Source organism: Brevibacillus ruminantium, assembly GCF_023746555.1.
Lineage (GTDB): Bacteria > Bacillota > Bacilli > Brevibacillales > Brevibacillaceae > Brevibacillus > Brevibacillus ruminantium.
In genome coordinates this window covers 4,410,001-4,640,686 of sequence record NZ_CP098755.1, presented here as the reverse complement: position 1 = coordinate 4,640,686, position 230,686 = coordinate 4,410,001, and the positions used below count along the sequence as shown (strand labels likewise).

General features: G+C 50.5%; 228 protein-coding genes, 3 pseudogenes and 3 riboswitches (2 of these 234 running past the window's edge). Of the genes and pseudogenes, 140 read left to right on the top strand and 91 right to left on the bottom strand.

Annotation, left to right across the window (positions count from 1 at the left end; translation table 11 throughout):
* Positions 1-329, bottom strand: partial view of an SDR family oxidoreductase gene (locus NDK47_RS22845; protein ID WP_251872039.1) — the start only. It extends 541 nt beyond the left edge of the window; 329 of the gene's 870 nt are visible here — the first part of the coding sequence; its start codon is at positions 327-329; its stop codon lies off the left edge, out of view.
* 360 nt (positions 330-689) lie between these two features.
* Between NDK47_RS22845 and coxB the strand changes: the two genes are divergently transcribed.
* The 5 genes from coxB to NDK47_RS22820 all read left to right on the top strand — a co-directional run bounded on the left by coxB (position 690) and on the right by NDK47_RS22820 (position 5,680).
* Positions 690-1,721, top strand: coding sequence for a cytochrome c oxidase subunit II (gene coxB / locus NDK47_RS22840; RefSeq protein ID WP_251872038.1), 1,032 nt, complete (start codon positions 690-692; stop codon positions 1,719-1,721).
* A gap of 78 nt (positions 1,722-1,799) precedes the next feature.
* A complete protein-coding gene (ctaD, locus tag NDK47_RS22835) occupies positions 1,800-3,644 on the top strand; it encodes a cytochrome c oxidase subunit I (protein ID WP_251872037.1) in 1,845 nt (614 codons plus the stop codon).
* Entirely contained in the window at positions 3,644-4,270 is a 627-nt protein-coding gene (locus NDK47_RS22830) for a cytochrome (ubi)quinol oxidase subunit III (protein ID WP_251872036.1), read from the top strand. The genes ctaD and NDK47_RS22830 overlap by 1 nt, the downstream gene beginning before the upstream one ends.
* Positions 4,271-4,273: 3 nt before the next feature.
* Positions 4,274-4,588: a cytochrome C oxidase subunit IV family protein gene (locus tag NDK47_RS22825; RefSeq protein ID WP_251872035.1), complete on the top strand. Its 315-nt coding sequence runs from the start codon at positions 4,274-4,276 to the stop codon at positions 4,586-4,588.
* Positions 4,589-5,476: 888 nt separating this feature from the next.
* Positions 5,477-5,680: a hypothetical protein gene (locus NDK47_RS22820; RefSeq protein WP_251872034.1), complete on the top strand. Its 204-nt coding sequence runs from the start codon at positions 5,477-5,479 to the stop codon at positions 5,678-5,680.
* A gap of 91 nt (positions 5,681-5,771) precedes the next feature.
* Here the strand turns inward: NDK47_RS22820 and NDK47_RS22815 are convergent, their stop codons facing one another.
* Positions 5,772-6,695 (bottom strand): stalk domain-containing protein, encoded by a 924-nt coding sequence (locus tag NDK47_RS22815; protein WP_251872033.1) that lies wholly within the window; start codon positions 6,693-6,695, stop codon positions 5,772-5,774.
* 192 nt (positions 6,696-6,887) lie between these two features.
* Between NDK47_RS22815 and NDK47_RS22810 the strand changes: the two genes are divergently transcribed.
* The 5 genes from NDK47_RS22810 (at position 6,888) to NDK47_RS22790 (ending at position 11,387) form a co-directional block, all read left to right on the top strand.
* Positions 6,888-7,322: a hypothetical protein gene (locus NDK47_RS22810; protein ID WP_251872032.1), complete on the top strand. Its 435-nt coding sequence runs from the start codon at positions 6,888-6,890 to the stop codon at positions 7,320-7,322.
* A gap of 540 nt (positions 7,323-7,862) precedes the next feature.
* Positions 7,863-8,768 carry a cytochrome c oxidase assembly protein gene (locus tag NDK47_RS22805; protein WP_251872031.1) on the top strand — a complete coding sequence of 302 codons (906 nt, stop codon included), beginning with the start codon at positions 7,863-7,865 and terminating at the stop codon, positions 8,766-8,768.
* 37 nt (positions 8,769-8,805) lie between these two features.
* Complete coding sequence (locus NDK47_RS22800; RefSeq protein WP_251872030.1) at positions 8,806-9,264, top strand: DUF420 domain-containing protein; 459 nt, start codon at positions 8,806-8,808, stop codon at positions 9,262-9,264.
* Between the two features lie 93 nt (positions 9,265-9,357).
* Positions 9,358-10,293 (top strand): heme o synthase, encoded by a 936-nt coding sequence (cyoE, locus tag NDK47_RS22795; protein ID WP_251872029.1) that lies wholly within the window; start codon positions 9,358-9,360, stop codon positions 10,291-10,293.
* A gap of 179 nt (positions 10,294-10,472) precedes the next feature.
* Positions 10,473-11,387 (top strand): COX15/CtaA family protein, encoded by a 915-nt coding sequence (locus NDK47_RS22790; RefSeq protein ID WP_251872028.1) that lies wholly within the window; start codon positions 10,473-10,475, stop codon positions 11,385-11,387.
* Between the two features lie 172 nt (positions 11,388-11,559).
* Here NDK47_RS22790 and NDK47_RS22785 read toward each other — a convergent pair whose 3' ends face one another.
* Positions 11,560-12,453, bottom strand: coding sequence for a hypothetical protein (locus NDK47_RS22785; protein WP_251872027.1), 894 nt, complete (start codon positions 12,451-12,453; stop codon positions 11,560-11,562).
* 160 nt (positions 12,454-12,613) lie between these two features.
* On the opposite strand from NDK47_RS22785, the gene NDK47_RS22780 reads away from it, so the two are divergent.
* From NDK47_RS22780 to NDK47_RS22740, 9 genes are all read left to right on the top strand, one after another.
* On the top strand, positions 12,614-13,861 hold the full coding sequence (locus NDK47_RS22780) for an exonuclease SbcCD subunit D (protein ID WP_251872026.1): 1,248 nt from the start codon (positions 12,614-12,616) through the stop codon (positions 13,859-13,861).
* Positions 13,858-17,517 (top strand): AAA family ATPase, encoded by a 3,660-nt coding sequence (locus NDK47_RS22775; protein WP_251872025.1) that lies wholly within the window; start codon positions 13,858-13,860, stop codon positions 17,515-17,517. Before NDK47_RS22780 ends, NDK47_RS22775 begins: the two co-directional genes overlap by 4 nt.
* A 27-nt stretch (positions 17,518-17,544) precedes the next feature.
* Positions 17,545-21,087, top strand: a complete 3,543-nt coding sequence (gene addB, locus NDK47_RS22770) for a helicase-exonuclease AddAB subunit AddB (RefSeq protein ID WP_251872024.1) — start codon at positions 17,545-17,547, stop codon at positions 21,085-21,087.
* Entirely contained in the window at positions 21,041-24,919 is a 3,879-nt protein-coding gene (gene addA / locus NDK47_RS22765) for a helicase-exonuclease AddAB subunit AddA (protein WP_251872023.1), read from the top strand. Before addB ends, addA begins: the two co-directional genes overlap by 47 nt.
* 123 nt (positions 24,920-25,042) lie before the next feature.
* A complete protein-coding gene (locus tag NDK47_RS22760; RefSeq protein WP_251872022.1) occupies positions 25,043-26,524 on the top strand; it encodes a YcdB/YcdC domain-containing protein in 1,482 nt (493 codons plus the stop codon).
* Between the two features lie 76 nt (positions 26,525-26,600).
* Positions 26,601-27,137, top strand: a complete 537-nt coding sequence (locus tag NDK47_RS22755; protein WP_251872021.1) for an RNA polymerase sigma factor — start codon at positions 26,601-26,603, stop codon at positions 27,135-27,137.
* On the top strand, positions 27,121-28,710 hold the full coding sequence (locus tag NDK47_RS22750) for a YcdB/YcdC domain-containing protein (protein WP_251872020.1): 1,590 nt from the start codon (positions 27,121-27,123) through the stop codon (positions 28,708-28,710). The genes NDK47_RS22755 and NDK47_RS22750 overlap by 17 nt, the downstream gene beginning before the upstream one ends.
* A gap of 185 nt (positions 28,711-28,895) precedes the next feature.
* Positions 28,896-29,321 carry a PH domain-containing protein gene (locus tag NDK47_RS22745; protein ID WP_251872019.1) on the top strand — a complete coding sequence of 142 codons (426 nt, stop codon included), beginning with the start codon at positions 28,896-28,898 and terminating at the stop codon, positions 29,319-29,321.
* 10 nt (positions 29,322-29,331) lie between these two features.
* A complete protein-coding gene (locus tag NDK47_RS22740) occupies positions 29,332-29,484 on the top strand; it encodes a hypothetical protein (protein WP_251872018.1) in 153 nt (50 codons plus the stop codon).
* 199 nt (positions 29,485-29,683) lie between these two features.
* Here NDK47_RS22740 and NDK47_RS22735 read toward each other — a convergent pair whose 3' ends face one another.
* Together NDK47_RS22735 and NDK47_RS22730 are read right to left on the bottom strand one after the other, a co-directional pair.
* A complete protein-coding gene (locus tag NDK47_RS22735; RefSeq protein WP_251872017.1) occupies positions 29,684-30,364 on the bottom strand; it encodes an MBL fold metallo-hydrolase in 681 nt (226 codons plus the stop codon).
* The gene (locus NDK47_RS22730; protein ID WP_251872016.1) at positions 30,361-31,002 is read right to left on the bottom strand and encodes a TetR/AcrR family transcriptional regulator; all 642 of its coding nucleotides are present in this window, start codon (positions 31,000-31,002) and stop codon (positions 30,361-30,363) included. The genes NDK47_RS22735 and NDK47_RS22730 overlap by 4 nt, the downstream gene beginning before the upstream one ends.
* Before the next feature lie 577 nt (positions 31,003-31,579).
* Between NDK47_RS22730 and eutH the strand changes: the two genes are divergently transcribed.
* From eutH to NDK47_RS22700, 6 genes are all read left to right on the top strand, one after another.
* Positions 31,580-32,842, top strand: a complete 1,263-nt coding sequence (gene eutH / locus NDK47_RS22725) for an ethanolamine utilization protein EutH (protein WP_251872015.1) — start codon at positions 31,580-31,582, stop codon at positions 32,840-32,842.
* A 187-nt stretch (positions 32,843-33,029) separates the two neighbouring features.
* Positions 33,030-33,353 (top strand): thioredoxin family protein, encoded by a 324-nt coding sequence (locus tag NDK47_RS22720; protein WP_251872014.1) that lies wholly within the window; start codon positions 33,030-33,032, stop codon positions 33,351-33,353.
* Positions 33,354-33,392: 39 nt separating this feature from the next.
* Positions 33,393-34,841, top strand: coding sequence for a nicotinate phosphoribosyltransferase (locus NDK47_RS22715; RefSeq protein WP_251872013.1), 1,449 nt, complete (start codon positions 33,393-33,395; stop codon positions 34,839-34,841).
* A 348-nt stretch (positions 34,842-35,189) separates the two neighbouring features.
* Positions 35,190-36,425: a cytosine permease gene (codB, locus tag NDK47_RS22710; RefSeq protein ID WP_251872012.1), complete on the top strand. Its 1,236-nt coding sequence runs from the start codon at positions 35,190-35,192 to the stop codon at positions 36,423-36,425.
* A 68-nt stretch (positions 36,426-36,493) separates the two neighbouring features.
* Complete coding sequence (locus NDK47_RS22705) at positions 36,494-37,759, top strand: cytosine deaminase (RefSeq protein ID WP_251872011.1); 1,266 nt, start codon at positions 36,494-36,496, stop codon at positions 37,757-37,759.
* Positions 37,760-37,933: 174 nt separating this feature from the next.
* Positions 37,934-38,290 (top strand): cupin domain-containing protein, encoded by a 357-nt coding sequence (locus NDK47_RS22700; RefSeq protein WP_251872010.1) that lies wholly within the window; start codon positions 37,934-37,936, stop codon positions 38,288-38,290.
* Positions 38,291-38,430: 140 nt separating this feature from the next.
* Here NDK47_RS22700 and NDK47_RS22695 read toward each other — a convergent pair whose 3' ends face one another.
* Positions 38,431-38,727 carry a hypothetical protein gene (locus NDK47_RS22695; RefSeq protein ID WP_251872009.1) on the bottom strand — a complete coding sequence of 99 codons (297 nt, stop codon included), beginning with the start codon at positions 38,725-38,727 and terminating at the stop codon, positions 38,431-38,433.
* Positions 38,728-40,219: 1,492 nt separating this feature from the next.
* On the opposite strand from NDK47_RS22695, the gene metA reads away from it, so the two are divergent.
* From metA to NDK47_RS22650, 9 genes are all read left to right on the top strand, one after another.
* Complete coding sequence (metA, locus tag NDK47_RS22690; protein ID WP_251872008.1) at positions 40,220-41,137, top strand: homoserine O-acetyltransferase MetA; 918 nt, start codon at positions 40,220-40,222, stop codon at positions 41,135-41,137.
* 107 nt (positions 41,138-41,244) lie between these two features.
* The gene (locus NDK47_RS22685) at positions 41,245-41,583 is read left to right on the top strand and encodes a DsrE family protein (RefSeq protein WP_251872007.1); all 339 of its coding nucleotides are present in this window, start codon (positions 41,245-41,247) and stop codon (positions 41,581-41,583) included.
* A gap of 12 nt (positions 41,584-41,595) precedes the next feature.
* Positions 41,596-42,480 carry a LysR family transcriptional regulator gene (locus NDK47_RS22680; protein ID WP_251872006.1) on the top strand — a complete coding sequence of 295 codons (885 nt, stop codon included), beginning with the start codon at positions 41,596-41,598 and terminating at the stop codon, positions 42,478-42,480.
* A gap of 96 nt (positions 42,481-42,576) precedes the next feature.
* On the top strand, positions 42,577-42,969 hold the full coding sequence (locus NDK47_RS22675) for a CidA/LrgA family protein (protein WP_251872005.1): 393 nt from the start codon (positions 42,577-42,579) through the stop codon (positions 42,967-42,969).
* On the top strand, positions 42,938-43,642 hold the full coding sequence (locus NDK47_RS22670) for an LrgB family protein (protein ID WP_251872004.1): 705 nt from the start codon (positions 42,938-42,940) through the stop codon (positions 43,640-43,642). Before NDK47_RS22675 ends, NDK47_RS22670 begins: the two co-directional genes overlap by 32 nt.
* Before the next feature lie 64 nt (positions 43,643-43,706).
* Complete coding sequence (locus NDK47_RS22665) at positions 43,707-44,537, top strand: protein-glutamine gamma-glutamyltransferase (protein ID WP_251872003.1); 831 nt, start codon at positions 43,707-43,709, stop codon at positions 44,535-44,537.
* Between the two features lie 176 nt (positions 44,538-44,713).
* Positions 44,714-46,354, top strand: coding sequence for a YcdB/YcdC domain-containing protein (locus NDK47_RS22660; RefSeq protein ID WP_251872002.1), 1,641 nt, complete (start codon positions 44,714-44,716; stop codon positions 46,352-46,354).
* A gap of 94 nt (positions 46,355-46,448) precedes the next feature.
* On the top strand, positions 46,449-46,994 hold the full coding sequence (locus NDK47_RS22655) for an RNA polymerase sigma factor (RefSeq protein ID WP_407653338.1): 546 nt from the start codon (positions 46,449-46,451) through the stop codon (positions 46,992-46,994).
* A complete protein-coding gene (locus NDK47_RS22650) occupies positions 46,978-48,774 on the top strand; it encodes a hypothetical protein (RefSeq protein WP_251872001.1) in 1,797 nt (598 codons plus the stop codon). The genes NDK47_RS22655 and NDK47_RS22650 overlap by 17 nt, the downstream gene beginning before the upstream one ends.
* Before the next feature lie 73 nt (positions 48,775-48,847).
* Here the strand turns inward: NDK47_RS22650 and solA are convergent, their stop codons facing one another.
* Positions 48,848-49,993 carry an N-methyl-L-tryptophan oxidase gene (gene solA / locus NDK47_RS22645; RefSeq protein WP_251872000.1) on the bottom strand — a complete coding sequence of 382 codons (1,146 nt, stop codon included), beginning with the start codon at positions 49,991-49,993 and terminating at the stop codon, positions 48,848-48,850.
* Positions 49,994-50,192: 199 nt separating this feature from the next.
* Here solA and NDK47_RS22640 point away from each other — a divergent pair, with 199 nt between their 5' ends.
* The 5 genes from NDK47_RS22640 (at position 50,193) to motB (ending at position 55,477) form a co-directional block, all read left to right on the top strand.
* Positions 50,193-51,920 carry a methyl-accepting chemotaxis protein gene (locus NDK47_RS22640; RefSeq protein ID WP_251871999.1) on the top strand — a complete coding sequence of 576 codons (1,728 nt, stop codon included), beginning with the start codon at positions 50,193-50,195 and terminating at the stop codon, positions 51,918-51,920.
* Between the two features lie 188 nt (positions 51,921-52,108).
* Complete coding sequence (locus NDK47_RS22635) at positions 52,109-52,891, top strand: IucA/IucC family C-terminal-domain containing protein (protein WP_251871998.1); 783 nt, start codon at positions 52,109-52,111, stop codon at positions 52,889-52,891.
* Positions 52,892-53,015: 124 nt separating this feature from the next.
* On the top strand, positions 53,016-53,747 hold the full coding sequence (locus tag NDK47_RS22630) for a ZIP family metal transporter (protein ID WP_251871997.1): 732 nt from the start codon (positions 53,016-53,018) through the stop codon (positions 53,745-53,747).
* A gap of 112 nt (positions 53,748-53,859) precedes the next feature.
* Positions 53,860-54,663, top strand: a complete 804-nt coding sequence (gene motA, locus NDK47_RS22625) for a flagellar motor stator protein MotA (RefSeq protein ID WP_251871996.1) — start codon at positions 53,860-53,862, stop codon at positions 54,661-54,663.
* Entirely contained in the window at positions 54,656-55,477 is an 822-nt protein-coding gene (gene motB / locus NDK47_RS22620) for a flagellar motor protein MotB (protein ID WP_251871995.1), read from the top strand. The genes motA and motB overlap by 8 nt, the downstream gene beginning before the upstream one ends.
* Positions 55,478-55,682: 205 nt before the next feature.
* Here motB and NDK47_RS22615 read toward each other — a convergent pair whose 3' ends face one another.
* Positions 55,683-56,150, bottom strand: a complete 468-nt coding sequence (locus NDK47_RS22615; protein WP_251871994.1) for a low molecular weight protein-tyrosine-phosphatase — start codon at positions 56,148-56,150, stop codon at positions 55,683-55,685.
* Between the two features lie 96 nt (positions 56,151-56,246).
* Between NDK47_RS22615 and atoS the strand changes: the two genes are divergently transcribed.
* The 3 genes from atoS to NDK47_RS22600 all read left to right on the top strand — a co-directional run bounded on the left by atoS (position 56,247) and on the right by NDK47_RS22600 (position 60,955).
* Entirely contained in the window at positions 56,247-58,067 is a 1,821-nt protein-coding gene (atoS, locus tag NDK47_RS22610) for a two-component system sensor histidine kinase AtoS (protein WP_251871993.1), read from the top strand.
* Between the two features lie 2 nt (positions 58,068-58,069).
* A complete protein-coding gene (locus tag NDK47_RS22605; RefSeq protein ID WP_251871992.1) occupies positions 58,070-59,500 on the top strand; it encodes a sigma-54-dependent transcriptional regulator in 1,431 nt (476 codons plus the stop codon).
* Between the two features lie 132 nt (positions 59,501-59,632).
* Positions 59,633-60,955, top strand: coding sequence for a short-chain fatty acid transporter (locus NDK47_RS22600; RefSeq protein WP_251871991.1), 1,323 nt, complete (start codon positions 59,633-59,635; stop codon positions 60,953-60,955).
* Positions 60,956-61,555: 600 nt separating this feature from the next.
* Here the strand turns inward: NDK47_RS22600 and NDK47_RS22595 are convergent.
* The 5 genes from NDK47_RS22595 to sspK form a co-directional block, all read right to left on the bottom strand.
* Entirely contained in the window at positions 61,556-62,899 is a 1,344-nt protein-coding gene (locus NDK47_RS22595) for a hemolysin family protein (RefSeq protein ID WP_251871990.1), read from the bottom strand.
* Between the two features lie 250 nt (positions 62,900-63,149).
* Positions 63,150-64,268, bottom strand: coding sequence for a site-2 protease family protein (locus tag NDK47_RS22590; RefSeq protein WP_251871989.1), 1,119 nt, complete (start codon positions 64,266-64,268; stop codon positions 63,150-63,152).
* 75 nt (positions 64,269-64,343) lie between these two features.
* The gene (locus tag NDK47_RS22585) at positions 64,344-64,643 is read right to left on the bottom strand and encodes an iron-sulfur cluster biosynthesis family protein (RefSeq protein ID WP_251871988.1); all 300 of its coding nucleotides are present in this window, start codon (positions 64,641-64,643) and stop codon (positions 64,344-64,346) included.
* Between the two features lie 219 nt (positions 64,644-64,862).
* Complete coding sequence (locus NDK47_RS22580; protein WP_251871987.1) at positions 64,863-65,219, bottom strand: DUF3905 domain-containing protein; 357 nt, start codon at positions 65,217-65,219, stop codon at positions 64,863-64,865.
* Positions 65,220-65,242: 23 nt separating this feature from the next.
* The gene (gene sspK, locus NDK47_RS22575) at positions 65,243-65,374 is read right to left on the bottom strand and encodes a small acid-soluble spore protein K (protein WP_251871986.1); all 132 of its coding nucleotides are present in this window, start codon (positions 65,372-65,374) and stop codon (positions 65,243-65,245) included.
* 102 nt (positions 65,375-65,476) lie between these two features.
* On the opposite strand from sspK, the gene NDK47_RS22570 reads away from it, so the two are divergent.
* The 3 genes from NDK47_RS22570 to NDK47_RS22560 are packed head-to-tail and all read left to right on the top strand — an operon-like array spanning position 65,477 to position 66,138.
* Entirely contained in the window at positions 65,477-65,752 is a 276-nt protein-coding gene (locus tag NDK47_RS22570; protein ID WP_251871985.1) for a YqkE family protein, read from the top strand.
* Complete coding sequence (locus tag NDK47_RS22565) at positions 65,752-65,898, top strand: hypothetical protein (protein ID WP_251871984.1); 147 nt, start codon at positions 65,752-65,754, stop codon at positions 65,896-65,898. Before NDK47_RS22570 ends, NDK47_RS22565 begins: the two co-directional genes overlap by 1 nt.
* A gap of 54 nt (positions 65,899-65,952) precedes the next feature.
* Positions 65,953-66,138, top strand: a complete 186-nt coding sequence (locus NDK47_RS22560) for a hypothetical protein (protein WP_251871983.1) — start codon at positions 65,953-65,955, stop codon at positions 66,136-66,138.
* A gap of 131 nt (positions 66,139-66,269) precedes the next feature.
* Here NDK47_RS22560 and NDK47_RS22555 read toward each other — a convergent pair whose 3' ends face one another.
* The 3 genes from NDK47_RS22555 to NDK47_RS22545 are packed head-to-tail and all read right to left on the bottom strand — an operon-like array spanning position 66,270 to position 69,481.
* Entirely contained in the window at positions 66,270-67,463 is a 1,194-nt protein-coding gene (locus tag NDK47_RS22555; protein ID WP_251871982.1) for an ABC transporter permease, read from the bottom strand.
* Positions 67,460-68,179 (bottom strand): ABC transporter ATP-binding protein, encoded by a 720-nt coding sequence (locus tag NDK47_RS22550; protein WP_251871981.1) that lies wholly within the window; start codon positions 68,177-68,179, stop codon positions 67,460-67,462. The genes NDK47_RS22555 and NDK47_RS22550 overlap by 4 nt, the downstream gene beginning before the upstream one ends.
* 27 nt (positions 68,180-68,206) lie before the next feature.
* On the bottom strand, positions 68,207-69,481 hold the full coding sequence (locus NDK47_RS22545; RefSeq protein WP_251871980.1) for an efflux RND transporter periplasmic adaptor subunit: 1,275 nt from the start codon (positions 69,479-69,481) through the stop codon (positions 68,207-68,209).
* 230 nt (positions 69,482-69,711) lie between these two features.
* Here NDK47_RS22545 and NDK47_RS22540 point away from each other — a divergent pair, with 230 nt between their 5' ends.
* The 9 genes from NDK47_RS22540 (at position 69,712) to NDK47_RS22500 (ending at position 77,002) form a co-directional block, all read left to right on the top strand.
* On the top strand, positions 69,712-71,103 hold the full coding sequence (locus NDK47_RS22540; protein ID WP_251871979.1) for a glucose-6-phosphate isomerase: 1,392 nt from the start codon (positions 69,712-69,714) through the stop codon (positions 71,101-71,103).
* Entirely contained in the window at positions 71,060-71,305 is a 246-nt protein-coding gene (locus tag NDK47_RS22535; RefSeq protein ID WP_251871978.1) for an excisionase family DNA-binding protein, read from the top strand. The genes NDK47_RS22540 and NDK47_RS22535 overlap by 44 nt, the downstream gene beginning before the upstream one ends.
* Before the next feature lie 59 nt (positions 71,306-71,364).
* A riboswitch (TPP riboswitch) is annotated at positions 71,365-71,478 on the top strand.
* A 100-nt stretch (positions 71,479-71,578) separates the two neighbouring features.
* Complete coding sequence (thiO, locus tag NDK47_RS22530; protein WP_251871977.1) at positions 71,579-72,697, top strand: glycine oxidase ThiO; 1,119 nt, start codon at positions 71,579-71,581, stop codon at positions 72,695-72,697.
* Between the two features lie 102 nt (positions 72,698-72,799).
* Entirely contained in the window at positions 72,800-73,660 is an 861-nt protein-coding gene (locus tag NDK47_RS22525; protein WP_251871976.1) for a hypothetical protein, read from the top strand.
* Between the two features lie 168 nt (positions 73,661-73,828).
* Positions 73,829-74,230 (top strand): YugN family protein, encoded by a 402-nt coding sequence (locus NDK47_RS22520; RefSeq protein WP_251871975.1) that lies wholly within the window; start codon positions 73,829-73,831, stop codon positions 74,228-74,230.
* Between the two features lie 157 nt (positions 74,231-74,387).
* Positions 74,388-74,837: an NUDIX domain-containing protein gene (locus NDK47_RS22515; RefSeq protein ID WP_251871974.1), complete on the top strand. Its 450-nt coding sequence runs from the start codon at positions 74,388-74,390 to the stop codon at positions 74,835-74,837.
* A gap of 118 nt (positions 74,838-74,955) precedes the next feature.
* Positions 74,956-75,756, top strand: a complete 801-nt coding sequence (locus tag NDK47_RS22510) for an NAD kinase (protein WP_251871973.1) — start codon at positions 74,956-74,958, stop codon at positions 75,754-75,756.
* A gap of 35 nt (positions 75,757-75,791) precedes the next feature.
* Positions 75,792-76,520, top strand: a complete 729-nt coding sequence (locus NDK47_RS22505; protein WP_251871972.1) for an MOSC domain-containing protein — start codon at positions 75,792-75,794, stop codon at positions 76,518-76,520.
* Positions 76,521-76,531: 11 nt separating this feature from the next.
* Positions 76,532-77,002: a YbaK/EbsC family protein gene (locus NDK47_RS22500; RefSeq protein ID WP_322112076.1), complete on the top strand. Its 471-nt coding sequence runs from the start codon at positions 76,532-76,534 to the stop codon at positions 77,000-77,002.
* Between the two features lie 213 nt (positions 77,003-77,215).
* Here the strand turns inward: NDK47_RS22500 and NDK47_RS22495 are convergent, their stop codons facing one another.
* Positions 77,216-78,478 carry an MFS transporter gene (locus tag NDK47_RS22495; RefSeq protein ID WP_251871971.1) on the bottom strand — a complete coding sequence of 421 codons (1,263 nt, stop codon included), beginning with the start codon at positions 78,476-78,478 and terminating at the stop codon, positions 77,216-77,218.
* Between the two features lie 194 nt (positions 78,479-78,672).
* On the opposite strand from NDK47_RS22495, the gene NDK47_RS22490 reads away from it, so the two are divergent.
* Positions 78,673-79,875 carry an MFS transporter gene (locus NDK47_RS22490; RefSeq protein WP_251876333.1) on the top strand — a complete coding sequence of 401 codons (1,203 nt, stop codon included), beginning with the start codon at positions 78,673-78,675 and terminating at the stop codon, positions 79,873-79,875.
* 16 nt (positions 79,876-79,891) lie between these two features.
* Here NDK47_RS22490 and NDK47_RS22485 read toward each other — a convergent pair whose 3' ends face one another.
* Complete coding sequence (locus NDK47_RS22485; protein WP_251871970.1) at positions 79,892-80,050, bottom strand: hypothetical protein; 159 nt, start codon at positions 80,048-80,050, stop codon at positions 79,892-79,894.
* A gap of 148 nt (positions 80,051-80,198) precedes the next feature.
* Between NDK47_RS22485 and NDK47_RS22480 the strand changes: the two genes are divergently transcribed.
* Positions 80,199-80,561 carry a toprim domain-containing protein gene (locus NDK47_RS22480; RefSeq protein ID WP_251871969.1) on the top strand — a complete coding sequence of 121 codons (363 nt, stop codon included), beginning with the start codon at positions 80,199-80,201 and terminating at the stop codon, positions 80,559-80,561.
* Between the two features lie 57 nt (positions 80,562-80,618).
* Positions 80,619-80,825 carry a hypothetical protein gene (locus NDK47_RS22475; RefSeq protein ID WP_251871968.1) on the top strand — a complete coding sequence of 69 codons (207 nt, stop codon included), beginning with the start codon at positions 80,619-80,621 and terminating at the stop codon, positions 80,823-80,825.
* A gap of 84 nt (positions 80,826-80,909) precedes the next feature.
* On the opposite strand, the gene NDK47_RS22470 is transcribed toward NDK47_RS22475, so the two are convergent.
* Complete coding sequence (locus tag NDK47_RS22470) at positions 80,910-81,692, bottom strand: undecaprenyl-diphosphate phosphatase (RefSeq protein ID WP_251871967.1); 783 nt, start codon at positions 81,690-81,692, stop codon at positions 80,910-80,912.
* A gap of 216 nt (positions 81,693-81,908) precedes the next feature.
* Here NDK47_RS22470 and NDK47_RS22465 point away from each other — a divergent pair, with 216 nt between their 5' ends.
* Complete coding sequence (locus NDK47_RS22465; RefSeq protein WP_251871966.1) at positions 81,909-82,919, top strand: CvfB family protein; 1,011 nt, start codon at positions 81,909-81,911, stop codon at positions 82,917-82,919.
* Between the two features lie 69 nt (positions 82,920-82,988).
* Here the strand turns inward: NDK47_RS22465 and NDK47_RS22460 are convergent, their stop codons facing one another.
* The 3 genes from NDK47_RS22460 to NDK47_RS22450 are packed head-to-tail and all read right to left on the bottom strand — an operon-like array spanning position 82,989 to position 86,447.
* Positions 82,989-84,926, bottom strand: coding sequence for a TRAP transporter permease (locus tag NDK47_RS22460; protein ID WP_251871965.1), 1,938 nt, complete (start codon positions 84,924-84,926; stop codon positions 82,989-82,991).
* Positions 84,927-85,457, bottom strand: coding sequence for a DUF1850 domain-containing protein (locus tag NDK47_RS22455; protein WP_251871964.1), 531 nt, complete (start codon positions 85,455-85,457; stop codon positions 84,927-84,929). It abuts the gene before it with no gap.
* Between the two features lie 6 nt (positions 85,458-85,463).
* Entirely contained in the window at positions 85,464-86,447 is a 984-nt protein-coding gene (locus NDK47_RS22450; protein ID WP_251871963.1) for a TAXI family TRAP transporter solute-binding subunit, read from the bottom strand.
* 195 nt (positions 86,448-86,642) lie between these two features.
* Here NDK47_RS22450 and NDK47_RS22445 point away from each other — a divergent pair, with 195 nt between their 5' ends.
* From NDK47_RS22445 to NDK47_RS22430, 4 genes are all read left to right on the top strand, one after another.
* Positions 86,643-87,929, top strand: coding sequence for a sensor histidine kinase (locus NDK47_RS22445; protein ID WP_251871962.1), 1,287 nt, complete (start codon positions 86,643-86,645; stop codon positions 87,927-87,929).
* Positions 87,930-87,933: 4 nt separating this feature from the next.
* Positions 87,934-88,836 (top strand): response regulator, encoded by a 903-nt coding sequence (locus NDK47_RS22440; protein WP_251871961.1) that lies wholly within the window; start codon positions 87,934-87,936, stop codon positions 88,834-88,836.
* Positions 88,837-88,909: 73 nt separating this feature from the next.
* Positions 88,910-90,100 carry an ISL3 family transposase gene (locus tag NDK47_RS22435; protein WP_172920624.1) on the top strand — a complete coding sequence of 397 codons (1,191 nt, stop codon included), beginning with the start codon at positions 88,910-88,912 and terminating at the stop codon, positions 90,098-90,100.
* Between the two features lie 262 nt (positions 90,101-90,362).
* On the top strand, positions 90,363-91,418 hold the full coding sequence (locus tag NDK47_RS22430) for a tetraprenyl-beta-curcumene synthase family protein (RefSeq protein ID WP_251871960.1): 1,056 nt from the start codon (positions 90,363-90,365) through the stop codon (positions 91,416-91,418).
* 10 nt (positions 91,419-91,428) lie between these two features.
* On the opposite strand, the gene NDK47_RS22425 is transcribed toward NDK47_RS22430, so the two are convergent.
* Entirely contained in the window at positions 91,429-91,602 is a 174-nt protein-coding gene (locus NDK47_RS22425; protein ID WP_251871959.1) for a DUF5325 family protein, read from the bottom strand.
* A gap of 123 nt (positions 91,603-91,725) precedes the next feature.
* Between NDK47_RS22425 and NDK47_RS22420 the strand changes: the two genes are divergently transcribed.
* Positions 91,726-92,343 carry a PilZ domain-containing protein gene (locus NDK47_RS22420; RefSeq protein ID WP_251871958.1) on the top strand — a complete coding sequence of 206 codons (618 nt, stop codon included), beginning with the start codon at positions 91,726-91,728 and terminating at the stop codon, positions 92,341-92,343.
* Here NDK47_RS22420 and NDK47_RS22415 read toward each other — a convergent pair.
* From NDK47_RS22415 to NDK47_RS22405, 3 genes are all read right to left on the bottom strand, one after another.
* Positions 92,332-93,585, bottom strand: a complete 1,254-nt coding sequence (locus NDK47_RS22415; RefSeq protein WP_251871957.1) for an MFS transporter — start codon at positions 93,583-93,585, stop codon at positions 92,332-92,334. The two genes, NDK47_RS22420 and NDK47_RS22415, sit on opposite strands and share 12 nt — an antisense overlap.
* Positions 93,586-93,697: 112 nt before the next feature.
* Positions 93,698-94,834: a winged helix-turn-helix domain-containing protein gene (locus NDK47_RS22410; RefSeq protein ID WP_251871956.1), complete on the bottom strand. Its 1,137-nt coding sequence runs from the start codon at positions 94,832-94,834 to the stop codon at positions 93,698-93,700.
* Positions 94,835-94,849: 15 nt separating this feature from the next.
* The gene (locus tag NDK47_RS22405; RefSeq protein WP_251871955.1) at positions 94,850-96,547 is read right to left on the bottom strand and encodes a sigma-54 interaction domain-containing protein; all 1,698 of its coding nucleotides are present in this window, start codon (positions 96,545-96,547) and stop codon (positions 94,850-94,852) included.
* A 208-nt stretch (positions 96,548-96,755) separates the two neighbouring features.
* Between NDK47_RS22405 and NDK47_RS22400 the strand changes: the two genes are divergently transcribed.
* Together NDK47_RS22400 and NDK47_RS22395 are read left to right on the top strand one after the other, a co-directional pair.
* Positions 96,756-97,676, top strand: coding sequence for a proline dehydrogenase family protein (locus tag NDK47_RS22400; protein WP_251871954.1), 921 nt, complete (start codon positions 96,756-96,758; stop codon positions 97,674-97,676).
* Between the two features lie 588 nt (positions 97,677-98,264).
* Complete coding sequence (locus NDK47_RS22395) at positions 98,265-98,891, top strand: hypothetical protein (protein ID WP_251871953.1); 627 nt, start codon at positions 98,265-98,267, stop codon at positions 98,889-98,891.
* 122 nt (positions 98,892-99,013) lie between these two features.
* Here the strand turns inward: NDK47_RS22395 and NDK47_RS22390 are convergent, their stop codons facing one another.
* Positions 99,014-99,589, bottom strand: coding sequence for a spore coat protein (locus tag NDK47_RS22390; protein WP_251871952.1), 576 nt, complete (start codon positions 99,587-99,589; stop codon positions 99,014-99,016).
* A 109-nt stretch (positions 99,590-99,698) separates the two neighbouring features.
* On the opposite strand from NDK47_RS22390, the gene NDK47_RS22385 reads away from it, so the two are divergent.
* The gene (locus NDK47_RS22385) at positions 99,699-100,631 is read left to right on the top strand and encodes a DNA-3-methyladenine glycosylase 2 (RefSeq protein WP_251871951.1); all 933 of its coding nucleotides are present in this window, start codon (positions 99,699-99,701) and stop codon (positions 100,629-100,631) included.
* 199 nt (positions 100,632-100,830) lie between these two features.
* Entirely contained in the window at positions 100,831-102,195 is a 1,365-nt protein-coding gene (brnQ, locus tag NDK47_RS22380; RefSeq protein WP_251871950.1) for a branched-chain amino acid transport system II carrier protein, read from the top strand.
* 225 nt (positions 102,196-102,420) lie between these two features.
* Here the strand turns inward: brnQ and NDK47_RS22375 are convergent, their stop codons facing one another.
* On the bottom strand, positions 102,421-103,338 hold the full coding sequence (locus NDK47_RS22375) for a DMT family transporter (protein WP_251871949.1): 918 nt from the start codon (positions 103,336-103,338) through the stop codon (positions 102,421-102,423).
* A gap of 162 nt (positions 103,339-103,500) precedes the next feature.
* Entirely contained in the window at positions 103,501-103,953 is a 453-nt protein-coding gene (locus NDK47_RS22370) for a DinB family protein (RefSeq protein ID WP_251871948.1), read from the bottom strand.
* A 185-nt stretch (positions 103,954-104,138) separates the two neighbouring features.
* Between NDK47_RS22370 and NDK47_RS22365 the strand changes: the two genes are divergently transcribed.
* Complete coding sequence (locus tag NDK47_RS22365; protein ID WP_251871947.1) at positions 104,139-104,552, top strand: acyl-CoA thioesterase; 414 nt, start codon at positions 104,139-104,141, stop codon at positions 104,550-104,552.
* An 11-nt stretch (positions 104,553-104,563) separates the two neighbouring features.
* Positions 104,564-105,268 carry an HAD family hydrolase gene (locus NDK47_RS22360; protein WP_251876331.1) on the top strand — a complete coding sequence of 235 codons (705 nt, stop codon included), beginning with the start codon at positions 104,564-104,566 and terminating at the stop codon, positions 105,266-105,268.
* A gap of 68 nt (positions 105,269-105,336) precedes the next feature.
* Here NDK47_RS22360 and NDK47_RS22355 read toward each other — a convergent pair whose 3' ends face one another.
* The gene (locus NDK47_RS22355) at positions 105,337-105,693 is read right to left on the bottom strand and encodes a hypothetical protein (RefSeq protein WP_251871946.1); all 357 of its coding nucleotides are present in this window, start codon (positions 105,691-105,693) and stop codon (positions 105,337-105,339) included.
* 79 nt (positions 105,694-105,772) lie between these two features.
* The gene (locus tag NDK47_RS22350; RefSeq protein ID WP_251871945.1) at positions 105,773-105,865 is read right to left on the bottom strand and encodes a YjcZ family sporulation protein; all 93 of its coding nucleotides are present in this window, start codon (positions 105,863-105,865) and stop codon (positions 105,773-105,775) included.
* 169 nt (positions 105,866-106,034) lie between these two features.
* Here NDK47_RS22350 and NDK47_RS22345 point away from each other — a divergent pair, with 169 nt between their 5' ends.
* Complete coding sequence (locus tag NDK47_RS22345) at positions 106,035-106,487, top strand: aminoacyl-tRNA deacylase (RefSeq protein WP_251871944.1); 453 nt, start codon at positions 106,035-106,037, stop codon at positions 106,485-106,487.
* An 84-nt stretch (positions 106,488-106,571) separates the two neighbouring features.
* On the opposite strand, the gene NDK47_RS22340 is transcribed toward NDK47_RS22345, so the two are convergent.
* From NDK47_RS22340 to NDK47_RS22320, 5 genes are all read right to left on the bottom strand, one after another.
* Positions 106,572-107,411, bottom strand: coding sequence for a YitT family protein (locus NDK47_RS22340; RefSeq protein WP_251876329.1), 840 nt, complete (start codon positions 107,409-107,411; stop codon positions 106,572-106,574).
* A 163-nt stretch (positions 107,412-107,574) separates the two neighbouring features.
* Positions 107,575-107,844 carry a zinc ribbon domain-containing protein gene (locus NDK47_RS22335; protein WP_251871943.1) on the bottom strand — a complete coding sequence of 90 codons (270 nt, stop codon included), beginning with the start codon at positions 107,842-107,844 and terminating at the stop codon, positions 107,575-107,577.
* Between the two features lie 82 nt (positions 107,845-107,926).
* Complete coding sequence (locus tag NDK47_RS22330) at positions 107,927-108,868, bottom strand: helix-turn-helix transcriptional regulator (RefSeq protein WP_251871942.1); 942 nt, start codon at positions 108,866-108,868, stop codon at positions 107,927-107,929.
* 67 nt (positions 108,869-108,935) lie between these two features.
* The gene (locus NDK47_RS22325) at positions 108,936-109,427 is read right to left on the bottom strand and encodes a GNAT family N-acetyltransferase (RefSeq protein WP_251871941.1); all 492 of its coding nucleotides are present in this window, start codon (positions 109,425-109,427) and stop codon (positions 108,936-108,938) included.
* Positions 109,428-109,811, bottom strand: coding sequence for a hypothetical protein (locus NDK47_RS22320; protein ID WP_251871940.1), 384 nt, complete (start codon positions 109,809-109,811; stop codon positions 109,428-109,430).
* 64 nt (positions 109,812-109,875) lie between these two features.
* Between NDK47_RS22320 and NDK47_RS22315 the strand changes: the two genes are divergently transcribed.
* The 4 genes from NDK47_RS22315 to NDK47_RS22300 all read left to right on the top strand — a co-directional run bounded on the left by NDK47_RS22315 (position 109,876) and on the right by NDK47_RS22300 (position 115,629).
* Entirely contained in the window at positions 109,876-111,840 is a 1,965-nt protein-coding gene (locus tag NDK47_RS22315; RefSeq protein WP_251871939.1) for a hypothetical protein, read from the top strand.
* Positions 111,841-112,220: 380 nt separating this feature from the next.
* On the top strand, positions 112,221-113,327 hold the full coding sequence (locus NDK47_RS22310; RefSeq protein WP_251871938.1) for a Fe(3+) ABC transporter substrate-binding protein: 1,107 nt from the start codon (positions 112,221-112,223) through the stop codon (positions 113,325-113,327).
* A gap of 2 nt (positions 113,328-113,329) precedes the next feature.
* A complete protein-coding gene (locus tag NDK47_RS22305; protein ID WP_251871937.1) occupies positions 113,330-114,985 on the top strand; it encodes an ABC transporter permease in 1,656 nt (551 codons plus the stop codon).
* Positions 114,982-115,629 (top strand): ABC transporter ATP-binding protein, encoded by a 648-nt coding sequence (locus NDK47_RS22300; RefSeq protein ID WP_251871936.1) that lies wholly within the window; start codon positions 114,982-114,984, stop codon positions 115,627-115,629. Before NDK47_RS22305 ends, NDK47_RS22300 begins: the two co-directional genes overlap by 4 nt.
* Before the next feature lie 25 nt (positions 115,630-115,654).
* Here NDK47_RS22300 and NDK47_RS22295 read toward each other — a convergent pair whose 3' ends face one another.
* Positions 115,655-116,287: a hypothetical protein gene (locus tag NDK47_RS22295; protein WP_251871935.1), complete on the bottom strand. Its 633-nt coding sequence runs from the start codon at positions 116,285-116,287 to the stop codon at positions 115,655-115,657.
* Between the two features lie 317 nt (positions 116,288-116,604).
* On the opposite strand from NDK47_RS22295, the gene NDK47_RS22290 reads away from it, so the two are divergent.
* On the top strand, positions 116,605-117,027 hold the full coding sequence (locus tag NDK47_RS22290; protein WP_251871934.1) for a zinc-ribbon domain-containing protein: 423 nt from the start codon (positions 116,605-116,607) through the stop codon (positions 117,025-117,027).
* Between the two features lie 109 nt (positions 117,028-117,136).
* Here NDK47_RS22290 and NDK47_RS22285 read toward each other — a convergent pair whose 3' ends face one another.
* Positions 117,137-117,937, bottom strand: coding sequence for a hypothetical protein (locus NDK47_RS22285; RefSeq protein ID WP_251871933.1), 801 nt, complete (start codon positions 117,935-117,937; stop codon positions 117,137-117,139).
* A gap of 296 nt (positions 117,938-118,233) precedes the next feature.
* The gene (locus NDK47_RS22280; protein ID WP_251871932.1) at positions 118,234-119,400 is read right to left on the bottom strand and encodes a bis-aminopropyl spermidine synthase family protein; all 1,167 of its coding nucleotides are present in this window, start codon (positions 119,398-119,400) and stop codon (positions 118,234-118,236) included.
* A gap of 536 nt (positions 119,401-119,936) precedes the next feature.
* On the opposite strand from NDK47_RS22280, the gene NDK47_RS22275 reads away from it, so the two are divergent.
* From NDK47_RS22275 to NDK47_RS22260, 4 genes are all read left to right on the top strand, one after another.
* Positions 119,937-120,647 carry a futalosine hydrolase gene (locus tag NDK47_RS22275; RefSeq protein WP_251871931.1) on the top strand — a complete coding sequence of 237 codons (711 nt, stop codon included), beginning with the start codon at positions 119,937-119,939 and terminating at the stop codon, positions 120,645-120,647.
* The gene (locus NDK47_RS22270; protein WP_251871930.1) at positions 120,644-121,483 is read left to right on the top strand and encodes a 1,4-dihydroxy-6-naphtoate synthase; all 840 of its coding nucleotides are present in this window, start codon (positions 120,644-120,646) and stop codon (positions 121,481-121,483) included. Before NDK47_RS22275 ends, NDK47_RS22270 begins: the two co-directional genes overlap by 4 nt.
* A gap of 337 nt (positions 121,484-121,820) precedes the next feature.
* Complete coding sequence (locus NDK47_RS22265; RefSeq protein ID WP_251871929.1) at positions 121,821-122,765, top strand: sugar phosphate isomerase/epimerase; 945 nt, start codon at positions 121,821-121,823, stop codon at positions 122,763-122,765.
* Between the two features lie 52 nt (positions 122,766-122,817).
* Positions 122,818-123,531: a hypothetical protein gene (locus NDK47_RS22260; RefSeq protein WP_251871928.1), complete on the top strand. Its 714-nt coding sequence runs from the start codon at positions 122,818-122,820 to the stop codon at positions 123,529-123,531.
* Between the two features lie 20 nt (positions 123,532-123,551).
* Here NDK47_RS22260 and NDK47_RS22255 read toward each other — a convergent pair whose 3' ends face one another.
* The 7 genes and pseudogenes from NDK47_RS22255 to NDK47_RS22225 all read right to left on the bottom strand — a co-directional run bounded on the left by NDK47_RS22255 (position 123,552) and on the right by NDK47_RS22225 (position 127,591).
* Entirely contained in the window at positions 123,552-123,740 is a 189-nt protein-coding gene (locus NDK47_RS22255) for a YgaP family membrane protein (RefSeq protein WP_251871927.1), read from the bottom strand.
* 72 nt (positions 123,741-123,812) lie between these two features.
* Positions 123,813-124,484 (bottom strand): Crp/Fnr family transcriptional regulator, encoded by a 672-nt coding sequence (locus NDK47_RS22250; protein ID WP_251871926.1) that lies wholly within the window; start codon positions 124,482-124,484, stop codon positions 123,813-123,815.
* A gap of 50 nt (positions 124,485-124,534) precedes the next feature.
* Positions 124,535-125,320: a tyrosine-protein phosphatase gene (locus tag NDK47_RS22245; protein WP_251871925.1), complete on the bottom strand. Its 786-nt coding sequence runs from the start codon at positions 125,318-125,320 to the stop codon at positions 124,535-124,537.
* A 36-nt stretch (positions 125,321-125,356) separates the two neighbouring features.
* Positions 125,357-125,488 (bottom strand): annotated as a pseudogene (locus NDK47_RS22240) (GNAT family N-acetyltransferase); the annotation flags it as partial.
* 160 nt (positions 125,489-125,648) lie between these two features.
* Positions 125,649-126,182 (bottom strand): GNAT family N-acetyltransferase, encoded by a 534-nt coding sequence (locus tag NDK47_RS22235; RefSeq protein ID WP_251871924.1) that lies wholly within the window; start codon positions 126,180-126,182, stop codon positions 125,649-125,651.
* A gap of 38 nt (positions 126,183-126,220) precedes the next feature.
* Entirely contained in the window at positions 126,221-126,853 is a 633-nt protein-coding gene (locus NDK47_RS22230; protein ID WP_251871923.1) for a TetR/AcrR family transcriptional regulator, read from the bottom strand.
* 135 nt (positions 126,854-126,988) lie between these two features.
* Positions 126,989-127,591, bottom strand: coding sequence for an undecaprenyl-diphosphatase (locus NDK47_RS22225; RefSeq protein ID WP_251871922.1), 603 nt, complete (start codon positions 127,589-127,591; stop codon positions 126,989-126,991).
* 390 nt (positions 127,592-127,981) lie between these two features.
* Between NDK47_RS22225 and NDK47_RS22220 the strand changes: the two genes are divergently transcribed.
* From NDK47_RS22220 to NDK47_RS22195, 6 genes are all read left to right on the top strand, one after another.
* Positions 127,982-128,413 (top strand): SRPBCC family protein, encoded by a 432-nt coding sequence (locus tag NDK47_RS22220; RefSeq protein WP_251871921.1) that lies wholly within the window; start codon positions 127,982-127,984, stop codon positions 128,411-128,413.
* Entirely contained in the window at positions 128,414-128,791 is a 378-nt protein-coding gene (locus NDK47_RS22215; RefSeq protein ID WP_251871920.1) for an ArsR/SmtB family transcription factor, read from the top strand.
* 137 nt (positions 128,792-128,928) lie between these two features.
* Entirely contained in the window at positions 128,929-129,357 is a 429-nt protein-coding gene (locus NDK47_RS22210) for a VOC family protein (protein ID WP_251871919.1), read from the top strand.
* A 174-nt stretch (positions 129,358-129,531) separates the two neighbouring features.
* Entirely contained in the window at positions 129,532-130,425 is an 894-nt protein-coding gene (locus NDK47_RS22205; RefSeq protein ID WP_251871918.1) for a PhzF family phenazine biosynthesis protein, read from the top strand.
* Positions 130,426-130,455: 30 nt separating this feature from the next.
* Positions 130,456-131,184 (top strand): class I SAM-dependent methyltransferase, encoded by a 729-nt coding sequence (locus tag NDK47_RS22200; RefSeq protein WP_251871917.1) that lies wholly within the window; start codon positions 130,456-130,458, stop codon positions 131,182-131,184.
* 72 nt (positions 131,185-131,256) lie between these two features.
* Entirely contained in the window at positions 131,257-131,553 is a 297-nt protein-coding gene (locus NDK47_RS22195) for an antibiotic biosynthesis monooxygenase family protein (RefSeq protein WP_251871916.1), read from the top strand.
* 343 nt (positions 131,554-131,896) lie between these two features.
* Here the strand turns inward: NDK47_RS22195 and NDK47_RS22190 are convergent, their stop codons facing one another.
* Positions 131,897-132,298 carry a VOC family protein gene (locus tag NDK47_RS22190; RefSeq protein ID WP_251871915.1) on the bottom strand — a complete coding sequence of 134 codons (402 nt, stop codon included), beginning with the start codon at positions 132,296-132,298 and terminating at the stop codon, positions 131,897-131,899.
* 351 nt (positions 132,299-132,649) lie between these two features.
* Between NDK47_RS22190 and NDK47_RS22185 the strand changes: the two genes are divergently transcribed.
* Positions 132,650-133,504 carry an alpha/beta fold macrolide esterase gene (locus NDK47_RS22185; protein ID WP_251871914.1) on the top strand — a complete coding sequence of 285 codons (855 nt, stop codon included), beginning with the start codon at positions 132,650-132,652 and terminating at the stop codon, positions 133,502-133,504.
* Between the two features lie 206 nt (positions 133,505-133,710).
* On the top strand, positions 133,711-134,298 hold the full coding sequence (locus tag NDK47_RS22180) for a GNAT family N-acetyltransferase (protein ID WP_251871913.1): 588 nt from the start codon (positions 133,711-133,713) through the stop codon (positions 134,296-134,298).
* Positions 134,299-134,504: 206 nt separating this feature from the next.
* Here NDK47_RS22180 and NDK47_RS22175 read toward each other — a convergent pair whose 3' ends face one another.
* On the bottom strand, positions 134,505-135,137 hold the full coding sequence (locus tag NDK47_RS22175; protein WP_251871912.1) for a restriction endonuclease: 633 nt from the start codon (positions 135,135-135,137) through the stop codon (positions 134,505-134,507).
* 26 nt (positions 135,138-135,163) lie between these two features.
* Positions 135,164-136,054, bottom strand: a complete 891-nt coding sequence (locus NDK47_RS22170; protein WP_251871911.1) for a glycerol kinase — start codon at positions 136,052-136,054, stop codon at positions 135,164-135,166.
* 276 nt (positions 136,055-136,330) lie between these two features.
* Here NDK47_RS22170 and NDK47_RS22165 point away from each other — a divergent pair, with 276 nt between their 5' ends.
* From NDK47_RS22165 to NDK47_RS22155, 3 genes are all read left to right on the top strand, one after another.
* Complete coding sequence (locus NDK47_RS22165) at positions 136,331-136,996, top strand: TetR/AcrR family transcriptional regulator (RefSeq protein ID WP_251871910.1); 666 nt, start codon at positions 136,331-136,333, stop codon at positions 136,994-136,996.
* On the top strand, positions 136,993-137,178 hold the full coding sequence (locus NDK47_RS22160) for an HU family DNA-binding protein (protein ID WP_251871909.1): 186 nt from the start codon (positions 136,993-136,995) through the stop codon (positions 137,176-137,178). The genes NDK47_RS22165 and NDK47_RS22160 overlap by 4 nt, the downstream gene beginning before the upstream one ends.
* Before the next feature lie 66 nt (positions 137,179-137,244).
* Positions 137,245-138,504 (top strand): MFS transporter, encoded by a 1,260-nt coding sequence (locus tag NDK47_RS22155; RefSeq protein WP_251871908.1) that lies wholly within the window; start codon positions 137,245-137,247, stop codon positions 138,502-138,504.
* Positions 138,505-138,567: 63 nt separating this feature from the next.
* Here the strand turns inward: NDK47_RS22155 and NDK47_RS22150 are convergent, their stop codons facing one another.
* The 9 genes from NDK47_RS22150 to NDK47_RS22110 all read right to left on the bottom strand — a co-directional run bounded on the left by NDK47_RS22150 (position 138,568) and on the right by NDK47_RS22110 (position 149,128).
* On the bottom strand, positions 138,568-138,738 hold the full coding sequence (locus NDK47_RS22150) for a helix-turn-helix transcriptional regulator (RefSeq protein ID WP_251871907.1): 171 nt from the start codon (positions 138,736-138,738) through the stop codon (positions 138,568-138,570).
* A gap of 368 nt (positions 138,739-139,106) precedes the next feature.
* Positions 139,107-139,571, bottom strand: coding sequence for a GNAT family N-acetyltransferase (locus NDK47_RS22145; RefSeq protein ID WP_251871906.1), 465 nt, complete (start codon positions 139,569-139,571; stop codon positions 139,107-139,109).
* Between the two features lie 44 nt (positions 139,572-139,615).
* A complete protein-coding gene (locus NDK47_RS22140) occupies positions 139,616-142,720 on the bottom strand; it encodes an ATP-binding protein (RefSeq protein ID WP_251871905.1) in 3,105 nt (1,034 codons plus the stop codon).
* 176 nt (positions 142,721-142,896) lie between these two features.
* Positions 142,897-143,946 (bottom strand): hypothetical protein, encoded by a 1,050-nt coding sequence (locus NDK47_RS22135; RefSeq protein ID WP_251871904.1) that lies wholly within the window; start codon positions 143,944-143,946, stop codon positions 142,897-142,899.
* A 10-nt stretch (positions 143,947-143,956) separates the two neighbouring features.
* On the bottom strand, positions 143,957-144,490 hold the full coding sequence (locus NDK47_RS22130) for an RNA polymerase sigma factor (RefSeq protein ID WP_251871903.1): 534 nt from the start codon (positions 144,488-144,490) through the stop codon (positions 143,957-143,959).
* 242 nt (positions 144,491-144,732) lie between these two features.
* Positions 144,733-145,509: a restriction endonuclease gene (locus NDK47_RS22125; protein ID WP_251871902.1), complete on the bottom strand. Its 777-nt coding sequence runs from the start codon at positions 145,507-145,509 to the stop codon at positions 144,733-144,735.
* 490 nt (positions 145,510-145,999) lie between these two features.
* The gene (locus NDK47_RS22120) at positions 146,000-147,211 is read right to left on the bottom strand and encodes a multidrug effflux MFS transporter (protein WP_251871901.1); all 1,212 of its coding nucleotides are present in this window, start codon (positions 147,209-147,211) and stop codon (positions 146,000-146,002) included.
* A 262-nt stretch (positions 147,212-147,473) separates the two neighbouring features.
* The gene (locus NDK47_RS22115; RefSeq protein WP_251871900.1) at positions 147,474-147,911 is read right to left on the bottom strand and encodes a hypothetical protein; all 438 of its coding nucleotides are present in this window, start codon (positions 147,909-147,911) and stop codon (positions 147,474-147,476) included.
* A 446-nt stretch (positions 147,912-148,357) separates the two neighbouring features.
* Positions 148,358-149,128 (bottom strand): formylglycine-generating enzyme family protein, encoded by a 771-nt coding sequence (locus NDK47_RS22110; RefSeq protein ID WP_251871899.1) that lies wholly within the window; start codon positions 149,126-149,128, stop codon positions 148,358-148,360.
* Positions 149,129-149,284: 156 nt separating this feature from the next.
* On the opposite strand from NDK47_RS22110, the gene NDK47_RS22105 reads away from it, so the two are divergent.
* From NDK47_RS22105 to istB, 4 genes are all read left to right on the top strand, one after another.
* On the top strand, positions 149,285-149,866 hold the full coding sequence (locus NDK47_RS22105; RefSeq protein WP_251871898.1) for a type 1 glutamine amidotransferase family protein: 582 nt from the start codon (positions 149,285-149,287) through the stop codon (positions 149,864-149,866).
* Between the two features lie 286 nt (positions 149,867-150,152).
* Entirely contained in the window at positions 150,153-150,995 is an 843-nt protein-coding gene (locus NDK47_RS22100; RefSeq protein ID WP_251871897.1) for a TIM barrel protein, read from the top strand.
* A gap of 267 nt (positions 150,996-151,262) precedes the next feature.
* Positions 151,263-152,771: an IS21 family transposase gene (gene istA, locus NDK47_RS22095; protein WP_024985313.1), complete on the top strand. Its 1,509-nt coding sequence runs from the start codon at positions 151,263-151,265 to the stop codon at positions 152,769-152,771.
* Complete coding sequence (gene istB / locus NDK47_RS22090) at positions 152,771-153,493, top strand: IS21-like element helper ATPase IstB (protein WP_122915621.1); 723 nt, start codon at positions 152,771-152,773, stop codon at positions 153,491-153,493. Before istA ends, istB begins: the two co-directional genes overlap by 1 nt.
* Before the next feature lie 242 nt (positions 153,494-153,735).
* On the opposite strand, the gene NDK47_RS22085 is transcribed toward istB, so the two are convergent.
* From NDK47_RS22085 to rlmD, 8 genes and pseudogenes are all read right to left on the bottom strand, one after another.
* Positions 153,736-154,026, bottom strand: a complete 291-nt coding sequence (locus NDK47_RS22085; protein WP_251871896.1) for an NUDIX domain-containing protein — start codon at positions 154,024-154,026, stop codon at positions 153,736-153,738.
* Between the two features lie 233 nt (positions 154,027-154,259).
* Positions 154,260-154,816 (bottom strand): annotated as a pseudogene (locus NDK47_RS22080) (delta-aminolevulinic acid dehydratase).
* 110 nt (positions 154,817-154,926) lie between these two features.
* Positions 154,927-155,319 carry a DUF6508 domain-containing protein gene (locus NDK47_RS22075; RefSeq protein ID WP_251871895.1) on the bottom strand — a complete coding sequence of 131 codons (393 nt, stop codon included), beginning with the start codon at positions 155,317-155,319 and terminating at the stop codon, positions 154,927-154,929.
* Positions 155,320-155,711: 392 nt separating this feature from the next.
* On the bottom strand, positions 155,712-156,599 hold the full coding sequence (locus tag NDK47_RS22070; protein WP_251871894.1) for a hypothetical protein: 888 nt from the start codon (positions 156,597-156,599) through the stop codon (positions 155,712-155,714).
* A gap of 7 nt (positions 156,600-156,606) precedes the next feature.
* Complete coding sequence (locus NDK47_RS22065) at positions 156,607-157,914, bottom strand: DNA methyltransferase (RefSeq protein ID WP_251871893.1); 1,308 nt, start codon at positions 157,912-157,914, stop codon at positions 156,607-156,609.
* Positions 157,915-157,918: 4 nt separating this feature from the next.
* Complete coding sequence (locus tag NDK47_RS22060) at positions 157,919-158,368, bottom strand: EVE domain-containing protein (protein WP_251871892.1); 450 nt, start codon at positions 158,366-158,368, stop codon at positions 157,919-157,921.
* A gap of 190 nt (positions 158,369-158,558) precedes the next feature.
* A protein-coding gene (locus NDK47_RS22055) for an IS3 family transposase (protein WP_251871891.1) occupies positions 158,559-159,685 on the bottom strand; the annotation gives its coding sequence in 2 pieces (ribosomal slippage) (positions 158,559-159,436 and positions 159,436-159,685; 1,128 coding nt in all).
* 436 nt (positions 159,686-160,121) lie between these two features.
* On the bottom strand, positions 160,122-161,456 hold the full coding sequence (gene rlmD, locus NDK47_RS22050) for a 23S rRNA (uracil(1939)-C(5))-methyltransferase RlmD (protein ID WP_407653461.1): 1,335 nt from the start codon (positions 161,454-161,456) through the stop codon (positions 160,122-160,124).
* A gap of 452 nt (positions 161,457-161,908) precedes the next feature.
* On the opposite strand from rlmD, the gene NDK47_RS22045 reads away from it, so the two are divergent.
* From NDK47_RS22045 to yhfH, 7 genes are all read left to right on the top strand, one after another.
* Positions 161,909-162,469 carry an RNA polymerase sigma factor gene (locus tag NDK47_RS22045; RefSeq protein ID WP_251871889.1) on the top strand — a complete coding sequence of 187 codons (561 nt, stop codon included), beginning with the start codon at positions 161,909-161,911 and terminating at the stop codon, positions 162,467-162,469.
* Positions 162,450-164,156: a DUF4179 domain-containing protein gene (locus NDK47_RS22040; RefSeq protein WP_251871888.1), complete on the top strand. Its 1,707-nt coding sequence runs from the start codon at positions 162,450-162,452 to the stop codon at positions 164,154-164,156. The genes NDK47_RS22045 and NDK47_RS22040 overlap by 20 nt, the downstream gene beginning before the upstream one ends.
* A 208-nt stretch (positions 164,157-164,364) precedes the next feature.
* On the top strand, positions 164,365-164,928 hold the full coding sequence (locus tag NDK47_RS22035; RefSeq protein ID WP_251871887.1) for an RNA polymerase sigma factor: 564 nt from the start codon (positions 164,365-164,367) through the stop codon (positions 164,926-164,928).
* Entirely contained in the window at positions 164,918-166,675 is a 1,758-nt protein-coding gene (locus tag NDK47_RS22030) for a DUF4179 domain-containing protein (protein ID WP_251876327.1), read from the top strand. The genes NDK47_RS22035 and NDK47_RS22030 overlap by 11 nt, the downstream gene beginning before the upstream one ends.
* Positions 166,676-166,745: 70 nt before the next feature.
* Positions 166,746-167,087 (top strand): hypothetical protein, encoded by a 342-nt coding sequence (locus NDK47_RS22025; protein ID WP_251871886.1) that lies wholly within the window; start codon positions 166,746-166,748, stop codon positions 167,085-167,087.
* A 675-nt stretch (positions 167,088-167,762) separates the two neighbouring features.
* Positions 167,763-169,010, top strand: a complete 1,248-nt coding sequence (gene ilvA, locus NDK47_RS22020) for a threonine ammonia-lyase IlvA (RefSeq protein WP_251871885.1) — start codon at positions 167,763-167,765, stop codon at positions 169,008-169,010.
* A gap of 214 nt (positions 169,011-169,224) precedes the next feature.
* Entirely contained in the window at positions 169,225-169,389 is a 165-nt protein-coding gene (gene yhfH / locus NDK47_RS22015; protein WP_251871884.1) for a protein YhfH, read from the top strand.
* 59 nt (positions 169,390-169,448) lie between these two features.
* Here the strand turns inward: yhfH and NDK47_RS22010 are convergent, their stop codons facing one another.
* The 3 genes from NDK47_RS22010 to NDK47_RS22000 form a co-directional block, all read right to left on the bottom strand.
* Positions 169,449-169,736, bottom strand: a complete 288-nt coding sequence (locus tag NDK47_RS22010) for a hypothetical protein (RefSeq protein ID WP_251871883.1) — start codon at positions 169,734-169,736, stop codon at positions 169,449-169,451.
* A 1-nt stretch (position 169,737) separates the two neighbouring features.
* Positions 169,738-170,970, bottom strand: a complete 1,233-nt coding sequence (locus tag NDK47_RS22005; RefSeq protein WP_251871882.1) for an aminopeptidase — start codon at positions 170,968-170,970, stop codon at positions 169,738-169,740.
* 67 nt (positions 170,971-171,037) lie between these two features.
* Positions 171,038-171,262 (bottom strand): hypothetical protein, encoded by a 225-nt coding sequence (locus NDK47_RS22000; RefSeq protein ID WP_251871881.1) that lies wholly within the window; start codon positions 171,260-171,262, stop codon positions 171,038-171,040.
* Between the two features lie 135 nt (positions 171,263-171,397).
* On the opposite strand from NDK47_RS22000, the gene NDK47_RS21995 reads away from it, so the two are divergent.
* The 3 genes from NDK47_RS21995 to NDK47_RS21985 all read left to right on the top strand — a co-directional run bounded on the left by NDK47_RS21995 (position 171,398) and on the right by NDK47_RS21985 (position 174,130).
* Positions 171,398-171,952 (top strand): hypothetical protein, encoded by a 555-nt coding sequence (locus NDK47_RS21995; RefSeq protein WP_251871880.1) that lies wholly within the window; start codon positions 171,398-171,400, stop codon positions 171,950-171,952.
* Positions 171,953-172,035: 83 nt separating this feature from the next.
* Complete coding sequence (locus NDK47_RS21990; protein WP_251871879.1) at positions 172,036-172,599, top strand: biotin transporter BioY; 564 nt, start codon at positions 172,036-172,038, stop codon at positions 172,597-172,599.
* Between the two features lie 178 nt (positions 172,600-172,777).
* Positions 172,778-174,130, top strand: coding sequence for a cytochrome P450 (locus NDK47_RS21985; protein WP_251871878.1), 1,353 nt, complete (start codon positions 172,778-172,780; stop codon positions 174,128-174,130).
* Between the two features lie 210 nt (positions 174,131-174,340).
* On the opposite strand, the gene NDK47_RS21980 is transcribed toward NDK47_RS21985, so the two are convergent.
* From NDK47_RS21980 to NDK47_RS21970, 3 genes are all read right to left on the bottom strand, one after another.
* Positions 174,341-175,714: a sensor histidine kinase gene (locus NDK47_RS21980; protein ID WP_251871877.1), complete on the bottom strand. Its 1,374-nt coding sequence runs from the start codon at positions 175,712-175,714 to the stop codon at positions 174,341-174,343.
* A complete protein-coding gene (locus NDK47_RS21975) occupies positions 175,715-176,434 on the bottom strand; it encodes a response regulator transcription factor (RefSeq protein WP_251871876.1) in 720 nt (239 codons plus the stop codon).
* 225 nt (positions 176,435-176,659) lie between these two features.
* Positions 176,660-177,292, bottom strand: a complete 633-nt coding sequence (locus NDK47_RS21970; RefSeq protein WP_251871875.1) for a C40 family peptidase — start codon at positions 177,290-177,292, stop codon at positions 176,660-176,662.
* 5 nt (positions 177,293-177,297) lie between these two features.
* Positions 177,298-177,440: riboswitch (cyclic di-AMP (ydaO/yuaA leader) on the bottom strand.
* Positions 177,441-177,825: 385 nt separating this feature from the next.
* Between NDK47_RS21970 and NDK47_RS21965 the strand changes: the two genes are divergently transcribed.
* From NDK47_RS21965 to NDK47_RS21935, 7 genes are all read left to right on the top strand, one after another.
* Positions 177,826-178,236 carry a LiaF transmembrane domain-containing protein gene (locus tag NDK47_RS21965; protein ID WP_251871874.1) on the top strand — a complete coding sequence of 137 codons (411 nt, stop codon included), beginning with the start codon at positions 177,826-177,828 and terminating at the stop codon, positions 178,234-178,236.
* Positions 178,237-178,314: 78 nt separating this feature from the next.
* A complete protein-coding gene (locus tag NDK47_RS21960; protein WP_251871873.1) occupies positions 178,315-179,031 on the top strand; it encodes a PspA/IM30 family protein in 717 nt (238 codons plus the stop codon).
* Positions 179,032-179,116: 85 nt separating this feature from the next.
* Complete coding sequence (locus NDK47_RS21955) at positions 179,117-179,671, top strand: class I SAM-dependent methyltransferase (RefSeq protein ID WP_251871872.1); 555 nt, start codon at positions 179,117-179,119, stop codon at positions 179,669-179,671.
* Positions 179,672-179,707: 36 nt separating this feature from the next.
* Positions 179,708-180,652, top strand: a complete 945-nt coding sequence (liaF, locus tag NDK47_RS21950; protein WP_251871871.1) for a cell wall-active antibiotics response protein LiaF — start codon at positions 179,708-179,710, stop codon at positions 180,650-180,652.
* A gap of 13 nt (positions 180,653-180,665) precedes the next feature.
* A complete protein-coding gene (locus NDK47_RS21945; RefSeq protein WP_251871870.1) occupies positions 180,666-181,787 on the top strand; it encodes a sensor histidine kinase in 1,122 nt (373 codons plus the stop codon).
* On the top strand, positions 181,784-182,413 hold the full coding sequence (locus NDK47_RS21940) for a response regulator (RefSeq protein ID WP_251871869.1): 630 nt from the start codon (positions 181,784-181,786) through the stop codon (positions 182,411-182,413). Before NDK47_RS21945 ends, NDK47_RS21940 begins: the two co-directional genes overlap by 4 nt.
* A gap of 105 nt (positions 182,414-182,518) precedes the next feature.
* Positions 182,519-183,346, top strand: coding sequence for a bis(5'-nucleosyl)-tetraphosphatase PrpE (locus tag NDK47_RS21935; protein ID WP_251871868.1), 828 nt, complete (start codon positions 182,519-182,521; stop codon positions 183,344-183,346).
* Between the two features lie 35 nt (positions 183,347-183,381).
* Here the strand turns inward: NDK47_RS21935 and NDK47_RS21930 are convergent, their stop codons facing one another.
* Positions 183,382-184,152, bottom strand: a complete 771-nt coding sequence (locus tag NDK47_RS21930; RefSeq protein ID WP_251871867.1) for an N-acetylmuramoyl-L-alanine amidase family protein — start codon at positions 184,150-184,152, stop codon at positions 183,382-183,384.
* Between the two features lie 155 nt (positions 184,153-184,307).
* On the opposite strand from NDK47_RS21930, the gene NDK47_RS21925 reads away from it, so the two are divergent.
* Together NDK47_RS21925 and NDK47_RS21920 are read left to right on the top strand one after the other, a co-directional pair.
* Positions 184,308-184,538, top strand: a complete 231-nt coding sequence (locus NDK47_RS21925; protein WP_251876325.1) for a YneF family protein — start codon at positions 184,308-184,310, stop codon at positions 184,536-184,538.
* A 21-nt stretch (positions 184,539-184,559) separates the two neighbouring features.
* Positions 184,560-184,748, top strand: coding sequence for a hypothetical protein (locus NDK47_RS21920; RefSeq protein ID WP_251871866.1), 189 nt, complete (start codon positions 184,560-184,562; stop codon positions 184,746-184,748).
* Positions 184,749-184,797: 49 nt separating this feature from the next.
* Here the strand turns inward: NDK47_RS21920 and NDK47_RS21915 are convergent, their stop codons facing one another.
* Positions 184,798-185,568 (bottom strand): TSUP family transporter, encoded by a 771-nt coding sequence (locus NDK47_RS21915; RefSeq protein ID WP_251871865.1) that lies wholly within the window; start codon positions 185,566-185,568, stop codon positions 184,798-184,800.
* A 200-nt stretch (positions 185,569-185,768) separates the two neighbouring features.
* On the opposite strand from NDK47_RS21915, the gene NDK47_RS21910 reads away from it, so the two are divergent.
* On the top strand, positions 185,769-186,377 hold the full coding sequence (locus NDK47_RS21910) for a superoxide dismutase (RefSeq protein ID WP_251871864.1): 609 nt from the start codon (positions 185,769-185,771) through the stop codon (positions 186,375-186,377).
* A 64-nt stretch (positions 186,378-186,441) separates the two neighbouring features.
* Here the strand turns inward: NDK47_RS21910 and NDK47_RS21905 are convergent, their stop codons facing one another.
* Entirely contained in the window at positions 186,442-189,615 is a 3,174-nt protein-coding gene (locus NDK47_RS21905; RefSeq protein ID WP_322112075.1) for a hybrid sensor histidine kinase/response regulator, read from the bottom strand.
* A gap of 236 nt (positions 189,616-189,851) precedes the next feature.
* Between NDK47_RS21905 and NDK47_RS21900 the strand changes: the two genes are divergently transcribed.
* Both NDK47_RS21900 and NDK47_RS21895 read left to right on the top strand, forming a co-directional pair.
* Positions 189,852-190,643: a dioxygenase family protein gene (locus NDK47_RS21900; protein ID WP_251871863.1), complete on the top strand. Its 792-nt coding sequence runs from the start codon at positions 189,852-189,854 to the stop codon at positions 190,641-190,643.
* An 84-nt stretch (positions 190,644-190,727) separates the two neighbouring features.
* Positions 190,728-191,192 carry a carboxymuconolactone decarboxylase family protein gene (locus tag NDK47_RS21895; RefSeq protein WP_407653333.1) on the top strand — a complete coding sequence of 155 codons (465 nt, stop codon included), beginning with the start codon at positions 190,728-190,730 and terminating at the stop codon, positions 191,190-191,192.
* A gap of 158 nt (positions 191,193-191,350) precedes the next feature.
* On the opposite strand, the gene NDK47_RS21890 is transcribed toward NDK47_RS21895, so the two are convergent.
* Together NDK47_RS21890 and NDK47_RS21885 are read right to left on the bottom strand one after the other, a co-directional pair.
* Entirely contained in the window at positions 191,351-191,896 is a 546-nt protein-coding gene (locus NDK47_RS21890) for a pyridoxamine 5'-phosphate oxidase family protein (protein ID WP_251871861.1), read from the bottom strand.
* 171 nt (positions 191,897-192,067) lie between these two features.
* Entirely contained in the window at positions 192,068-193,069 is a 1,002-nt protein-coding gene (locus NDK47_RS21885; protein ID WP_251871860.1) for a metal-dependent hydrolase, read from the bottom strand.
* 199 nt (positions 193,070-193,268) lie between these two features.
* Here NDK47_RS21885 and NDK47_RS21880 point away from each other — a divergent pair, with 199 nt between their 5' ends.
* Together NDK47_RS21880 and mutY are read left to right on the top strand one after the other, a co-directional pair.
* Complete coding sequence (locus tag NDK47_RS21880; protein ID WP_251871859.1) at positions 193,269-193,565, top strand: hypothetical protein; 297 nt, start codon at positions 193,269-193,271, stop codon at positions 193,563-193,565.
* A 24-nt stretch (positions 193,566-193,589) separates the two neighbouring features.
* Positions 193,590-194,702 (top strand): A/G-specific adenine glycosylase, encoded by a 1,113-nt coding sequence (mutY, locus tag NDK47_RS21875; protein ID WP_251876321.1) that lies wholly within the window; start codon positions 193,590-193,592, stop codon positions 194,700-194,702.
* Positions 194,703-194,754: 52 nt separating this feature from the next.
* Here mutY and NDK47_RS21870 read toward each other — a convergent pair whose 3' ends face one another.
* The 4 genes from NDK47_RS21870 to NDK47_RS21855 form a co-directional block, all read right to left on the bottom strand.
* The gene (locus tag NDK47_RS21870) at positions 194,755-194,913 is read right to left on the bottom strand and encodes a YrzI family small protein (RefSeq protein ID WP_251871858.1); all 159 of its coding nucleotides are present in this window, start codon (positions 194,911-194,913) and stop codon (positions 194,755-194,757) included.
* 139 nt (positions 194,914-195,052) lie between these two features.
* Positions 195,053-195,208 (bottom strand): hypothetical protein, encoded by a 156-nt coding sequence (locus NDK47_RS21865; protein ID WP_251871857.1) that lies wholly within the window; start codon positions 195,206-195,208, stop codon positions 195,053-195,055.
* 444 nt (positions 195,209-195,652) lie between these two features.
* Positions 195,653-195,952, bottom strand: a complete 300-nt coding sequence (locus NDK47_RS21860; protein WP_251871856.1) for a DUF2178 domain-containing protein — start codon at positions 195,950-195,952, stop codon at positions 195,653-195,655.
* Positions 195,953-196,185: 233 nt separating this feature from the next.
* Positions 196,186-196,410, bottom strand: coding sequence for a hypothetical protein (locus NDK47_RS21855; protein WP_251871855.1), 225 nt, complete (start codon positions 196,408-196,410; stop codon positions 196,186-196,188).
* Positions 196,411-196,630: 220 nt separating this feature from the next.
* On the opposite strand from NDK47_RS21855, the gene fabL reads away from it, so the two are divergent.
* The 7 genes from fabL to NDK47_RS21820 all read left to right on the top strand — a co-directional run bounded on the left by fabL (position 196,631) and on the right by NDK47_RS21820 (position 203,500).
* Entirely contained in the window at positions 196,631-197,389 is a 759-nt protein-coding gene (fabL, locus tag NDK47_RS21850; protein WP_251871854.1) for an enoyl-[acyl-carrier-protein] reductase FabL, read from the top strand.
* 189 nt (positions 197,390-197,578) lie between these two features.
* Complete coding sequence (locus NDK47_RS21845; protein WP_251871853.1) at positions 197,579-197,992, top strand: GNAT family N-acetyltransferase; 414 nt, start codon at positions 197,579-197,581, stop codon at positions 197,990-197,992.
* 47 nt (positions 197,993-198,039) lie between these two features.
* Positions 198,040-198,576 (top strand): DUF402 domain-containing protein, encoded by a 537-nt coding sequence (locus tag NDK47_RS21840; RefSeq protein WP_251871852.1) that lies wholly within the window; start codon positions 198,040-198,042, stop codon positions 198,574-198,576.
* 129 nt (positions 198,577-198,705) lie between these two features.
* Positions 198,706-200,508, top strand: a complete 1,803-nt coding sequence (locus tag NDK47_RS21835; RefSeq protein ID WP_251871851.1) for an ABC transporter ATP-binding protein — start codon at positions 198,706-198,708, stop codon at positions 200,506-200,508.
* 21 nt (positions 200,509-200,529) lie between these two features.
* Positions 200,530-201,738: an MFS transporter gene (locus NDK47_RS21830; RefSeq protein ID WP_251871850.1), complete on the top strand. Its 1,209-nt coding sequence runs from the start codon at positions 200,530-200,532 to the stop codon at positions 201,736-201,738.
* Positions 201,739-201,879: 141 nt separating this feature from the next.
* Positions 201,880-203,295, top strand: coding sequence for an MFS transporter (locus NDK47_RS21825; protein WP_251871849.1), 1,416 nt, complete (start codon positions 201,880-201,882; stop codon positions 203,293-203,295).
* Positions 203,264-203,500 (top strand): hypothetical protein, encoded by a 237-nt coding sequence (locus NDK47_RS21820; protein ID WP_251871848.1) that lies wholly within the window; start codon positions 203,264-203,266, stop codon positions 203,498-203,500. The genes NDK47_RS21825 and NDK47_RS21820 overlap by 32 nt, the downstream gene beginning before the upstream one ends.
* A gap of 102 nt (positions 203,501-203,602) precedes the next feature.
* Here the strand turns inward: NDK47_RS21820 and NDK47_RS21815 are convergent, their stop codons facing one another.
* The 6 genes from NDK47_RS21815 to NDK47_RS21790 form a co-directional block, all read right to left on the bottom strand.
* Entirely contained in the window at positions 203,603-204,454 is an 852-nt protein-coding gene (locus tag NDK47_RS21815) for an NAD(P)-dependent oxidoreductase (RefSeq protein WP_251871847.1), read from the bottom strand.
* Between the two features lie 196 nt (positions 204,455-204,650).
* Positions 204,651-205,484: an NAD(P)-binding domain-containing protein gene (locus NDK47_RS21810; RefSeq protein ID WP_251871846.1), complete on the bottom strand. Its 834-nt coding sequence runs from the start codon at positions 205,482-205,484 to the stop codon at positions 204,651-204,653.
* 130 nt (positions 205,485-205,614) lie between these two features.
* Entirely contained in the window at positions 205,615-206,298 is a 684-nt protein-coding gene (locus NDK47_RS21805; protein ID WP_251871845.1) for a zinc metallopeptidase, read from the bottom strand.
* A gap of 244 nt (positions 206,299-206,542) precedes the next feature.
* A complete protein-coding gene (locus tag NDK47_RS21800) occupies positions 206,543-211,117 on the bottom strand; it encodes a glutamate synthase-related protein (protein WP_251871844.1) in 4,575 nt (1,524 codons plus the stop codon).
* A 259-nt stretch (positions 211,118-211,376) separates the two neighbouring features.
* Entirely contained in the window at positions 211,377-211,517 is a 141-nt protein-coding gene (locus tag NDK47_RS21795; RefSeq protein ID WP_251871843.1) for a hypothetical protein, read from the bottom strand.
* 160 nt (positions 211,518-211,677) lie between these two features.
* Complete coding sequence (locus NDK47_RS21790; protein WP_251871842.1) at positions 211,678-212,964, bottom strand: glutamate-1-semialdehyde 2,1-aminomutase; 1,287 nt, start codon at positions 212,962-212,964, stop codon at positions 211,678-211,680.
* A gap of 162 nt (positions 212,965-213,126) precedes the next feature.
* On the opposite strand from NDK47_RS21790, the gene NDK47_RS21785 reads away from it, so the two are divergent.
* From NDK47_RS21785 to proS, 7 genes are all read left to right on the top strand, one after another.
* The gene (locus NDK47_RS21785) at positions 213,127-213,975 is read left to right on the top strand and encodes a protein phosphatase 2C domain-containing protein (RefSeq protein ID WP_251871841.1); all 849 of its coding nucleotides are present in this window, start codon (positions 213,127-213,129) and stop codon (positions 213,973-213,975) included.
* 76 nt (positions 213,976-214,051) lie between these two features.
* Positions 214,052-215,062 (top strand): ABC transporter ATP-binding protein, encoded by a 1,011-nt coding sequence (locus NDK47_RS21780; protein WP_251871840.1) that lies wholly within the window; start codon positions 214,052-214,054, stop codon positions 215,060-215,062.
* Positions 215,055-215,849, top strand: coding sequence for an ABC transporter permease (locus NDK47_RS21775; RefSeq protein WP_251871839.1), 795 nt, complete (start codon positions 215,055-215,057; stop codon positions 215,847-215,849). Before NDK47_RS21780 ends, NDK47_RS21775 begins: the two co-directional genes overlap by 8 nt.
* A 6-nt stretch (positions 215,850-215,855) precedes the next feature.
* Positions 215,856-216,653: an ABC transporter permease gene (locus tag NDK47_RS21770; protein ID WP_251871838.1), complete on the top strand. Its 798-nt coding sequence runs from the start codon at positions 215,856-215,858 to the stop codon at positions 216,651-216,653.
* A gap of 108 nt (positions 216,654-216,761) precedes the next feature.
* The gene (locus NDK47_RS21765; RefSeq protein ID WP_251871837.1) at positions 216,762-216,914 is read left to right on the top strand and encodes a hypothetical protein; all 153 of its coding nucleotides are present in this window, start codon (positions 216,762-216,764) and stop codon (positions 216,912-216,914) included.
* A 130-nt stretch (positions 216,915-217,044) separates the two neighbouring features.
* Positions 217,045-217,203: riboswitch (FMN riboswitch) on the top strand.
* Between the two features lie 352 nt (positions 217,204-217,555).
* Positions 217,556-218,155, top strand: coding sequence for an ECF transporter S component (locus NDK47_RS21760; RefSeq protein ID WP_251871836.1), 600 nt, complete (start codon positions 217,556-217,558; stop codon positions 218,153-218,155).
* 318 nt (positions 218,156-218,473) lie between these two features.
* On the top strand, positions 218,474-219,940 hold the full coding sequence (gene proS, locus NDK47_RS21755) for a proline--tRNA ligase (RefSeq protein WP_251871835.1): 1,467 nt from the start codon (positions 218,474-218,476) through the stop codon (positions 219,938-219,940).
* A gap of 103 nt (positions 219,941-220,043) precedes the next feature.
* On the opposite strand, the gene NDK47_RS21750 is transcribed toward proS, so the two are convergent.
* Both NDK47_RS21750 and NDK47_RS21745 read right to left on the bottom strand, forming a co-directional pair.
* Positions 220,044-220,691 (bottom strand): HAD family hydrolase, encoded by a 648-nt coding sequence (locus NDK47_RS21750; protein WP_251871834.1) that lies wholly within the window; start codon positions 220,689-220,691, stop codon positions 220,044-220,046.
* Positions 220,692-220,778: 87 nt separating this feature from the next.
* Positions 220,779-221,399 carry an ArsR/SmtB family transcription factor gene (locus tag NDK47_RS21745; RefSeq protein ID WP_251871833.1) on the bottom strand — a complete coding sequence of 207 codons (621 nt, stop codon included), beginning with the start codon at positions 221,397-221,399 and terminating at the stop codon, positions 220,779-220,781.
* Between the two features lie 175 nt (positions 221,400-221,574).
* On the opposite strand from NDK47_RS21745, the gene bcp reads away from it, so the two are divergent.
* From bcp to NDK47_RS21720, 5 genes are all read left to right on the top strand, one after another.
* A complete protein-coding gene (bcp, locus tag NDK47_RS21740) occupies positions 221,575-222,042 on the top strand; it encodes a thioredoxin-dependent thiol peroxidase (protein ID WP_251871832.1) in 468 nt (155 codons plus the stop codon).
* Positions 222,043-222,093: 51 nt separating this feature from the next.
* A complete protein-coding gene (locus NDK47_RS21735) occupies positions 222,094-223,146 on the top strand; it encodes a M42 family metallopeptidase (protein ID WP_251871831.1) in 1,053 nt (350 codons plus the stop codon).
* A gap of 12 nt (positions 223,147-223,158) precedes the next feature.
* Positions 223,159-223,920: a class I SAM-dependent methyltransferase gene (locus NDK47_RS21730; protein ID WP_251871830.1), complete on the top strand. Its 762-nt coding sequence runs from the start codon at positions 223,159-223,161 to the stop codon at positions 223,918-223,920.
* A 62-nt stretch (positions 223,921-223,982) separates the two neighbouring features.
* Entirely contained in the window at positions 223,983-224,534 is a 552-nt protein-coding gene (locus NDK47_RS21725; RefSeq protein ID WP_251871829.1) for a cob(I)yrinic acid a,c-diamide adenosyltransferase, read from the top strand.
* A gap of 721 nt (positions 224,535-225,255) precedes the next feature.
* A complete protein-coding gene (locus NDK47_RS21720; RefSeq protein ID WP_251871828.1) occupies positions 225,256-225,777 on the top strand; it encodes a GNAT family N-acetyltransferase in 522 nt (173 codons plus the stop codon).
* Positions 225,778-225,784: 7 nt separating this feature from the next.
* On the opposite strand, the gene NDK47_RS21715 is transcribed toward NDK47_RS21720, so the two are convergent.
* A complete protein-coding gene (locus NDK47_RS21715; protein ID WP_251871827.1) occupies positions 225,785-226,690 on the bottom strand; it encodes a complex I NDUFA9 subunit family protein in 906 nt (301 codons plus the stop codon).
* Positions 226,691-226,826: 136 nt separating this feature from the next.
* On the opposite strand from NDK47_RS21715, the pseudogene nth reads away from it, so the two are divergent.
* The 3 genes and pseudogenes from nth to NDK47_RS21700 all read left to right on the top strand — a co-directional run.
* A pseudogene (gene nth, locus NDK47_RS21710) lies at positions 226,827-227,516 on the top strand (endonuclease III); the annotation flags it as partial.
* A 331-nt stretch (positions 227,517-227,847) separates the two neighbouring features.
* Positions 227,848-228,282, top strand: a complete 435-nt coding sequence (perR, locus tag NDK47_RS21705) for a peroxide-responsive transcriptional repressor PerR (RefSeq protein ID WP_251871826.1) — start codon at positions 227,848-227,850, stop codon at positions 228,280-228,282.
* Positions 228,283-228,563: 281 nt separating this feature from the next.
* Positions 228,564-230,300 (top strand): glycosyl hydrolase family 18 protein, encoded by a 1,737-nt coding sequence (locus tag NDK47_RS21700; protein ID WP_251871825.1) that lies wholly within the window; start codon positions 228,564-228,566, stop codon positions 230,298-230,300.
* Between the two features lie 74 nt (positions 230,301-230,374).
* On the opposite strand, the gene NDK47_RS21695 is transcribed toward NDK47_RS21700, so the two are convergent.
* Positions 230,375-230,686, bottom strand: the 3' portion of a protein-coding gene (locus NDK47_RS21695) for a DUF2614 family zinc ribbon-containing protein (protein WP_251871824.1). It continues 63 nt past the right edge of the window; only the last 312 of its 375 coding nucleotides appear in the window; the start codon falls outside the window, past its right edge; the stop codon is at positions 230,375-230,377.

Below are 230,686 nucleotides of genomic sequence, written 5' to 3'. Positions count from 1 at the left end.
AGCTCGACTTCTTCGGCAAAGCCGCCAGCTGCAAAACCCGCGTTGTTTACCAGAAGATCAATCCGCCCGTGGCGTGTCACCACGTCGTCTACAGTAGCCGAGACTTTATCCGGCTTGGTGACATCCATTCGCACCACTTCGACAGTATCGGCTACGCCTTGGTCTGCGGCAAGCTTGTCCAGTTGCCCGCTGCGGGCGGGATCACGCATGGAGGCGATGACATGGAAGCCAGCCTTGGCCAGCGCCACCGCAGCAAGCAGGCCAAATCCGCTGGAACAGCCGGTGAGCATGGCTACCCGCTTGGCAGCTGCCTTTCTCGTATCTCTCATGTTTTCTCCCCTTCAATTTCCACTATCTCCACGGCTGGGAAATAAATTTTACGAAAATGTTCATAAATTTGTTAACAGAATTATAACAAATGGCCTCCGATATCGGGATAAATTTATGTATACTGAAAGAGCTATCTCGTAAAGATAGTATTCTGCTGTGGCCCTTACTCCTCTATACATATGTCAACGAGCAAATGCTAGCAGGCCAAGGTTGCTAATCCAATTCCCGATTGGTTATCATAGGTGGTGGAAAGTAGCAACAGGGGCTGTTTTTGGCAGGTGGAGGAGTATGAAATATACGCTGTGTCGATATGATGCGACAGGGCGTAATCAACATGAAAGAAAGAGGGGTTCATTGGTATGAAGAGTTGGCAACAATCTTGGCGTCAGCTTTTCTTGTTTGGATTGCTGGCGCTGGCGCTGTCCGGTTGTGGCAAAGAAGAGCTCTCTGCACTGACGCCGCAGGGGCCGGTTGCCGCGATGCAATTCGACTTGATGAAGCTTACGGCCTCCATCATGATCGGGGTCTTTATCGTCGTTGTACTGATCCTCACCTACGTTCTTATTCGTTTCCGTAAGCGTCCTGGACAGGAAGGCATTCCGAAGCAAGTGGAAGGCAGTCACACTCTGGAAATCATTTGGACGGTCATTCCGTTCTTGCTGCTGATCATCATGGCAGTGCCGACCGTAACCACAGGATTTACACTGGGGAAAGAATACAACAGCGAAGAAGCGCTTCAGGTTCGCGTTACCGCTCACCAGTTCTGGTGGGAATTCGAGTATCCGGATCTGGGTGTAGCGACTGCGCAAGACCTGGTTATGCCTGTTGGCCAAAAGGTCCAGTTCACCTTGACGTCCGCTGACGTTATGCACGCGTTCTGGATTCCGGCTCTCGGCGGTAAAATCGACACCAACCCGGGACTGGACAACAAATTCTGGCTGCAAGCTGACCGTACAGGTACATTCTACGGGAAATGCGCGGAGCTCTGTGGTGCGTCTCACGCTTTGATGGACTTCAAAGTAGAGGTAATGGAACAAGATGCATTTGCAGCCTGGATTGATAAAATGAAGGGCGTGCAAGCAGTTGAACCGGCAAAGGCTCAAACTCCATTGGCGGTTCAAGGTCAGCAAATCTTTGACAAGAGCTGCTTGGGTTGCCACGCAGTAGCCGGCAAAGGTGGAAAAATGGGGCCAAACCTGACCAACTTCGCTGATCGTACCCTCATCGCGGGTATCCTCAATCACGATGATGAAAACCTTGCCGCATGGTTGAAAGATCCGCAAAAGGTGAAACCAGGCAACCTCATGCCAAACCTGAATCTGGATGACGAGCAGGTAAAAGCATTGGTCGAGTACATGTCGACTCTTAGCGTAAAAGACGAGCAAAAATAGTCTGATCTTCAAAGTTAGATTTTCTAGTATTAGTATGACATTGTCTTGAGGCAGTGACGCTAAAAAGGAGGTAAAACCGTGTCTGCACATGCTCATGCACCTAAGCGGTCGGGAATTGCTGATTGGCTCACTACCGTTGACCATAAGAAAATCGGGATCTTGTATCTGATTGCCGGTGGGTTCTTCTTCTTGGCTGGCGGTATTGAAGCACTGCTGATTCGTTTGCAGTTGATGTATCCGAATCTTTCCTTAGTTGGTGCGAAGACGTTTAACGAACTGATTACCATGCACGGAACTACAATGATCTTCCTGGCAGCAATGCCGGTCATCTTTGCACTGATGAACGCGATCGTTCCGTTGCAAATTGGTGCCCGCGACGTTGCGTTCCCGTTTGTAAACGCACTCGGATTCTGGCTCTTCTTCTTTGGGGGAGTTCTGATCAACACAAGCTGGTTCCTCGGCGGTGCGCCGGATGCCGGCTGGACATCGTATGCAACGCTTGCTTTGAACCAATACAGCAAGGGATCAGGGGTTGACTTTTACGTCCTTGGTCTGCAGATCGCCGGTCTTGGTACGTTGATCGGGGGTATCAACTTCCTGGTAACCATCATCAACATGCGCGCTCCAGGTATGACCTTTATGCGTATGCCGATGTTCACCTGGTCCGCATTTGTTACTTCCGGTTTGATTCTGTTTGCTTTCCCGGCCGTCACGGTTGGTCTGGTGCTTCTGATGTTTGACCGTCTGTTCGGAGCAGCGTTCTTCAACCCGGATATGGGTGGTAACGTTGTAATCTGGCAGCACTTGTTCTGGATCTTCGGTCACCCCGAAGTTTACATTCTGATTCTGCCGGCTTTCGGTATCATTTCCGAAGTCGTAAGTACCTTCTCCCGGAAGCGTCTGTTTGGATACAGCTCCATGGTCTTTGCAACCGCACTGATCGGCTTCCTCGGCTTCATGGTGTGGGCTCACCACATGTTTACGACCGGTATGGGCCCTGTCGCCAACACACTGTTTGGTCTGGCAACGATGTTGATTGCCGTTCCGACAGGTATTAAAATCTTTAACTGGCTGTTGACCATGTGGGGCGGTCAAATCCGCTTCCCCACCGCGAACCTGTTCGCAGTAGGATTTATTCCTACCTTTACGATTGGTGGTATGACAGGGGTTATGCTGTCGATTCCGGCTGCAGACTACCAGTACCATGACACGTATTTTGTTGTTGCTCACTTCCACTACGTAATCGTCGGTGGTATGGCGTTTGGTCTCTTTGCAGGTCTGTACTACTGGTGGCCAAAAATGTTCGGTAAGGTTCTGAACGAAACGCTTGGCAAATGGAGCTTCTGGACATTCTTTATCGGCTTCCATCTGACCTTCTTCCCGCAGCACTTCCTCGGATTGATGGGAATGCCGCGCCGCGTATTTACATTCTTGCCTGGACAGAACTTGGAATTTGGTAACTTTATCAGTACGATCGGTGTATTTGGAATGACAATCGGAACGATCCTCTTCCTGTTGAACGCTTACGTGACAGCGAAGAGTGGCAAACGCGCTCCTGCAGACCCGTGGGATGGACGTACGCTCGAATGGTCGATTCCATCTCCGCCGCCTGAGTACAACTTTGCTCAAACTCCGCTTGTACGCGGTCTCGATGCCCTGTGGGTAGAGAAAATGGCCGGTAACAAAGGCATGACGCCAGCAGAACCGCTGGGTTCGATCCACATGCCATCTGGTTCCATCCTGCCGTTCCTGATGTCTGGCGGCCTGTTTATCGCAGGTTACGGCTTCATGTACCACAAATACGTGCTGGTCGGAATTGGCATGGTGATTTTCTTCTCCTGCATGATGATTCGTTCTTTGAAAGACGACCCTGGTTATCATATTGATCCGGTTGAAATGGATGAAAAGGGGGTTAAGGCGTAATGGCAACTCATCACGTATCCACGGTTCTGCCTGATGAACCGGAAAAAGCCACCCTCGAAGGGAAAAATAAGATTCTCGGGTTCTGGCTCTTCCTCGGAGGAGAGACGGTCCTGTTCGGTTCTCTGTTTGCTACCTTTATCGCCTTGCGTGATCAAACAAATGGCGGGCCTACTTCCCAGCAATTGTTTGACATGCCGCTCGTAGCAGCAGCAACCCTGATTCTTTTGACCAGCTCGCTGACCAGCGTGTTTGCGATCTTGGCGCTTCACAAGCATGACCTGAAAAAAATGCAAGTATGGATGACCGTGACCGTTCTGCTGGGTCTGTGCTTCCTGGCTTTGGAGATTTACGAGTTTGTTCATTACGTGCATATGGGGCATAAGATGACTTCAGGTGCATTTGGTTCCGCCTTTTACACGCTAGTCGGGTTCCACGGAGCGCACGTGTTGTTCGGGATTATCTGGATTGCGACGATTCAGCTTCAGACTGTGAAAAAAGGTCTGACGGTTGTTACGGCTCCGAAGTTCTATCTAGCTAGCTTGTACTGGCACTTCATCGACGTCGTATGGGTATTCATCTTTACCGTGGTATACCTCATGGGTATGATCGGTGGAAAGGTGGGGTAATCGATGGGAGCACATGTTCATGATGAACCGCGCAAGCCAAAGGTAAAGCAGGATGGTGCGAAAAAGCATGTGATCGCCTTTATTGCATCACTGGTTCTAACTGCACTGGCTTTTGCAGCCGTAGGCTTTGAAGTGGTGCCGACCGGTTTTACCGTTCCGTTTATCGTAGGTCTTGCCTTTGTCCAGGCGCTGTTCCAGTTGTTCTTCTGGATGCACATGGATCAAAAAGGACACGAGTTTGCACGAATTTCGATTTTTGCGGGGACATCCTTCATTTTGGTCGCAATCATCGTATTCGTATTCTGGGTTTGGTGGTAAGAAGCAAAGAGGGCAGACGCATTATCGTCTGCTCTCTTTTTTTATTTACTCATTCAGGGAGCCAAAAGAATGTAGGAAAGGGGCTGTGGGTGAAAGAAGCATGTTTCCCTACTTAGCTCCGTATTACGCCCGCAAAGGAGTGTTCCCTGTCCGCTCCAGGGTGATTCGCGGGGGACCGCAAAAGCCGCTTCGCTTCGGGGGCATCCCAAGGTTGCGCTCCTTTTTCCCGCGAATCCCCCCTCCGCTGGGTCAGGGCTCCACAGTCGCACGCAGGAAAACATGCTTCTTCAACGTTATCGTTGCTTTTTAAAGATTTGAATCCCTGAAGAGAGAAAGATAAAAAAGAAAATGAGAAATAAAAATGAAATGAAAAGAACATGAGGACGTTGAAAATGAAGATGAAAGTAGAGATGAAAGTGCAGGCAGGGGCTAAGCATGATATTTTGTTTCTTTCAAAGATAAACAGCCGATTCCGATGGTTAGAGGTAAGAATTATATATAGACAGCATTTTTACCAGAGTTTTGATCTAATATAGTATGCATGACGAGTCTGACCAAATGATATTTTGATTGAAGAGTCTGACCAAAAATATTTTGTTAAAATATTTAACATACTTGCTTTTGTGCTTTTCATCCTTTTTATTTTTTCATCTTCTTATTATTTTCTTCATTCAAAAGCGTGTATGGAGCAGTATGTCCGGAGAAGAATCATGTTTCCCTGCAGTGCGACTGTGTAGCCCAACTCAGCGGAACGGCGTTTGACGGGAAACAGGGGCGCAACCTTGGGATGACCTCGGAGCGAAGCGGCTTTTGCGCACCCCCGTCAAACGTTGTGGAGCGGACAGTGAATCATCCGGCAGGGCGGAATACGGAGCCAAGCAGGGGAACATGATTCTTCTCGCCGCGGCCACGTTGCACGGAACCAAGCAGGGGAACATGATTCTTCTCGCCGCGGCCACGTTGCACGGAACCAAGCAGGGGAACATGATTCTTCTCGCTGTAGCCTCGTTGCACGGAACCAAGCAGGGGAACATGATTCTTCTCGCCGTGGCCTCGTTGTACGGACTCCAGCCAAGGACTACCACAAGGTAGCAACATGAAAACACAACTGAATGAACAAAAAAAGAACGCGGGAGTTTATATATTCCTGCGTTCTTATTATTCATTCACGATCTACCCAGTATCACCCTAAGAAAAAGTCTCTGGCAAACACCTCAGGATCATTCACATTTACGGGAGTAATCCCTTCCGAATAGGAGCCGCTCACGCTCGTTCCTTTTTTACCGTATTTGAAAAAGAGAGCCCCTGTAGCTTTATCCACCAGAATGTCATAGGGTCCTATCAGAATCCAGTAACCGGCAGACTCATCCTTGTAGGCAAGCTGATCGATTTTTTGTTTGATTTCAGCCAATGCCTTCGTCGAGCTATCACTGCCATCTGCGTAAGCAGGGTTCTTTGAGAAGGATGTATAAGCCTGTTTCATGGCATCGCTAGCCACTTTGAGAGCCTCTTCCTTTGTGACCCGCTTCGCTCGGCCATCAAGCGAAATCAGCGGATTTTCAAAGGGCATCAAGCCGAGATTATAGCTGATCTCAATTTGAAAAGCTTCCGCTACGGCTCGCAAAGGAACGTACAGGCTGTTGTCAACGATTTGAGCGGCGATGGGCAACACGACATTTTTACCGTTGATGACAGCGTGTTTGTCCCCGGCCTGCAGGATGATGTTCTTGTTTTGATAGTCGATGGCTGCTGTTTTCTTTTTTGCGTCCCATCCTGCTTTTCCCCCTAATTCCTCAGTGATAAGTCTGATCGGAACCAGGGTATGACCGTTTTCATTTTTGATATTCACATTGGGAATAAACTGGTTGTTGATCATCAGAAACGTAAAGCGATCGACGGGATTAATCGTAGTGGTCGCCCCATTCTCATACGTAACCTTCTGTATCCAATACTTCCCGTTTTCAAAGTCGGTACGCTCCGCATCAATCGTACAACGGTACCAGGTATTGTTTTTTGTCTCTCCAAAAGCTGTGAATGGTACAAGCGCTGTCAGCAGGCTGCACATCAGGATGGACACGACGTATGACCTGATCGTTTTCCTTTTCATAAACTCACTCCTTTTTTGTGATGGTTTGCGGATTCAAGCCAGCCAAAAATGAAACTTTTTAAAATGGAGGTTGTAAAATAGCTGGCGAATCTCCCTTTATGTACTATCAGCAACCAATAAAATAGCGAGCCCGAGGCAGCTTTCTATTTTAGCCTCATTGCTGAGAGTATGGAAAAAACAGGGGGAATTGAAATGGCTTTCTCAAAGAGTGCGTATAAGAAAGCAATTGATGACCGTGATGTCGTAAACACCAAGAAATATCAACCATCGCCAAACGGAACCACGTACTGCAATATCTTTGCACAGGATGTAGCATCGGATTATGGGACACCTTTGCCATCGGGTACATGTGCGACGATGTTGAAAGCCCTGGCGGGAAACAATACGCCGCATTGGTACTCTGTGACGTACAGCCAAGCGCAAAGCCGTGCCAACCAGGGATATACGACAATCGGGATCACCTCCGATCACATCGTTATCATTTATCCTCATGGCAATACGCCAAGCGATGTATCCGAGCTGTACATGTCCATGGCCGGCTACAAATGCTTCAATGACACAAAAATCACATACGCATGGACAAAAACAGATTTGCCGAATGTGAAATTTTACTCCTGGTACGAGTAAAAAGCAAAGCTGTTGTCCAAGCGAGGACGGGGGCTGGGAGCTATAAGCGAACAGCCTCTTTTCTTGCCAGAGATGCGGCGCTTTTTTCTTGCTGAGAAGCAGTGCTTTTTTCTTGCTGAGAAGCAGTGCTTTTTTCTTGCTAAGGAGCAGTCCTTTTTTCTTGCCAAACAACACAGCGCTCTTGGCTTGGCGCTATTTTGAGATACAATTCGTATTCTGGATTATACATAAAAATTCCCTTTTTTGGAAGCGTCTTTAAAAACAGGACCTGAAGCATAAAGGCGATGGGCAAACCGAAAAGGCAGGGATAGATCCTATCAATTCCCCAGGTTTTTTGTCGCGTGTTTCGGTTCGTCTTTTTTCGGTGATTCTTTAGAGGAGTACAACAGGAAATTTGGCTTGCAGTCATAGGCCAGGCGTTGCTTTCAAGCTAGCAGCCGATTGTCAACATATTGTTCATTTTTTGGAGAGGAAGTTCCCTTGATTGACGGTATAATAGAGATTGTATAAAGGGCAACCTTTCTAATAGGTGAAAGGAGGATGAGGGATCAGATGCATGATCATCATCAGCTTGGAAATCCCGTTGACGGCGGGATTGGTTCATTTTCAGATATGTGGAGCCCCAGTGTAATTCTGATTACGATCTTATTTCTGATTTTGTACTTTGCACTTACTGGCCCGCTGCGTCATCGTTTTTCTGATTCCAGTCCGGCAAATGGAAAGCAGAAGACTTCGTTCATTTTAAGCATGCTCGTATTTTACGCAGGTGCAGGAAGTCCCATCAATTTTGTCGGTCACCATTACCTGTTTAGCATGCACATGCTGCAGATGGCACTATTGTTCTTTGTACTGCCTCCACTGCTGATGGTCAGCATACCGGGATGGTTGTGGGCTGTTATTTTCCGAAATCAGAAGGTAAACGCAGTGCTGCGCTTTTTCACGAAACCGATTGTAGCAGCCGTTGTGTTTAACGCGTTTCTCTCTTTTTATCACGTGCCGTTTATTCTTGATTTTGCATCGCTGAATCACAACGCGATGAATGCTTTCCATGTGTTCTTGTTCTTTACGGCTTTCTGCATGTGGTGGCCGATCATTGCTCCGCTCCCGCATGGTGAGGCTCAATTAGTTGGTTTGAAAAAAATGGCCTACTTGTTTGCAAACGGAATTCTGATTACACCGGCCTGTGCACTGATTATTTTTGCCGGTGAACCGGTTTACAATCATTACATCAATGCACCGCAAATCTTTAATGATTACACCCCGTTCATGGACCAACGTCTCGGGGGGATTCTGATGAAGCTGGTTCAGGAAGTAACGTACGGCTTTGTTCTGGCCCATATCTTTAAAAAGTGGCGCCAGGAAGAGAAGCAGAACGACTTGCCGATGGATCAGCAAGACCACTCGCTTTCTGTGCTTTCACCGGCGACAGACCAAAGCAGAGTGTAGGATAAGAGAAAGAGAAGCTGTGATATGAGGTGTAGCTATGCATTTTTTACTGCCTACGATCAGTACGTCATTTATCGCTACGAGCGGGATTTTGGTAGCGATCGGCTGGTATTTTATTCGTAGCCGTCAAACCGAGAAACACATCAAGACCATGAAATGGGCGGCGATTTGTGCCACGATTTTCTTTATTACGTATGTCTCCCGTACGGTTTTTATCGGAAATACCCTGTTTGGCGGTCCAGACAGCGTCCGGATTTTCTATCAGATTTTCCTGCTTTTCCACATCGTTTTGGCGACGGTGGGTGGAGTTATGGGACTGGTCACGCTTTATTACGGTTATAAAAGAAGATACGACAAACATAAGAAAATTGGACCGTGGACGTCCGTGGTCTGGTTTGGATCTGCTGTGACAGGCGTAACGGTGTATACCCTGCTGTATCTGATTTATCCGGGCGGAGAGACATCTGGCGTTCTGGATGTCATCTTTGGCTGGTAAATAGCAGCGGTTGATAAGATGTGCAAAAGCCCACTTCCTCGTGAAGTGGCGCTAGTGTGTACGGGATTTTTTCGAGAGATAGGAGGTAAAAACGTGGACCAGCAAGTGACGATGCAGGAATCGATCGAAAATGATTCCGCTGTACAGTCCTTACCAGCACAAAGGGCCACTTGGAATGATTATGTCCAGGTCACCAAACCGGGGATTACGCTGTCCAATCTGATGACCACTTTCGCTGGTCTGTGGCTCGCTTCATTTGGTCATCCCAATTGGCTGCTTGCCCTGTGGACCATGCTTGGAACGGCTTTGGTTATCATGTCGGGCGCAACCCTGAATAACTTTTACGATCGCGATCTCGACAAGAAAATGAAGCGCACCCAGGACCGCGCGATTGCGTCTGGCCGGATCTCTCCGCGGAACGCCCTGTTGCTCGGGATTGTCCTGTTGCTCCTTGGACTTTTTGTTCTCGCTTATTTTGCCAATCCGTTGGCTGCTGTATGGGGCCTGATCGGTCATATCTTTTATGTGTTGATCTATACGCCGATGAAGCGAATTACTACCTTGAATACTGTGGTGGGTGGCGTATCGGGTGCGGTTCCCCCGGTAATCGGCTGGGTAGCGGTCACCAATAACATGGACCCGGCTGCATGGCTGCTGTTCCTGATTCTCTTCCTCTGGCAGCCGCCACATTTCCTCGCGCTGGCGATGCTGAAGACAGAGGAATACCGCGCAGGCAATATTCCGATGCTGCCGGTGGTGAAAGGATTTGCGGAAACAAAACGGCAGATGTTCATCTGGGGAGCTGTTCTTCTGCCTGCGTCTCTGCTGCTTTTCTTTTACGGAAAGACGGGCTACCTGTACCTCGTCACCATGGCAGTGATGGGTGTGATCTACCTGGTTCTGCTGTTCAAGGGATTCCAGACAAAAGACGATCTGGCCTGGGCGCGAAAGCTGTTTGGATACTCGATTCTCTATTTGACTGTTTTTTGCGCAGCAATTGTGGTCAGCGCGATGCTCTACTATTTTTGACACGTAACGATCACAAATGGCAACTGAACATCCCTTGCGTGGCAGGGGATGTTTTATTACTGTGATGATGTAGCAAACCGCTTGGGTAAATGAACAAGTGCACGATAAAATATGGAGAAGGGGCAAAAACGAGCAATTCTCTTTTTGACCGTACTCTTTCGAAGTTGGGTGTAACAATTATGGATAAATGGCTGAAACGATTTGCGATCGCATCCACTTTCATTACGTTCCTTGTGATGATCGGAGGGTCTCTGGTAACCAAGACGGATTCAGCTCTGGGCTGCGGAAATGACTGGCCGCTCTGCAACGGCAGATGGGTACCCGAATATACGTTGGAATCAATGATCGAATACATGCACCGCTTCGTCACCGGAATTACCGGTATCGTGGTACTGATTTTCTCGATTATGGCTTGGCGGCGTTATCCGCGCAATCGGGAAGTACGCGGACTCGTGATGTTTAGCATGTTTTTCCTGATCCTGGAGTCATTGCTGGGGGCTTCGGCCGTGATTTGGCCACAATCCTCCGGTGTGATGGCTTTGCATTTTGGCTTTTCCCTCTTGGCTTTTAGCGGGGTCTTGCTATTGAGCATCTTCGTTCTGCAGCGGGACAAGGTCGAGAGTCTGGTGAAAGACACCGTGTCTCCCGGCTTCCGCAAAACGATCTGGGCAGTGGCCGTTTACGCCTATGCGGTAGTTTACCTGGGAGCGTATGTCAGACACACCGGCTCCAACCTGGGTTGCAGCGATTGGCCGCTCTGTCAGGGCAAGCTCATTCCGCAGCTATCGGGACAAACCGGCATTCACTTTTTGCACCGGGTGGCAGCACTTGTGCTGTTTATCGCACTTGCGATGGTGATGGTCTACGTGATTCGTCACTTTAAAGAGAAGCGCCGTGACCTGTATGTTGCCGGAATCTGGGCGTTTATTCTGATCGTGGTTCAGGTGCTTAGCGGAGGTTGGGTGGTTTTATCTCGCCTGACTCTGTACTCCACCATCTTTCACTCGGCTGTGATCACCTGCCTCTTCGGAATTATTTGTTACATGTGCTTGCAATCATTGAAAGGGCCAGAAAGAACAAAACGCCGCTCATAAGAAAAAAGAGTTTGCATGAAAAAGGAAGCCGCCTGCCGGAATCAACCGGTAGGGCGGCTTTGTTTGATGTTCAGGCTTCTGCGGAGCCGTCGCCATAATATACAGCAAGGCTTGCCGCCAGCGTAAGCCTTCTTCTGTTCAGAACACTGCTTCAGAAAAGCCCGGCATGCATCTAATTTGACGGCAAAGCGGGCGAGGAGGCGGAAGAGGAAGCGGACGAAGAACCGGAAGCGGACGAGGAAGCAGGTGAAAAGGTGCCTTTGTCAAAGGTAAAGGTATGCACCTCGGTTTGCAGGGAGGACACGGGTTTGCCCGTTTCCGGGTCCAGTTCGCGCGTCGTTTTCCAGTAGTAGAGGAGTGGGACGGGACCGGTCTGCACGATTTGGTATTGACCAATCGTTTGCGTCATCTTTCCGCCGGGAATAGACGCGGTTTCCAGCAGCGTTCCCTTCCAGGCCTCTACAAATTTTCCGTTCTCCACATACCACAGATGTGCGACATTGCTGCTAATCCCTGTTCCGCCTCCTCTGTCCAGCGTTTCAAAGAGACGTTTTCCTCCCACTTTGCCTACGTCTTCAGGAGGAACTGTCGACCACTCCGGGGGATCAAACCGCATGTAATCCCAGCGATCCAGCTGCAGGTGGGGAGCGTTCCACGGCTGCTCGGTCACAAGCGCATATTTGCCATCAGGGCGTCGGTCCAGAATATAAAAATACCCGATATGCACACTGCTGTTTACCTTGGCGACCAGCTCCAGTTCCGGGTCATCGTCCAATTGTACCCACGTAAAACGCAAATCCTTCAGGAGCTCGTCTGTTACTTTGGTAGTAGCGACGGCGTTGATCCAGGACTGAATCTGACGGATATCCGTCTGGGCGGCGGTCAATGGACTTTTGGCAGGGGCCGGTGCTTTTTGGGCGGGAGTAGCAGGAGCGGCAGGGGTACTTGTCTTGGTGGAGTCTGCTTGATTTTTGCCGATCAAAGGAGACGAGGCATTTGCAGAGAATGAGAGCGTGCAACCCAGCATAAGTACCGGGACAACGGCAAGGAAAGGGCGAAGTTTCATGGATTCCGGGTACTCCTTTCAATATTCTACTGGATAGGACGTCCAGATTGGGGAAAAGTTACACGACCCGGAGAACTTTGCCGGCTGCGGATGGCTCCGCAATTGCGGGGGTATCTGTGTTACAATAAACGCAAACACATGATCGGAAGCAGGTGGTTTCATGCGAATCTTACATACAGCCGATTGGCATTTTGGCCGGCAGCTGGAGGGGCGGGACCGGCGCGAGGAACAGGCGGAGTTTATCGATGAGCTATGCCGCATTGTTGAGGAGAAAGAAGTCCATCTGGTTTTGGTTGCAGGGGACGTTTATGATTCGGTCAATCCGCCAGCTTGGGCAGAAGAGCTGTTTTACGCTGCCCTGGAACGGCTCTCTGACGGAGGGAAGCGCGCAGTTGTGGTGATTGCGGGCAACCACGATCAGCCGGAGCGCGTTCGTGCAGCGGCTCCGCTTGCGACCAAGCAGGGAATCGTTCTGTTGGGGCTGCCGAAAGAAGCGCCGCTGCTTTCAGTAGATGACGTATCTGCGGAGCGGGTGCGTGTGGTAAAGGGAGGACCGTCCTGGATGGAGCTGGCTGTCCCGGAGGTGGATCATCATGCCGTGATTCTGGCTTTGCCTTATCCCTCCGAAGCACGGCTGAAAGAGCTGTTGAGCGATAGCTTTACCCAGGAGCAGCTGCAGCTCGCCTTTTCGGAGCGGATCAAGGAGCTTCTGGCGGAGCTTTCCGCTCATTTTAGAGAGGATACGGTGAATCTGGTGACCAGCCATCTGTTCGTGATGGGTGGAAGGGAGAGCGATTCGGAGCGCCCGATCCAGATTGGCGGGGCATTGACCGTGTCCCCGTCCGCCTTCCCTGAAAATGCAGATTACGTGGCCCTCGGACACCTGCATCGTCTGCAGAAGCTGGGGGAAAAACCGCTCATCCGCTACAGCGGCTCTCCGCTCGGATACTCGTTCTCGGAAGCAGGGCAGAGCAAGGCGGTTGTGATCGTGGAGGTGATTCCCGGAGAGCCTCCTCAGGAGGAAATTGTCTATCTGACGAGCGGCAGGCCGTTAGCCAGATGGAAGGCCACAGAAGGGATCGCCCAGGTGGAAAAATGGCTGGAAGAGGGCAGAGACGCCGGAGCCTGGATTGATCTGGAGCTGCACGTCTCCGATGTGATTGATCCGGCAGAGTTTCAGCGATTGCGCAAATTAAGCGATGATTTTTTGAAAATACAGCGTGTTGTCGTGCGGGAGGAGTCGGCTGAGCAGATATCCGAGCAGCGGACGGAGCTGAGCGAGCTTTTGCCGGATCAGCTCTTCCGCCGCTTCTACGAGCGAAAACGGGGGGCGCAGCCGGACGAGAAGCTGGTGGCTCTGTTTCAGCGTCTGCTCAGTGAGACTGGCGAAGGGGAGGAGAGAAAATGAAGCCCATTCAATTGAAGCTGGCCGGCTTGCACAGCTACCGTGAGCTGCAGGTGGTCGATTTCGAAAAACTGTGTGAAGCCGGCCTCTTTGGAATCTTCGGCCCCACGGGGAGCGGCAAGTCCACCATCCTCGATGCGATCACGCTGGCACTCTACGGGCAGGTGGTGCGTTCAGGCGGAGCGAGCCATCCCAAAGAAGTGCTGAACCAACTGGAGCAGCGTGTCTATGTGTCCTTCACCTTTGAGCTGGGGTCAGGGGCGGAGCGGAAACGCTACACCATCGAGCGGGAATTTGGCTTAAATAAAAATGGCAACTGGAAACAGCCGGAGGTGCGTCTCATCCAGTACGCAGCCGATGCGGAAGAGGAGGATGTCGTGCTGGAATCAAAGGCGACTTCCGCTACAGCGGCGATCGAGGATTTGATCGGCCTGACATTGCAGGATTTTACCAGAGCGGTTGTACTGCCGCAGGGGCAATTTTCCCGCTTCTTGACGCTGAAGGGGAGCGACCGCAATGAGATGCTCCAGCGCATGTTTCATTTACATATCTATGGAGAAAAGCTGAGTGAGCGGGTACGTGCGGGATTGGAGGCGACACGGGAACGCATTTATCTGCTGGAGCTGGAAAAGGCGGCTCTCGGGGAAGCAGGACCGGAAGCGCTGGAAACAGCCCGGCAGGCATGGGAAGAGGCTTCCCGGCATGCACAAGGCTTTGCCGAGCAGCGGAAGAGCATGGAGCAGTCTGTCCGGCAGGCAGAGCAGTTGTACCGCTGGCAGGAGGAGTTGAAGCAGGTCCGTCTGCGGCTGGAAGAACAGTTGTCGTGGCAGGAAGAGGCGGCCGTGTGGGAGCAGCAGTCGCAGCTTCTGGAAGCGAGTATCCGGCTGTGGCCGCAGGTGCAGCAAGCGGAGCGCCTGGACCGGGAATGGTACGAGACGGCAGCCGACTTGAAACAGTGGCAGCAGAAGCAGGAAGAAGCCATGCTTGCCAACAGGATGGCGGAGGAAGCCTATTTGCACAGCCAATCCACTTTGCATAGGGAAGAACCGCTCTTGATCGAGCGGAAGTCCAGATTGATCCAGGCCGCGGAGTGGGAAGAAGAACTGCAAGCGCTGCGCGAGGAATGGAGCAGATGGGAGCAAGAGTGGCAGAAGGTCGGAGAAGAGCTGTCTGTACTCGAGGGACAGCTTGTCCGTGACAAGGAATCCCTGGAGCTCTGGGAAAAAGAACGGACGGAGCTGGACGCAGCGCTGATAAAGGCGCAGGTTAAGCCAGAATGGCGGGAATTGATCACAGGTTTGCGGGAAGCCAGGCAGACCTGGGAGCGGGCGGAGCAGAAGCGCAAGGAGCTGGCTGGCGACCTGGACACAGCCTTGGACGAGCAGAAAAAGGCTGCTGCCGAGCTGAATGCCACCAGACAGGCGTGGGAGAAAAGCGCTGCCCAGCTAACAGAGGCGCGGGAAAAGCTGGCCGAGCTGGATGCCAACCCGCCGATGACGGACGCCGAGTGGCAGGAAAAGCTGGACATTTTATCCCAGATCAAGCAGTGGGGGAAACAGTGGCGGGAACAAGAGAAAGCCCTTGCCGACTGGGAGAAGAGATGGCAGGAAGCGACGCACGATAAAGAGCAGGCATGGTCCCGGCTGCAAGCCTGTGAGCAGTCCAGGAAAAGAGAAGAGGCAGCCTTGCACGAGCAGCAGACTGCACGTGAACAGCTTCGGGCCGAATGGGAGCAGTGGCAGGAGAGCAACATGGCACGCATGCTGCGTGAACGACTCACAGAGGGTGAACCGTGTCCGGTCTGCGGTTCAGCGCATCATCCTCTGCAGCAGAAGGATACGGACCGAGTCGTACATAACACAGAGCAGGTCAGCGAGAGCGAAACCATCCGCAAACGGATGCGCGAGGCGGACGAGGCGATTCGCCTGGCTGAACAGAAAGCCAAAACGGCTGTGGAAGAATGGCATGCAGCCAAGAGTGCCGATACCGTCCGGGAAGAACGGCTGAACGCCCTTCGCCAGGAGCGGACAGGGATCGAGGAGCGGGTTCGTGCCATTCACCTGGCATGTGCAGCATGCGGTGAAGGCTGGGCTGTGAACGGAATTGACGAGCTGCTGCGCAGGTATCAAGAGGAAGAACAGCAGCTCACGCGTGAATCACAAAAGCGGGAGCTGTATCGTACGGAACGGGAACGCCTGCAAAAAATCGTGGACGAGCTTCGCGACAGGGAAGCAGAACAGAAGCGTCTGCAGGAGCGGTATACAGTTCTCGGAGAACAGCTTCAGAAAAAAGTACAGGAGGCACAGACCCGGCTGGATGCCGCCCTTGTGCAGTCCAAGCAGGAGAAGCAGCGTCTGAGCGATCTGCGTGGCGACATAGCGGTCGAGGAGATCGAGGGCCACTGGCAGGAAATCGGAAAACGAGACCGCGATGCGGAAAACCTGCGGCAAGTGCGCACACAAAAGGAAGCTCATTACCAGCAAAGGCTGGCAGCGTACCAGGAGGCCGCCACGCGTCAGACCGCACTGCAGTCGCAGGAGACGCTGCTGCGCGAGCGGATCGGCGAGCGCAAACGTCTCTGGGAGCAAAAGCACAGCCTGTGGCACGAGCGCACGGGAGGAAAACCAGCGCAGGAACAGTTGCGGGAAGCAGAAGAAACCCTGCTCTCGCTGCGCACGTCTTTGGCGGAAGCGGAGGAGCGGCGCAAACAGACGGGGACTATCCGGGAAGAGGTGCAAAATACCGTCGTCAAACTGACGGAAACGTATGCCTATCTGACGAGACAGCGTTCAGAGGCGGCAGAGAGTCTGCAAAAAGCTTTGGCAGAGAGTGGTTTGGGCACGGTGGAACAGGCAGTCGGATTGTACAGCCGCCGCGATCAGCTTTCAACCTTAAAGGAACAGCTTGCGGCGTATCAGACGGAGCTTGCCCGCTTGCGGTTTGAGGAAGAGCGTCTGCTCCGTTCCCTGGACGGACGAATGATCAGCGAGGAAGAGTGGCAGGCGGCCAAGCTCGCCTGGGAAGAGGCAGAAGCAGGACACCAATCAGCCAAGGAACAGGTGGCAGTGACTCGTCAAGCATTCACGGCTGTGGAGCAGAATCACGAAAAATGGGTAGCCTTGCAGACTCGCCTCGATGAAGAAGCGGATGAGCAGAGCCGTCTGGAGGAGCTGAAAAAGCTTTTGGAGGGGAAGGCATTCGTCCAGTTTATCGCCGAGGAAAAGCTGTCTTCCATCGCGCGGGATGCCTCCTATCACCTGATGCGCATGACCAAAAATCGGTACGCGCTGGAGATCGGCGATGGCGGCGAATTTGTCCTGCGCGATGAGGGGGCCGGAGGAATGCGCAGACCGGTCAGCACGCTCTCCGGCGGAGAGACCTTTCTCACCTCGCTTTCGCTGGCGCTCGCGCTGTCGATGGAAATTCAGATGCGCGGCGGGCGCCTGGAATTCTTTTTCCTGGACGAAGGCTTCGGCACACTGGATCCAGAGCTGCTGGAGGTTGTCATGGACGCGCTGGAGAGGCTGCGCATGGATGATTTTACGATCGGGGTAATCAGCCATGTCCCGGACATCCGTGTACGCATGCCGCGCCGTCTGGTGATCACTCCGGCTGAGCCGATGGGCGAAGGCAGCGTCATACGCATGGAAACGGAATAAACGAATGAACGATGAGGAGAGGGACGCATGACGGTACAATTTGTCTTGGGCCGTGCAGGGACCGGCAAGACACAAACCATCTTGAATCAGATAAAGTCTCGGCTGACACAGTCTGCACTGGGATCGCCGATGATTCTGCTGGTTCCCGAGCAGGCCAGCTTTCAGGCGGAGTATACGCTGGCAACGATTCCCGGTCTCGGCGGCGTGATCGGCACCCAGGTGCTCAGCTTCGGGCGGCTGGCCCATCGGCTGCTGCAGGAGATGGGGGATCTCACGCTTGTACCGGTCGACGAGTTGGGAAAACAGATGGTGCTGCGTCTGATGCTGGAGCGCTACCGGGAAGAATTGCAGGTCTTCAAGCGTGCCGCCTCGCAGCCGGGCTTTACGGCACAGTTGGGCCGCTTGATCAGCGAGTGCAAGTCCTACGGGGTTAGCTTTACCCATACCGAAAATGTCGATTGGGGCAGCGGGACGCTGAATCAGAAAATCCATGACCTCAGATTGATCATGAACGCGTACGAGGCGCATCTGGCTCAGGGATACTGGGATGCCGACGACATCCTGAACCGGATCGCCGTAATGGTCAAGGATTCTGCCTACATCGCGCAGGCTGAAGTGTATATCGACGGTTTCAGCGGCTTTACCAACCAGGAGCTGCGCGTCATCGAACAGTTGATGATCCATGCCAAACAGGTGACGATTGCGCTCTGCCTCGATCCGGCTGAACGGAATGATTCGCCCGATGAACTGGGACTGTTTCACCCCACACTTCGTACCTATCAGAACCTGGAGAAAATGGCAAAGGAGGCGGGCGTCGAGGTACGGTTGCCGATCCTGTTGACGGAAGGGCGCCGCTTTGCAAGCAGTCCGTGGCTTCGCCAGCTGGAGCAGCAGTATTTTGCCTGGGGTGATCCGGGAATGCCGCCCGCTTCCGGTAGAACGGATGAAGTCAGTCTGCTGTCGGCTGCAAACAGGCGGGCCGAGGTGGAGGCTGTCGCTCTGCAAATCCTTGAGCTGGCCCGCAAGGAAGGGTATCGCTGGGGGGAAATGGCGATTCTTCTGCGCGAGCTGGGTACCTATGCGGACGAGCTGTCCACTGTCTTTACCGATTACGGCATCCCTTTTTTCCTCGACCAGAAGCGCAGTGTGATGCATCATCCCTTGATGGAGCTGATCCGTTCTGCGCTGGAAGTTGTCGTGGGAAAATGGCGCTACGAAGCGGTGTTTCGCTGTCTGAAGACGGATTTGATTACACCCGTGGAACGGGACGAGCAGAGCGGGGAATCGGAGAGAGGCCTGCTGAAAAGAGTCCGGCGGGACATCGATTTGCTGGAAAATTACGTGCTGGCTCATGGCGTTTTTGGCTCCTATTGGATGGACGACAAGCCCTGGCGCTTTGGCGGGGAGCAGAAAGCGGCTGAGGATCAGGCGATAGACGTGATGCGGAAAATCTATTCAGCGCCGCTGCTACAGCTCCAGCTGGAACTGAGTCAGGCCGAGAGCAAGGATGTGCGGTCATTGACCACGGCTCTTTACCGCTTCCTCGTCCATCTCGACGTGCCCGGCAAACTGGAGAAATGGCAGCAGAAGGCGGAGGGCTCCGGTGAGCTGGAGGATGCCCAGATGCACGGCCAGGTCTGGAACGGGCTGATGAAGCTCTTTGATCAGATCGTGGAAGTGATGGGCGAAGAACAGATGGATCTCACTACATTTGCCGGTGTATTGGACAGCGGTTTGGAAAGCATCGAGCTGGGACTGGTTCCGCCAGCGCTGGATCAGGTGCTGGTCGGCTCGATGGAACGCTCTCGCCAGCCGGATGTGCGAGCACTCTTTCTGCTGGGGGTAAACGAGGGCGTTATCCCTTTGCGGCCGAAAGAAGACGGGGTGCTGGATGAAGCCGAGCGGGAAAGGCTGGCCGAGCTGGGGCTGGAGCTGGCGCCGACAGCCAAGCAGAGGCTGATGGCCGAGCCGTTTCTGCTGTACCAGGCGATGAGCAGGCCATCAGAGCGGCTGTATCTGAGCTGCGCCCTCGCCGATGAGGAAGGAAAAGCGCTTTTGCCTTCTTCCGTCTTTACCCGTGTGAGGGAGGTGCTGCCGGATGCCTCGTACCGGTTTTTCTACAATGAGCCGAGCGGAAATGCCGAGGAGGATCTCTTTTTGCTGGGAACGCCCCGTCGCGTCTTTCGCCATCTGCTCACCCTGGTGCGGGAGATGAAACAGAGCGGGAATCTGCCCGTTTTCTGGTGGGAGGTGTACGACTGGTTTCTCCGTCATTCCCCATCCAGCGGCAGGGAAGCGTGGCTGCTGTCCGGCCTTCGCTACACCAACCGTCCGTCGCTGCTGGACAAGAATACCAGCCAGGCGCTCTACGGGACAGAGCTGAAGATGAGTGTCTCCCGACTGGAGCGGTTCCAGACCTGCCCGTTTTCCCATTTTTCCTCGCATGGACTGCGCCTGAAGGAACGACAGCTGTACAAGCTGGAGCGCTTTGACGTCGGCGAGCTGTTTCACGCCTCCCTGAAGCGGGCCGTGGAAAAGATGAATGAGGACAACCTGGAGTGGGGACGGCTGACAGAAGAAAACAGCATGCAGCTCGCTCGTGATGTAGTGGACGAGCTAGTCCCTGCGACACGCAGCAGCATTCTCACCCGGACCGCCCGCTACCGTTATCTGGCGGGGAAATTAAAACGAGCCGTTGGCAGGGCCATCTATGTATTGGGCGAACACGCCAAACGTAGCCGCTTCGCTCCGGTCGGGCTGGAAATTGCCTTTGGTCCGGGAGGCGAACTGCCGGGGCTGGACCTGCGTTTGACCAACGGAGTTCACGTGCAGCTTATCGGCCGGATTGACCGCGTCGATCAATCACTGGATGGCGAGGTGCCTTATCTGCGGGTGATCGACTATAAATCAAGTCCCAAACAGCTTGTCCTCTCGGATGTCTTCAACGGTCTGAATCTGCAACTGCTGGTTTACCTGGACGTGGTGGTGACCCATGCAGAGGAATGGCTGGGCAAAAAGGCCGAAATGGCGGGTGTCTTTTACTACCAGGTAGCCGATCCGTTTGTCACGGCCAAACGGCTGCTGAGCAGTGAGGAAGCAGCCAAGGAGCGGGCCAAGAAGCTGCGGATGAAAGGCTTGATGCTGGCCGACCCGGAACTGGCGCGGATGATGGACGCCCAAGTGGAGCAAGGGGCTTCCGAGCTGTTGCCGTTTGAACTGAAAAAGGACGGCAGCCTGTCGTCCCGATCCTCCGTGGCAACGGCTGATCAGTTTCAGGCACTGCAAGGGTTTGTCCGCGACACGGTAAAGGAACTGAGTACCCGGATGACAGATGGGGACATCCAGATTTCGCCCTATGTAAGCGGAACGTTGACCGCATGCGAGCGCTGCGCTTATCAGGCTGTCTGCCAATTCGATCCGGAGGGAGATGCCAATTCGCTGCGGCAGCTTCCGAAATGGAACAGCAAAGAGGTTTGGGGAAAAATTGAAAATGGGAGCTGCCAAACGGGAGGAGGGATGAGTGATGGCGGAGCAAGCACAGCAACCACAACAAGCGCAGAACAAGCCTGAGCAATGGACGGACGAGCAATGGCAGGCCATCACCGGCAGAGGCAGTAATCTGCTGGTGGCTGCGGCTGCAGGCTCGGGGAAAACATCTGTGCTGGTCGAGCGGATTATCCGACGAATTATGGATGAAAGCGATCCTGTCGGAGTCGATCAGCTCCTGGTCGTCACGTTCACCAATGCAGCGGCGGCGGAAATGCGTCACCGGATCAGTGATGCCCTGCGCAAGGCGCTCAAAGACAAGCCGCACTCCGCCCATTTGCGCAGACAGCTGGCATTGCTGCAGCGCGCTTCGATTACCACAATCCACTCCTTTTGTCTGGGGCTTTTGCGACAATACTACTACCTCGTAGAGCTGGACCCTGATTTTCGCATCGCCGATCAGATGGAAGGGGAACTGCTCCGTCAGGACATTTTGGAGGAACTGCTGGAAGAGTGGTACGAGCGGGACCCCGGCTTTCAGCAATTAGCTGATCTGATGCTGGACGGGCAGGATGATCAGGTGCTGGTCAATCTGTTGCTGCGTCTCTACGAGTTTGCCCGCAGCAATCCCGACCCGCATCAGTGGTTGAAGGAAGCGGCAAACATGTTCGCAACGGCAGCAGACGCCAGCATCGATCATTTGACCTGGACGCGCAGTATTTTGAAATCGCTGGAGCTGGAGCTGCAGGGACTGGCAGGAAAAGGGAAACGGGCCATCATGCTCGCCTCTTCTCCAGAGGGCCCGGCCGCTTATCAGCCCTTGCTGGAAGCGGAGACAGCCGGAATTGTCCGAGCTGCAGAGGCGTGCCGCGAGGGGTGGGAAGCCGTGGAGCAAGCCCTGCGCAGCGTTGCTTTTGCCCGTTTGCCAGCGGTCAAGGATACTGACCCGGCGCTCAAAGAACAGGTGCAGGCGCTGCGCAATGAAATCAAGAAAACACTGGGCGATTTGATCGAGCAACATTTCTCCACCCCTGCTGACCAGTATTTGGCGGATTTGCGCAATCTGGCCCCGGCGATGGAGACACTGGCCCGTTTGGTGAGCGAATTTGACGCCGCCTTCAGCCAGCAAAAGCGGGCGCGCTCACTGGTCGATTTCGGCGATTTGGAGCATCTGGCCCTCAGATTGCTTGCCAGCGATGAGGCAGCCGAGTCTGCCCAGAAGCGGCCGTCGGCAATCGCGCTACAGCTGCGGGAACAGTATGTGGAAGTGCTGGTCGACGAGTATCAGGATATCAACCTGGTGCAGGAGACGATCCTGCGGATGGTATCGCGGGAACCGGACACGCATGAGACAGCCAACCGTTTTATGGTCGGAGACGTGAAGCAGAGCATTTACCGGTTCCGGCTGGCGGAGCCCAATCTGTTTTTGGATAAATATTTGCATTATGATACAGGCGCTGAGCAGGAGGCCGGTCATGATGGACGGAGGGCTTCGGCGCCGGGAAGACGGATTGATCTGGCGGCCAACTTCCGCAGCCGGCGGGAGGTGGTGGACGCCGTCAACTTCCTGTTCCGGCAGATCATGTCCCCGGGTGTGGGGGAAATCGACTACGACCGGTCGGCAGAATTGATTTGCCGGGCGTCCTACCCGGAGGTGGAACCGGGAAGGCTGCAGGTGGAGCTGCATCTGATTGACCGCTATCTGCCGGAAGAGTCCGACGAGAACGCAGGCGCAGGCGCAAGCGCAAGTGCCCCACCCGCAAATGGAGAGACTACACCAGACGAAGGAATTCCGGCGGAAGAGGCAGATACACTGGAGGAAGCCAGCGCGGCGCAGATGGAAGCGCGATTGATCGCCGGACGCATTCGCCGCTGGATGGAGCCGGGAGCAGGGGAAGCGCCGCTACTGGTCTTTGATAAAAAGGCGGGAGGCCTGCGTCCGCTCGCCTATCGCGATATCGTGATCCTGCTTCGTGCCACCTCGGCATGGGGCGAGGTGATGATGGAGGAGCTGCGGGCAGCCGGAATTCCGGTGTATGCCGAGCAAAATGCCGGCTATTTCAGTGCGACAGAGGTAGAGGTGATGCTCTCCCTGCTCAGGGTGATCGACAATCCCTACCAGGATATCCCGCTCGCTGCCGTGCTTCGGTCGCCGATCGTCAATCTGACGGAGCCACAGCTTGCTCAAATTCGCATCTGTTACCCGGCCATTCCCTTTTTCCAGGCGGTCCATCAGTACGCAGCCGAGCAAACCGGGGAAGCAGACTGGGAAAAAAGGCTGCGCCGTTTCTTCTCTCGCCTGGAAGAGTGGCGTACCAGGGCAAGACGAGATTCGCTGGCCGAGCTGATTGCTGCTCTTTACCGCGAAACAGGCTATCTCGACTACGTGGCTGCTCTTTCGGGCGGCCAGCAGCGGCAGGCCAATCTCCGCATCCTCTACGACCGGGCGCGACAGTATGAAGCGGGTTCGTACAGAGGGCTGTTTCGTTTTCTGCGTTTTGTGGACAGACTGCGCGAAGCGGGCAATGATTTGGGAGAAGCCCGCACGATTGGTGAGAACGAAGATGTCGTGCGGATCATGACGATTCACAAGAGCAAAGGGCTGGAATTCCCCGTCGTCTTTGTCGCGGGGATGGGAAAGCAGTTCAATACGATGGATTTGAAGAGCCAGTTTCTGCTGCATAAGGACCTTGGCTTTGGACCGATGGCGGTAGAGCCGAGCTTGCAGGTCCGCTACCCCAGCCTGGCTGCCATGGGCATTCGCCAGCAGCTCCGGCGGGAGATGCTCGCCGAGGAGATGCGGGTGTTGTACGTCGCGCTGACCCGGGCCAGAGAAAAGCTGGTGCTGGTCGGGACGGCCAAGGATGTAAGTAAAAGCATCATCTCGTGGGGCAGGCAGGGAGACGGAGAAAGGCTGCTGGACGAAGACCTGATCCAGGCCAAAGGCTATCTCGATTGGGTCGGAAGAGCGCTGCTCCGCCATCCGCTTGCCGGTCCGCTCCGCGCTTATCCGCGAGAGCGGGGAAGCGGCGATGAAGTAAGCGTGAGGACCGTTTTGGATGATTCTCTCTGGTCGTTTGCCTTTCACCGGGCGGACGAGCTGGCCAAAGAAGCGGAGGAGCTGGCAGGCGAGCAGTCTGCCTGGGAGCGGATCACGCGCCGCGAGCCGGTTCCCGAGCGGCCCTTTGATGAGCAGATCGCCGGGCTGATCGAAAGCCGTCTAAGCTGGAGCTATCCGCATCAGGCCGCTTCACAGATTATGACCAAATGGACGGTCAGTGAGCTTAAACGAAGAGAGCAGGCTGTGTCCAGAGGGTATCCTTTGCATCTGCCGACCATCGTGGAGAAGCCGCGCTTTTTGCTGGAGGAAGGGCCGCAAACCCTCTCGGCTGCCGAGCGAGGCACGGTGACCCACCTGATCATGCAAAGCCTTGACCTCAAGCGCCCGCTGGACGAACAGGATATCCGCGAGCAATTGTCTTCGCTTCTGGCCTGCCGTTTTCTCACCGAGGAGCAGGCGCAGGCTGTCGAGATCGGGCAAATCGTTCACTTTTTCGCATCGCCGCTGGGCGAGCGGATGAAACGGGCGGGTGTCGTCCATCGGGAATTGCCCTTTACCCTGGCTCTCCCTGCTTCGGCGGTGGAGCCGGAGCTGGAACACGCGGACGGCGCGCAAATCATCGTCCAAGGGGTGATCGATTGCCTGCTGGAGGAAGAGGGAGATCGGTTGACACTGCTTGATTTCAAAACGGACAGGGTGGCCGCCGAGCAAACCGAGTGGGTAACCACAGAAATGACAAATCGCTATGGAGAGCAAATGCGGCTCTACAGGCAAGCAGTTGAGCAGATCGTCGGAAAAAAGGTGTCCGAAAGCTATTTATACCTGCTTGCTGGCGGTTATGCCCTTGCCTTTTGAGGATGAAATCCGGTTTTCTCAGGAAAGCCGGATCTTTTTTTTGTCTGGATTGTAACAAAACCCCTCCTTCATCCGAATATTGGTTCAGAAGCAAAAATGAAGGAAAAAGAGGAGGACTCAAACATGAAACGTTACAAAAGCGCAGCAAAAACATATACCATTCTGGCCGTGCTGGCCGGCATGACAGTCGCCGCCCCGCTGCAGGCGATGGCAAAGCAAGCCCAGCCGGCAGCCAGTCAGCCGATCAAGGTGGCAGCGCTGACGAAGCATACCGAGAAGGTGGTGGAGGAGGCCCGAAAAATGCTTCCTTACCTCTCCCAATTCCCGCACCAGAGCATTGAGCCTGGAGAGGATGGACGTTTTGTGATCCAACTGCAGCAAGCAAAAGACGTGGAATATCCCCGCATCAGCCTGTTCGTAGACGGCAGCACAGGGGAATGGACCGGTTTTCGCCGCAACAATGGAGGAACGACGCCCTTCTCCACTTATCCGCTGAACCAGGCAAAAGAGAAGGCTGCCGCTTTTATGAAGACGTGGTACGGAAACGATATGGGAGGCTATCAATTCAACCCAAGCATGACCACTTCCGCTGACACCATCGTTTTCTCCCGGGTGGTCAACGGCATCCCTTTTCAAAATGACAGCACCTCGATTCTAGTAGACAACAGCGGGGAAGTGATCGGCAAAACAGGCGGCCTTTCCAAGGGGCGCCCGCAGGACAACTATGTATTTCCAAAACCGGAGGATGCTCTGTCAAAGGAACAGGTGGCAAAAGAGCTTTCCCGTTACCTGCAACTGCAGTATGAGCTGAAGGAGGATGGGCCGCTTTTGCGCTACGCGTTTGCCTTTTCCGGCGAGCTGGATGCTCTGACAGGTCAAGATGCAGCAGGAGGCGAATACCGCCAAATCATCAAGGTGCAGCCCAAGGGACAGACCCCGCTGATCCGAAATGCCGCTGAAGCCGCGTCGTTCCTTGCAAAACAGGGGATCAAGACTGAGGGGGCGAGCTTGAAAGAGGAATCGCTGGCAAAGGCGAACCGAAAAAACTATGAATGGTGGAAAGACGAGGACCTGATCGCGATCATCGGGGTGAATACGACGGACAACCGCTTGCTTAACTTCGAGGAGTACCCGAGAATGCAAGAAGGGAAGAGTTCGGAAAGAAAGATAACCCCGGAGCAAGTACCTGCGCTTGCGATCAAGGAGCTGGAAACCTATCTCCCGCAGAACGAAAAGGAGATCATACTGCTGGAAACTCCGCGTTATGAGAAGAACGGCAACAGCTATCAGGCTGAGTTTGCTCTCGTGCGTGAGGGAATTCCGGTGCGAGAGTGGCGCAACGTCATCGTCGTGAATGCTGAGTCTGGAAAGATTATCAAAGTATCGCTCAGCAACCCGGAACCGAAAAGCTTCCCGCAGGCCAATCAGGCAATCAAGCCGGAGCAAGCCGCAGCCAGCTATGTGGAGCAGTTCCCGCTGACGCTCGTCTATGAGCTAAAGAATGCAACGGACAAAGAAGCAAAGCTGGTGTACAAGGGGATCGATACGATTCGCGGGCAGAGAATTGATGCGGTCACAGGAAAAATTTTGGATTGGAAAGAGTAATTGCGGCGATGGTTGGCATGCAGGGCAAAAGGAAGTCACCTCTGCCGCTATACCAAAACGATAAGGAGGGGGAGTGGTGACAGAGGATCTCGAACAGCGAATCCGGGACATTTACCAGACGTATTACGAGGACGTTTATTCGTTTCTCTATTATTTCACTGGCCGGCGGGAGGACGCTGAAGATATGACGCAGGAGGTATTTACACGTCTCCTGAAAGCATTGCCCCGCTATGACGGGCGTGTGTCCATGAGAACATGGCTGTTTTCGATTGCCCGCTATGCAGCGATTGATCAGTACCGGAAACAGAAGTTGTTCAGCCTGTTCTCCAAAAATGAACTGGAGGACATGAAGTCATGCGAGGGGTTGCCCGAACAGTCGCTGGAGAGCAAAGAAGAGATGCGGATGGTAAATGAAGCCCTGCAAAAGCTAAAGCCCCACTATCGCATGGTGGTGATCCTGCGCGGAGTGAGGGAGCATTCCATCAAAGAGACCGCAGAGCTGCTGAACATCACAGAAGCCAAGGTCAGGGTCGACTACCACAGGGCTTTGAAAATGCTGCAAAAATCCCTAGGCGATGAGAAAGGAGGGGTGTTTGGTGAGTTTGCCAGATGAAGAGAAAATTGAGCAGTACCTCCGGCGCTATCGGACAACGGTGCCGGTCCCGCGGACAGAATGGGTCCGAGTGGGAGAAGAACAGCTCGCCAGACAAGCGAGGAAAGTGGCGAGAATCGAGCGGGTCAGAAAAGTGACGGCCTATTCTGTTTGCACAGCGTCAGCCATATTGCTGAGCGTGTGGATACAGGGCGGAACTTTGCAGATACAGACAGGGGAGGACACAGTCACGACGGCCGAGCGTCCACACATTGCCGCGACGATTCCGCAACCTGAGGGGCTCAGCACCATCCCTGTTCAAGAGGTGTCATCCGGTTCCGGTCAGCCGGGAGAAGGCCAGCTTCCGAAAGAAGGCATAGCCCCGGGCGAAAATCCGCTTTTTCCGAAATCAGGAAAAGGAATTGGGAAGGAGCACCCCAATCCTGCCGGGGTCGTAGCAGCCGCAGAGGGAACAAAGCAGGGAAACCAAAATGTGATGGTCGAGCAAGCAGAGCAATACTTGCGGGAAAAGCTGGGGGAAGACAGCAAAGAATACCGTTTTAACCCGGCTCGCTCACGGCTGGGGGAGGGAATTGTCGCCTTCAGCCAAATCCTGCATGGGATTTCTCTGGACGAGAGCAGCCTGATTGTCACGGTAGACAAAGCAAATCAGCCTGTTGGGCTGGAGCTACACCCGCTCGGGGCAAGCGAACCGCAAACTCCCCCTCTCACCTCCTCGAAGCAGGCGTTGATCAATCCGGCTGACGCGGCCCAAAAGCTGGCAGATTCGCTGCGTCTGGTTTATGTGGCCGGAGAGAAAAATGCCTTGCGATATCAGCCCTTGCAGGTGGACGCGGTAGATGCTCGCACGGGAGCTTTGAACGCCAATCCTGCGGTAGAAACCCACGCTGTCGAGCCAAAGGGAAAGAGGCTGTATGCAGGAGATGCACAGGGGGCTGCACTCCTCCTGCGAGAGGAGTTTGGCCTGGAAATGCAAGCCGGACTCAAACCGTTTATCCTCATCAACGGCGCCAACAAGGAATACGTCTGGGAGTGGGACGGAGGGCATACGGCGAGAATTTTGCTGGATGGAGAGGGGAATCTCCTTTCGTTTACGCGCAAACTGTCTGCCGCATCAGTCTCGAAAGGGCATGTAATGGGGGAAGAAGAGGCGAAGCGCATCGCTGTCAGTCACCTCTCCCGGTATTTGCCTGCTGGGATCGAACAGTTGGCGTCCGTCACAGTTTCGCAGGATCAGCAGCAGACGCTTTTCCGGTTTTATCGCTTGCATCAGGGGATTCCGGTAGTGAATCACGTGTACGATGTAACGGTAGACACAAACCGGGGGATCGTTACAGGATTGGCAGGTCCCTTTGGAAAAAGCATGCCTCAGTTGCCAAAGGCCGAGGGTATCCTGTCACTGGATGAAGCGAAAAAGGCTTTTGCCGCGCACGTTCAGCTGGAGCCTGTCTACCGCACAGGGAAGCAAGAGGAGCAGTCGGACACAGGCATGCAGCTGGTCTATCCGTATCCGCAGCAAAATGAAAAACCGCTTTCCATTGATGCCAAAAGCGGGGCGTTGATCTATCCCTGAAGAAGCTTCCCCTTCAAGCCGGTGAAAAACACCGGCTTTTTTCATTTGATTCTTCAGGATTACACTTTCAAATAGTTTGCAGTCAATATATGTAAGATGTGTATGTTATTATATAAAGTAGGATGTGTGCCGATCTTTCGGTTGCACTCGGTAGAGAGAAGACCATAAAGGGAGTGGAGAAAAACGTGATCTATCGTTCAAAAATCGATGCGTGGCTGGCGGCTGTCGTAGTAGGAACAATGCTGCCGATGTGTGGACTCGGGCTTTGGTTGATGTTCCTGGGGGGAGGTCGGAGTATCGGGGAAAGAATCGTACCCGCTATCCTGTTAGTGGCGCTCTCCCTCTTCTTTCTGTGGATGTTTTTCTCTACTCGCTATCTTCTTGCCGAGCGAGAATTGATTATCCACTATGGCCCTTTCAAAAAAATCGTTCCCCTTGCCAGCATTAAAGCGGTTCGAAAAACCTCCAGTTTGCTTTCCAGCCCGGCATTATCGTTGAAGCGCTTGGAGATTTCCTACGGCGTAGGCGAGATGGTGCTGATCTCACCGAAAGATCGGGATGAATTCATGGAAATCTTGCAGCAAAAAAGTCAACGAAATTTGATAGAATAGAAGAATCCAGATGGTTTACAGGCGCGAGGAGATTCTCGTCGCCGATCTGGATCTGACGGAAATCGTAAAAAGTCGCCTCGATTTTGACGTAAATGGTCATTACGCCCGGCCGGACGTGTTTCAGGTGGAAGTGAACCGGAGGGAAAAAAAGAATGTGAACTGAGAGGTGAAGTAGTGGTCCGGGGCCGCTGCTTCTCTTTTTCATGAATGAGAAACCCCATTTATCTCCGTTATTCAAACGGAAAGTCTTTGGAAAAGGGGCCGTTGTGAGAAGAAGCATGTTTCCCTGCTCAGCTCCGGGCTCCACAGTCGCACCGCAGGGAAACGTGTTTCTTCACGAAGCCGGAGCTTTTTTGATCTCATCAAGCCAAAACCGCCGGCCCAAACTTCTCCAGATAATCCTCCAGCTGTTCAGCCGGATTCATGACCGGCCCACCGTGACAAACCTCGAGTCGCTGCGGCCGCAGCGTCTCGATAATGCTGCCGCTGCGCACAGCTTCCTCCATATCGGCCGTAAACATGGGCATGGGCCGGTGAAGCTTGCCTTTTTTGGAGGTGAACAAGTCGCCTGCAAGCAGCACTTGATCCTGCTCATGGTAATACACGACGTGTCCGGGTGAGTGACCTGGTGTCAGGTACGGCTGCAAGCCAGCTACTTTGGCTAATTGTTCATGCTCGTTTTCCGGGAGCGCTTTTGCCAATCCGGGCGCCACATTGTGCTCGAGCTTTTTGCGGCGGGGATACAAGAGCTGTCCCTCCATGTAGGGGATTTCGATACGGTGGGCGAGCACAGGCACCCCGCGACGGGCCAGCAGCGCGGCCAGCGCACCCGTATGGTCGGAGTGGCCATGTGTCAGGAGAATCTGTTTGAGCGGGCCGCGTCCCAGTTGCGTGATTGCCTTCTCTATTCCTTTTGCCATGAACGACATCCCCGCGTCTACCAGCGTGATCCCGTCTTCATCTGCCACCAGCCAAACCCGCAGCGGGATCAACATCCACGTGCGAAGAGACCAGATATGCTCAGAAATTTGTTCTACTTTCATTTGCCCACATTCCCTTCATTTGCAAGTTGTTTACAGCCGGCCAGCGCGACCTGCAAAGCCAGATCAAACGTCGAACCCAATCGTTCCTGCAACTGCTCGTAAGGCTCCTCGGATTGGGCGTACGTCCCGATGATCCCGTGCAGGGTAAAGAAATAGACCCGTGCAAAAGCCCACTTCCGTTCTTCCGGCTGGTGGAGCGGCAGAATGGCACTGACGGCTTCCTTCAGAAGTGCAAACAATTGATTGCGCCGCTGCTGAATCTCCAGGGCGGGCTCTTGTTCGTCCACGCGGGAAGATTTCACCATGAAAAAGAGAGCGTACATGCTGCGGTTTGTCAAACAAAATTGCAGGAAGGTCTGACTGATTGCAAGCAGTCTTTCTTCCGGCGAAAGCAAAGGGTCTTGCAAATGCTTTTCCATCGCGTCCAGCAGAGTTTGGAGCGGCTCCATGGAAAGCTGATGAAGCAAAGCCTCTTTATCCTTAAAATAGATATAGATCGTGGTATGGGAGCAACCGGCTTCCTTGGCGATTTCCCGCATCGTGACAGCATCGTAGCCGCGCTCTGCAAAAAGCTGACCAGCCGCTTGCAAAATCGATTGCTTGGTCTCTTCTGAGCGCTGTTCCTGTTTTCTGGCCATGTGTGAGAACGTTCCTTTCACCGTGTTTTCATTTTTATAACCATTGGTTATTAACCGGTGGTTATAAAATAACCGATGGTTACGAACTCTGTCAATAGTGAAATGGCAGATTCCGGCACAACGAGAACGGGAAATCGAATGTTGACAACGTTAACCTGCACTCATATAATTGGATTACAATGGGTCAAAAAGCAAAGGTGCTTTCCCTTCTATTTTCAGACTTTACGGACAAGTGAAAAAACAATTGTTTTTTTCTTTTTTTGAACAGAATTTGTAAGCGGTTGCACGTCAGTCAAGCGAACATCCCTTTCACAAGTACATACGAAAAGCAAAGGCGCTTATGTGATCTGATATCAGATTGCTAGGTGCCTTTTTTATTCGATTATCGCCAAAGAAACCATGGCAGGAGGAGTTCAGATGAGGGAGAGAGGACGAGGGCGGCAAGCGAATCCGCGAGGCTTGCCGACGGTTGCCCCGGACAGCAGAGGAAGCCCCAGGGGATAGCTGTTGTCACGAGGCTGCGAGCTTTCATGACTTCATGGAGAATCGAATGCGACAGAAAAGGTGGGATTGATACATGGATCAAATCGGTAGTTACGTCATTTACTTCATCATGATCTGTGCGGTAATTGGTGCGATCGCGGCGATCCGCAACAGTGATGAAGGATTGGGCAAGGAGTTTATGGAAGGTATTCATTCCACCGGATATATCTTTGTTCCGGCTGCAGGTATCATGGCTTCTATTCCTTATATCTCCTGGTTTATTGACAAAGTATGCGGGCCGATCTTCAACAAAATTGGCGCAGACCCGGCGCTTGCGGCCACCGCGATTCTGGCAAGCGACATGGGCGGATATCAGCTGGCCAATGTTCTGAAAAGCTCTTACGAGGGCTGGATCATGGCCATGATTGTCGGGTTCATGGCGGGAGCGACCATCGTTTTCTCGATCCCGATGGGGCTGGCCATGCTGGACAAACGGGATCACAAATACATGGCACTTGGCGTCATGTCCGGGATTTTGACCGTCCCGATCGGGGCATTCATCACCAGTGCGATACTGGTCATGACCAACACCAAGGTGCGTGAGGTAATCTCGACGGATGCAGAATCGACTTATGCGTTTGCCATTGGCTATGGAAAAATCCTGATCAACCTCTCGCCGATTCTGGTGTTTGTCGTGGCGATTGCGCTCGGGCTGCGCTTCCTGCCGGACTTCATGATTCGGGCGTTTATGATTTTCGGCAAGACGATGGATGCCGGGATCAAACTCGTTCTCGTCTTTTCCATCGTCGAGTATTTTACGGGCGTCTTTTCTGCCATCTTCGGGTCTTGGGGCTTCGATCCGATCATCGCCGATCCGTCAGACCAATTCCGGGCGCTGGAAACAGCGGGGTACATCGGCATCATGCTCGCCGGAGCTTTCCCGATGGTTTACCTGCTGCGCAAATATGCGGCCAAGCCGCTGCAGGCGATGGGGAACCGGATGGGACTCAGTTCAACAGGAAGTGCCGGCTTGCTGGCGACGGTAGCCAATATTCTGGCCATGTTTCGACTGGTTCGCTCCATGCCGCCTAAAGACAAGGTCATTAATATCGCCTTTGGTGTTTGTTCCGCGTTTTTGCTGGGGGATCACCTCTCCTTCTCGGCCAATTTTCAGCCGACGATAATTTTGCCGCTGATTATCGGGAAGCTGGGCGCTGGTGTGATTGCGATCGGTTTGGCTTACTGGCTCTCTGTGCCAAAAGCGCTCGAGCTGGAAAAAATGGATCGGGAAGCGGGAGTGATCGGTCCCGACGAATACTTGCCGGGGCATCAGGAGGTAGCCGCGGCCAAAGAATAGCGGCCAAAATACCAACAACCCAACACGAGACCCCTGTACAGATGGGAACCGGGCGTGCAGCCATGCTCGGTTCCTTTTCCTTTTTCCATGGAAAGTGTTCGCCAACAGGAAATGGAGTCGCGTTGGATAGCTGTAATTTGGTACCATAGGATTAACCCATCCAAACATGCAAAGGAACGAAAGTGGTATGAACATCTGCGAAAATCTGGAAGAAGTACAAGCGTTGATTCGAGCCAAAGGAATCGTGCTCGTTTTTATCAAAACCAGTCAATGCGGTGTGTGTGACGCCGTTCTGGCCAAGACGGAGGAACTGCTGTCCCGTTACCCAGAGGTAGCAGGCTGTCTGGTCTCGATGGAAAAGACGCCGGTCATCGCTTCGGAATTTCTGGTCTTTACAGCACCGACCTTGCTTTTGTTCGCAGATGGCAGGGAAGTACATCGCCAGTCCCGATTCGTCGAGTTCGCCAAGTGGGAGAAGCTGCTCCACGCGTGGACGGACTCTTTGGCATAGGGATGTTTGCGCGTGAATCATAACAGGAGGCGAAGCATTTTGCTTTCACCAGGCCTAGCTCTTCATACAGACAAGTATCAGATCAATATGATGTACGCACATTGGGTGCAGGGAACGCATAACCGCAAAGCAGTGTTTGAAGCGTTTTTCCGCAAGCTCCCCTTTGGCAACGGGTACGCTGTTTTTGCCGGATTGGAGCGGATCGTCAAGTACGTGGAGGATCTTCGCTTTGAGGATAGCGATCTGGAATATTTGCGGGAACAGGAAGAAAATTACGATCCCGCCTTTCTCGAAGAACTGCGGAATTTTCGGTTCACCGGTACGCTTTATTCAGTTCGGGAAGGCTCGCTTGTCTTTCCCGGTGAGCCGCTAGTTCGCGTAGAAAGCCGTATTTTTGAGGCGCAGTTGATCGAGACGGCTCTGCTCAATTTCATGAACTACCAAACGTTGATTGCGACCAAGGCCTCCCGAATTCGTCAGGTGGCAAAAGGCGATTTGCTGATGGAATTTGGCATCCGCCGGGCACAGGAGGCGGACGCAGCGCTCTGGGGGACGCGTGCTGTCTATCTGGCCGGATTTGACTCCACTTCCAATATGCTGGCCGGAAAGCTGTTTGGCATCCCGACGGCGGGGACTCACGCGCACTCCTGGGTGCAGTCTCATGAAAATGAGGAGGAAGCTTTTCGGCGCTACGCACAGGCCTTGCCTGATCAGGTGACTTTGCTTGTCGATACCTACGATACGCTGGGAAGCGGCGTGCCCCATGCGATCAACATCGGACTGGAGATGAAGCGGCAGGGGAAAAGCATGAAGGCTGTGCGTCTGGACAGCGGTGACATCGCGTATCTGTCCATTAAAACGAGAGAAATGCTCGACCAGGCTGGACTCTCCGAAGTAAAGATCGTGGCCTCCAATGACCTCGACGAGCATACGATCCAGAGTTTGAAGGTACAGGGCGCCCGGGTGGACTCCTGGGGTGTCGGAACCCAACTGATCACGGCAGCCGACCAGCCCACTTTGGGCGGCGTGTACAAACTGGTGGCCCGAGAAGGGGGAGACGGCGCGTATATTCCCACGATCAAAATTTCGGCCAACCCGGAAAAGGTCACGATCCCCGGACCCAAGAACATTTACCGCCTGATCGACACGAATACGGGCAAGGCGATTGCCGACTACCTCTGCTATCCGGAGGAAACGGATATTGGGGAAAAGGCGGCCATCAAGCTGTTTCACCCCAATCATCCTTACATCAGCCGGCAGGTGGAAAAGTACGAGGCCGAATCTTTGCTAATCCCCGTATTTCAAGACGGGAAACGCGTCTACGATCTGCCGGATTTGACCGAGATTCGCCAGTATCATCAAAAGCAGCTGCGAATGTTTTGGCCGGAATACCTGCGCATGCACAATCCGGAGCATTACTGGGTACATCTGAGCGAGCAGGTCTGGGAGACGCGGGCCAATCTGATGAAGCGTTATACTGACAAATAAACGCGGCAGCACGGCATAGCAGAAAATTTGTCCGCATACACATAGAGACAACCGGTGAAAACTACATTTTTTACGGAAAAAGCCAGGTTTCCTGCGAGAGCGTCCCTTTTTACTTGTTGACAGATGGACATGAATCGCTGATAATTCCCTATAACTAGATACGGTACCTTTAATTCAGTCCCGTGAGGCTGACAAGGTAAGTCGGAAATCCGCTACTGACAGGCTGGAGTCTCTTTGTATGTGTCCAATCTGTCATTCACGGGTGAAAAAGGCCTCTTGTCAGGAAACTGGCAGGAGGCTTTTTTATTCAGGTGCCGGTCGAAAAGTTGACAACAGGGGTGGTAACGGATGAGTACATCTGCACAAGACAAGGAGTATTCACTGGAAGCAGTGCCAAGGTCGGAGCGAAGCAGTTTTTGGCACATTCTCGTCGTGATGCTCGGATTTACGTTTTTTTCGGCAAGCATGTGGTCTGGCGGTCAGCTCGGCACCGGTCTTACCTTTCTGCAATTTGTTCTGGCTGTACTCGCGGGCAATTTGATTCTGGGCGCCTATACCGGAGCCCTGGCGTATATGGCGGCGGATACGGGGCTATCTACGCATCTTTTGGCCCGCTTCGCCTTTGGAGAAAAAGGCTCTTACCTCGCCTCGTTTATGCTGGCCATGACACAAATCGGCTGGTTTGGCGTGGGGGTCGCGATGTTTGCCTTGCCGGTCAACAAAGTGACGGGGATTGATACCACGCTGTTAATCGTTATCTTTGGCATCCTGATGACGGCGACTGTCTACTTTGGCATCAAGGCATTGGCGATCCTCAGCTTTATCGCCTGTCCGTCTATCGCCATCCTGGGAACAATTTCGGTGACGGATGCGGCCAACTCTGTGGGCGGGCTGCAGGGACTGCTGCAATACCAACCGACGCAGGCCATCTCGATGGCGACAGCGCTGACCATCTGTGTGGGCTCCTTTATTAGCGGTGGGACACTGACGCCGGACTTTACCCGCTTTGCCAACTCCAAGCGAAATGGTGTGATTGCCACGGTAATCGCCTTTTTTATCGGCAATTCCCTGATGTTTTTCTTCGGGGCGATCGGAGCGATTGCCACAGGGGAGGCGGACGTTTCCGAAGTGATGTTCCTGCAGGGGATGATTCTTCCCGCCATCGTCATTCTCGGTTTAAACATCTGGACGACCAATGACAACGCGCTCTATGCGTCTGGCCTCGGTTTGTCCAACATCACCAAGGTGACGATCAAAAAAGTGGTGATCTTCAACGGGGTGGTCGGAACAGCCCTGGCATGGTGGCTGTACAATAACTTCGTCGACTTTCTCACCTTCCTGGGCTCTACGCTGCCTCCGATCGGGGCGATCATTTTAGCCGACTTTTTCATCGTGAATCGGGAGAAATACAAAGACTTCAAACAGGCGAAGTTCGTCAGTGTCAACGTGACGGCGATTGTCGCGTGGGTAGCCGGTGTGCTGCTGGCCACGTTTGCGCCGGGAATCCCGCCGCTGAATGCGATCATCGGCTCGGCCCTGGTCTACGTCGTAATCACTTTGGTCGGAAAAAAGGGAAGACAGTAGCTTTTTCCAAAAAGAGATACAATGAAAACAGGACAAGGAATCAAACATATACGAAGAGGTGAACGACTATGCTGATCATCAATGCAAAACTGCGGGGCCGGGATGGTTTGTGGCAAATCGCCATCCACGACGGCAAAATTACAAAAATCGCACCGGAGATTACCGATGCGTCAGGAGAAGTGCTAGATGTGGGCGGGGCGCTTGTGCTGCCCCCATTCGTGGAGCCGCATATCCATCTGGATACGACCCTGACGGCCGGAGAGCCGCACTGGAATGTGAGCGGGACGCTGTTTGAAGGGATACAGCGCTGGGCGGAGCGCAAGCAAACCCTGACCCGGGAAGACGTCAAAGAAAGAGCCAAAACAGCGCTGAAATGGCAGATTGCCCAGGGCATCCAGCATGTGCGTACGCATGTGGACGTGACCGACCCGAATCTGACCGCGCTGCACGCGATGCTGGAAGTAAAGGAAGAGATGGCACCTTTCGTCGATGTACAACTGGTCGCCTTCCCGCAGGAGGGGATCCTCTCCTACGCCAATGGAGCTGAGCTTTTGGAGGAATCGCTTCGCCTCGGCGCAGATGTGGTCGGGGGGATTCCGCACTACGAATTTACCCGTGAATACGGCGTCGAATCGATGCGGATTGCGTTTGCCTTGGCTGAAAAATACGATCGTCTTGTGGATATTCACTGTGACGAGATTGACGATGAGCAGTCCCGTTTTGTGGAAGTGGTTGCCGCCGAGGCGCTTCGTCTGGGAATCGGGGAAAAGGTGACGGCTTCTCATACGACCGCCATGCATTCCTACAATGATGCCTACGCATCGAAGCTGTTCCGCCTGCTGAAGCTGTCCGGCATCCATTTTGTCGCCAACCCGCTGGTAAATATCCACCTGCAGGGGCGTTTTGACAGCTATCCCAAACGTCGCGGGATTACGCGTGTGAAGGAAATGGTGCAGGAAGGCATCAACGTCTGCTTCGGACATGACGACATTTTCGATCCGTGGTATCCGCTCGGGACCGGCAATATGCTGCAGGTGCTGTTCATGGGCATTCACGCCTGCCAGCTGATGGGCTATGAGCAGATCGTCAACTCGATAGACCTGATTACGGAAAATAGCGCAAAAACGCTGCATCTCGGTGACCAATACGGAATCGAGGAAGGCCGACCGGCCAACCTGATCGTCCTCAATGCACGGGATGAATACGATGCCATCCGTCGGCAGGTTTCCGTTCGCTATTCCATTCGTCACGGGAAAATCATCGCTGAGACAGAGCCGACACAGCCCGTTCTGCGGCTGGGCGAGCAGCAAGAGGCTGTTACGTTTCAGAAGTAAGCGAGCGGCAGCAGGATCACAGCTATGATCACGACGATAAAGAGGGGGCGTGGGTCCCCCTCTTTTTATGGCTGTTTTTATAAAAGTGTTGAACGATGAACTTGCACATATTGCCAACATTGTTTTTTCCTGTAGAATGACTTTGCTCATCTTATATTCAAAAGGAGGCAGACGATGGAGATTTATCGCTTTGATAAAGAGATCGGGAAGAAAATTACCAAGTTCGATTCCGACTTTATCATGTCTCGCATTGTGCGAACGGAAAAGGCAACGCATATCGGATGCATGTACCTGGAAGCAAATGGCATCATCGGTTACCATCAAGCGGTATCGCCTCAACTCCTCCTGATCATGGCCGGAGAGGGCGCTGTACGAGGCGAGTCAGATGATTATCACAAAGTCCAGGCCGGCGATGCTGTGTTCTGGGAAAAAGATGAATGGCATGAAACAAAAACAAGCGAAGGACTAACGGCAATCGTCATCGAAAGTGAAGATTTAAGTCCTTCCGCATTTATGACTTTGAAGAAATAGTTGCGAATCCAGGACCAAAACCTTGACCTCTGTATGAGGTCTTTTTTATCGTGATTTACGACTTTTGAAAAAGCAATAGCTTTGCCCGTTTATCAAGTGCTAAAAAATTCTTTTGCTATTGACCTCGTACGAAATGGAAGTCAAAGAAAAGGTGTGGTAAATAGAAGAGCAGTTGCAACTAAAATTAGAATCGTGGTGGTTTTTCTTGATAATCGAACATTCTGTTCTCCAGAATACCAACCAGAAAATTGAAGTTTGTTTCTATAAAGAACAAATAAAAAGAGAAAGTTAGAAATCCCTGTTAAAAGCCAGACTTTAAAGCTATTTATATCGATGATACCTATCGAAATAGAAATCTCATTTTCGATGTACCCCAGTACGGAAAATCCAATACACAAAATAATAATCGTTCTGATGTACTCCAATAGTTTAGACATTTAAAAACCTCTCCTTATTTGGGAATTTATTGGAATAATGACAAGTTATATGATATCGTAACGGAAGTACGTTAAACAAATTTATAGGAGGTAAAAATAGCATTAACTTTAACTCTGATGGCAGTCACAATGCCCTGAAAAAACATATAACCTGTTAAAAGACGCTTTTGTACAAACAAACGCCATTTTTGAAGAAAAAGGAAATAATATAATTGGCAATAAAGTGAAAGGCAGCCTTAATTTTAAGTCTTTTCCCTCCGACAAGAGGACTCACAATCTCTTCTGGTATTATTTCATACATCTTTAGCCTTGGAAGTGCATATATAGCGAATACAAATAGAGGGTATGGAATCGTTATAAGGGCTTATAGTGGTGGTGTAACTCTTAAAGCACGTACATATTAAACGGCAAGGGAGGTTACTCTTATCGCTGAATACTATCCTTACCTGATTTTTATTTTATTGATCATGTCGTACATCATTACTTACTTTACGAAGAACATCGGCATTGTCATTATCAATAACAGTCTTTTGGCTGTAGCTCCGTATCTAATGAACCCAAACCATTGGCCTATCAGCTTATTACTTTTAATTACAGCCTACACTGTGGAGATCTTTCGAAATAAAAAAACAAAAAAATAGCCGTGAAAAAAAAAACATCCCGTTTCACTGTCAAAAGTGGGACGGGATGCATCTTTTCGTATCATCACTCACTTTGGTTTTTTATCCATTAATTCCTTTGGCAACAAGTATTACTTCGCGAGCAACGACACGACCTTGCCCTGGTTTACATCGATCAATCCCAGGTCTGTGATTTTGAGAGCGGGACTAACCGGCAGGGAATTGATTGTTTTGTTGATTTTGCTCTATCATAGGGAGGACACCTCTTCTGTATAGTAGTGATTGCTTAGACACTTTCACTTTACCAAACAGAGTGGTGTTTTTCTATTTTTCAAGGAGTATTCTAAAATTGGCTTTAGACTTACTGTACCAAGGAAATACGCTTATTTTCGCTTTGTTTTCCATTCTTCCAAAAAGTATGAAAGAAGCAGCATGTCCGGAGAAGAATCATGTTTCCCTGCGGTGCGACTGTGAAGCCCAACTCAGCGGAACAGCGTTTGGCGGGAAACAGGGGCGCAACCTTGGGATGACCTCGAAGCGAAGCGGCTTTTGCGCACCCCCGCCAAACGTTGTGGAGCGGACAGTGAATCCTCCCTGCAGGGCGGAGCCCGGAGCCAAGCAGGGAAACATGATTCTTCTCCCTACGGTTCCGTTGCGAGTAAGAAAAGCAGAGGGCCTCCCCCAAGGCCAGTTTCCAGGTAAACAGATGAACAAACCAAAAAAGAACCAAAGATTTTTCCACATTTTCCGATGAAACCGGAGACAGAACATTTCGAAAGCAGTAAAATAAAAGCAGGAATGAAGAGTAGACTTGTCGAATTTCTCGGATTATTCGCCGCGACAGCGTTGTACGGACTGAAAGGGGGAGAACCATGCCTATTAAATTGCCGGATGAGTTGCCAGCTACGGAGATATTGGAGAACGAAAATATATTTGTGATGAAAGAGAGCCGGGCCTTTACCCAGGATATTCGCCCGCTGCGCATCGTCATCCTCAACCTGATGCCAGTAAAACAGACGACGGAAACCCAGCTGCTTCGCCTTGTGGGAAATACCCCGCTGCAGGTAGAAGCCGTCTTGCTCTATCCATCCAGTCATACCTCCAAAAACACGCCGGAGGAGCATCTGCTCACGTTTTACAAAACCTTTGAAGAGATCAAGGACCAGAAGTTTGACGGGATGGTGATTACCGGTGCCCCTGTCGAGCAGATCGATTTTACCGAAGTCAATTATTGGCCGGAACTGCAGAAAATCCTCGACTGGAAAATGACCAATGTGACCTCTACGCTGCATATCTGCTGGGGTGCGCAGGCGGGGCTGTATCACCATTTCGGCGTGCCGAAGCATCCGCTGCCAGAGAAGCTGTTCGGTGTGTTTTCGCACACGCTCAACAAGCAAAATGTCAAGCTGTTCCGCGGCTTTGACAACGTGTTTGACATCCCGCACTCGCGCCACACCGAGAATCGGCGTGAGGATATCGAGAAGGTGCCGGAGCTGGAGATCCTCTCCGAATCCGAGGAGGCTGGCGTCTATATCGTCGCCACCAAGGACGGGCGGCAAATCTTCGTCACAGGCCACTCCGAATACGATCCGTGTACGCTCAAGGATGAGTATGAACGCGACCTGAAAAAAGGATTGGAGATCAAAGTGCCGAAAAACTACTTTCCGCAAGATGACCCGACAAAAGAGCCGGTCGTTCGGTGGCGGGCGCACTCCAACCTGTTTTTTTCCAACTGGCTTAATTACTATGTCTACCAAGAGACGCCGTACGACTGGAATACCATCAAATAACAGTGCAGCCATCCGCATGCCGGGTGGTTTTTTCTTTGTCATTTCTGATCGGCCGCTCATTTGTGTTAAGCTGGTAAGGAAAGCCACGAACACAAGGAGGAGATGACATGCAAAACAAGGTAATTTTGCTTGCTTCCGACCAGTTTGGAAAAGGGGAACCGGCGCTGGGAGAAGCGGTCATGGAGACCTTTTTGGTCCACATCAAACAGGCGGCTCAAAAGCCTGTCGCCATCTTCTGCATGAACCGGGGCGTCTTTACCCTGACGGAGCAATCCCTCTCGTATCTTCATTTGAAGGAGCTGGAGGAGCAGGGGGTTCCCGTCTACGGCTGCAAAACCTGTGTGGAGCATTACGGTGTAGCTGACAAGCTGATGGCCGGACAGATTGCAGGAATGAACCACTTTGTGGAGCTGGCTGGCAAGCATGAAGTGTTCACCATCTCCTGATCGGAGAGCGTTATGGATATCAGACAGCTTCAGTATTTTGCCGAGGTGGCAAAACAACGCAGCTTTACCCGGGCGGCCGAGGTGCTTCACGTCTCGCAGCCGTCGATCAGCAAAATGATCAAAAGCCTGGAAACCGAATTGGGTGTCATTCTGCTCGATCGCAGTGAACGAAAGATCGAATTGACGGATGCCGGCCAGCTTGTCTTTGAGCACGCCCAAAGAGTGCTGCAGGCGATGGGAGATCTGACCAGCTCCCTCGAGGAATTGCGTCAGGTGGAGCGCGGCTTCGTCCGGTTGGGACTGCTTCCGACAGTCGGGGCGTTTTTACTGCCGGCTGCCATCGCCAGCTTCAAGAAGCATTATCCGCAGATTGAACTGGAGATGCGGGAGTATAGTGCGAGGCCCTTGGAGGCTCAGGTGGAGCGCGGTCATATCGATATCGGATTGACCGTGCTGCCGGTTGATGAGGAGCGCTTTGAAGCCATTGCGCTGCGGGCCGAAGACCTGGTGGCGATCGTCTACCCCGAGCACTGGCTTTATGGCAGGGAGAGCATCAATCTGCAGGAGCTTAGCGAGGAGTCCTTTGTATTGTTTACAGAAGAGTACGCCATGCATGATGTGGTTCGGCAAGCGTGTTTGCAGGCCGGTTTTGAACCAAAGGTAGCCTATATGAGCTCGCTGTGGGACTTCGTCGGAGAGATGGTGGCGGCACAGATCGGGATCTCGCTTGTCCCCCGGTCGGTCGCACAGCGCCTGAACAAAGGCAGACTTCACGTCGTCACACTATCCTGGCCGCCGATTGACTGGACCTATGCCCTGATCTGCCGAAAGGATCGCTATCTCTCCCATGCTGCGCGCGCCTTTATCGGGTTTGTTCGGGAGCATGTCATTGGATAACTTTTTTGCATAGTATTGATGAATGATATGTATTGTACGAATAGATGGGTAACCCCGTAGAATGGTGCTATCAGGCAGGCACCGGGGGTGGTCTTGATGAAAAAATGGCTGACGGCTTTTCCGCAATTGATGATTCTCATTGCGTTTACATGGCTGGGAAAGGGAACAGCGGCCTTATTCCAGCTCCATATACCAGGCAGTCTGATCGGACTGGGACTGCTGTTTTTGGCTCTACAATCAGGCTTGATCAAGCTCAAATGGGTGGAGGCAGGGGCAGCGCTTTTGCTGTCAGAAATGATCCTGTTCTTCATCCCGTCGATTGCTGGCATCGTTCAGTATCCATGGCTGCTGGGCATCAAAGGACTGCTGGTTTTGACCGTCGTGTTCGGGGCGACGACATTGGTGATGATTTCGACAGGGGTACTGGCGCAGCGCCTGTTCCGTTGGAGCGGGGTGAGTGAGCAGCGTGACTCTGTGGAAAATTGGTAGTATTGCAGGAACGATCGCGCTGTACTGGGGAGCCAAATGGGTGAACGCCAAAAAGCCAGGGCTGCTTTTCTCCCCGGCGATCCTGGCTCCGCTGGGAATCGCGCTGATTGTTGTGCTCTTCGGGCTTCCCTTTGAACCGTACAAAGAAGCGACCTCGATTTTTTCCAGCATGCTCGATGTCGTGACCGTCACCTTTGCGATTCCGCTTTACCGGAACTGGCCGATCCTGGCTGCGAACTGGCGGATGATTATCGGCAGTCTGGCGCTTGGTTCCTTATCGTCGATCCTGGCCGGGGTAGTCGGCACGTATTTCCTCGGTCTCGGCAGCGAAGCGGCGATCAGCATGATCCCCCGCTCGATCACCATGCCGGTGGCGATCAATCTGTCGCAGGCACTGGGCGGCATCCCGGAGCTGACCGCCGCGTTTGTGATGCTGACCAGTTTTGTCGGTGTCTTTTTGGCGCCAAAGCTCATCAAAACCATGCGCCTGAAGCATCCGCTCGCGATTGGGCTGATGTACGGAATGGGAGCGCATGTGCTGGGAATGGTAAAAGCATTTGAACGCGGCGATCTGGAGGGAAGCTCGGCGACGCTTGCCGTCATTGCCGGAGCTATGATGACCGTCGTCTGGGCCTATGTCTTTTTCCCGGCCGTTCAATCGTGGTTGAAGTAAAAAGGGATATTCCCGTCAATGGAGCATAAAGTGTAGAGATGCTTCGGTGAGGGGGATGATGGGCATGATCAGGATCGCAGGAATGCCAGCCGACCCGGCGTCATTGGCCAGTCAGTGGCAACTAAACGGCGTTCAGCGGGAAATTGTGGAGAGAATGGCTCGTTCCGAGGAAGTCTTTGCGTATCCCAATCCTGATTTGCTGAGCTATGAACTGAGGCTCCGCAATCAGATTGTCATATCGGCTCAGCAACTGCATCGCAGCGGATTGGCTTTTGCCAACTTCGATGAGACGAGATGCAACGGGAGGTATTGGATGCGTACGGACTTTGGCGGATGTCAGCAACGTCCGGACGTACCTTCTTCCACTGCCATTGAGAATATCTTTCTGAATGGACGCGCTTATGCGTTCGAGTGTGCAACCGCGATGGTGATCATTCTCTATCATGCGGTGCTCCAGACGAATGGCAATTCCAGTTTTGATCAGCTTTTTCAAGGGCTCCTGCTGTATGACTGGAGATACGATCAGAATCTTCGTTTGACCACGGCTCCCACCAGCACGTTTTTGCCGGGAGATATCCTCTATTTTGACAACCCGGACTATCGGCTCGACCAGCCGGAGTGGCAGGGGGAGAATGCCGTTTTTCTGGGAAATGGCCTCTACTATGGACATGGAATCGGGATCAACAGTGCCGAAGGAATGATCCGCAGCCTCAATGGCAAGCGCCGTCCGGGAGCGACGCGATCCGCCTATTTGCTCGACCAGGCGACCCGTCCCGGCTTTGATTACCTGGCCCGTTTTGAAGGAACGCCGACCATGCGGCTGGCGGACGCGGGGGAAGCGAGTGCGGAGGGGAAAATCAGGGCCGAGATCGGCTCGCTCGTATGGGAGAGATAATTACATAGACACACCGATGAAAACCTGTGCGAAGAGGTTGTGAACATGCCTGAGCGATTGCTCGGGTATTTTTTTGTCCGCGAATATCTCAAAAATGATTTTTGTAACATTTCTCGCCCAATTACGACTATATCCATTGTTGAAACAAATAAATCATGTCAATTGGAGGGAAAAACATGATGCATCATGGAAAGTATTCTAAGAAAAACGTGATTACGCTGTGTCTCGCGAGTATTCTGGCGACGACACCGCTCTGGGCGATTGGAGAAACGGTGAACGCAAACACAATCGTAAGCACAAACGAAAAGACAGGAACAAAAGTGACAAAAATACCAACCTCACTGAGAGCGGGAGTGCCTCTGGCGGAAGCGCAGCTAAGCCAGCCGGTCAAACAGATGCTGGAAAAACTGTATAACCTCTTTCCAAAACTAAAGTCAGCAACCGAGACGAGTGTCAACCTCGATTATGAGAAAGTGTACGATATCCAATTCCAGGGCGGTCAGGACCCAGGAAAATGGGGGATGTACGTAAATATCGACCACGATAGCGGTACGCTGCTTTCTGTGGGCTGGCTATCTTCCGCACAAACCGCTGGCGAAGAGAAGGAACCGTCCGAAGCCGTGGCCAAGGCAAAGGCGGAAGCGTTTTTGCGTGACTTGCTGGGCACCTCCTTTTCCCAATATCGGCTGGACGAGTCGCGCATGATGGGCGGGAAGAGCTATCGTGCGTTGAGATATGATCGGTACGTGAACAATATCAAGGTAGCAGAGGATGGATACGAGCTGAAAATCGACGGGGACGGAAACGTGATTTATCTGCAAAAGGATTACCACATCGGGAGCAATATGGACATCGCAGCTTTTGCCGCCCCAGCAGATGTGTTGACGAAAAAGGAAGTGGAGGCCAGCCTTGCCAAATACCTGAGCCTCGAGTACAGTCCGAGCGGAACAAAAGGCACGTACGACTTGATCTATCCCAATCACTCGATTGTGTATCTGGATGCCAAGAGTGGGCAGGAAGTAAAAACGGTCAAAACCTTCGGCAAAAAGCTCTCTCCCGCGATCCCGGTCAAGCCAGGGGGCAAAAAAGTGATGGCGAAAACGGCCGAGGAAGCCGTCGCGGCGTTAGCCGAGTTTGGTGTACAGGCGAAGGGAGCCGTGCTCACGAAAAGAGCCGCTGGGGAGCCGGGCCGTCCAGGCGAGATCATCTACGAAGCAAGGGTAGACGGAAGGTATTTGCGAGTGACAACGGCCGAAGATGGACGGGTTGTAGGCTTTCGGGCACAGCCCCTCTCGCAGCCGGGGGAAAGTAAGCTGTCGAAGACAGAGATGCAAGAAAAAGCGCTGGCGTTTTTGCAACCCTATTTAGACAGCGGCGTGAACGAGCTGATGAAGGAAGAGTGGGAACAGTGGGTGCCGCCGGGAGTGATTTTGGATGACGGTGGAGTGAGCGAAGGACGTACCATCATCTTCACCCGCTCGCACCAGGGGATACCGATCCAAAACCAGCGCTACCAAGTCTCGGTTGATCCTGTAACAGGCGGCATCACTGAGATGAGCATAACGGCCATAGACGGCACAGGGAAGTTTGCCGATGTAAGCAAGGCGATTTCTCCGGAAACGGCTGCCGCTGTATTTACCAAACAAAAACAGTTTGACCTGCAATACGTCTACCCAGTTGTAAATGGCCGCGTGCAAGAACAGCCTGTACTCGTTTACGGCCCTCGGGAACCAGAGGTATTTCACGGGGTGATTGATGCCTTGAGTGGGACGTGGACGGAGGGACGCAATACAAGTATTGCTCCTTTCTCAAGATAATGGGAAAATCCTCTCAAACACAGCCATCCGTCGCTTTAGACGGATGGCTGATCCTAATGGGAGCTGCAGGTATTGGTGACCGGGGGGTGACCTTTTGATTACAGAGATAGATGATGAAGAAAGACGCAGGCTGCTTTGTGAAACGTATTATCGAGATGTTTATGAATTTATGATATATTTTACCGGCAACCGCAACAATGCGGAGGATTTGACCCAGGAGGTTTTTTTGAGGGCGCTGGATGCGCTTAGGCGTTATGAGGAGCGCTCCAGCATGAAAACGTGGATCCTGACCATAGCGAAGTACGTCGCAATCGATCATGCCCGGAAAAAGAGGATTCGCTCATGGTTTGAATTAGATATGCTCAAGGGCATCACATCCAGCCTTGGATCCCCCGAAAAGGAATTGCAGGTGAAGGAAGAGCGGCAGCAACTGATAGCGGCGATGCAGAAATTAAAACCCAAGTACCGCAACGTAGTGATTTTTCGCGGTTTGAAGGAGTACAGCATCAAGGAAACAGCAGAAATCCTGGGTTGCAGTGAAGCCAAAGTGCGAGTCGATTATCATCGTGCAGTCAAAGAACTGAAAGGGTATTTGAAAGGCTATATGGAGGGAGCGTGGGCACGTGGACTCTCAAGATGACAAGGATTTATTCCGTAAAATCCGCAGCAGCTATGACATTGAGCCGAGACCCGACTTTTTACCGGAATTGGAACGCAAACTCGCCGCTAGAGAGATGAAACGAAACCAGCGTCGCCGTATCGTCCTGTTTGCTTCCCGCTGGGGGCTCTGCGCTGCTGCTGTCCTTTTGCTGATCAATATATACCTGGGTCATCAAAGTGATCAATTTTCCAATTATCACAAGAACCCTGAGACGAATCGAAACCGCACCGTCCAACCTTCAGGTGAAACGGTAGGCGAAAACAGGGAAACAAAAGTGACCAAAATACCAACCTCGCTGAGAGCGGGTGTGCCTTTGGAGGAAGCGCAGCTAAGCCAGCCGGTCAAACAGATGCTGGAAAAACTGTATGAACTCTTTCCGAAAGTAAAGTCAGCAACGCAGACGAGTGTCAACCTCGATTATGAGAAAGTCTACGATATCCAATTCCAGGGCGGTCAGGACCCTGAAAAATGGGGGATGTACATAAATATCGACCGCGATAGCGGTACGCTGCTTTCTGTGGGCCAGATCTCTTCCGAACAACCCGCTCGCCAAGAGATGAGGGAACCGTCCGAAGCCGTGGCCAAGGCAAAGGCGGGAGCGTTTTTGCGTGACTTGCTGGGCACCTCCTTTTCCCAATATCGGCTGGACGAGTCGCGCATGATGGGCGGGAAGAGCTATCGTGCGTTGAGATATGATCGGTACGTGAACAATATCAAGGTAGCAGAGGATGGATACGAGCTGAAAATCGACGGGGACGGAAACGTGATTTATCTGCAAAAGGATTACCACATCGGGAGCAATATGGACATCGCAGCTTTTGCCGCCCCAGCAGATGTGTTGACGAAAAAGGAAGTGGAGGCCAGCCTTGCCAAATACCTGAGCCTCGAGTACAGTCCGAGCGGAACAAATGGCACGTACGACTTGATCTATCCCAATCACTCGATTGTGTATCTGGATGCCAAGAGCGGGCAGGAAGTAAAAACGGTCAAAACCTTCGGCAAAAAGCTCTCTCCCGCGATCCCGGTCAAGCCAGGGGGCAAAAAAGTGATGGCGAAAACGGCCGAGGAAGCCGTCGCGGCGTTAGCCCAGTTTGGTGTACAGGCGAAGGGAGCCGTGCTCACGAAAAGAGCCGCCGGGGAGTCGGGCCGTCCAGGTGAGATCATCTACGAAGCAAGGGCAGACGGAAGGTATTTGCGAGTGACAACAGCTGAAGACGGACGGGTTGTAGGCTTTCGAGTGCAGCCCCTCACGCAGGCAGAGTCGCATGCATCTCCGGAGGAAAGAAAGCTGTCCAAGACAGAGTTACAAGAAAAAGCGCTGGTGTTTTTGCAACCCTATTTAGATAGCGGCGTGAACGAACTGATGAACGAAGAGTGGGAACAGTGGCTGCCGCCGGGAGTGATTTTGGATGACGGTGGAGTGAGCGAAGGACGTACCATCATCTTCACCCGCTCGCACCAGGGGATACCGATCCAAAACCAGCGCTACCAAGTCTCGGTTGATCCTGTAACAGGCGGCATCACTGAGATGAGCATAACGGCCATAGACGGCACAGGGAAGTTTGCCGATGTAAGCAAGGCGATTTCTCCGGAAACTGCTGCCGCTGTATTTACCAAACAAAAACAGTTTGACCTGCAATACGTCTACCCGATTGTAAACGGCAGCGTGCAAGAACAGCCTGTACTCGTTTACGGGCCGCGGGAGCCAGACGTATTGACCGGCAAGATTGATGCCCTCAGCGGAATGTGGATGGAGTAGAAACGATGTTTTACAAAAAAACCGAAGGTGAACACGGTAATCCCTGTGTTTCACCTTCGGTTTTTTTCAAAGATCATGCCCCTTCTGAATCCCAACGATTGACAGAAAACGCGGACAAGTCGTGTACAGAGGTGCCGTTTGTCAGCAGTTGACTCACGGCTTCCCCGACGACACTGGAAAACTTGAAGCCATGCCCGGAAAACCCTGCGGCAATCGTGATATGCGGGTACTTTGGATGCTTGTCAATGATGAAGTTCTCATCTGGCGTAAACGTGTAGAGGCATACCCTTCCTTGTCGCAGCGGACCGGCTGCCTGCGGCATGAATCTTTCCAGAAAGGAACGGGTTTCCGACTCATCAGTTGGATAGGTGCCAAATGTTCGATCGAGGGTATCGGGATGAACCGGCTGGCCGCCGTCATGCTTCCCGATTTTTACACCGGCTCCGTCAAAGCTGGGGAAGCCGTAGTAGCTGGCTTCGGGCAAATCAAAGATAAACGCGGGAAAGCGGCCCGCTTGATAGAGCTCCTCGTCCGCCTCAAACCAGGAAACGGTTTTGCGTGTAGGTGCCAGCGGCAGCGAAAGACCGAGTGAAGACAGCAGATCAGGGTTCCAGGCTCCCGCACTGACCAACAGCTTGTCGCAAGCATAGGTATCATTCTGCGTGACGACCACGGCACCTTCTGAAGCTGCCCTGATTTCCTGAACGCGCTCATTGACCAACAGCTCGGCTCCGTGCTTTAATGCCTGCTGCCGGTAGGCCCTGATGCATTCCTCGCTGTACAGAACGCCTGATGTCGGCTCAAAGCACCCGTAGTAATCATCCGGTAGACTGATGCCGGGCCAACGCTGACTCACATTTGCAGCAGTCAGCACCTCCATCGGAAGCGAGTATCGCTCTGCACTTTGCCGAACTTTCTGAACAAAGGAGGAGTCGCTGGGCCCAGCGTTCAAGACACCTGTCTGGACAAACAGACGTCTTCCCGTCTCTTCCTCAAGCTCATGCCACAATTGCCTGGCCCGCAGGGTGAGGGGCACGTACAGCTCGCCTTCCCCGTATGCGTAGCGGATAATCCGCGTGTCGCCATGATGGCTGCCCATTTGATGCGGCGGGTCGCAAGCGTCAATCATCAAGCAAGACACACCCTGCTTCGCCAGATAATACCCGGCTGCCATCCCCATCGAGCCCGCCCCGATGATAATCACTTCGTACTTTTTCACAGTCGTTCCCTCCCTCAAGATTCTCTCTCTGACAGGGTATTCCCCAGGTGTATGCTCAGATTTGTTTCTTTCATTATCCTACAGAAGCCCGGAGAGGTCGAGATTCCATTTTTGCCGGGCCCTTGAGGTTTAGGAGAAAACCCAAGCGGGTAATGGGTAAACAAAGTGTTTACGATTCCTGGATGAAGTGGGTGGTATCATGAAAATGACGATTGGAAAAAAGTTGATAGGGGCCTTTTCAACCTTGCTCGTCATCATGGTTATTTCCGGATCAATGGCAGTCTACAAGATGGAAGAGCTGAATAACAAGGTATCGGAATTCACGAATGGGTGGCTTCCGGGGCTGGAAGCGGTCCTGGAAATAAACACAGATTTGCAAACCATCTACGCCTATGATCAGAGTCTCTACTCCACAGTGGATCACACGGAGAAAGAGAAAATAATCAAACAGATTGAAGAAAGTTTTGCAAGTATTGACCAAAAGGTTGTCAACTATGAGCGGACTATACATAGCGAAGAGGAACGCCAAATTTTTTTGAGTCTGAAGCAGACGCTCGCCGAATACAAAACATTTAATAGCATGGTCATCCAGTCCGGCAAAAGAGTGGATGTGTCCAAGATAGCGACAGAGCAAGACCTGAAGCAACTGCAGGAGCTGAAAGTACAGGCCAACACTCTGTTTGCCGAGCGCCAGCAATACGTAGACCAATTGATCAATCTGAACAGAGAAGCGAGCTATCAGGCAACACAGGACAGCTATCGCATTTATGCGACAGGGATGCGCGATACCTTGATTCTGCTGGCCATCTCGCTTGTGGGCGGTATTACTCTGGCCGTCATGCTGACCCGCAATATCCGTACGCCGCTGACGCGTTTGGTTGATAACGTCAAGGAAGTGGCTTCAGGCAATCTGCGCGTAGAGCCGCTCGTCATCAAAAATCGTGATGAACTGGCCAGCCTGACTGATTCTTTCAACGAAATGACGAGCAGTCTCCAGCAGGTGATCCGTCAGGTGAGCACCACTTCGGAACAGGTGGCTGCATCTGCGGAAGAGCTGACCGCCAGTGCAGAGCAGACCAGCAGGGCAACCGAACAGATCGCTGGCGTCGTCCAGGAAGTAGCGGCAGGGACAGATCGTCAGGTAAAAAGTGTGGATGAAGGGGCAAAGATTGTCGGGGAGATGACTGCCAGCATCCAGCAGATCGCGATCAATGCACAAGGCGTTTCGCAAACAGCTATCCAGGTAGCTGAAATCGCAGGGGAAGGCAACCAGGCGATTCAGGCAGCCGTGCGCCAGATGAGCGCCATCCATGATTCTATCCGCGAGTTGGCGGGAGCGGTAGAGGGGCTCGGCACGCATTCTCAGGCAATTGGCCAGATTATCGAGGTCATCACAGGGATCGCCGATCAGACCAATCTGCTCGCCTTGAATGCGGCGATTGAAGCTGCCCGTGCCGGAGAGCATGGACGAGGGTTTGCAGTGGTAGCAGACGAGGTGCGTAAGCTGGCGGAGCAGTCGTCACAATCGGCGGCGCAAATCGCCCAATTGATCAATACCATCCAGTCGGAGACGAAACGGGCAGTCGCCTCGATGGATGCGGGAAATCGGGAGGTAGAGTCGGGAATTGCTGTCGTCCACCAAGCAGGGGAAACCTTTGGACAGATTCAGTATGCCATTACAAATGTGACAGAACAGATTCAGGATGTCTCTGCTGCCGTTCAACAGGTTTCCGCCCATACAGATCAGGTCGTGGATGTGATTCGCCTGATCTCGGAGGTCTCTGATGTGGCGGCAGACGGAACGCAAAATGTCTCTGCGGCGACAGAGGAGCAGTTGGCTTCAATGGAGGAGATCGCTTCATCGGCAACCGCTTTGTCCAAGCTGGCAGAGGAGCTTCAGGTGACGGTCTCGATGTTTAAAGTATAAAAGCTACCCTTTCAAAAGGTGAAGGCTGCGGGGAATGGATCGATCCTCCGCAGCTTTTTTTCATTTGGCAACTATTTTTTCCACACAACACTTGTTTCTGACGGAGTGACAGCATATAATAATCACGAATGATAATGAATATCATTGGCGATTAGCGATTACATAGATACCCTCGTGGAAGGATGAGAATGATGGAACCGGATTGGAACGTGGCTGAACTGGAGCAGAAATTCCGCATCTCGTTTGCCGAAGTGGCGGAAGCCCCGCTCGTCTTCGCGGCTGAAGGCCTGCTCCGAAAAGAGACGAGCCTGATGTTTCTGCGTCAGGTCGGGGAGCATATCGGCTCGCCCAACAGTCTGGTAACAGCCTCTGTCTTTTTCAAGCGTCTTCTTGCGCTAATTTCCGGCGGACTTTATGCGATGTCCCATCATTCCGTTCGCCTCAACCTTGGCCTCTCCAATGTGACTCTGACAGGAGCAAAAAACTGGAACATCCCGCGATTTGTTCTGCGAGACTGTGCGATGACAAGATCCGGAGAAAACCGGGAAGAGTGGCGCGAGCAGGTCGTTCGTGAGCTGTTCGCCGGAACGGTCCAGCCCTTGGTGACAGCGCTCTCTACAGCGACGGGGGTACAAGTCCATATTCTTTGGTCTCATGCCGCTTATCTGGTGCATTTCTACTATCGTAGCTGGCAGGAATCAGCTCCGACCGCCGCGCTCCAAAGACAGATCGCTGATGACTTTCACTATTTGACCAAAGGCGCTGACCCCTCCGTATTCGGCTGGACAAAAGGCAGACCCTTTGACACCGCCTATTCAGTCATTCCTCATCCAACCAGGCCGGAAGAATCGATCCAGATTCGCCGCCAGTGTTGTTATCAATATCGGCTGGAGGGCGGACGCTGCTGCTATACTTGTCCGCTTCTCAACGAAACCGAGCGGACCGGGCAGATTCGTGCGCATGGTTCTTAGACTAAGAAAAAGTGCTGTCTGATGACGGCACTTTTTTATTGCACCTGTCCCAATTTTCGACGAGGTTTTTCCAAGCAGCGTGATATGATCGTGGATATGAATGTGGGGCCAGGGGGGAACTGCATTGGAACAACTCATGATGGGCAGTCTGTTGTCAGCATTGGCAACGGGGATCGGAGCCCTTCCGATTCTTTTTTTCAGGCAGGTTTCGCATCACTGGCGAGACATCCTCCTGGCCTTTACAGCCGGCATTATGATGGCGGCCAGCACCTTCAGTCTCATCCCGCAGGCGATGAAACAGGACAGCCTGATTATTGTTTGTCTGGGTGTCATGACCGGCACTGTGCTGCTGACTCTTCTCGAAAGCGTCATTCCGCACATCGACCTGGAACACACGCGGGTCAATATCTCAATGGATACGCAGTCGATACTGATTTTATCGGCCATTACGCTGCATAACATTCCGGAAGGACTTTCTGTCGGCGTCAGCTATTCGTCCGAGCAAGGCGGTCTGGGCGGACTGATTGCGTTTGCCATCGGGTTGCAAAATGTCCCGGAGGGTTTCCTCGTCGCCTTGTTTTTGATCAATCAACGGGTCAGCCGCTGGAAAGCCTTTTTGTTGGCTACGCTGACCGGCTCTGTTGAGATTGTCGCGGCTATTGTCGGGTTTTATCTGACCTCTGTCGTGGAAGGACTCGTGCCTTACGGGCTTTCTTTTGCGGCTGGAGCGATGCTGTTTATTGTGTACAAAGAGCTGATTCCCGAGAGCCACGGAGACGGTCATGAACGCTCCGCCACCTTTTCCTTTATCATCGGTCTGCTCGTCATGATCTGCTTGATTACGTGGTTTGCTTAAGGTTTTTACAAAAGAATCCCGATTTTCCACAACTTCCTCTCACAACCGAAGGCAGATTTACCGAAACCATATATAGAGATATTTTTGAACATGGTGGTTAGGGAGTGTCACAATGGAAAAATCGACCTTGATCGGTATTGTCTTAGGTATTGTTGCAGTTGTTGTCGGGATGGTGCTAAAGCATGCCAGCCCGATGGCCTTGCTTAACCCCGCAGCCTTCATGATCATTATTGTTGGTACGGTGGCGGCACTTTTCAACGCATTTCCCTTGGGGGAAATCAAACGAATTCCAGCTCTCTTCAAAATTTTGTTTACCGAACAAAAATTGCCGTCAAAACGGGAGCTGATTGATCAGTTTATGAACTGGGCATCGATTGCTCGTCGTGAAGGCCTCTTGGCTCTGGAAAACACGTCTGATGAGATCGAAGACCCTTTCCTCAAAAACGGCATGAAGATGATTATCGACGGCGGCGAGCCGGAGTTTGTCCGCGACGTATTGAATGAAGAAATCTATGCGATCGAGGAGCGGCACCAGGCAGGCGCTCTCATCTTCAGCCAGGCGGGAAGCTACGCACCTACGCTTGGGGTACTGGGTGCGGTAGTCGGCTTGATTGCCGCTCTGGGAAATCTGAGCGATATTGATGTGCTCGGGGTATCGATTGCGGCGGCCTTCGTCGCCACCTTGCTCGGTATTTTCACCGGGTACGTGCTGTGGCATCCATTTGCCACCAAGCTGAAGCGCAAGTCCAAGCTGGAGATCGAGATCAAAAAAATCATGGTAGAAGGTCTGCTTTCGATTCAGGCGGGCGTATCGCCGGCGGCAATCGAGCAAAAACTCCTCGTTTATATTCCTTCGCAGGATCGAGTCGTGGCGAAGGAGGAGAAGAAGGAGGAGGAGGCCGCAGTAAATGGCTAAACGTTCAAAACGTCATGGCAATCACGAAGAGCATATGGATGAGTCCTGGCTGATTCCGTATGCGGACTTGCTTACGCTTTTGCTCGCACTCTTTATTGTGTTGTTTGCCTCCAGCAAGATGGATGCGAAGAAATTCGACCAGATGGTCCGCTCCTTTGACGTGGCGCTGAACGGCGGGATTGGGATATTCAATCAGCCGAGCCCTGTGCCTCTGGACCCTTCTCTGCCGCAGCAAACGCTGCATATGGGAAAAACCGATGATGATCGGGATAAATCAGAAGAGGAAAAGAAGCTGGAAGAGGCCGTCCACAAAGAAACGGAAGACCTGAAAAAGCTGCAAAAACGCCTGGAGGATTACATTCAGGAGAACGATCTGGGCGACAAGCTGCAAACGCAGTTGACCGAAGAAGGCCTGTTGATCACGATTCTCGACAATGCCTTGTTTGATTCAGGAAAGGCCGACATGAAACCGGAGGCACGCAAGCTGGCTAAAGAAATGGCAGCAATGCTGGTCCCTCATCCCAAAAAGGTAACGGTGACCGGGCATACGGACAACGTACCGATCCACCGCGCTGATTTCCCGTCTAACTGGGACTTGAGTGTCAAGCGCTCCGTCAATTTCCTGAAGGTGCTGCTGGAAAACGGAGGTCTGGACCCGGCTAAATTTAGTGCAACGGGCATGGGAGAGTACCATCCGGTCGCTTCCAACGATACACCGGAGGGAAGAGCGAAAAACAGACGGGTTGAGGTAGCGATCCTGCGCGACCTGGCGTCACCGCCAAAGAGCACTCCACCTGCACCCGCCAATCCATAGGAAGAACAAATCAGGACAGCGTAATGTGACGCTGTCCTTCTGCTTTTTTAGACAGGTTTGGTGTTGATCCCTTCGCGCTCACGACCCGCTGCGGGAGGCGGGCGGCTTTGACGGCGATGTCCTGCTGCTGCACGGGAACAGGGATACGGTGATTTCGCTGGACGGCTAAAAATGAGGCATGAAAAAAAGAGAAAGATCGCTGCAGTTACGAAGCGATCTTTCTCTTTTTGATATCCTCCAGCAATCCGCGGCAGCCTGCTTCCACCAGTTGGTACACATAGTCAAAACGGCCGGTGTAATAGGGATCTTCGACGTCGCGCTCAGCCAGATGTCCGGCAAAATCAAGCAGTTTGTATACCTGAACGCCTGAAGGGGCCATTTTGGTGAGCGCTGCCAGGTTCTCCTCATCCATGCAGACGATGTAATCAAACGCAGAAAAATCGGCAGGAGTGATTTGACGAGCCCGCAGGCCCTCGTGTGATATGCCTTTTTCCGTAAGCACCTGACATGTCCCGTGATGAGGCGGATTACCGGCATGCCAGCCGCCGATCCCCGCCGAATCGATCGAGATCAAAGAGTCCAGCTCTTCCTCCTGAACCAGATGCCGAAAGACAGCTTCGGCCATGGGCGAGCGGCAGATGTTTCCCAGGCAAACAAAAAGGACGTGAATCACGGCAATGCTCCTTTCGTAATCAGAAACTTCTGTATGATAAACTATCAGAAGAAAGCTTCCTCTAATTGTAGAGAAAAAAGAGAGGGATGGGAAGCCATGAGGTCCTATGTATACCGCATTCGTTTTATTCTGTCTGTCATCGCTGTTACAGTGCTTCCCATCATCGTCACCGGAATCGTTTTGTTGAAAGCGGCAGAGCAAGCTCTGCTCGAGGAAAAGGAAAAAAAGCTGGTAGCGATCACCAAGCAGATGGATCTGGCCTTGCTGACCGACTTTGACACGATTTTGCGTGAACAAGGGCTGGAAAATGCCACGCGTGAACAGCAGATCCAGGCGTTGAACCGGGGATTGGCGCAGCTCACGGATCAGATTGCCCAGGCCCATCCAGGCATTGGCGTCGGTTATTACGGCAAAAAGCTGGATGCCATTTTGACATACGGCCCCAGTCAGGATATGAGGCAGCATGTAGGCACACCGATTGCTCCGAATCATCCTGGTCGCCAAGTGATGAGCAAAAGAGTTCAGGAAGTGGTCGTGGGTCCGCAGGTACGGGGAGATATCATGAATGCGATGTTTCCCATCGAAAGAAACGGCGAAGTAATCGGCTACGCCTGGGCAAATGAACTGATGAGCAGCATCGATATCCAGCTTGCCGGAATGCGGCAAGGCATCTACTCGGTTGTGGGGATCGGCTGTGTCGTGGCTGCTGTCGCCAGCGGATTGATGGTGCACCGGCTGGAAATCATTCTGATCGAAATCAAAGAAGGATTGCGAAGACTCAGTCTGGATCTTTCGTTTCGGATGAAACCGAAAACGGGCGAGCCCGGAGAGATCTTTGAGGCCATCAACAAAATGGCCAGTGATCTGCAAGCGAGCCGCAGCCATACGGAAACGATCATTCACAGCATGGAGAGCGGTGTGATCGCCCTCGACCACAGCGGCTGCATCACCGCCTGGAATCAGGCAGCCAGCCGCATCACCGGACTGAACCTGGAGCAGGCCATAGGGCGGGATTATCGCGAGCTGTTTCAGGGGGAAACACCGATTTTGCAAGCATTGTCACAAGCGCTGGAAGAAGGGAAAACGACGAAGGATGCCGAGTGGGGCCCGCTGAATGCTCGGGGTGTCTCTCTTTATATCAAGCTGGGGACCTTCATTTGGCGGAGCCCGATGAACGAGGTGCTTGGCGCCATCATCGTCCTGGATGACCGTAGTGAGTGGAAGCGGATGGAGGAAACGCTGGCACAAGCCAAGCGGCTGGCGATGATCGGTGAGCTGGCAGCCAGTATCGCGCATGAGGTCCGCAATCCGCTTACCTCGATCAAAGCTTTTGCACAGATCATCGAGGAGGATTTGCCCGCTGATCATGACAGCCGTGAATACACGGGGATCATCGTCGGGGAAGTGGATCGGCTGAATCGCTTTGCCGATGAATTGCTCCTGTTCTCCAGCCCCAACGAGGAAAAGCATGTTCAGGCTCACGTTGCAGAGGTACTGGATCAGACGTTGCTCCTGATCCGGCGGAGCGCTGCCCGTCAAGGAATCCTGCTGGAAAAGGTTTATGGGGACGAGATGGCCTCTGTTCTGGCGTCTCCCAAGCTGTTAAAGCAGGTTTTCCTCAACATCCTGATCAACGCGCTTCAAGCGATGCAAGAAGGTGGAAGGCTGATGGTCGAGACCAAGGTAGAGGACGGAAACGTACTGGTCTCAATTACGAACGATGGATCATCGATAGCGGAAGAGCATCTGTTGAATGTGTTTGAACCGTTTTTCACCACCAAACAATCGGGAACGGGACTTGGACTGGCGATCTCGCAGCGAATCGTTCAGGCGTATGGCGGCCAAATTTTAGCCCGCAATGTAGAGAAGGGCGTTCAGTTTACAGTGGTCCTGCCCGCCAAGAAGGAGGTTGTATGACGATGAAAAAGAGAGTGCTGCTGGTCGATGACGAGCAGAATGTCCGGAGGGCACTGACTACAGCGCTGCGCAAGGTCGGCTATGAGACAAAGGAAGCCTCCAGTGGTGCGGAAGCGTTGGCGCTGCTGCCGGACTTTCAGCCGGAAGTGATGCTTCTCGATTTGCGGATGCCGGAGCTGGACGGGATGGAGACGCTGCGCCGGCTGCAGAAAATGGGGCTGGCAGAGGAAAGGCGCCCCAGTGTGGTTATGATGACCGCGTACGGTTCGGCTAATGATGTGATGGAAGCGATCAAGCTGGGCGCTTTTGACTACGTGCAGAAGCCATTTGATCTGAAACGGGTTAAAGAAGTGGTCGCCCAGGCATTGAGGCAGCGCGAGAATGATCGGGAGAACCGGATCAAACGGGCAGCCGGAGAGGAGGACACGTGGGACAGTCCGGGACTGGTCGGGCTCAGTCCAGCGATGCAGGAAGTGTACAAAATGGTCGGGCGGGTCAGCATGACCAAAGCCACTGTCCTGATCCAGGGAGAAAGCGGAACTGGTAAAGAGCTGATCGCGCGAGCCATCCACAGCAACAGTCCGCGAGCTGGCTATCCGATGATCACCGTCAACTGCGGGGCCATTCCAGAAAATTTGCTGGAGAGCGAGCTGTTTGGCTACGAGCGGGGTGCCTTTACAGGGGCAATCGGGCGAAAGCCGGGACTAATCGAGCTGGCCGATGGCGGAACGCTGTTTTTGGACGAGATTGGCGAGTTGAGTCCCAGTCTGCAGGTCAAGCTGCTGCGCGTCCTGCAGGAAAGAAATTTTGTGCGCGTCGGCGGGGTTGAATCCATCGTGGTCGACGTTCGCGTCATTGCTGCTACCAATCGCGATTTGCAGGAGCGCATACGCCAGGGCATGTTTCGCGAGGATCTGTACTACCGGCTCAACGTCGTTCCGATTTTCATGCCGCCGCTGCGAGAGAGGAAAGAAGACATACCGCTCCTGGCTGAGCATTTTTTAGCCAAATACGGAAGAGAGCTGGGGAAGGAGCCCTGTCACCTGTCACCGGCGGCGTTGGAGGTATTGTGTTCGTACCACTGGCCGGGCAACGTCCGGCAATTGGAAAATACGATTGAACGGGCACTGGTGATCGCCGGAGGGTCAGCTATTTTGCCCGAGCATGTCGAGGTATATCTACAGGAGACAGAGCAGGCAGAAAGGGACAGCCTGGGCAAACTGCTTCGCTGGGAGGATCGGACGATGCGCGAGCTGGTGCAGGAAGTAGAGCGGGAAGCGATTGCCAGAGCCTTGCAAAAGGAGCGGGGAAACAAGCTGCAAACAGCAAAACGGCTGGGGATATCCAGACGTGCCCTGCTGTACAAGCTGGAGATGTACGGTCTGGATGGAGCGGACGCTGTGCAAAAGGGAGTCGAAGTGCGCAAAAAGTAGTCACTTGAGCGATCTCTGTGTTTTGAAAGCGCATACAGAGAAAGGCTTGCAGAATTTTGGAAGCGTTGGCATGTCTTTTGCATTCCCTACTTATACGAACGTTATTATTTTTTCATGAAAGGGGAATGCTTTGTGTTTCAGGCTTTAACCAATGCATCGGTTCGCATGGTCCAGCGCTATTTGCCCGATGCCTTTTTATTCGCTGTCATTCTTACCTTTATCGTGTTTGTCGCAGGGATTGCCGTCAACGGAAAAACACCGATGGAAATGGTCAATTTCTGGGGAAATGGATTCTGGGGTCTGCTGAGCTTCACCATGCAGATGGTCCTGATCCTGGTCACCGGCCACGCGCTGGCTGCGACGGAGGTCTGCAAAAAAGGTCTGAGAGCCATCGCTTCTCTGGCGCAAACTCCTGGGCGGGCGATTGTTTTGGTCACGCTGGTCTCCTGTGTAGCCAACTGGATCAACTGGGGCTTTGGACTGGTGATCAGTGCGCTGCTGGCCCGCGAGCTTGCCAAGCGCGTGGAGAAAGTGGACTATCGGCTGCTTGTAGCCAGCGCATACGGCGGATTTGTCGTCTGGCATGGCGGTTTAGCAGGGTCTGTCCCTTTGACCATTGCAACGGAAAATCATAGCCTTCAGGACGTAATCGGGATCATTCCGACTTCGGAAACCATGTTTTCTCCGATGAACCTGACCATTCTATTCGCTATCATTGTAATTCTCCCGCTGGTCAACCGGATGATGCTGCCCGCCGAAAAGGACAGAATTATTTACCATGTAGTTGATCACGAGGAAACGGCAGCTGCTGCGGCCTCAACAGCAGACGAGAACACCCCGGCAGTAAAAATGGAAAACAGCCGCGTGATTTCCTACCTGATTTCTGCCATCGGCTTTGTGTACGTGATTGCTTATTTTGCGAAAAACGGATTCAAGCTCAATCTGGATATCGTGAGCCTCACCTTCATGTTTCTGGGAATCTTTCTGCACGGCACACCGCGAAAATATCTAGACGCAATGGGCGAGGCGATCAAGACAACGACAGGCATTGTCGTCCAATTCCCGTTTTACGCCGGGATTATCGGTATGATGACGGCATCTGGCCTGGCTGCCAGCATTTCTCAGTGGTTCATCAGCATTTCGACTCCGACGACATTTCCTCTCTTTACCTTTTGGAGCGCGGGACTTGTGAACATCTTCATCCCGTCTGGCGGAGGACAGTGGGCTGTACAAGGGCCGATCATGCTGCCGGTTGCCACCGAACTGGGCGTGTCTCATGCCAAAGTAGCGATGGCGATCGCCTGGGGAGATGCGTGGACCAACCTGATTCAGCCATTCTGGGCACTGCCGGTTCTCGCTGTTGCGGGTCTGGGCGCACGGGATATCATGGGGTACTGTCTGATGATGCTGTTCGTGACGGGGGCAATCATCAGTCTCGGGTTCTTGCTGTTTTAACCTCACATCCATAACAAGGCTTGTACACTCATGCAGGCGGTTGGAAAGACGGGGAAAGCCGTTTCCGGCCGGCCTGAGTGTGCTGAAATCAAATGAAGGCTTTCGCATCGTAGCGACACGCAGGATTGATTTTGATGAACCGACATTTGGATGAAGGCGAGGGGATGCCCCTCGTTTTTTTGTTTGTTTCATTTGGCGGATGCCTCTAGTTTTTGAAACGAGGCTGTGGTGAGAAGAAGCATGTTTCCCTGCTTCGCTCTGTTTTCCGCTCTGCATTGATGATTCACTGTCCGCTCCACAGCGGCTGGCGGGGGTCCGCAAAAGCAGCAACGCTACGATGTCATCCCAAGGTTGCGCCCCTTTTTCCCGCCATCCGCTGCTCCGCTGAGTCGAGCTCCACAGTCGCAAGGCAGGGAAACATGCTTCTTCATGAAGCTGGAGGTTTTTAAAAATTTGTGGGGAGGGGCGATGAAGGAAAAAACCGATTTGGTTGACAAAGCAACGGGAATGGTGCTGATCGGCTTTGGATGAAAATTGGCCGCGTACAAATAACAAACAAAGAGCCGATACCTTTATCGGCATCGGCTCTGAAAAGATTTATTATACTGCGTTCAATTGTGCCTCTTCCGACTCAGCAGGCTGGCGGTGCAAGGGCTTGATCGTTACGCGGGTGACGCGGTGGTTATCCATCTGGGCCACGGTGAAAAGATGATCCTCTACCTCCACAGAGGCTCCCACAGCAATCTCCTCTTCCAGCTGACTATACAGCCAGCCCCCTACGGTATCTACTTCTTCGGAGACCAGCTCAAACGGCAGGTGGTCATTCAAATCGGTGAGCAGCATTTTCCCCGCCACGGACAAGCCGTTTTCCAGCTTCTCCAGTTCAGGGCGTTCGTTGATATCAAATTCGTCTTGAATATCGCCCACGATCTCTTCCAGAATGTCTTCCATCGTCAGCAAGCCGGCTGTACCGCCATACTCGTCGATGACGATGGCAATCTGCGAGCGCTTTTTCTGCATCAATCGCAGGACGTGACTGATCTCCATCGACTCGGGAACCGTCAAAAGCGGGCGCAGAATGTCATCCAGACGCGCGTTTCCATCCTGGAGCGCGGACAGATAAAAGTCTGTGGCGTGGACGAAACCGATCAGGTTGTCCTTGTCCTCCGCCGCCACGGGAAAACGGGTGTGGCGCTCGGTACTGATGATCTCCAGGTTCTCCTGGAAGCTGTTGGTGGTATATAAACAAATCATGTCGATGCGGGGGATCATAATCTCCCGGGCGACCGTTTCGGAAAAGTCAAAAACGTGTTCAACAAGCGAAAGTTCTGTCTGATCAATATGACCGCTCTGGTGGCTCTGGTTGACCAGCAAGCGAATCTCTTCTTCAGTATGAGCCGCTTCGTGTTCAGAAACCGGCTCCAGACCGAGCCATTTCAACATTTTGTTGGCGCTGCCATTCAGCACGTAAATAGCCGGATACAACAATTTATAGAAAAACATCAATGGTGCCGCAACCCACAACGAAGTGGTTTCCGCTTTTTGAATAGCCAGTGATTTTGGTGCCAGCTCACCCAGTACGATGTGCAGGAAAGTAATGATGCCAAACGCCACACCAAACGAGAGCGTCGACACGAGGTAGTCAGGCAAGTGAAAAGATCCCAGCAGCGGCTGCACGATCCTGTGTGCAATCGCAGGCTCCCCGACCCAACCAAGACCCAGGGATGAAAGCGTGATCCCGACCTGACAGGCGGACAGGTACGCATCCAGTTTTTGTGTCACCTTCTGGGCAAACTCGGCTCGCTTGTTCCCCTCGTTCACCATTTGTGTCAGGCGTGTCTGCCGTACTTTGACGAGTGCGAATTCGGCTGCTACGAAAAAGCCATTCAACAAAACGAGAAACAACACAAGAAGCAGATTAAGCACTATCGGAATACTGTCCAAGCAATACGTCATCCTCTCTGGATTTATCTGTATGCAATCATCGTACCTTTTTTTCAGTTTTTTCTCAAAGTCGATTTTGGTTCATTGTGACCTGTTCCTCCCCGTTCCACCCGAAATACAGCTATCTGGTTTCCGGCTCACCCGTTTTTGCGCCCTGGGATGGCCGGAGAGGGCAAAGCGGGGGAGCATACCGCCGAAAAAGAGAGAAAAACGCCCGCGAAGCGGACGTCATCCTCCATCAAAAAACGCATTATTTGATTTGAAGAAGATATTGCCCATAGACGAAAAAGACGGAAAGGACACCTGCCAGCCCGAGATATGCGGCCAGCACTTTCCACTTGGTAGCAGCAGGCGCAACATAATAGGTACTCATCCGGTGCAACTGCTCGTCAATGCGGGCGATGTTCGCCTGGGATTCCGCCTCCGCTTCCGTAATCAGACGCGAAGGGGCGGGACGATAGGGATCACCATCGATAAACAGCACGGTTTCACGCTCCCATTGATGGAACAGCTCCCAGGTTTTTACCGCAAATCGCTGATCCAGTCGAACCCGTTCCTTTGCAAAACGCTTGTCATCCTGCAAAAAGGGGACCGCAAAGCCTTCCGGGACTTTTTGCGCCTGTGCAGCAAGCTGTCTGGTATATAGCTCCTCCCGTTTTCCCCATGTAGTCTCAAGCTGCGGCCAACTGGCCATCTCACGCAAAAAGGCTTGATCCTGTTCTTTCTCGTATTCCAGCACGCGCTTCTGAAAGCCTTCACGCGCGCGGTTCCACCAGGTGATCAGACCCATGATAAAGATGAAGACCATAATCGGGCCCGGGCTTGCGAACAACATGACCCCAAGTACGATCAAGCCGATCAACCAGATTTTTGTGGACAGCACGGAGACGATCCGTCCTCCGTCCAATGGAGAAACGGGCAGCAGGTTGAACAAATTGAGCAAAGCGCCCAAATAAATAACCAGTGCCCAGAAGGGATCGTGGGTCCACCAGTACAAAGGCAGCGCCGGTAAAAAGGACAGCAAACCTGCCAGCGGACCTCCGTAAGCCAGATACGCTTCCGTGCTCGCATCTCTGGGGTGATCTTTCATGGCAATAAAAGCACCGGCGAACGGAATAAAGACGGCCGGAGAGGTAGCAATTCCTTTTTGTTTGGCAGCGATGACGTGGCCCATCTCGTGGACAAAGATGAGGTAGACCAGCGCCACGGCGAACTTCCAGCCATACAGCATGGCGTAAGCACCCAGACTGAGCACCATGGAAAGCAGCGTCGTGCCAAATTTGGAAAACTTCAAAAGGCCGATCAACCATTTCAGATTGGTCAAGAGAAAAGCGCCGAGGGCCAGCAGTGCCGACCTGGTTTTATTCATGCCAGTTTCCTCCTGTCGGGTATTTCAAAGGCAGCCCTTTTGTAATACGGGCGGCATTTCGGAAAGTTTCCTGATCTAGTCCAGCAGACGCGGGTTCACAAAGGTAAAGCCGTACTCGCCATACCGTTTGTCATAGCGAAGCTCGCCGCCGTCAAAATACCAGAAGTCGCTCGGACGGATGATAAACCGCATACCTTCTACCTCAAATACAGCGTCGTCCTTCTCGATCTCGTCTTTTTCAATGGCGTAAAAAAGCCCGCCGGTGCCGGGGCCGCCTGTACGCACGTAAAGCCGCAACGTATCACCTGGACGAAAATCGGCGTAATGCTGATAGGCGAGTGCGAAGGCTGGTTCGATTAACAGGTGAATGCTCATGACGGTTCTCCTCTCTGGAACAATACCTGATGTGCCTATCCTACCAGTTTACCATTTGAAAAGCGGGATTCGCCAAGTTTTTTGATGGAACCGCCTACGACGGTAGTGAGAGGAAGCTGATACACCACCGCCGTGTCAGGAAGCAGCCCATTGTGGCAAAGGAAAAGACGCCGCTTCGCTGTCGCGGGCGGCGTCTTTACGAGCTATCCATTTTTTCGATCAGTCTTTGCCTTTGCTGACATCGAGTGTCGGGTGCATGAAATGCCCTTGCGGCGGAATATCCTCCAGCAGCTCCTTGTTTTCCGTGCTGTTCCAACCGATGTCATTGGTCGGATGAACCCATTCATCTCCGGCCATGAGGGAAGGATCAGTCTCCGTGCTCCATTGGTTGAGCGGGGAGTCCGCCGAATTGTAGTAACTGTCTCCAATTACCACGCCATGCTCATTGACGAAGGGCTTTTTTATATCCAGCGATGAGTTTTTGAAATCCGGCGCGCTGATTTGGTGGGGGAGCGTGCCGTCAATCGAGATATCTTTCAGCTCTTGGGAAGTACGTTCGGAATTATGTTCATCCATGCAGGTGACCTCCTTGTTGGGAGTTACCGGTTTTCTTTTAAGCGCTCTTGTGGTTCACTATTGATGGAGCCATCTGAACGAACGGCTTCTGACTGGGCTTTGGGACCGCGAATATCGGCTGTTTTCCCAAAATCCTTTTCTTTGTTTCGTACCATGGTCTGCCCTCCTTACTTGTCACATGAACATAGTATGACCAACGGAGGCAGATTCAATGATAGATGGCAAATAACCGAAGTGAGCACGGAGGGACAAGTACAATGGCAAAAAAACAGCGAAAGCAAAACCGTCAGGCTGCAGCGCCAGCCAAACTGGAAACAACTAATAAAACAGCCTTGCACATGAAGGATATGCTTGGCGAGGATGCGCTTGGCAAACTGAAGCAATTGGAACAGACGATGAAAAAAGAACAGGAGCAAGCTGTGCAGGCGGCAGCCGAACAAAAGCGGCGGGAGCAGGAGCAGCGGGAGCGAAACAAGAGCTTTGCCGAACTGCTCGACGATTATGAGAAAAAAGGGGGAGGCAAGTACAACTGATGGCGGAGGAGAAGGATCGGCAGAAAGGACGGCCGGATACATCCAAAAACGGCATGTTAAAGCGCCGGGAGCTGGAGCTCAAGGACGAGGCGATCAAGGAACGGGGACGCAGCATCCTCACTCGTTTGGGCAAGAAGAAAAATTGAACAGGGATTTTTACCCCACTTTTCCCATATATCTAGGAGAAGGGGAAAGGGGGAATGACCGTGGGGACCGTCCTGCTGCTTGTCAGTGTCATCTGTGTGACGGTGGGTACCTGGCGGTTGCTTGGCATCTACAAGGAGGGTAGGCCTGGGGGAAAAGTGCTATGGTGGGTCGTAGCCAGCTTCGGGATTACACTCTTCTTTCTCTTGAAGCTTGTGGCTGACACGCCCACCATGTCGTGAAGGTGATCGTGATGGATTCCTTGATATAAAAAGGTGCCATGCTGAAAAAAGCAGTTGCTCAATCATCCAAAGTGATTGAACAACTGCTTTTTCATGTGTGGACATCTCGAAAGATCCTGGGGTATTTACCGTTACTCGTAGCGAAGTGCTTCGATCGGGTCCAGCTTGGCCGCTTTGTTGGCCGGATAGAGCCCGAAAAAGATGCCGATTGCGCTGGAAAAACCAAACGCTGTGATGATGCTGTTCCAAGAGAGCAGCGGCGGCATTTTGGCGAAGTAGGAGACGAGGGCAGCTGCTCCCAAACCGAGCAGAACCCCGATCAGACCGCTAATCAGACAGACAATCACGGACTCAATCAAAAATTGCATCAGGATGTCTCGCCGTCGCGCTCCCAACGCTTTGCGGATACCGATTTCCCGCGTCCGCTCCGTCACGGAGACCAGCATGATGTTCATGACACCCACACCGCCAACGATCAGAGAAATACCGGCAATGACGCTGAAAATCATCGTCAGGGTACCAGTAAATTGGTTAAAGGACTGCAGGCTGTCTTGCATGCTGCGCGTAAAGTAGTGTTCTATTTCTTTCTTATGCTTTCGGCTAAGGTATTGATTCGCCTGTTTCATCGCTGTATTGACAGAAGCATCGTCTACGGCCTTCCCCACCAGCATACTGATACTGGGTTCCTTGTAAAAGCTGAGATCATAGCGGATCGGGATATAGGCGCTATAGGTATCGCTGTTGTCAAAGCGGAATTTCTCTTCAACGAAAGTACCGATGACGACGAGTGATTTATTATTATCCATTTTTACCCGCTGGCCGATTGGGTTCATCTGACCGAACAGCTTCTTCGCCAACGCGTCCTCAATCACGATCTCGCCGCGTAATTCCTTGTCATCTGTTTCGCTGAAAAAACGTCCCTTATTGACTTTGATTGTCGACGCGATGTCCAGATAGTTAGAGGTAGTTGCATACACATTTACTTTCTCTTCTTTTTTGGGTCCCTTAATCATGGAAGTGGACTGATTCAAGGGAGCCATCTGTTCGATATACGGGCTGATGCGGGTCAGCGTCTCTGCATCTTCTACGGTCAAGTCGTCAGGGGAGCGCTCTTCTTTTGTATCCCAGAAGACAAAAATATCAAAGTTGTTTTTTCCGAACTTTTCCATCTCGCTGGAAAGTGCCTTTTGTCCGCCTTCACCCAGCGTATTAACGGTGATCACGGACGTAATACCGATGACAATCCCCAGCATGGTCAGCCCGGACCGCATCTTGTTGGCCCATATGCCTTCTATCGCAGTGCGGAATGCTTCCCAAAAATTCATGTTACGATCACCTCATCAGACGGGACGGCGATCAAGCGATTTTCCACACGCTCGTCGCGGATAATCACACCGTCCTTAAAAGTGACGATCCTCTCCGCGTGCTGGGCGATATCAAGCTCGTGCGTAACCAGGATGATCGTGACCCCTTGTTCATGCAGCTCCTGAAACATCGCCATGATCTCGGTACCGGACCGAGAGTCCAGGTTTCCCGTAGGTTCGTCGGCTAGCAAAATAGCCGGTTTGTTTACCAACGCTCTGGCAATCGCCACGCGCTGCTTTTGTCCCCCCGACAATTGCGTAGGTTTGTGAAACATACGCTGGGCCAGGCCAACCCGTTCCAAGGCCTCGCTGGCCCGCTTTCTGCGGTTTGAGCGGCTCACCCCGGCATACATCATGGGAAGCTCTACATTATGCAGGGCAGTAGAGCGAGCCAGCAGGTTGAAGGATTGAAAGACGAAGCCGATCTTTTCGTTGCGGACCCGAGCCAACTGTTTGTCACCAAGCTTGCTCACCTCGACCCCGTCCAGCCTGTACGTCCCTTGATCGGGGCGGTCCAGACAGCCAAGCATGTTCATAAAAGTTGATTTCCCCGAGCCCGATGGCCCCATGATGGCGACAAACTCCCCTTGCTCTACGGAGAGGTTGACGCCTCGGAGTATGGGCAGTACAGAATCGCCAGTCTGATATGATTTCGTCAGGCCTTCCACATTCAGCATGGTCCGACCTCCTTTTTTGCAAAGTGGTTACATGCCAGCGATTCCCGGCATGGTGGAAGGTGTGACGGGCGTATCTTCCTGCAAACCTTCTGAAGGATTGAGAATGATTTGCTCATCACCGGTCAGTCCCGATTTGATTTCGGAGGAGAGCTCATTTTCCATGCCCACGGTTACCTTCGCTTTTTTGGCCAAGCCGCCATCTGCGATCCAGACGTAGGTGCTGCCGTCCTGCTCTTGCTGCACCGCTTCAATCGGCACTTGCAAGGCATTTTCCGTTTTCTCCGTCAAAATATCAATATCCACATGGAACCCTGGCTTCATGGCCGATACATCACCTTCGGGCTGCATCGTCACCTTGACACGCGTTTTTTCGCTTGTTCCAGAACTGCTTTGGGTGGTGACCGCGACCGGAGCGATGCGAATCACTTTGGCGTTTAGCTTTTGCTTGCCAAGCGAGCTTCCCTCGATCGTGGCTGTCTGTCCAAGCTTGATTTTGCTGATGTCGGATTCATTGATGTCTGCTTGTACCAGCAGATTGTTCAGGTTGGCCAGCGTTAAAATCTCTGTTCCTTTGTTGACGTATTGACCGTTGTCGGTAGCCAGGCTGATCACCGTACCGTCTTCCGGAGCGATCAGAACGCTTTGCGTCCGTTCCTTTTCCAGCCCTGTCTTATCCACCTGGTATTTGTTGATCTGCGCTTGGAGCGAAGCGACCTCCTCTTTGCGCGGCCCCTTTTGTTTCAAAGTGAGCTGTTGTTTGGCCACGTTGAGCGAGGAGAGATGTGAGTCCAGCTGACCTTTGGCCCGATCTACTTCTTGCTGGGTGGTTGCTCCAGAGGTGAAGAGCTGGTGAAGTCGCTCGTATTCCTTTTTCGCAGCTTCGTACTCCCGCTCCGCTTGAGCGACGCGCTCGCGTTCTTGCGCCAGCTCCTCCGGCTCACTTCCTGCCTGAGCTTTGGACAAATTGGCTCGTGCCAGCTCAATCTGTGCATCCAGCTCCAACAAGCGGCTTTCGACGTCCGAGGTATCAATTTTTCCGATTACCTGCCCCTTTTTTACGACATCTCCTTCCTTGAGTGTAAATTCACGCAAAGTCCCGTTCACATTTGCATAGAGCTTATGTTTTTCCTCCGCCACGACACTGCCGGATGTGAGGATGCGAGATTCCAATGTGGACGTCATGACTGAGCCGACCTGTACCTGCATGCCTATCGCTTGCTCTGACCCCATCAGTTTCACGCCAACGGCTCCGATCACCAAAACCGCAGTGATGGAACCAATAATCCACCATCGTTTTTTCATAGTTTCCGATCCCCTTGCCAAGTATTGTAAGCAGTACTATCGACTCTGTTTTACGGAGGGCTGTCCTGAAAGTAACAGGTATGACCTCTTGTTCACAAAATGTTCACAAATGCCGGCGAGAAAAGGGAAAGGAAAAAGTGAGCAGAAAATGTGGCATCTTCGGCCGAACTCTTGCAAGGCCCCACCAGTAAGATGTAGGAAGATAAGCAAGACTTCACAGGGAGGGAGCCATGAACCAGGGACTTCGTTTTGACTACTCCCATACGTGCGCTTTTCTCGATCAACACGACTGGGACCGGGTTGCTCCGGAAGTGTTGGACGCTCATATTCGCCTTCACCAGGGGACGGGTCCAGGAAGCGATTCTCGCGGATGGCTCGACTTGCCAGTCCAGGACAAAAAATCCGAACGAAAGCAGATAAAAGAAGCGGCTGAAAAGATCCGGTCCACGTCCGATGTGCTGGTTGTCATCGGGATCGGGGGATCGTATCTGGGCGCCAAAGCTGCGCTTGATATGCTCGGTCACCATTTCACCAATCTGTTGTCAGCAGACAAAAGAGGCGGGCCGGAGATCTATTTTGTGGGCAATAATGTCAGTTCCGTATACATCGCTCAGCTGCTGGAGCTGCTTGCTGGGAAAGATGTCTCTTTGAATGTGATTTCCAAATCGGGTGCGACCTTGGAACCAGCCATTGCGTTTCGCGTGTTTCGCGATTGGATGGAGAAAAAATACGGGTCTGAGGGAGCGCGTTCCCGGATTTATGTGACGACGGACAGGAAACAAGGAGTGCTCAGGCGGCTGGCAGAAAGAGAGGGATACGAGAGTTTTGCTATCCCCGATGACGTGGGGGGACGGTACTCGATTTTTACGCCGGTCGGATTGTTGCCCATCGCAGTAGGCGGGAGCAATATTGACGAAATTCTGAGTGGAGCGGCTGATGGAAAAGTGAGGTTTGAGACGCCGAAGTTGGTCGACAATCCTTGCTACCAGTATGCCGCTGCTCGCCATTTGCTGCATCAAAAGGGAAAGCTGATCGAGGTGCTGGTCAGCTACGAGCCGCGCTTCCGTTTTTTCGCCGAGTGGTGGAAACAGCTCTTCGCCGAGTCAGAGGGCAAGAGAGGCAAAGGAATTTTTCCTGTAGCGGCAGAGTATTCTACCGATCTTCACTCGATCGGACAGTATCTGCAAGACGGGAAGCGCCATCTGTTCGAAACCGTCCTGACGGTCCGGAAATCTGAGGTTGACGTGACCATATCGGTTGATCCGCATAATCTGGATGGCCTGCAATACCTCGATGGAAAAGGGATGGATGAGATCCGTGCGCGGGTAGTGGAAGGGGCGCTGCTGGCTCATACCGATGGCGGCGTACCTAATCTGGTAGTGGAAATTCCGCGCCTGACAGCGTATCATTTTGGTGAGTTGGTCTATTTTTTTGAAAAGGCCTGTGCGATCAGCGGATACCTGCTGGGGGTCAATCCCTTTGATCAGCCTGGGGTGGATGCCTACAAGATGAATATGTTTGCTTTGCTGGGCCGCCCCGGTTTTGAAAAATTAAAAGCGGAATTGGAAGCGAGAATTCGTGGAAACCACAAAATCCTACCTGACTGTAAAAGAAACATCTGAATACCTGGAGCTGCCCGTCACATTTATTCTTGAAAAAATTCGGGAAGGACGCATCCGTGCTGTTCACAACGGAGAGGAGTATCTCATCAACAAAGAACAATTCCAGCATTATCTGGAGCAGATGCGAAAGCTGAGGGAATTCGAGGAAGCCGAAAAGCACGAACCTGTCCCGGAGAGCTACGATGTCAAGGATGAAGATTAACCGGTTCTTGTCAGACAGCAATGCAGAGGAATATACTGAAGAGGTAAATGAATAGATCGAAAAGTAACTGGGGGAGTCCATCATGCTGGGCTGAGAGGACGGAAGCTGTGACCCGTCGACCCTTTGCACCTGATCCAGATCATGCTGGCGAAGGGAAGTGGCTGCACGCAGACAGATGGTTGTCTGCCGGTGCTTTGGGATGCTTTTTCAATGCCCGCCTTTTCCTGCTGGAGAGGGTGGGCTTTTCTATTGGATAGAAGGAGAGGAAGAGACGTGACGGACTGTTTACTGGTAGGGGGAGGCATTATCGGCTTGAGCCTGGCTTACGAATTGTCCCGTAGAGGTATGACAGTTACCTTGGTGGAGCAAGGCGATTGGGGAGGGCAGGCATCCTCGGCAGCAGCCGGAATGCTGGCACCACTCAAAGAGTTTTCCAAGCCTGGGGACATGCTCGAACTGGGAGTCGCCTCGCTTCGGCTCTACCCGGAGTGGGTGAGTGCGCTGCAGGAGGTGTCGGGAGCTGACGTGCAGGCGACGCCATCCGGTGTGCTCACGGTTGCCCTTACGGAAGAAGAAACTGCTTCCATGGAAAAAAAATACAGATGGCAAAAGGAAGCAGGCTATAACGTTCAGTGGATGAGCGCAAGAGAGATGCAAGAGCTGGAGCCGCTGATCACGGAACACGCGATGGCGGGAATCTATTCACGGGAAGAAGGTCATATCAATAACCGTTTGCTGCTGGCCGCATTGGTGCTGGCCTGCCGAAATCAGGGGGTGAAGCTGCTGTCGGGCTGTGTCGTAACCGGCATGGCTACCGAAGGGACTCGTGTTGTCGGGGTGCAAACGGCTGCTGGAAAACTGCTGGCATCGCATACCGTGATTACTTCAGGGGCATGGGCTGGAATCATGGCGGGCTGGCTCCAATGCCCGGTGCCCATCAGACCGGTCCGCGGGCAGGTAGCGGCTGTCTCCTCCATCGGCTTCCCTTTGCAAACCGTCATTTTCGGAACGACCGGGTATATCACGCCCAAACGGGACGGAAAAATTGTCTTGGGAGCAACAGAGGATGAAGCGGGATTTCAGCGGGAAGTCACGTTAAGCGGACTTACCCATATCGTAAATGGCGTGCGGCCGTATGTGCCCGCGTTGCAAACGGCTGCTTTTCTCGAGGCTTGGGCAGGTTTGCGTCCCGCTACCGCAGACGGCAAGCCGCTGCTGGGCCCTGTTCCCGGATGGCAAGGCATCTCGATCGCTGCTGGACATTTTCGCAACGGGATCTTGCTCTCCCCGATCACGGCAAAAGTGATGGCCGATTATCTGGAGAGCGGACAGGCAGAGCCGCTGGCCTCCTTTTCGCCGGCCCGGTTCGTCCAATCGCCGGCAGCGATCTGAAAAGGACCCGGAAAATAGGCTAGACCTCTTCGGAAAATAGACACCTCCCCATCCACTGCCGTATATGGTAATAAAGAAACACGAGAGGGGAGGAGTTCTTCGATGGAAGAGTCAAACAAGGAGTTGTTTCATGTTGATCAAGAAGCGATCAGCATGATCAGGGATATTCGCCATACCGTTCAGAATGTCTGTCAGGAACACGCTCGGCAAAGGGTGAGGATTGAAGCACTGGACGGGCAGGTGTACGAGGGGGAAATCGTCGACTGGGATGACCAGAATGTTTATGTCGAGATTGAAGAAGAAGTGGATGATTGGGAAGAGTATGAGCCTGATCTTGCCCCTGTTTCGTGGTCTCCCTATGGTTCGGCCAGCCCGTTTGGTTCGGCTTCTCCCAATATGCAGGCTCCTTTTACAGCCGTAAGTCCATTTTCGACCGGTCCAAATGTACGGCCCTATCCAGGTCCCGGCGGTTTTCCAGGCCCTGGCGGATATCCAGGTCCCGGCGGTTTTCCAGGCCCTGGTGGATATCCAGGCCCCGGTGGATTTCCCCATACGGCAGTATCCCCCGAGAGTACGACCCGTCCTTCCACTTTACCGTCGTATCCGTCGTATCCGTCATTTCCATTTCCACAACCGCAAACCCAGCCCTATTGCGTACCGTGCGTGCCGCTGGTAGCTCCACTGCAGCAGGTTAGTCCTGCGGAAACGGAAAAGAAACCGACGAAAGTAAGCCCGGCGGAAACTGTGCGTCCCTTTCCGCCTTATCCCTACCCGCCGTATCCGCCTGTAGCCCCATTCCCGCCATATCCACCATTGCGGCCGCTGCCAGTACCTCCACCGCCACTGCCACCGCCGCCGCCGCTCGTGCCGCCGTATTGCTCCTCGGAGTTCCAGCCTCGGCGTTGTCGAAAAAAAGTCATACCCTTGGCGCTCTTTTCCCTATTGTCGATTGTGCTGATATAGGGAGGGTGTTTGCCCTCGATTGCAAAAGCCTCACCCGGTAAAGCGGTGCTGGGGCTTCTTTGCGTTTTCCCTGCTTTTCCAAGGTTGATGAGTACAACCCTGGTATTTGTCGCACACTAATGTAACCACAACTGGGAAAAACGGAAAAGCAGAAAGGAAGGGATTGGAGTGAAAACCATTCAAAGCAGTCTGGAAGGGACGAGAGCAACGTATGGATATTTCCGCGAATCTCTGGAGCCCGACGGATTTACCCTCTCCAACTGGGACTATAATGGCGGTTTTCTGGATAAAAAGCTGGACGATGAAGGCATGGTATATCTGCGAATACCCGTGCAGGTGCAAGAAGGCGAACTGGATGGAGCCGATGCTTGGCTGGAAATGGGAACTCCATTTGTCCTGAAGCACGTCTATCAACAGGATGTGGAAGAAGATATCGGATATATTTCCGCTGTAGGCTCCGCAGCGATGAACCAATTCCAGGAGCCTGTCGACAAGGACGGCGAAGTAGAAGACTACTGGCTGCGCAAGGCGGAAGCCATCATACGGGATTTGGAGAACAGATTTGAATAACAACCGGAGCAGACCAACGGGCCGCAGAACTTAGTGGCCCGTTTTTCTATGGAATGCGATGATCACTGCTCTTGTCCGCATAGCAAGATGAGAGAAGGTAAGGTAAAATGGCAGTAGATGGGAAAGCATGACTTGTAAACAGGGAGTGTGGAAAACCATGTCGTGGTATCATACCCTGCTCACCTGGTACTGGCGTCTCAGGAAGCCTCTGACACTGGGGGTCCGCATCATTGTGACAGACCGTGAAAAAGGCGTTCTGTTGGTTCGTCACACCTATGTGAAGGGATGGTACCTTCCAGGGGGAGGAGTAGAGAAGGGAGAATCGTTCGAGGATGCCGCCAGGCGAGAGCTGTGGGAGGAGTGTCGGGTAGAGACGATGGGCCTGTCATTGTGCCATCTCTACTACAGTGAACGAGAAGGGAAACGGGATTACATCGCCCTTTTTCATGTGGAGCACTATCTGCTGCATCAGCGACCAGAACCTGATTCGGAAGTGGCTGAAATGCGCTTTTTTTCCTGGAATGAATTGCCCGAGGATATCACACCGGCGACCCTTCGAAGAATACAGGAATTTTCTCAAAAGCAATATCTCACAGATCGCTGGTAAGTCTCACGGAGAACCATGCATCCTGTGAGTAGCTATGGTATAGTGAATGCAGTTCATCTCAAAAAGCCTCGCGAAAAAGAGGCTTTTTGTCCTAAGGAAAAGCGAGGGTGGAGTCACCATGAAAATAGCTACCGTACTGCGTAATGACGACTACACGAGGGAGGTTTGCGGGCAGCTTCGGGAAAAGCTCCTGCAGCCGGGAAGCCCATATCGTTTCGTGGAACGGCCAGAAGAACAGCCGGACATGGTACTGTCCATCGGAGGGGATGGAACGCTCCTGGAAGCCGTCCATCAATACGGCTTTGCCCCGGCGTATGTCGGCATTCACACGGGTCATTTGGGATTTTATGCGGATTGGCATCCAGACGAGCTCGATTCTTTTGTTCAAGTGCTAAGGGAGCAGCCAGAGCCGTATCTGGCGGAATATCCGACCGTGCAGTGTCAGATCCATACCCGGGACGGACAAACCTTTGACAAATGGGCATTAAATGAATTAGTGATTCGCAACGCTTCGCTCTCCACGCTGGTCGCCTGCGTCTACATAAACGGGGATGAGTTTGAGACTTTTCGCGGAGACGGTCTGATCGTCTCGTCACCTTCGGGCAGTACGGCTTACAACAAGGCCGTCAATGGAGCACTGGTGCATCCGTCGATTGAGGCCATACAGCTTTCCGAGATCGCGTCGATCAACAATCAGGCGTACCGGACCGTGAACAGCTCGCTGGTCCTCCCCTGTCACCATGAGGTGGAGCTCATCGTCATGAACCCGGAAATCATGATTGGACTGGACCGGGAGCAGGCGGTCTGGAAAAATGTTCGATCGATTTCCTGCCGCGTCGGGAGTCAGAAAGTGAAATTTGCCCGTTATAAAAAGCTGACCTTCTGGAGTCGCGTCCGCAAGTCGTTTATCACAGGATAACCAAATACGGTCAGAAGAGAGTGGGGGAGTGAGAAATGAGAAGAATCGGAAAGATCGGCAGCATTTATCGTCATCCGGTCAAGGCGATGCGAGGGGAGCAGCTGCAAACGAGCAAAGTGGATGCCTTTGGACTGTATGGAGACAGGAGCCATGCTTTTCTGGATGAGTCGCGCAACGGAAAGTACCTGAGTGCTGATATCCTGCCAGCGCTTCTCGGGTACTCGGCCAAGCTGTTGGGGGATTCAGGCGAAGAGGCCTATCCTGAAGTGAGAATCACGGCACCAGATGGAGATGAATACGAGTGGGGAGACGCACTTTTCGCGTCGGTTGCCCGCACTGCCAATCGTCAAATCACCCCTCTGCGCAGCACACCTCAGGAAGGCGGGAAAAACTGGGAGGATCATATCCTGCTGGTGACAGACGCTTCTCTGCGAGAGCTTGCCCGATTGATCGGTTGGGAGAGCATTGACCCGCGAAGATTTCGCGGCAATCTGGTCATTGTGCTGGATGAAGATGTGCCTTTTGCCGAGGACGAATGGCTGGGCAAACAATTGCAGGTGAATGATATTGTCCTACAGGTAAATAAGCATTGCGAGCGCTGCAATTATGTCAATATTGACCCCGATACCCTGGAGCTGCACCCTGCTGTTTTGAAGACCTGTGTGAAAAGGCATGACAACCATTTCGGAGTGTATGCATCCGTAGTACGACAAGGGCAGGTCTCGGAAGGAGACGGGGTATTCCTGCTGGAAACGAAAGGATGAGGATGGCGAGTATGAGTCCGCTGGAGCGTGTTCAACACTATGTAAACCAGTATGATCCAACTATAAAAGCAATGCTTTTTGAAGAGAAGCTGCAAACCTCCGAAGAAGCAGCCCAGGCGCTTGGGGTCGATATCGGCCAGATCGCCAAATCCATCCTGTTTCGTTCAAGCGGCCGATACGGTTTGTTTGTTGCAGCAGGTGATGTGCGGATACACGCCAAACGGGTCAAGCAGTGCTTGGAAGGAGGACAGCCAAAAATGGCCTCCCCGGAAGAGGTCATCGAGGTAACCGGGTTTCAGGTAGGGGCGGTCTGTCCATTTGCTTTACGTCAGGAAGTGCCGGTGTTCGTCGATTCCTCTCTGGAACGCTTCCCGGTCGTCTATACCGCTGCCGGTATCGCTGAATCACTGCTGCCGGTTACGTTTCAGGCACTCGTCGCAATGACGGGCGCCCAAGTGGTGGACATGCAAACAGCTGAATAATCTGATTGTTTTCGAAAGGGGTCCCGTGAACGGGGCCCCTTCTTTGATAACGGAGTGCTTGGTAGACTTGACGCAGATTGGAATAGCCGTCTGCTATCGCTTGGGACAAATAGATGCTCCAGAGAGCTGCGGTTGCAACTGCATCATCGTAAGCATGATGTCGCCGGGATATCGGGATGTCATAGCAGAAGCAAAAAGCACCAGCCGCTCCGCTTATGCAGAGTGGGTCTGGTGCTGTTGTTGCTTCGCTTTTCGTTCGATGGCAAATCCGATGGCGCACATAATGGTGAGAAAAAGTCCGCTGACTAAAAATAGCTGCTCTACCCGCCATTTTCCCAGCCACAGAGCACCCATGCTGCTGGAGATCATGGAGAATACCGTAAACATCAGCATATGCAGTGCGTAAACCTTGCCGGTGTGAGAATCCACAGCTTTGGTCTGGATTGCAGTAACCGCTGGAATCCCGATCAGAGGTCCGCCTATGCCGGCAATTCCCGCCGCCAGGAAGGCAAGCCAGTGAAAGGAGGGGCCCATCGTTAACAAGAGAAAGCCAATGGCCTGCACGAGCCATCCGAACAGGACGATCAGCAGATGTCTTTGATAATGAAGCCGCGCCATGTACAAACTGCCAAACAGGTTCCCCACCCCGTACGAGCCGATCAGGACGGCTAACACGCTGCCATCGCCCTGCCCCATCCCGTTTGCCAAAAAGGGAAATCCGACATTCCAGCACACCTGCCAGACGAGAAAGCCCGAGTTGCTGAAAAGCAAAATAATAAAAAGCAGGCGTTTACTGCGCAGTTCCTGGATGCCGGAGCCAATGTCTCGGAAATACTGCCCGGCAGTTAGCCTACCAGCTTCTAGCGTCTGACTGCGCGGAATTCTTCCCAAGGCATAGAGAAAACAGGCAGACAGCAAGTAAGTAAAGGCATTGATAAAAAACAGGCTGGACAGAGGAAGCCAGGCAGCAGCCACGCCGATTGTCATGGGAGCGGCGATCCGAACCGTCCGAAACGTGGTGTCCAGAATCGCATTGGAGCGGCTGAGCTGGTCTACGGGGACAATCGCTTTCAATGCGACGGTACGAGCCGGATGAAACAGGCTGGAGAAAACCCCGATCAGAAACTGGGCAGCGAGGAAAAAAGCGAATTGCTTCACACTCATCGCCGCCATAATGCCCACCAGAACTGCGATGAAAATTCGTGCAAGATCAGCTCCCACCATCAAGGACCGAGGGTTGAAGCGGTCGGCCAGCACGCCTCCGACCAGATAAAAGATCAGTCCTGCCGTCATTTCCGGAATGGCTAGCAAGCTGAGCACCGTTCCCGACTGGGTGGCCTGCAAAAGATACCACAGCAAAGCGAAGCTGTAGCATTGATCACCGATATTGGCAGTCAATTGGGCCAACCACAGCAAGAGAAACGAGCGATTCTTCCAAAGTGACGACGCTTCCACGAAGATCTCTCCGTCCTGCAAGTATTTGTTCACCAGCTTATAAGAAAAGCTTCTGTTCAGAACTTTATAAAAATATTTTTTACCAGATCAGAATAGCAGGCTCCCGTGTGGATGTAAAGGTGGAAATGATTTTCTTGTTGACTAATCATAGACAAAATTATAAAGTGTCTATTATTAAATAAACTTTTCAGAAAGGTGTTTGTGATATGGGCGATTTGATGAAAAATCGTTACGTGCGAACGATTATCTTTTCCCGCGTTTTTTTGCAGCTTGGCATCTGGATTCGAAATTTTGCCATTTTGCTCTACGTGACAGAGATGACTCATAACGATCCGCTGTATGTATCACTCATCTCAGTGGCGGAGTTTGCGCCGATTTTCCTTTTTGCGATCATCGGGGGGACGTTTGCGGATCGTTGGCAACCAAAACGGACGATGGTCAGTTGCGACTTGTTGTCGGCATTGTCCATCTTTGCCGTTTCGCTGGCTGTTCTCTGGGGATCGTGGCATGTCCTGCTGTTTGCTACACTCTTTTCCGCGATTCTCTCGCAGTTCTCCCAGCCGTCTGCGATGAAAATGTTCAAGCGGCATGTGCAGGAAGAGAAGCTGCAGGGAGTCATGGCGATGTTTCAATCAATGATGGCGTTCTTTATGGTGATCGGCCCGATCCTGGGAACCTACGTTTATCAGCAGTATGGGATGACGGTCTCTTTGGTGACGACAGGCCTGCTGTTCTTGGGTTCGGCTGCAGTCCTCTCCTTGTTGCCCCGCGATCCAGCGGAAGACAATAGCCAGGGGAATCCCAACTTTAAGCGAGAGCTGATGGAGGGACTTCGCTATGTGTCGTCCAATCGCACACTGCGCACACTTGGCGGAACGTTTGCTGCTTCCGGACTCGCCGTCGGTTTGATCCAACCCATGCTGCTGTTTGTCACCATTGAAAATTTGGGCAGGGACAAAGAGTTCTTGCAGTGGCTTTTAATGGCCAATGGCGCAGCTATGCTGCTCGGCGGGGGAATCATTATGGGGATCGCCAAAAAGGTTAGGCCGCAAACCTTGCTTGCCATGGGCCTCTTGGCCAGTACGATGGGCACGATCGGAATCGGCTGGTCGACCAGTATCATTTTGACTCTCGCCCTGCAGGTATTGAACGGTCTCTTTTTCCCATCGATTCACATTGGGATCAATACGATGATTTTGCAAAATACCGAAGGACCGTATATTGGACGTGTAGGGGGAGCGCTCACTCCGGTATTTATGGGGATGATGGTGTTGGGAATGTCTATGGCTGGAGGATTGAAAAGCGGACTTTCCCTCCCGGCGGTCTATTCCATCAGCGGATGCCTGTTTCTGATCGGTGCTGTCATTTTGATGCCGCTGCTGCTGCAAAAACAGCAGCCAGCAAAAAGAGAAGCCTGAGTGCAAGCTTCTCTTTTTACATAGGGCGAATATTCTTTTGGCTCTGTTCGCGATGCGCTTTGGAGCTGCCCTGATTATCTTCCGTATGCGTATCGTCAGCGACGGTACTGCTCGTCAGGCCGGTTACAGCAAGTCCCTTTTGGTTCAGGTTTTTCGCACTCTTCCAATTGGCCATCCCTGTTCTCATTCCTTTCTTGTTTTGCTATCGTTACCATTCCATCCGAACGGACTTGCTACACATCCAGATTTTGTCGACGATCTCCTGTTTGCCTGCTCAGGTAAGGTATACTACGGATATGGCACGATGACGGAGGGAAACAGATATGAACCAGATCCGGGCGATCATTGTAGAGGGGAAAACAGACAGGGAAAAGCTGCAACATATCGTGGCAGAGCCAGTTTTGTTCGTTTGCACGTACGGAACGTACAGTGCAGAGAAGGCCGCTCATCTCGCTGAACAATTAGAAGAAGCAGACGAAATCTACATTTTTACGGATGAGGATGACAGCGGCAAAAAACTGCGCTCTCAGCTTGCCGAGGATTTCCCGGACGCCTATCATCTTCACACACAAAGTATGTACGCGCAGGTGGCACACACGCCATGGGAGGTGCTCGCTGAGATTTTGCAAAAAGCTGATTTTCAGGTGCGGGGTAAAAATGAAGGAATCGAACCGTCGCGGGGATAACACAACAGCAGAACGGCAATAACAACAGTATAGATGCGTGTTGGAGGTGTCGTTTGTTTGCGAAGTTTGTATTCCTTTATTAACCGGATAAATGTTTTCGTTTGGCTGGTCGTTATTTTTGCAGCACATGCCTTGCTGTATCTGATATTGGGAACCCGCTCCTGGCTGGCTACCTCGCTGTTGGCGACAGCGTTTTACGGAATTGTACTGCTCGTAGCCAAGCTGGTGGCCAGCCGCTATGAAGACAGGGAAGAGAGCAAGTAAAACCGCGGTGAGGGCAAGCAATTCATGCTGGTGATGTGCCAGCTTTTTTAACGGTCCAATTTCTCAACACCCACTCAGTCCCTCCTAGCGCCCCATAAACTGCAAGCCCAGAATCAAAAGTCCAAGAGCCCAGACGTACAGGGCAAACCCTTTCATCGAGCCATTGCTGATAATTTTCAGCATCCAGCGAATCGCCACGTAGCCGGAAATCGCTGCAAAACCGGTTCCAACCAGCAGCGGGATGAGCTCATACGATGAATGGAGTGGCGCTTTAACCAGCTTGACCGTTTGCAAAGCAGACGCACCCAGTATGGCGGGCAGGGACAAAAGAAACGAGAACCGGGCAGCATCTGCACGATCGATACCGCGCATGAGGGAACCGGCAATCGTCAGTCCGGAGCGGGAGATGGCCGGCAGGATGGCAGCACCTTGGAGTGTCCCCACGATCAGCGCATCGGTATAGGTGATTTGCTCAAATTTACGTTTGCCACGGCGCATGGACTCTACCGCCCAGAGGATTACTCCTGTAGCCAGGAATTCCCAGCCGATAGTCACGCCCGTACGCGAGATTTCCTCAAAATAATCTTCAAAGGCAAGGCCGATGACGGCTGTCGGTATCGTTCCGACGACCAGCAACCTGGCCAGCTTTCCTGTCGGATGGAGCAAAACATGGCGGATTTCCGACCAGAACACGATCACGACAGCAATCAGGGTGCCGAAGTGCAGCATCGTATCAAACAACAACCCGGCTTCCTGCATCCCGAACAGTTTGCGAAACAGAACCAGATGTCCTGTACTGGAGATCGGCAGAAATTCGGTCAAGCCTTGCACAATTCCCAGAAAAATATGTTCCAGTAAAACCAGCATCGCAATTTCGCTCCCATCTTTTCCATGATCTTGCGCGTGTGAAAACGAGGCGAACGGAATACACTCTTGTACACAATATGTATGTGGAAATGGACGAGATTTGCCTTTTTTTCGCTCACAAAGCGCATATCCGTTTTTCTCATAAATAATGGTGGCAATCTCCAGAAGAAAATGGGATAGTAAGGGTGCATATGCATGGAAGCGAGGAAAGAAGCAATGAATCAAAGACATTCAGGTTATCAGAGAAATCAGGGGAGCCGACCGGGCCAACGGGGACAACAGCCAAAAAAACGCGTACAGCGAGACTTGACCGGAAAGCTGATCAAGCCAGGGGACAAAAAGAAGCCGTATACCCCGCCTTCGGGTTTGCAGGCAGGCATGCAGCTGACCATGACGGTGGAGAGGGAAATCGAACCCGGCTATTTTTTGCGGGCAGGAGAGGACGAGGTATTCCTGCATCGCCGGGAAGCGGAAGGCCGTTTGAAGAGCGGCGATCGGGTAGAGGTGTTTCTCTATCATGATCATGAAAACCGGCTGGCTGCAACAATGGATCAGCCCTATGTCGGAGTAGATGAATACGGCTGGTTGGAGGTCGTGGACCGTCTGCCGCAGATGGGCGTATTTCTGGACAACGGCATTGAAAAGGATTTGCTGCTGTTCATCGACGACCTGCCCAAACTGAAGGAAGAATGGCCGCAGCCCGGGGACAGACTGCTGGTCACGTTGAAACGGGACAAGCTGGGGCGACTGTTGGCGAAACCAGTGACAGAGGAAGAGATCAGCAAGATTTCGGTGCCGGCCGAGAGCAGCTTGCATAATCAATGGGTAGAGGGAACGGTGTACAAGGTCATCAAAGACGGGGCTTTTCTGTTCACAGATGAAGAGCACGTCATGTTTATCCATCGGGAAGAGATGACAGAGCCGCTCCGTTTGGGCCAATCGCTTCGCAGCCGGGTGAGCTTTGTGCGTGAAGACGGACGGATCAACGGATCGATGCGGGGACGCAAGGAAGAACGGTATGGAGAAGATGCCGACAAACTGCTGGATTATCTGGCTGGAAGGGGCGGATCAATGCCCTACACCGATGATACACCGGCTGACGTCGTCCGGGAAAAATTCGGCATGAGTAAGTCTGCTTTCAAGCGAGCGCTGGGCAAATTAATGAAAGAGCGAAAAGTAGAACAAGCGGAGGGCTGGACGAGGCTGACCGTCTCGAACAAGGAATAGCCCTCTCCTGACAAAGCATCAGACGGACTTTCAACGTTAAGGAGAAAGTCCGTCTGATCGTTTACTTTCTTATATAGAAGCTGCAGGTTCTACCTTTTTGCCTTTGTAGTAGGAGATGGCAAAGATGACAGCCAGAAGCGCAAGGCCAATGACGTCCGTGAGCAGGCCTGGAATTACGGCCAAAATTCCGCCGGTTGCGGCCAACAGACGCTCAAGCGGATTCAGTTTGGACATCCAGTGTCCAATAATCCCTGCACCGACGCCAATCATCCCCAGTACAGAGGTAATCATCACCAAAAGTGACTCCATAAAGGTGGTATCAATCAACAGCAATTGCGGTGAAACGACGAAAATATACGGTGCCATAAAGGCGGCAATGGCTAATTTGGTGGATTGCACACCCGTCTGCATCGGCTTCGATTTGGCTATCCCCGAGGCGGCAAAGGCCGCTAAGGCGACAGGCGGCGTAATATCCGCGACGATACCAAAATAGAACGTAAACATGTGGGCCGCCAGATCAGGCACTCCCATTTGAACCAGGGCAGGTGCGGCAATCGTAGACGTAATAATGTAGTTTGCAGTCGTAGGCGTACCCATCCCCAGGATCAGCGAAGCGATCATGGTAAAGAACAGCGTCAGGAACAGAATGCCTCCTGCCATATCGATCAGGCCATTTGCCAGTTTAAGGCCGATACCGGTGAGCGTGACGGTGCCGACGATAATACCCGCACAAGCGGTAGCGGCAACCACGCCCAATGCAGTTCGAGCACCGGAAGCGAAGGCTTCCATGATATCAACAAAAGACATGCGCGTCTCTTTGCGGAAGGCGCCGACGACGATGGTCGAAGCAATCCCGACAATGGCAGACATTTCAGGGGAAACGCCGCTCAGCAGCGTAAAGATAATCACAAAGATCGGCAGAAGCAGATAAATCCGTTTCAGCACTTCTTTTTTATCCGGCAATTCTTCTTTTTTCAGGCCGCGCAATCCCATCCGCTTGGCCTCCAGATGCGTCATAATCCACACCCCGGTAAAATAGAGAAGGGCCGGCAGTGTTGCCGCTTTGGCAATCTCGATATACGGCTTGTTCAAAAACTCGGACATCAGGAAGGCGGCTGCCCCCATGATTGGCGGCATGATTTGTCCACCGGTCGATGCAGCGGCTTCTACCGCACCTGCGAATTCCTTTCGGTAACCCAGGCGTTTCATCATTGGAATGGTGAAGGAGCCGGATGTAACCACGTTGGCGACAGAGCTGCCGCTGATCGTACCCTGCAGCGCGCTGGAGAAAACCGCTACTTTTGCAGGTCCCCCGATACGGCGTCCTGCTACAACCAGGGCCAGGTCGTTGAAATACTGGCCAACCCCTGTTTTTTCAAGAAACGCTCCAAACAAAATAAACAGGAAGATAAATGTGGATGATACACCCAGCGGTGTACCCAGAATCCCTTCCAGCGTAAAGAACGAGTGACCGATAATTCGGTCGACGTCATTGCCGCGGTGTGTCAGGAATCCCGGCATCCACGGTCCAAAGTACGTATACAACAGGAAGAGGGAAGCAATAATCGTGATCGGCAACCCCACTACGCGGCGGGCTGCTTCCAGAACCAGCAAGATAGCGATGCCGCCGACTACCAGATCAAGTCCGGTATAGTTTCCTGTTCGGACGACCAGTCCCTCATAGTCATAGACCCAGTAGAGCGGCAACAGGAATGCGAATATCGCCAGAATGATGCCGAAAATGCCAATTTTGTGGTTATTCTTTTTGGTGCTGAGCGGATACATCAAGAAGATCAGTCCCAGACCGAAAGCCAAGTGAATCGGGCGATGAATCTGTGGCGGCAGGGCAAAGAAAATGGTGCTGACTAGCTGATAAACAGTGAACAATACCAACAGACAAAATGTGATCCATTTCATCGGGCCGATAAATTGCCGTACGGCAGATTCCTTGTCGTACTGAGCGATTAGCTGATCCATCTCTTGCTGACTCATGTTTTGTGTGCTCATCTAGTACCCTCCAATCTCATTCAAAATGGATCGCTTCTCTACTTGAATGGTAACGGCCGCCCCCGGCCTGTCGACGCTTGCGAGCGGTATCTCCTCTCCAGCGAAAAGCAGTGTATGTTTAGCCCTCACCTGACCGATAAACAGGTGCAAGGCAGGGAATACACGGTTCATATTGACAATGCGAAATTGACCATTCTGGCTGATCAGTTTTTCTCCAGGAGCCAGCTCGCTTTCCATGCCGATTCCATAGTCCTGAAAAGCCAATTCAGAAAGAAGAAGTTGCCCGTTGCGGACGAGGTATGTCTCTTCTACGGGTGTACGGTGAATAGAATGAGTCCAGCGCAGCTTGAAAGTTCCGTTTTCTTCCATTCGATTGCTCCAGACGATCCGGTTTGTCTCGTTGTCCCGGATGACCAGAGCAGGGGAGAGGGGGATGAATAGAAAAGTTAGGACAGTGATGAACAGAAGTAAGGAGAAAAGGCGGAACGAGGTCCGCCCTTTCCCGCTTCCTGCTGGTTTTCCCTGAAACATAGGGATTTACTTTACGCCTTTTTCTTCAAAGAATTTCTTTGCACCCGGGTGTACAGGCAAGCTCACACCGGCGAGTCCTTCTTCAATCGTGATTTCTTTTGCTTTGGCATGACCCAGTTTGTCTGTGTTTTCAAAAATAGCCTTGGTCGCTTTGTATACCAAATCTTCGCTCAGGTCAGCGCGGATTACGAGCATGGCTTTTACGGAAACGGTATTGATTTCTTCCGGAACAGTCGAATAGGTGTTAGCCGGAATGGTAGTTTTTACATAGAACGGATATTTGGCGATCAGCGCGTCGATCTTGTCTGCATCCACCGGAATGATTTTCACGCCTTTGGTTGCAGCCAGCTCGGTAATCGCTGCAGTTGGCGTACCGGCTGTTTGGAAGGCAGCATCCAGCTTGTTGTCTTGGATCGCTTTTGCAGAGTCTGCGAAAGAGAGTCGTTGCAATTGCAGATCGTCAAATGTCAGACCGTATGCTTCCAGGATTTGCTGAGCATTCATCTCCGTACCGCTACCAGGAGCGCCTACAGAAACGCGCTTGCCTTTCAGGTCAGCTACGCTGTTGATATTGCTGTCGCCGGAGACAACGATTTGAATGGTCTCATTGTAGAGTGAGCCCATGGCTTGGAATGCGTCGATTTTCCCGTCTTGTTCAAACATATTTTGGCCTTTGCTGGCGTAATCAGCGATGTCACTTTGTGTGAAAGCGATATCAGCCTTCTTGTCACGAATCAGACGGATGTTTTCTGCCGAAGCGCCCGTTGCCTGCGCGGTTGCGGTTACGCCGGCATTTTTGCCGATCAGGTCAGCCATACCGCCGCCAAGCGGATAGTAGGTTCCGCCCGTACCGCCTGTTGCGATGATCAACTGAGAAGGATCATTGCTTCCGGCTGCTCCACCGCCGCCTTGGGAACCGCCGCCACAGGCTGTTACCAGCGAAGCAGTCAAAAGCAGTGTCAGTGAAAGAAGGAGACTGCGTTTTTTCATGTAATTTTCCCCCTTAAAAGATTTTTCTGTAGATTTCCTGTAGTACCCTTATTCGCAAATATCCAACTTTTATGCGAGGTCAAAGGAACTACCATCTAGCAGTGTAAGCGCATACCTATAAAAAACTACAAAAAACTATAGAAAAATATAGTAAAATAAGTATCTATAACCTTTCGACAAAGAAAGCGGTCGATTATGAGAGAAAATTTATACATTTTGTTGGTGATGCTCATAGCCGTTCCCATCGCTGGAGAATTGAAATTTCATCCGTTTCAAGATGACTTTCGAATCAGTTTTGGAACGACGGCTTTTTTCTTTTTCTTGCTATGGTTGAGGAAAATTCCGGCCTATTTGACAGGCCTGCTGACAGGACTTGCCGTTGTGCTATTCCGGCTTGGTCTTGATTGGCTCTCCTTTGACTCCTTTCACCTGATGACCTCAATCAAGCTGCACCTCCCGGCTTTTGTCTTTTACGGGACATTCTCGATTATTTTTTCGCTTTTTCGCGTCAATCAGTTTCACCAGCTTCCTTTGCTCGTCGGCTTTCTCGCCACGATCGCAGAAATTGCCGCTAATCTGGTTGAACTATGGTTCCGCTCCCCGCACTGGCATGCCGTGTTTCAATGGGAGGTAATTAGTTCCGTTGCGGTGATTGCGCTGATCCGCAGTTTCTTCGTACTCAGTTTTTTCAACATGATCCAGTTGCGCCAGGCCAAGTGGATGGAGGAGCAGCAGCGGACGCGAAATGAACACATGCTCATTTTGGTTTCCAATTTGTACGAAGAGTCGATTCATTTGAAAAAAACGCTGCGGGACGTGGAGGATATCACTCGGGATTGCTATGAGCTCTATCGCGAGTTGAAAGAACAGGAGCCAGGTGATGGGGAAAACAGCCATTATGCCAAGCGAGCCCTGCGGATTGCCGGACAGGTCCATGAGGTAAAAAAGGACAATCAGCGGATTTTTGCGGGGCTGTCGAAACTCATTTCAGATGAGAATGACCGGGATTACATGACACTGGGCGAACTGATGAAGGTGGTCGTGCGAGCCAATGAGAAATACGCCAAGCTACTGAGGAAAGACATCAGCTTTACGTATCAGGTGGACACCCCTTATCTGGGCTGCCATATTTTTACGACCCTGTCTCTGGTCAATAATTTGGTGGCCAATGCGGTAGAAGCGATCCGCGAACGCGGAACAGTGGTCATTACGGTGACGCTGGAGGAAGAAAGGTTCTTTCTCTTTACGGTGAAGGATGACGGACCGGGTGTAGCCTTCAAGGATCGGGAGCTGCTCTTCATGCCCGGCTTTACGACCAAGTACGACGTATCTGGTGATCCGTCCACAGGAATCGGGCTTTGCTATGTAAAAGAGGTCGTGGAAAACCTGCAGGGGCAGGTTGATCTCATGGACGATACAGACGGGTACAATACCGTCTTCCGGATTCGTTTGCCCATCGAAAATCTTGTCCAGAAAGGTTGATAATATGCGGTACTTCATTACAGATGATGATCAGGCAGTGCGCTCCATGCTTGCTCAGATCATTGAAGATGCCGACCTCGGCGAAATTGCGGGAGAAGCAGAGGACGGATCGCAAATCGACACGGATTATCTACAGTTGAAAAAGGTAGACATCCTGCTGATCGATCTGTTGATGCCGAATCGGGACGGGATTGAAACGATTCGGCAGCTTCAGGACTTCGATGGGCGGATTGTGATGATTTCGCAGATCGAATCCAAGGAAATGATCGCAGAAGCGTACTCGCTCGGTATTGAGTATTACATCATCAAACCGATCAATCGACTGGAAGTCTTGAGCGTGCTGCAAAAGGTGCAGGAACGGATTTTGCTGCAGCGGTCCATCGAGGGGATTCAGCGCTCACTTAGCGTGCTCGACGGAGCAAGTCCGCGCGAGCAGCGAGAGCAGCCTTTTACCGAAAAAACCATTCAGACACCGGGCAAGTTTTTATTAACCGAGCTGGGAATGATTGGCGAGAGCGGGAGCAAGGATTTGCTCGAAATGCTGGGCTATCTGCATGGTGATGAGAAGATGGCCACAGGCGATTATGAATTTCCTTCTTTAAAAGAAACGTTTCTCCGGGTTGCCAGACATAAGCTTGGGATAGAGGCCAGCGATGCCGAGCTGCAAAAAGAGGTCAAAGCTGCCGAACAGCGAGTGCGCCGAGCGATTTATCAGGGACTCTCTCACCTCGCTTCTCTCGGGCTGACTGACTTTGCCAATCCCAAATTTGAGGCTTATGCTTCTACGTTCTTCGATTTCATAGAGGTACGCAAGCGCATGAAGGAGTTGGAAGCGCATACAGAAACAGCGCCTTCGTCGACGAAGATCAATACAAAAAAATTGATTCATCACCATAACCCGTGCTAGACATTGAAAAAACGCAGATGTTCCTCTATCGTGGGAGTTGTCGAGACAACCACTGAAAAGGAGGAAATCTGCGTTGTGCCTTGATTTTAGCACAGACTTTGTCAGACTTCCATCATTCCATCTCACTCATTGGGAAAAAACAACGGAAACGGATTGGATCGCTGTTCTGGAACCGAATTCTGCTTGTTATCTTTGTCCGATCTGTCTCCGAGCCAGTACCAACCATGCCCGTCCTGGACGGCGTATTCTTCGTCATCGTTTCGTTCCTTCTTGGGGGACCGTCTGGGTATCCGTTCCCGTGTATCGCCAGCGCTGTGCGAGTTGTGGGCTTACATGGACAGTGGAATGGAACGGTATCCCGCCTCGAGGATTGGTCACCTCTGCTTTTCAAGAGATGGCGGTGGATATGTGCCGCGGCCGGGATTTGCTCTCGGTTGCCAAGCAATTGAGTGTGGCCTACTCGACACTCGAACGCTGGTACTACCAACTGGCCCCCCAACGCCTTGCTCAACCAAAAGAACATGAAGCTCCTGAAGTGGTCTGTCTGGATGAGTTTGCGTTGCAAAAAGGACATAAGTACGGCGTGAACCTCATGGATGCTCAAACCGGTCATATCTGGCAAGTCACAGAAGGACGTTCACGTGAACAGGTACGAAACGCCCTGCAGCAATGGCCCTTTCGTAAGGCTCCCCATGTAGTTGTCACGGATTTGGCTCCAGGAATGGCTGAAACAGTACGCCAAGTCTGGAAGCATACCCTTGTGGTAGCAGATAAATTTCACGTGATCCAGCTTTTCTCGAAAGCGTTGGAAGCTACCCGAAAACGCACTCATGCTCGTGGAACACATCGTCGGGGCAGACATGAGCAACGCCTGCTCCATACGATCCCTGACAAGCTGAAGCCCGAAGAGCTTCAGGAACTGAAGAATTGGTTAGCAGAAGATCCACACCTCAAACGACTCTACTTTGCGCTTCAAGACATAAGAACCGTGTATGCCGTTCAAACCCAAGAGGCAGGCGAGGAAGCACTTCAGAAATGGATTGACGACCATCTCTATTCTCCGACTCCTGCGGTTCGTTCCATTGCCAAAACGATTGTCCAGTGGCGAGAGCCCATTCAGAATTATTTCTCCTTTCGGGTAACGAATGCCAAGATTGAAGGGACACACAACAAAGTGAAGGTGATCAAACGAAGAGCCTACGGCTACCGCAATCTAGAGAGATTCAAGATTCGCATTAGACTGGAGTGTAAACCGGCTACATAACTACGAAAAACTGCGATAGAGGGAGATCAAGCACGTTTTACGGTGAAGAGCTAAAAAATTCATTCTGGTCCTGTATCTGGAAGCGAAGCGTTTATTGGGATAAAAAATGTGCAGAAACCTGCGTGAGAAGCCCACTGATCCTTTTGGTCCAGGCCGGCATTTGTGGTAAGATATCTCTATTGAATACAGAGTCCGTACCGGCTGTTCTGCCATGAGGGTGCGGATACGGGTGCAACGGTGTTGCCGGCTAGGAGGGAAAGATGTGAGGGAGCTACGTCATCCATGGCAATTGCTTTATCGGATGTATCGCCATGTGCAACCGATTTTGGAAAAGGACTTCAGTGCCTGGTACGAGCGGGCGCAAAGGATTGACGATCCGGAATTGCGAAAACAGGCGATGGCCAGTATGGAGAGCAAAAAGTTTCACTGCCAGGGAGGATCGGTATACGCAGCACAAGTCATTCCTCACGCAGAAGTGATTGTGCCGCTGATCGTTGCCTATCAAACGATCAGCGATTATCTGGATAATCTGTGCGACCGCAGTACTTCGCTTGATCCGGTCGATTTCCGCCAATTACATAGATCCATGCAGGATGCGCTTACCCCAGGGGCTCCGCTCCAAGAATATTACCAGTACCGGGATGAGAAAAATGACAGTGGTTTCTTGGGGGAGCTGGTTTTGGCCTGTCAGCGGTATACCGCTCAATTGCCCGGGTATGACAAAATCAAGCCGCATGTGTTGAGACTCTCCTGTCTCTACAGTGATTTGCAGGTGTACAAGCACATCGCTCATGACCAGCGGGAAGCCCGTCTGCTCGCGTGGTGGGACGAGCACAAGGAAGAGAACGAGGGATTGTACTGGCAGGAGTTCGCTGCGGTTACGGGTTCGACGATCAACATATTTGCCTTGTTCTGCATGGCTACCGAGAAAGATCTGCGGGAGGAAGAGATTGCCGCAGTGAATGATGCCTACTTTCCGTGGATCAGCGGACTGCATATATTGCTGGACTACCTGATTGATATGGAAGAGGACAGGCTTGGCGGAGATTTAAACTTCGTCAGCTACTACCACTCGGAGCAAGAGGCGACTGAGCGCTTGCAGTACTTTATCAAACAAGCAAAGGCAAGCGTAGAACGCTTGCCCAATCCGGCTTTTCACCGTATGATTGTGGATGGTCTGGTGGCCTTTTATCTGGTGGACCGCAAAGTGAATCGCAACCAGCCTCGCATTTATACCATTGCGAGACAACTTTTGAAGCAGGCCAAAGGATTGCCGTCTGTGTTGTTTTACGTAAATAGTCTGCTCGTGAGACGGTAGATTCCACCGTTTAGCGCATGTGTTTTCGTTTGTATGAGAATCCGTACCCCATTAAGGCACAGGCGCCGAGGATTCCACCGATGACACCTAGCGAGCTTCGCTCACCGATCGCGACACCGACTCCGATGAGGCAGGCAGCCACACCAAAGGCCAGAGCCAATGTAACACATTGATATCGATTCATCGGTTATTGTTACCTCCTATCTGTCAATGTTCCCATTATACCTTATTTTACGTGAAAAATGATGGATTTCAGTCTGGATGGAAGAATGCAGCAAATCTTTACAAGAAGTGGTGGAGACTGTAGATGGAAAGCTTCTTGCAGATAAAAAAAGGGAAGCAATTGTTTGAAGGCAATGTCACCTATGAAGAGGGCGACTTGATTGAAGTCGTCTTCCCGGATGATTTGGAAGTCTCGGTTGGCGACCAGTTGCCCTGTTTGTTAACCGATAATTACGAGACGATCAGTAATTTTGAAGCGGTTGTGCTGGCCAAAGAAAAAAATCGCGTATTTCTTTTCCACTCCCCAACCGTTGTTGAATACCGTGAACAGCGGCGACGTTATCCTCGCTTTGATGTCAATCTGTCCGCCTGGGTTCAGTGCAAATTGACTTCCGCTCATGGACGTTTGCCCCTCCATGCCCAGCGCGTGCAATTGACCAATCTGAGTCTGGGAGGATTGGCGCTTAGAACTGAGAAGCAGCTTGCCTGTGAAAACAAGTTCATTTTGTCCACAGAGCTTTACGGCCGCGGCCGGTCGGACGGCGCGATACAGGTGGAGGTTCAGGTGATCCACCAGCGTATGGAAAAAGACACCTACCATTACGGCTGCAAGATTGTCGGGATACAGTCCCGTTATTTCCATACGCTGCGCAAATACATCCTGGAGCGGCAGTTGGAGGAACGCCGCCATTCACATCTCTAGCAGTCTTTTTTCTTGCGTACTTCTCCGGATCAGCTTCTGGAGCAAGATACCACTGCCGCCGATTCCACCGATGAGCAGCCCGATCCATTGAAAGCTCAGGCTGGCACCCCATGTTTGAACCAACAGTCCCCCCAGCAGCGGGGCGATAATAAAAATGGAACTGCTTAGTGAATCAAGTATGCCAGTGACCCGCCCGATCGCTTCCCTGGGTGTTTCCTTCTGGCGAAGATAGCTGGAACAAACGGTAGTCAACCCTGTACCGATTCCTCCAAGAAAGGCCGCAGCCAGCAGCAAAAGTATGCTGGAACCCGGCTGATACAGGCCCGCCCCTGAAACCATGATACCGATCAACAACACCCCGCCTCCCAGTACCCAGCCATAAGCGTTGATCTCGCTGAAGCGAGACATCACGCTCACAGCCAGCAAAGCACCGACCCCGATCGCACTGATCAGATAACCCAAAAGCTCAGGCCGATCAGGCGCCTTTTCGCGAAGAATCGTGACAAACTGGGCATCGATCAGCTGAATCGCTGCCAAAGCGAGCAGCGAAAACAGTGTGCTGGCCAGCAGGATCCGGTTTTTTAAAAGAATACGCCAGCCCTCCATCCAGGACTGCAGCCAGCTTTGTTTTTCCGCTTGGCCTGCTGCTGTCTCTTGCTGCTGCTCCGACGCAGTTTCGCGTACGGAGCCTTTGTCGATCATGAGGAGACAGACCGCTGACAGCACAAAGCTAAAGGCATTGATCAAAAGGCACAGCGCAGGGGAAGCCAAGGCTGCAAGGCTTCCACCCAGGAGCGGACCAATCAGCTTGCCCGATTGAAAGACGGTTCCGTTCAAAGAAGCGGCCTGAAGCAACTGGTCCTCTGGAACGACCTGCCTGGTCAAGGATTGATGCGCAGGCGTATAAAAAATCTCTGCAGTAGAACGAACAAACACCAGGGCAAGCAGCCACCACGCATTTGGGGCAAAGATAAGCAGGACGGTCAAAGCGGCCCGAATCAGGTCGGTCAGAATCATCACCCGAAGCTTGTTGCTGCGGTCTGCAGCCATTCCGGCGAATTGGCTCAACAGGACACTCGGCAGTGCGTAGGCGAGCGGCAGCAGGGCAAGCATCATGGGCTCGGCATGCCACACAAAACCAAGCAGCATGGATACGGCGATGAAGTCAAACCAGTCGCCGAGAGTGGATAAGCCGTAAGCGGCAAACATTTTGGCAAATACCCGATTTTGTAAAAGCGTCATCAAAAAATCCCCCTCTTTCCGTTGAAAACAGAATAAGGGGGGAATGTCAGAGCAGTATCAGAGCGGTTTCAAAGCAAATTCAGAGCAGCTTCAAAGCATAAGAATGGAGATATCAGCTTTGCAAACCCAAACGTTTCTCCAGCTGCCTGTGAAGAGTCAGGAACTGATATTTCTCCTTGAGTCTAGCCCATTCCTTTTGGTATTTGGCTTGCCAGACACTGTCACCCGAAAAGCTTCGGAAAAAGTGTTCAATTTTGTATACTGCATAGAGGTAGTGAGGTACGAATCTCGTTTCCTGGAGCACCTCGACTCCTTCGTCCAGCAGGCGTCTGGCGTTAGAGCGGTCCCCCTGCAAATAACAGAGCATCCCCTCCAGCACAAGGAGCGTGCCCTGTTCCCGCTGCATCGGCTTTTCGGCCAGCAGCTTTTTTGCTTCCTCCAGCTTCTCTCGGGTAGGGGAGAGTTCACGCTTGCTCAGCAGGTAGAAAATAGTTTGGAAGAGGTACGTGAGCGTATAGCTGTGCGAGCGGATCTCGGCAACCAGCTTTTCCACCTTTTCCATTTGGACAGCCGCTTCCTGCCACCGTTCAGCCGTTACATACAAGGTGATCAGATTGATTTCCAGTTCGACCCCCCACAATCCCGGGAGCTTCTCCTGTTCGCTCAAAACTTTTTGACAGAGTGCAATGGCTTTTCCCTTATCTTCTTCTATCAAAAGGTAGAGATGGACCAGATAAAAGAGTCGATCCTCCAATGGGACATCCTCCGCTTTCAAGAACCATCCAAAGTCACCTGAAACAAAGCGCAGGTACACCTCGTAAAACGGATCGATGGAAAAGCCAAGGACGTCTTTGTTGGCGGAGAGGGTCTGCATGGCTGCACCCATGCCCAGTCCATGATAGGTCTGGAAGAGCTGCTTGGCATGGGAAGCAAACTCGGGATTATCCTCCAGCAGATTGGGCCGCCGGCTTTCTTTCCAGGTGAGCCGGTAGCCAAACCCCCGTACCGTGTCAATCGCAAGCAAATGCTGCCAAGCTTGCAGTTTCTTTCGCAGGCGATACACATGATCATCTACCGTGCGATCGGTCGGCATTTCCAGTCCCCAGACACGATCCAGCAGTTCCTCCCGGCGAAAAGCCTGGTTCCGATGATGAAAGAGGAAATGGAAGAGGACATATTCCTTAGGCAAAAGTGTGATACATTCGCTGCCCCAGCTTACTTGATAGGAGCCATCATCAAATTGGAGCATGGCCACCATCCTTCGTCAGATTCCATATTTTTTCATTTTATTGTACAAAGTTCCCCGTGAAAATCCCAAAAGGGCCGCCGCTGCTTTTTTGTTTCCGTAGGTGCGCTCCAGTGCAGCCCGAATCTGCTCCTGCTCGATTTCGGCATGTGCGCTGCTTGCAGCCGATAGGCCAAAGGAATGGCTGGTAAGGATGCGCGATTCGGTGGACGCAGGGTGGGAAGATGGGCCAGCCTCTTCCTGCTGCTGCCGGATGGCGGACGGAAGCTGTTCGTATCGGATCAGGCCCCCTTCCTGCAGGATGGAGAGGCGTTCGATCACGTTTCGCAGCTGCCTGATATTGCCTGGCCAGTGATAGTCGTACAAAGCCTGCATCACCTCGGGGGCGATCCGCGGTACCGGATGCTCATGGGCGATCGCGTACTCATGCAGAAAAATTTGCACCAGCTCGGGAATATCCTCGCGCCGTTCACGCAGCGGCGGAATTTCCAGGGTAAAGACGTTTAACCGGTAGTACAGATCCTCGCGAAAAAGGCCGTCTTTGACCATCTGTTCCAGATGGCGGTTGGTCGCGGAGACAATCCGGGTGTTGACGGTGATCGGCTCGGTACCGCCTACGCGGTAAAACTGGCGCTCCTGCAAGGCCCTCAGAAGCTTTACCTGCAGCTCCAGGGACAGCTCCCCGATTTCATCGAGAAACAGCGTGCCGCCATGGGCAAGCTCCAGTTTACCCGGCTTTCCTTTTTTCTCTGCTCCGGTGAAGGCGCCGCCCTGATAGCCAAACAGCTCGCTCTCGAACAGGGCCGCGGGAATCGCTCCGCAGTTGATCGCGATAAACGGCTTGTCCCGGCGCCTGCTTGCCTGGTGGATGGCTTGGGCGAACAGCTCTTTTCCCACGCCGCTCTCCCCGTCGATCAGCACGGTGGCATCGGTCTGGGCTACTTTGCGTGCCGCCTGGATGGCTGCCTGGATCTGGGAGGAGTGCCCTTTGATCGGAAAAAACGGATCATCAGCGGGGTGGAAGCGACTCATCTCCTGCTGCAGATTGTGCAGATGGGCGGTCGTGTGCGCCAACTCATCGTTCAGGCGGACCAGCTCGGTAATATCCTGCTCAATCGAAATCGCGCCGATGATGTGATCGTCCTGTAGAATCGGCGCGGCATTGATCAGCACATGGCGATCCGGCCGAGGGATATGGTAGACCCTGTACACAGACTCTCCCTTTTTCAAGGCATCTAAAAGACGGATAGACTCGCTGGCAAAATGTACGTCCAAACGCGTGCCGACGACCTGGCTGCGCTCGATTTCGTAGATTTTTTCCGCAGCCGGGTTCCAGTACTGCACGATATTGTCAGTATCCACAATCGTAATCGCTTCACTCATCGTATCCAGCAAGGTCTGAAGCAGAATATCCTGGTTGGCGGCAATCGCCATATAGGCAGCAAGCAGACGATGAGATTCAATGATCCCCGTCACATGGCCCTTGGCATCGACGGTAATCACGTCCATCGACGCTCGATATTGGGCAGCTGCTGCCTGGATCGACTTGCCGGCATCAGACAGCGTTGTGCCTTCAGGCAATACCAGTACCTTGGCCTCCTGATCTTCGGCCCGGAGCACACCCAGCGCTTCATTCGGCCGTATACTGACAGCAGCAGGGTCGATGGGTTCGGCAAAACAGGCAATCGTATCGTGGAGTGAAAATAACGGTTTCAAAATATCACTTCCGATCCAAACTATGAGATAAGAATTACATTTCCTTTTAGCAAAAGTGTACAATACTACACACATTCTGTACATATGTGTAAAAACGATGAACAGAAGGGATCGGAATTTGTCGTTTTTCTTTCGATATGTCGAAGTTGGCACGGTTTATGCTAATAAAATCTCACAGATGGATTTTTGAGGAGGAGACCGATTTACGATGGAACAACTGATGAAGGATTTTTTCCTGTTCCTGTCCAAGAACAAGGCATTGAATGCCGCTGCAAAAAAATGGGGTCTGCGCTTCGGGGCCAATCGCTTCGTCTCCGGTGAAACGATTGAGGAGGCCATCAGCAAGGTGCGCGAACTTAACGAAAAAGGGTTGGTTTGCACGCTGGACCATCTGGGCGAATTTGTGTTCAGCACCGAAGAAGCAAACGAGTCTGCCGATTACTGCATCAAGACTCTGGAAGCGATCTACAAGTCCGGTGTGGACTGCAACCTGTCTTTGAAAATGACCAGTCTCGGTCTCGATATCAGCCGCGAGCTGTGCATAAACAACATGCGCCGGATTCTCGAATTTGCCCGCGATCACGGCAACATCTTTGTCCGCATTGACATGGAGGACTACGCCCACAAAAACATTACGCTGGAAATCCTGCACGAGCTGCTGGAGGACTACAGCAATGTCGGGACGGTCATCCAGGCTTATCTGTACGATACCGTTGGGGATATTGAAGCCCTGAAGGATAAGAAGGTGAACCTGCGCCTGGTTAAAGGTGCCTACAAGGAATCGCCGGAGGTGGCTTTCCCCAACAAGGCCGACGTGGACGAGAACTACAAGAAAATCATCAAGCAGCATCTTTTATACGGCAACTATGCAGCCGTGGCCACGCATGACGATGCGATTATCGACTACGTGAAGAAGCTGGAGAAGGAGTACAATATTCCGCGCACCCAGTTTGAATTCCAGATGCTGTACGGCATCCGTACCCAGACCCAAATCGATCTGGCCAATGAAGGCTACAAGATGCGCGTCTACGTCCCGTACGGAAACGACTGGTACGGCTACTTCATGCGCCGTCTGGCCGAGCGTCCGGCCAACGTGGCGTTTGTGCTGAAAGGGATGTTTACGAAGTAGGAAAGAGCTCCATACGGTTGAGAAAGCAAAAAGCAAGCCCGGTTCATGCCGGGCTTTTTTGGTGTGATTATGCAAAGCGGAAAGGTACTTATTTACCATTTACATAATTTTGTTTTTTTGGAGAATATGATTAATTGAAATCTTAGGATAGGTATAATAGAAATCAAACGTGGTATGGCCAGGTTTACGATTTTACTACTTTGTGAACTACTCTCCACTTAGGCTAACGCCTTGAAGTGGGAGCTTCTCAAATCCACGACGAAAGTAACCTTTCGTCTCCTCGAGCGTTACTTCGGGTAGTCCCTACCCTAGATGTCCGACGTTTCGGAGTTCTTTTGTTACCTTGGATATTTTACGCATGGAAGGATAAGCTTGGTTTTCGCATTTTGTTTCTCCATGCAACCCCATATATCCAGTTATCAAAGAACATCATAAGTAGATTTTACCAAAGTGTCGGACAACTGAACAGGCAAAAGCCTGTCCTTGTCCAAAGTCGATTCATCCCCCACTTACAACCAAACGCTGTAAGGTTTTAGAAGTGGAGACTTCTCGACCTATAAGTTAAAAATGAACAGGAGGTGTTCAAAAATGAAAAGAGGTAAATATTTGCTGGTCATTATCGGAACAGTATTGGTAAGTGCTGGCATCATTGCAAGTGGTATAGCGTCAGATAAACCAGAGATTAGCGGCCTTAAAGACTATATTCGTATTGAAAAGGAATTACATAAAAACAAAAATCAGATTAATCAAACCTCCGACCTGGACAATCTGAAAATTTCAGATTTTTCCATACCGATCTACTATTTTTCTGAAGGAGTGGATATCCGATCTTATGAAGGATCGGGACTCGGAGACATTCTTGAAGGTTCAAAAGAACGCTTGTGGTTTATGATGGATGGCCGTGATGCAAGTGGTATCTTGATCGCGGATGATAAGGAAACGATCAAGATGGGAGGAGACGGCAAGGATCTCATGAAGCTATACGTTACTCTTGAAAAGGAATATGAAAAAGGGAGTGACATTAGATACATTGAGTTTCGGGGAAGGGGGCTGTTCCTTGTCGTTCATAATCATACAGAGGATGTCTGGCTTAGCCCCGATTTAGCTGACAGCTTCAAGCTGCAACCCTACGAGAAAATTTCATCGAACGATGTTTTACAAGGGATGAAGGAACAAATTGAATTATTTTCAGATGGTTGGTTTGAACGTAAGTAAGGTTGAAAATTCAAAAACTGTCATCCGACATCAACCCGGATGACAGTTTTTTTGGCTTCCCAAAATTACGGTTACCTGGCCATTCCGCATGCTGGCAAGGGGGCGTCTTTCCAAGCGAATGACTACTGCTGCTGATAGGCCTGCATCGGCTGTTGATACGGAACCTGCTGATAAACCTGCCCCAGTGTCGAAACGGTTTGGGACGGGGCCATGGATACGGCGTACCAGCCTTTTCTTGCCATGTATTGCCAAACTTCATAGGACTGGTGAGAGCACATGCGGAAAGCATCCTCCAGGAAAAGGCGGAGCTGCGGTGTCGTTGTCTCAAAGGCTGCCCAGGCGTATTCACGTCCCGCCCGCTTTAATGTGAGCAGATAGGAAGTGGCGATCGCCCGATCATCCAACTGACTGAGCTTGATCTGCGGTTGTACAGGCTGGTATTGATGGCCGGCAGCCGGCGAAAACGTCTGGCCGGTAATGGGCTGGACGTTGAGCTGATCGCGGGAGCCGAATTGCTGTGTGACAAATTCCACCTTCATGTTGTAGTCTTGTACATGACTGGCGTAATGGCGTTGAATCATCGAGCGCAGCTCGGGGTCCTGCGCCTGGTTGATAAACAAAGCCATACTTTGGATGGAATTGGTGCAGCTCATTAACAGTTCGTTCATTTCGGCTGCTTCATGAGAGCCAAGATGCATGCGAAATCTCTCCTTAACTGGGTTTTCCGGCTATTGCCTCTCTTAGTATGTCCCGTCCATTCCCATTTTTGCTTTCCTTCGAAAACAAAGAAAGAAGGTGGAACCGATCATGCACAGCCAAACCATCTCCCTTAAAGCCCCTTACTCATTTGAACGGCTCGTCCGCCGACTGGAAACGCATCCAGACCCGCAGATGCGAGTAGATGCCGAGCAGAAAACGCTGCGGCGGGCATTTCGTGTAGGAAATCATGCGGTTCTGACGACAATCCGTTTTACCGGCGATCAAGAACAGCCGATCCTCTCCTGGGAGACTCATGCCGCCCTGCGTGAAAACGAAGCGGCGATCTTGGAAAAAAATATCCGTCATATGTTCAGTGCCGATGTCGATCTGTCGCCTATCTACGCACAGATGAGTCAGGACCCTCGGCTCGTACCGCTCACTGAACGCTTTCGCGGCCTCCGCTTTCTGCTGGATGACGATTTGTTTCAATCCATGGTGCGGACGATTATTGGTCAGCAAATCAACCTCGCTTTTGCCGCTACCCTGATGGAGCGTTTGCTGGAGCTGGCGGGTGAGAAAGTAGAGGATGCGGACGGAAACTGTTTTCTGGCTTTTCCGACTGCCGAACGGGTGGCAGCGATGGACGTGGAGCAGTTGCGCCCATTGCAGTTCAGCCAGCGGAAAGCCGAGTACATCATTGATTTTGCGCGGGTAATTGCCAACGGTCAGCTGGAGCTGGACGGTTTTTGGAGGCTTAGTGACGAGGAAATACTGGCTCAGCTTACGAAACTGCGCGGGATCGGCAAATGGACCGTGGAGTGTCTGATGATGTTCGGGATGGGCAGGCCGGATCTTTTGCCGGTAGCAGATATTGGCCTCAAGAACGGCATTCAATTGGTTTATGGGCTTGGCGAAAGACCGGATGAACATGAAATGAGAAAGATCGGGGAAAGCTGGGCGCCGTATCGCAGCTATGTCTGTTTGTACATCTGGGAAATGATCGGAGCGATCAAGCGCAAAGAACCGTGGGTTCATGCCTAAAGTCCTGGACAAATGAATAGATGTATCCCCGGACCCGTGTCCAACGGGCCTTTTTTCTGGAGAAAAGCATAGAAGCCGATGTGCTGGAAGAAAATATAATTGTAAAATATCTAGTTTCATACTATAATCTTTGTTTAGTTATACTATATTAAAATTTCGCAAAATTTAAAAACTAGAAAGGCAAGTGGAGAGGAAACGAATGAAGGAATTAACAAAAAGAGAAACCATCACAATAGGACTTATGTTATTTGCTCTGTTCTTCGGGGCAGGAAATATGATCTTTCCGCCGGCACTTGGCCAAACGGCGGGGACGAATGTCTGGATTGCCATGCTTGGGTTTATCATTACCGGCGTAGGTCTGCCGCTTTTGGGTGTCGTAGCGGTAGGCTTGGGAGGAGGGGGCCTGTCAACATTGGCTGGCCGCGTCCATCCGCTTTTTGGCGTGATCTTTACCGTTATTGTCTACCTGGCTATCGGTCCGTTTTTGGCGATTCCCCGGACGGGAACAGTCTCCTTCGAGATGGGAGTCATGCCGTTCTTGCCGGAATCCCTCAAAGGAAGCTGGGTTCCTTTGTTCATCAGCACCCTTATCTATTTCGCCTTGACTTACTGGCTCTCCCTGCATCCCTCCAAACTGGTGGACCGGATCGGGAAAATCTTGACACCCGTTTTGCTGCTGATCATCACCATGATGTTTATCCAGGGATTCATTCATCCCATCGGCGAGATCGGGGCACCAGCGGGCGCTTATGAAGCAACTCCCTTTTTCAAAGGCTTTCTGGAGGGCTACCTGACGCTTGATGCACTTGCCGCCATGGTGTTTGGCATTGTGGTCACGGCTGCGATTAAAGAGCGCGGGATTGCAGACCGCAAACACATCTCGATGGCAACGGTCAAGGCGGGCATTGTCGCCGCGATTGGCTTGGCCCTGGTTTATCTGGCGCTCGGTTACCTTGGGGCGACCAGCCAGGTATTGGGTGCCTCTGAGAACGGGGGGCAGATTCTCAGCAGTGTTGTGAAGCAACTGTTTGGCGGTGCGGGCGCTTTGCTGCTCGGACTTGCCGTAACGCTTGCCTGCATCACGACATCCGTAGGGTTGGTAACGGCTTGCAGCCGCTTTTTCTCTGAGCGTTTTCCAGCCATCTCTTACCGGACGATGGCTGCCATTCTCTGTGTGTTTAGTACGGCCGTGGCCAACGTGGGACTGACGCAGTTGATCTCCCTCTCCGTTCCCGTGTTGGTGGCGATTTATCCGCTGGCGATTGTACTGATGCTGCTCTCGTTCCTGCATACCGCTTTCAAAGGCTATTCGTCTGTCTACATCGGAGCGATTCTGGCTACCGCTGCCGTCAGCCTGATCGACGGTCTGGTGCAGCTGGGACTTCCGCTGGATCAGATTACATCTCTGTATGAAAACCTTCCGTTTTACAAGGAAGGGATCGGATGGCTTCTGCCGGCAATCGCAGGGGGACTGCTAGGCTATCTGTGGGAAAGCCTGCGTCCGCGCCGTCCGCAACCGAAACAGGCCTACCGGGAAAAAACAAGCAGCACACCTACACAGTAATGGCTGGGCTAGCTGTACACAAATGAATGGATTGATTTCTGTGAATTCCCGAGCAATACAAAGCCGTACATGCTTTGTGTTGCTTTTTTTTTATGCTTGATGCCAGAAGGGCTTTTGAGGAAGAATGGGTACTTCATGAAAAAAGGAAAAGAGGATAGAGAGTCAGGCGTTTTCCTGACGTCTCTATCCACGGTGGATAAAAAATGGTAACACAAGCTGCTCCGCTCAAGAGTCAAGCGTTTCCTCTTTCCTGTCAGCAGGTTGTTGCAGGTTAGAGAGACCGACACCCAAAAAGATAAAGGCCGCCCCAGCAAAAAAGCCGATCCCCAGATGTTCCCCCAGCAAAAACCACCCCAGGAAAGCGCCGACGATGGGCTGGACGAAGAAAAATCCTGCGCCGCTGCCTGCCTGCATCAGCTCAAAGCCTTTGTTCCACAAGTAAAAGGCACCTGCGGTAGAAATAATGCCAATGTATAAGACTCCCGCCCAAATATTCCAGTCGAAATCCCAGGAGACCGGTGTAACGGCCAGCTCCCAAACCATGACCGGACTGGTAAAGATCATCCCGAACAGGGCGACATAGGTCGTGACTGCCAGGGAGGAGTAGCGCTGCGTTGCTTTTTTGCTCATGACGGTATACAAGCCCCAGCTCACTGCCGCAACGAGAAGAATCAGGTTGCCAAGCAGGGAAGACTGTGCATCTGCCTCGTCAGGAACCCCGATGACGATCAGGACGCCGAAGGTCGCAAGCAGGATGCCGGAGATCTGTTTCCGATGGATGTGCTCTTTCAGCAGCCAAACGGCAAATATCGCGATAAAGGCAGGGGAAGCTGCCGTAATCAGCGCTCCCATATGTGCAGTCGAGAGCTTGGTCCCCAAAAACTGTGCCCCAATCGAGATCGTTACCCCGACGAAGGCAATCCCCATAATCATGGGAAAATCGCGCTTGGCAATAAACTCACGCCGGGCTGCGACAAAGACCCCCAGGACCACAGATGCGATCGCAAAACGAATAATCAAGAGCGTGAATGGCGGGATCTCCTCCAGCACTACTTTGCTGACCACGTACACGCCGCCCCAAATGGCAGCAGCTGCGGCCAGGCAAAAGCCCCCAAACAATTGCTGTTTCCAAACCGTATTCATTGATAAGCCCCTCCCGGAAAATGTTTTTCTTCTTTTTTCCGTAGCCGGGGGGACACAGGCAATCGTTCCCTCTCCGACTAGGTGAGGAGAACGCCGGGAACATCACATTCAAAACGCGGACTTGCGATCATGAATTTCACCTCCTTTTGTGAGGACAAGGCTCTACTCGGCAGCGTACTTGCGTATCAGACCAATCTGTCCGGCATGATAGCCCGTATGGTAGATCAATCGCCCCAAAGCCTGTCGGGGGGTCAATGTGCCAATTGGAGCCTCGCAGAGGTTGTCCCAGGCATCACTGGGCAACTGCCGGAGAGCTTCCAGCAGATACGCATACGATTCCTGATGAAAGGACAGCAGCGTAGCGAGATCGGTAAACTGCCCCTCGTCCTTCACGGGCCCGATCGTATGCAGCGTAACATGCTCGGGCAGAGGACGGCCGAAAAACATCTGGCAAAAGCGATATTCTACTTCGGCGATGTGCCGGATGAGGAATCCGACCGAGTTGGACCCAGGGGCCAGTTTTCTGGCAAGCTCCCTCTCATCAAGGTGCTTCAGAGCTTCTTGATAACGGGAGCGCGAAGTCTCCAAAGTGGGCAGCAGCATCTGTTCAAACATGGGCATCTTTCCTTTCGCACATCGATATGTTTCAGAAGCTCATTTTCGTTATGTACGTTCTATTATAGTGAAGGTTGAAACAAAATACAGCGATAAGCTCAGAATATTCCGAAACAGAATACCGAATGAATATTCACTCAGTTTGCCTGTTTCGGTATACTGGAGAAAAGAAGGGAGCGATGGAGATGCTGCATGTATTTGATCTGGTTGTCCGTTCGACCGATATTGATTTTATCGGGCATGTAAACAATGCCAAGTATTTGGAATATATGGAGTGGGCACGCTTTGACTGGATTTGTCAAAAGGGGCTGACTCTGGACGAATTGCAGCGCAGGGGACTGCTCCCGGTGGTCGTCAATCTCAACATCAACTACCGCAAGGAGCTGCGGATGTTGGAACGGGTGCAGGTGCGCACCCGGGTGCTGACCGTCGGTGAGAAAAGCTATGTCATCCGTCATGAGATGTATACAGCAGAGGAAAAGCTTGCAGCCGACGCGGATGTAACGATGGTGATGATCGATGGACGTACGCGCCGTGCAGTGCCATTGCCGGAGGATTTGGCGAGTGAATTGAGACAAGCCGTGACAGCGGGGGAATGAATGTGGAGAAAATGATATACAAGCTGATTTTGTTTGATCTGGATGATACCTTGTTTGATTATTCACAGTGCTTTGAGGAAGGGATGCGGCAGACGATCGGACGGCATCGACTCTCTGCGGATCTGGACCACGACAGCTTCTATCGAAAGCTTAAGGCATACAGCGACGAGCTATGGCCCGATCTGACGCAAAACCGAATCTCACTGGCGGAGTATCGGTTTCGGAGGCTGGAGAAGACAGCGGCACATTGGGGGAGGACGGTTGCGGAAGAGGTGGCAAAGGATTTCCAACAGATGTTCCTTTTGGACTGCTTCGATACCATAAAGCCGATTCCGGAGGTGGAGCGATGCTTGCGCAAGCTGGCTGCGAGTCATCAACTGGGGATCGTCACGAATGGGCCGGAGGATATGGCCTTTACCAAAATCGAACGGCTCGGCCTCTCACACCTCTTTTCTGCCGATCAATTGATCATCTCGGAACGGGTGGGCTATCATAAGCCGGATCGGCGAATCTTTACCGCAGCACTGGAGAGGTTTGGGACTGCTCCGAAAGAAACGCTGTTTGTTGGAGACAGCTGGGAAGCGGACGTGGCGGGGGCTATTGATGCGGGCATGGACGCTGTCTGGATAAACCCGAAAAAACTTCAGCCCGCATCCAATCATCTACCTCTGGCTGTGGTGGAACGACTGGAGCAGTTGACGGACGTGCTGGCCTGATGTCAGCCAGAGGTGATTTCAAGAGAAAACACGCAGATCAGAAAAGACCTGCGTGCCCCCGGGTATGGTTAAAAGGGCCGGTCAAACATTTTGGGAGTGCTGCCGAAGAGATTCAAACCTTGGAAGGACTTCATGACCTGGGTGGCAACTTGAATGCCGTTGAGAATTTGTCCAACGTCGAGATTGGGGAGTTTAAAAGATGAACGCGTTTCACTTTGACCCTGACTTTCGATTTGATTGCGATTTTGCCTTCGACTGCGCAATCCTCTTCTTCTTTTTTTCGTGGAGGCCGTCCATTCCTGGTGATACTGTTCGAGCAATTCCGGATTTCTGCGCAGCTTTTTTCTGGAGACATCTTTTGTTTTGAGCCACTCCATAAATTCAGGGGTCATGCGCTCATCGCCCGCATTCATTTGTCTGGCCAATTTTATCACCCCGCTTTCTAAATGAAAAAGGCAAAGGGAGAAAAATGAATCATCCTCCCTTTGCAACCTTTGCGACGTCTTAGAAACAATCACAACCGACGATCACCAGCAAAACGAAAAGTACCAGAATCAGAGAGAAGTCATCAAAGCCAAATCCGTTAAAAACACTCATCTTTATCCCCCCTTCCCGGTTTCCTCGAGATACTGTATGTGGTTGTGGGATGTTATGCTTGAGCGCCTGCCTACCAAAAGGCAGGGAGATGAGCGGAATTATCGATACAAACTCCTAAAGGCCGAGATTTTTACCTAGGAGAAACGTGCAAGAAAGAGAGGATTGCTGTATGGATCGTGTCAAAAAAGTATTGGAGGAATTGGGCGTCGCATATGAGCTAATCGAACATGATCGTCCGGTTCGATCGGCTAAGGAAGGGGCTGCACTGTTTGGTATTGAAATCGGTCAGACAGCACCGGTACTGATTGTGAAAGCAGACGCAAAGCCGCTCGCTTTGATCTTGTCGGGCAAGCGCGGCCGGCTGGACTTTGCTGCTGTAGCCAGCCGATGCGGCTATCAACATATGAGTATGGCAGATGCCAGGGAGGTACGGGAATGGACAGGCTACGAGACCGGCAGGGTACCGCTCGTCGGTCATGGTTTGCCGGTGATCCTGGATGAGGAGCTGACCGAGTATCGTGAAGTATACGGTGGGTCCGGCGATCTGAACTGGACGCTGAAGCTCTCCCCCCAGGTTCTCCTTCAGGCCAATCAGATACAGGGCAAATTGCCGAAGATGTAGGAAAGAGTTTCTTTGAAAAGAAAAGTGCTGCTCGTATGGTGGCGAGCAGCACTTTTCTTATGACGATGTGCAAATCATATTGCGTTAGTGAATGTCACGTTTTTTAAACTGTCCGCCCCGTACATCGTGAATATTGCCAACTGCGAGAAAAGCTGAAGGATCTACTTCCTCGACGATCAGTTTCAATTTGGCTTCCTCCAGCCTGGTGATGATGCAGAAAACAACATTTTTGTCGTCTCCCGAGTAGCCGCCTTCTCCTTTCAAATAGGTAACGGTCCGGCCCAACCGGGCAACGATGGCATCTCCCACGTCTTTGTAGCTGTCACTGATGATCCAAACTGATTTGGAGCCCTGAAACCCCTCGATTGTCAGATCGATCATTTTAAAGGCGATGTAATAGGCAATCAGGGAGTACATGGCACGGTCAGAGCCAAATACCAATCCCGCGCTGCCCAGGATGAACAGGTTAAAAAACATCACAATTTCCCCTACAGAGAAAGGGGTCTTTTTGTTGATCAGAATGGCAACGATCTCGGTACCATCCAGAGAACCGCCGAAGCGGATTACCAAACCGACACCGATGCCCAGAATGATCCCGCCGAATACGGCTGCGAGCAAGGAGTCATCGGTTACTCCCTGCACATCGTGCAAAAAAGCACTGACAATGGACATCGTACTTACCCCGAGCAAGGTAGATAGGGCAAAGGTTTTTCCGATTTGCTTGTAACCCAGCACCAGAAAAGGCAGGTTGAGAAGAAACAAGAATAAACCGAGCGGCATCCCGAGCAGATGGGACGAAATAATCGCGATCCCGACAATCCCGCCGTCAATAATGTGATTGGGAACCAAAAAAATTTCCAGTCCGACTGAAAACAGGGCAGAACCCATCAAGATAAAAAAGGCTCTTTTGATCATCTTCCCCATCGATAATTTGTGATGATGTGATGGCTTTCCTTGCACTGCTTCCAAAGGCAACTCCTCCTGTAAGCCAGTTTTTTCTATTCACTTTATTATAACATAGCTTTAAAAAGCAGAAGTCTTTGGAAAAGGAAAGGATTCGGAATTCCAGGTAATGGGTCCTCTTTGCCTAGTTGTTGGTCGAACTCCAGCGCTTCAGCAAGGGCAAATGCTTTTGCAACACATGGCGGGCTGTATGTTCATCCATTCCGTCTTCTTGTAAATAGGGAACGCAGATGTCAATCATTTGTTCCATGCTGATGCCGGGCTGGGTAAATGCTCCGTTTTGATAGCAATACTTACAGTACTCCTGATTTTTTGTGCCATCCTGCTCAGTTCCCAGGATTTCCGCATCGTTCATCGGCATACTGCAGCTCTGGCAAAACACAGTGTTCATCATGATCTTCCTCCTTTAGGGGTTTGTCATCATGATAACGGATCAAACTTGACACCAGTCTGTCATCTTTTTTGGAGTATAAAATTTACGTATCTGCATAAATTTTACAGATCCCTTCGGCCAGTCGCCGCAGCTCTGTCCGAAAAGAGAGCGGCTGAAGAACCTCCACCCCGGGACCAAAACTGAGCACAAATCCGTAGAGCCAGTTGTCCAGCGGATACTGCTCCGAAATCAGGGAATAGCCCTGTTCGTCTATCTCCACCGAGTCGACGCCAAACATTTCTTCTACGGTGGTACGGAGCTGGGGAGCGAAACGCAACTGGAGCTGCACGGTTTGTTCGGGTTGATGCCATTCTTTGTCCCAGGGCAGTTCTTCCAGATTGATTTCTCTTCGTACGAACTGCTCCCCATCCGGCAGCGGGTTTTTTATCCGGGAGAGCTTAAACAGGCGGAAGGCCATTTTGCTTCTGCAGTAAGCGTAGAGATACCATTTCCGCCCTTTCAGGACGAGGGTATGCGGCTCCGTGACGCGCTCCGAGATCGTGCCTGCTGCGCTGTGGTAGGTAAAGGAAAGCAGGCGGGTGGACTGAATCGCCTGTTTGATGCGGGTCAGCTTTTCTTTTTGGGCTTGATCTTTGCCCCAGGGGCTAAAATCTACATAGATTTGCTCCGACATCGCCCTAAAAGCCTCGGCCTGCTTGTTGTCCATCATCCCCTGAATTTTGCCCAGCACCACCTCCGCCCGCGTGTCCCGGTACGAGGAAGAAACACTTTTCAGCGCCATGGTGATGGAAGCCAGCTCCTCCTGGGTCAAAATATGCTGGTTCAGCCGATAGTTTTCCATAATGCCGATGCCGCCGTTCGCCCCCGGAAAGCTGACAACCGGAATTCCCGCCTGGTTGATCGCCTCGATATCGCGATAAATCGTCCGGACGGATACTTCAAACATTTCTGCCAGTTCTTTGGCAGGAACGCGCCTTTTTTGTATGAGAATCATGGTGATCGCAAGAAGTCTGTCCAGTTTCATCGGTTTGGTACCCCGTACTTTCTATGGTTTAAAAAAACGCGCGACAACCAGATGGCGCGGCAGCAATCTACTGTGCAGAAGAGGTGAAAAGTTGAAAAACTCCTTTGTCATTTTCCCCTTCCTGGAAGTTGCCGTTTGTGTATTCTCCAATGGTGTTTTTCCAAAACGCTTGGGCAGGCAGGTTGTTTTTTAACTGAAAAACATCCCAGTTGCCCGGAAACATCCGAAAAATCTGCTGAGCGACAGCCTTTCCCAAACCATTGCGGCGATATTTTCGCAGGATAAAAAATTCGGCGATGGAATAATACCCGTCCAACCGGGTATCCTCATTGTTTATTTTTCTGACCAAGACAAAACCCGCCCATTTTTTCTCCGTCTGGATGAGAAACGGAAAACGGTCCTCATCCGTCCAATAATCGTGCAAATAAGAGTACTCAAAATATCCTCGTTCGTTTACATCCGCGTCTATGAACTCGCTAAAATCATAGATGTAGAGCTGGAGCAGATTTTGCAGTATCTCTTTATCTTCTGGAGATGCCTTGATCAGTGTAAAATCCATCTAGTTCCCTCCGTGACGTGTGAAAAGCTCTTTTGCTATTATAGTAACATTTCCGTAAATTCTACAAGATTCTTCCATGCCATCACTCCTCCGCAAACGGAGACAAATCACAGAAGGATGACACAAGCTGAACATCCTGAGTAAGGAGTCGTTTACAAGCATGACGAGCAAAAAAGTGATCACCTGCATGATCTGCTTGGGATTGTTTTTTTCCGGAAGCCTCTCCGCCTCATCTGGAACGGGCACTGCGTCTGGAGCTGGCACTGCGTCTGGAACAGGCACTGCGTCTGGAACAGGCACTGCAACCGGCTCTAGCTCTGGTCCTAGCTCAAGCTCAAACTCAAACTCTAACTCTAACTCAAACTCTAACACTAGCCCTACCATGGCTGGCCTCTCCTATCAAAATCCCTACTATGCTGTCTTCTGGGACACACAGGGACATGTGCGCATGACTGATGCAGAAGGAAAAGAGATTCTACGCTCTGTGGATTATGCAGCAGAATACGGTGATATCTACAATCTGCTCGTTCCCAAGATTCCGGTTGGAACCAGCAAAATCAAACTGGATGCGGCTCCGGCCATTCCTGTGGGCAGCAGCATTGAGATTCGTTCGGAATCGTTTGGCGGGCGTCTGAACGCGCCGCTCGTACATACGGCCAAGGTGACACAGGTTGCGGGCGATGAACTCAGCTTTTCACCGCCGTTGAACAAAGAAATGGATACCAATATGTTTATCAGGTGGAACCGCACGATCGTCAGACAATACCAGTCTGCAACGGTTCAGGCTGAGAAAAAAACGGATGGTCTGCAGCTAACGGTGACCGGTGAAACACCTGTGGCCCGGGTAGAAACGATGTACCAATTCAAGCAAAACAGCCCCGAGATCGATGTACAGGTCAAAACGACTTACAAGCAGCAGACTAAGGTCTTTCGAGAGTCGCTCGTGCTTGGTTTTGCCCAGCGAGTATCAGAGGTTTATCGAAAAAACAGAAAGGTCGACGCCCTGTCCACACAAGCCCGTTATTGGCTGGATCGGGAAGGGGTGCGATTCGGACAAGGCAAACAGACCGCGCTTGTCTACCACACGCCGCATATTTCCTCGCTGGAGCTGCTGACGGTGCAGAATCAGTTGCAGGTCAATCTCGATCATATGAGTGACCATCGCTATGTGGAGGAGCTGGAAGGAAAGCAGGTAGGAAAGGTGCGGCACGCCTCCGAGTACAAAGCGACGGAAGAGAGAATCAACTCGTTTTCCCTGGTCGTCGGCTACCAGCCGATTCTGATGCCCAGGCTGATGAATCAGCCCTACGGTTTTCTGGCGACACATGTCTGGACCGAGCATGCGGATGAGCAGAGCCTCGCCAGCAATCGCGCGGTATACTACGGCTCGGAGAAGGTAGAAAGTCCGGACAAAGCCGTCGGGGGTTTTGTCAAATACGGCATCCCCGTCACCAAAAGCGTGTTTTTCGCCAATCCCTACTATCGGCCGCAGAACCCGATTAACGTCGCCATCAGCGAGAGTCCGGAATTCCTTGCGTATCTAAAAGATCTGCGGAAGAGGGGGATGGAGATCGGGCTGCACACGGTATACCCGTACGAGTTCCACCTGTACCGCGATGTTGCCGATCGCGTGTTGGATACGATGAAAAAAGAGTTTGACAGCGTGACCTGGATCGACCATGGCTATCTGAAAAACAGCTTCGGTTTTCAAGGCTTGAACATCAAAACGCCCTATTATCTGGCGGATTTATGGAAGAAGTATGATACGCGTTACTTCTGGCATTACAGCTCGGAGGACATAACCAGCGTCAACCAGGCTTTAGATCTGCTTCAATCCAGCCGGGGCGATGACAAGCGGACGCCATTGTATTGGTCCCATCCCACGGTGACAGGTCCGTTCTATTCCTGGGCGGCCGCGATTGTGCCGGAGAATACGATGCGCGTGTATTCGGACCAGAATCTGGCGCGACTGATCCAGGATCGAGGAGTGTTGATCAACCACGTCTACCTCTCGCGCGTGCCGAAGTGGAAGACCTCCGGGGCTTTCCTGAAGCGGGACCCGCAGGGAGAACTCGTCATCCAGCCGGGCTTTGACCAATTGTTGAAAAAAATGGCCAGCCTGCGGGATCAGAAAAAGCTTTACCTGGCCACCGTCCGCGAGATGATGGACTACTGGCTGGCTCTGGAGCAAGTCAGATTCGAATATGATCCAAACGGCTCCATCCATGTTTACAATGACGGTGAAAAGAAAATCTCCGGCCTGTCAATGGCCGTACGGGCAACGGAGGTATGGGTAAATGGGAAAAAGCCTCCTCAGAAGAATGACCAAGGAGACCTGATTTTTTGGTTTGATCTGGAGCCGCATGCCAAGGCCGTGATTAGCAGTGGACCTGCGGCTCAATCGTCAAAGTGATTGGTTTCGGTCAGGATTCTCAAAAAGAAAAAATCAGGAAGGACATAGGAAGCCGGGAGACGGTGCACAAGAAATTTCCATTCGTTTTGGTCCCAACGATGGTGGGGGCGAGAAAGCGAAGGAGGGTGCCGCGCCCGGCTTTTTTTCCTGAATCGTCTGATTCGCCGAGGTGTTTTTCCTTTTACGTACAAATAGAGCTGCTCCATTTTTTCGGTCCAACGCTCGGAGGACCATTGCTGTCTCCCGTATTCCCTGGCATTGTTCCTAAGAATGATTCTCATTTATTGAAAGTTGAGGCTTGACAATATCTAAGCGGCCCTGTATTATCAGAAACGAATAGATAATAATTCTCATTATCATCTTCAGGGGGATCTATACATATGAAACGTGGAAAACTGACTGCTTCGATTCTGACAGCCGTAATGGCGGCGGGACTGCTTGCAGGGTGCGGAAGCAGTGGAGCGAGTACAGGAACAGATACAGCAAATCAACAACAGGCAAACACCGGAACACCTGATGCAAAGCAGAGTCAAGATCAGGTGGTGAATGTTTATACGGCACGTCACTATGAAATTGATGATAAATTAATGGAAGCCTTCACCCAAAAAACAGGCATTAAAGTCAATATGGTCAAAGGAAAAGCGGAAGAGCTGATCGAGCGTCTGAAACGCGAAGGGGAGAGCACGGAAGCTGACTTGTTTATCACCGTAGACGGCGGCGTGTTGAATACCGCGAAGGAAAATGGCGTTCTACAGCCTGTGCAATCCGAGGCCATCGACAAGCATGTGCCCAAACAGCTCCGCGACAAAGACAATGAATGGATCGGGATTGCCACTCGCGCTCGCGTGATTGCCTATTCCAAGGATCGTGTAAAGCCAGAACAGCTCTCGACTTATGAAGACCTGGCGACTGATAAATGGAAAGGCAAAGTATTGGTACGCTCTTCGACCAGTCTGTACAACCAGTCCCTGCTGGCATCCTTCATCGACCTGAACGGCGAGGAGAAGGCGGAGGAGTGGGCAAAAGGGATCACGGCCAACTTGGCGCAAGAGCCGAAAGGCGGCGACCGTGACCAGGCCAAAGCGATTGTAGCCGGTGTCGGCGATGTGGCCATCATGAACACCTATTACGTCGGACTGATGGTAAATTCCAAAGATCCGGAAGAAGTGAAGGTCGGCGAAAGCATCGGCGTATTCTTCCCGAATCAGGAGACGACAGGCACGCATATCAACATCAGCGGAGTGGGTCTGACCAAGCACAGCAAACACAAGGAAAACGCCGTCAAACTGATGGAATTCCTGACAGATAAAGAAGCACAGAGCATGATCTCGCAGGAAAACTATGAGTTCCCTGTAAATGCGGAAGCGGAGATGCCGGAGCTTTTGAAATCCTGGGGCACGTTTAAAGCGCAAGAGATTGATTTTGCGAAGCTGGGAACAAACAACAAAAAGGCACTCGAAATCTTTAACAAAGTAGGCTGGAAGTAAATATGAGCAGACACGCATTCCTGCAAGCCATAAAACGGAACAGGAACGGGTGGATGGCACTCAGTCTGGTTGGGGTAGCAATTGTATTGCTGCCCAACCTTTATATTCTCTTGAATCTGTTCCAAAAGCCAAACGAAAACTGGGAGCACATCAAAGAGTTTATGCTGAAAGAATATGTGCTCCAGTCGCTTTGGCTTGTTCTGTTTACCGGCCTTTTTACGGTCATGATCGGGGTGACGCTCGCCTGGCTGATGACGGCGTATGATTTTCCAGGGAAACGCCTCTTTCGCTGGGCTTTTGTCTTGCCGCTGGCGATCCCACCCTATATCGGGGCGTACACCTACAGTACGATGCTCAGTTACACGGGAGCCGTGCAAAAGCTGCTGCGCAATCAGTTCGGCTTGACCCTGGATCAGAAGTATTTTGACTTCATGTCGATGAAAGGGGCCATCTTCGTTTTTACGATGTTCCTGTTTCCGTACGTCTACATGATTACCAAGACGTTTCTGGAGCGGCAAAGCGCCTCTTACATTGAAAATGCCCGGTTGCTTGGCAAAGGCCCTGTCCAAATCTTCTTTCAGGTCGTTCTTCCTCTCTCGCGCTCCGCGATTGTCGGGGGCGTGAGTCTTGTTGTGTTTGAGGTCTTGAATGATTTTGGCGTGACCAGCTATTTCGGGATCAGCACTTTTTCCACGGCGATCTTTCAGACCTGGTTTGGCATGTATGATCTGGATTCGGCGATTCGACTGGCAGCCTTTCTGATGGTAGCGGTGATCGGCCTGTTTATTCTGGAAAAATACTTGCGAAATCGTCAGAAGTTTAGTTCCTCGACAAGCAAGGTAAGACCGCTCACGCCGAAAAAAATGGGGCGGTTTTCCGCAGGACTCGCTTTTGTCTTTTGTTTCCTGATCTTTGCCTGTTCGTTTCTCATCCCGTTTGTGCAGTTGCTCGCATGGGCCAAGCTCACGTATGCCCATGTCCTGAATCGCGGCTTCGCCCAGCTGGTGTCCAACACGCTGGTCGTGTCGCTGATCGCAACGGCCATCGTCGTGTTTTTTGCCGTGATCGCAGCCAACGTCAGCCGCATCAAGCAATCCTTCTTTTCCAATATCGCAGCCAAGCTGATCGCGATGGGATACTCTGTCCCGGGGGCGGTTATCTCGATCGGGGTTTTGGCCGTCTTTATCTCGCTGGATAAAAGTCTGGCCGGGGTGTATCGATCACTCGGCTGGGGCGATCAAAAGCTCGTGCTCAGCTTGTCCATTGTGATGCTGATCGTGGCCTATGTGATCCGCTTTATGGCGATTGGCTTCAACTCGGTGGAGACGGGTTTTGAGAAAGTCGGGAAAAAATATTACGAGGCCTCCCGCATGCTCGGGCTGGGCATGACGCGCACCTTTTTTGCCGTCGATCTGAAAATGATCAAAGGCGCGATTCTGAGTGCGGCTGTCCTCACGTTTGTGGAGATTATCAAAGAGCTGCCGCTTACCCTGCTGCTGCGTCCGTTCAATTTTGAAACGCTGGCGACCAAGACGTATCAGTACGCCAATGACGAGCAGATTATAGAGGCGTCCATTCCATCCCTGTTGATTATTGGCATCAGCATGATTACTGTACTCGTATTCCAACGATTCGGAGAGGAGAAGAAAGAGCGATGAGCTTCTGTGAAATCAAGGAACTCTCTTTTTACTACCCCAAGGCAAAAGAAAAGACCATCCAGGACTTCACGCTCACGATCTCCCAGGGGGAAATCGTCGGGATTTTGGGACAGAGCGGCAGCGGCAAAAGCACCTTGCTGCGTCTGATTTCCGGATTGGAGGAGCCCGCGGGCGGTTCGATCACGATTGCAGGCAAGACGGTGGTAGATGGGCAGCGCTTTGTGGAGCCGGAGGAGCGCGGTGTGGGGATGGTGTTTCAGGACTATGCCTTGTTCCCTCATCTGACCGTGGCGCAAAACATCGTGTTCGGTCTTCATCGCCTCTCGCGCAAAGAACGGAAACAACGCTTGGCGGAGATGCTGGAGCTGGTCCAGCTGACCGGCTTTGAGAATCGCTATCCGCACGAGCTGAGCGGAGGACAGCAGCAGCGTGTAGCCCTGGCCCGTGCGCTTGCTCCCAAGCCATCCGTCCTGTTGATGGATGAGCCGTTCAGCAATCTCGATGCAGATTTGAAGGAGCGGATCAGGGAGGAGCTGCGTGATATATTGAAGCTGGCCCAGATTACCTGTATTTTTGTGACGCATGATAAGGAAGATGTGAAGGCGATCTGTGATCGCACGGTTGTGATGGGAAGAGGGGCGTAGAGCCCCTCTTAGTTCTTTTTCAAGTCTATTTGTAAGAGATATCAGCCGTTCCACTTAAAGTGCCCGTATTGGAATTAAAATCGAATCCAAAATAATAATTTTTGCTTTCGTTTAGATTATAAAATCTTATTTTCTCAACGGTACCGGCTGTACCCTTCCAGTTCGTAACACTCTTACCCGTACTAAGGTCATAGCAGTGGATCGTATACGTAGCGCTTTTACCGTAATCTTCATTAATATCAGTTTCTACATATAACTCACCCTTTGGACTGGGCTGGAAATAATAGTTTGTATATAGCAGGGAGCGTAAGTTATATATATTAGCCGTGTAGGTACCTTTCCGATCTATATTCCAAAATTCTGTCGGTACGTCTTTAGAGAAAGGTTGTATGGAATCATTTAAAGGATCATTTGCTCTCCGGGTATTTTTCGATACCTGTTCAGTAGAAACTTTTTCAGCTTGGGGGACACCATCATACTTATAAAAATCTTTAGGGTTATTCAAATCATCTACAAAACTTGAATTTGAATTTAGATGAACTTGTGTTCCTACTCGTTCCGCTTTTGGTGACTCAAACGGAGAAGCATGTGCGGATAATGAGATGGCTGAAACGAAAGCCAACGATACACCCATCGCAAACCACGACTTTTTCTTCATTAAGATCCCGCTCCTTGTATATTTTTTACAGTACTTTTACCACGACGTGTGCAACCATTAAAAGATCATCTCCCCCCTCTACATTTCCCTACATTATGGAAGTAGTTTAAACCTCATAGCTCTGAAAGGCTCCAGGATGGTAGTAACAAACTTCCTAATAGTAGCGTCTATATATAACGACGCGACACGACGAAATCTAACGAAAAAATAGTAAAAATTTTGTATTATTTACATGGGGTGATTGATTGATCAGAATGACACCGTTTGTGGCGCAATCCGTTTTGAGATAAGATGAAAAACAGAGGGAGGTGTTGCGCGTGAAAAGTATAAAACCGGGTCGTGGGCCGTCTGCCGTGGGGGCTGCGGGAAGTCTTGCCATGGTCGCTTTTGGGATTTTTTGGACGATTATGGCTTTTGCGATGACGAGAGATGCCCCATTTCCGCTAGTCGGAACCATTTTTCCGCTGTTCGGTATTATATTCGTGGGGATCGGCATTTTTCAAGCGATTTATCATTACAAGAATGCGACCTCCAAAGAACGGATGTCTTTATTTGATATCACGGATTCCAGGGAAGAAGGCGATCCCCTGAATCGTCTATACGGGAAGCAAATCGTCGACGAAATAGTCGATGAGACAGAGGAAAAGGAATCTGGCGGGGAAAAAGCCTTTTGTCCTTACTGCGGCGAGCGAGTAAAAAAGGAATATCAATACTGCTCAAGCTGTGGCAAAAAATTGTAAGTCGGCTTGCACACTGTAATCGAGAAGTCCTCCTGCATCTTTGCAGTGTGTTGAGGGACTGCGGTGATCAGGAGGGCTTCGGGGGATATGAAACCTTTTCTTTCAGGTACTATTGTTGAGAATTCTGATTGGATCGAATGCCGACTTTTTTGACGTTCATGAGCAGAAAAGCAGTAACGGTAAAGAGAACTCCCATGATGAAAAGCGGCGTCCTGCCCTTGCCTTCATGATTTCCTGCGCGTACCGCTCCGCCAGCTTCGGCGTGAGCGTTTTCTTCTGTTTGGCGCCAATTGCTGCCGAACTTTTGCTCATAATGCTCATGCAAAAGTGGCTGGAGTTCAGCGAGAGTGGATACAGAGGGACTTATGATTTTCGCGATATCGTTCAGCGGGCGAATTTGGCTGCGCGCTGGATCGCTGGCATTTGGGGAAAAGGCGTACCAGGAATTTGTGGGACCGTCCTCGATCACGCCTTCTCCTGCTTTTACATCCTCCAGCGCAAGCGCCACGTCTTTGCCATACCCGATGTTCGCAAGCGAATAGGTACCGTCCTCCTTTTGATAGAGACTGATGGCCAGGCGGGGAATTCCGTTTTGATAAATCCCGGCAATCCATAAGTCTGACGGCTCTGCGGCATAGCTGTCGGCTGGTTGGCTCCCGTGCAGAAACTCTGGCGTAAAAGCCAATACAGGATGGAGAGGGCCGAAGGAGATATTGCCGATCTCGTTCTCCAGGCCGTAGCGGGTCGGGTCATCCAGCGTCTCGTAGTAGCTTTGAAAAATCTGTGGGAACTGTTCTTTCGCAAATTTCTGGGCATCGGCAGGCGCGGCGAAATCCTTTGCCAGAGCAGCGATGCCTGTACAGACCAAAAGGACTGTGATCATAAGAGTAAAAACAAGGTATTTGAACATGCTCTCCTCCATATGGGATCGATGATTGCCATAAAAGATAGGTTCGACATCATGGTAAAAAATTCCTTTTATAGACGCCATATTTCCATTCTCTAACAAAATGTTTCCCGTACAATCAGACAAGGTTTGTCCCATCAATGTCAGTGCGACCATAAAAACGCCCGGCTTTTTAACAGAAACGGAATCGTCGCATAGCCGGGCAAATTGTATTTAGTGATGGGCCTCTGCAGTCTTCAGCGATCATCCGATAGACGGACCTGCGAGGGGCGATGAGTGGTTGCGGGAACCCGCCCAGCCTACACTGACCGTTTTTTCACCAAATCAAACGTATCGTGCTGGCAAAGGGGGCATCCGTTCATTTTTAACCTTTCAATCGTCGGAAAATCCTGCTGAAACCCAACCTGTATGCTTCCCTCGCATCCGCGGCAGCGGTAGGTCCGCAGCGTTCGTTTTACCTCGCCGGTGTAGAGCGCTTCATCAAAGCTTCCTTTTATCCGGGGGAGGGTCTGCTCTGTCGTTTTTAAAACGATCATCTGACCACGGTTGCCGATCATCTCTGCTCCCTCATACTCATTAAAATGAGGAATCACCTCGGTGACGACCAGCCCCATCCGGATAAACTCGCGCTGCATATCCAGCATAAACTCAGGTGATTTATGGGCAAACGACAGATAAATCGGCAGCCCCTTCTTTTTCTGCAGTACACTGATCCCGCGTGAGACAAAAAGGCTCATCCCCGGGAGTGTGTACGGAGGGTCGGTAAAAAAGCAGTCAAACGTCCCGATCTGCTTCGGGGAAAGCGGTTGACGGAGATCCGCACGGGTGCAGGTAATCGGCAGCCCTTCACGGGTCGCCAATTCCGCAATATAGCGTAGAAAGCGCTCATCAATATCAACGACCGTAATGCTTGCCTTGTTTTCCCACTGCTGCGGGAATAACCGCTTGAGCAGCAGGCCGAGCGAGACGCTGACCAGATCATCGTCGCCGACACAGAGAATTCGTCCGCCGACAAGCGCATGTTCGCGCAGGCAGAGAATGGCTCGCTTCAAACTCGTTTCTGGGGTGCATTTCGATTGGTCGATCTGTACATCTACCTGTGGGCGGCCTTCGAGTAATGGATGGAGCTGCGCGAGTATATCAGCGAGCTCCTCCCTCCAATCCATTTCAGCATTCATCAGCTTGCGGTACAAGCCGATGTCGAGGCCGTCAAACCCTCGCTTTTTTTCCAGAAACGCAGTTCCATCCGCTGTGCAGCTAACTCCGCGATCCTGACGAAGCGCCCCCAGCTTGATCAGCTCCTTTTTGATGGCGGCTGTAACCGGAACAGGCAGCAGCAGCTTGCGGGCCAATTCTTTGGTGGAAGTGCCGGGGTGCAGGTAGCATTCCAACAGCAGCTTTTCGATGGCTTGCGGTCCTTCCTGGAGTCGTACCTGTTTGCTTGTCAGTTCGATATAATTTTTCAATGGAATCACTCGTTTCATCGATATTTTTGCAAAACAAAAAAGGCAGAAGAGGAACTCAGCGTCCATCTTCTGCCTTTTGAAAAGGGGTTGACCGAAGACATATGTCAAAGGGCACAGCAAAGAAACGTGTGCTGCTTTTGAACATACCTGTAAACAAACAAAGCCGTGCGTAAGAGCACGGCCGTCTGCAGTCAACAATCGAAAGATATGGTAAGGGATGCCGGTTCTTAACTAATTGGGTATCCCCTGACTTTTCCATCACAAATAACCCACAAAAATTCGTGGTTTTTTGCAAAGTGAATCAGGAAAATCCCCTATCAAATTTGATTAGTTAAGAACCAACGCGGACATCAAGACATCCCCTGTTTTTTAGATTTATCCCTATTATTATAGGGCAGGTGGAATGGGAAATGCAAGCAAACAGTCCAGACACCCGATCCCTTTACACGGGAGGCAGATAAGGATAACTTTAAATGTGAGTGTTTTTCATGAGCGAGAACTGAGCTTGCAAACAAATTTAAAGGGAGCTAGGGAAAATGAATCCAGATAACAAAGCAGCCGCTTCATTACCGCCTGCCGCAGTCGGACAGAGTGGTGCGAGCGAGCGTATCCTTGTCATGGTCTCTGTGCCGCCTGAACGCGACGCAGTTTTGCGAGGATTAGGCGGCGACGGCAGATTTGACGTTCGGATAGGGGGAGTCGGAGCGGTTGCGGCAGCGGTCAGTACCGCGAAAATACTGGCAACGAATGCTGCGTACCGCCTCGTGATTTGCGCCGGCATCGCTGGCGGCTTCGTCGGCAGGGCAGAGATAGGCTCGCTGGTTGTGGCCGACGAGATCATCGCAGCGGATTTGGGCGCAGAGACAGCGGAAGGCTTTTGCAGCGTGGACGAGCTGGGCTTCGGCTCTGCCCGGGTGCAGGTTGATGCCACATTGGCAGCACGTATGACGGAAAAGCTGCAAGCTGCAGGGTTGTCCGTCTGTATGGGCCCGATCTTGACCGTCTCCACGGTGACGGGAACAGCTGAGACAACGGCAGAGCTGGCTGCCCGCGTACCAGGAGCAGCAGCGGAGGCCATGGAAGGCTACGGGGTGGCATCGGCTGCGAAAAGTGAAGGTCTGCCCGCCCTGGAAATCCGCGCCGTCTCCAACGCTATCGGCCCGCGCGACCGCGAAGCCTGGCGCATCAAGGATGCGCTGAATGCACTAGAATCAGCATGCCACGTATTACGGGAGGTACTATCATGAAGATTGCATTTTCACCATGTCCCAACGACACCTTTGTCTTTCACGCCTGGGTCCACGGACTGATCCCCGGAGCCCCGCAGCTTGATGTGATGTATGCCGATATCGACATTACCAACGGTCTTGCGGCGAGCGGAAAAGGGCCGGAGGTGCTCAAAGTTTCTTATGCCGCATTGCCCTGGCTGTTGTCCGAGTACGCCCTGCTACCCTGCGGCGGTGCACTCGGCCGTGGCTGCGGACCGCTTGTTTTGACCAAAGGAGGCGAGGAGGCGGCTGATCCTGCCGTGCTGTCCGGCAAACGGGTGGCAGTTCCCAGTGAGCGATCCACCGCCTATCTGCTGTTCCGTCTCTGGGCCGCCCAAAATGTACCGGGCGGGGTGGGAGAAATCGTGGTCATGCCGTTTCACGAGATCATGCCTGCCGTTCGCGACGGTCTGATTGACGCGGGGCTGGTCATTCATGAAGCGCGCTTTACCTATCCGCAATACGGGCTGACCCTGCTCGCGGACATGGGAAGCTGGTGGGAAAAAGAGACGAACCTGCCGATCCCGCTCGGCGCGATTATCGCCCGCCGCAGCCTGGATTTGGACAAGCTGGCTGAGTGGACCCGTGCCTCTGTCGAATACGCCTGGGCCCATCCGGAAGCATCCCAAGCGTATGTCATGAGTCACGCACAGGAGATGGACCCCGAGGTGGCCAAGGCGCATATCAACCTGTACGTCAACAGCTTTACAGCCCAGTTGGGAGAAGACGGCTACGCAGCGGTCGAAGCGCTTCTCGGCCGGGCTGCCGAAGAAGGGCTGGTTCCCCGGTTTGATCTGGCAGCCCTTCGCAGCTAGGCTGGCTGAGGTTTTTGCTTTCGCTTGTCTGTGTCGTTCCAGAGGAGATTGATTTCGTTTCCATTTAATGGATAAATGATATGGCGTTGCATAATTGCTGAAAAGGCGCCAGCAGCATTTCCCACGAACTGCTGCCGGCGCCTTCTTTTCATTGCGGTCTGACGTCGCCAGCTTTTTTCTGTGAAAAGCGTCCCCTCTCTGATCGCCTGCACAGGTTAACATTTTTGTTACCCGTCGAGAGGGGAAAACGGTCATGAGCGTTTTGTACAGAAAAAAAGGGGAGTATCCGATTTTGTAGAATACTCAACGATATCAAACTGGCAAATGGAGCGATCTCATGCACAGATTCATGATTGGCTTGTACGGCGGCTTTGACCTGAAAAAGTACCAGCGAGATTTTCGCAGCGGTTTCTTTGGCATCGAAGCCTGTCTGTTTTCTGAACCGGAAGAGATTACCCGCCTTGCCGAGGAATCAAAGCGGCAGGGTTTTCAGATCGGGATTCATTTTCCTTTGCGCGCGGGTCATTCGAGGCTAAGGGACGCCCTGTTCCTTTCGCCGGATGCTTCGGCGCATCAAGAGGCTTATGCCTATATCGAAAACGAACTGGCCTTTGTCGCCAGCAGACTGCAGCCCGCCTATGTCTTGTTTCACTATCCCAAGCCTGTGATACTGGACGACAGGGTCAACTGGGAGAAATGGCGATTTTATGATGCGTCTGAATATCTATTTGAAAGTACCTACAGCTTGGAGATGTTTCAGGAAAAAAGTGAAGCGCTGTTTCAATGGCTGACGGAGAAAAGCAGGCAGTATGGATTTGTTCCAATCCTGGAGCTGGACGCGCTGAATCGCTATGTCTATGAGACAGACGTGCTGGAGAATCTCTTGTTGCGCTATCCAGCCATCAAGCTTTGCCTGGATACGGGCCGCCTCTTTTGGCAGGAAAAAATAGACCCGTACTTTCAGACGCTCCCTGTCATCAGCCGATACGCCAAATATGCAGCCGTCATTCATTTGTGGACGATGCAAGTGACAGAGGGGACCAAAGTCAAGCAAATGCGTCACCCGGTTTTGCCCGGGCAATCGCCCGAAGAGGGCTGGGCTCCGATTGAACAGTATTTGAATATCATTGCCCAGGAAAACAACCAGGTGCGCATCATGTTCGAGCATCAGTCCACTCTTGTCACGGACGAACAGTTGGACGTCTGCTATGCATGGGTAGCGGAGATTTTTCAGAAGCATGCGGCTGCCGGTGTTTCCCGGGAAAAAAGGAATATGCGATAAACAGCCGTTTCACGCGCTAGAAGGAAGAAAGAAGGGGGAGCAAAACGTAACCATGAATCCAATGCAACGGGCAGCCCTGTTGGTCTGCATCATGATGAGTCTCGTCGGCTGCGAGGCCGAACAGACATTACCGAAAGCCAAACAAGGGTCTTTTGCCCGAAGTGAGTATTATCCGGTGGTATCTGATCCTCAAAAGGCCACCTACTACCAACCCGTTGAAATTGATCAAGTCCTGCCGCATTTGCCGCAATCACTCAAGCAACATCTCAATCTGATCGACCCGGGCCAACTGCCATTTCCAGTAGAAAAACCAACGGCCTTTCTGGTGCAATTTCAATCTGGAGGGAAAGAGAAGCTCCAACACCAGCTGCAGTTGACCTATTTGCGCGAAAAGGATGAGTACGGGCGCGAGGGCAACGAATTTTTTATCATCCGAATGACAGAAGTGGGCGAAAATCCTTTTGCGCTCATGAAAGAAATTCAGCCGGGTCTGGATACATTCGGCAACAAAATCGAAGTGGAGCCGCTTCGGGAGGATGTGCCGATGTACCACCACATTATCCAGACCAACAGCTCGCCGGTGTACACGTACTATGTGTGGAATGAAAAGGAAAAGCAAGTAAATCTGCTGGCTACCCGGGCAAACGAGATCGATTTTTACCACGATGGGGTGTGGTATCAAATCGCCTATTTGATCAATGGAAACCAGGTGGATGAGCAGGTGCAAAAACAGATGGTGGAGCTGGTCAAGCACATGATCAAATAAGTGCGTACAGGGAGTGTCACCTATTTTCGACAGGTGTTCACACCCAAAATTTTGTAAAACAAGCAGGTGCCGGCCAGACCTGTCAGCAGCAAAACAACACCCAACAGACCCGCGTATTTCCACGGCCCTGTCGCCAGCCAGAACATTGAGAGGAAAGCGGTCCCGCTCACCACTCTGGTCACGCGATCCAAACGTCCGAGATTTCTCATGTCTTTTCTCCCTCCTGTATTTTCGTACAATCCCATTGTAGGGGAGGAGGGAGGAAGGCTTCCGTGATCTTGTCACTTTACTTCCAGCTTCATACGCAGTCCCGCCTGATCGAGAATATACATTTTGCCGCGCCCCAAGCGCACCCATCCAAGCTGCTCAAATTTCTTCAGGACCCGGCTGACCACCTCTCGGGCCGTCCCCAACTCCTCAGCGAGAGACGCATGCGTGACATACAGAGGGCCGTCCAAGCGACCCGCAGCTTTACGCAGAAGCAAACTGGCCACCCGGTGCTCCATGGAGTGAAAGCTCATCTCTTCAACCATGCTGGTCACAGAGACCATTCTCCGCACAAACAAGCGGTAAATGAACTGCCTCAGCTCTTTATACGTGTCCATCCAGCGGGTAAAAAGGGAGATGGGCAGCACCAGCACCTCCGTCTCTTCTTCGGCTTCGGCAATGGCTTCATAGCCGGTTTCCCCCAAGATGCTGGCCATCATGATGACGCATATTTCGCCGCCTTTCACCCGATAGAGGGTCAACTCCTTGCCGGACGGACTGATTTTGTAAATGCGCACACATCCCTTCAGCACAAAGGAGGCATGTGTAAACATATGGCCCTCTCCCATCAGGGGTTGAGCGGGAACGGACAGGATCGAGGCCTCTGCACGCCCCCATACCTCTTTCGGTACGGAGGAGAAGCAGGGAAAAGCAGACGTGATTTTTTCTATCTGTTCGGGGCGCATCAGGAGATCAATTCCTTTCTGGCCGCATCATTCGTTCTGGCCTTGATCGCTTACTCCACCAGCATGTGCCGCAGTCGAAGCAGGTAATTTTCCTCTATCCCGCACGCTTTCATCAGATAATCCTCAACCGTTCCATACTCTTTCAAAACGGCAGTAAGGCTATCCTCCAGATAGTCGCGGCGCACTTCCATCAGCGGCTTCATCCGTTCCGGAGAGATCTGGAACAAACTCATCCAGCGAATATACCTCTGGATTTTTTGCATGCGGGGCTGAATCAAATCGTTCGAAAACAAATAATCATCCAGCACTGTCTGGTAGGGAACGCCGGCCAGAAGCTGAATCAAGGCAGAAAGATAGCCGGTCCGGTCCTTGCCGCCCGTACAGTGAATCAGTGCGGGAAGATGGTCTTGCTCGGCAAGCAGGGTGATGATTTCCTTGACTTGGCCTGTCCGTTCAAAGGCCATCCGGTGATAAAAATCTTTCATAATGTGCTCGAAATTCAGATCATTGGATTTGCTTACCAGCAGCTTGAAAAAATCCAGCCGGCTCATCTCCTGGCTTTCGTGATGGATCGGGATGCTCACCTGGTGAATGCCGGTATGGGCAGGGACGCGATCCGGCTTTTGTTTCCGTTCCGTTTGCGTCCGCAGATCGCAGATGACCTTGATTTGATGCGTTTGAAGTCTGCCAAGGTCGCCGGCAGACAAGCGTGAAAGCTCATCGGAGCGAAATAGAATGCCTGTTTTCATGTTGCGGCCATCTGTTGTGGGGAGACCGCCGATATCGCGGAAATTGTATAAACCGTCAAAGGCGATTGCTCTGTTTGTCATAGTCATGGTTTTCTCTCTCTCCTAATGGTTTGTCTAGTTTGCTTAGTCGTCAGTCTGGTCCGTATTGATGATCGCCAGCACCTGATGGTCTTCCCATTTGCCATTGATCTTTACGTTTTCTCTGGCGATCCCCTCCTTTTGGAAGCCCGCTTTTTCCAATACCTTGATGGACGCAGGTTAGTCGGCATACTCCCGCAATGGCGTGCAGGTTTGAAAATAAAAACACCACAGAACGCCCCTGTGATGTAACGTTTGCACGTATCTCTATCTCAGGGACGTTACTGTGGCGTTATCATAGCAATTCACGCTTCTGAATGCAATATTTGGAAGATTTCTAATCACGTACGTATTCGCTCTGCAACATCCCCATATGGCAAATGTCATGCCATTGTCCGTCGCGAAAGACGCTTTGTCTGGAGCGGCCTTCATGCGTAAATCCGAGTTTTTCATAGAGGCGTATCGCTTTTTCGTTAAATGAAAAAACACGGAGGGACACCCGGTGCAGATTCAACTCCAGAAAGGCGTAATCGAGCAACAGCTTTAACGCTTCTGTGGCGTAGCCTTTGCCCCAAAACTCTTTTTCGCCCAGGTCAATGATGCATTCAGCATTGCGATTTTTCTCATCGAGCTGGATCAGCGAAGTGATGCCGATCGGATTGGCGGAGGCCTTGTCGATGATCATGTAGCTTTTCCCGGAGCTTGAGCCCAAAATCACGTTTTGCACAAAAGCGGCGGTCTCTTCCAAGGTAAACACGTCCAGCGACAGGCTGGTGGTTTTCATCACCGCGGGGTCATTTCTCCACGCATGATAAATGCTTGCATCATCAGCAGTAACTTTGCGAAAACAGATTCTGGCAGATTCAAACATATGGAAACCTCTTCCTCCTTTTTGTACGCGGACATATTTTACTTGGGTGAGTTTTCATCTGTTGGGGACAGCATCGCTTGCAGGGAAAACAACAGCACCTCTATTTGAGCAGGTACGTTTGTCCGATGAGGTCCCATGTGAAACGAGTCCAGCATCAGTCCATCGATGAACGACACCAGATAATGAGCAATCGAATCCACTGGTTGCTGGGGCTGCAGCTCGTTTTTGGCCACCCCTTGCTGGAAAAATTCGATGAGGACCTCCACAATCCGCTCATAACGGGCATGCAAATAAGAGGAGCCTTCGCTCGGTTTCTGGTTATGCATGGACAAGAAAAACTCTGTATTGGCCAGCAACAGGGAGTGCTCAATTCCCTCAATCAGCGTTTGTTGCTTGTACACCCATCTTTTTAGCTGTTGCCAAGCTGTGCAGGAATCATCGGGGAGAAAAAGCTGAATATCGGTCTGATCGTCGCTGCGCAGCAATTCCAGATAGACATGCTCGATATTCTCAAAATAGGCGTACAGGGCTCCTCTGGAAACACCAGCCTCTTCCATGATGTCTTGCATGGTAGCCCGGGTATATCCTTTCCTGACAAAAATGCGTCGGGCTGCCTGGAGCAATTCCTGTTTTTTTCGCGTTTTATACGCATCGCTTACGCGTGGAGCCACAGGGAGATCACCTCCTTTTTATAAAATAGACACGATTGTCGTTTTTATTATAAACGACAGTCGTGTCTATTTTCAACCTCATCGGCTTTCCTTTTGCACAAACAAAAAAGGGGCCATCATCAGTGGCCCCCTGCTCTAGGAAAGATCAGTTGATTTGCTTTTGGAAGGGAGGAAGCGTCGCTCCACTTTTTCATAAACAGACAGCAAGCTCGCAACGAATGAGAGCTGAGGTATGACCAGATAGGCGATGCACGCGGACAGGATACCCAGCAGTGCCCCGACAACTACGTCGACCGGATAATGCACGCCTACCAAGATCCGGGAAATGCCTACGCATAGCGCCAGGAGAACCCAAAGCCAGCCTTCTCTTTTTCGCACGAACAGAAAGGAAAAGCACATGGAAAAAAACAGGATCGTATGGTCACTCGGAAACGAGTTATCAATGCTGTGTTGGATCAACTGGTTGACATCCGGCAAAACGGCAAAGGGCTGTTGATGGGAAAAGAAGTGACCAGCCACGCTTGCAAACACTTCTGCGATCACGAAAGCAGCCACTGCCTGGATTACCATCATCCTGTTTTGCTTGGTCCGTGTGAACCAGTATACGATGAGGCCCAAGCCTAAAAGAAACATGGTGTACTCGGCCATAAAAATGGCGGCAGGGTTTAGAAACGCATACTCTTTTCCAAGGTCATTGATAGAGCGAAAAAGCTCAAGATCGTACTGTACGAGAGACATTCGATGATTCCTCCAGTCTTGCAAAAAATAGCTGTGTGTCACATTCAAAAGACACAGGAGCAGACCCGGTCTGTGATCTACTTTAGCGAGGATCTAGCGGTTGTAAAATCGATCTTTCTTACAATCGGGATGCTTAACCTTACATTTTTGTAAGGTTTGGCTGCATGAAACCATAGGAGAACAAAAGCATAATCGGTTTTGTTACAAAAAGCAAGCCGGACAGCATAAAATGACTGTCCGGCTTATACAGCAGGACTGGAGAGATGGAAAAAATTACGGAATAGACGGGGCTGGATCGAGGCAAGCTATATGTTGACGTGAAACCAAAAGGTTTTATATAATCAAAAAGCGAAACCAAAAGGTTTTATTTCGAATAAAAGGAGAATGAACATGAGCGCAGATCAACAACAAGGATTGCCAGCTATCAAGCATACCGTGACGATTGAAGCCCCGATTCAAAAAGTATGGGATACCGTTTCAACTGCGGAGGGTATTGCCTCCTGGTTTATGCCGAACGATTTTCAGGCAGAAATTGGATACGAATTTCACATCCAATCGCCATTTGGCCCGTCACCTTGCAAAGTGACCGAGCTGACGCCGCCTCATCGCCTCTCTTTTCTCTGGGATACAGATGGATGGTTTGTTACCTTTGAATTAAAAGAAGTGGGGGACAAGACGGAATTTACCCTGATTCACGGTGGATGGAAGCAACCAGATACCCTCGTACCCAAAGCCAAAGAAGATGCGGCGGTCATTCGCGATCGCATGGACCAAGGTTGGGCAGGTATCGTACAGAAGCTGAAAAAGGTTGTGGAGGGCTAAGTGTTGCCCGCAGCTCAAAAGCACGATGTGTTTCAAGCGATTGCGGACCCCACCCGCAGAGAAGTCCTTCGATTGCTGGCTGGCTCAGAGTTGCCGATCTCCGCGATCACGGCTCACTTTCCTATGAGCCGAACAGCCGTCGCCAAACATCTGCAGGTACTGACCGATGCGAAGCTGGTCAGCGGGCGAAAGGCAGGCAGGGAAAAATTGTACCGGCTACATCCGGAGCCTTTGCAGGAGTTGCAGCAATGGCTTGCCTTTTACGAGCAGTTTTGGACAAACAAGCTCTCGATGCTCAAGCATATTGTGGAAGAGAAAGAAGAGAGCAGGCTGAGAGTCGTAGCGCCTGAGGAAGATGAGCAGGCGAATCGGGAATAGATCAACGGTACAGTGGACAGCCTCAAAAAAGCAATCGAAGAGAAATCGATGAAAGCTGGACATGCTATCATTGTTATAAGTTTGCAGATTGGGCAATAATGAATGGATAAATTTGATTACTGGGAGATGATTTTAGTATGACAGTGCGCCTGTTTCCTTATCTCATCATGAATGGAAATGCCAAAGAAGCGATTGCGTTTTACGAAAAAGCATTGGAGGCACAGGTTGTATTCTCCACGAGCTTCGGCGATATGCCGGAAAATCCTGAGTTTACCATGCCTGAAGAAGCGAAGGGCCTTGTAGCACATGCTACCATTAAAGTGGGCGAAACCGACATGATGTTCTCCGATGCGTTCCCAGGTCAGCCTCACCAAATCGGGAATCAAGTCACCATCTGTGTCACCACCAACGACAAGGAAAAGGCCAAGCAGTTTTTTGATGCGCTGCAAGAAGGCGGTCAGGTGCAAATGCCTTTGCAGGAAACCCATTTTAGCCCAGCTTACGGCATCGTGACGGACAAGTTCGGCGTGACCTTCCAAATCTTTACCGAGGGACAGCAGCAATAAGTCTGTGCCGTATCGTATCGTGTTTAGGCAAAATCATGTGTATTTCTGGGGGAGTGATGTGATCACTCCTCTTTTTTGTGGTTCAGCGTAAGAATTTTCTACGTGTGTGAAAGAAAGAGTCGATGATCCTGGGCAATCTGCTATGATGAAAGGAAGTAAATGGGAGGTGCCCTGATGAAAACCAAAAAAGTGTATCATTACGACGCGTTTAGCACGATTCCCAACAAGGGAAACCCGGCGGGAGTGGTCTTGGATGGAGAACATCTCTCCGAAGAGGAAATGAGGGAGATTGCCGAAAAAGTAGGGTTCAACGAGACCTCCTTTCTTTTGCCATCTGACAAGGCTGATCTTCGCATCCGCTATTTTACACCCGGCCATGAGATGAATCTCTGCGGTCATGGTACCATGGCGACGTTGTATGCCTTGCGCGCCAGAGGTTTGCTGAGAGAGAAAACAGCGTTGACGATTGAGACAAAAACGGGGATATTGCCGATCCGCCTGCATTCTGATCCAGACGGCAGCTTCTCGACTACCATGCGGCAGGCTACTCCGCAGTTTGAACCGTTTCAAGGCTCATTGCAGGAGCTGGCGCAGTCCATCGGGATCGAAGAGAGTGATATCGATACAGATTTGCCTGTCATGTACGGAAGTACGGGCATCTGGACCTTGTTGGTTCCCGTGAAAAGCCTGGATGCCTGCCAGAGGATGAAGCCTCAGAATGAGCGGTTTCCGTCGATCCTGAAGGAGATGCCGCGGGCGTCCGTTCACCCGTTCTGCCTGGAAACCTACGATCCGCAGGCGCAGATGCATGCTCGCCATTTTTCCTCCCCCTTCTCTGGCACCGTGGAAGACCCGGTTACAGGAACGGCATCCGGAGTCATGGGGGCATATTACGCACAGTTTGTAAGAGGAGGAGTGGATTCGTCTCTGCGTCTGGTGGTTGAGCAGGGACTGGAGATCGGAAGGGATGGTAGAGTTCAGGTACATGTAAGCAGAAGTGGCGACCAGTACGAGATCGAGATCACGGGAACGGCGGTCTATGTGGATGAATTCGAGGTGTCGATCTAATATCTGGATCACTGGGCAGGGGGGCATGGAATGCGCTATAACGGTTCCGAATTTTACGATGATGACAACAACTTTGAGCAATACATGGAGCGGCGCAAGCGTCCGGAAAACGCCAACGATACGTTAGAAAAGCCGATTATCTGGGAGCTTCTCGGAGATGTGGCTGGCATGAACATCCTCGATATGGGATGTGGAGACGCCAGATTCGGGACTGAGCTTTTCCATCAGGGGTGTGCCGCGTATACGGGCATCGAAGGCTCACGGAATATGGTGGAGGCAGCGAAGAAGGTACTGGAGGGCTATAAGGGGACCGTCGTTCAGACCCGGATCGAGGATTGGGATTATCCCGCGGAGACGTTTGATCTCGTGGTCTCCAGACTGGTGATTCACTACATACAAGATGTGGACACTCTCTTCCGCCAGGTCCACCAGAGCTTGAAAGCGAACGGAAGGTTCATCTTCTCTGTCGAACATCCGGTCATCACCTCAACGCTGCAGCCTTCTGGCCTGCGAACAGATTGGGTGGTAGACAATTATTTTAAAGCGGGTTATCGCGAGCAGTCATGGCTGGGCGGCAACGTACGGAAGTATCATCGCACCATCGAGGATTATTTTACCGCCATGCAAAAGGCGGGCTTTGAGATTGGGCAGCTCAGAGAATCCAAGCCCGTACGCAAACATTTCATTCATGAGGAGACATACGAGCGGAGATTGAGAATTCCCTTATTCTTGTTCCTGGCGGGAACGAAGAGAGGGTAGCTGTCGATTCTTGCACATCACCCTGGAACGGCTGAAAGTGAAAAGAATAGCGAACAAAGAGGCGATGATCAATTGATTCTGGAAGCGGTTATGCTGCAAGTCAAAGATGGGATGGAACAAGAGTATGAAGAAGCGTTTCGTCAGGCGTCGAGCATCATCTCTTCGATGAAGGGGTATGTCAGCCATGAACTGCATCGCTGCATGGAGGTAAAGGGAAAGTACCTTTTGCTGGTGAAATGGGAGAGTCTGGAGGACCATACGATTGGCTTTCGGCAATCCCCCGAATACCAGGAGTGGAAAAGAGTACTGCACCATTTTTACGACCCCTTTCCAACTGTCGAGCATTTTGACAGGGTTTCGCTGTTCTGATTCATCTCCTACTGTCGAACATACAAGAAGCTCTCTTTCAATCACGGGAAGTAGAGGGAACGGTGTAAAGACAGGACTCAACAGCTCGGGATTGCTTCGCTTTTGAAGAAAAGAAGCCGTGAGTGATAAAACCGGAGGGACGATAGCACCCTCCATCAAACAAAGAAGGATAGAGTCTCAGAGAGGATGCTCTGACGGCTCTATCCTTTTCCTATGCCGAATCCTGACAAGAACATGTAGGCACATCCGTTATGTTTGTAGTTGGACAAGACGGGGGACGGCGGCGTTGTTTACCATGATATTTACCATGATGGGCGACGGGCCAAAGGATCAGCTCCTCGTGTTATTGACCGGGGTGCAAAATATTGGTGGCGCTAAGCAGATTTCCGTCCGGGTCTTTAAAACCGAATCCGCCGTACCCATGCTCAGGATGGATATTCAATGGACCTACGTCAACGTGCTTTTCCTGAAGCCATTGGTAAAAGTCTGTGAGGGAAGGTGTATAGAAGTCGATCACACTATGCACGACATCATTATTCGTGTTTCGAAAGGATAATCCTTGCTGTTCTTTCGTTTCGACGAGATAAATCGTAGGCACTCCCTTGGCGCCAAAGGTGAGCATCGCACTGTTTTGATCCTGAAAGTGAACATTCAAGCCAAAGATGTCCGTATACCATTCTACGGATTTTTGTACGTGTGACACCGGGATTTCTACAGTAGCGATATGGGAAACAAAGTGGGTCATGATTGTCCTCCTTGATTAAAATGTTCCTTTCTATATATTTGAGAGAAATCTCTTCTTTTCCTGTACATTTCTGGGAAAAATCATCAACCGGGAACAGTTTTTTTTGAAATTGGGCCCAGCGTCAATCATTTGGGACTGGATAGAAAGGGCCGAAGTCCGTTATCATGGAAGCAGGGCGAATAAGCCCCATACGTTTCGAGGAGGTTCCGGGATGATTATTCAATTCATTCGTTTACGTTAATGTAGGTGACCAATCACGAAAGCCCATCAATTTTTTGCGATTTCAGGTGGGTTTATTTCGTTGCGCTCATGTCTCCATGAACAAAAAACGAATGAAAAGAGGAACGGACCATGAACGAAAAAATAGTGAACATTCATGACATTGAAATCTGCACAGAAAGCTTTGGAAATCCTGAGCATCCGGCAGTCTTGCTGATTATGGGTGCGATGTGCTCCATGGTGTATTGGGATGAAGAGTTCTGCCAACGACTGGCGGATACAGGACGATATGTGATTCGCTATGACAACCGGGATGTCGGGCGCTCCACTGTCTACGAGCCGGGAAGCTCTCATTATACCGTGGCGGACATGGCTGAGGATGCTGTAGGGGTCCTTGATGCATACGGAATTGACCGGGCGCATCTTGTGGGGTTGTCTCTGGGCGGAATGATTGCGCAAGTCATCGCACGCAATCATCCGCAGCGCGTTCTGACGCTGACCCTGATTGCCTCCAGCATCTACGGATCAGATGACAACCACCGGGATTTGCCCCCCATGGATGAGAGAATCCTTGCTTACCATGCCAAAGGAGCCACTCTGGATTGGTCGGATAAAGAAGCGGTAGCCGATTATCTGGTATCCGGATCGGCTCTGCTTTGTGGTTCCAAGCATGTATTTGAAGAAGAGAGAGCGTACAACCAAGTAACACAAGAAATACAACGGGCGCGCAATTTGCTGAGCATGTTTAATCATGCGCTGCTAAAAGGTGACGATTCCTACGAAGGATTGCTAAAAGAAATCCAGGTGCCGGCTCTCGTCATCCATGGTACAGAAGACACGATACTCCCGGTTGAGCATGGCAGAGCGCTGGCAGAGGAAATCCCGCATGCATCGCTATTGCTGCTGGAGGGAACAGGGCACGAAGTTCATTCTGATGACTGGGAGCAGATTATCGGCGCGATTGCCACTCATACGACAAATGTGTAGGGATGGAGTATCCCATTAGCTGAAAAGGCTGTATAAATCAAGAAGGGTTGCAATTTCGGCTTTGCCGGTTGCGGCCCTTTTTTCTTTTGGGTAAATAAGAATGCAAAAATTAAAGCTTCTGGGCGTGATAACTGCTCCCTTTTCGCTTGTAAAGAGAATCGGCGATATGTTAAGTTTAGTGGAAATATTTTAGGGGAGTGGGACCCGTGAAAACCAATCATACTGACCCGATATTGTTATCGATACCGGAGAGCTTTGAAAGTGAACGCTTGCTGATCCGTGCGCCATTATGGGGAGACGGAGCGGCAGTAAACGAGGCTGTGAGAGAAAGCGTGGAAGAATTACGTCCGTGGATGCCTTGGGCTGAGCAAATCCCTACCGTTCAAGAATCAGAAGCACAAATACGCCATTCTCGACTGGAATTTTTGGAGCGAAAAGATTTTCGGCTGATTCTCATCCAAAAAGAAACCGGTCAGCTCGTTGGCAACAGCGGACTTCACCGGATCGATTGGCAAGCGCGAAAATTTGAAATTGGCTATTGGGTGCGTTCCTCGTTTGGCAAACAAGGATATATTACCGAGGCCGTGGATGCCATTACGAATTTTGCCATACAAGAGCTGCAAGCGAATCGTATCGAGATTCGCTGTGATGCTCGGAATACGCAAAGTGCGCGGGTGGCTGAGCGACTGGGCTTCACATTGGAAGGGATTCTTCGTCAGGAAAAATGTGATCGGGACGGTTCGCTGCGGGATACCATGGTATTTTCGAAGGTTCGTGGGGTTGAGTTTGTCTAAGGAAGATTAGACATTTTCACGTTATGAAAACGTCTATAGTAGACAAGGTGAGGTAATGGATTATAGTTTTTTAAATGTCTCGTTTATGAAGACAGGAAGAAAAGGGGACGCGTATCCCCTTTTCTATTGTTGAATATGAATGATTAGCTCTAGGGTTTAAAGTGTCTGAAAACGATTCAAACAATGGCATTTGGCAATTCGCCTTCTCAAGTATTTTGTACTAACTTCTCCGCCTTTCTATCTTTCTTGATCTCACGATGATGATCGGTGTATTCAGACCACGATTCTAAAATCATTCTTGGTTCTGTCTCAATAATATCTTTTACTTTCTCAACCTCACCTTGTTTAAAGAGTGTAATGATGTGGATTAGATCATTTCGATCAAGTAATTTTACATGATTTATGCCGGCGAGAGTTTCACATGATCCTGTGAAACTTGTAGATGCAATAACAATTGATTTTTTAGCTTTATAAAATCTCATTGAGGAATAGATTTCTTGTACAGCCCCAATACCGACCGGATTATTAATTCCATATCGTTTAGCCTGAATAACATTTCGAGTTCCGTAGCGATCAATAAAAACTAGATCAGCACCGAAATCCCTGCTGCCAACGGTTTTATATACTCCTTTATAGCCCAATGCAAGGAATAGTCGATACAAATACATTTCAAAATCTGATCCGTCTTCCATTAAATCAATATCTTCAATAGTAATATGTAACGGATTAAAATCAAACTCTTGTTTGGAAGGTATAACAGCTTTATTCGTTCTCTGTCTTAATAAAATAGTGATTACTACGACGGATGCTAGTACAAGTATCAAAACAAGATATAACATAAAGTTCCTCCAAAATAATTATGTAGCTAGAATGCCTGAATTCCAAATTTCAATAGCTTCTTAGGAAAAATATCATCCAGGTTTTGAATGTCCGATTCTGTTAATTCGATAAGATTAAAACTATATTTCCTGTAAATTTCCAACTTTGATTTCTTCCGCTCAAGATATTTTGGATCATTTTCAATTCCCCAGTATTCTATATAAACTTTTCCTACAGGGAGGTAAAAATCACAGTATACGTCTTCCTCTATAGGGAGTTTGCGTTCATATGCATGAACAATTTCAGACATATACAGCCAATTATCAATCAGCATTTCAGCCTTCGATCTAACAAAATGCCCATCCGCCGATCGATGTTTTGCCTCAAATTTTTCTCGAAAACTAAATTCGGTTCCACTGACTTTTTCATCTGTTCCTTCACCTTGTACCTGTCTAATAGTCTCAACTAAGCGTTTATTATTTACTATACTTTCCGGCCATGTAACATAAGGTATTCCTGTTTTGTCATACTCTAATTGCTTTCCACCAATACTTTTTCCTAGCTTCGTTAAGATCCATCCTTTACGATCTTTCTCCACCCACCCTAATTCCGACAATATTGGATTGATACGCAGTTTAGAGACATTAAAGATTTGACTCAGTGATGTTGCATTAATATACGTTGTTTGCTTTTTTTCCGAAGTTTTCATATTCTCGATTTCTTCACGCAAAGATTCCGGCCATGCGATCCACGTTCCGCGCAACGAATCAGATCTCAGTTGTCCACCTTTTTCAATTCCTATTTGGGTTAAAGCCCAAGTATCATTTTTTCTTTCAATCCAACCTAAATTGGTGAGGTCTGAAAATAATTCACTGGTGGGCACGTTTATTAACTTTGAAAGTGAAGTTGTAGAAAGATACTTTTGTTGATTCCCCATCCTTATCCCCCTAAACAAAAATTGAATCACCTAAACTTAGAAATGAGCCTTTCTAGTACAGATGACCTAGTTCTAATTACCATCTTCGATAAAATAAGAGTAACACCTTCAAAAAATGACAAAAAAGCCCCTCTTTTTCCAGATAGAATGATAACCATTCAATTTGTTTTTCTGGGGGAAAAGCTCAAATAACATAACCACCCTTGACGTTTCATCTGGAAGAATGTTACACTCCATTTGACCGACGGTCGGTCGATGATAATGGAGGTATGAAAATTGCGGATCACCAAAAAACCAGAAGAACGAAGAAACGAAATTTTGGACGCTGCAGAGCTTCTTTTCACGACAAAAGGCTACTCAAGCACAACGGTAAATGACATTTTGCAAGTGGTTGGCATCGCCAAGGGTACGTTCTATTACTATTTTCAATCCAAGGAAGAAGTCATGGATGCTATCGCGATGCGCTATGTCAGCATGGGTGTAGAAGCAGCTAAGGCGATTGTCTCCGATCCCGAACTCAATGCCTCGGAGAAACTGTTTCACATCATCCTGGCCCAACAGCCCAACTCTGAACGGAAGGAACAAATGATTGAGCAATTCCATCAGGTAAACAATGCAGAAATGCACCAAAAAAGCTTGGTCGCAGCCGTCCTCCAACTGACCCCTGTATTGACGGAGGTGATTCAGCAGGGGATAGAGGAAGGCGCATTCAATACTCCGTATCCCAAAGAGACCGTGGAGTTTTTGCTGGTATCCTCGCAATTTTTGTTTGATGAAGGAATATTCCAATGGCAGCCCGATGAACTGATCCAAAAAGCAACCGCCTTTGCCCACATCGTAGAAAAGACGCTGGGAGCGGAACCGGACAGCTTTCGTTACCTGCTTGGCACGATTAGCCAAAGTGGAAAGTCTGCAACAAAAGAAGGAGGGGAATCGCAATGAATAAAACAGAAGTGGTTTTCAAAGTTTCCGAACGATCTGGTGTAAATGAAGAGGATTGCCGAAAGGTTTTGGATGCACTGGAAGAAGTGCTGAGCGATGAATTATCGAATTCCCAAGATGTAAGAAGCGTTTTTGACAAGGTATACAGTCTCTTGCACTTTTTCCAGAAGAACAAAAGCTAATGCTCAGGGGTGAATAGGGGAAGGAGAGAGAAGCTTAGAATCGCACCCAGACAGGAGGGAGCATAGATGGAACGTTTCAACAAGAATTTTATTCTGATGGTGATTGGGCAAATCATCTCGATTTTCGGTTCGTCTGTCTTGCGATTTGCCTTATCGCTGTATGTTCTGGATACGACAGGCCGAGCAGATATCTTCGCGGTTTTACTAGCGGTATCCACGCTGCCGGTGATTGTCCTTTCACCCATCGGCGGGGCGATTGCCGACCGATGGAACCGCCGAAATCTGATGGTCATTTTCGACTTTGCCAGCAGCGTTATCCTGATTCTTTTTGCCCTCCAATTATGGCTCGGTGATGTTTCCATTGTTTTCATTGGTGTAGTCATGACACTGCTTTCGGTCATCAGCACGATGTATCAGCCTGCGGTGCAGGCCAGTATTCCTCTGCTGGTCAGGGAAGAGAGCCTGGTGAAAGCAAATGGCATTGTGACAGGGGTAGGCTCGCTTTCCAGTTTGGCGGCACCTGTATTAGGCGGGGTACTGTATAGCTTCTTTGGTTTGAAAACGGTGGTAGAGGTAAGCTGCATTGCCTTTTTCTGCTCGGCGGTTATGGAAATGTTCATTCATATCCCATTTACGAGACAAGAGCGAAGCGGACATATCGTATCTACAATCGTGGGAGATATGAAAAAGGGGACGGTCTATGTCGTCAAGCAAAATCCGTTTATCTTCAAAATCATGATCCTTGCTGCAGGACTAAACTTGTTTTTAACGCCATTTTTTATTGTGGGCGTACCATATATTTTGAAAGTGACCATGTCTAGCAGCGATACCATGTTTGGAATTTCAACAGGTGTCCTTGAACTCAGCACCATTTTGGGGGCATTGGCTGTCGGAATGGTTGCAAAGAGGTTGAAGATAGGGACGATGCATGTGTGGATGATTATGATAGGCTTGCTCATTCTCCCCATGGCCGTATCTGTTTACCCTCTGCTTTTGAATCTAGGGTATTGGCCATCGTATCTCCTTTTTATTTTATGCGCCGGCTTGATCACCATCGCGATGACGATCCTTTCTATTTATGTGATCAGTATCGTGCAAAAGGAAACGCCAAATGAGCTTTTGGGAAAGGTTATGTCGATTATTTTTGCGACAGCGCAATGCGCGGCCCCCGTTGGACAGATCCTGTATGGCGCATTGTTCCACGCTTTTCACATCAGCGTGTATGTTCCGATTCTGCTCGTGAGTGTCGTCACATTCATGATGGCATTTGCAGCGAAAGTAGTACTTCGGAATGATACCGAATTGCGCGAAACTCACACATCATGATCAGAGAAGGTCACCGTTCCATGGTTCCGTCCCCCTTATACGGTGTTGAGTTACTGCAATAATTCAATCTACATCCTCTTCAAAAATAAATAACCGATCAACGGTCGTTTCCAGATGAATCGATAACCGAAAGGCCAAAGACAAGGTCGGGTCGTATTTATCATTTTCAATGGCATTGATCGTTTGTCGCGTGACTCCACATTTGTTTGCCAGGTCTTCTTGGGACATCTTCATGCGTTTTCTGATCTCCCTGATGTTATTTTTCAAAGAGAAATCACCTCATCGAGTGTGTAAAAAACTCTTTACATTTTTTATCATAAATCAGAGTCAATGGTACGTCAAATCAAGTAAAGGTTATGCAAAAAAAAGACTGGTCGAACAGACCCAGTCGCATGGATAAGAGGGACAAATCTCTATGATATGATCACAGCAGCAGAGGGAAGCCTAAGAACCTGTTCATCACCCCAGATCTCTCCGGTTTCGATAAACCCGATCCGTCGATAAAGCGAGCAGGCAGCAGCATTCCCCAAGGAAAAGATTTCGTCGCGTTTCTTCCACAATAGAGGTTCCCTATCGGACGAGTCGGCAAGTCTGCCTGTTCGCTACGATTGATGACTAATTTCAACCTCCAGCAAGGGCAATTTTCTTCCCGGGAACACAGTCGACTCAATTTCCCCGATCCGTTTGGCTCCCATCAGCAGGTAAAAATTTTCAGCATAGGGCTCACTATGGAGGGTGACATTGCGAACCTGTAAATCTTGCGCGACCTTTAGCATGTGATTCCACAGCGCCCTGCCATAGCCCTTCCCAATCACGTCCGGCTCAATAAACAAATCTTTGAGCAAGCAGCCGCCATCCGGTTCTCGTTCCAAACCCATAAAGCCTCGGATCGCGCCACCGTCCTCTAGAACGAATACCAGCGAAGAAGCGATATATTCAGGCGTCAGGGTTAGATCGTTGCGACAGGCCTCCATAAAGTCGTCACTATACCCCCAATAGGCTTTGGAACGAAAGGAAAGATCACTTAAAAAACGGGCCTCATCAATACGTGCTTTGCGGATAAACACAGAAAAAGCACTCCCTTCTGAGAAAAAGTCAAAAGAAACAAAACTCAGCGCTGATGATTTTTGTAGACGATAAACGAAACCGTTGTTCCGTCACCTGGTTTGCTTTTGATTTGAAGTCCCTTGCCATAATGCCGTCTTAATCGAAGATCTGTATTGATCAGACCAATGCCCGATGAAGCATCCGGTTTTCTCTCTCGCATTCGTTGCAACCACTCTTCATCCATCCCGACGCCGTCATCTATAACCGAAATCTCAGCGTAGTTGCCGTAGTCTGACAGCCGAATATGGATGTGTCCGCCTTCGGTCCGCTTCATAATGCCATGGATGACCGCATTTTCAACCAAGGGCTGGATAGTCAGCGACGGGATCTTCAATTCCTTGCAATCGTCCAGCTCCCAAGTAACGTGCAGCCTGTCGTCAAATCGTTCCTTTTCGATGAATAGATAAGAACGGACGATACTGAGTTCTTCTTCAATCGAGGCCAGCTCTTCCATGTTTCGAAATTTGAATTTATCCCGCAGGAAGCTGCTGAATACATCGATCAGGTTGCCCATTCGCTGTGTGTCGATTTCACTCAAAGCTGCGATCGCATTCAATGTATTGAACAAGAAATGGGGCTGTATTTGCGCTTGCAGCCAAGCAGCCTCCATGTGCAACCTCTCGCGCATCGATTGTTTCACTTCGGTTAACGCCTGTACCCGTGACCTTACTTCCAAAGCCTCCACCGGCTTTGTCACGTAATCATTGGCACCGGATAAAAAACCATTCTCGATATCCTCCGGCTGGGTCCTTGCCGTCAAGAGCAGAACGGGAAGCTCCGTCATCGAGAAACGCTTCCGAATCGTGCGTGTCAGCTCATACCCGGACATTTGCGGCATCATGACGTCTGAAATGACCAAATCCCATTCCCGCGTATCCAGGAGTGCCAGCGCTTCTTTCCCGCTCGTGACGGTCATGATGTCATAGCGTTCCCCGGAAAGTACCGTTTCGAGCACATTCAGGTTGACGGGATCATCGTCGACGATTAGCACACGAGGGCGATCTGAAGCGTTCTGCGATTGCTGCCCGAAGGTCGAATCGATGGGATCGGAAGAAGCGGCCAGTGCAGATCCCGCATAAGCGATTGATGCGAGCACACTGGTCTTGGTTTCTTCCTGTACGTTGGTCTGGTCGGCCAGCTGGAGGGTAAAGGTGAATGCCGAGCCCTGACCGGGAACAGAATGAACCTCCAACGTCCCGCCATGCAGCTCCACCAGCTGTTTGCTGATACTCAGACCCAGTCCAAAGCCTCCCTCGCTCATCCTCTTGCCAGGGTCCGCTTGTTCGTAAGGCGCAAACACACGACGCATGGTTTCCTCGTCCATGCCAATGCCCGTATCCGCGATTACAATCTGTGCCCTCCCGTCCTTTACATAACCCCGAATCGAAACTTCACCTTCGTCTGTGTATTTGAGCGCATTATGAAGCAGATTGAATACGACCTGGATCACCCGATTTTCATCGGCAAAAACGGGCGGGAAATTTTCGGGAATCTGGTTGATGAGCCGTACGGGCTTTCCTTTTGTCATCAGCCGAAGCATATCCAAAACGCCGGTAGCAATCGTCTGAATGGAGAAGCTTTGCTGCTTCAACCGCAGGGCGTTTTCTTTCAAACTCATCACTTCAAGCAGATCATTTAACATCAATGACATACAGCGACCCACAGACAAGGCGGTTTCCAAATCCCTGACGCTTTTTTCATGGAGCGACTGTTGCTCCCGTTCCAGAACAGCTTGTGAAATATTGAGGATGCTGTGCAGCGGATTTCGCAATTCATGAGACGTATTGGCGAGAAATTCATCCTTTTGCTTGTCTGCTTGCTGAAGCTTCTCGGCGAGCTGCCTGGCTTCCCGATGAAGCTGGAAATAGTGTCGGAACCAGACGGACGAAAAACAGGCCATCGATGCAATCAGGTCAAACGGGTAGTACAAGACTTTGATTCCGGTTACCAGAGTGATGCTCCACCATAGCAAATTGCTTGTGAAGGCTACCAGAGAGAGAGCTAATAAAAGGTTATCCTGGATCTCTTTCATCGACGTCCGGAACATCGTCATGACCGTAAACAGGATAGAGGTCCCGATGCTGATGCCGTACAATGGCTGCAGAATTACGATGTAGCGGGCCGGGAGGAGCAACGCCAGCACAGCAATGACCCCGCAAAAGACAAAGAAACCCGGCACCAGTTTCCGCCAAACTCCCGTTAACCGATGCACCACGCATTGGAGCAGCGAGTAACCAATAGAGACCATGGACAAGTGGACCAGCTTAAAGCCCCATTCATAATCAAGCGGGAGCCAGTATGACAGTAATTTTTCGTCGCTTCCCAACAGATACATAAACATCGCACTGGCAGTCAGCAGGGAAAAGTAAAGCAGCCTCCTGTCCCGGGTTCCCACCTGGAACAGAATCAACGCGTAGATGGCATGCATCAAAAAAGCAGCGGCAACTATCTGCTGCATCGTCATGGATAGCTGTGTTTCCCGGGTAATCGCATCTTCTGTCCCAAACTTCATCGACCGAATGATGCCGCTAGGACGGGGGTCTCTGTAATTGGCCGCCTGGACAACGACTTCGATGATCTGGCTGCCGTTCGATGTGAAAGAAGCGGAATACGGGACATTCCCGGCCACATAGTCGTTTTCGCTTTCCCCTGGCTGACCGGATTGGGCCAGCAACCGACCATTCACATACAGCGCCGACGAACTGCGAACGCTTGGAATGCGAATACTGTAGGTCAAATCGTGATCCGGATTGACGAGAATTTGCAACCGATACGAACCAAAGCCGTATGGTGTGCCGTCTCCCGGATGCATCTCCTCATTCCAATCTCTCGGGACCTGAATGAAATAGGGGGGAGCTCCGCCGGGATTCTCACGATGATCATTGCGCATCAGCCATACATGAGGGTAAAACTCCCACTCGCCATCAAGTGTAATGGTTCCTTGCGCAGCATCCCACTCCCGCAAATCCAATTGCCCTTTTACCGCATACGGTTGATCTGTACTTTGAAAGGCCTTGATCCAGAGTAGACGTGAACTGGTAAGGAGCACTAAAAAAAGAACGATAATCGTGATAAATTTCCCATTTTTTGTTTTATTTTTATTAAGCAAAGTCCCCGACTCCTTAGCCCGGCCCAGATCTTTCTGAAAGGGGAGAACATGCAATTTCTATGAATCTCCAAGTTATGAAAATTATACAGGAAGATAACATATAGGTACAAATACATCTAATCGCTCGTGCCGGCAAAAAAAACTGCCGACAGTCGATTCCTGTCAGCAGCTTTGGTTCATTTCTCCCATTCAACACGAATTGTAGCGATATCACCACGATCCAGATTGTTTATATTGATGACGATATTCGGTTTTCCCTGGCATTTCAATACATAACCCCCCCAGTTCCGGCCGCCGTAAGCTTGATACCCGGTAAGATCGATTCCAAATAGGTCTTGGATCAGCGGTTTTGGCACGGAAATCGCTTCTTCTAAGGAAGTTATTTTATAACGGTCCGTTACGTATTTTACACTGTATACTTGACCTGTTTTTGCTCCGATGCGAACAGAATATTTCTCTTTCTCATTGGTGAACGTCCAGAACTCTTCATTCTTTTGCGTTGATTTATTTGCTTGCGTAAATGAAAAACGATCTTGATTTGACAGAAGCATCAACGCTCTTTCCGCTATGTCCACATATTTTTTGTCCACATCATTTAGCTTGTAATGTAACGAGAAATCCGACACAGTATTTGTTTTCAGATCGACACGAACATACTGTTTATCATCATCAATGCCAAAAGATAAGGATGTACCTTTATCGTCTTTAAAGAAATGGGCGGTTTGCAACGTAACCTGTTGATTCGCTGCCAGAAATGCATCTCGTGCCGTCTCTACATATTTTTGATACAGATTCGTCAACTCATTGATCGAATAATGCGCTGAGACACTGCGAACCTCTGTTGTATTCGGTTTAAAGGTCACGATGGCCTCTCGATCCTTTGCCCGCACAATTACGTACTCATCGGTATGCTCAATCTCTTCAAAAGGAAACTCCTTGTTTATGCCGATCGCTTTTATTTCCTTTTGTGCTGCTGTCAAGTACTGTTGGTCAACTCCCACTCCCGCATGGCTTTCTGACGTTTCGACCGGTAAAGAGGAAGGCTTCAACGTGAGAATCGCAAATAACACGGCGCATGTTACGATTCCGCTTGCCAGTATTCCTGCGAATTTCTTCCGCCTTTTTCCATGCTGGGTTCGCCTGTGCTCTTCTCGTATGTTCTCTAAAATCACACGGCTTCGCTCCCAAGGAAGAGATTGATCAGGAAAACGACGCAACTCTTCCAAGAGGGTCTGTTCATCTTGTGATGGCATTGTTCATCACCTCAGCTACAGTCGTATTCTTTTTGCTTTGAACTGCTTTCATCGCCCTGTGCAAAGTAAGATTTACTTTGGTTTCGCTCCAGCCCAATACCTCAGCCGACTCCTTGCTTGATAATCCCTTGATTCCACGCAAGATCAACACGTCTCGATAGGGCCGTTTCAACTGATTAATGATGCTGTAAAGCAAGCGGATGTCCTCGTTTAATTCCAAAGACTCTTCGGGTGTTTTGTCATGGGAAACGAGATGCCGCAAAAAGATATCGGGCAACCAGTTTATCAGTTTTGCCCTCCGTTTTTCATCGATGGCTACATTTCTGGCAATGGCAAACAGCCATGTTTTTGGATTTGCTACTTCTGTCTGTGAAACAGCCTTGAGGGCACGAATAAAGGTCTCTTGTACAAGATCGTCTATGTCTTTGCGTCCCGTATAATAGACGAGGAAGCGATATACATCATGATTGTAAGCGAGAAACCATTGCTCAATACGTGCGCACGCATTGTCATCCAATTTGCGTTCCACCTCCTTGTCACTGTATAGACGGAAAAGCGATTGACGATCTTTCACTTTTTTCGTAGAAAACTTTTAGGGGGAGTTTTTATTGGTAGTGTGATGAGGTTGCTTCTATCCGATTGATTCGATTTTAATCGGTTAGCAGGTAACCTCACGAGACTATTCTTGATAAAAGAAGACACCAGATGTTTTCCGGTGCCTTTTCCTCTTTTTTGTTCATTTATGGATTTGACCAACTGCTATTTTGCCTTTTTCAATCGTTCCTTGCGCCAACGGCTAATCATATCATGTACTTGAACACCATTTATGAGTTTGATATTAAGCGGTTCAGCAATTTCTATAGCAGTCTTCGTAAAATGGCTAGTAGTTACGATCCATGCATCATAACATCCGTAAACCTGTTTCCCCGCTTTTAAACGAAGCACAACATCGTTGCCTACGTTTTTTTTCCAACGCTTGCACTGTACAGCAATCTTGTAGCCCTTCTTGTCTTGAAGTATTAAATCTACTTCATTATCTCCCGAGCCTCCAACCCGTTCTACCTTGTACCCTTTGTCACGATAGAAACATTCCATTAAGCGTTCAAAATCAGTGCCCGAAAGTGAATCTATATCGGCAGTTAAGAGATCCTCATCCGAAAAGGGACGATTCACAGAATTGATTTTTCGGTCATTTTTTATTTTCTTGGGAGGTGTTTTTTTCGATTTTCCTAGTAGAACATTTCCAATGAGTGAAGATAAAATAAGACTCCCAAACAAGGAACCAAAAAAATAGTAGATACCTAGATTAAAATAGAAGCAAACGCTTACTGAACTAATGATAAAAATGACATGGATGACATTTACGAAGTTTGTTATTTCTTTTTTTGACCATTTTGACATATTACCAACATACCTTTCAGTGTACATGAAATCAATAAAAGTAGGGTGCATCAAAACAATAGCAATCAGGATGGGAATCCCCCAAAAATGGGAATCAAAATCCAATTCCTCCAAATTCGAATGTTCGATTTTCATGTAATCAGACAGATCTTTATGTGATTCTAAAGACGTTTCCCGAAAGGATGGATTCGGATATATAGTTAGATATTAACATAAAAGTGTAACTGTGAAATAAGTATTAGTACTTTAGATATGTTTTTTGTTTGCTTCCAAAATAATAACCCCTCCATTACTGGCGGGGCATAACATGTTGGCTGGATTTGCTCAATAAATTGTAGAACAACCTCTACCAGATCATCCGTAATTTTCATGTGATGATTTGTTTTGTTTGTCCCATTCCATCTAGGAGGAAAAGACGTGAGCGGAGATTCCAAACTGATTTAATTGATTGAAGAGGTTATCCATCAAGAGGTGTTTGCTTCGTTCAGAAAGAGAATTTGCGAAGGGGGGAGGTAATTACAAGAATGAAAAAAGCCGATTTTCTTTTAACAGAAAATCGGCAAACCGATGCTTTTGCAATCAACCGGCGCTCCCGCACTATGTACGAAGAGAGCAGCTCGATCAATTATCGTGAATCACGAATCGCTCTGTTTGTGTTATGGCGAACAATCATCTTGTTGCTAACGAGTGACATGAGTATCGCCAAGACCAAAAAATAGATTGGCATCGTCACTAAGGAACCATTGTGAAGGTAGCTCATGCCACTGGTGATAAGGCTGACCACAACGTAGTACCCCAAGCCAAAAATAGCTCCGGCAGTACCGAGCACATCACTGTAGTTAACGAGCGCCAGACTTAGGCAGTTTGGAATGGACATGCCAATCCCCAACAGTAGTGTAAAGATCGACGCAACCATGAAAGCCAAGGAGAGCAGGGACGGATTCACTCCATACAGCGTAAAGCCAGTCAGACACACCGCTCCAAACGTCGATACGAGAGAGCCTATCAGGATGATTTTCTCTGCAGGAAACTTGTTTAAAAGTTTTTTCGAAAGCATTGCGCCAAATACCGAAGACAATGCTACGAAAATACCGAAAAAACCAAACGAACCCGGTGTCATGTGGAAATATTCCATGAATATAAATGGAGCCTCGGCATAGTAACTGAACAATATGCCATTTGTTGCTCCAATCATGAAAGCAAAAGCCCAGATTCTGCGGTCAGCAACGAGGCGTTTTAGTACTGGGAGTGTCTGAACGTTTGAGACTCCAGACGCTCTTGTTTCAGGCAGAGAAGCAAAGGTGTAAATAAAAATGGCCACACTCATTACGACAAGAGTGAAGAAAACAGCCCGAAATCCAAGGAATTGGTCTACCCAACCTCCAATCAAGGGTCCTATGGCCGGAGTAAAGGCTAGTGCGGCAGATATTTGGGCAAACACGGCGTGACGCTTCGTGACTTCAACGCTCTCCCGTAAAATGGTTTGCGTAACCACAGAACCGGTACTGGCGCCGAACGCCTGAATGAATCGGCACAATAATAACAACGCAGCCGAATCAGACAGGTAGCAACCAAGGCTTCCGAAACCGTAAACGAATATTCCCCAAAGCATGGCAGGACGCCGTCCTATGGAATCAGATAGCCTTCCCCAGCAAAAAACGCCAAAGGCGAATCCGAGGAAGTATATGCTGAGTGTCAATTGAATCGTGCTGCTGCTTGTATGGAGACTATTGGCAATGTCTGGTAAGGAAGGTGTATAGATCGTTTCACTAATTTGCGGGAAACCAACAAGGATAATCAACAGAAACAAAGATGGTGTTGAGATTTTTCTTTCCAAAGTAATGCCCCCCTATTTCACCTGATGAAAATCTCAATCAGCTTCGTAAGAAATTACGGAATAGGGGGTTTGCACTTTATCAATCGAGAAAATGAGAGCATCTTTTGTTCACCTTTACTAATTTTATAGGGGGGATGTATAAAGGGAATTATACCAAAGAAGAGCTCTATAAATACAAAGGTATACCCAAAGCTGCTGCCGGCTGCTTACCAAAAGAAAAAATAAGAGGCCGTCCGCAGACAGCCTCTTACGTAAAAAGATCTTATGGGATGGTAGCAGTCAATGTGATCGCTGTTTTGCCATATTGTCTACTTGATACTTTCACATGATAGGACCCGGCAGGGAGAGGTTCTCTGCTCGTGAATTGGAAAGAACCATTTCCTTCGAAACGAGCTCCTCCCCACGTAACAGTTCCTCCACCAGTATCATTTCTCACGATTAAATAAGTAACACTTGAGTCATATCTAGGATTATCTTGAGTTGTGTTAAAAACTACCGTCCCAGGTGTAGAAACGTAGAAATTAACGGATTCTTCGGATTTGTCTTTAGCGAGTGAAAAAAGCTCTAAAATTTTGACTGTAGTAGCGGCTGGAGCGGCGGTGGCTGAGGTGGATTGATCGTTGGCTGCAAGTGCATTGGCCGGGATTAATAATGACGCGGACAACACAGCAACTGTAGCGAACCTGGAAAACAATTTCACATCCATTACCTCCTAATATTCAGTTTATACAATTTTTACCATAGGAAAAAATGGAAGTAAACTACATTTGTAAATTTAATGAAAAATACACATAATATGGATATTGACTATTTACTTTCTCGGAAAATATGATAGACAAAAATTGGTTGTTAATCGTTAGAGTGTTAACAAGCTCTTGATTATCTACCTTTCAATGTTGCTATCTTAAATTTTCCATAAAGCGTTGTTAAATCAGGGGTGAAAGTATATAAACAATTAAAAGAGGGGGAACCCCTCTTTGGAAAATCGCCAAAACATCTCAACCTCTAGTCTTTTCTGACCAACAACGACACACTTTCCACATGACTCGAGCATACAATAACGATGTCGAATGATGCCACTGATTCCTCGGTCGCATAATGTTTAAATACACCATTTCAACTAACCGCTTGCTCGATGTCGTATTCTCATGGTTTTGTAAGTGCTATTCTAAAGCCAAGGTCATCTATCTTGAAATCAGGCATGCTTTTCCTTCTAATTGTAGAACCACAATTGTTTTCCACTTCAGCCCAACTGCCTCCCCGGAAGACTCTATAGTTCCCATATCGTTCAGTATCATACAGATCCCAGCACCATTCCCAAACATTACCGATCATATCGTAAACCCCCCACGGATTAGGAAGCAGTTTTCCGACTTGTTGAGCTGATCCATTGGAGTTTTCTTTATACCATGCAATCTTATCAATTCTTTCGTACCGATATCCCTTGGTTCCCGCTTTGCACGCATACTGCCATTCAGCGTCTGATAGTAATCGAAAGCCATTCGCTTTATTATTATAGATAGTGTTCTCACTTTCATTTGTGATTGTGTAGCATTCAGTCCTGCCAAGTATTCTGGACAATGCGTTACAAAAGACAAGCGAATCCAACCACGAAACTTCCGTAATTGGCAGGTTATCCACATTCGGTTCTACTTCTTCTCCATGCATGACTAAATGATACAAATTCTGTGTTACCGGATACTTCATTACATAGAAAGGTTCGATCGTTTCAGTCCATGTAATAACCTTTTTATCATTTCCTCTTCCAGGGTCTGATAAAGAATAATCTGTACTAAGCCATTTATTCAGATTAATATAATCCCGTAATTCAACAGTCCCACCTTCTATTGGTACCATCAAATTCATTAAATCTTTTAGAAAACGTTCTCTGTCACTTCCGTACCCTCCGATGGTCATATTAACCTCCTGTCTATTTCAAATAATGGTTGGCAGTAACGATCCAAGCAACATAACTTTGAAAGTAATCCTTTCAATAAATCTTTCCTGACCGTAATTGTCAGTGTAGTTGGTTTACTATTAATTTGTTCAAAATTTTACAAGGAGGGAATCACTTTGAAGGAAGTGTTCATTTTTATAACGGATGGTTTTGCTGATTGGGAGGCAAGTTACGTCAGTACAGAGCTGAACAAGCCAGAAACAGGATATCGGGTAAAGACAATCGCGATTGATCGGGAGCCTAAGGTTTCGATGGGGGGGTTAACGGTTCTTCCAGATTATAGCGTAAAAGAATTTAATCCGAATGTCGATATCGCAATGTTAGTCATACCTGGCGGAACGCAATGGAGAGAAGCAAAGAATCAGCAAGCAAAAGTAATCGTTGATTATTGTGTGAGCAAAGAGATTCCTGTCGCAGCCATCTGCGATGCTACCACTTTTTTGGGAAACCACGGATATTTGGATAATCATAGACATACAGGCAATACGCTCCCTTATTTGAAGCAAGGAGCTCCGAATTACAGAGGAGATCAACATTATGTAGATGCTCAGTCTGTTCGTGACGTGAATCTCATCACTGCGAATGGAAGCGGTGCATTGGAGTTTTCAAGACATATCTTGGAGAGATTGGGTGTATTAGAAGGTGATGAATTGAATGAATGGTACGAAATATTTAAAAAGGGCTACTTTCCCTCCTAACATTTGAGTCTGATAGGAAAGCACGAAAGCATACACGCCTAGCGTGCTTTCCTCTTTATTCAGACTCTCAAATTAGGTCAAGTCTCACAACTGCCTCCACATGCGAAGAGTAGATAGTAAAAACAAACAAAACAGTTATCAAGTTGGTGGTAGTGTTCGCTTTCGCTTAATATTCTATGTATGGATCTTTATGGATTTTCTTATTGACTTAAAAAATAGAAACCATCTAAAGATATGTAAAAATGGTAAAATTAGGGGTGTGCATTGAAACTAGGGGGAGTAAAATTTGATCAATCATAAATTTGGCGTATCTGGAAGCACAATTTTAAGTAATCCTGAACAATTTGACGAATTATTTTGGGATGATATTGATATAATCGAAATTGGAGAATTTCCGAATGAAACGGCTTTTAGTGCTTTCTTAGATCTTTGTAGGGTAAAACAAACTCCCTTCGGCGTTCATTCACCGTTACTACGAAATGGAAGTAAATACGATTTGCTTGAAAAGGTTACAATTGAACCTTTGGTCGCACGGAAACAGTTAGAGAAGGAAGCTGCGTTATTGTCACGTCTAGGTGCGAAATATATTTTGGTGCATTTCCCCTATTTTATTAGTGAAAAAACTGAATATGTAAACGAAATAATTGAAAATGGGCTGCAAGAACTGTGTCGAATACAAAGTGAATACGCTATACCCATTATATGTGAGCCTAAATTAGGAATTGGACGTTCTGTGAAAGGAATACAATATCTTGATTCTTTTCCTATAGAGATATGGGAAAGGTATTCTTTGAAACTCTGTATAGACATAGGTGATTATCTAATTGCAACAGGAGATGAAATATTAAAATATTTAGAGAAGTGGAAGGAACATATCAAAATAGTTCATTTGCATAACGTTTCGTATGAAGACAATAAACATATTTGGATTCCAGTACATCCTAGTCATGAGAATAACGGAAAGCAATATAAGATAGCACATATCATGAGTTTCTTATCACAATGCAAAGAAATAAAATTTATATTTGAACATACACCACATAGCAATCCAAGCAAAGAGTTCGTTCAGCAAGGATATAATTGGACTAAAAAAATTATTATGTCTAGTTCAACTAGCGGGAATCAATAGTTAAATAAAGGTATATCAATTTAGTTTTTCTTAATTCGAGTGTCCATGTGGACACTCGAATTAAGAAAAAAAGCAAATAAACTTTATTCAATTGTCGATCCTAGTTAGTTTTAAACTGTTTATGGCAGACTAAAAATGTAGGTTATGGCAGTTAATTTATGCAGACCCGTAGGGGCTGCATAAATTAAAAAACCACTTGCCAACATCCCCTTATCAAAATACACTCCTGTTGGGCATTACAGACGACGGGAGGTATAAAGTTAGGAGATGTTAGCAGTGGCAGAAATTAATTATATCAGGCATGAGGCAAACAAAAAAGGGCGAGCTTATAGCAAGATTGCCAAACAAATGAATCGTGATTCAAGGACGGTTCAGAAGTATGCAGAAATGGATGATTTCAATCTACAAGAAAAGCCCAAGCAAATTCGAAAAGCTAGAGTCATGGAGCCCGTTAAACCTATTCTTGATCAATGGATCAAAGAGGACTTGAACAAGAAAAAGAAGTTCCGAAGAACAGCACAACGCTTGTTCACGCAATTAGTGGAGGAATACCAATTTACAGGATCATCTCGCTCTGTCAGACAATATGTTTCCCAACGTAAGCACCAGTTAGCGGAGACAAGTGATGCTGCGGCATTGCCATTGGAAACGAGACCTGGATCAGCTCAAGTTGATTTTGGAGAAGCACCATTCAAATATCAGGGAGAAAGTGTTACCTTGCCATTCCTCGTTCTCTCGTTTCCTTATAGCAACACGTTCTACTTTCAAGTTTTCCAGTCTCAGAATCGAGAATGCTTTCTGGAGGGATTAAAGCGTATCTTTCACTATATAGGTGGAGTTCCAAAGGTCATTCGATTTGATAATTTATCACCAGCGGTGAAAAAGATCATGCCAAATGGTCAGCGTGAACTGACGGAGGAATTTCAAAACTTCGTTTTTCATTATGACTTTGAATACGAGTTTTGCAATCCCGGTAGTGGCAATGAAAAAGGGCACGTAGAGGCGATGGTCAAGTACGTTCGCAACAACTTCCTGCTTCCTGAGTTGCAGATACACAATCTTGATCAGCTAAACGAAACCCTTTGGAAAAAAGCCGAGAAAGATCGGGAGAGACCTCATTATGTGAAAGAAACCATGCTTTCCGAACTATATTTGGCAGACAAGGAACACCTTCTTCAATTACCTGCCAAAGAGTTTGATTGTATCCGATATGAACGAGTAAAAGCGGATAAATACGGATATATCCGAGTCGAAAATAAACTCTACTCAACGTCTCCCCGTTTTGCCAAATGTATGGTTTTGGCAAAGATCTCATTTGACCGAGTCGATATTTTAACTGAAGAATATGAGCTGATCGTACAGCATCCCAGGCTGTATGGCAAAGAGCCAAAATCAGTGATTTGGCAGCCATATTTGATATTGATGGCAAAACGGCCAACTGCTATTAAATACACAAGTTTTTATGAACAATTGCCAATCGAATGGCAAGTCTATCTCTCGAATTGCACGGTCCCAGAGAAGCAAGAAGCTCTCCAGCTACTATCCGTCATTTTAAAAAACGATGATATGAAAATACCCACGCAAGCTTTGCAGCTTGCCTCTGAGAATGGTCACCCAGCCGTTGATTCTATTAAGCAGATCTATTATCAACTCATGAATGGCCGTGGACAAAGGGATACCATCCAACCGAAAGGTTTTGTTCCTGCCGTTCCAACAGCCACTAGAGGATTAGCCCATTACAATGAATTTTTTAAGGGAACGGGAGGTCATCACTAGTGGATGCATTGATAAAAGAATATTCAAAGCGTCTCAAGTTGAGTTGGGTTCGGCAACATTTCCATGAGGTTGAAGCTACTACAAATGAAGAGTACTTACTCAAAATACTAGAAAACGAGATACAACAACGAGAAGTACGGAAAATCAATCTGCTCTTTAAACAATCTTCCTTGCCAAGAATAACAGGAAAGCCATTTGAATGGGGTCATATTCAGATGGGACAAGGTCTCACGCAGGATCATATCCTTCATGGTGGATTTATAGAGGAGAAAGAAAATCTGATCTTTTATGGCGGTGTGGGAACGGGGAAAACGTACTTATCCACTCTGATTGGCTTAAATGCCATTCAGCAGCAAGGGAAAAAGATAAAGTTCTTTACTGTCGCTGGATTAGTCAATCGGCTGCTAGACGCTCACGAGACTGGCTCGTTGAGCCGATTCTTTAACCATATTGAGAAGCTAGATCTGTTAATACTCGACGAACTGGGGTATATTCCTCTGCATAAACAAGGTGCAGAACTGCTATTTCAGATTATCTCCATGTGCTACGAAAGAAAAAGTATTATTATCACGACCAATCTACAGTTTGGCCAATGGAATCATATATTTGGTGATCCAATTTTAACAGAGGCAGTTATTGATCGCTTGATTCATCACTCTCATTTGATCGTCTTCAATGGCGAAAGCCATCGATACAAAGAATCGCTATTACACGGTAAATAATTTAGGGGTTGGCAAGTGGTACATTTTTAATTGCCATTTGCTACATTTCTTACTTGCCAAAAACATTTTAAACGCCCATTACTTTATTACAGGTGGTGCTACATTCTCTGCCCAATCCAAAATAAAGGCTGCTTGATTGGAATTAAGTGGAGAGGGCAATTCATTTTTTGTAAAGAATCGGTGTTCAAAACTTTCTGCTCCCTCTTGTTTTAAAACGCCAGTATACTTCTTTACGCGAAAAATTACTTGGACACTGAATACTTTGTCTCCGTTAGGGTACTCCTTAAAACAACTGGGACCAGAATAAATTCCGAACAATTCTGATTAGTTTCTTCCTTAACCTCACGGATAACCGTGTCAAGAAAGGTCTCCCCGATTTCCATTACACCTCCAGGAAGACACCAGTTGTTCTGATCCTTTCGTCTTTGCAAAAGAATCCTACCATTCTCATCCTCAATTATTGCTCCACACCCTACAGTCACAATAGTTTCTGTTCCCACTAATTTTTTAATTGTTTTTATATAGTCATTCAAAAAAATCCCTCCGTTCAAGAGGGATTTCCATAAATTGTTACGAAATCCTGCTAAAGTATGCACGCATGGCAGTAACACAACATAAAAAAATCCTCCCTTGTAGATGAGAGGATGTAACCCACCATTACTTTACGTTTTATTTGTCCTTCCTTACCAACAGTGAAACAGCCTCCACATGTGTTGAGGTTACGGGGAGTACAAACCTTTACCAGGGAATGGAATTTACTCTGGAACTACTGATTACTTTCATAGAACTGGTACATGGATAATTCATCATCCATGGATCTGGCTATTTGATAAGATTCTTTCACACTTTTATTGTTTTCAATCATTTCATAGAAAAGACGCAAGATAAACATAAGCGCTGAATTTCCCACCGGATAATCATCTGGTCCGATATAGATCCGACACCCACAATTCAAAAACGCTTTTGCTAATGCAGGATCACCTAACGAGCACCCGTTTCCAATGACTATCCTCCCATCCAATTTCGTAAAGCGTGTAATCTCTCGTAAGCCGAAGTTACCTCGTGGCTCTTCTTCTTCGTAAACGTCCTCCCCCAATTCCGGCATAATGAACTTCCCTTCATCGCCGTGGAAACTAAGAATGATCATGTCGGTGTCGGCATATAGGTCTTCACCTGACAATACGGAAATGAAATCATTTGGCCTGCCAATCCAATAAGTAAAGACTCTGCACCAAAGTACTCGAGAGCGGCGCGTATTGCCTGCGTCTCCATACCACACTCAGGGCCGCATACCAAAGCTACATTCATCACTGGTTTACTCATTTTTCAATTCTTCACTCCAAACGAAGTACAGTTTTAAAAGACCTAATTAAAAAAAGTCACGGTAAACTACATAGCCTCCAGACAAGATAACCAATGCTTTTTGATACTTTTCAAGCCAGATCGTCTAGAAGTTCCTCTAGTCGTTTCAATAATGCTAATATGATCCCCTTTTCAATCATTTCTGCATACGTTCCTGCGGTGAATCGGTCTGCTCTGATAATTGTGGTAAATAGTTTTCTTATTGTAATCAAGTCTACATTCTGAATAAGTGCTGCATTTTGAAGATATTCGCTACATTCTGCTTGCCATTTTCCCCAATCAAAGCTGATAATCATATTCGTTTCGTATAATTTTGATACAAATTCCTTAGCAGTATCCTCATAATTGAATGGATCGAACGAAAATTGCTTGGATACTGTATATTTTATATTATTCGATTCGAAGTACGGGATATACAAGCACAGTTCAGCAAAGCGAGAATAGTCATGTAGATCTTGTTTCACAACATCAACTCCATATCTCTTTACATTTTGTTAATTTCCGTAAGAAGATATCCCCTCTTTCCAAAATAAATTGATTTGAGTATTCAACTTAAAATGAGTTATTTCGATGTAATCTCCGTCTGACTATCGAGATTAGATCCCTCTACTCTACACCATACTTCGTTACCAAATCAGAAGCAAAAGAAGGGCTCGCCGCCCCTCTATTCCGCCAATACATCTCCGATTACATTATCTTTCCTCACCAACAGTGAGCAACACTCCACATGTGTTGAATAAGTAATATTGACAAGCTTCCGCTGTGACAGTATCCGCTTATTAGAGGAAAGGCCCATTCTACTAGAAAGAGTAAAGTGGGCAGAATATATTCATTTAGCAAATAAGTATTATAATTTCTAGATTTCAGGTTTGAAAACAGGTGGTAGAAAGCTCTTTAAGAACTCGATTGCTGAATCCTTACCCCTGAACTCCGCATTTATCTTATCACCATTATTATACTTAACGATTATTTCATATTTCACAAATTCGGAAACAGCGTTACTTTCGTCGTAGGTTTCAATAAATGAAAGAACTTCTGAAATTGAGGCATATTCAGATGCTTCACCATGTAAAGGTAATACCCTAACAGATTCTATTTGTCTTGTAATTGTTCTTTCAAGGCTACTCATAAATTTCTTTAACCCCGAGGAATTGAGTTCAATTAAACGGTTTACTAAGATAGAGCATTCTTCATCAGTTAACGATTCCCATGCATCAATTTTCTTTTTGAATTCATCATCTGATGTGTCTTCATCAAAACTTGCATCAATACTAACATGTTTAAATGCTTCGACCACAGTTTCATATTCAAAATAAAGAATATTAAACCCTAATGACTCTAATTGTTTTAATGCACCATCTGTAAATACACCTGATAAGAACACTCCAACAAACGGAGCATTATTTCTATGCGTTTCCCTTAAGGGCATTATAGCGCCTTGAATTTCCTGTGCTTTGTTTCGAGAATGTTTTGTATATCTTCTCCAAGCAACCTCAATGAAAGCTATAGGCTCACCTATAACACTTTCACTGCCACCTCTCTCTAATACAAAATCAAGGTCGTGTTTGTTACCGTAAATATCTACCCAACTAACTTTTTTATTCTTTCCTCTTGCCTTACGCAATCCCTTTTTGTCTAAATATAATCCGTACTTATCAGCAAATTCAACTAATAGTGGATTTAATGCAATTTCCATTAAGTCCCCAATAATCTGCCCGAATTTATGAGATGGTGATTCTGCCATTTTGTACCTACCCTTTCACCCAAAGTCTACCTTCTTTTAATGGCACTTCATGTTTACGATTTTTCCACTTAACATTTCGGTCTCTTGTTTTTTCAAAACTGTATTCCTTAAAACCTGCAGCAATGGCAAGGTCTCCAAGCCATTTATCAACAGGAACATAAATACCATATGGTGCTGAATCACCTATTACAAAACACACATTAGAACCGTCTTTACATACTCTTCTTAATTGTATCCAGACTTTCGCTAAGTCTAAAAAGTAAGTTGCTATCATGGTGTGATAATTTTTTTTCCCACCATGATTTACACGTTCTTCATCAAGTCTTTGACAAACATCTAAAATTTCCCCATAAATAGGTTTTAAGACATCATCCTTCAATATTTCAAACGTGTAATCCTTATATTTAGATACGTGCTGTGTACATGAACGAACAAGAAATTGACTAACTTTTTCTCTCAAATCTCCCCAGCCTGAAACCTCACCAAAAAAGGACATCTCCAAACGGGTGGCATCAGCGTAATCATAATTATTTGCGTAAGGAGGTGAGGTAATAACCAAGTCTACAGAATTACTGGGAATAGAAGGACACTCTCTCGCATCTTCTTGAAAAAACTGAGCTTTTGGCATAACATTTTTAGACTGCATATGTCTCATATCATATGCCATAATATTAATTTGTTTTTCATATGCTTCAAAAGGATTTGCCATTTTTGCTTTGGTTTTATTTGGAAGTACATATTGCCATGAAGCTGTTCCTACTGGTGCACAAGCTCTAAGAATAGAGACCAAAGCCACCCATGATAGTTTATGTTCAGGCGAATTATCATCACCTTCTTTAAGTACTCTTACAATTGCATCTAACTGCTGTAACGATTCTGGGGGATAACATTTATATATTAAGTCTGGATAGCCTTCAGTTGAACCATTCTCCATCTTGGCTCTTTCAAGCAACTTTTTTGCAAAGTTATAAAATTTTTCTACATCAGTATTCCACTGAAGTTTCGCATTAGTTATTTTAGAAACAAAGGGGTGTGCTTCAACTCCCATACTATTCACGCCTAAATTATCACTGGCAAGTAGTACAGTCCCCGACCCAGTAAAAGGGTCAAATACATTTATTTCTGCTTTATGATAGTCCTTTAGATGAGAAGTGATGACACTTTCTACCCATTCGGCTGAAAATCCTGCAGAATACCTAAACCAGCGATGAATTGGTAATTTCATGTTATCAAGAAAAGTTGAACTTGTATCAGTTTTTTTCTTGTTTGTTTTTTCAACTATTTCATCAAACAGTTCTAGTTGTAAGTTATTCAAATTGTTAGTCCCCCTCAGTTTGATTTTCATAGTTCTTATAGACTTTGGACCTCAATAGGTCAAAATCCGAATCAATAATTTTTAATATGGCTCTTTGAAACCCTGCTCCCCAATTTTCCTTTCCTTTGGTAATTTCAATTTCGTTAAGGATTGACTTTAGCGGAATCATTTTATCCTCATCCAAAACTATTTTGAAATCTACTAATAGACTATAGTCATATACGTCACCAGAAAAAATTAAGGGCTTATTATTGGCTCTGAGCGTTTGTGTTACCTCAACTATTCCTGCAATTGCACTTTTTTGAGTTATATATACAATTATTTCGTCGCCCACCTTAAGCGTACTAAGAGTTTTAGAATATCTACCATTTACAGGCCATACTCCCCCTGAATTTTTCCGCAAATTAACCCAAGTAATCGGTTTTGTTACAAACATAAATTTTTTGGAGACCAAAAGCTTCACCTCTCCACATTAAACAAGAACGTGCGTTCTGTGTCAATTTGAAAAAAAAGAAAGCTACAATAAGATTATAGCATACATACGGAGAGACAGGTTTATAGTAACCCTTTTGCTTCGGTTAGATAATATAAACGAATAAGGTTAGTCTCTTAGTTACTGGAAATAGTGGATTGTCAACACCAAACTAGACAGATTTCTTAAGTGCAACTTCTTTGTACGCTATAGGACTCAGATAACCTAATGTGGAATGAATCCTTGTTTCGTTAAACCATTTTATATAGATTCCCAGCTCCTTTTTTAACTGAGCTAACGATTCAAACTGACGATTTCTCACGAACTCCGCTTTGATCAGCTTAAAGGTTGCCTCTGCCACTGCATTATCATAGGGGCAGCCTTTCATACTTAGTGAGCGTTTGATATTGAACGTATTGATCACATCATCAATCGTAAGATTTTTAAACTCACTGCCACGATCCGAGTGAAAAAGCTGAATTTGGCGCAGATCTCCTTTTACGCTTGCAAATGCTTGATAGACGAGTGCGGCATCTTTGAATTTTCCGCAGCTGTGACCGATAATCTCCCGATTAAACAAGTCCACAAGCAAGCAAATATAGTGCCATTTGTTTGCGACTCGAACGTAGGTCAAGTCACTCACAACAGCTTCGAGAGGTGCTTCTTTCACAAACTCGCGATTCAGTTCGTTCTGAATTGGCGATTCGTTACATGACGACACATTCGGTTTATACTGTGCAACCGTGTAGACCGAAACCAGAGCGTTTTTCTTCATCAAACGTCCAATGCGCCGTCTGGAAACCGTCAGTCCCTCTTTGTGAAGTTTTGCTTTGATCTTTCTTGCTCCATAAACGCGCTGATTCTCTTCAAAAATACGGATAATTGCTTGTTCCACCTCATCATCATCGATAGATGATGGCTCTTTACTCTCGTAGTAGTAGGTACTCCGATTGACCTGGAGGATCTTGCACATGGCCAATACGGAATACTTATGAGCGTTTTGCTGGATTACCATTATTTTCGTCCGAAGATCAGCGCAGCTTGCTTTAAAATATCGTTCTCCATCTTCAGTCGTTGATTTTCCTTACGTAGCTGAAGTAGCTCGTTTTGTTCATCTGTACGGTTATCGCTTTCTTTGAAGGAACCGGTGGTTCTACTCTGTTTTACCCAACGATCAAATGCAGATGCACTCAGATCGTATTCTCTCAAAATATCTGCACGTGGTTTGCCGTTCTCATAAAGTTGAACCATTTGCTGCTTGAACTCATCTGTAAATGCTCGACGCTCACGTTTAGCCATGACATTCTCTCCGTCCTTTTTCGATTTGTTTCTAATCTACTAGACCTTAAGAGAACTGTCCAATTCAGTGTAGCCGATTCATCAGTAAACTGGACAAAGAAATCGTACAGCTTACGAGGAAATGGACTAGCGGCGAGATAGACAAGGATTTATTTAACGCTTGCTGTGGAGCAATAAAAAATGAACGGCAAGCATTAGAGGAACGAACTGAAAAACTCCAAACGGAAATCTCCCTAGAACATGACACTGAATCGAGAGTAGCGGCGTTTAAGTCAGAACTAATGAAATTCGCCACTCTTGACGTAAGCAATGAGGAAATTCTACGGGATATGATTCACAAGATGATTAACCGCATTGATGTTCATGAAGGCGGTTCAATCGATATTAGTTATAACTTTCAAAACCCACTTAAAAAGGGGGCTTAGCCGTATTTCGGCTAGCCCCTTCTTTCCATCAATATTACGCACTCCACATGCGCCGTATGCGGAAACATATCCACCGGCTGCACCTGCACCAGTTCATACCTCGCCATCAGCTTGGCAATATCCTTTGCCAGTGTGGAAGGATTGCAAGACACATACACAATCTTCTTGGGTGTCACTTCAAGCAGTGAGCGGATCAGCGCATCGTCCAGCCCGGTTCGAGGCGGATCGACCACCACCACATCGGGTTTGATGCCCTGCCGCGCCCATTTGGGCATCAGCACTTCGGCTCGTCCTACATGGAATTGCGCATTCGCCGCCTGATTGCGCTCCGCATTTTTCCGCGCATCCTCTACGGCTTCCGGTATCAACTCAATACCTCGTACTTCACGGGCATATGGAGCCAGCCAAAGGGCAATCGTTCCGGTCCCACAATACAGATCCAGCAAAAGCTCGCTGCCGGTCAGTCCGGCGATTTTTTTGACTTCGTTATACAGCTTCTGCGTCTGCTCCGGATTCAACTGAAAAAAAGCGCGGGCGGACAAGTCAAAGGAAAGCTCGCCCAGCTTTTCCGCGATAGAAGGGCGTCCCCACAGCTCGCGGGTAGTGTCTCCGAAAACGACCGAAGTCTTCTTGGGATTGACGTTCTGCACGATGCTGACCAGCTCTGGCAGACGCGTCCGCAGCTCCAGGATCAGCTCTTTGACGCGCGGAATCTCCGGCGTAGCCGTCACCAGCGTAAGCTGCGTCTCGCCTGTAGCGAAAGCCACCCGGGCAACGACTGTGCGAATCACGCCCGTCCGTTTCCGCTCCTCATAAGGCGGGATGCCGAGCTCTTCCAGCACGGCCTTGGCTGTGCGAACGATGGCCGTCGTCGCTTCGTGCTGCACCTGACAGGTTTCCAGATCGACCAACTGATGGCTGCCCGTCTGATAGAGTCCGGCGACCAGCTTCCCGTTTTGTCTGCCCACCTGAAACTGTGCTTTGTTGCGATAGCCCCAGGGGTTCTCCATGCCGATCGTCGGGGCCACCGGGGGATTTTCCAAACGGGCGTATTTGCGCAGCGACTCGATGACCAGCTCCTGTTTGGAGGCAAGTTGGGCCTGATAGTCCATATGCTGAAGGCTGCAACCGCCGCATTCCTCATATAAAGGGCAAGGTGGTTCAATGCGAGCAGGTGATTTTTCGACAACGCGTACCAGCTTTGCCACAGCGAACTTCTCCTTTACCTCTGTGACCTCCGCATGCACCACCTCGCCGGGAAGCGCCTTTTCCACAAATACGATTTTCCGTTTGAAATACCCGATCCCTTCCCCGTTGATGCCCAGGCTTTTGATTGTCAGGGTCATCTGCTGTCCGACGGTGAGTTTCGTATCCGATTGTTTTTCATTCCGGGGACGGGGATTTTTCTGATGTTTGCTGGATGACTTCATGGGATGCCGCTCTCCTTACTTCTTGATTACTCTATTATACCTTGATTCCCCGGGAAGACCCAAGCGAGCAGGGAGGATGACAAGAACTGACGATTTTACAGCGAATTGAAAGTTGGGCCGAAAGAAATTTTGCAAATCTTGAAAGGAAATCTCAAATCTGGTCGTTATACTTGATGAACAACCCCAAACCGTCTCAAGCAGGGCGCTCACGGTGCCAGTTCAATCGGGCAGGCCACCCTTTTGGCACACCGTATCGAAGAAACGGCTGCCCTGCCTAGAAAAACACATGATAGGACAGACAAAAGACGTGTTTGGAGAAAAGAGGGAATGGCTGCGCAGCGAGCCTCTTTAGGGGAGGAAGGAAAAACATGCAGGACGATACCGAGCTCGTTCGTCTGGTACTTGCGGGAAACCAGCAAGCCTATGCACGACTTGTCGACAAGTATAAAGGAAAAATCTTTGCCCTTCTGTACCGCATGACGGGGCAGGCTCAGGACGCCCAGGATTTGGCGCAGGAGGTTTTCACGAAAGCATATTTTCAGTTGGAGAAGTTTCAGCCGGATGGCAATTTCTCTGCCTGGCTGTATCGGATAGCGGCAAACCATTGTCTGGATGAGCTGAGACGGCGCAAGCGCACGGTCAAAACGACGGATGAAGAAGTAGAACTGATCGACACCGAAACACCGGAGGAAGCGTTTTTGCAGAAAGAAACGCAGCAGGTGATTCTTCGGCAGATCAGGGAGCTGGATGAGGAGTACCGATCGGTGTTTATCCTGCGCTACATCGACCAGCTCAGCTACAGAGAAATCAGTGAGACGATGGCGATTCCGCTGACGACCGTACAGATGAGACTGCATCGGGCCAGAAAAAAACTGCGAGAAGGGCTGGAGAAGGGGGGAGCTTCCTATTATGAAATGTCACAAATCTAAAGAGCTGCAGCCCTATTTTGAAGGGAGGCTGTCCCCCTTGGCAGCCAAAGAATTGGAGCAGCATGTGGATCAATGCAGCCTTTGCCAAAAAGAATTGGAGCGGCTTATGGAGGGTACGCTCGTCGCCGATGAGCTGATGGCAGAAGAACTCCTCGACCCCGGCTTTACTGATAGGGTGATGGAAGGTATTGCTGTCCGCAAAAAAATGAGAAATGGAAAGAAAGATTGGAAAAAAAGGAGCCTCGATATTATGAAAAAAACAGCGATTGCCGTAGCCGGTCTCACGGCTGCCGTTACATTCGGAACAATGGTTTCACCGACATTTGCCAATTACGTAAACAGTTTGTTCAATACTGTTAAAGAAGTAGACGAGGGCTTGAAAAAGGCAGCGGTCGAAGGCTACGTCCAGGAAATAGGCAAGCAGGTGGCGGATAAAGGCTTCTCCTTGACTGTAAAAGAAGTGCTCGCAGATCCGACCCGAATCGCTCTGATCCTTGATTTTGCCGACAAGGATGGCAAAAGGCTGGATTATCGGGCGGGCGAATACGAGTTTACATTTACGCTTACAGACAAGGCTGGAGAGGACCTGAACCCGGAAAACGGTGGCTGGCGCTGGGGAAGAGAGGAGGAATACATGATTGTCAGCAGAGACTTGCATGATATATTCGACTCTTTGGACAAAGTACCTGACGAGCTTACTGTCGGAGTCGAATTCACTAAATTCATGGACACGGAAGGATCCTGGAAGATCGATGTCCCCATCGATATGAAGAAGGCAAAAGCGGTGGCGAAGACGGTAGTGATTAATAAAGAGTACACGTCGCCGCAGGGGGTTGTTATCAAACTGGACAACATAATGACCGTTCCCAGCGCAAGTACGCTCACCCTGAAGACGGATTGGAACGAGCAGAGAAACAAGGAATATAGGAAGTTGATCGAGGAAAGAGGCTGGAATGATGATCCTAAAGAGCCTAGAAAGGAAATGCGATTATCCCCCGGAGAGCTTATGCAACACTACTTAACTAGCTATGATCTGGCCTATGAAATTCTCGACGAAAAGGGAAATCCAATTGCCGGTCGTGATGATACGCTTTTCAAGACTTTGAACGGCATTGAAAAAAATAGTTTGCACGAAATAAGTTCAGGAAGAGGCAAGGGAGATAGTCAAGAATGGATACGGTGGCACGGATTCACACCATTCACGGGCCATGAAAAGCTAACCTTCAAGCTCCACTCGATCTATCTGAATGAACTGGCTTCCTTTAAGGCCAAGATAACCCCGGATCAATTGAGCAAACAGCCAGTGACTGTTGAAAACAGCGGCAGCACCTTTACGTTCAACAAATTCCAATTGAAGACAAGCGAAGAAAAGGAACGGATCGGAGGCTACGAGTGGCGCGGCAAAGGCGGGATCGTCGAGATTGAGGGAACTCTTCCAGAGGGCATCGTGTACATCAGCGATTGGAAAGCAAAAGACGAAACAGGTAAAGTATATGAAGTTTACCTAGACAACGGAGACGGAGCGTACACCCGAGGGAAAGATGGACGCGTGCAGATCAAGACCAGTATGTTTATAAACGGCCTGGTGAAGCAGCCGAAAGAGCTGACGATCACCTATGGGATTCAAGAACGTCAGTATCGCGACTTAGGCTGGGAAGTGCCCATCGACATGAGCAAACAAAAGTAAACCAGACTACCCAGGGGAACGACACGAAAAAAGCTTCTTCCTTTCACAGGAGGAAGCTTTTTTATGTACACAAGCATGCAAAAGAACGAAACAGCAGAAGAAATTTTGAAATAAGAGAAAGATTTTCCCATTTCCACCGTAATAGCTGATGATCAGACAAAAAGGATCAAAAACTGCGCAGTCACCTTTTTGGATGGGAGGATCATACATGCTGGAGGATTGGGAGCTGATTGAACAGCTTCACCAAGGAAACAAACAGGCGTACACCCAGATTGTGGAGCGCTACAAGGGGAAAATCTACGCGTTTTTATACAGAATGATTGGCCATACACAGGATGCCCAGGATTTGACACAGGAGGTCTTTATCAAAGCCTATTGCAGCATTGGCGGATATCGGCCGGAGTTTCGCTTTTCTTCATGGCTGTATCGAATTGCCGCCAATCATTGCCTGGATGAGCTGCGTAGGAGAAAGCGGTCTCCGATCACCACGGGAGATGAAACGAAGCTGATTCATGACAATACCCCGGAGCAAATGCTGCTGGTCAAAGAACAGCATGCCATTTTACAGAGGCATCTCCTCGCGTTAGAAGAGGATCACCGCGTCATTTTGCTCCTCCGCTATGAAGAGCAGCTCAGCTACAAGGAAATTGGCGAGGTACTCTCTATTCCAGTAACAACGGTGCAGATGCGCATCTACCGGGCACACAAAAAATTGCACCAATGTCTGATTCCGGTGAAAGGTGGTGGTTCTGTTGAAATGCGTGAAGTCTAAACAACTGCAGGCATATCTAAACGACGAACTGCTGCCGTCGGAGAGCGTGCAGGTAGAGCGGCATGTGGAAGAGTGCAGCTTCTGTAAAAGCGTGTTGGAGGAATTGGTACAGGGGCAGGAGGTAGAGGAACTGCACATTTTAGGCGAAATCTCCCCTCTGCCAGATACCTTCACTGACGAGATTACCCGTAGGCTCGCCAATCTTCCATTGCCTGCTCTAGAACAAAGAGACCAACAGAAAATCACTGTAAACAAATCGCTCAGTTGGAAAAAAAGGAGTGTGGATATTTTGAAAAAAACAGCGATTGCCGTGGCAGGTCTTGCGGCGGTTATTACCTTTGGATCGATGGTGTCACCGACTTTTGCCCATTATGTAAAAAGCTTGTTTCACACAATTGACAGGACTGATGTAGGAATTAAAAAAGCGGCTGAGGACGGTTTTTCCCAGGCAGTCAATCTAAAGGCAGTCGATCAAGCAATTACTTTAGAGGTCAAAGAGGTTCTCAGCGATTCCATGCGTCTGGCGATTCTCTACCAAATAACGGATAAGGATGGGAAGCCACTCTCCAAGGATGCGTTGCATGCTCCAACCCCGGTTCCTACTTACGATAAAAATAGCCAAGGAGATAACGTGAAAAAACCTGAGGGAATGGAGGAGCAAGAGTCAAATAAAGTGTACATCAAAGACAAGGACGGAAAAGACCTCACGCTGCATGCAAATTGGCGGAAAAGCCAGCTTGGTGACTATATCCTGCAGGAAATCGCTGTGAGTCAGATTCGACTGGTAGATGGGCTAGAGCAGTTGCCTGATCAGTTTGATGTACAGTTTGATTATCGCCAGATCGCTGGTACAAAAGGGAAATGGCAGGTATCGGTCCCCATTGATCTAGCCAAAGCAAAGGCAGTAACCAAGGATGTGGAGGTTGATAAAAAATATACGTCCCCACAGGGGATACAGCTTCATTTACAGAAGGCTGACTTCGGCCCTAGTGTAACACGGCTCGTCTGGGAAATTCAGATGATGGCAGACCTTCAAAAGAAGATACAGGGAATCATTGACGAAAAAAATCTAATGAAGGATCCCGCTACAGAACTTTTGGCCCAGCAACTGTCTGATCTCCGTTTTGCCTATGAAATTTTGGATGACCAAGGTTCTGTTGTTGCGGCTTTTGATGATTATACTTACAGCGGAGATATGGGCCTTGCCAAAAATAGGGTATTGACCAACTACGAGAAATGGCAAATTATGCCGTCTGGACCACAAAATGAAGTTCATGCATTTACCCCCATGCTCGATAAGAAAAAGGTGACACTCAAACTATACTCGATCGTCATGAGTGAACTGGCCGACTTTAGCACGTCTCTAAAAGTAGAAGACTTGCAGAAAAAAGCATTGGAGGCAGAGTACCAAGGAAGCACATTCGTCTTTAACGGCTTCCAGTCTAAGAAAATCCAACGGGGAATGCATCAGGTCGATGGATACGGGATTCAGCTGCAAGCCACCCTGCCCAAAGATATCGTAAGCGTCACAGAGTGGTTCGTCCGCGATGAGAATGGGGAGAATTACCCGATCACCTTTGTTACAGAAGATGCCTCAAGAGATGCGCAGGGCCATGTGAAGATAAGCGGTGACTTGGAGATTTGGGAGATGAAGCAAGCACCGAAACAGCTTACTCTCGGATTTAGACTCATGGATAAGGAATACCGCGATGTCAACTGGGAGGTACCGATTCAGCTCTCCAACTAATGCCAGCTTTCTCCTGCTTTCACTTTTTGCTATAATAGTCCAGAGAAAAGTGAGGGAGTTGTGACGGAAGATGCAAGAGCTGTTTGATAAAATGAAGGAATACCTCAATATGGACACGGAAATTTCCTTTGAAGAATTTGATGGCTACTATAAACAAGTGACATCGTTTCTGAACGATAGCTGGACTACTCTGGGTGAGGACGACACCATGCACATGCTGTTTATCCTCGACAACCTGAAGTCCAACGGGGAAGACCGTTCCAAGCGCAAAACCAAAGAAGCGAAAAAATACGCCAAGATGTCGCAGCGTTGCGAAATCTGGGCGACTGCTCTGATCAACCGTCTGCGTGAAGCGGGCTTGACTGACGAAGAGATTGGCAAGCGCTACGAAACCATCTACGAGGCTGTATAAGCAAAAAACGGCCAAAGGCAGGCAATAACGATAGCTGTGTGACAGCCTGACTCGTTCAGCCTGTCGCAAGCAGCGTCATGAAGCAAAAAAGCGGGGGTTCGGTACAATGGCCCCGCTTTTTTGTGTCGGGTTCTTTTCCCTTCCGGAATTCTTCTAACCTCTCTTCTCCTGCCCGCTCTGGAAGCGAAAGTCGATCCATCTCAATAAAACCTGTTCCTCTTGACAAGGGGCCCATTAAGGTCTATACTTTTTAACTAATTTGAATATTATGCAAGGAAATGAACAGCGTAGATAAGGAAGAGTAGGAGTAAAGACGACGCGCAGAGAGCCATCCCCCGCGCTGCAAGGATGGACGTCCGCTTGCTTTGAAAATCACCTTGGAGCTGTGTTCTTGAAAGAGCGCTGGACGCATGTTTCCTGACAGAGGAAATTATCCTGCCCTTCCGAGTAAAGAACAACGGAAGCCGCCACCGTTACCAGGCGGAGTCTCTAGACTTCACCGGAGACTCATTAAGTCTGCTTTTCGCAAGGAGAGCAGGAAAAGCTGAGTGGTACCGCGATGCCCTCGCCTCAGCCGGTCGTGCAGTCACGCACAACTGGCAGACGGCGGGGGCTTTCTATTTTTTCAAGCAAAACAGACAGAAAAACCGCGCGCACCAGGGGAGGAGCAAAACCATGCATACTGTAAAAATGGAAGAGATCATTGTCGCCAATCACGTATTAAAAGACGTGATCGAGAAAACACCGCTGCAACTGAACAAGCGGCTGTCAGAGAGATATGACTGTCATCTTTATCTCAAGCGGGAGGATTTGCAGGTAGTCCGTTCTTTCAAGATCAGGGGGGCATACAACCTGATCCGTCATCTTTCCGAGGAAGAACGCAGCAGGGGAGTGGTCTGCGCCAGTGCCGGAAACCATGCTCAAGGCGTGGCATACTCCTGCCAGCTTTTGCAGATTCGCGGCACGATTTTCATGCCGGCGACCACGCCGAGGCAAAAAGTGTCTCAGGTGAAGCTGTTTGGCGGCTCTTATGTTGAGGTCGTCCTGGTCGGCGACACCTTTGACGACTCTTTTGCGGAAGCGATGAAATACTGCCTGCAGGAAAATATGACGTTCGTGCATCCGTTCGACGATCCGTACGTCGTAGCCGGTCAAGGCACAGTAGGAGTAGAAATCTTAAACGACGTCGAAGAGCCCATCGACTATGTGTTTATGAGCATTGGCGGTGGCGGTCTTGCCGCAGGTGTAGGGACGTACATCAAAGGAATCAGTCCGTCCACAAAGTTGATCGGGGTGGAGCCGGCGGGGGCAGCGTCCATGACGGAAGCGCTGGCGCATGACGATGTCGTGACGCTGGATGAGATCGACAAATTCGTCGATGGCGCAGCAGTGAAACAGGTAGGACAGTTGACACGGGAAATCTGCAAAGAGCTTCTGGACGACATCGTACTGGTGCCGGAGGGCAAGGTATGCACGTCGATTCTGGAGCTGTACAACGAAAATGCCATCGTTGTGGAACCGGCTGGCGCATTGCCCATCGCGGCGCTCGATCTGTACCGGGAGCAAATAGCGGGCAAAAATGTCGTCTGTGTCATCAGTGGCGGCAACAACGATATTGACCGGATGCAGGAGATCAAGGAGCGCTCGCTGTTATACGAAGGACTGAAACATTACTTTATCATCAATTTCCCGCAGCGTGCCGGCGCTTTGCGCGAGTTTATCGACGGCGTGTTGGGTCCGCATGATGATATCACCCGTTTTGAGTATACGAAAAAGAATAACAAGGAAAACGGTCCGGCACTGGTGGGGATCGAGCTGAAATGTCAGAGCGATTACGAGCCGCTGGTGGAGCGAATGAAGAAGCACGGCATTCGCTACGTTGAAATCACACATGATCCGTATCTGTTCAATCTGCTGATTTAAGCGGAATATCAGGCGCAAACGGTATGGTTTTGGTGTTGTTGTAACACAGATGGGAATAGTCAAAAAAATGTTAATACAGCGAAAACGGGAGAAAACAGAAGTGCGAAAGAGCAACTCTGTGATAATACAGGATAATGTTTTATAACAAAGTTTTATAAAACAACGTCTGTTATAATACAATAATCTCAACGAAAAAATTCGGGGGGTTATCAACATGACACCAATCACGACGTTCTTTCGCAATCTGGAATCCAAATGCTGTGCTGCTTGCGGGCAAGTTATGACGGAGCAAGCCGAGTCTTACATGAACGAGTGCTTCTCCTGCCAGGATAAAGCCACACAAGACGCTTATCTGTACTACCACACAAAACGGTCATGAACAAGAAAATGGATAGAGTAGCAGAGACGAGATACTCTCTGACGGCTCTATCCATTGTTTCATTTGTGGGCCTGTTCTTTGACGTAATCAATCAAACCAAGCTGGAAGCCGCGGTTTTCCAAGAGGCGCTTTGCCTCGTAGGTCCCCGAAAAATAAGCCTCTACATGCGGGTCGTTCTCCAGTACATAACGGCAGGCCTCGTCCTGCCACAGCTCCTGATACCAATCTGTCTGTTTGATCTTCTCGATGAGCTCCTCGTAGGGCGTCTCCGGCTTTTTCCACGGGTTCAGACGGTGAACAATCTCAGCCACGATAGCCACTACGACCAAAATACCGATCAGAAACATCTTAAAATGCCCAGTTACCGCTCCGGAACAGAGGTTCTCTGGTGCCGTCTGCAGTAATTCCGTCGATGTTCATTTCACCTGATCCGATCATGAAATCTACATGGGTCAGACTCGTGTTCAGGCCGCGTTTCTCCATCTCTTCCGGGGAAAGGCTGCTTCCGCCCTCGACACTGACGGGGTAGGCATTGCCGATTGCCAGATGATTGGAGGCATTTTCGTCGAAAAGCGTTTCAAAGAAAATCATATTGGACTGGGAAATCGGAGATTGATGCGGAACCAAGGCTACTTCTCCGAGGTAATGAGAGCCTTCATCCATCTCGATCAAATGCTTGAGTACTTCATAGCCCTCTTCGGCGGAAAAATCAATAATCCGCCCCTGTTCAAAGGTCAGGGAAAAGTTCTCGATCAGATTGCCGTTGTAGCTAAGCGGCTTGGTACTGCGCACCACACCGGATACCCCTGTTTTCAGCGGAGCTGTAAAGACCTCCTCTGTCGGCATATTGGCCATGAACGGAACCCCTTTGGCATTCTTGTCGCCACCGCCAATCCAGATGTGACGTTCAGGCAGCTCGATCGTCAGGTCTGTGCCTGGAGCCTGGTAGTGCAGGGAATGATACTGCTTTTGATTCAGGTAGTCCACCTTTTCGCTCAACTGCTTTTGATGTTCGCTCCACGCTTGTACAGGATCTTCCTGGTCGGCGCGGGTAGCGCGGAAGATGGCATGCCAGAGAGCATCGACGCGCTCCTCTTCGGGCAGCTCGGGAAATACCATTGCAGCCCAGGCCGGGGACGAAGCTGAAATCACGGACCAGCTTACCTGGTTGCTCATCATGTAAGAGCGGAATTTGAACAAGGCTTTGCCCGCCGATTTTTTCGCTGCTGACAGCCGAGCGGAAGGGACGCCCTTCAGCAGATTGGGGTCAGAATCGAGAATGGTGAGAAAAGCTGCGCCGTTCTCTGCCATCGTCTCCATCCCGTTTGCCTTCCAAAGCGGGTATTCTTCAAAGGCTTCATCCGGAGCGAGATCGTATTTCATCCGGGTGAGTTCATCGTCTCGCCATTCCATATGTACTTCTTTCGCTCCTGCTTCGTATGCCTTTCTGGCTATTTTGCGAACCAAATCGGCAGAGGTGAGAGAAGCGGTGATGAACAGAGTCTGCCCCGGTTGCAAGTTCACGCCTATTTTCACTGCCAGCGATGCGTAGCGATCCAGCATGGTTTCAAACGAAGACATAATAGACCTCCTCTAATCAGTATATTTCCCATTCAAACACGACGCGGGATCGTCAGAACCGTGATGATCAGAAAGCCGTTCCGAAAGTTGTTACGGTTTTGAAAGTGATGAAATTCAGGAAACCGATACCGGTAAAGATGATGAACGAAGCAAAGGCGACAAAAAGTGCTCTTCTTCCGATTTTTTTAAGTGGCGGGTTTTGAGCAAACAAAGAGACGATCCAGACAATGATCCCGATAGGGAAAAAGAGAAAGCTGAAGAGATATACGATTATTTGTTCCCACTTATTCATTGTTACACTCTTTTCGTTTTAGATCTATTTTACATGATTTGGCAAATGGGATTCAAATTTTTTTTACAGCAGATACTTCGATTATAATTGGGGGGATCATCTTGTTTTGGCAAGAAGACAAAAGGAGGAGCGGACATGTTTCACCCGCTTATTTTCGACAATATCAAAGTTGTACTGGAAGGTGCTGTTTACGACCGCGATTTTGAAGGCACAATCCTGATTACGGGGCGAACAGACAGCGTGGATCTGGCTACCTATCATCGACTGTTTCAGATCGAGTTCCGATTGGCGGAAGACCCTCGGAACGAGAGAGAAATCTTTGCCCAGATGCAGCTGCGGACCAGCCTGGCTGATATCGCAGCGGAACAACTCGAGAAGCCCCTGACTGATCCTGTCGGTTGCACGATCTGTATCCACTTTTTTGTAACGGTATCCGAGGTTCAGCGGGAAACAGAAGCGATTACACAGATTTTGAACGAGATTTGGGGCAATCGCCCCTATATCACCCAGACCATCAAAGCCAAGCTGAATGAATACCAGCTTCATTGGCCGCCGGAACAGTATGAGAATCAGATCACGCTTGATTTTCACCGGAAAATTGACGAAGGGAACATCGAAGATCTCAGGGGGCTGGTGGATCATACCATCGCTTCTCTGGAACAGCTTCGGACGAATCGCCAACATGAGTAGATTTTTCGTTTACAAGTGAAAAGACAGGCGGTATGATTTTGTTAACGGGAATTATCATTTAGTTAACAAATAAGGAGGACACCATGAGAAACGAACGTTTGAGGTGGCTCATGCTTTCTGCCATTTTCGCCGCCTTCACAGCTGTCTTTTCACAAATCACGATTCCCCTGCCGTTGATTCCGATTACAGGACAGACGCTGGCAGTAGGTCTGACGGCGACGATTCTGGGAAGCCGGTGGGGAACGGTATCGATCCTGATCTACATCTTGCTTGGGGCTGTCGGGCTTCCTGTATTCTCCGGGGCCGTTGGCGGACCGCAGGTGTTGGTCGGCAAGACAGGCGGTTACATCTTCGGTTTCATTTTTGCAGCCTTCATTACGGGACTCATTCTGGAAAAAATACGTTTTAATTTCCGCTGGGCTTTCGTGGCTAATATCGTCGGCATGTTTGTCACCCTTGCATTTGGGACCGCCCAGCTCAAGTACGTGATGGATATTCCTTGGGACAAGGCCATCGCTTTTGGCACGACGCCATTTCTGGTGGTTGGCGCGATCAAAGCGGCCTTGGCAGCCTGGATTGGGATCAAGGTTCGCGAGCGTCTGATCTCTGCCCAGCTGATGCAACAGCGCAGCATCGTTTTGAAATGAAGAAACATGGAACGATAGCTAAGTGAAAAAAAACGTCCGGGGCAACCGGGCGGTTTTTTTGCGGGCTCCGCCAGAAGGGTTGGCGGAGCCCAAGCTTTTCTGATGTCCGTATAATGTTGCGAACGGGATGGATACTACAAACTGGATGGAATAACGAAACAGCATAGGGGGAACTTCTGTGAATATAACGACGATACCCGGCCCCAAAGGGCTGCCGATCACGGGCAACCTGCTCGCGTTTCGCCGGGATCCGCTCCAGTTTTTGCGTGAGGCCTCAAAAGAGCACGGAGATGTAGCCCACTTCCGTTTTGGGCCTTCCCGCCATGTCTACCTGATCAGCAACCCGGACATGATCAAAGAAATTCTGGTGACCAAGCAGTCTCATTTTCGCAAGGCAAAAGGTCTGCAAGTCGCGCGGGCTGTCGTCGGCGACGGCATTTTGACCAGCGAAGGGAAAAAGCATATGCGGCAGCGCCGGCTGATGCAACCGGCTTTCCACCGCGATCGGATCGCCACCTATGGAGACAGCATGGTTCAGCAGGCCCGCCAGTTGATGGAAGAGTGGCAGGACGGGACCGTGCGCGATGTGCATGAAGACATGATGAAGGTAACGCTTGCGATTATTACGGAGACGATGTTCGGCAAAGGATTGAAGGAAGGGACGGATCGAATCGCCCATGCCATCGATGTCGGGCTGAAATACGTCTCGACAAAAGCCTCGTCGATCATTGATATTCCGCTCAATGTACCGACAGCCAGCAACCGGCAATTCCTTGAATCGGCCGAGTTGCTCGACAAGACCATTTACGCCATCATTGACGAGCGGCGAAAAGAAGGGGACCAGGGGAAAACTGACTTGCTGGCCATGCTGCTCGCTGCCCGTGACGAGGATGACGGAGAGGGCATGACCGATGAACAGGTAAGAGATGAAGTCATGACGATCTTTGTTGCTGGCCATGAGACGACAGCCAACACGATGTCCTGGATTTGGTATTTGCTGGCGACCCACCCCCAGGCAGAGCAAAAGCTTTGGGCCGAGCTGGATGAGGTGCTGGCAGGACGTTTGCCGACCGTCGCGGATATCCCGCGTCTGAAGTATGTAAGCATGATCATCAACGAAACACTTCGTCTCTACCCTGCTGCCTGGACACTGAACCGGGAGGTAACCGAGCCGGTAGAAATCGGCGGACGCACATACAATCCTGGTGATACTCTGATGATGAGTCAGTATGTGATGCACAGAGACGACCGCTATTACGAAAACCCGGATGAATTCAAGCCGGAGCGTTTTGACGGCGATCTTTTAAAACAGATTCCGACTTATGCCTACTTCCCGTTTGGCGGTGGGCCGCGCGTCTGTATCGGAAATAACTTCGCTCTGATGGAAGCTGCATTGCTGCTCGCCACTTTTGCGCAGGAATATCGCTTTCGGTTAGCCGACCCGGGCAAGCCTGTCGAGGCAGAGCCGCTGGTTACGCTGCGTCCCAAGAACGGTCTGATGATGAAGCTGGAGGCCCGCTCCCGCTCCTAGCTGGCAGGCAGCGGCACATCCCGAAAAGGAAAGACACGAACCTTTGCTGCGGTTCGTGTCTTTTTCAAAAAAAAAAGCATCTGTTCACCAATGTACATACAACTGCTTGGTGTCAGATACTGAACTTGGGGTTATTTATCACTGAAAGCAATAAGCTAACAAAAAAACTTTATCAAACAATTGTTAAAAAGGTATTAAGTGATTATAAATCTAAATAAACTGCGGCTGGGAGTAGGGGATCGTGAAGGAAAAGGAGCTTCCCACGCCCAGTTCACTGTTGACAGAGATCGTGCCGCCATGCCGTTGGACGATGCTCTGACAAATCGTGAGGCCGAGCCCGGTGCCGCCATTGTTGCGGTTGCGCGATTTTTCTGCCCGATAGAACTTGGTGAAAATCTTGGACAGGTCATCGGGCGAGATCCCCTCTCCTTTATCGATCACGGAAAACAGGACTTGTCCTTCCCGCTGGTCTACCGTGAGCAGAATCGAACCGTTTGGCTTGTTGTAGTAGATTGCGTTGTTTAGCAGATTCTCCAGCACTCGTCTGACCTTGGTTTCGTCTGCTTCGATATGCAGTTCGGCGGCAATACGCAATTTGCAATGAAAGCTGAGCCCCGCCTCTTTAATTCTGACCTGATAATCTTCAATAATGCCTTTGATGAAGCTTCTGACATTGAAAAGCGACACATTGAGCTTCAGCTCGGTGCTCTGTTGGGTAAAATCTTGCAGCTCATCCAGCAGCTTTTCCAGATCGTCAGTTTTTTGTTCGATCTTGTTCATCTGTTTTTGGATGCGCTCCAGCTCGCTCACCCGTCCCGACGCGATATACGAGGCGTAGCCTTTAATCGTCGTCAGCGGCGTGCGAAAGTCGTGAGCGATCGCGGAAATCACCTCAGATTGACGCTCCTCGGAGAAGCGAAGCTGGTCGACCATGTCCGAAAAGTAGCGGAACAGCCTGCCAAACTCATCTTCGGAGTGATACGAGAAGGCAACAAGGCGTTTCCCCTCGCGAATCTCCTGGGTGACGCGTGACAGCTCATTGACCGGCCGAAGAATCCAGCGTACAAAAAAGGCCAGCAGCACCAGACCGACAAGGGCGATGCTTCCGTAAATATACCAGAGCATCATGCTGACGCCTTTGGTCGCCATAATGTCGGAGTCATCTGTATAGAAGTAGATGATGGTTTCCCCTTTTCTGGGCGGTTCATGCTGGAAGTGGTACTCAGCCACTGTTTTAAAGTCGCTGTTTTCCTTGTTGGGTGTGCGACTTTTCAGGTTATAAGCCTGTGAGGTCTTGCTGTAGATGGAGTGTCCGTTGGCATCCTTGATGACCATTTTGTACATCAGGTCCTCGGGCAGCTGCTTTTCCAACTCGCTTCTGTCCATGGGATCTTTTAAGATACTGGAGCTGAGCACCAGATTGAAGCGCACCTTCTCAGCCGTTTCCTTTTCGTAGCGGTATTGATTGTGACGGTCTGTTTTCAACTGAACGACGATGATATCCTCAAAGACGAACTTGAATAGGAAGATGTTCATCGCAATCAATGCGAAAAACGAGAGGAACAGCTTGTTGCGAATGCTCATTTACACCTTCTCCCCGATAAAAACGTAGCCCGTCCCCCATTGCGTTTTGATATACTGCCGTTCAATCTCCAGCTTTTCGCGCAGATTCTTGATGTGTACCGTTACTGTATTCAGCGAACCGTAGCCGTAGCCCCAGACGCGGTCATAGATTTGCTCTCGGGTGAATACAATGCCGGCATTCTCCGCCAAAAAAGTGAGCAATTGAAACTCTTTGGTAGACAGATCTACTTTTTCTTCATTAACAAAGACGGAGTACGTCTCCTTGTGGATCTCCAGCCCCTTGAACCGCAAAACGGTGATCGCGGAGTTGGCGCTCTCTTTGTCGGAATGTTCCTCCGTGTGCTTGCGAATGCGCTCATATCGTCTCAAATGGGCGCGAATCCGCGCCAGCAGTTCTTCGGTGTCAAACGGCTTGGTAATGTAATCGTCGGCACCGATCTCAAAGCCGACCACTTTGTCGACTGCTTTGCCTTTGGCACTGAGGAACAGGATGGGCAAGTCGGATTCACGGCGTATCTGAGAGCACAGCTCGTAGCCGCTCATATTGGGCATCATGATATCCAGCAAGATCAGATTGGGCTTCAAGCCTTGCTTCAACAGATTGAGAGCATGCTCGCCACTTTCTGAGGCGGTCACCTCATAGCCTTCGCTGACCAAAATATCTTCAAGAAGCTCGATAATCTCCAGATTGTCGTCGACAAGCAAAATATGGTCTTTCACAGGAATTCCCCCAGTTACCTCAGATCTCCAGTATGATTCGATTCTCCTCTAATCATAACATGGTTTGCCTGACAGCGTGCATAGAATCCAAATGTTACCACGACTTGAAAGCAGGAAAAAGAGAGGGGGTTAGCGAATAGCGGCTGTCACTTCCTCTTGACACCTGGTACTAAGTTTCGTCAGAAAAAGCCAGAGACCTCACGTCCCTGGCTTCCATACTTCTGCTTATTCTGCCTTTTCTGGCTGAGCCCCATGCTGCTCGGGGGCTGCCGCAGCGTCTGTAGGCGCGGGCGCCTCTGTTGGTTGTGGCTGCGGGGCTGGTGCTACTTCTTGTTGCTCTGGTTGGGCTTCTGGCGTAGACGCTGCTTGTACCGCTTTTTTCGCTGGCGGAGTAGTGGACTCATCTGCCTGGAGGATTGGGGCGGCAATTCGCTTGGCACCCACATAACGCTTGCTCCAGTAGTAAGGATCGCTCAACTTGGTGTTGACGACACCTCTGCCTGACTCCGAGTGTACAAACGTGTCATTGCCGATATAGATGCCGACATGGGAGATGCTTCTGCCGTTCGTCTTGAAAAAGACGAGGTCGCCTGGCTGCAGATCTTTTCGATTCACTGGCTGGCCTACCGTAAATTGAGAAGCAGAGCTGTGTGGCAAATCTATACCCAGCGCGTCAAATACATAGCGTGTAAAGCCGGAGCAGTCAAAACCTTTTTTCGTGGTTCCGGAAGACTTGTAAGGGACACCGTAAAGGTCGTTGACAACATTCATCAGGGGGGTTCCCTCCTGAGCATGTGCCGGGACGGTACCCATTGCAAGCAATCCGGCAATCATGAAAGCTACTACCGTCTTGCGCAAAACAAACTGCTCCTCTCCTGAGCCTACGAGGTTAGCTGATGGGTTCGGTCGAAAGGATTTCCCTAGACTGCCAGAACGTTGCAGTCATTCACCCCAAAAGATAGTGGGTCCCCCGTTTCCATAAAAAGGAATTCGGCTATTTTTCGATGTTTTTTTACACGCACCTCCACAGAATTCAACACTTGGCCTGTTTTTCCTTTTTTTGCGCAGATTGTTCACAATTTTGACATATTATTTTGTCATACGCTGTAACGAAGTGACTGGTCCACTCGTCAGACAAAATTCGCCCAAAACCATCTCTAGAATATAGCCCAAAGCCGTCTCTACATATAGCCCAGGGCCAATTCCAGACCTTAGATAAAGAAGCTTTCCGAGTGCGGATAGGTGCTTGTCCGGTCTGGGAAGGACATTTAATCCGTCCAGGGACGGAGACAAAAACCAACCGCTCGCCCGTTATCGCAAATCTCTGCCCCGTCTACAATGAGGACATAAGGTTCACACCACCACATAAGACGATTGGAGGGAAGCAATTCATGAACGAGCGGTCTGGCAAAGTGCTCCTTGGACTGGCATTGCTGCTGACTGGAGGATTTGTCTTTCTGGATCTTCTGGGGATTCACAGCGGTCGCTTCCTCGGAATACTCATCCCCGGGCTGATCATGTTATATGGAGCCCGCAAGCTAATGAGCGGTTCCGGTTCCCGCTTCTGGGGGTTACTGGTTTTCCTGTTCGGGCTGTTAATGCTGATCGGCAAGCTGCACCTGCTGTTCAATGTCATCATCGCTGTCGGGGTCATTTACCTGGGTTATCGCCTCATCCGCCGACATGACAGGTCGGACGACCACATGCCGACAGTCTGGGAGAAACAATGGGCAGAACGTGTATTAAAAGAAGATGCTTTGGATAACTGGGAGCACCGAGTAACCAAGAAAGAAACGTTTTGATTCGAAATAGGAAGCAAAGGCCCACAGGGTGTACATGACAATTAAAATTCTTGTGATATGATGAAGGAGGACTAAAAAATGGGTATTTTTAAACGACTGCGTGACTTGACGGTGGCATCTGTAAATGACGTTATCGATTCGATGGAAGATCCGGTAGTGATGCTCAATCAATATATGCGAGACATGGAAGTAGAGATCGGGCAGGTAGAGGTATCTGTAGCCCGTCAGGTAGCTTTGGAGAAAAAATTCCGCCAACAATGGGAAGAGGCCGTGACGCTTGCTGAGAAGCGTGATCGTCAGGTGAAGCTGGCTTTGGCCGAAGGTGAAGATTTCCTGGCTCGCCGGGCCCTGGCGGACAAAAAACAGTATGAACAGCGTGCCCAAGAGTATGAAGCTCTGTATTTGACAGCATCGGAAGCTGCGCAGCAAATGCGCGAGAAGCTGACGGAGCTGAAAGAAGAATTCTATAAAATGAGAGCGAAGAGATTCACGCTCATGGCCCGTGCACAGGTAGCCAAAACACAAAAGCAAGTCAACCAGGCTATCGTCGGAATCGGGAATCAATCGGCCGGGAAAGGTTTCCACCGCATGGAGGAAAAAGTGCTGCGGATGGAGGCTGAAGCCAATTTGAGCGGTCAATGGCGCCAGACCCAGGCAGGCTTGGAGCAATCTCTCGAGTCCCTTGAAAACAAGGATCTGGACGAAGAATTGGCACAGATCAAAGCATCTCTGCAAGCAAAAAAAGATGAACGCCCAGCAAAAAAGGATGAACAGCCAACAAAAGTACAAGAGTAAAGACAGGAAGTCGGACCTTTCACGTAGAATAAAAGTGGCAACCAGGCAGCCTGTTTGACAGGCTGCTTTTCCTAGGAGGTTTTCCTTGGCAGACTTTATGGTCTTTTTACGACGCTTTTTGTCAGAACCGGGACGCGTCGGCAGCATTATCCCCAGCTCCCGCTTCTTATGCAGACAGATGCTTCGCAATGTGGAATGGAATAAAACGGATGTTATTATAGAGTTAGGGCCTGGTACAGGCGCTTTTACAAAGGAAATTTTGGAACTGAAACGAGACGATGCGACGTATGTTCTGGTTGAACGGGACCCGCAGTTTCGTGACATGCTGGTCAATCGGTTTGACAACCTGACCATTTGGGATGAAGCTTTGCAGCTAAATGAGTATCGGCGAAATGCAGGAATTGAAAAGGCGGATGTGATTATCTCTGGTCTACCGTTTGCCAATTTTCCGGCTGAATTGCGCGCAGGTATCTTGAATGAAGTACAATCTGCCCTGGCTCCAGGGGGATTGTTTATTACGTTTCAATACTCCCTTCAATTGAAAGCTGAGCTGCAGGAGCGGTTCCAGCGGGTAGAGATCACATTTACGCCGTTGAATATACCGCCTGCGTTTATCTATACATGCCGTCAAGGACAGTAGAGGAAGCCGGCATGGGGCGTAAGAGAGGAGATCTTCGTGAAATTGTCCCGCTTGCACAAAATGACGGCCGGTGTCCTGATCATTTTGACAGGGGTTGGCCTTTTTCTTGACAGCTTGCATATTATCTCATTTGGCCTGTTTGATTTGTGGCCGATGGCGCTTGTTTATTTTGGCGTACGGATGTGGGGGAATCAAAAGAAGCTTCGCGGAGGCATCCTGGCAGCGCTCGGGATCATTATCGCGCTGGACATGTGGCTCGGGATCGGGCCGGATGATTTGTTCAATATCATCATCCCGCTACTGTTCATCTACTTTGGCTTCCGTCTGATTCGCGGACGCTCCGGAAAAGGAGAAAGGCCGGGTTTGGAGGAGGAGCCACCGGAGTGGAAGGGCGATCCGCCGGCATCAGACTTCGGCATGCGCTACGAAGAGCCAGATCGTTTGGAGCAGAGGGATGCGGAGCCAGAACCAGAACCAGAGCCTGAACACCGCCCATACGGAGATAACCGTAATCGACATTGGCGAAAGAAAAACGGCTACCGCCCCTCGTTTGGTTCATTCCGTTCCAAGGATCGTGCTTCGTCCTATGGCGGAGGCAGCATCCTGTCGCCAAAAGAGTCCAAAAGCTCGTTAATTGGAGATTTTCATTTGACCTCCGGCCGCTTTGAACTAAGTCAGATGCATATTTGGCATGGGATTGGCGGAGTTGTGATCGATTTGTCCCGGGCTATGCTGATGGTAGATGAAGCGTTTCTTGTTGTCGACGGTTGGGTGGGGGACGTCACGATTTACGTCCCGGTAGACATGCCCGTCGCCGTAACTGCAGAGGTAAGTGTAGGGGATCTGGAGGTATTCGGGCACAGGCAGGGGGGCATCACTCGCAGCGTGATGATCCGCTCCGAACAGTACGAACAGGAAACACCGAAAATCAATGTACAGATTTCGCTGCTCGTCGGCGATATTAAAGTCAAGTACATCTAGGGGGTACTGACAAATGCGACGACAGCGATTGGCCAGTATCCAGTGGCAGTATGTTCGCTACGGCTTGCTGCTGGCTGTAGGAGCGGTTACCGCCTCTTTTGTTTCATGCTATCTCTTGTATGTCCTGGTTGCGCGAAATCCGGCAGTTACGAGCTGGCTTTCCGCTTATCTCGATATTGATGTTCCGGCTTTTTTGGAATGGAAGACGCTGATCCCCTTTCTGCTGCTTTCGATCCTGACGGCCGGGTTGTTTGGTTTGATTGCGGGCTATGTTTTTGGCAACCTGATGAAAAAGAGACTTCATGTGCTCTGGGAAGCCGCGATGAATCTGGGAAGAGGCATCCTGTCCTCACGGGTACCGGAGCTGGGCGTAGATGAAATTGGGGAACTGGGCTGGCAATTGAACCGCTTGGCTGCCCAGTGGGAAGAACAGGTAGCGTCGCTGCAGCGTCTTTCCAATCACAACGCAGCTTTGGCCGAGCAACTGCAACATACGGCTGTCACGGAAGAGAGGCAGCGTCTGGCGCGCGAGCTGCACGATGCGGTCAGTCAGCAGTTGTTTGCCATCGCCATGACGACGGCAGCGATGAAGCGGCTGGTGGAAAAAAATCCACAGCGAGCCGCCCAGCAGATTGAACTGGTGGAAGAGATGGCTGCGGCCGCTCAAGCCGAGATGAGGGCGCTTTTGCTCCATCTTCGTCCAGCCACTTTGCAAAATAAAGCGTTGAAGGATGCCATCGAGGATTTGCTTGATGAACTGACCCGCAAAAATTCGATGGAAATTACGTGGGAAATCGAAGATACAAGCAATCTGCCCAGCGGGATTGAGGACCATTTATTCCGCATTTTGCAAGAGTCGCTGTCCAATACGCTGCGGCACGCCCGGGCTAATCAGATCGCAGTCAAGCTGTTTACGCTGAAGGGCCAGGTGCGATTGCGGATTGTGGATGATGGCGTAGGCTTTGATCCGGAGGGAGAAAAGTTCACCTCCTACGGATTGCGCAGCATGCGGGAGCGGGTTGCGGAGCTTGGCGGCTCTTTTGATATCTATTCGGCAATCGGGAAAGGGACGCAGATCGAGGTGCGTATCCCGATCATGCTGCAGACGGAAAGGGAAGAGGGAGAGCGGACATGATACGTGTGTTGCTGGTGGACGATCACGAAATGGTGCGGATGGGCTTGGCCGCCTATTTGTCAACGGAAGACGACATCGAGGTGGTGGCTGAGGCCTCGAGCGGTGAAGAAGGCGTGCGTCTGGCGGAGGAGCTTGGGCCGGATGTGGTTTTGATGGACCTGGTCATGGAGGGCATTGGCGGCGTAGAGGCGACCAAAAGAATCCGTGACAAGCAGCTATCCTGCAAGGTCATCGTACTGACCAGTTTTATCGATGACGAGAAGGTATATCCCGTGATTGAGGCAGGGGCTTTCAGCTATTTGCTGAAAACCTCACGCGCTTCGGAAATTGCCCGTGCTATTCGTGCGGCGGCTGCTGGTGAACCGGTACTGGAATCACGCGTCGCGGGTAAAATCATGGCCCGTTTCCGGCATGGGCAGGAAGCGCAGCCGCATGAACAGTTGACACCGCGTGAACTGGAAGTGCTGAAGCTGATCGGGCAAGGGAAGTCCAATCAGGAGATCGCAGATGAATTGATCATCGGCATCAAAACCGTCAAGACCCATGTCAGCAATATCCTGGCCAAGCTGGGGGTCGAGGATCGAACACAGGCAGCGATTTACGTGCATACACATCATCTGGAATAAGCAGCCGGGAGCATGGCGATTTGCAAGACTCACCTCACAGGGTGAGTTTTTTTGCGAAAAGCTGGCAAAAATAGAGAGAAGAAAAAGCGGAAAGGAGCAAGGGGGATGAGGCATAAACCGCGTACACGCGCCAAGGTCATGATCGTTGACCAGGGGGTGGACATTGTCGGAGATGTTCACGCTTGCTACGACGAGTTTACAGAACTCTTGCAGCGCCTCGGGTATCAGCGTTCTCATGACGGAACCTACCGCCATCCCGGGGGGCGAAAGCTCCTTTCCCTCGGAGACATTACCAGCCGCGGTCCACACTCGCTCAAAATGCTGCAATTTTTCATCCGGCATGTAGCAGCAGGTCTCGCCGAAATGGTCGACAGCAACCACGGATGGAAAATTGCCCGGTGGCTGGATGGACGACCCGTGATGCTGGGACACGGTGATGAAAAAGTGGCAGACGAATTTCAGCAATTCGCCCAGGAATACGGCACCAAGCGGGCCAGTCATTTGAAAGAACAGAGCAGAAGACTGTTGTTTTCCTCTCCTTCGCACATGATGCTCTACTACCGTGACAGTCTGTCCGTAGTGGCTGTGCACGCCGGGATTCGAGATGATTACATCGGAAAGGAAACGCCCTCCATCCAAAGCTATTGTCGCTACGGTGATGTGGCAGGGACAGGTGTGGACGGCAGGCCGATCCGCAGGGATTGGGCGGCGGAGAGAGTTAAAACAGAACCGCTGATCGTCTGGGGGCATGACCCTCGTCCACAACCCGAACGAAAAAACGGTACGCTCAACATCGACCAGGGATGTGTCTTTGGCGGGATGCTGACCGCCTATCGCTTCCCGGAGGATGAGCTGGTGAGCGTACCTGCGCGTGAGAACTACTCAGGGATGGCGGAAACGCCGTTGACGCGGTATCGAACAGAAAATAGGTAGCTTACGCTGCCTCAAAACCCATGGCAGTGACCTCCTTACTGAGGATTTCGCAGTTTTTCGTAAAGCCGCTTCAGGATGACGGCTTCCGCCCAGAGGGGAAGCGGTGTATCTGGTTGATGGCGCCAATCTTCATTGGTGAGCAGCCCTTCTTGAAAGAGCCAATCAATCGCTTCTTGCTTCCAGGCCGGGATATTCGTTCCTCCATCGGGCATACCCGTTCCACTTCCATTACTCGGATTAGGCGGGGCCGGTTGTTTGTACGGATGGCCCGTGTACGCACAAAAAGCCATTACCACGGCTTCCGCCAGCTGGTGCCAGTTCCGATGCAAAATATCCGCATCCAGGGGATTGTCAGCAAAGCCGTACTCGACGATCACCGTTTCGACGCTTCCCGTTTCCCGATGCATGAAGTAGTAATCTTTCCGCGGATTGTCAGGGAGCGTGCGGGTAAAAATGCGGCGATTGGGCATTCCGGCAGCCTCCAGATCATCCTGGATCAACCGCGGAAAGGCAGCTGACCCGAAGATCGAGTAGATCACCTCGGAGCCGCGGCCGCCGCCGACATTGATGTGATTGGATATGCAATAGCGGGCACCGCTGTTACGCACGCGTGACGCGCGTTCCTCACTGGACAGGGTCGTGTCAGCGGTACGTGTGATAGCAACCGGAATATTGAGTGATTGAAATCGATTGAACTGATAGAGGGAGATTTGCAGATTTTTATCCTTTTCGGTAAAAAACGAGTTGGAACCGCCGCCGGGATCGATCCCGCCATGTCCCGGGTCCAGAATCAAAAGGGGGGGCATACGATCGTCACCTCCTGACTTAGCATATGCGCGCACAAGCAGAAACGCCGAAGGTCGGAAGCATCATTTTACCCGTTCGCTAGCGATGTACAGTGTACATAGTTGTGGTACAATAGAATAGATTGTAATTCCCAAAAGAGGATGGTAATGTATTGATGGCTTGGTACAACTGGGTAATCCCGATCGTAACACTGCTGGTCGGCCTTGCTGGAGGTTTCTTCGGAGGCACCTATTATCTGCGCAAGCAAGTGGAAAACATGCAGATGGATGACAAACAAATACAAGCAATGGCTCGTTCCATGGGGATGAACCTGAATCAAAAACAATTGAAGCAAATGAGCCGCAACATGAAGAATATGAAGATGCCGAAAAAATTTGGAAAGTAATGTGCCAAAGGGGATGACGACATGGGTCCGACCCGTCTGCGCTACACGATGATCGGCTTCATTGTCGGCGTCGTCGTTGTTTATTTAAAAGCACTTCCGATCAGCGAAGGGGTTCGCTTTGCCACTCCCTTTTACGGAGCAGGCATCGGGCTTCTGATCGATGGCATCATTCTGCGCGTGAAACAGCGCAAAGGAAAAAATGATGGATAGGGCAGCGGGAGAAAGTCTCTGCTGACCTATCCATTTTTGATTGCGGGGATTAGAGTGAAAAAAACAGTTCATACACCATCTTGGTAATCAGGGTAATCGACACCAGCAAAAACAGCGGACGAACATAACGTACCCCTGTTTTGATAGCCACGCGTGCACCCAGGGTAGCGCCGAGCAGCATGGCGATCCCCATCGTCAGACCTGTGATGAAAATCACCTTGCCTTCCAGCAAAAAGACGGTCAAAGCGGCAATATTGCTGGCCAGATTCAAAATCCGCCCATTGCCGGCCGCGATGACGAAATCATAGCCGAACAAGAGGACCATCAGAAAGACGAAAAACGAACCGGTACCGGGACCAAAGAAACCGTCATAAAAGCCGATCAGAAAGGTGATGGGAATACCCAGGCCGAGTGTGAACTTGGTGTAGCCCTTAAAGCTGGTATTCTCACCGAATCGTTTGTTGAGCAAGGTATAGATAAAGATGACCGCCATCATGATGATCACCAATACCTTGAGAAATTCCTGGGGGATGAACAGAACGGTCTTCGCTCCGAAATAAGCGCCGACCAGCGAAACGGGAAACAAGATCGCCATCAGCTTTTTGTCGAACTTGCCCATACGAATGAAGGTAACAGAGCTGGTCGCGGACGAGATGGTTCCCGCCAGTTTGTTCGTGCCCAGCGCCAGGTAGGGCGGAATGCCCAGTCCGAGCAAGGCAGGGAGGGAGATCAAGCCGCCGCCCCCTACGGTACTGTCAATAAAGGCAGCAATAAACCCAAAAAAAGCGAGGAAGAGAATGGTTGAAAGGTCTAGTTCCATGGATATCACCTTGCATTTTAGAATGAGTTCAGGAATAATCCAAGTCTAGCACTCTACCAGCGTAATGCAAGATAGAAATTATTGATATAGGTGTTGAAAGATTACGAGACTTTGCAAACTATTTTGTTGTAAAAGTGGAGCGTTTGCATTATAATAAGGTGGAAGCTTGACCCATACATATCATGAAGGAGGAATTGTAAATGGCACATCAACTTCCTGAATTGCCATACGCGCACAACGCGTTGGAGCCACACATCGATACTCAAACCATGGAGATCCACCACGGGCGTCACCATGCTACCTATGTAAACAATCTGAATGCAGCTCTGGAAGCTCATGCTGACCTGCAATCCAAATCCGTAGAAGAACTGATCAGCAATCTGGACGCACTTCCAGAAGGCATCCGTACCGCAGTTCGCAACAACGGCGGCGGTCATGCCAACCATACTCTGTTCTGGGAAATCCTCAGCCCGAATGGCGGCGGAGAGCCAACAGGCGCACTGGCGGATGCGATCAACTCCGCTTTCGGCAGCTTTGACAACTTTAAAGCTGAGTTTGCCAAAGCGGCAACCACTCGTTTTGGTTCCGGTTGGGCTTGGCTGATCGTGGATGGCGGCAAAGTGGCCATCACTTCTACTCCTAACCAAGACAGCCCGATCATGGAAGGAAAAACTCCGATCCTGGGTCTGGACGTATGGGAGCACGCATACTACCTGAAATATCAAAACAAACGCCCTGACTACATCGGCGCGTTCTGGAACGTTGTAAACTGGGACGAAGTTAGCAAGCGCTACGAAGCTGCTCGCTAAGCAAGTCCGCTCGTCGTCAGACGAGGAAAAAAAGCATGCCGGCTTTTAAAACCGGCATGCTTTTTTATATTCTCGGTGGCTTTTCATCGAGCTTCGATCTTCTCTGGGCAGCGTCCGGGATTACAAAAGAGACGCTTGTGCCCTCGCCTGGCTTACTGCAAATGGACAATCCTTTTCCGTACATCTGCGTCAGCCGCCTGTTCGTATTGGACAGGCCGATGCCCTGCTTGTTCTTCATGGTCAGATCGAGCAGACTTCGAACCTTTTCTTCCTCCATTCCGATGCCGTCATCCCTTACCTCAAAAAACGTGGAATTGCCCTGACGGGAAATGCGAAGGTGCACCGTACCGCCTTTGATTTGGCTGAGGACTCCGTGTCTGACGGCATTTTCGATCAGCGGCTGGATCGTCAGCGGAGGGAGGAGCAAATCAATCCCCGGTTCAACCTCCCAATTGACGGACAATCTTTCCTCGAAGCGCTCTTTTTCGATGTACAGATAGGCCTGGATCAGCTCAAGCTCGTGTGAGAGCGAAATCAGTTCTCCTGCATTCAGAAAATCAAAACTGATACGTAAATAGGAGGTAAAGGCATCGCCGAGCATGCGCATCTTTTCTGTATCAAAATCACCGAGTGCCATGATCGAATTCAGCGCGTTAAACAAGAAGTGAGGATGGATCTGCGCCTGCAGATAAGCTGCCTCCAAGCGCAAACGTTCGGTGACCGATTGTTTTAAGGTCGTCAGGGACCAGATTCGGGATTTCAATTCGAGAGCGTCAACAGGTTTGGCTACATAATCATTGGCTCCGGCCAAAAATCCTGTGTAGATATCCTCCGGTTGGTTGCGCGCTGTCAACAGCAAGACCGGCAGCTCGGAGATCGAAAAATGTTCTCTGACCTTCCGCGTAAGCTCGTAGCCGGACATATGCGGCATCATGACATCGGTAATCAGCAAATCCCATCGCTGCGTACTGAGCAATTCCAGCGCTTCCCGGGCGGAGGTGGCCGTTCGGATATTGTACGGCTCCGCCGTGAGGATGCTGATCAGCACCTTCAGGTTGACAGGGTCGTCATCGACAGCCAAAATGTTCACTTTCCCGTCGTGAAGGGACGGAAGCTGGGATTGCAGGATTGGCCAGGCGCTTGTAAAGACATCCGAAACGCTTAAACTGACCGCGGCTTCCTTTTTGCCATCCATTTGCTGAAGAAGTGGTATTTTCTCAGGCCGGAAGCTTGCCTCGTCAACCAACGGAAGTGAAAAACGGAACTCGGAGCCCTTGCCCGATTCGGAACGGACAGTCAGCTCACTGCCATGCAGCTCCACCAACTGCTTGCAAATGCTTAAGCCAAGGCCGATACCAGAGCCCTCGTTTATCCCGTGCTCCCCCTGTTCATAGGGCAGAAAGATGCGAGCCTGCGTTCCTTCATCCATGCCTACGCCAGTATCGGAGACAGCGATAACCGCTTGACCGTTGTGAACGGTGGCTGACAGGGTTACGCTGCCCTCTTCGGTAAATTTAAACGCGTTATGCAGCAGATTAAACAAGATCTGGATCAGTCTTTTTTCATCCGCCAGGACAGGAGGCATGGATTCGGCAATCTCCAGCTTTACTTCGATAGATTTGTTGTCAACGATAAGCTGGAGCATGCTGATCACTCCCGCAGCGACCGATTGCATCAGCAAAGGCTCCTTCTGAAGCTGAATCAGGTTGTTTTGCAGCCGCACGACATCCAGCAAATCATTCAGCATATGGGACATTTGGCGGCCGATCGTGACAAGCAGCTCCATATCCTGACGACTTTTATCGTCCAACGATTGCTTCTCGTTGAGGGCCACAGACTGGGCGATGTTGATAATCGCGTGCAGCGGTGTCCGCAGCTCGTGTGAAGTATTGGCAAGAAACAGATCCTTCATTTTATCGGACTTTCTCAACTGCTCATTCAAGATAGAGTTTTCCTGGGCTTTTCGGAAGTACTGTTTAAAACCGTATGCAGAAAAACCGACGATCGACAGAATAATATCAATCGGGTAGTAGACACTCGTAATCTCTAAGTTGTAATTGAGCAAACCCCACACGACGGCGGAAACGATGCTCGTCGCGGCAAATAGCAAAAACACGGAGTCGGGCTGATTTCGAATATACATCGCACCGATCAGATAGGTAGCCCAGGCGATCGGAAACAAATGGAGCAACGCGAACACTTTTGCTTCAAACGTGTAATAAATCAACGAGACCGGTGCAAACAAAAGGATAGCCGTGTACAGACCAAGGGTATAAAGATACACGGTAAACAGTTTGGAGCTTATGGAACGATGTGAAAACTCTCTTGCCAGCAGCATGATGAAGAAAGAGAACAACATGTAAGAGAGCAGCTTCACTTTTAATGCCGAGGCATATCCCATCGGAAACCAAAGCAATAACAGGCTGTCATGATCCGAGACAATCGACAGCCCGGCAAAGACCAGCATGAAAAAGTACATCAGAAATGTCTTTTGTTTTCGATTGAACAGATACATAAGTACGGCGTACAGTGCATGGAGCAGCAAAATCAGAAAAGTCGCAAGCTGGTAGCCAATCGAGTACCAGCGTTCGTTGTCGATGGCGGCCTGTGTTCCAAAGCGGATGGCTTTGACAATCCCGCCGTTCAGCGGATGCTCAAAGTTGGCTGCGCGCACCAGCAGCTCGATTTCCTCCGCGTTTCCGGCGATGTAGGTGGCGGTATAGGAGACGGCTCGCGGCTGGTAGGATTCGGCTTTCTCTGCGGGCAGTCCGATCGACGACTCTACCTGACCATTGATCTCCAAACTGGACGAAGCCGTAATCTGCTGAATCCAGAACCCATACGGCTGATCGAGCGGTTGGTCCACCAGTATGCGAAGGCGATACGTTCCGTAGCCATAGGATGAGTCCGAGCCATTCGACAAGGCAGAGCGCCAATCCCCGGGAACGTGGACATAGTTCGGTTGAATCCCGGACGACTGCTTTAGGTCTTGATGGGAAAGAAGTGCTTCGGGGTAAAACTCCCACTCGCCATTTAAAGGAATCGAAGAGGAGCGCTCAAAGTTCCAGCCGCGCATGTCAAGCACACCTTGCCTGACAGCAGGGTGTTCCGGCGTTGCGAACGTAGTCTGCCAAAACCAGCGAAGTCCCAAGAGAACCGAGAGAAACAATAGAAAGACGGCTATTTTTTTTAAGATGTGTTGATTCTTTATGCTCGTCATACCTGTTACATTTGCCAAATGATTTCGTACTCCCTTTATGGAGGTCATTGATCAGAGTTCCTCACGTTTATTCTCTGTTTTCATTAGTATAAAGATATACATGAAGAACGAGCAACACCATGCAGCAATACATCCCAAAAAGCAAGGCATTACATGCTGGAAGAAAGGAAAGGAAATACTGGCAGGAACCGCAAAAGTAAGGTATAATACTTACAAAAAGTAACTAAGTGAATAAAAGAAAGGTGCGAAGCAACATGACCATGCCATCGCTTTTTCTCGCTCACGGTGCACCCCTGCTTGCAATCGAGAGCAATGCGTATACACAAGCACTTCGTCAACTGGCCGAAGAGCTCCCCAGGCCAAAAGCGATCCTGATATTTTCCGCTCACTGGGAAAGTGCAGTTCAGGCTGTCGGTACGACGGAATATCAGTCAACCATCCATGATTTTGGAGGATTCCCTCAGGAGCTGTATGAAATCCAATACCCGGCAAAAGGCGATCCCGGGCTCGCAGCGGAGACAATCAGGCTCATGGCAGATGCGGGGATATCTGCAAAAGCCGAGCCAGTTCGGGGACTTGATCACGGTGCCTGGGTGGTTCTGCGCCTGATGTACCCGAAAGCGGATATCCCGGTGGTCTCACTCTCGGTCAATCCGCTGCTGCCTCCGGCAAAGCAGTACGAGATTGGGAAGGCGCTTCAGCCTCTGCGCGACCGGGATATTTTGATTATCGGCAGCGGGGGCACGGTGCACAACTTCTCCTATATAAACATGCGCTCCAACACGGGAGCGGGAGATGCCTGGGCGGTTCAGTTTGAAGAGTGGCTGAAAGAAAAAATCGAGGCTTGGGATACAGAATCCGTGTTTTCCTATGAAACACTTGCTCCCCACGCACGACAAGCAGTGCCGGCTCATGGTCAGGAGCATTTCGTCCCTCTTCTCTACGCGATGGGAGCGGCGGACGAGGCGAGGGTGGCTGCGCGGACCCATATCAGCTTCCGTTATGGCAGTCTGAGCCACGTCATTTGGCAATTTGGCAAAAATTGATTCCATTTTTTTATCGTCAATTGGTCACAATCATAGGGGTTCATTCGTTATAGAGACGAACGAAAAACCAATAAGAGAGGACCGATGAAGATGAATCCGAGAATGGAATATCGAAAAGCAAACCCGCAAGCCTTCCAGGCCATGCTTCAGATGGAGAAGCATGTGCGCAGCAGCGGTTTGGATCACTCGCTGCTGGAGCTGGTGAAAATAAGGGCGTCCCAGATAAACGGATGCGCCTACTGCCTGGATATGCATACCCAGGAAGCGCGGCAAAAGGGAGAGAGCGAGCAACGCCTCTACCTGCTCAACGCCTGGAGAGAAGCGGCCGTTTATACAGAGGCCGAAAGAGCGGCGCTAACATTGACGGAAGCCGTTACGCTGATTTCCAAAGAGGGTGTCCCGGAAAACGTATTTCAAAATGTACAAAAGCATTTTAGCGATGCAGAAATCGTCTCTCTTTTGATGGCGATCAATACCATCAATTCCTGGAACCGCCTGGCGATTGCGACTGGAATGAGTGCGCCTGCTGAGCTGCCCCCAGCTCTGTAAACGAAAAAAGACATGCTTGTTCTCTTTGGAGACAGGCATGTCTTCTTTTGTTTATGCTGGCTTGGCCGACCTTCTTGCAGCACCGTGGGAGAGGTGCACATCTTGTGATCAATGCGTTATCGAACCGCGTGCGCGAAGCATCCCTCGCATGGGTATCTTCACACATCCATCTGCTGCGTCCGCCCAGGATAGAAGCTGTGCGTTTCCGACGGCGGATTTCCTTTTGCTGTGATGGATTCCGGCTTGATCCGAAAGACGGCAGCGGCACTGCCCATCGAGGAACGGTATTTGATCACATGCTGCAGGGAAAGCGGCTCCGGATAATAACCGGGCACGTATTTGTCCAGCATAGCCTGCAGAGCATCACGCATCTCCTCTGGCTCTTGCACCCGTTCCACACGGCCAAACAGCATGGCGCTCATATAGGCAGTGTCTGTCATCGCCGGGACAGGATCAGCGATCGTCCCGTACTCGTCAGTGACGCTGAAACAGACGCGGTTATTCTTGTCGATCAACTCTATCTTTCGGCCGGAATCGGCACCATGAAAATAGAGACAGCCATTCAGCCAACTAAAGTTGAGCGGGACCACGTAAGGCTCGTTGCCGTCAGTCAAACCGAGATGGCCTACTCTGGCCTGTTTTAGAAAAGCATCGATCTGCTCCTGATCCGTGATGGTTCGTTTTGAATAGCGAATAGGAAACATGGGAACTCCTCCGTTCACAGATAATTCTCATATGTGAGTTTTATCATAGGAGGATTTTGACCTTGAGAAAAGGGTCAATTATTAATATTTGCGGATGGTCAGATACAAAATCTGATGATGTCTGCAATCCCCATAAAAAAACGCCTGCTCTTGAGCAAGCGCTTCTATCGGTTAGCCGATCTGAATTTCTTTTTCCGGATCAAGCTTTTTGGCTAGCTGCTCTTCGCCGCGGTGAATCCAGCCGACAAACGAGTCACGGATGTTCAGCTCTTTATCCAGGTAAACGACCGCGACAAACATGTAGTGGCTCTTGCCAGGAAAGCGCGCGCGATAACGCAGATCGAACCATCTGACCTCATAGCCGAACGGCTGCTCTTTGGCCTCTGCATGAGCATAACGGGTGAACGACAGGAAGGACTGCACCTTGTGATCGGTCTTCGCAGTGGCAATCAGCTCGGTCTCCGGTTTGATCGAGAATACGTCGAGGATACTGACCTCTCCGCCATGAACCTCCCCGACATACCAGTGCTGGTCGGTCTTCACGACAAAGGTCCACTGGTTCCAGGAAAGGGTCGGAACCACTGTATAAGTGCCGGCTTTTCCAATCGATCGGCGGACCATCTCAGTCGTTCGCTTGTGCACCTGCCAGCGCCAGAAGTAATACGGGATCAATAACAGGTACACCCATAGGAAGACCCGTCCCGGATCAGCGCCTGCTCCCCACAGCATCAGGCCGGTTACATGCAACGCAAAGATAAACGGGTCGAAAATAAAAATGACATTCCAGGCGATCCACTCGTTGCGGAACGGATACAAACCTTTAGTGCCGTAAGCGTTAAACAGATCGACAAAGACGTGGAGGCAGACTGCGGCAAAAATCCAGCCGAGCAAATGGAACCAGTGGGCTTGCGGTGAGATGGCCTGCACCAATACGAAGACGCCCGCCGTCCAGATAGCCAGTGCCGGAATGGAGTGAGAAGCCCCGCGATGATTGCGAATATACGAAGCGCTTCCCCGAACCCGAGTGAATCCGTCCAGGTCAGGCGCTTGTGAACCAATAACGGTTCCGACCATGACTGCCTCTGCCAATCCGGGGGTAGAGGCTACCACAGGGTCGAGATGGGCGAGCCCCGCCAAACCGAAGCCCATGACAAAATGTGTCGCTGTATCCATAAAGTGCGCATGCTCCCCCCTTTTCAGTACATTTCAAGCCAAAAACGAAGTAGCTCCACCTGATGGACCATCGTAGAGCATTCTTAACAGTTATTATAGCGCGTTAGAGAAGAGAATTCCCGCTTCTGCGGAAAAAAGTATCCTTGTTCCCAAAGAAATGGGCAGGTATGATGAAAGGGACTAAGAAAGGAGAGTGTGTATGAACATGCTCACTGTCTTTATCGAATACAAAACCGTCGAATCGAAGCGCGACCAATTTTTGCGCCTGCTTGCAGCCATGCCTGCGAAGCTTGAGCAAAAGGGGGCCCGTCAGTACCGCTGCTGGGAAGGATGGGATCAGCCCGGCTTATTCGTGGAAGCCTTTTATGTGGAAAATATCGAGCAGTACGAGACGATAAAAGCGTGGCGCCAGGCCGACCAGGATTTTTGTGCGTGTATTCAGGGTGGAGCAGCCAAAATGCACGTGTGGGCCTTTCAACCCGTCGATTTGACGTAAGAAAAGGAGTTTATGCAGAAGAGTATGACAGGGAAGAAAAGAAAGACATTGACGTATACATTGCCTGAAGAATTTCATGTATTTGGCTTTTCCCGTGATCTGCTGGCCTGGTATGACGGTCAGAAAAGAGATCTTCCATGGAGAATCAACCGCGACCCCTACCGGATTTGGGTTTCGGAAATTATGCTTCAGCAAACCAGGGTGGAAACCGTAAAGCCATACTACTATGCGTTTATGGAAAAGTTCCCGACGGTGGAAGCACTGGCCGATGCACCGGAAGAAGAGGTACTGAAGGCATGGGAGGGACTGGGCTACTACTCACGAGCCCGCAACCTGCAAACCGCGGCTCGCGAGGTCAAAGCCCGCTACGGCGGGATTGTTCCGGACAAGCCGGAAGAGATTTCCACCCTGAAAGGCATCGGGCCCTACACGGCAGGGGCGATTCTCAGCATCGCTTACGAAAAGCCGGAGCCAGCCGTGGACGGGAACGTGATGCGTGTGTTTTCCCGCCTGCTGTATATGACGGATGACATCGCCAAGCCGGCCACGCGCATCAAAGTGGAGCATCTCGTCAGACAGGTGATACCGGTTGGGAGAGCTGGCGATTTCAACCAGGCATTAATGGAGCTTGGTGCGCTAGTCTGTGTGCCGAGGACGCCCCAGTGCCTCACCTGCCCGGTTTTCGATTATTGTTTGGCCCGTCGCGAAGGGGTACAGGAGGAGCTGCCGGTCAAAGGGAAAGCAAAGCCGCCGCGTCCCGTCCATTTGCAGGTCGCTGTCGTCCGGCGTGAGAATCACGTGCTGATGAACAAGCGTCCGGACCAAGGGCTTTTGGCCGGCATGTGGGAATTCCCGATGGTAGAGTCAGATGCAGAGACGCCCGCAGCCAAGCAGGAAATTTTGCAGGATAGCTTGCGAAACCGCTTTGGTATGGATGCTGAGGTATTGGAGCCGCTGATGGAGGTTCAGCATACCTTTTCCCATCTGCACTGGAACATGGAGGTGTGGCGCTGCGACTGGATCGAGGGAGAAGCACTCCCGGCTCAAGCCCGCTTTGTCACACTGGATGAGATTTCGTCTCTGACGCTACCTGTGGCTCATCAAAAAATCGCAGAAAAGCTGAAAAGCGACCAGTAACGGTCGCTTTTCTTATCTTTCGTCTGCAGTATCACTATGAGCGCTTCGCGCTTTACCAGCGGGCGTAATCGGGAAGCTGGGCTTCATGCCACATGCGCTTATCTTCCCACTCTTTGATCGCCTGATCCTGGAGATAGCGCGCCTCGATTTCCTCAGGAGAATACTCCCGCTTTTTAATAATGATCGTGAAAAAAATCATTGGAATGTACATAATTTAGACCCCTCCTACAGGGATTTTTCTGTTCAGTCAGCCGCCTTCTATCGATTTGACTCCTGTGAATCTCATTTTCTGACGCCGAAATTTGTTGGCCATTTTACATCCCTCCTCATGTGTAGGTGCGGAACAAAGCTTATCCGCGAAATGCAAATTCTGCGTACTGTGCAGCTTGCAAGGCTTGTGCCTCTGCACGTTCCTGCAGGTATTTCTCACAGGCATACTCTACGTTGCGCTGCTTTTCGTTTGCGCGCGCGATCTTGACCGAGAAAAACAAAAAGTTGAATTCCATCTTCAATCACCTCCTCTCAAGGGAAAAAATGGATAAAAAAAGACCGCTGACGATGGCCTGCGGTCTTTTGGCGTAAAAAGGGTACAAAAAAACCGCAAGCTGCAACGCCTGCGGTCTGGTATACGAAGTTAAGGGTACACGTAAGAAACGAAATTCTTACGATGTTACCATTCGTTCGTCCAGGAGGCGTTGCCATATGAAGTTGTTGGATTTGGTGTAGTAGCAAGAACTGCAGCATTTACCATATCTACGATGATCATGATGTACAGCCTCCTTTCCTGAAAATGGTTTTGAAAAAATCGTACTCTTAGAATATGGCTTTTTTTTCTTATTGTAAAGAGCTTTTTATCTGAAAAAGAAAAGAAAGTATTTTCTGATAATAATCGCCGTTCAGTGCGGTGCAGGATTCTTTTGGGGCAGTTGGTCCTTGGGTGACCAAAGCGGTTACGATAGCTTGCGATGATGGTAGGCAAAGAGGAGCAGATAGACGGTGACCGTCGTGCCCAAAAGAGCGGGAGTGCTGACCACAGCGTGGGCGCCGATCACAGGCAATTCAATCTGAAGCAGGAGCAGCAAAGTGTTCACCCCGCTCCAGGTAATGAACAAGCTGACAGTGCCCAGTCCGGCTCTCTCGGCAACGCGTTTCAAGCGCTCGTCACCCTTTTCCTGACGAACGATGTGGAATAGGCGATTCAGCAGGTAGAAGCCGGCAATCAAGAACAAGATCTTTACAGCGAGAGCCATCCGTATCCCTCCAAGAATGTAAAAAGTTTTTGACAGTATTACTATAAAGAATCCGTCTGTTTTTGTCAAATTGTTTTTACATTTTGGAGGTGAATTGAGCGAAGCGGTCAGCTTCGCCAGAACATGAAGAGGAAGCCCACACCGGTTGCTAAGCTAAACACGATAATGGCGATAATTGTCGCGAGTTGTTTCGTTTTGGTCTTCATAAAAGCACCTCCTTTTCTCGACTCCGGTTAATCGTAGATGGGGGTGGAGGAGTGATCCCAGCCTCCGCTGTCATCCCCAATGGGGCCCCGAGACTCTAGCTCCTGAATCATTTTGGCATGCAGGCTCGCCCCTTCGGCGTTCAGATAGGCAGCTAGCTGTGACATGGCATGGTGATAAAAAAGCAATTCATTCAGATCCCATTCGTCCAGCGAAATCATGGTTAATTGGGGAAAGTCGCGACCAATATACATAAAGGAAAGCCTCCTCCCTGCTTTTACGGTGTTCTTCTCAAAATCTTTTTGCCAAACGTCGTTAAAAATAGTATGCCTGTCCGATCTGCTTCCCATCCTTACCGCCTGCAGATCCTGATCGAAGGTTCGCGGGTGGAAATTGCCCACGCTGCCATGTATAATAAAGAACGGAAATATTAGTACCTGATATTAATAGCAGGTCTATGGGAGGGCAACCTTTATGAATACAACCAAAAAAGTGGCACTGGTAACGGGCGGTACACGCGGAATCGGGAAAGCGATCGCACTTCAATTGGCTGAACAGGGCTATGATTTAGTCTTGAACTATTTGCGCAACCGAAGTGCTGCCCGAGAAGCTGCAGCCGAGCTGGAGGCGAAGGGCGCTCGCGTCCACCTGGTCAAAGCCAATGTGGGGGATGTCGAGAAAATCCGGGAGCTGTTTGCAGAGATTGATCGTGAATTTGGCCGTCTTGATGTCTTGGTCAACAATGCCGCCTCCGGTGTGCTTCGTCCTTTGATGGAGCTGGAGGAGAGCCATTGGGATTGGACGATGGATATCAACAGCAAAGCGTTGCTGTTCTGCGCTCAGGAAGCTGTGAAATTAATGATGAAAAACGGTGAGGGAGGCAAAATCGTCAGCCTTTCCAGCTTGGGATCGATTCGCGTGCTGGACAACTACACGACGGTAGGGGTTTCCAAAGCAGCGGTGGAAGCTCTAACTCGCTATTTGGCGGTGGAGCTGGCGCCTCACAACATTATCGTCAATGCCGTATCCGGAGGAGCCGTTGATACAGATGCCCTGCGCCATTTCCCCAATCGGGAGGAACTGCTTGCAGGTTCGGCCGCTCGTACGCCGGCAGGCCGAATAGTCGAGCCTGAGGATCTGGCTAATGCGGTGATGTTCCTGCTCTCCGACAAAGCATGGATGATTCGCGGACAGACGCTGATTGTGGACGGCGGCATTTCTCTTTTAACCTGATCGCGAACATTTTTATGAAGAAAAAAAGATTTTCATGAAAGTGACCAAACAAGAGCTGAATATCCTTACATAAAGGGGCCGGAGGGGATAGGTGCAAGAGACTTCTCCCCTCTTTCGTTTCTTCATACGAAGACAAACTTGTCCATTTTGGTGTACAATAGAAAAAGAAGGCATCGAAGGAGGCAACGTATGTTGATTCGTCCGTTTCGGCTCGGTGACTATTCGGCGATCACGCGTATCTGGCGGGAAACCGGTTTGGATGAGCAGGAAGCAGAGTCGCTAAACGATCTGGCCAAGCAACTGGCATGGGACAGCGATTTGGTTATGGTAGCGGAGCAAGAGAGCCAAGTGGTTGGTGTTGTTGTCGGAACGATCGACGGAACACGGGCTTATTTCTCCCGTTTGGCAGTTCTTCCGCAGGCTCAGGGTTCTGGAATTGGCCGGAAGCTGGTGGAAGCGATTGAGAAGCGCTTCAAGCAAAGAGGCGTCAACCGCGTCTTGATCATGGTGAATCAAGACAATCCGGGCGTACTCCCGTTTTACCATGCGCTTGGCTATGAGATGCAAAAATATGTTACACTTTCCAAAAAGCTCTCTTCCTAAGGGAGACTGTCCCCAATCAAAAAGAGAAGAGAAGAAAGGGGAGGGTCATGTCGCCAGCTCCAGGCTCAATAATCCGCATTGAAAGCTATAAACACGACCACTCCCTGCATCGCATCTGGGATAAAACGACGCTTATCCATACCAGCGATGCAGTAGTGATTGGCGGCAACGATCGAGTAAAAGTGACTGAGTCTGACGGCAGGGAGTGGCGGACACGTGAGCCGGCAATCTGCACGTTTGGTCGCGGACAGTGGTTTAATACCATCGCCATGATTCGGGATGATGGCATTTACTACTATTGCAACATCGGTTCCCCGTTCAGTTTAAAAGGGAATCTTTTGAGCTACATTGATTATGATTTAGATGTAAAGGTATTTCCCGACATGACGTACACGATTCTCGACGAAGAGGAATTTCTCTTGCACGGCAAGCAGATGAATTATCCTCCTGTCGTTGTCGAACGGGTACAGGGTGCCTTGCGGGAAGTGCTGGATTGGGTGCGCGCCAGACGAGGACCCTTTCAAAACGGTTTTGTCCAACGCTGGTACGAGCGCTACCTCTCTGTGCGTGTGGACGAGGAATAATCCCTTTCCCGGTTGACGGGGGAGGGATTTCCTTGTTTGACCGTGATTTCTGGGTTTCATATAAACAGGAAACACAAGCAGCCGCGACAGGAAAACGATTGACGGATTGTCAAAAAGGAGTGAGGATTCTTGAGCATCCGTCGTTACTTGAGGTATGTAAGACCGTATTCCAAGCAAATCTTCGGAACGATTTTAATCGGGATTGTCAAATTTTCAATCCCGCTGTTGCTGCCGCTGATCATCAAGTACGTGATTGATGATCTTTTGCCCAGCCCGCTGCCCAAGGAAGAGAAGCTGAAAGACTTGTTCTGGCTGATGGGCGGAGCCTTCTTTGTATTTACTGTAATTCGGGCTCCAGTGGAATACTATCGGCAGTATTTTGCCCAGTGGGTGTCCAGCCGCATTTTGTTTGATATCCGCAATCAACTGTTTGACCACCTGCAGCGGCTCTCCATGCGCTTTTACAACAATCACAAGACAGGGGAGGTCATCTCGCGGGTCATCAACGACGTGGAGTCGACCAAGAGCTTTATCGACACCGGCCTGATGAACTTGTGGCTGGATTTGATCACGATTGGTTTGACGCTTTCCGTCATGCTCTATATGGATTCGGAGCTGACGATCGTCGCGATTCTGGTCTTTCCGCTGTACGGCTTTTCGGTCAAGTATTTTTACAAAAGACTTCGCCAATTGACCCGCGAGCGTTCGGCTGCTCTGGCAAAGCTGCAGGGTCATCTGCATGAGCGGGTCAATGGCATTTCGATGATTCGCAGCTTTGCACTCGAAGAGCATGAGAACAAGGAATTTGCAAAGGAAAATAATCATTTCCTAAAAAAAGCCCTGGCCTTGACGCGCTGGAACGCCAATACCTTTGCCGTTGTCAACACCATCACGGATATTGCCCCCTTGCTGGTCATCGCGTATGCAGGGTATCAGGTGATCAATGAAACGATGACGATTGGGACATTGGTTGCGTTTTATGCCTATTTGGATCGACTGTACACACCCCTGCGTCGTCTGGTCAATTCGTCCACGACATTGACGCAGGCTGTGGCTTCCATGGATCGAATGTTTGAGTTTTTGGATGAAACCTATGATATTACCGACAAACCAAATGCGGGAGTGCTGCCGGTTGATCCGCAGACAGGACGCGTTCGCGGAGAGGTCCGCTTTGAAAACGTCTCGTTCCGTTACCGTGATGAAGGCCCCCTGGTGCTGGAAAAGGTCAATCTCACCATCCACCCGGGAGAGACGGTCGCGATCGTCGGGATGTCCGGGGGAGGAAAGTCTTCCCTGATCAGCCTGCTGCCGCGTTTCTGGGATGTCACCGACGGGCGCATCACGATTGATGGAGTCGATGTTCGCGATCTCAAGCAGCAAAACCTGCGCAGTCATATCGGCATGGTGCTTCAGGACAATATCCTGTTCAGCGAATCAGCACGGGTCAATATCATGATGGGAAATCCAGAGGCTGATGAACAGGCTGTGATGGAAGCGGCGAAGGCAGCCAATGCCCACGATTTCATCATGGGTTTGCCACAGGGATATGACACAGAGCTGGGCGAGCGGGGGGTCAAACTGTCCGGCGGCCAGAAGCAGCGCATTGCCATTGCCCGTGTCTTTTTGCGAGATCCGGGAATTCTGATTCTGGATGAAGCCACCTCAGCGCTTGACCTTGAATCCGAACACATGATTCAGGAGTCGCTGGCCCGTTTGACCAAAGGAAGAACGACGATCATCGTGGCCCACCGCCTCTCGACGATCACCCATGCCGACAAAATTGTGGTGATGAAGGAAGGGCAAATCGTGGAGCAGGGCCGGCACGAGGAATTGTTGGAACAAAGAGGCGTGTATCATCATTTGTGGAATGTTCAGGATTTGGGCACTTCAAGCGAATCCGGAGTAACTAGCGAGGCAGGACTGGATTCGTAAGAAAGAAGGGAGGAGTGGCAAATGGAACCGTGGCGACGCAACCTGTATGTTCTGTGCGGCGCACTGTTTATCGTGATGATGGCAATGAGCATGATCATGCCGTTTCTGCCTTTGTATATTCAACGCGACTTCGGTGTGGAGGACCCGCATCAGGTCACAGCGTGGGCCGGGGTGATTTTCGGTGCGAACTTTTTGACGGCAGGGCTGGTTTCGCCCATCTGGGGCAACCTGGCGGATAAATACGGCCGGAAAATCATGATCTTGCGCTCCGGCTATTTCATGTCAGTGATTATTGCTGCAACCGGCTTTGCCAGTTCTCTGTGGATGCTGCTGGGTCTCAGGCTCTTAAACGGGATGGTAGGCGGGATTATTCCCGCCAGTACCGCGCTCGTCGCCTCTTCCGCACCAAAGGAGCAGATTGGCTGGGCGCAGGGGCTTCTGCAGTCCTTTATTACAGCAGGCTCGATCATGGGTCCGCTGTTTGGCGGATTGCTTGAGCCGCGCATCGGCTTTCGCATGATTTTTGTCGTGACCGGCTCTTTGATTTTGCTGGCTACTTTGATTATTACGTATACCGTCAAAGAGAACTTTGTCCCGCCTCCGGCAAAGGAGAGAACCAGCCTGCGGGATGATTTCCGGATGATCTTTTCGTCCAAAGAGCTGCCGGTGCTCTTTTTTGTCACCGTCATGATCCAGTTTGCGCTGTTCAGCATCATTCCTATCTTGCCGATCTACATTGGCATTCTGTTGGGAAGTGCGGGAAATGTCGCGCTCTGGGCCGGGGTTGTGCAGGCGGCGATGGGGACGGCCAATGTACTGGCAGCCCCGCATCTGGGCCGCTTCGGCGACCGATTTGGCTCGCAAAAAGTGTTGCTCGGCTGTCTGTTGATCGCCGGCATTCTCTTTATCCCGCAGGGCATGGTCTCGGCGGTCTGGCAGTTGGTTCTGCTCCGTTTCCTGCTGGGCTTGTCGCTCGGAGGCTTGCTGCCTTCGGTCAATGCGCTGCTGCGGCGCGCCACCCCTTCTCATATGGTGAGCAGGGTGTATGGCTACAACAACAGCTTCGTCAGCATCGGAAGCATGCTGGGTCCGATGATCGGCGGATTTTTGGCCGGCTATGTGAGTATTAACGGCGTGTTTTATATGACAAGTGCCTTCCTTTTGATCAATGCCGGTTGGGTCTACTTCAGTTATTTCCGGAAAAAGGGAGTCTTGCAAGAAGGTACCTGATCGGGTAAGATAGCGGTACATAACTCGGTACGTGAAAGGAGCATTTGTCCATTGTAAACCTCCTGTCAGCTTGTTCACCCAGACAAAAGTAGAAATATGTACAACACTTTGTTTGGAAGACCGACAGGAGGTTTCTTTGGCATGTTCAAAAAAAGCTTTTGGCTGCTCTTTCTGGGGCAGTCTTTGGCCAATACAGGCGATGTGTTTTATATTGTCGCGGTTATTTCCGCTGTCTACCACTCGACAGGCTCCTCCTTTTACACAGGTGCCGTCCCGATAATGTTTGTCATCGCGCAAACGGTAAGCGGTCTGTTGGCTCCATTCCTGTTTCAGCGCGTGTCTCTGACCCGGGCTTTGCTGTTATCACAAGCAGGGAAGACGATTCTTCTCGGGCTTTTGGCCATTTTTTTAGCGTTTGCGGGCGGTGAGAATCAGCTTTTAAGCGGGCAGGACTTGTCTTTGGTGCTGGGTTTTGTATTTGTGACAGCGTTTTTGGACGGATGGGCGTTGCCCGCGCGCAATGCGCTTGTCCCGGGCTTGGTTTCCCGTGAAGGCTTGGTGAAAGCAAACGGTATGCTGGCCGCATCCGATCAGACTGTTCAATTTGCCGGTTGGGCCGCGGGCGGGCTTTTCGTGGCGTGGCTCGGATATGCTAATGTGCTTTTGGCCACCTTTGGGGCCTTCGTGCTGGCGACTCTCGCCATTTTGCCGCTGGGTAAAGATACGGGCAGCACGGGGCCGGTCAGAGAGCTTGCAGATGAAAAAGAAAACGTGGCAAGAGACGACAAGGCAAAGGGAAGCATGGCAGGAAAGAAAGAGGCAGGATACAGCAGTTGCGAGGCAGGAAAAGCAGGGGCAAGCGACCACGTGGCTGTAGACGGTCTGTCAGCAGTGGTAGACCAAGCCGGGCAGGAACACAGTGGGAAGGAAGCGTGGGCCACTGGCTGGTGGTTAATCTGGAAACGGCGCAGGGTTCGTCTGCTCGTCCTGATGGAGGTGCTGGAAGGCTTGGCAGGCGCTGTGTGGATGGCTGCGATTCTGCTTCCCTATGTGCTGAACATTCTGGGAAAAGGAGAAGAGTGGTGGGGGTACATCAATGCTGCCTATATGCTCGGCGCGATTGCCGGAGGGGCGTTGGTTGTCGCATTGGCCAATCGGATGCGCTCCCGGCTTCCCAATGCAGTTGCTCTTGGGATCCTCGCCAGCGGTTTGATCACCCTTTTGTTTGGTTTCAGCACATGGACATGGGGATCACTTCTGCTCTCTTTTCTCCTGGGGCCGTTTTATCAGATGCAGTTGGTAGCCAAGCAGACGATGATCCAGGAAGAGATTCCGGCCGGCTCTCTGCCGCTGGTTCTCTCGGCAAAAGGGACGCTGGATTCAGTTACCTTTGGCGTGTCGGTACTGCTCATGGGCGGTCTGGCTGACTGGATGGGCGTCCGCTCCGTCTATTTATTCGCCGCCGTTTTACTCGGCCTGGCTGCTGGATTGAGTCTGCTCATGCGAAAATACGGAGGTGTGGTCGTTGCACAGGAAAAGGGAAAACGATTGGCATGAAACCCAACCGACGAAAGCAGAGGTTCTTTCTCCTCCTGCGACTCATCCCATCCTGGAAGAGGCACAGCGGGCAGAAGGGGGCGCACCGCCGAAAAAGGTGGAGCTTGGCACCATGCCCAAATGGCTGCGTGGGTTTGGCTATGGCATCTTTTCGGTTTTTGTGCTGCTTGTGATTCTGTTGATTCTTACCAGCATTCTGCGATGATTGCACGACAGGAAAGCGTGCGAAAGAGCTTCACAAAAGAGCTTCGCTAAAAAAGAGTCACAAAGAAGGCTCCGCCACTGTTGACATGGCGGAGCCATTCTATTATTTTTGGCCGAGAAAACGGAGTATGGCCATCAAATCGAGATCGCCCATGCCTTCCTCCAGGGCTGCGCGATAGCTGGCAGCCGCAGACTCAGCCAGCGGCGAGGAAACACCCGCTTCCCGGGCCAGCCGCAAATCCTTGGTCATGTGCTTCAGCGCAAACGCAGCCGGATAGTCATCCGCCAAAATGGAGGCAGCCTTACCACGAATCAGCGGTGTGCCGACCGCGCTTTCGGAGATGATTGTCAGCATCTGCTCGGCAGAAATGTCCATGCTCCGTGCGAACAGCAGCGTTTCTGCCACACCCTGAACCGTAATGCCAAGCAGCAGATTGATGGCCAGCTTGGCAGAAGTGCCGGCACCATTTTCTCCGAGATGCAGCGCGATTTTCCCCAGCTTGCCTAGCAGAGGCTTGGCCTGCTCAAAATCCTGCTCGTCGCCGCCAACCATGATGACCAGCTTGCCTTCTTTGGCGGGTCCCACGCTGCCGGATACAGGTGCATCGAGAAAACGCAACCCGGCCGACTTGCAGCTTTCCGCAAGAAAACGAGAGGTCTCAGGCGAAATCGTGCTCATATCGACAGCCAATTTCCCCTGCACATTCGCGGAGAGCAAACCATTTGAGCCGGTGTAAATTGCTTTAACTGCCTCATCGTCGCTCACCATCGTAAAGATGACATCGCTGTTTGCGACCAGTTTGTCTATGGTATCTACATAAGTTGCTCCCAGGCTGATTAGCGGTTCTGCTTTTTCTGGCGTGCGGTTCCACACCTGAACTTCATAGCCGGCGGCAAGCAGATTGCTCGCCATGGGAATACCCATATTGCCAAGTCCAATCCATCCGATTTTCACTGTGATTCCTCCTCTTTTGCTACTGGTTCTTGTTTGTTGTATGGCTGCTGGAATTGTTACTGTTTCCGTATCGGATTCGCTGTGTTTCTTATAACGGACTTCCCTTTTGCGACAGCCCCGATTCCTGGTTCATTCCGGAGTCTTCTTGTTTCAAGGTCTATTTCGACACCTGCTTCAATTACTGGACAGCGCTGCTCTATTTACTATCTCCATACCGTTCTTCATGCTGAAGAAGCACTTGCTGCTTGAGGAGCGCGTGTTTTTCCTTCGTCATCAAAAAGAGGTCGTCAAAAGCGTGAGGGAGCGTCCGTCCCAAAACGGTAAGGCCTTCCTGTGTGATCCCGCCTTTTGTCGCCACTCGTTCGATCAGTTGATCAAATGAGAGCCCCTCGTTCTCAAGCAGCCGCGAAGTTCCGGCCAGTGTTTCCACGAGCATTCGCCGCGCGGTGTCAATCTCCAGCTCCGGGGAGCGACGGACGGCAGCCTGGGCAAACTCTTCCAAAATGCCAGCAATCAGACCGGGGGCACTGCTGGTCAGAATGGTAGCGGTCTCGATCGTTTCCTCGCTCACCTCTTCCGCTGTCCCGATGGCTTCCAGCAAGCGTGAGAGCGCAGCATGCTGCTCCGGACTGACTCGCGGGTTATCAACTAATAGCGAGACTCCGCGCAGCTCTTCTGAAGTAACGGTAGGGATGACTTTGCTGATCGCTCCGGTATGTATGCTCTCCAAATCCGGCAAACTGACACCTGCAGCTACAGAAACAAGATGAACGCCAGATGGCAGCGACAGTTCACGCAGGACGGGCAGCACATCCAAAGGCTTCGTGCAGATAAAGAGCAGGTCAGCTTTCTCACAGACGATCTGGGGCGTCTCCGCCAACTGAAAAGGATACCTTTGCTGAAGGGGTGCAGCCTTTTCCCTGGTGCGGTTGTAAACGATGAGGTCTTGCGGGGAGATGATGCCGCTTTTGCACAGCCCTTTGACCAGCATTTGTCCCATGTTTCCTAGTCCGATAATTCCGATAGTCATAGTGGAGATCCCTCCTCTCTTTCCACTATATCAAAAGAAATGGAAAAAGGTACAGCCCCGGATAGGGAACTGTACCTGGTATCGCGATTTATCAGCAGTTACTGCTGTGGTTCTTTGCGATCGAGCTTCTTTATTCGTCGCGGGAGCTGTTAAAGATCATGATGTACTTGATCAGCTCCAGCATGGAAATCAGGGCTGCAGCTACGTACGTGAGAGCTGCCGCGCCGAGCACCTTGTTGACGCAGCCCTCTTCGTTGTTGCGGATAAAGCCCATTTTCACCATCATGGTTTTGGCACGGCTGCTGGCGTTGAACTCAACCGGCAGGGTGATCAGCTGGAAGGCAACGGCTGCGGAGAAGAACACAATCCCCAGCAGCAGCAGGTTGGCAGCGTGGAAAAACCAACCGGCCAACAGCAGCAAAGGCGCAACCCCGGAGGTAAAGTTCACGATCGGGAAAATGCGGTGACGAGCGACCAGCATCGGATAGGATACTTTGTGCTGCACGGCGTGCCCAACCTCGTGACAAGCTACAGAAATGGCAGAAATCGAGCTGCCCATATAGACGGGATCAGACAGGCGCACGACGCGGGAAATCGGGTCGTAATGGTCTGTCAGCGTGCCCGGGATATGTTCGACAGGAACATTGGTCAAGCCGTTTGCATCCAGCATGCGGCGAGCGGCTTCTGCACCGGTAAGTCCGGAGGAAGCAGGCACATCCGCGTAGCGGTTAAAGGTACCCTTGACGCGAAATTGAGCCCACAGCGACAAGCCAAAGGCGATGATGATCAAAAAATCCATGGGGTGAAAAAACATGAGAAACCACTCCTCGTTCTCTCATTTATTAGGGAATGAATCCAAGCATACGACCTATTGTGTCCTACAACTATGTCTACGATCATGTTTGCTGGCAGTTTCATATTTCTCTGATTGTATTGTACAATCTCTGACCAACTTTGACAATATAAATGGATGCTTATATATGAAAAAAAATGAAACTCTCCCCGGTTCGGGAAGAGTTCAGGAAAGAAAGCATGCTTTTGTAGTACTTTGAAGTGCTTTACTCTGTGGAAACAGACGGATCGGCCTGCTCCTTTTTCGGCGAAATCATCAGGAAATGAGCTTCGGGCTCTTCAATCAGCCCGTGGATGCGGCTGGCCATCTCGAACTGTTCGGTAGCCAGCAGCTCTTCCTTGTAAGCAGTGAGCAGCTCGCGGACATCGCGGGTGCCCGTCTCGTTCAGCCGATGCAAAAATACCTTGGCGCCTTTGGCGATTCGCCGCTCCAGTGCTGCACGGTCAAAGCCCAGCTCAGGCTGCTGGCGGATATAGATCACGCCTCCGGTCATTCCGGCGCAAATCCACGGACCAGGATCGCCCAGCACCACGGCACGTCCGTTTGTCATGTATTCAAAAGCAAAGCCCTTCAGGTTGGCCCGGGCAGCGATACCGCCAGCCTGATCATTGAGCGGCTGGGTGATTTCCCCGCCAAAGACCACATCGGCGCCGGAGAGGCGGATGCAAGCGCGAGAGTCAGCGTTGCCTTGCACCAGGAACAAGCCTTTTTGCGCTCCGTAGCAAAAGCTTTTGCCCACAGAGCCGTTGAGATAGGTTCCTCTCGCGCCCTTTGCCTTGAGGATGGAGACGCGGCCGCCAAAGCCTGTTTTCCCGACGCCGTCCTGTGCACCGCCCTCGACGCGAATATTGACACCACGGGCATTGTAGGCAGCCAGCCCGTTTCCGGGGATGCTGCCTTGGGTAAAGTGGAGCGACACCTCCGGGAGCGAAGCGTAGCTGCCATCCAGATGCTGCTTGACCCGTGCGCCTGACCAGCGGCTGCCCAATACCCGTTCACCGGAAAGGATACTGGCGAAGGTTTCGTGAATTGCATCATCGGGCTGGTAGTAACGATCATCAGCCAGGGCCGTGGCGAGTGTTCCCGCGTCCGCTTCTCCAGTAAGAGCCGCCGCGCCTGCTGTCACCACTACCCGATGCTCTTCAACAGCACCGGTGCCAGTGGCAGGCGTATGGCGCGTAAACAGCGGGTGAAGGGCCAGCAAAGAGGCGAGATCTACGCGTTCCAGCAGCCGGCTTTGGACCAGCAGATCGGAGCGGCCTACCAGCTCCTGTGTCCGGGAAAAGCCAAGAGCGGCGGTCAAACGCCTTACTTCCTCGGCAAGCAGGGTGAAAAAGTTTTTCAGACCGCCTACAGCCCTGTCCAGCTCGCGAGGAACAAAGCGGCGCAGCCCCTTTTCATGGGCCTCCTCCAGAGAGTCGATCTGGGTAGCGATCCCGACGTGGCAGGTGTCAAGATGGCAGCCGCGGCAGGTCGTGCAGCCGACCGCAATCATTGCCAAGGTGCCAAAGCCGACCCGGTTGGCTCCGAGCAGCATCAGCTTGACGACGTCAACGGCGCTTTTCACCCCGCCATCTGCCCACAGCTCAACCTGATCGCGCAGTCCTGCTTCCAAAAGGGCGTTATGCGCGGTCTTTACGCCAATTTCGGCCGGCAGTCCCACATGCTGGAGCGCGTGGACGCGAGCCGCTCCGGTACCTCCATCAAAGCCGGAGAGCGTGATAAAATCAGCGCCAGCCTTGGCAATTCCGACGGCAATCGTACCGATCCCCGGCACAATGGGCACTTTGACGCATACCTTTGCTTCGTGATTGGCTGTTTTCAGCTCCGTGATCATCTGGGCCAAATCCTCAATGGAATAAATATCGTGGTTGTTGGACGGTGAAATCAGGTCGGAGCCGATGGTGGCATTCCGCGCAGCCGCAATCTTGGCGGTCACTTTGGAGCCGGGCAGATGTCCGCCTTCACCAGGCTTGGCCCCTTGCCCGATTTTGATTTCCAGGATGTCTGCGGCATTGGCCAGCTCGATATTGATGCCAAAGCGGCCGGATGCAACCTGGATGCCCCGGGTTTTCCGGTAACGGCCCAGCATGTCTTTGATCTCCCCGCCCTCGCCGTTCATGCTGATCATGTTCAACTGATCGGCTGCTTCGGCATAGGCGCGGAAAGCCGTTTCGTTTTGCGAACCAAAGGACATGGAGGAGATTAAAAATGGCAGCGAGTGATCTCCCACACTGATATCCACCTGTCCTGCCGTTTCCGGCAGCGGCTTTTCCGCCCAGGCAAAATCGGTCAGATGGCGCAGCGCGATCGGGTTTTCCCGCTCGTTTTCCTCCAGCTTCTGGGCGTAGTCGGCATAGGGAATGTCACCCGCCGCCACCTGGCCGATCAGCTTCCACAGACGCGGGAAGATGTGAAAGGTTTTGGCTTCCCGCGCAGATTCACTGGTGTAGTCGTGATAACGTCTGATACTGTCCGCCTCCAGCTCGGCAAAGGACAGACCAGAACGGGCAGAACCACAGAAATTGACGATGGAAAGAGCGGCAGCCACTTCATCATTCAGACCGATGGAGGCAAACAGGCGCCCGTAGCCGCGCAGCTCGTGGATGCCGATGGTCGAGGTGACCTTTTCCAATCCTTTGTTCAAGGCACTGTACAAATTGATGGCCGACTCGGCTGCGCTCTTGGCAGATGCCGCAGCAAACATCAGGTAAGGGGAGATCGCATCTGCCCCCATACCGACCGCCAGCGCCAGGTCGTGCAGCGAACGGATCGAGCCGGAGCGAAGCACCAGGGAAGCACGGCGGCGGAGGTTATCTCCGTCCTCTGCAAAAGCAGACTTGAGCGCCTGGTCAGCAGCGGCCGTTGCCAAAAGCGGATCGATCCAGTAGCGATCCCCCCGGTGAGCATCGGTATCGTCCAGCACGACCAGAACCGCGCCGTTTTTCACAGCCTTCGTGACTTCCTGCTGCAAACGGTTCAGTCCTGTTTTCAGCCCTTCTTCTTTGGAAAAAGAGGTAGAAACAACCGAGATGCTGGCAGGATGATTATGCAGATAGTGGATGACCTGCTCCAGGGATAACGTGCCTTGCTGTTGGGCCGCTTTCTGAAGCGTTTGGCCTTCGACGAGCACTGGCGATGGCAGTTCCAGACGAAGCCCTTGGACGGGATGTGCGGAGAGCGGGACGCGCGAACCGATCACGACACGGGTAGAGAAATGCTCTATCTCCCGGTCGCGGTCGATGGCCGGATTGGTGACGACGGCGACGCTCTCTTTGATGTAGTCGGCAAGGTTTTGTCGCTCTTTTGACAAAGCGGCCAAAGGTCCGTCGTGACCCAGTGAACGGATGGGTTCGGCTCCGTTGGCAGACATCTGTTCCACGAGCTGGATTTGCTCCCGATCCCAGCCGTAGGCGCTGTATACCGAGGAGGCAGGGGGCTCCATATCCGGTTCGAAGACGAGCGGCCCTGTCTGGTAGGCAAAATGGAGATGCTGCCGCCAGCCGTCGGTTGCTGTTTTCTGGGTGAAGCGGTCATAGACAAGCTGTTGCAGTTTGTGGTGAGGTACAACTTCCACATCGCGATCGGGATGGAGCAGGACGCCCACTTTTTCTCCGGGGGCCAGTGACTTTGGTTCGGATGCCATCTGGTGGACCGGGATCACTCCCTGCTCGGAGGAGAGGTAGAAGGACGCAGTGCTTTCCACCATCCACAGCGGACGGAGCCCCAGCGCGTCGACGCTGAACAGGCACTCGGATGCATGGCGCGAAACAATCGCCGCCGGTCCCTGGGCAAAATGCCCCCACGCCTGGCGAAGATACGCGTACAAATCCTGCAGATGGGCGGGCAGGTTTTTCATTTCGTGATGGATCGGGGGGAATACGGTTTCCATGGCTTCGAATAGACTGAGCCGATAACGATGGATGAAGGTCTCAAGGGTTCGGTTGAGGTTTTGCGAATCGCTGCCTCCGTCTACCAAGGGAACACCGAGAAGACGAGCTTCTTCCTCCAGCTTGCTGATCGTATTGATTTCACCATTGTGGCCAAGCAGAGAAAAGGGCTGAACACGGAAAAAACTGGAGAGGGTGTTGGTCGAATAGCGGTTGTGACCAATTGTGACCGAAGAGACAAAACGCTCATCTGCCAAATCATGAAAATAGCGGGGCAGGATGGAGGCTGCTCCCAGTACCTTGTAAGCCGTGGTGTACGGACTGAGGGAGGCGACATGAACAGCGTGCGCATGTTCAATGGCGATTTGCAGCTCATACAGTTGCTGGGCGTATGCGTAGCCGGTCAACCCGTCAGCGGAGATGACTGCCAGCTGCCAGAAAAGCGGTTCGTCCTGCTTGCCGTTTTTGCCGAGGAAGTCAGAGGTTACTTGCTGCTGCCTCTCCAACAGGATGGTCATATGGTGCTGGAAAAACAACTGGCGAATCTGCGTCTGTACCTCTTCCAGATTGAGACCCGTGCGCGGAACAAAAAGATGAGCGACGGCAAATTGCTCCGAAAAGGCAAGTCCGTGATCCAGCCCTGCCTGATCGAGATAGGCGGACCAAAGGGCGCGAGGGATGTCCGTCAGGATGCCGCAGCCATCTCCTTCTCCGTCGATAAAACCAGAGCGATGCTCCATCTGAATCAGGGAGCGAATGGTTTCATCGACATTCTGTCTAGTCGGTGTTCCGGTTTTTTCAATCACACATATAATGCCGCAGCTGTCATGCTCCACCGTATGATAGTGTTGGAAATTCTCAATAGCTTGTTTCTGTCGCTGGTTTCTCATGGTTGCGGTCAGACGAACTGACCCTGCACCTCCTTTGTAGAATAGTCTGAAACTTCGAAATTGTAGTGCTTAGAATAGCATGATTAAAAAACCAGCACAATCGTCCGTTGGGTAATTTTGTGAATGAAAGCGGTTTAATTTCAAAAAAACTTTTTTTCTCGATAAAATCACTGTGGATACTGGGAAAAATCGTCTGCAAAAATAAAAAGACGCGGGTATCATCGCGGATACCTGCGTCTTCGTGATCTGGATTCGGGTGTTACCGATCGTGTTTTTCCGTTTTGTGATGCTCGGTCAATCGCGGATTTTGAAAGCCGACGACCTCCATCATTTTGGAGCTCATTTTTGGGTCCATCGTTTTTTCCGGTGCTTGCGGGTACGTCTTTTCCCCTTTGGACATGGAAATCCCTCCTGCTGTGGAATACTGTCCCGGATAGTATGTGCAGGAGGGAAATGTTCCTCTCAGCCAAATCTTTCTCGGAGGAGAGTGTTTATGCGGCCGCACGGGCCAAGTGTTTGAAAAATCGCTTTTTCAGCAAACCGGTATGATGAACCTGGTGCTACAAAGCGGCAAACGAACGATCTACAGCCGCGATGGTGTCGCGAATGTCCGCCTCCGTATGAGCAGTGGTGACAAACCAGGCCTCGTATTTGGAAGGTGCCAGGCAGATGCCTTCGTTTAGTATCAGTTGGAAAAAGCGGGCGAATTTCTCCCCGTCAGCAGCCTGTGCTGTATCGTAGTCGTATACGGGTTTGTCAGTAAAGTAAACCGCCAGCGCCCCTTTTACGCGGTTGACCTGTACGGCGACTCCGTGTTTTGCAGCGGATTCCTGGATGCCTTCCTGCAGGATAGCTCCGAGGCGTTCAAATTCGTCGTACACGCCTGGCTGTTGCAAGACTTCCAGGCAAGCGATACCAGCACGAATCGATGCAGGGTTGCCTGCCATCGTACCGGCCTGGTATGCAGGGCCGAGCGGGGCCACCTGCTCCATAATCTCGCGTCGGCCGCCGTACGCGCCGATCGGGAGACCGCCGCCGATGATTTTGCCCAGAGCGGTCAGGTCAGGCTCGACCCCGAGCAGATTTTGCGCACCGCCGTAGCAGAAGCGGAAAGCGGTGATCACTTCGTCGTAGACGACCAATGCCCCGGCTTCGTGGGCGATTTGATTCACGCTCTCTAAAAAGCCCGGCTTCGGCTCGACGATCCCGAAATTGCCGACGATCGGTTCGACGAGGATGCAGGCCGTCTCTGCTCCCCAGACGCGGATCGCCTCGCGGAAGGCATCGATGTCATTGAATGGCACCGTAATCACTTCATTGGCGATGCTTTGCGGAATCCCGGCGCTGTCCGGAATGCCCAGCGTGGACGGTCCGGAGCCTGCTGCCACCAGCACCAGGTCAGAATGGCCGTGATAGCAGCCGGCAAATTTCATCACCTTGACACGTCCCGTATAAGCGCGGGCCACACGGATGCAGGTCATCACGGCTTCGGTTCCGGAGTTGTTGAAGCGAATCCGCTCCATGGAGGGGATCGCTTCGCGGATCATAGTGGCAAACTGGATTTCCCAAGGGGTTGGGGTTCCGTACAAGGTTCCGTTTGCAGCGGCCTCGGTAATAGCTTTGGTGATATGCGGGTGGGCGTGACCCGTGATGATCGGACCATACGCCGCCAGATAGTCAATGTATCGGTTGCCGTCGACATCCCAGAAATAAGCGCCCTGTGCACGCTCCATCGTGACGGGGGCTCCGCCGCCAACGGCTTTGAACGAACGGGACGGGCTGTTTACCCCGCCGAGAATGACGTCCATCGCTTGTTCATGCAGGCCTGCTGATTGTTCACGTTTCATCTTTTTCCCTCTTTCCTCGCAAAAGTCCATCCCCATCTTATCACAATTGATTCAAGAGGTAATCGGGAGAGCTGTAACTGGAACAGGATTTGGAAAAATGGTAAAATTCAGCCTGGTAGCTCTTGCTTCAAAGAAAAGAGCGAACGGAAAGGATGCCATCGAATGCGTACAGAGTCTGTCACAATCGCCGGATACAACGGCAACAACGAGGATGCTTTGGTGATTCAATCTTCTCAGCAACTATTCGCAGTCATTGACGGCGTATCATCTCTTGTCCCGTACAAAAGTCCTGCCGGGCAGACCGGGGGAGCGACAGCGGCGCAGATTGTGCGCGAGCATTTGGAAGCGATGACAAAAGACGGCGATCTGCGGGCCGAGCTGCTGGCAGCCAACGAACACATCGCAGCACAAATGAGTGCGGCCGGAATAGACCTTCGGCAAAAGGAAGCGTTGTGGGGTGCAGCCGCAGCCGCGGTCAAGCTGGATGATCGTCATCTGACATATGCCCAGACGGGAGATTGCATGATTTTTGCCGTCTACCGCGACGATACCATTCGTGTCTTGACGCACCCGCAGGTAAGTCACTTGGAGGCAGTTGCGTTGGAAAAATGGGAGGAAGCGACCCGGAGCGGCACCCGGACGAGAGATGAGCTGATCAGCCACGTCCGCCCCATTTTGATTCAGAATCGGTATCAGGCGAACACGGCTGGAGGCTACGGCGTGCTAAACGGAGAGTCGTGCAGCAGTGAATTTCTGGAGTTCGGGCGGCTCAATCTCATCGAAATCAAAGCGGTCATTTTGTTGACGGACGGACTGTTTTGGCCGACAGCGCGGGGAGAGGGCCCAACCGGATGGGAGCACACGGTTCGCCCCATTTTGGAAAAAGGCTTGCACGCGTATGCAGAAGAGTTGATCGCTCTGGAAAAAAGCGATCCCGAATGCACGGCCTACCCCCGTTTCAAGCCATCCGATGATAAAACTGGAGTCGTGATACACTTACCAGCACATTGAATTTTGCAGAAATCTCCCTGCTCATATACACTTAGCAATGGTAACTTACTCAACTGTGCATAAAGGGCGGTATTTTATGATACAAGTCAACCATTTGCAAAAAGAATTTCGCATTCATCAGGCCCGCGCAGGGTTAAAGGGTGCGATTCGCGATTTGTTCAACCGGGAGTACAAAACGGTCAAAGCTGTTGATGATCTCTCCTTTACCGTGGAGGAGGGAGAGATGTTTGCGCTGATTGGCGAAAACGGGGCCGGCAAATCCACGACGATCAAAATGCTGACAGGCATCCTGAACCCGAGCGGCGGGGAGATTGTCATTAACGGCTTTGTTCCGCAAAAACAGCGCGAACAGTACGTCAGCTCCATCGGCGTCGTTTTTGGCCAGCGCTCCCAGCTCTGGTGGGACCTCTCGCCGCTGGAGTCATTTCGTCTGTTAAAATCTGTGTACAAGATGGAAGAGACAGAAGGGCAGCGTTGGCTGGATCGGTTGATCGAAGAGCTGGACATCGGCTCTTTTGTCAGTCAGCCTGTCCGCAAGCTGAGTCTGGGTCAGCGAATGCGATGTGAGGTGGCGGCAGCCCTGATTCACAAGCCGCGGCTTTTGTTTCTCGATGAGCCGACCGTCGGGCTGGATGTATTGGTGAAGCAGAAGATTCGCGAATTTTTGCGGAATCTGAACGATACCGAACACATGACGATCCTGCTGACGACTCATGATGTGAGTGATATCGAAGCACTCTGCAAGCGGGTGTTGGTCATGGACAAAGGCAAGCTGATCTTTGACGGCCTGCTCAGTGACCTGAAAGAGAAATGGGGCAGTGGCACAGAGGTGGCGTTTCAGTTCAAGAAACGGACAACACCGGTTGAACTGCGCGAGGTTCTTGGTGAGCTGCCCTGTGAGATCCAACCGGACAATGATTTTACGCTGCGCGTTAGAGTAGCCCGCAGCCAGGAGATGCTGCCGTTTGTCCTGTCTACTGTGATGTCTACGTTTGACGTGAGCGATGTCAAAATCATGGAGGCCAGCACCGAGGATATCGTGCGCAATATCTACTCCACAGACAGCGAGGTAGCCAGCCATGGGTAAGCTGTACAGGGAGCTGATCCGCATCCGTTTTCTCACCCTGCTGGCCTACCGGGTCAATTACTACAGCGGCATTATCATCTACGCGATCAACATCGGGGCTTACTACTTCCTGTGGGGAGCAATCTACGGCGGCCAGCAGCAGCTCGGCGGCTTGTCGGTGGAGCAGATGACTGCGTATGTGGCGGTTGCCTGGATGTCGCGCGCCTTTTACTTCAACAACATCGATATGGAGATGGCGCAGGAGGTACGCGAGGGCAAGGTGGCAATCGAAATGATTCGCCCCTACAACTACCTGGCGGTGAAGACGGCACAGGCCTTTGGCGAAGGGATTTTCCGCATGATCTTCTTTGCATTGCCAGGCATCTTCCTGATCAGTCTGCTGATTCCGTTTCGCTTTCCGGGGACGCCGGGGGCATGGGGCATGTATCTGGTCAGTCTGATGTTTGCGTTTGTCATCAACACGCAGTTAAATTTGCTTACCGGTCTGTTTACCTTTTTCCTTTTCCGCAATGACGGGATGATGCGGGCCAAACGCGTCGTGGTCGATCTGCTGTCCGGTCTGGTGCTGCCGATCAGCTTTTTCCCGGGTTGGGCGCAGACCCTGATGGGCTATCTGCCGTTTCAGGCGATCAACTACTATCCCAGCGTCATTTTCACAGGTGCCATCCCGGCCGAGAAAGCCTGGCAAATGATCGGTCTGCAGGCGCTTTGGGTGGCCGTCATCTTAGTTCCGATCCTCGTTATGTGGCGAAAAGCCCAGAACAAGCTGGTCGTGCAGGGAGGGTAAACGAAGATGAGCGAGTTTAAACATATCATCGGCATTTTCGCCGATTATCTGGGACAGTATTTCAAGACAAGACTGGCGTATCGCGCCGATTTTTTGGGAGAGCTGGCCTCCAACCTGATCAATGAGCTGATCAACCTGGTGTTTATCGTGGTTGTTTTCCAGCACGTCCCCCTGCTCAAAGACTGGTCGCGGGACGAGATTATTTTTATCTACGGCTTTTTCCTGATCCCGTATGCGCTCTTTTCCATGTTTTTCGGCTTCTGGGATTTCAACGAACGCTATATCATCCGCGGCGAAATGGACCGTGTCCTCACCCGGCCGCTCAATAATCTGGCCCAGGTTTGTCTGGAGTCGATTGCGCCGGACCGGATTTTTGGCGTGATAACCGGCTTGATCATCATGGGCTACGCTGCCATCCGGCTGGATTTGTCGTTCACCTGGTACGATCCGCTTCTGTTTGTCGGACTGGTCTTCAGCGGCATGCTGATCTATGGCGGGGTGTATACGGCAATTGCCGCCGTCAGCTTTTTCTCTGATTCACGCACCGGCATCTCGCCGATGATCTGGAATATTCAACAGTACGGACGCTATCCGGTCGACGTCTATAACAAAGTGATCCGGATTGTTCTGACCTATGTGCTGCCCTTTGCGTTTGTCGGGGTGTATCCGGCCGCTTACTTCCTGCGCAAAGAGACGTGGTACGTGTACGCCGCCTTTACGCCGGTTGTCGGGATTGTCTTTTTCAGCATCGGCCTGCTGGTCTGGAACTGGGGCGTGCGCAAATACAGCGGGGCGGGGTCATGACTCCGCTTCTTTCTGTTCATGCTAAATGGCTCATGCACTAACGAACACTAACGAATATAACCTTTCGAACGCGGAAAAAAATCTCAAGTCCAAAGGAGAGGCGATCCGATGTTTTTCTCCTGGTACTATGAAAAATTATTTTCAACCTTCATGGCGCTGTTGCCCGTTCTGATCATGCTTGCGCCGTTTATGATCGCAGAGCTTTGCAAACGGTTCCCGGGACGCGGAATGAGCGGAAAAGGGGAAAGCAGGCAGCGTTGATCTTGAAGTGGACAGGCTGCGGATGAAAAGAACGGTTGATCAGCCCGAGTCATCCGAAACTGTCCGGCTGCAAACTTCTGGCATTGTCAAAGCAGAGAAAGCCACTTATAATACTTGTGTATAACCACATACATTCCTTCGGGGCAGGGTGAAATTCCCGACCGGCGGTGATCGCTGTGCAGCATGCACGCGTAAGCCCGCGAGCCTCCTTGGTGCGACGCGAATCGGGAGTGCAGGATCTGGTGAGAATCCAGAGCCGACAGTACAGTCTGGATGGGAGAAGGATGACGACAGTACGTGATTTTTCTGCGTGCTTGTTTGCTTGTGCATGGGTATGACACCAGGGGGTTGTTGCCGATCAGCAATCCTTCTGTTTCCTGTACCTATGATGTGCAGGTCTCTTTCGTTATCTTTGCATGCCAGTCAAAGCCCTGAGTAGATGTTTACTCAGGGTTTTTTATTTGCGCAGGTGGACGCTGCGCGGACTTTTGGCGAGCAGGGACTATTAAAGCTTGTTAAAAAGCATAGCGGGCGTTTCGTAGGGGATTCCTGCGGGCAGGCAGAGAGCGAAAGCAAGCACAAAGGCACGGTTGCTGTTGCCATTCCTCAAGAAGGAAGAGAACAATGAGGAGATGGTACAGATGAAAGAAACCGCGATTTCCACATCGCATGCGACCCAGCGGCTGGTGACGATTCCTATGCTGGCGGCGGTCGCGTTTGTCTTGCAGTATCTTGAATTCCAGTTGCCGCTGATGCCTACATTTTTGAAGCTGGATTTCAGTACATTGCCCGGTTTGATCGGAGCCTTGATCTACGGTCCGATGGCGGGTGTGATTATCGAAGTGTTGAAAAATACGCTCCACATGCTGTTTAAAAATACGGACGGCCTCTTGATCGGCGAGCTGGCCAATATCGTAGCAGGCGCCAGCTTTATTGTGGCGGCGGTTTATCTGCAGCGTTTGGGGCAAGGAAGAAAAATGTTCATAGCCGGGCTTGCCATTGGTACCCTGCTGATGACGGCGGTGATGGCGGTAGCCAACGCCTATCTCCTGCTTCCTGCTTATGCAGCGCTGTATCAGGTTTCGCTGGAACAGTTGGTGGCCCAATTCCAGGCGGAGAGCGTATGGTCCCTGATTTTGTACGGCATTGTGCCGTTTAATCTGATAAAAGGCTTGCTGGTGTCGCTTGTCGCGTACCCGCTGTATGTCAAGCTGGCCCCAAGGCTGGGCTTGCGATCCTAAAAATTGACAATCCGAATTCTGTCTGCTACCATATTGCCCATAAAAGCAATGAACGGACCCGCAGGCGCGAGATGAGCCCCAGAGAGTCGACCCGAGGCTGGAAGGTCGATGCCCGAACGTACCTGCTCCCCATCCAGGAGCTGCTGGCGATGAGCCATGCCGGTGAACCCGCCGTTAACGGGCTTTGAGCGGACCGCAGGATGCACATGTGCAGCAGCGGTCAATCAGGGTGGTACCGCGGGAGTGTTTCCCCCGTCCCTTTTTGGGATGGGGGTTTTTTGCTTTTTTCCAAGTATGTCCACAAAGGAGCGAATCGCAGTGAAAGAGGAAAAATCATTCGTCAAAGAAATCACGCCGCAATCAGAGGATTTTTCACGCTGGTACATCGATACGATTAAAAAGGCCGATCTGATGGATTACACGCCGGTGCGCGGCTGTATCGCCTTCAAACCGGACGGCTACGAGCTGTGGGAGCGCATCCAGGAGGCGATGGATAAGCGCTTCAAAGAAACAGGTCACCGCAACGCCTATTTCCCCATGCTGATCCCGGAATCGTTCTTTCAAAAGGAAAAAGAGCACGTGGAAGGCTTCAATCCTGAGCTGCCCTGGGTAACGGAGGCTGCGGGGGAAAAGCTGGAGGAGCGGCTTGCTCTGCGCCCGACCTCGGAGACGATGATCGGCCATATGTACAGTCAGTGGATTCAAAGCTATCGCGATCTGCCGGTTCTGATCAACCAGTGGGCAAATGTGTTTCGCTGGGAAAAGCGGACGATGCCGTTTCTGCGCACATCCGAGTTTCTATGGCAGGAGGGACACACCGCGCACGCCACAGAGGAGGAAGCTCGCCAGGAAACGATGCAGATGCTGGAGGTATACACCGAGGTCGTCGAGGGGCTGCTGGCCATTCCCGTCTGGAAAGGGCAAAAGACGCCAAGCGAGCGGTTTGCCGGCGCAGTGGACACCTACTCGATTGAAGCGATGATGAAGGATGGAAAAGCAGTTCAGGCAGGCACCTCGCACTACCTCGGCGAGAAATTCGCCAGGGGCTTCGAGATCAAGTATCTGGATCGCGACAATCAATTCAAATATGTGCATACCACTTCCTGGGGCAGCTCCACGCGCCTGATCGGAGCGATGATCATGGTGCACGGAGATGACCGGGGATTGGCTTTGCCGCCGCGTGTGGCACCGACCCAGGTCGTGATGATTCCCGTCGGGCCGTTAAAGCTGCGGGAAAAGGTGATGGCGGCATTTGATCCGCTCTTTGACCAGATGAAAGCGGCTGGGGTCAGGGTGAGAGCCGATTTGCGCGAGGAGACACCAGGCTGGAAGTTTAATGAGTGGGAAATGCGCGGGGTTCCGATTCGCCTGGAGATCGGTCCGCGTGATGTGGAAAACGGGCAAGTGATCCTGGCCCGCCGGGATACGGGAGAAAAGGTGACGGTGCCGCTGGCCGAAGCCGTCGAAGCTGTTCGCAGCCTGTTGGAGGAGATTCAACAAAATATGTACCAGCGCGCCCTCGATTTTCGCACGGCGAACTCCCATCTGGATATTGACACATTGGATGGCTTGAAACAGCATGCGGATGCGGCAGAGAAGGAAAACAGTGTCGCCGGTTGGGTGCTGGCCGGCTGGTGCGGCGACGATGCTTGCGAGGCAAAGGTAAAGGAAGAGACCAAGTTTACCTCGCGTAATATTCCGTTTGAACCGCCGGTCACAAAAACAACCTGCATCTGCTGCGGCAAGGCCGCCGAGCATACGGTCTGGTTCGGTCGGGCTTATTAGCAGGCAGCGGGTATCAATAAACAGGAAAAAGCCATTTCGGAGCAGCGCTGCTGCCTAAGAAATGGCTTTTTCTGCTTGATGCGACGATCGAGAAGTTCCTGCTTTAAACCCGGGCGCGTTCTCCGACCCAATCCAGAAATGCTTGGGGATCGGAAAACTGAAAATCCGGCTCCGGCTGAAAGCTTCCAATTTTTTGCGTGACTGGCAGCCAGGTGACCCCCACCGTGACCAGACCTGCGGCTTTGCCCGCGATAATGTCATAGTTGCTGTCCCCGACAAAAATGGTCTCTTCCGGACGGGCGCCCATCTGTTCCATCGCAGAGAGAATACCCTCTGGATGAGGCTTCGGCTGCGCGACCTCATCACCGGCAATCACCACGTCAAAAAAAGAGGCCAGGCCCCATTCCCGGAGAGAGATATCGGCACTGCGTCGGCCTTTTCCCGTTACTACGCCCATGCGCAGCCCTCTCTTTTGCAGTTGGGCCAGCATGTCCGCCATGTCTGGGTGATTGGCTACGCGGTGATGCTCAGCCGTGTAGAAGTCGTAAAAATGGGTGACCGCATCCTCCAGTTGATCACGGGCAATCATGTTCTCCAGGATACCCAGCTCCGGGGGGCCGAACATCGCCACGATCTGCTCGTCCGTGTAATGCTCGTTGAGAAACTGCAGAAAGGTAGAGCGGAAGGAATTGTAAATTAAAGGAAGCGTGTTGGCTACCGTGCCATCAAAATCAAACAAAATCGTGCGCATACAGATATCCTCCTCCGGCAAAAATGGAGAAAACCATCGCGCCGGATGGTTTTCTAGATGTTCTCACAAGTGCGAAGATGAGTTCTTTCATGCCTCGTTGTCTTCGAATTCATCGTCCTCCCCTTCTTCTGACGGATCAGGAGGGGTCAATGGAAACAAGACATCAAAGAACTTAAACTTCCGGCGGTCGCCTTCATTTTTAAGTCCTTTGTACTTTTTCAGGAGCAAGCTGATATCCTGCACGAATTGATTTCTTTCGTCTTGACTTAAATAAAATTCAGTCAAGTTGTACGCGAATGTGTCTTTGTATTCCTGACGGACATCCACGTCACTACCTACAAACCGATTGAGTGTCCGCACCAGATCTTTTTCGGTCGTGCGGAAAGGAGTAAACATGATGTCGCTCAGTTGCTGTGCATTTTCTTCGATCATCAGACGCAGTTTCACCTGAATCACTTTGGCAACAGGCTCGTAATACTTCTCGACAATCGAGCCTTTTACTCGTGTGTCTACCTGTTTCAATAAGCCAACACGCACAAGTTCTTTCACATGATAGTGAAGGCGAGCGGCGTTTTCTCCCAGTTCGGTTGCAATCTGCTTGGCTGTACGAGGCTCCAGATCCTCAAATAGTTGCAAAATTTTAACTCGTTCGGGTATTGCAAGAGATTTGAGGGCTTCCGGGTCAGTTACATCAAAAAATTCTTTCATCGCCATTCTTCACCATCCAGCTGACTACGCAAATTTTATATTTCTTTATCAATGCTATCAATCAATTCTAGCGTTTTCTGTTGGAAAGCGCAATGAGTAAGCGGATGAAGTGACTGTCTGCATGTGATAAACTGTTAGAAAGAACAGGCAGCCGTTATGAAAGGAAGGATCGGAAATGGCAGCAGCAGTAGGACAAGCAGCGCCGGATTTTACACTCATGGCGAGCAATCAACAGCAGATCTCACTGGCAGATTTTCGCGGAAAAAATGTCGTGCTTTATTTTTATCCAAAGGATATGACACCTGGGTGCACCACCGAGGCATGCGATTTTCGAGATTATCACCCTGAATTTTCCAAGCTGGATACCGTGGTCTTGGGGATCAGCCCGGATGACGTGAAATCCCATGACAAATTTACGGCCAAGCATGAGCTTCCCTTTCCGCTTTTGGCCGACACTGACCACAGCATTGCCGAGGCCTACGGGGTTTGGGTGTTGAAAAAGATGTACGGACGCGAGTACATGGGCATTGAGCGCACGACCTTTGTCATCGATAAAGAAGGGAATATTGCCAAGGTATGGCCCAAGGTAAAAGTGAAGGGACATGTGCAGGAGGTTTTGCAATTTATCCGGGAAGAGCTGTAGGCCCGGCGGAACGAACAGCCGTACGAAAATGAAGCAACGGGGGAACTACATATGAGCCTGTCAACAACCTATATGGTAGACACATTTTGCAAACTGGCCAACACGCCAAGCCCAACCGGGCATACGGACAAAGTAATGGCCTGGATTGAATCCGAACTGAATAACCTGGGGATCGCCCATGTACGTACCAACAAAGGAGCCGTGCTGGCGACGTTGCCCGGCAAAAACAACGCCAAGCATCGGCTGCTTACGGCCCACGTCGATACTCTGGGGGCAATGGTCAAGGAAATCAAGGCAAACGGCAGGCTGAAGCTCACTCTGATCGGCGGATTTACCTTCAATGCCGTCGAAGGGGAATACTGCACGATTGAAACAGACAGCGGCCGCTCCTACACGGGAACGATCCTGTCGACCAAAGCTTCTGTTCATGTCTACAGCAGAGAGGCAGGGAAAATGGAGCGGACCGAAAGCAACATGGAGGTTCGTCTGGATGAAAAGGTGAAGTCAAAGGATGATGTCCTCGCTTTGGGCATCCGCGTGGGCGATTTTGTTTCCTTTGATCCGCGCGTTTCGGTCACGGAGAGCGGTTTTATCAAATCCCGCCATATTGATGACAAGGCGAGCGTAGCCATTCTGTTCGGCGTCCTCAAGCATATCCGCGAAAGCGGGCTCACCCTTCCGTACACAACTCATTTTCTGATCAGCAACAACGAAGAAATCGGCTACGGCGGCAACTCCAATATCCCGGAACAGGTGGTCGAGTACCTGGCAGTCGATATGGGTGCAATCGGGGACGGACAGACGACAGATGAGTACTGTGTCTCCATCTGTGCCAAAGACTCTTCCGGACCTTATCATTACGGCTTGCGCAAGCATCTGGTCCAATTGGCCGAGGAGCAGGGGCTCTACTATCAGGTCGATATTTACCCGTACTACAATTCGGATGCCAGTGCGGCGCTGAAATCCGGCTATGATGTGGTGCACGGGCTGATCGGGCCTGGAGTGGATGCATCCCACTCGTATGAAAGAACGCATACGGAGTCATTGGAGAATACCGGGAAATTGGTACTGGCCTACCTCCAATCTGACATTATGCAAGCATAGGAGAGACGTTCCATGAGCGATATGTACCGCTGGGCGGATTATTATGATTTGACGCAGCGCGGAGTTGCGGGCGATGTGGAGTTTTATCTCGATATGGCCCGCCAATCCGGCGGCGAGGTGCTTGATTTGGCTTGCGGCACGGGACGCATCACGATACCGGCAGCGGAAGGGGGCGTCTCTGTTACAGGACTTGATTTGTCGACAGAGATGCTTGCCCGCGCGCAGGAAAAGGCGGAGCAGCAGGGAGTAAGCGATCGGCTCCAGCTGATCCAGGGAGACATGCGCTCCTTTGATCTGCAAAAAAGCTTCGCTTTGATTATGATTCCGTTTCGCTCCTTCCTGCATCTCCTGCATATACAAGAACAGATGAAGGCATTAAGCTGTATTCGGAAGCATCTGGCTCCTGGCGGAAAATTGGTATTTAATGTATTTGTTCCGAAAATTAGCCATTTGTATGAGGAAAGTGAAAAAATGTCGCTGCGCAGCACCTATCGTCTGGAGACAGGGGAGGAAGTGGCGATGTGGGATTACACTCGCTATGACCACTTTCAGCAGTTATCAGAAGTCACGAGGACGTATGAGCGGATCTCTCCAGAGGGGATCGTACAAGAAAAAGTGGTGGGGCGGTTTACACTCCGCTATATTTTCCCGGCTGAACTGCATCATCTGCTCCGATTGAACGGGTTCAAAGTAACGCAGCGCTTTGGCTCTTTTGCCAAAACTCCTTTTGATTCTACGAGCAGTGAGTTGATTATTGTAGCTGAACCCATGTAAAAAAGAATGAAAAAATCGTGCTGTCGATTTCCGGGGAAATAAGCTGAATGGGGAGATGAACGGTGAAGATTTATACCAAATCGGGTGACAAAGGCGAAACCTCATTGGTTTTTGGCGTCCGTGTACCTAAATTTGCCGACCGTGTCGAGGCTTATGGTACGTGTGACGAAGCCAATTCCAGCATCGGATTGGCCTTGTCTTTGCTTCCTGCGGGAGATGATTGGACGGAATTGCGAAAGGTCTTTCACGTAATCCAGACCAAGCTGTTTCACATCGGTGCAGAACTGGCCACACCGGCCGGCAAAGAGGTGGGATGGCCGATTCAGGAAGAGGATGTTCACTTTCTGGAGAATGAAATCGACAAGCTGGATGCCGAGTTGCCGCAGCTTGCCAATTTTATCTTGCCTGGAGGTCATCCCGCTGCAGCAGCATTTCACGTGGCACGTACAGTGGTGCGCAGAGCTGAGCGGAAGGCGGTCATGGTCGCACAGCAAGAAGAAGTAAATACCGAAGTGGTAAAATATGTAAACCGCTTGTCGGATTACCTGTTCGTTGTCGGCCGGTATGTAAATCAAAAGACCGGACATACAGAACTGCAACTTCATGAGTCGTAGTCGAGGGAGCAAATAGAGGTTTCGCTTTCGGAACGTGAGGTTCTTTCGGCACAGTTTGCTTCGCCGCTAGCACAATGGCAAGCGGAAACAAAACTTTAGACACTTCCAAGAGGGTGGGCCAATCACTCGCGGCAACCATCGGTGATGGAACAAGACAGAAAGCATAGCCCGACTCTCGGCCCCATGCCAAAGCCTTTGGCCGAAACGTAATAATCTTGCAGCAGGATCAGCCATGAGCTTTTTGATCAGTAAGAAATCGATGGTTGCTGTTCCGTCTTCGGACAGTTTACCATCGCTTTTCTTTCTTTTGTCGATTTTGTACAAGCTGTTTCCTCGCTAGTCCCCCTCTGATGGCTGGAGAGATTGATTCACTTCTATAATTAGTCGGTCTGTAGAATAGAGGAGCGTTTCCAGAAAAGAGAGGTACGACTTATATGGCCAACCCTATCGCGCATAGCCAGCTTTTATCAATCGTGGAAAAGACAGATATCGCCTATAAAAAAGCCTTTTCTCATCACGAGAAGCGGCCATAGGGACTGCTTTTTTGCAACGAAGAAAATCCCCTTCACTATGATGCCAATCACGCTCACATTGCAGATCCTGTCCCATCGCGGGAGAAGGCGGAGAGCATAATCCGGGAGATCCGCACTTTTTTCAAGAGAAGTCGATTATTCCGCGCATGTACATCTATGATCCTGTAGCCAAGGAGACCCTTCTCTCTGTGGCGGAGGAACAAGGCTTTCAAACGGAGCTGCTGCCTTTTCCCGTCCAGTTGTGGTCTGGCAGAATGGCTGCTCCCGTCCCACGTGAAGATATAAAAATAGAGCCCGTCACTTCTGCCAATTACGAGGAATGTCTCCGGATCGAATCCATCAAAGAATTTGGTGGACGGGAGATCCGGGAAAAAGCATTCGCGATGGAGTTTGCCCATCCTGACTTTGTCCATTTTCTTTTGCGCGTAAACGGGGAAGCTGCTTGTTCGCTCTGCTTGTTTTGGGCAGGGCCGTACATTCGCGTGGAAAACGTAGCTACACTTTCCTCGTTTCGGGGCCAAGGTTTGATTGGGCATCTGCTGCGGCACGCACAGGAAGAGTTCCTGCGCTTGGGCGGGGAACAACTGTGGGTCTGTCCGATTAACGAAAAAGTAGAAAAGGTCTACAACCGCTACGGTTTCGATACAGTTGGCGAAATGGCGTTTAGCCATGCTTTTTTGGGAGGAAAGGGGATACTGGAGCTGCGCTAGGCACAACTCAGCGCAGGTAGCCTTTGATCCCTTGTAGAAACGGAATTTTCTCTGTTGAAAAAGCCTGGTACAACGACTCTGTATCGGAGCAGGCATTTCCCTCCAACAGCATGGTAAGCTGGGTATGGGTAATCGGGAAGAAAGTAAAGCCCTCCATCGTCGTAATCACCGGTTTCATCAGCGCCAAAGGAATGTACAGCTTCCGTACCTTTCGTTTCCCGATCGCTTCCCCGATGGCATCCAGTATACCGCCATAGGAAATCGGCTCCGGTCCGCCCGTTTCGAAGATGCGTCCGGCAACGTCTCCATTTGTCAGTGCCTGGACAAATACATCTGCTACCGTTTCTCTGGCTACCGGCTGCAAAAGATAGGAGCCGTCGCCAATGACCGGTGTGATCGGCATCCGAACCAGATCGGCAAGCATGTTGACGAACTCGTCGCCCGGTCCAAAAATGACAGAAGGGCGGAAAATGACGGAGGATATGCCGCTTTTCTGTACGAGCTGCTCTGCTTCATATTTGCTTTGATGATAGCCGCTGGTGGCGTTGGCGCGGGCACCGAGCGCGCTCATGTGGACAAACCGGCTGATGCCGTTTGCTTTGGCTGCCTCCAACATATTGCGGGTACCCTCAACATGGATACGCTGAAAGGTAATCTGCTTACGCTTTTGTTCGCGAATGATCCCGACCAGATGGATGACTGCGTCGCATCCCTTCATCGCCTTCTTCAGGGCGTCCGTATCAAATAAGTCGCCTGCTGCGAGTGTGAGATTTGAGCTTGCCGGATGTTGGGTTCTCCATTTGCCTTCTGAACCGGGGCGAACCAGACAAACGACGTCATGTCCTTCGGCGGAAAGCTTGGACAGGACTCCTTTTCCGACAAACCCTGTGGCTCCCGTCAGAAACACTTTCATCATCATCCCCCCTAGTAAATGCTTCCAACTGTATTGTACAACAGTTTACTTGCAGGCTCTATTCCCACAGCTGTTTTGTTTTCCGTCAGGATTGACGCCGTGCTTATAATGGAGAAAAGGAGAGGAGGACAACGTAATGGCACTACCCAAGGTACCGGTTGATGAGATGCTGGAGGTTCTGTACCAGACCTATCCGGACGCTCATTGTGAGTTGAACTACAGATCGCCGTTTGAGCTGTTGATTGCGACGATCCTGTCTGCCCAATGCACAGATAAACGGGTCAATGAAATTACCGCTCCGCTGTTTGAGCGCTACAATAAACCGGAAGATTATTTGCACATGGCACAGGAAGAAATGGAAGAGCATATAAAAGGGCTTGGTTTGTATAAGAATAAGAGTAAAAATATCCTGGAGACATGCCGTATCCTCTATGAGAAGTACAATGGAGAGGTGCCGCAAAGCCACGCGGAGCTGGAGGCTTTGCCTGGAGTGGGACGCAAAACGGCGAATGTGGTTTTGTCCAATGCATTCGGTATTCCGGCGATCGCTGTCGATACACATGTCTTTCGCGTAGCCAACCGGCTCGGACTCGCGAAAAGCGACAATGTTGATGAGGTGGAGCGTCAGCTGATGAAACGAATCCCCAAAGAGAAGTGGACGGATGCGCATCATTGGCTGATCTGGCACGGCCGCAGGCTCTGTACAGCCCGCTCTCCTCAGTGTGGAGCCTGTCCGCTGAGTGAGATGTGCAAGTTTGCCCTAACAGAAGAGAAAAAAGCAGCACGTGCCAAAAAGCCTGCGGCCAAAACAACGCCGAAAGCAAAGGCAAAAACGACTGCTGCTGCTGGGAAAACCGGCAAAACCGGGAAAACGGCTAAAACAGCTAAAACGACTAAAACAGCTAAAACAGCTAAAACAGCTAAAACAGCTAAAACAGCTAAAACAGCTAAAACAGCTAAAACAGCTAATACGACTAAAACGATTAAGACCGAGATCACAGCACGTCCCCAGTGAGAGCTGTTATTTGACTTTCCGTTGAATGCATATTGACAGCACTCCTAGATTAGACGTACACTTTATTTAAAGTAATTCTAATCAACGACTGAAGGAACGATGATGTTCATTCATCGTGTGAAAGACTGTGAGGTGCAGCACTATGTCACAGCGTGTGGAAAAGGCCGTAGAAATCCTGAAAAACACTGGAGTACGGATGACACCTCAGCGTCATGCCATTTTATCCTATCTGCTCGAAACCATGAACCATCCAACAGCAGATGAGATATATAAAGCGCTGGAAGGGAAATTTCCCAATATGAGCGTGGCGACTATATACAATAACCTGCGGGTTTTTAAAGATGCAGGTCTGGTGCGTGAGCTAACCTATGGAGACGCTTCCAGCCGGTTTGACGCGAATGTAGAGGAAGATCATTACCACGCCATCTGTTCGGAATGCGGTTCAATTCGTGATTTTCACTATCCGTCTCTGCGGGATGCGGAGGCTTCAGCCGCTCAAAGCATTGGATTTCGTGTAACCGGACACCGGATGGAGGTATACGGGATTTGCGAAGATTGCCAAAAGAATACGCATTAAGCGGCTATCTGCCAAAGAACACCTTCTGCTTCAACTGATTGTCTGTTGAAGAGAGGGTGTTTTTATTTGCTCCAAATACGCAGTCTGCAAAACTTGACGAGAGATGTAACCTTTTGGCGCCTTTTTCGTCATTCATGAGGGAAGGTTTCTGCTATTTCCAGTTTCTCGAAGGTTGTGAAAAGGATGTACAGACGTTACGATGGGAGAAATACAAAAAAATGGCCTCTTCTTTACATAGAGACAAACAAATCAATAAGACGAAGGGAGGGGGATGAAGCAAAATGAGTCTGGAAGTGGGATTGGAGAGACGAACACGTAGAAGAAAGAGAAGAAAGCGCAGAGCACCGCTTTTTCTGCTGCTGATGCTGATTTTGGTCGCTGGCGCCGGGTACTGGTACTTTGAATGGAAGCCTTCCAATGAACAGGTCAAACCCTACGATGGAAGCAAGCAGGCGATCGTCTTCGAGGGAGAGCTGTTCCAACGGCCGTATCAGATGGAAGGGGACCAAATCCTGCTCCCTTTTGAGTTTATCCAGGAGTATCTCGATCCCCATATTCACTGGGAGGAACCGAGCAAATTGGTGATAATCACGACCAAAGACAAGGTTCTGCGCATGCAGAGCGGAGAACTGGTCGCTTATCTGAATAAAAAGCCGGTCGATTTGCAGGTGCCCGTCACGGTGATGGATGGCAATCGCTACATTCCGCTTGCTCCTTTGGAAAAGCTCTATCCGTATGCGTTTACGAGGCATGAAGAGAGCGGCGTGCTGCGTGTAGAGAAAAATGGCTACGAAATCCAGGAGGCGCATGTTTTGAAGGAAAAGGAGAGTGTCCGACTCCGTTCTGAGCCGACGCATCGTTCTCCGTATCTGGCTGAGTTGCCAGGAGGTGCAGTAGTTGATGTGCTGGGGGAACAGGAGGATTACTACCGGGTGTTATCTGCTGATGGCATTTCAGGTTTTTTACCCAAAAAGGTAATCGAGCAAGGGGAAGCCAGAAAGGTGACTCTGGAGTTGCCAAAGGATTCGCTTCCCGCGCTTTGGAAGCCCGAAGGGAAAAGAATCAATCTGACCTGGGAGCATGTGGTCAGCCGAAACCCGAATACAGCGGAGATTGGCAGCATGCCAGGGGTAAATGTCGTGTCACCCACCTGGTTTGAATTAAAGGACGCAGAGGGCACGCTGGCTAACAAAGCCGACCCCGCTTATGTCAAATGGGCGCACCAGCGGGGCTTTCAGGTGTGGGGCCTGGTCACTAACGGTTTTAATCCTGATTGGACCCGCACGATTTTATCCAGCTATGACAAGCGTGAGAAAGTGATCTCACAAATTCTCCATTATGCGTATCTGTACGATCTGGATGGTATCAATATTGACTTTGAAAACGTCTACCTGGAGGAAAAGGACAAGCTTGTCCAGTTTATTCGCGAACTCACTCCCTACCTCCATCAGCAGGGATTGGTCGTCTCTATGGATGTTACGATAAAATCAACCAGTGACATGTGGTCGCGGTTTTACGATCGGAAGGCGCTGGGCGAAGTGGTAGATTACATGGCAGTCATGACCTATGATGAACACTGGGCTTCCAGTCCGGTTGCCGGCTCAGTCGCTTCACTGCCGTGGACGGAAAATGGACTGCGAGGTGTGCTTGATGAGGTGCCGGCAGAAAAGGTGCTTCTCGGTGTTCCGTTCTACACCCGTCTGTGGAAAGAGGCGAAACAGCAGGATGGCAGTGTGAAAGTCTCATCCAAGGCCTTGTCGATGCCGACAGCGGAGAAATGGGTGAAGGAACGGAAGCTGACGCCACAACTCGACGAAGCCAGCGGGCAATTGTTTGTCCGGTACCAGGACCCGGCAGATGGGGCGGTTTATAAGATGTGGCTGGAGGACGTCTCTTCTGTTCAAAAGAGAATGGAGATTGTGAAGAAATACAATCTTGCCGGTGCAGCATCGTGGCGTCGGGGATTTGAGCAACCAGCCATTTGGGAAGCAATGGATGCGGCCCTGCAAGGAAAATAAAGGTTCTCTCATGAAAAGGAAAAACCACCTGTCCTCCTGACGGGTGGTTTTCTTCAGCTTTTGATGTGATTGCCTTACGTATGATTTTGCTGTGGTTGTTCATCATCTAATTTAAGGGGTTGTCCGCAAAACATACAGGCGTCCTCTTTCCCCAGCATTTTGGTCACCTTATGACAGGAGGGACATTCCACTTGCGGGGCCGAGGTGGAGACCATACCGGAAATCATGAACATGATGGTCGCTCCCATGGTCAGTAAAAATCCGATGATCAGCAGTAGAGTCATAAATGCAAAAGAACCTTTTAACCATGTACCCAAAAACGGAATAAAATTAAGATATCCTGCAAAAAACGCGTATCCTGTATACATCGACAGGATGCCAATTCC

Excerpts from the sequence above, each read along its gene's own strand:
- coxB (WP_251872038.1), top strand. The coding sequence starts at position 690 with ATGAAGAGTTGGCAACAATCTTGGCGTCAGCTTTTCTTGTTTGGATTG.
- NDK47_RS22830 (WP_251872036.1), top strand. The coding sequence starts at position 3,644 with ATGGCAACTCATCACGTATCCACGGTTCTGCCTGATGAACCGGAAAAA.
- NDK47_RS22825 (WP_251872035.1), top strand. The coding sequence starts at position 4,274 with ATGGGAGCACATGTTCATGATGAACCGCGCAAGCCAAAGGTAAAGCAG.
- NDK47_RS22820 (WP_251872034.1), top strand. The coding sequence starts at position 5,477 with ATGATTCTTCTCGCCGCGGCCACGTTGCACGGAACCAAGCAGGGGAAC.
- NDK47_RS22815 (WP_251872033.1), bottom strand. The coding sequence starts at position 6,695 with ATGAAAAGGAAAACGATCAGGTCATACGTCGTGTCCATCCTGATGTGC.
- NDK47_RS22810 (WP_251872032.1), top strand. The coding sequence starts at position 6,888 with ATGGCTTTCTCAAAGAGTGCGTATAAGAAAGCAATTGATGACCGTGAT.
- NDK47_RS22805 (WP_251872031.1), top strand. The coding sequence starts at position 7,863 with ATGAGGGATCAGATGCATGATCATCATCAGCTTGGAAATCCCGTTGAC.
- NDK47_RS22800 (WP_251872030.1), top strand. The coding sequence starts at position 8,806 with ATGCATTTTTTACTGCCTACGATCAGTACGTCATTTATCGCTACGAGC.
- NDK47_RS22790 (WP_251872028.1), top strand. The coding sequence starts at position 10,473 with ATGGATAAATGGCTGAAACGATTTGCGATCGCATCCACTTTCATTACG.
- NDK47_RS22785 (WP_251872027.1), bottom strand. The coding sequence starts at position 12,453 with ATGAAACTTCGCCCTTTCCTTGCCGTTGTCCCGGTACTTATGCTGGGT.
- NDK47_RS22780 (WP_251872026.1), top strand. The coding sequence starts at position 12,614 with ATGCGAATCTTACATACAGCCGATTGGCATTTTGGCCGGCAGCTGGAG.
- NDK47_RS22775 (WP_251872025.1), top strand. The coding sequence starts at position 13,858 with ATGAAGCCCATTCAATTGAAGCTGGCCGGCTTGCACAGCTACCGTGAG.
- addB (WP_251872024.1), top strand. The coding sequence starts at position 17,545 with ATGACGGTACAATTTGTCTTGGGCCGTGCAGGGACCGGCAAGACACAA.
- addA (WP_251872023.1), top strand. The coding sequence starts at position 21,041 with ATGGCGGAGCAAGCACAGCAACCACAACAAGCGCAGAACAAGCCTGAG.
- NDK47_RS22760 (WP_251872022.1), top strand. The coding sequence starts at position 25,043 with ATGAAACGTTACAAAAGCGCAGCAAAAACATATACCATTCTGGCCGTG.
- NDK47_RS22740 (WP_251872018.1), top strand. The coding sequence starts at position 29,332 with ATGGTTTACAGGCGCGAGGAGATTCTCGTCGCCGATCTGGATCTGACG.
- NDK47_RS22735 (WP_251872017.1), bottom strand. The coding sequence starts at position 30,364 with ATGAAAGTAGAACAAATTTCTGAGCATATCTGGTCTCTTCGCACGTGG.
- NDK47_RS22730 (WP_251872016.1), bottom strand. The coding sequence starts at position 31,002 with ATGGCCAGAAAACAGGAACAGCGCTCAGAAGAGACCAAGCAATCGATT.
- eutH (WP_251872015.1), top strand. The coding sequence starts at position 31,580 with ATGGATCAAATCGGTAGTTACGTCATTTACTTCATCATGATCTGTGCG.
- NDK47_RS22720 (WP_251872014.1), top strand. The coding sequence starts at position 33,030 with ATGAACATCTGCGAAAATCTGGAAGAAGTACAAGCGTTGATTCGAGCC.
- codB (WP_251872012.1), top strand. The coding sequence starts at position 35,190 with ATGAGTACATCTGCACAAGACAAGGAGTATTCACTGGAAGCAGTGCCA.
- NDK47_RS22705 (WP_251872011.1), top strand. The coding sequence starts at position 36,494 with ATGCTGATCATCAATGCAAAACTGCGGGGCCGGGATGGTTTGTGGCAA.
- NDK47_RS22700 (WP_251872010.1), top strand. The coding sequence starts at position 37,934 with ATGGAGATTTATCGCTTTGATAAAGAGATCGGGAAGAAAATTACCAAG.
- NDK47_RS22695 (WP_251872009.1), bottom strand. The coding sequence starts at position 38,727 with ATGTCTAAACTATTGGAGTACATCAGAACGATTATTATTTTGTGTATT.
- metA (WP_251872008.1), top strand. The coding sequence starts at position 40,220 with ATGCCTATTAAATTGCCGGATGAGTTGCCAGCTACGGAGATATTGGAG.
- NDK47_RS22685 (WP_251872007.1), top strand. The coding sequence starts at position 41,245 with ATGCAAAACAAGGTAATTTTGCTTGCTTCCGACCAGTTTGGAAAAGGG.
- NDK47_RS22680 (WP_251872006.1), top strand. The coding sequence starts at position 41,596 with ATGGATATCAGACAGCTTCAGTATTTTGCCGAGGTGGCAAAACAACGC.
- NDK47_RS22675 (WP_251872005.1), top strand. The coding sequence starts at position 42,577 with ATGAAAAAATGGCTGACGGCTTTTCCGCAATTGATGATTCTCATTGCG.
- NDK47_RS22665 (WP_251872003.1), top strand. The coding sequence starts at position 43,707 with ATGATCAGGATCGCAGGAATGCCAGCCGACCCGGCGTCATTGGCCAGT.
- NDK47_RS22660 (WP_251872002.1), top strand. The coding sequence starts at position 44,714 with ATGATGCATCATGGAAAGTATTCTAAGAAAAACGTGATTACGCTGTGT.
- NDK47_RS22640 (WP_251871999.1), top strand. The coding sequence starts at position 50,193 with ATGAAAATGACGATTGGAAAAAAGTTGATAGGGGCCTTTTCAACCTTG.
- NDK47_RS22635 (WP_251871998.1), top strand. The coding sequence starts at position 52,109 with ATGATGGAACCGGATTGGAACGTGGCTGAACTGGAGCAGAAATTCCGC.
- motA (WP_251871996.1), top strand. The coding sequence starts at position 53,860 with ATGGAAAAATCGACCTTGATCGGTATTGTCTTAGGTATTGTTGCAGTT.
- motB (WP_251871995.1), top strand. The coding sequence starts at position 54,656 with ATGGCTAAACGTTCAAAACGTCATGGCAATCACGAAGAGCATATGGAT.
- atoS (WP_251871993.1), top strand. The coding sequence starts at position 56,247 with ATGAGGTCCTATGTATACCGCATTCGTTTTATTCTGTCTGTCATCGCT.
- NDK47_RS22605 (WP_251871992.1), top strand. The coding sequence starts at position 58,070 with ATGAAAAAGAGAGTGCTGCTGGTCGATGACGAGCAGAATGTCCGGAGG.
- NDK47_RS22590 (WP_251871989.1), bottom strand. The coding sequence starts at position 64,268 with ATGAATAAAACCAGGTCGGCACTGCTGGCCCTCGGCGCTTTTCTCTTG.
- NDK47_RS22585 (WP_251871988.1), bottom strand. The coding sequence starts at position 64,643 with ATGAGCATTCACCTGTTAATCGAACCAGCCTTCGCACTCGCCTATCAG.
- NDK47_RS22580 (WP_251871987.1), bottom strand. The coding sequence starts at position 65,219 with ATGGATGAACATAATTCCGAACGTACTTCCCAAGAGCTGAAAGATATC.
- sspK (WP_251871986.1), bottom strand. The coding sequence starts at position 65,374 with ATGGTACGAAACAAAGAAAAGGATTTTGGGAAAACAGCCGATATTCGC.
- NDK47_RS22570 (WP_251871985.1), top strand. The coding sequence starts at position 65,477 with ATGGCAAAAAAACAGCGAAAGCAAAACCGTCAGGCTGCAGCGCCAGCC.
- NDK47_RS22565 (WP_251871984.1), top strand. The coding sequence starts at position 65,752 with ATGGCGGAGGAGAAGGATCGGCAGAAAGGACGGCCGGATACATCCAAA.
- NDK47_RS22560 (WP_251871983.1), top strand. The coding sequence starts at position 65,953 with ATGACCGTGGGGACCGTCCTGCTGCTTGTCAGTGTCATCTGTGTGACG.
- NDK47_RS22555 (WP_251871982.1), bottom strand. The coding sequence starts at position 67,463 with ATGAATTTTTGGGAAGCATTCCGCACTGCGATAGAAGGCATATGGGCC.
- NDK47_RS22550 (WP_251871981.1), bottom strand. The coding sequence starts at position 68,179 with ATGCTGAATGTGGAAGGCCTGACGAAATCATATCAGACTGGCGATTCT.
- NDK47_RS22545 (WP_251871980.1), bottom strand. The coding sequence starts at position 69,481 with ATGAAAAAACGATGGTGGATTATTGGTTCCATCACTGCGGTTTTGGTG.
- NDK47_RS22540 (WP_251871979.1), top strand. The coding sequence starts at position 69,712 with ATGAACCAGGGACTTCGTTTTGACTACTCCCATACGTGCGCTTTTCTC.
- NDK47_RS22525 (WP_251871976.1), top strand. The coding sequence starts at position 72,800 with ATGGAAGAGTCAAACAAGGAGTTGTTTCATGTTGATCAAGAAGCGATC.
- NDK47_RS22515 (WP_251871974.1), top strand. The coding sequence starts at position 74,388 with ATGTCGTGGTATCATACCCTGCTCACCTGGTACTGGCGTCTCAGGAAG.
- NDK47_RS22510 (WP_251871973.1), top strand. The coding sequence starts at position 74,956 with ATGAAAATAGCTACCGTACTGCGTAATGACGACTACACGAGGGAGGTT.
- NDK47_RS22505 (WP_251871972.1), top strand. The coding sequence starts at position 75,792 with ATGAGAAGAATCGGAAAGATCGGCAGCATTTATCGTCATCCGGTCAAG.
- NDK47_RS22500 (WP_322112076.1), top strand. The coding sequence starts at position 76,532 with ATGAGTCCGCTGGAGCGTGTTCAACACTATGTAAACCAGTATGATCCA.
- NDK47_RS22485 (WP_251871970.1), bottom strand. The coding sequence starts at position 80,050 with ATGGCCAATTGGAAGAGTGCGAAAAACCTGAACCAAAAGGGACTTGCT.
- NDK47_RS22480 (WP_251871969.1), top strand. The coding sequence starts at position 80,199 with ATGAACCAGATCCGGGCGATCATTGTAGAGGGGAAAACAGACAGGGAA.
- NDK47_RS22470 (WP_251871967.1), bottom strand. The coding sequence starts at position 81,692 with ATGCTGGTTTTACTGGAACATATTTTTCTGGGAATTGTGCAAGGCTTG.
- NDK47_RS22465 (WP_251871966.1), top strand. The coding sequence starts at position 81,909 with ATGAATCAAAGACATTCAGGTTATCAGAGAAATCAGGGGAGCCGACCG.
- NDK47_RS22460 (WP_251871965.1), bottom strand. The coding sequence starts at position 84,926 with ATGAGCACACAAAACATGAGTCAGCAAGAGATGGATCAGCTAATCGCT.
- NDK47_RS22455 (WP_251871964.1), bottom strand. The coding sequence starts at position 85,457 with ATGTTTCAGGGAAAACCAGCAGGAAGCGGGAAAGGGCGGACCTCGTTC.
- NDK47_RS22450 (WP_251871963.1), bottom strand. The coding sequence starts at position 86,447 with ATGAAAAAACGCAGTCTCCTTCTTTCACTGACACTGCTTTTGACTGCT.
- NDK47_RS22445 (WP_251871962.1), top strand. The coding sequence starts at position 86,643 with ATGAGAGAAAATTTATACATTTTGTTGGTGATGCTCATAGCCGTTCCC.
- NDK47_RS22440 (WP_251871961.1), top strand. The coding sequence starts at position 87,934 with ATGCGGTACTTCATTACAGATGATGATCAGGCAGTGCGCTCCATGCTT.
- NDK47_RS22425 (WP_251871959.1), bottom strand. The coding sequence starts at position 91,602 with ATGAATCGATATCAATGTGTTACATTGGCTCTGGCCTTTGGTGTGGCT.
- NDK47_RS22420 (WP_251871958.1), top strand. The coding sequence starts at position 91,726 with ATGGAAAGCTTCTTGCAGATAAAAAAAGGGAAGCAATTGTTTGAAGGC.
- NDK47_RS22415 (WP_251871957.1), bottom strand. The coding sequence starts at position 93,585 with ATGACGCTTTTACAAAATCGGGTATTTGCCAAAATGTTTGCCGCTTAC.
- NDK47_RS22410 (WP_251871956.1), bottom strand. The coding sequence starts at position 94,834 with ATGCTCCAATTTGATGATGGCTCCTATCAAGTAAGCTGGGGCAGCGAA.
- NDK47_RS22400 (WP_251871954.1), top strand. The coding sequence starts at position 96,756 with ATGGAACAACTGATGAAGGATTTTTTCCTGTTCCTGTCCAAGAACAAG.
- NDK47_RS22395 (WP_251871953.1), top strand. The coding sequence starts at position 98,265 with ATGAAAAGAGGTAAATATTTGCTGGTCATTATCGGAACAGTATTGGTA.
- NDK47_RS22390 (WP_251871952.1), bottom strand. The coding sequence starts at position 99,589 with ATGCATCTTGGCTCTCATGAAGCAGCCGAAATGAACGAACTGTTAATG.
- NDK47_RS22385 (WP_251871951.1), top strand. The coding sequence starts at position 99,699 with ATGCACAGCCAAACCATCTCCCTTAAAGCCCCTTACTCATTTGAACGG.
- brnQ (WP_251871950.1), top strand. The coding sequence starts at position 100,831 with ATGAAGGAATTAACAAAAAGAGAAACCATCACAATAGGACTTATGTTA.
- NDK47_RS22375 (WP_251871949.1), bottom strand. The coding sequence starts at position 103,338 with ATGAATACGGTTTGGAAACAGCAATTGTTTGGGGGCTTTTGCCTGGCC.
- NDK47_RS22370 (WP_251871948.1), bottom strand. The coding sequence starts at position 103,953 with ATGTTTGAACAGATGCTGCTGCCCACTTTGGAGACTTCGCGCTCCCGT.
- NDK47_RS22365 (WP_251871947.1), top strand. The coding sequence starts at position 104,139 with ATGCTGCATGTATTTGATCTGGTTGTCCGTTCGACCGATATTGATTTT.
- NDK47_RS22360 (WP_251876331.1), top strand. The coding sequence starts at position 104,564 with ATGATATACAAGCTGATTTTGTTTGATCTGGATGATACCTTGTTTGAT.
- NDK47_RS22350 (WP_251871945.1), bottom strand. The coding sequence starts at position 105,865 with ATGAGTGTTTTTAACGGATTTGGCTTTGATGACTTCTCTCTGATTCTG.
- NDK47_RS22345 (WP_251871944.1), top strand. The coding sequence starts at position 106,035 with ATGGATCGTGTCAAAAAAGTATTGGAGGAATTGGGCGTCGCATATGAG.
- NDK47_RS22340 (WP_251876329.1), bottom strand. The coding sequence starts at position 107,411 with ATGGGGAAGATGATCAAAAGAGCCTTTTTTATCTTGATGGGTTCTGCC.
- NDK47_RS22335 (WP_251871943.1), bottom strand. The coding sequence starts at position 107,844 with ATGATGAACACTGTGTTTTGCCAGAGCTGCAGTATGCCGATGAACGAT.
- NDK47_RS22330 (WP_251871942.1), bottom strand. The coding sequence starts at position 108,868 with ATGAAACTGGACAGACTTCTTGCGATCACCATGATTCTCATACAAAAA.
- NDK47_RS22325 (WP_251871941.1), bottom strand. The coding sequence starts at position 109,427 with ATGGATTTTACACTGATCAAGGCATCTCCAGAAGATAAAGAGATACTG.
- NDK47_RS22320 (WP_251871940.1), bottom strand. The coding sequence starts at position 109,811 with ATGGTAGGGCTAGTGTTAGAGTTTGAGTTAGAGTTAGAGTTTGAGTTT.
- NDK47_RS22315 (WP_251871939.1), top strand. The coding sequence starts at position 109,876 with ATGACTGATGCAGAAGGAAAAGAGATTCTACGCTCTGTGGATTATGCA.
- NDK47_RS22310 (WP_251871938.1), top strand. The coding sequence starts at position 112,221 with ATGAAACGTGGAAAACTGACTGCTTCGATTCTGACAGCCGTAATGGCG.
- NDK47_RS22305 (WP_251871937.1), top strand. The coding sequence starts at position 113,330 with ATGAGCAGACACGCATTCCTGCAAGCCATAAAACGGAACAGGAACGGG.
- NDK47_RS22300 (WP_251871936.1), top strand. The coding sequence starts at position 114,982 with ATGAGCTTCTGTGAAATCAAGGAACTCTCTTTTTACTACCCCAAGGCA.
- NDK47_RS22295 (WP_251871935.1), bottom strand. The coding sequence starts at position 116,287 with ATGAAGAAAAAGTCGTGGTTTGCGATGGGTGTATCGTTGGCTTTCGTT.
- NDK47_RS22285 (WP_251871933.1), bottom strand. The coding sequence starts at position 117,937 with ATGTTCAAATACCTTGTTTTTACTCTTATGATCACAGTCCTTTTGGTC.
- NDK47_RS22275 (WP_251871931.1), top strand. The coding sequence starts at position 119,937 with ATGAATCCAGATAACAAAGCAGCCGCTTCATTACCGCCTGCCGCAGTC.
- NDK47_RS22270 (WP_251871930.1), top strand. The coding sequence starts at position 120,644 with ATGAAGATTGCATTTTCACCATGTCCCAACGACACCTTTGTCTTTCAC.
- NDK47_RS22265 (WP_251871929.1), top strand. The coding sequence starts at position 121,821 with ATGCACAGATTCATGATTGGCTTGTACGGCGGCTTTGACCTGAAAAAG.
- NDK47_RS22260 (WP_251871928.1), top strand. The coding sequence starts at position 122,818 with ATGAATCCAATGCAACGGGCAGCCCTGTTGGTCTGCATCATGATGAGT.
- NDK47_RS22255 (WP_251871927.1), bottom strand. The coding sequence starts at position 123,740 with ATGAGAAATCTCGGACGTTTGGATCGCGTGACCAGAGTGGTGAGCGGG.
- NDK47_RS22250 (WP_251871926.1), bottom strand. The coding sequence starts at position 124,484 with ATGCGCCCCGAACAGATAGAAAAAATCACGTCTGCTTTTCCCTGCTTC.
- NDK47_RS22245 (WP_251871925.1), bottom strand. The coding sequence starts at position 125,320 with ATGACTATGACAAACAGAGCAATCGCCTTTGACGGTTTATACAATTTC.
- NDK47_RS22235 (WP_251871924.1), bottom strand. The coding sequence starts at position 126,182 with ATGTTTGAATCTGCCAGAATCTGTTTTCGCAAAGTTACTGCTGATGAT.
- NDK47_RS22225 (WP_251871922.1), bottom strand. The coding sequence starts at position 127,591 with ATGTCTCTCGTACAGTACGATCTTGAGCTTTTTCGCTCTATCAATGAC.
- NDK47_RS22220 (WP_251871921.1), top strand. The coding sequence starts at position 127,982 with ATGAGCGCAGATCAACAACAAGGATTGCCAGCTATCAAGCATACCGTG.
- NDK47_RS22210 (WP_251871919.1), top strand. The coding sequence starts at position 128,929 with ATGACAGTGCGCCTGTTTCCTTATCTCATCATGAATGGAAATGCCAAA.
- NDK47_RS22205 (WP_251871918.1), top strand. The coding sequence starts at position 129,532 with ATGAAAACCAAAAAAGTGTATCATTACGACGCGTTTAGCACGATTCCC.
- NDK47_RS22200 (WP_251871917.1), top strand. The coding sequence starts at position 130,456 with ATGCGCTATAACGGTTCCGAATTTTACGATGATGACAACAACTTTGAG.
- NDK47_RS22190 (WP_251871915.1), bottom strand. The coding sequence starts at position 132,298 with ATGACCCACTTTGTTTCCCATATCGCTACTGTAGAAATCCCGGTGTCA.
- NDK47_RS22185 (WP_251871914.1), top strand. The coding sequence starts at position 132,650 with ATGAACGAAAAAATAGTGAACATTCATGACATTGAAATCTGCACAGAA.
- NDK47_RS22175 (WP_251871912.1), bottom strand. The coding sequence starts at position 135,137 with ATGTTATATCTTGTTTTGATACTTGTACTAGCATCCGTCGTAGTAATC.
- NDK47_RS22170 (WP_251871911.1), bottom strand. The coding sequence starts at position 136,054 with ATGGGGAATCAACAAAAGTATCTTTCTACAACTTCACTTTCAAAGTTA.
- NDK47_RS22160 (WP_251871909.1), top strand. The coding sequence starts at position 136,993 with ATGAATAAAACAGAAGTGGTTTTCAAAGTTTCCGAACGATCTGGTGTA.
- NDK47_RS22155 (WP_251871908.1), top strand. The coding sequence starts at position 137,245 with ATGGAACGTTTCAACAAGAATTTTATTCTGATGGTGATTGGGCAAATC.
- NDK47_RS22150 (WP_251871907.1), bottom strand. The coding sequence starts at position 138,738 with ATGAAGATGTCCCAAGAAGACCTGGCAAACAAATGTGGAGTCACGCGA.
- NDK47_RS22125 (WP_251871902.1), bottom strand. The coding sequence starts at position 145,509 with ATGAAAATCGAACATTCGAATTTGGAGGAATTGGATTTTGATTCCCAT.
- NDK47_RS22110 (WP_251871899.1), bottom strand. The coding sequence starts at position 149,128 with ATGACCATCGGAGGGTACGGAAGTGACAGAGAACGTTTTCTAAAAGAT.
- istA (WP_024985313.1), top strand. The coding sequence starts at position 151,263 with ATGTTAGCAGTGGCAGAAATTAATTATATCAGGCATGAGGCAAACAAA.
- NDK47_RS22070 (WP_251871894.1), bottom strand. The coding sequence starts at position 156,599 with ATGGCAGAATCACCATCTCATAAATTCGGGCAGATTATTGGGGACTTA.
- rlmD (WP_407653461.1), bottom strand. The coding sequence starts at position 161,456 with ATGACCCTGACAATCAAAAGCCTGGGCATCAACGGGGAAGGGATCGGG.
- NDK47_RS22045 (WP_251871889.1), top strand. The coding sequence starts at position 161,909 with ATGCAGGACGATACCGAGCTCGTTCGTCTGGTACTTGCGGGAAACCAG.
- NDK47_RS22040 (WP_251871888.1), top strand. The coding sequence starts at position 162,450 with ATGAAATGTCACAAATCTAAAGAGCTGCAGCCCTATTTTGAAGGGAGG.
- NDK47_RS22035 (WP_251871887.1), top strand. The coding sequence starts at position 164,365 with ATGCTGGAGGATTGGGAGCTGATTGAACAGCTTCACCAAGGAAACAAA.
- NDK47_RS22025 (WP_251871886.1), top strand. The coding sequence starts at position 166,746 with ATGCAAGAGCTGTTTGATAAAATGAAGGAATACCTCAATATGGACACG.
- ilvA (WP_251871885.1), top strand. The coding sequence starts at position 167,763 with ATGCATACTGTAAAAATGGAAGAGATCATTGTCGCCAATCACGTATTA.
- yhfH (WP_251871884.1), top strand. The coding sequence starts at position 169,225 with ATGACACCAATCACGACGTTCTTTCGCAATCTGGAATCCAAATGCTGT.
- NDK47_RS22010 (WP_251871883.1), bottom strand. The coding sequence starts at position 169,736 with ATGTTTCTGATCGGTATTTTGGTCGTAGTGGCTATCGTGGCTGAGATT.
- NDK47_RS22005 (WP_251871882.1), bottom strand. The coding sequence starts at position 170,970 with ATGTCTTCGTTTGAAACCATGCTGGATCGCTACGCATCGCTGGCAGTG.
- NDK47_RS22000 (WP_251871881.1), bottom strand. The coding sequence starts at position 171,262 with ATGAATAAGTGGGAACAAATAATCGTATATCTCTTCAGCTTTCTCTTT.
- NDK47_RS21995 (WP_251871880.1), top strand. The coding sequence starts at position 171,398 with ATGTTTCACCCGCTTATTTTCGACAATATCAAAGTTGTACTGGAAGGT.
- NDK47_RS21990 (WP_251871879.1), top strand. The coding sequence starts at position 172,036 with ATGAGAAACGAACGTTTGAGGTGGCTCATGCTTTCTGCCATTTTCGCC.
- NDK47_RS21980 (WP_251871877.1), bottom strand. The coding sequence starts at position 175,714 with ATGAGCATTCGCAACAAGCTGTTCCTCTCGTTTTTCGCATTGATTGCG.
- NDK47_RS21965 (WP_251871874.1), top strand. The coding sequence starts at position 177,826 with ATGAACGAGCGGTCTGGCAAAGTGCTCCTTGGACTGGCATTGCTGCTG.
- NDK47_RS21960 (WP_251871873.1), top strand. The coding sequence starts at position 178,315 with ATGGGTATTTTTAAACGACTGCGTGACTTGACGGTGGCATCTGTAAAT.
- NDK47_RS21945 (WP_251871870.1), top strand. The coding sequence starts at position 180,666 with ATGCGACGACAGCGATTGGCCAGTATCCAGTGGCAGTATGTTCGCTAC.
- NDK47_RS21940 (WP_251871869.1), top strand. The coding sequence starts at position 181,784 with ATGATACGTGTGTTGCTGGTGGACGATCACGAAATGGTGCGGATGGGC.
- NDK47_RS21935 (WP_251871868.1), top strand. The coding sequence starts at position 182,519 with ATGAGGCATAAACCGCGTACACGCGCCAAGGTCATGATCGTTGACCAG.
- NDK47_RS21930 (WP_251871867.1), bottom strand. The coding sequence starts at position 184,152 with ATGCCCCCCCTTTTGATTCTGGACCCGGGACATGGCGGGATCGATCCC.
- NDK47_RS21925 (WP_251876325.1), top strand. The coding sequence starts at position 184,308 with ATGGCTTGGTACAACTGGGTAATCCCGATCGTAACACTGCTGGTCGGC.
- NDK47_RS21920 (WP_251871866.1), top strand. The coding sequence starts at position 184,560 with ATGGGTCCGACCCGTCTGCGCTACACGATGATCGGCTTCATTGTCGGC.
- NDK47_RS21915 (WP_251871865.1), bottom strand. The coding sequence starts at position 185,568 with ATGGAACTAGACCTTTCAACCATTCTCTTCCTCGCTTTTTTTGGGTTT.
- NDK47_RS21910 (WP_251871864.1), top strand. The coding sequence starts at position 185,769 with ATGGCACATCAACTTCCTGAATTGCCATACGCGCACAACGCGTTGGAG.
- NDK47_RS21900 (WP_251871863.1), top strand. The coding sequence starts at position 189,852 with ATGACCATGCCATCGCTTTTTCTCGCTCACGGTGCACCCCTGCTTGCA.
- NDK47_RS21895 (WP_407653333.1), top strand. The coding sequence starts at position 190,728 with ATGAAGATGAATCCGAGAATGGAATATCGAAAAGCAAACCCGCAAGCC.
- NDK47_RS21890 (WP_251871861.1), bottom strand. The coding sequence starts at position 191,896 with ATGTTTCCTATTCGCTATTCAAAACGAACCATCACGGATCAGGAGCAG.
- NDK47_RS21885 (WP_251871860.1), bottom strand. The coding sequence starts at position 193,069 with ATGGATACAGCGACACATTTTGTCATGGGCTTCGGTTTGGCGGGGCTC.
- NDK47_RS21880 (WP_251871859.1), top strand. The coding sequence starts at position 193,269 with ATGAACATGCTCACTGTCTTTATCGAATACAAAACCGTCGAATCGAAG.
- mutY (WP_251876321.1), top strand. The coding sequence starts at position 193,590 with ATGACAGGGAAGAAAAGAAAGACATTGACGTATACATTGCCTGAAGAA.
- NDK47_RS21870 (WP_251871858.1), bottom strand. The coding sequence starts at position 194,913 with ATGTACATTCCAATGATTTTTTTCACGATCATTATTAAAAAGCGGGAG.
- NDK47_RS21865 (WP_251871857.1), bottom strand. The coding sequence starts at position 195,208 with ATGGAATTCAACTTTTTGTTTTTCTCGGTCAAGATCGCGCGCGCAAAC.
- NDK47_RS21860 (WP_251871856.1), bottom strand. The coding sequence starts at position 195,952 with ATGGCTCTCGCTGTAAAGATCTTGTTCTTGATTGCCGGCTTCTACCTG.
- NDK47_RS21855 (WP_251871855.1), bottom strand. The coding sequence starts at position 196,410 with ATGTATATTGGTCGCGACTTTCCCCAATTAACCATGATTTCGCTGGAC.
- fabL (WP_251871854.1), top strand. The coding sequence starts at position 196,631 with ATGAATACAACCAAAAAAGTGGCACTGGTAACGGGCGGTACACGCGGA.
- NDK47_RS21845 (WP_251871853.1), top strand. The coding sequence starts at position 197,579 with ATGTTGATTCGTCCGTTTCGGCTCGGTGACTATTCGGCGATCACGCGT.
- NDK47_RS21840 (WP_251871852.1), top strand. The coding sequence starts at position 198,040 with ATGTCGCCAGCTCCAGGCTCAATAATCCGCATTGAAAGCTATAAACAC.
- NDK47_RS21830 (WP_251871850.1), top strand. The coding sequence starts at position 200,530 with ATGGAACCGTGGCGACGCAACCTGTATGTTCTGTGCGGCGCACTGTTT.
- NDK47_RS21825 (WP_251871849.1), top strand. The coding sequence starts at position 201,880 with ATGTTCAAAAAAAGCTTTTGGCTGCTCTTTCTGGGGCAGTCTTTGGCC.
- NDK47_RS21810 (WP_251871846.1), bottom strand. The coding sequence starts at position 205,484 with ATGACTATCGGAATTATCGGACTAGGAAACATGGGACAAATGCTGGTC.
- NDK47_RS21805 (WP_251871845.1), bottom strand. The coding sequence starts at position 206,298 with ATGTTTTTTCACCCCATGGATTTTTTGATCATCATCGCCTTTGGCTTG.
- NDK47_RS21800 (WP_251871844.1), bottom strand. The coding sequence starts at position 211,117 with ATGAGAAACCAGCGACAGAAACAAGCTATTGAGAATTTCCAACACTAT.
- NDK47_RS21795 (WP_251871843.1), bottom strand. The coding sequence starts at position 211,517 with ATGTCCAAAGGGGAAAAGACGTACCCGCAAGCACCGGAAAAAACGATG.
- NDK47_RS21790 (WP_251871842.1), bottom strand. The coding sequence starts at position 212,964 with ATGAAACGTGAACAATCAGCAGGCCTGCATGAACAAGCGATGGACGTC.
- NDK47_RS21785 (WP_251871841.1), top strand. The coding sequence starts at position 213,127 with ATGCGTACAGAGTCTGTCACAATCGCCGGATACAACGGCAACAACGAG.
- NDK47_RS21780 (WP_251871840.1), top strand. The coding sequence starts at position 214,052 with ATGATACAAGTCAACCATTTGCAAAAAGAATTTCGCATTCATCAGGCC.
- NDK47_RS21775 (WP_251871839.1), top strand. The coding sequence starts at position 215,055 with ATGGGTAAGCTGTACAGGGAGCTGATCCGCATCCGTTTTCTCACCCTG.
- NDK47_RS21770 (WP_251871838.1), top strand. The coding sequence starts at position 215,856 with ATGAGCGAGTTTAAACATATCATCGGCATTTTCGCCGATTATCTGGGA.
- NDK47_RS21765 (WP_251871837.1), top strand. The coding sequence starts at position 216,762 with ATGTTTTTCTCCTGGTACTATGAAAAATTATTTTCAACCTTCATGGCG.
- NDK47_RS21760 (WP_251871836.1), top strand. The coding sequence starts at position 217,556 with ATGAAAGAAACCGCGATTTCCACATCGCATGCGACCCAGCGGCTGGTG.
- NDK47_RS21750 (WP_251871834.1), bottom strand. The coding sequence starts at position 220,691 with ATGCGCACGATTTTGTTTGATTTTGATGGCACGGTAGCCAACACGCTT.
- NDK47_RS21745 (WP_251871833.1), bottom strand. The coding sequence starts at position 221,399 with ATGAAAGAATTTTTTGATGTAACTGACCCGGAAGCCCTCAAATCTCTT.
- bcp (WP_251871832.1), top strand. The coding sequence starts at position 221,575 with ATGGCAGCAGCAGTAGGACAAGCAGCGCCGGATTTTACACTCATGGCG.
- NDK47_RS21735 (WP_251871831.1), top strand. The coding sequence starts at position 222,094 with ATGAGCCTGTCAACAACCTATATGGTAGACACATTTTGCAAACTGGCC.
- NDK47_RS21730 (WP_251871830.1), top strand. The coding sequence starts at position 223,159 with ATGAGCGATATGTACCGCTGGGCGGATTATTATGATTTGACGCAGCGC.
- NDK47_RS21715 (WP_251871827.1), bottom strand. The coding sequence starts at position 226,690 with ATGAAAGTGTTTCTGACGGGAGCCACAGGGTTTGTCGGAAAAGGAGTC.
- perR (WP_251871826.1), top strand. The coding sequence starts at position 227,848 with ATGTCACAGCGTGTGGAAAAGGCCGTAGAAATCCTGAAAAACACTGGA.
- NDK47_RS21700 (WP_251871825.1), top strand. The coding sequence starts at position 228,564 with ATGAGTCTGGAAGTGGGATTGGAGAGACGAACACGTAGAAGAAAGAGA.